The sequence below is a fragment of the Mycobacterium sp. MAA66 genome (assembly GCF_041261665.1).
In the GTDB taxonomy this organism is placed as follows: domain Bacteria; phylum Actinomycetota; class Actinomycetes; order Mycobacteriales; family Mycobacteriaceae; genus Mycobacterium.
In genome coordinates, this window is the sequence record NZ_JBGCCC010000001.1 from 620,235 (window position 1) to 850,920 (window position 230,686).

208 protein-coding genes and 1 pseudogene (2 of these 209 only partly in view) are annotated in these 230,686 nt (G+C 66.0%); 142 read left to right on the forward strand and 67 right to left on the reverse strand.

What is annotated here, in order from left to right:
- A protein-coding gene (locus ABIA30_RS03090) for a hypothetical protein (RefSeq protein WP_370061951.1) crosses the window boundary here: on the forward strand, positions 1 to 225 show its 3' portion. Its footprint begins 216 nt before the window's first position; only the last 225 of its 441 coding nucleotides appear in the window; its start codon lies off the left edge, out of view; it ends in the stop codon at positions 223 to 225.
- A gap of 33 nt (positions 226 to 258) precedes the next feature.
- On the opposite strand, the gene ABIA30_RS03095 is transcribed toward ABIA30_RS03090, so the two are convergent.
- Entirely contained in the window at positions 259 to 594 is a 336-nt protein-coding gene (locus ABIA30_RS03095) for a gamma-glutamylcyclotransferase family protein (RefSeq protein ID WP_370061953.1), read from the reverse strand.
- Between the two features lie 330 nt (positions 595 to 924).
- On the opposite strand from ABIA30_RS03095, the gene ABIA30_RS03100 reads away from it, so the two are divergent.
- Positions 925 to 1,161 carry a CsbD family protein gene (locus tag ABIA30_RS03100; RefSeq protein WP_370061955.1) on the forward strand — a complete coding sequence of 79 codons (237 nt, stop codon included), beginning with the start codon at positions 925 to 927 and terminating at the stop codon, positions 1,159 to 1,161.
- A 412-nt stretch (positions 1,162 to 1,573) separates the two neighbouring features.
- Positions 1,574 to 2,707, forward strand: coding sequence for an AI-2E family transporter (locus ABIA30_RS03105; RefSeq protein WP_370061957.1), 1,134 nt, complete (start codon positions 1,574 to 1,576; stop codon positions 2,705 to 2,707).
- A gap of 88 nt (positions 2,708 to 2,795) precedes the next feature.
- Here the strand turns inward: ABIA30_RS03105 and ABIA30_RS03110 are convergent, their stop codons facing one another.
- Entirely contained in the window at positions 2,796 to 2,951 is a 156-nt protein-coding gene (locus ABIA30_RS03110) for a hypothetical protein (RefSeq protein WP_370061959.1), read from the reverse strand.
- Positions 2,952 to 3,132: 181 nt separating this feature from the next.
- On the opposite strand from ABIA30_RS03110, the gene ABIA30_RS03115 reads away from it, so the two are divergent.
- The 3 genes from ABIA30_RS03115 to ABIA30_RS03125 all read left to right on the forward strand — a co-directional run bounded on the left by ABIA30_RS03115 (position 3,133) and on the right by ABIA30_RS03125 (position 4,220).
- Positions 3,133 to 3,390 (forward strand): Rho termination factor N-terminal domain-containing protein, encoded by a 258-nt coding sequence (locus ABIA30_RS03115; protein WP_370061961.1) that lies wholly within the window; start codon positions 3,133 to 3,135, stop codon positions 3,388 to 3,390.
- 115 nt (positions 3,391 to 3,505) lie between these two features.
- A complete protein-coding gene (locus ABIA30_RS03120) occupies positions 3,506 to 3,847 on the forward strand; it encodes an aminopeptidase (protein ID WP_370061963.1) in 342 nt (113 codons plus the stop codon).
- A 154-nt stretch (positions 3,848 to 4,001) separates the two neighbouring features.
- Positions 4,002 to 4,220 (forward strand): deoxyribodipyrimidine photolyase, encoded by a 219-nt coding sequence (locus ABIA30_RS03125; RefSeq protein ID WP_370061965.1) that lies wholly within the window; start codon positions 4,002 to 4,004, stop codon positions 4,218 to 4,220.
- A 37-nt stretch (positions 4,221 to 4,257) separates the two neighbouring features.
- Here the strand turns inward: ABIA30_RS03125 and ABIA30_RS03130 are convergent, their stop codons facing one another.
- Complete coding sequence (locus tag ABIA30_RS03130; RefSeq protein ID WP_370061967.1) at positions 4,258 to 4,692, reverse strand: SRPBCC family protein; 435 nt, start codon at positions 4,690 to 4,692, stop codon at positions 4,258 to 4,260.
- Positions 4,693 to 4,760: 68 nt separating this feature from the next.
- Here ABIA30_RS03130 and ABIA30_RS03135 point away from each other — a divergent pair, with 68 nt between their 5' ends.
- The gene (locus ABIA30_RS03135) at positions 4,761 to 5,801 is read left to right on the forward strand and encodes an Rv2578c family radical SAM protein (RefSeq protein WP_370063279.1); all 1,041 of its coding nucleotides are present in this window, start codon (positions 4,761 to 4,763) and stop codon (positions 5,799 to 5,801) included.
- Positions 5,802 to 5,872: 71 nt separating this feature from the next.
- Positions 5,873 to 7,201 carry a cytochrome P450 gene (locus ABIA30_RS03140; RefSeq protein ID WP_370061969.1) on the forward strand — a complete coding sequence of 443 codons (1,329 nt, stop codon included), beginning with the start codon at positions 5,873 to 5,875 and terminating at the stop codon, positions 7,199 to 7,201.
- 4 nt (positions 7,202 to 7,205) lie between these two features.
- On the opposite strand, the gene ABIA30_RS03145 is transcribed toward ABIA30_RS03140, so the two are convergent.
- The 3 genes from ABIA30_RS03145 to ABIA30_RS03155 all read right to left on the reverse strand — a co-directional run bounded on the left by ABIA30_RS03145 (position 7,206) and on the right by ABIA30_RS03155 (position 10,381).
- A complete protein-coding gene (locus ABIA30_RS03145; RefSeq protein ID WP_370061971.1) occupies positions 7,206 to 8,453 on the reverse strand; it encodes an acyl-CoA dehydrogenase family protein in 1,248 nt (415 codons plus the stop codon).
- Entirely contained in the window at positions 8,450 to 9,583 is a 1,134-nt protein-coding gene (locus ABIA30_RS03150) for an acyl-CoA dehydrogenase family protein (RefSeq protein ID WP_370063281.1), read from the reverse strand. The genes ABIA30_RS03145 and ABIA30_RS03150 overlap by 4 nt, the downstream gene beginning before the upstream one ends.
- 180 nt (positions 9,584 to 9,763) lie before the next feature.
- Entirely contained in the window at positions 9,764 to 10,381 is a 618-nt protein-coding gene (locus ABIA30_RS03155) for a TetR/AcrR family transcriptional regulator (protein ID WP_370061973.1), read from the reverse strand.
- A 62-nt stretch (positions 10,382 to 10,443) separates the two neighbouring features.
- Between ABIA30_RS03155 and ABIA30_RS03160 the strand changes: the two genes are divergently transcribed.
- Both ABIA30_RS03160 and ABIA30_RS03165 read left to right on the forward strand, forming a co-directional pair.
- Positions 10,444 to 11,292, forward strand: a complete 849-nt coding sequence (locus tag ABIA30_RS03160; protein WP_370061975.1) for an LLM class flavin-dependent oxidoreductase — start codon at positions 10,444 to 10,446, stop codon at positions 11,290 to 11,292.
- A 21-nt stretch (positions 11,293 to 11,313) separates the two neighbouring features.
- Positions 11,314 to 12,189 (forward strand): acyl-CoA thioesterase, encoded by an 876-nt coding sequence (locus ABIA30_RS03165; protein WP_370061977.1) that lies wholly within the window; start codon positions 11,314 to 11,316, stop codon positions 12,187 to 12,189.
- Here the strand turns inward: ABIA30_RS03165 and ABIA30_RS03170 are convergent.
- The 3 genes from ABIA30_RS03170 to ABIA30_RS03180 are packed head-to-tail and all read right to left on the reverse strand — an operon-like array spanning position 12,186 to position 15,165.
- Positions 12,186 to 13,007, reverse strand: coding sequence for a mycofactocin-coupled SDR family oxidoreductase (locus ABIA30_RS03170; protein ID WP_370061979.1), 822 nt, complete (start codon positions 13,005 to 13,007; stop codon positions 12,186 to 12,188). The genes ABIA30_RS03165 and ABIA30_RS03170 overlap by 4 nt on opposite strands.
- The gene (locus ABIA30_RS03175) at positions 13,004 to 14,569 is read right to left on the reverse strand and encodes a flavin-containing monooxygenase (RefSeq protein WP_370061981.1); all 1,566 of its coding nucleotides are present in this window, start codon (positions 14,567 to 14,569) and stop codon (positions 13,004 to 13,006) included. Before ABIA30_RS03175 ends, ABIA30_RS03170 begins: the two co-directional genes overlap by 4 nt.
- Positions 14,566 to 15,165 carry a TetR/AcrR family transcriptional regulator gene (locus ABIA30_RS03180; protein WP_370061983.1) on the reverse strand — a complete coding sequence of 200 codons (600 nt, stop codon included), beginning with the start codon at positions 15,163 to 15,165 and terminating at the stop codon, positions 14,566 to 14,568. The genes ABIA30_RS03175 and ABIA30_RS03180 overlap by 4 nt, the downstream gene beginning before the upstream one ends.
- Positions 15,166 to 15,298: 133 nt before the next feature.
- On the opposite strand from ABIA30_RS03180, the gene msrB reads away from it, so the two are divergent.
- The 3 genes from msrB to ABIA30_RS03195 all read left to right on the forward strand — a co-directional run bounded on the left by msrB (position 15,299) and on the right by ABIA30_RS03195 (position 17,168).
- Complete coding sequence (gene msrB / locus ABIA30_RS03185) at positions 15,299 to 15,823, forward strand: peptide-methionine (R)-S-oxide reductase MsrB (protein ID WP_370061985.1); 525 nt, start codon at positions 15,299 to 15,301, stop codon at positions 15,821 to 15,823.
- A 282-nt stretch (positions 15,824 to 16,105) separates the two neighbouring features.
- The gene (locus ABIA30_RS03190; RefSeq protein WP_370061987.1) at positions 16,106 to 16,537 is read left to right on the forward strand and encodes a cupin domain-containing protein; all 432 of its coding nucleotides are present in this window, start codon (positions 16,106 to 16,108) and stop codon (positions 16,535 to 16,537) included.
- A 70-nt stretch (positions 16,538 to 16,607) separates the two neighbouring features.
- On the forward strand, positions 16,608 to 17,168 hold the full coding sequence (locus tag ABIA30_RS03195; RefSeq protein WP_370063283.1) for a cupin domain-containing protein: 561 nt from the start codon (positions 16,608 to 16,610) through the stop codon (positions 17,166 to 17,168).
- 26 nt (positions 17,169 to 17,194) lie between these two features.
- Here the strand turns inward: ABIA30_RS03195 and ABIA30_RS03200 are convergent, their stop codons facing one another.
- Positions 17,195 to 18,880 carry a cytochrome c biogenesis protein DipZ gene (locus tag ABIA30_RS03200; RefSeq protein WP_370061989.1) on the reverse strand — a complete coding sequence of 562 codons (1,686 nt, stop codon included), beginning with the start codon at positions 18,878 to 18,880 and terminating at the stop codon, positions 17,195 to 17,197.
- Positions 18,881 to 19,028: 148 nt separating this feature from the next.
- Positions 19,029 to 19,937: a neutral zinc metallopeptidase gene (locus ABIA30_RS03205; protein ID WP_370061991.1), complete on the reverse strand. Its 909-nt coding sequence runs from the start codon at positions 19,935 to 19,937 to the stop codon at positions 19,029 to 19,031.
- On the opposite strand from ABIA30_RS03205, the gene ABIA30_RS03210 reads away from it, so the two are divergent.
- Positions 19,855 to 21,489 carry a carboxylesterase/lipase family protein gene (locus tag ABIA30_RS03210; protein ID WP_370063285.1) on the forward strand — a complete coding sequence of 545 codons (1,635 nt, stop codon included), beginning with the start codon at positions 19,855 to 19,857 and terminating at the stop codon, positions 21,487 to 21,489. The genes ABIA30_RS03205 and ABIA30_RS03210 overlap by 83 nt on opposite strands.
- Here ABIA30_RS03210 and ABIA30_RS03215 read toward each other — a convergent pair.
- Positions 21,477 to 21,977 (reverse strand): SRPBCC family protein, encoded by a 501-nt coding sequence (locus ABIA30_RS03215; RefSeq protein ID WP_370061993.1) that lies wholly within the window; start codon positions 21,975 to 21,977, stop codon positions 21,477 to 21,479. The two genes, ABIA30_RS03210 and ABIA30_RS03215, sit on opposite strands and share 13 nt — an antisense overlap.
- Positions 21,978 to 22,043: 66 nt before the next feature.
- A complete protein-coding gene (locus tag ABIA30_RS03220; RefSeq protein ID WP_370061995.1) occupies positions 22,044 to 22,517 on the reverse strand; it encodes an MPT63 family protein in 474 nt (157 codons plus the stop codon).
- A gap of 116 nt (positions 22,518 to 22,633) precedes the next feature.
- On the opposite strand from ABIA30_RS03220, the pseudogene ABIA30_RS03225 reads away from it, so the two are divergent.
- Positions 22,634 to 23,290: pseudogene (locus ABIA30_RS03225) on the forward strand (phosphoribosyltransferase); the annotation flags it as partial.
- A gap of 4 nt (positions 23,291 to 23,294) precedes the next feature.
- Here ABIA30_RS03225 and ABIA30_RS03230 read toward each other — a convergent pair.
- On the reverse strand, positions 23,295 to 24,176 hold the full coding sequence (locus ABIA30_RS03230; protein WP_370061997.1) for an oxidoreductase: 882 nt from the start codon (positions 24,174 to 24,176) through the stop codon (positions 23,295 to 23,297).
- 75 nt (positions 24,177 to 24,251) lie between these two features.
- Here ABIA30_RS03230 and aspS point away from each other — a divergent pair, with 75 nt between their 5' ends.
- Together aspS and ABIA30_RS03240 are read left to right on the forward strand one after the other, a co-directional pair.
- Positions 24,252 to 26,021 (forward strand): aspartate--tRNA ligase, encoded by a 1,770-nt coding sequence (aspS, locus tag ABIA30_RS03235; protein WP_370061999.1) that lies wholly within the window; start codon positions 24,252 to 24,254, stop codon positions 26,019 to 26,021.
- An 80-nt stretch (positions 26,022 to 26,101) separates the two neighbouring features.
- Positions 26,102 to 26,533, forward strand: coding sequence for a nitroreductase family deazaflavin-dependent oxidoreductase (locus ABIA30_RS03240; protein WP_370062001.1), 432 nt, complete (start codon positions 26,102 to 26,104; stop codon positions 26,531 to 26,533).
- A 72-nt stretch (positions 26,534 to 26,605) separates the two neighbouring features.
- Here the strand turns inward: ABIA30_RS03240 and ABIA30_RS03245 are convergent, their stop codons facing one another.
- Complete coding sequence (locus ABIA30_RS03245; RefSeq protein ID WP_370062003.1) at positions 26,606 to 27,790, reverse strand: acetyl-CoA C-acyltransferase; 1,185 nt, start codon at positions 27,788 to 27,790, stop codon at positions 26,606 to 26,608.
- A 96-nt stretch (positions 27,791 to 27,886) separates the two neighbouring features.
- Between ABIA30_RS03245 and ABIA30_RS03250 the strand changes: the two genes are divergently transcribed.
- From ABIA30_RS03250 to ABIA30_RS03285, 8 genes are all read left to right on the forward strand, one after another.
- On the forward strand, positions 27,887 to 28,360 hold the full coding sequence (locus ABIA30_RS03250; RefSeq protein ID WP_370062005.1) for a winged helix-turn-helix transcriptional regulator: 474 nt from the start codon (positions 27,887 to 27,889) through the stop codon (positions 28,358 to 28,360).
- A 75-nt stretch (positions 28,361 to 28,435) separates the two neighbouring features.
- Positions 28,436 to 31,750 (forward strand): DUF2126 domain-containing protein, encoded by a 3,315-nt coding sequence (locus tag ABIA30_RS03255; RefSeq protein ID WP_370062007.1) that lies wholly within the window; start codon positions 28,436 to 28,438, stop codon positions 31,748 to 31,750.
- Positions 31,750 to 34,410 carry a circularly permuted type 2 ATP-grasp protein gene (locus ABIA30_RS03260; RefSeq protein WP_370062009.1) on the forward strand — a complete coding sequence of 887 codons (2,661 nt, stop codon included), beginning with the start codon at positions 31,750 to 31,752 and terminating at the stop codon, positions 34,408 to 34,410. Before ABIA30_RS03255 ends, ABIA30_RS03260 begins: the two co-directional genes overlap by 1 nt.
- Positions 34,407 to 35,303 carry a transglutaminase N-terminal domain-containing protein gene (locus ABIA30_RS03265; RefSeq protein WP_370062011.1) on the forward strand — a complete coding sequence of 299 codons (897 nt, stop codon included), beginning with the start codon at positions 34,407 to 34,409 and terminating at the stop codon, positions 35,301 to 35,303. Before ABIA30_RS03260 ends, ABIA30_RS03265 begins: the two co-directional genes overlap by 4 nt.
- Positions 35,296 to 36,321, forward strand: a complete 1,026-nt coding sequence (locus ABIA30_RS03270; RefSeq protein ID WP_370063287.1) for a putative zinc-binding metallopeptidase — start codon at positions 35,296 to 35,298, stop codon at positions 36,319 to 36,321. The genes ABIA30_RS03265 and ABIA30_RS03270 overlap by 8 nt, the downstream gene beginning before the upstream one ends.
- Before the next feature lie 55 nt (positions 36,322 to 36,376).
- A complete protein-coding gene (locus ABIA30_RS03275) occupies positions 36,377 to 36,709 on the forward strand; it encodes a DUF4333 domain-containing protein (protein WP_370062013.1) in 333 nt (110 codons plus the stop codon).
- Between the two features lie 84 nt (positions 36,710 to 36,793).
- Positions 36,794 to 37,630, forward strand: a complete 837-nt coding sequence (locus ABIA30_RS03280) for a DUF3097 domain-containing protein (RefSeq protein ID WP_370062015.1) — start codon at positions 36,794 to 36,796, stop codon at positions 37,628 to 37,630.
- 41 nt (positions 37,631 to 37,671) lie between these two features.
- Positions 37,672 to 38,991: a replication-associated recombination protein A gene (locus ABIA30_RS03285; RefSeq protein WP_370062017.1), complete on the forward strand. Its 1,320-nt coding sequence runs from the start codon at positions 37,672 to 37,674 to the stop codon at positions 38,989 to 38,991.
- A 15-nt stretch (positions 38,992 to 39,006) separates the two neighbouring features.
- On the opposite strand, the gene ABIA30_RS03290 is transcribed toward ABIA30_RS03285, so the two are convergent.
- On the reverse strand, positions 39,007 to 39,627 hold the full coding sequence (locus ABIA30_RS03290; protein WP_370062019.1) for a hypothetical protein: 621 nt from the start codon (positions 39,625 to 39,627) through the stop codon (positions 39,007 to 39,009).
- Positions 39,628 to 39,891: 264 nt separating this feature from the next.
- Between ABIA30_RS03290 and alaS the strand changes: the two genes are divergently transcribed.
- The 9 genes from alaS (at position 39,892) to aroB (ending at position 49,173) form a co-directional block, all read left to right on the forward strand.
- Entirely contained in the window at positions 39,892 to 42,579 is a 2,688-nt protein-coding gene (gene alaS, locus ABIA30_RS03295; protein ID WP_370062021.1) for an alanine--tRNA ligase, read from the forward strand.
- Between the two features lie 56 nt (positions 42,580 to 42,635).
- The gene (gene ruvX, locus ABIA30_RS03300) at positions 42,636 to 43,124 is read left to right on the forward strand and encodes a Holliday junction resolvase RuvX (protein ID WP_370062023.1); all 489 of its coding nucleotides are present in this window, start codon (positions 42,636 to 42,638) and stop codon (positions 43,122 to 43,124) included.
- Positions 43,121 to 44,404 (forward strand): endolytic transglycosylase MltG, encoded by a 1,284-nt coding sequence (gene mltG, locus ABIA30_RS03305; protein ID WP_370062025.1) that lies wholly within the window; start codon positions 43,121 to 43,123, stop codon positions 44,402 to 44,404. The genes ruvX and mltG overlap by 4 nt, the downstream gene beginning before the upstream one ends.
- A complete protein-coding gene (locus ABIA30_RS03310) occupies positions 44,401 to 45,177 on the forward strand; it encodes a shikimate dehydrogenase (RefSeq protein WP_370062027.1) in 777 nt (258 codons plus the stop codon). Before mltG ends, ABIA30_RS03310 begins: the two co-directional genes overlap by 4 nt.
- An 80-nt stretch (positions 45,178 to 45,257) precedes the next feature.
- Positions 45,258 to 45,680, forward strand: a complete 423-nt coding sequence (locus ABIA30_RS03315) for a prepilin peptidase (RefSeq protein WP_370062029.1) — start codon at positions 45,258 to 45,260, stop codon at positions 45,678 to 45,680.
- A 13-nt stretch (positions 45,681 to 45,693) separates the two neighbouring features.
- Complete coding sequence (locus tag ABIA30_RS03320) at positions 45,694 to 46,188, forward strand: N-acetyltransferase family protein (protein WP_370062031.1); 495 nt, start codon at positions 45,694 to 45,696, stop codon at positions 46,186 to 46,188.
- A 42-nt stretch (positions 46,189 to 46,230) separates the two neighbouring features.
- Positions 46,231 to 47,424, forward strand: coding sequence for a chorismate synthase (aroC, locus tag ABIA30_RS03325; RefSeq protein WP_370062033.1), 1,194 nt, complete (start codon positions 46,231 to 46,233; stop codon positions 47,422 to 47,424).
- Between the two features lie 4 nt (positions 47,425 to 47,428).
- Positions 47,429 to 48,088, forward strand: a complete 660-nt coding sequence (locus ABIA30_RS03330) for a shikimate kinase (protein ID WP_370062035.1) — start codon at positions 47,429 to 47,431, stop codon at positions 48,086 to 48,088.
- Positions 48,085 to 49,173, forward strand: a complete 1,089-nt coding sequence (aroB, locus tag ABIA30_RS03335) for a 3-dehydroquinate synthase (protein ID WP_370062037.1) — start codon at positions 48,085 to 48,087, stop codon at positions 49,171 to 49,173. Before ABIA30_RS03330 ends, aroB begins: the two co-directional genes overlap by 4 nt.
- Before the next feature lie 63 nt (positions 49,174 to 49,236).
- Here aroB and ABIA30_RS03340 read toward each other — a convergent pair whose 3' ends face one another.
- Positions 49,237 to 49,782, reverse strand: a complete 546-nt coding sequence (locus tag ABIA30_RS03340) for a B-4DMT family transporter (protein WP_370062039.1) — start codon at positions 49,780 to 49,782, stop codon at positions 49,237 to 49,239.
- 33 nt (positions 49,783 to 49,815) lie between these two features.
- On the opposite strand from ABIA30_RS03340, the gene ABIA30_RS03345 reads away from it, so the two are divergent.
- From ABIA30_RS03345 to ABIA30_RS03395, 11 genes are all read left to right on the forward strand, one after another.
- Positions 49,816 to 50,919 (forward strand): M24 family metallopeptidase, encoded by a 1,104-nt coding sequence (locus ABIA30_RS03345; protein ID WP_370062041.1) that lies wholly within the window; start codon positions 49,816 to 49,818, stop codon positions 50,917 to 50,919.
- A gap of 29 nt (positions 50,920 to 50,948) precedes the next feature.
- Positions 50,949 to 51,512 carry an elongation factor P gene (gene efp, locus ABIA30_RS03350; RefSeq protein WP_370062043.1) on the forward strand — a complete coding sequence of 188 codons (564 nt, stop codon included), beginning with the start codon at positions 50,949 to 50,951 and terminating at the stop codon, positions 51,510 to 51,512.
- 84 nt (positions 51,513 to 51,596) lie between these two features.
- Complete coding sequence (gene nusB, locus ABIA30_RS03355) at positions 51,597 to 52,094, forward strand: transcription antitermination factor NusB (RefSeq protein WP_370062045.1); 498 nt, start codon at positions 51,597 to 51,599, stop codon at positions 52,092 to 52,094.
- 18 nt (positions 52,095 to 52,112) lie between these two features.
- On the forward strand, positions 52,113 to 52,652 hold the full coding sequence (locus ABIA30_RS03360) for a hypothetical protein (RefSeq protein ID WP_370062047.1): 540 nt from the start codon (positions 52,113 to 52,115) through the stop codon (positions 52,650 to 52,652).
- 186 nt (positions 52,653 to 52,838) lie between these two features.
- Positions 52,839 to 55,088: a molybdopterin-dependent oxidoreductase gene (locus ABIA30_RS03365; protein WP_370062049.1), complete on the forward strand. Its 2,250-nt coding sequence runs from the start codon at positions 52,839 to 52,841 to the stop codon at positions 55,086 to 55,088.
- Positions 55,089 to 55,342: 254 nt separating this feature from the next.
- On the forward strand, positions 55,343 to 56,083 hold the full coding sequence (locus tag ABIA30_RS03370) for a GntR family transcriptional regulator (protein WP_370062051.1): 741 nt from the start codon (positions 55,343 to 55,345) through the stop codon (positions 56,081 to 56,083).
- Entirely contained in the window at positions 56,080 to 56,310 is a 231-nt protein-coding gene (locus ABIA30_RS03375) for a ferredoxin family protein (RefSeq protein WP_370062053.1), read from the forward strand. The genes ABIA30_RS03370 and ABIA30_RS03375 overlap by 4 nt, the downstream gene beginning before the upstream one ends.
- A 7-nt stretch (positions 56,311 to 56,317) precedes the next feature.
- Positions 56,318 to 57,739, forward strand: coding sequence for an ABC transporter substrate-binding protein (locus ABIA30_RS03380; protein WP_370062055.1), 1,422 nt, complete (start codon positions 56,318 to 56,320; stop codon positions 57,737 to 57,739).
- Positions 57,736 to 58,599, forward strand: a complete 864-nt coding sequence (locus ABIA30_RS03385; protein ID WP_370062057.1) for an ABC transporter permease — start codon at positions 57,736 to 57,738, stop codon at positions 58,597 to 58,599. Before ABIA30_RS03380 ends, ABIA30_RS03385 begins: the two co-directional genes overlap by 4 nt.
- A complete protein-coding gene (locus ABIA30_RS03390; RefSeq protein WP_370062059.1) occupies positions 58,596 to 59,339 on the forward strand; it encodes an ABC transporter ATP-binding protein in 744 nt (247 codons plus the stop codon). The genes ABIA30_RS03385 and ABIA30_RS03390 overlap by 4 nt, the downstream gene beginning before the upstream one ends.
- Positions 59,340 to 59,344: 5 nt before the next feature.
- A complete protein-coding gene (locus ABIA30_RS03395; RefSeq protein ID WP_370063289.1) occupies positions 59,345 to 62,059 on the forward strand; it encodes a fumarate reductase/succinate dehydrogenase flavoprotein subunit in 2,715 nt (904 codons plus the stop codon).
- Here the strand turns inward: ABIA30_RS03395 and ABIA30_RS03400 are convergent.
- Positions 62,046 to 63,263, reverse strand: coding sequence for an FAD-dependent monooxygenase (locus tag ABIA30_RS03400; protein ID WP_370062061.1), 1,218 nt, complete (start codon positions 63,261 to 63,263; stop codon positions 62,046 to 62,048). The two genes, ABIA30_RS03395 and ABIA30_RS03400, sit on opposite strands and share 14 nt — an antisense overlap.
- A 91-nt stretch (positions 63,264 to 63,354) precedes the next feature.
- Between ABIA30_RS03400 and ABIA30_RS03405 the strand changes: the two genes are divergently transcribed.
- On the forward strand, positions 63,355 to 65,025 hold the full coding sequence (locus ABIA30_RS03405) for a sulfatase-like hydrolase/transferase (protein ID WP_370062063.1): 1,671 nt from the start codon (positions 63,355 to 63,357) through the stop codon (positions 65,023 to 65,025).
- Positions 65,026 to 65,390: 365 nt separating this feature from the next.
- Here the strand turns inward: ABIA30_RS03405 and ABIA30_RS03410 are convergent, their stop codons facing one another.
- Positions 65,391 to 66,605 carry a serine hydrolase domain-containing protein gene (locus ABIA30_RS03410; RefSeq protein WP_370062065.1) on the reverse strand — a complete coding sequence of 405 codons (1,215 nt, stop codon included), beginning with the start codon at positions 66,603 to 66,605 and terminating at the stop codon, positions 65,391 to 65,393.
- 99 nt (positions 66,606 to 66,704) lie between these two features.
- Between ABIA30_RS03410 and ABIA30_RS03415 the strand changes: the two genes are divergently transcribed.
- From ABIA30_RS03415 to pyrF, 8 genes are all read left to right on the forward strand, one after another.
- Positions 66,705 to 68,009: an MFS transporter gene (locus ABIA30_RS03415; RefSeq protein WP_370063291.1), complete on the forward strand. Its 1,305-nt coding sequence runs from the start codon at positions 66,705 to 66,707 to the stop codon at positions 68,007 to 68,009.
- 67 nt (positions 68,010 to 68,076) lie between these two features.
- Positions 68,077 to 68,670 carry a bifunctional pyr operon transcriptional regulator/uracil phosphoribosyltransferase PyrR gene (gene pyrR, locus ABIA30_RS03420; protein ID WP_370062067.1) on the forward strand — a complete coding sequence of 198 codons (594 nt, stop codon included), beginning with the start codon at positions 68,077 to 68,079 and terminating at the stop codon, positions 68,668 to 68,670.
- Positions 68,667 to 69,614, forward strand: coding sequence for an aspartate carbamoyltransferase catalytic subunit (locus ABIA30_RS03425; protein ID WP_370062069.1), 948 nt, complete (start codon positions 68,667 to 68,669; stop codon positions 69,612 to 69,614). The genes pyrR and ABIA30_RS03425 overlap by 4 nt, the downstream gene beginning before the upstream one ends.
- A complete protein-coding gene (locus ABIA30_RS03430) occupies positions 69,611 to 70,927 on the forward strand; it encodes a dihydroorotase (protein ID WP_370062071.1) in 1,317 nt (438 codons plus the stop codon). The genes ABIA30_RS03425 and ABIA30_RS03430 overlap by 4 nt, the downstream gene beginning before the upstream one ends.
- Positions 70,928 to 70,970: 43 nt before the next feature.
- Complete coding sequence (locus ABIA30_RS03435; protein WP_370062073.1) at positions 70,971 to 71,474, forward strand: transporter; 504 nt, start codon at positions 70,971 to 70,973, stop codon at positions 71,472 to 71,474.
- The gene (carA, locus tag ABIA30_RS03440) at positions 71,471 to 72,601 is read left to right on the forward strand and encodes a glutamine-hydrolyzing carbamoyl-phosphate synthase small subunit (protein ID WP_370062075.1); all 1,131 of its coding nucleotides are present in this window, start codon (positions 71,471 to 71,473) and stop codon (positions 72,599 to 72,601) included. Before ABIA30_RS03435 ends, carA begins: the two co-directional genes overlap by 4 nt.
- Entirely contained in the window at positions 72,601 to 75,942 is a 3,342-nt protein-coding gene (carB, locus tag ABIA30_RS03445) for a carbamoyl-phosphate synthase large subunit (RefSeq protein WP_370062077.1), read from the forward strand. The genes carA and carB overlap by 1 nt, the downstream gene beginning before the upstream one ends.
- 31 nt (positions 75,943 to 75,973) lie before the next feature.
- Positions 75,974 to 76,783 (forward strand): orotidine-5'-phosphate decarboxylase, encoded by an 810-nt coding sequence (gene pyrF / locus ABIA30_RS03450; RefSeq protein WP_370062079.1) that lies wholly within the window; start codon positions 75,974 to 75,976, stop codon positions 76,781 to 76,783.
- Between the two features lie 54 nt (positions 76,784 to 76,837).
- Here pyrF and ABIA30_RS03455 read toward each other — a convergent pair whose 3' ends face one another.
- A complete protein-coding gene (locus ABIA30_RS03455) occupies positions 76,838 to 77,209 on the reverse strand; it encodes a hypothetical protein (RefSeq protein WP_370062081.1) in 372 nt (123 codons plus the stop codon).
- Between the two features lie 380 nt (positions 77,210 to 77,589).
- Entirely contained in the window at positions 77,590 to 77,988 is a 399-nt protein-coding gene (locus tag ABIA30_RS03460; protein WP_370062083.1) for a hypothetical protein, read from the reverse strand.
- A gap of 768 nt (positions 77,989 to 78,756) precedes the next feature.
- On the opposite strand from ABIA30_RS03460, the gene mihF reads away from it, so the two are divergent.
- The 5 genes from mihF to metK all read left to right on the forward strand — a co-directional run bounded on the left by mihF (position 78,757) and on the right by metK (position 82,663).
- Complete coding sequence (gene mihF / locus ABIA30_RS03465; protein WP_011894593.1) at positions 78,757 to 79,074, forward strand: integration host factor, actinobacterial type; 318 nt, start codon at positions 78,757 to 78,759, stop codon at positions 79,072 to 79,074.
- A 35-nt stretch (positions 79,075 to 79,109) separates the two neighbouring features.
- Positions 79,110 to 79,664 (forward strand): guanylate kinase, encoded by a 555-nt coding sequence (gene gmk, locus ABIA30_RS03470; protein WP_370062087.1) that lies wholly within the window; start codon positions 79,110 to 79,112, stop codon positions 79,662 to 79,664.
- A 74-nt stretch (positions 79,665 to 79,738) separates the two neighbouring features.
- Positions 79,739 to 80,032: a DNA-directed RNA polymerase subunit omega gene (gene rpoZ / locus ABIA30_RS03475; protein WP_370062089.1), complete on the forward strand. Its 294-nt coding sequence runs from the start codon at positions 79,739 to 79,741 to the stop codon at positions 80,030 to 80,032.
- Between the two features lie 51 nt (positions 80,033 to 80,083).
- A complete protein-coding gene (coaBC, locus tag ABIA30_RS03480) occupies positions 80,084 to 81,337 on the forward strand; it encodes a bifunctional phosphopantothenoylcysteine decarboxylase/phosphopantothenate--cysteine ligase CoaBC (protein WP_370062091.1) in 1,254 nt (417 codons plus the stop codon).
- 117 nt (positions 81,338 to 81,454) lie between these two features.
- Positions 81,455 to 82,663 (forward strand): methionine adenosyltransferase, encoded by a 1,209-nt coding sequence (metK, locus tag ABIA30_RS03485; RefSeq protein ID WP_370062093.1) that lies wholly within the window; start codon positions 81,455 to 81,457, stop codon positions 82,661 to 82,663.
- A 62-nt stretch (positions 82,664 to 82,725) separates the two neighbouring features.
- Here metK and ABIA30_RS03490 read toward each other — a convergent pair whose 3' ends face one another.
- The 6 genes from ABIA30_RS03490 to ABIA30_RS03515 all read right to left on the reverse strand — a co-directional run bounded on the left by ABIA30_RS03490 (position 82,726) and on the right by ABIA30_RS03515 (position 89,174).
- Complete coding sequence (locus ABIA30_RS03490; protein WP_370062095.1) at positions 82,726 to 83,970, reverse strand: MFS transporter; 1,245 nt, start codon at positions 83,968 to 83,970, stop codon at positions 82,726 to 82,728.
- Positions 83,970 to 85,079 (reverse strand): PLP-dependent cysteine synthase family protein, encoded by a 1,110-nt coding sequence (locus ABIA30_RS03495; RefSeq protein WP_370062097.1) that lies wholly within the window; start codon positions 85,077 to 85,079, stop codon positions 83,970 to 83,972. The genes ABIA30_RS03490 and ABIA30_RS03495 overlap by 1 nt, the downstream gene beginning before the upstream one ends.
- 105 nt (positions 85,080 to 85,184) lie before the next feature.
- Positions 85,185 to 85,586: a hypothetical protein gene (locus ABIA30_RS03500; RefSeq protein WP_370062099.1), complete on the reverse strand. Its 402-nt coding sequence runs from the start codon at positions 85,584 to 85,586 to the stop codon at positions 85,185 to 85,187.
- Positions 85,587 to 85,678: 92 nt separating this feature from the next.
- Positions 85,679 to 87,160, reverse strand: a complete 1,482-nt coding sequence (locus ABIA30_RS03505; protein WP_370062101.1) for a flavin-containing monooxygenase — start codon at positions 87,158 to 87,160, stop codon at positions 85,679 to 85,681.
- A 109-nt stretch (positions 87,161 to 87,269) separates the two neighbouring features.
- Complete coding sequence (locus tag ABIA30_RS03510) at positions 87,270 to 88,244, reverse strand: alpha/beta hydrolase (protein ID WP_370062103.1); 975 nt, start codon at positions 88,242 to 88,244, stop codon at positions 87,270 to 87,272.
- Between the two features lie 3 nt (positions 88,245 to 88,247).
- On the reverse strand, positions 88,248 to 89,174 hold the full coding sequence (locus ABIA30_RS03515; RefSeq protein WP_370062105.1) for an alpha/beta hydrolase: 927 nt from the start codon (positions 89,172 to 89,174) through the stop codon (positions 88,248 to 88,250).
- Here ABIA30_RS03515 and ABIA30_RS03520 point away from each other — a divergent pair.
- The 8 genes from ABIA30_RS03520 to ABIA30_RS03555 all read left to right on the forward strand — a co-directional run bounded on the left by ABIA30_RS03520 (position 89,140) and on the right by ABIA30_RS03555 (position 97,399).
- On the forward strand, positions 89,140 to 89,910 hold the full coding sequence (locus tag ABIA30_RS03520; RefSeq protein ID WP_370062107.1) for a lysoplasmalogenase: 771 nt from the start codon (positions 89,140 to 89,142) through the stop codon (positions 89,908 to 89,910). The genes ABIA30_RS03515 and ABIA30_RS03520 overlap by 35 nt on opposite strands.
- Positions 89,907 to 91,907 carry a primosomal protein N' gene (locus tag ABIA30_RS03525; RefSeq protein ID WP_370062109.1) on the forward strand — a complete coding sequence of 667 codons (2,001 nt, stop codon included), beginning with the start codon at positions 89,907 to 89,909 and terminating at the stop codon, positions 91,905 to 91,907. Before ABIA30_RS03520 ends, ABIA30_RS03525 begins: the two co-directional genes overlap by 4 nt.
- Before the next feature lie 115 nt (positions 91,908 to 92,022).
- Positions 92,023 to 92,610 (forward strand): hypothetical protein, encoded by a 588-nt coding sequence (locus ABIA30_RS03530; RefSeq protein ID WP_370062111.1) that lies wholly within the window; start codon positions 92,023 to 92,025, stop codon positions 92,608 to 92,610.
- A gap of 74 nt (positions 92,611 to 92,684) precedes the next feature.
- A complete protein-coding gene (fmt, locus tag ABIA30_RS03535) occupies positions 92,685 to 93,611 on the forward strand; it encodes a methionyl-tRNA formyltransferase (protein WP_370062113.1) in 927 nt (308 codons plus the stop codon).
- Positions 93,608 to 95,221, forward strand: a complete 1,614-nt coding sequence (locus ABIA30_RS03540; protein WP_370062115.1) for an RsmB/NOP family class I SAM-dependent RNA methyltransferase — start codon at positions 93,608 to 93,610, stop codon at positions 95,219 to 95,221. The genes fmt and ABIA30_RS03540 overlap by 4 nt, the downstream gene beginning before the upstream one ends.
- A gap of 5 nt (positions 95,222 to 95,226) precedes the next feature.
- Positions 95,227 to 95,934: a ribulose-phosphate 3-epimerase gene (gene rpe / locus ABIA30_RS03545; protein WP_370062117.1), complete on the forward strand. Its 708-nt coding sequence runs from the start codon at positions 95,227 to 95,229 to the stop codon at positions 95,932 to 95,934.
- A 29-nt stretch (positions 95,935 to 95,963) separates the two neighbouring features.
- Positions 95,964 to 96,947 (forward strand): bifunctional diaminohydroxyphosphoribosylaminopyrimidine deaminase/5-amino-6-(5-phosphoribosylamino)uracil reductase RibD, encoded by a 984-nt coding sequence (gene ribD / locus ABIA30_RS03550; protein WP_370063293.1) that lies wholly within the window; start codon positions 95,964 to 95,966, stop codon positions 96,945 to 96,947.
- 272 nt (positions 96,948 to 97,219) lie between these two features.
- Complete coding sequence (locus ABIA30_RS03555) at positions 97,220 to 97,399, forward strand: hypothetical protein (protein ID WP_370062119.1); 180 nt, start codon at positions 97,220 to 97,222, stop codon at positions 97,397 to 97,399.
- Positions 97,400 to 97,471: 72 nt separating this feature from the next.
- Here the strand turns inward: ABIA30_RS03555 and ABIA30_RS03560 are convergent, their stop codons facing one another.
- Together ABIA30_RS03560 and ABIA30_RS03565 are read right to left on the reverse strand one after the other, a co-directional pair.
- Complete coding sequence (locus tag ABIA30_RS03560) at positions 97,472 to 99,055, reverse strand: MFS transporter (RefSeq protein WP_370062121.1); 1,584 nt, start codon at positions 99,053 to 99,055, stop codon at positions 97,472 to 97,474.
- Positions 99,055 to 99,765, reverse strand: a complete 711-nt coding sequence (locus tag ABIA30_RS03565) for an LppX_LprAFG lipoprotein (protein WP_370062123.1) — start codon at positions 99,763 to 99,765, stop codon at positions 99,055 to 99,057. Before ABIA30_RS03565 ends, ABIA30_RS03560 begins: the two co-directional genes overlap by 1 nt.
- A 64-nt stretch (positions 99,766 to 99,829) precedes the next feature.
- Between ABIA30_RS03565 and ABIA30_RS03570 the strand changes: the two genes are divergently transcribed.
- From ABIA30_RS03570 to ABIA30_RS03590, 5 genes are all read left to right on the forward strand, one after another.
- Complete coding sequence (locus ABIA30_RS03570) at positions 99,830 to 100,312, forward strand: GNAT family N-acetyltransferase (RefSeq protein WP_370062125.1); 483 nt, start codon at positions 99,830 to 99,832, stop codon at positions 100,310 to 100,312.
- 42 nt (positions 100,313 to 100,354) lie between these two features.
- Positions 100,355 to 100,960 carry a riboflavin synthase gene (locus ABIA30_RS03575; protein ID WP_370062127.1) on the forward strand — a complete coding sequence of 202 codons (606 nt, stop codon included), beginning with the start codon at positions 100,355 to 100,357 and terminating at the stop codon, positions 100,958 to 100,960.
- Between the two features lie 103 nt (positions 100,961 to 101,063).
- Positions 101,064 to 102,389 (forward strand): bifunctional 3,4-dihydroxy-2-butanone-4-phosphate synthase/GTP cyclohydrolase II, encoded by a 1,326-nt coding sequence (locus ABIA30_RS03580; protein WP_370062129.1) that lies wholly within the window; start codon positions 101,064 to 101,066, stop codon positions 102,387 to 102,389.
- Between the two features lie 20 nt (positions 102,390 to 102,409).
- Positions 102,410 to 102,859: a 6,7-dimethyl-8-ribityllumazine synthase gene (gene ribH / locus ABIA30_RS03585; RefSeq protein ID WP_370063295.1), complete on the forward strand. Its 450-nt coding sequence runs from the start codon at positions 102,410 to 102,412 to the stop codon at positions 102,857 to 102,859.
- The gene (locus ABIA30_RS03590; protein ID WP_370062131.1) at positions 102,856 to 103,332 is read left to right on the forward strand and encodes a PH domain-containing protein; all 477 of its coding nucleotides are present in this window, start codon (positions 102,856 to 102,858) and stop codon (positions 103,330 to 103,332) included. The genes ribH and ABIA30_RS03590 overlap by 4 nt, the downstream gene beginning before the upstream one ends.
- On the opposite strand, the gene ABIA30_RS03595 is transcribed toward ABIA30_RS03590, so the two are convergent.
- A complete protein-coding gene (locus ABIA30_RS03595) occupies positions 103,307 to 103,807 on the reverse strand; it encodes an N-acetyltransferase family protein (protein ID WP_370062133.1) in 501 nt (166 codons plus the stop codon). The two genes, ABIA30_RS03590 and ABIA30_RS03595, sit on opposite strands and share 26 nt — an antisense overlap.
- 48 nt (positions 103,808 to 103,855) lie before the next feature.
- Between ABIA30_RS03595 and ABIA30_RS03600 the strand changes: the two genes are divergently transcribed.
- The 7 genes from ABIA30_RS03600 to whiA are packed head-to-tail and all read left to right on the forward strand — an operon-like array spanning position 103,856 to position 112,271.
- Positions 103,856 to 104,671, forward strand: a complete 816-nt coding sequence (locus tag ABIA30_RS03600; RefSeq protein ID WP_370062135.1) for a hypothetical protein — start codon at positions 103,856 to 103,858, stop codon at positions 104,669 to 104,671.
- The gene (locus ABIA30_RS03605) at positions 104,668 to 106,002 is read left to right on the forward strand and encodes a hypothetical protein (protein ID WP_370062137.1); all 1,335 of its coding nucleotides are present in this window, start codon (positions 104,668 to 104,670) and stop codon (positions 106,000 to 106,002) included. The genes ABIA30_RS03600 and ABIA30_RS03605 overlap by 4 nt, the downstream gene beginning before the upstream one ends.
- Positions 105,999 to 107,321, forward strand: a complete 1,323-nt coding sequence (gene murD, locus ABIA30_RS03610; protein WP_370062139.1) for a UDP-N-acetylmuramoyl-L-alanine--D-glutamate ligase — start codon at positions 105,999 to 106,001, stop codon at positions 107,319 to 107,321. The genes ABIA30_RS03605 and murD overlap by 4 nt, the downstream gene beginning before the upstream one ends.
- Positions 107,322 to 107,330: 9 nt before the next feature.
- Complete coding sequence (uvrC, locus tag ABIA30_RS03615) at positions 107,331 to 109,352, forward strand: excinuclease ABC subunit UvrC (protein WP_370062141.1); 2,022 nt, start codon at positions 107,331 to 107,333, stop codon at positions 109,350 to 109,352.
- Positions 109,349 to 110,257, forward strand: coding sequence for an RNase adapter RapZ (gene rapZ, locus ABIA30_RS03620; protein ID WP_370062143.1), 909 nt, complete (start codon positions 109,349 to 109,351; stop codon positions 110,255 to 110,257). Before uvrC ends, rapZ begins: the two co-directional genes overlap by 4 nt.
- On the forward strand, positions 110,254 to 111,297 hold the full coding sequence (yvcK, locus tag ABIA30_RS03625) for a uridine diphosphate-N-acetylglucosamine-binding protein YvcK (RefSeq protein WP_370062145.1): 1,044 nt from the start codon (positions 110,254 to 110,256) through the stop codon (positions 111,295 to 111,297). Before rapZ ends, yvcK begins: the two co-directional genes overlap by 4 nt.
- Complete coding sequence (whiA, locus tag ABIA30_RS03630) at positions 111,294 to 112,271, forward strand: DNA-binding protein WhiA (protein WP_370063297.1); 978 nt, start codon at positions 111,294 to 111,296, stop codon at positions 112,269 to 112,271. The genes yvcK and whiA overlap by 4 nt, the downstream gene beginning before the upstream one ends.
- Positions 112,272 to 112,340: 69 nt before the next feature.
- Here whiA and ABIA30_RS03635 read toward each other — a convergent pair whose 3' ends face one another.
- Positions 112,341 to 114,344 carry a cellulase family glycosylhydrolase gene (locus ABIA30_RS03635; protein WP_370062147.1) on the reverse strand — a complete coding sequence of 668 codons (2,004 nt, stop codon included), beginning with the start codon at positions 114,342 to 114,344 and terminating at the stop codon, positions 112,341 to 112,343.
- A gap of 617 nt (positions 114,345 to 114,961) precedes the next feature.
- A complete protein-coding gene (locus tag ABIA30_RS03640; RefSeq protein ID WP_370062149.1) occupies positions 114,962 to 116,791 on the reverse strand; it encodes a cellulase family glycosylhydrolase in 1,830 nt (609 codons plus the stop codon).
- A 674-nt stretch (positions 116,792 to 117,465) separates the two neighbouring features.
- Here ABIA30_RS03640 and ABIA30_RS03645 point away from each other — a divergent pair.
- The 9 genes from ABIA30_RS03645 to ppc all read left to right on the forward strand — a co-directional run bounded on the left by ABIA30_RS03645 (position 117,466) and on the right by ppc (position 127,218).
- Complete coding sequence (locus tag ABIA30_RS03645; RefSeq protein ID WP_370062151.1) at positions 117,466 to 118,341, forward strand: carbon-nitrogen hydrolase family protein; 876 nt, start codon at positions 117,466 to 117,468, stop codon at positions 118,339 to 118,341.
- Complete coding sequence (locus tag ABIA30_RS03650) at positions 118,338 to 119,687, forward strand: APC family permease (RefSeq protein ID WP_370062153.1); 1,350 nt, start codon at positions 118,338 to 118,340, stop codon at positions 119,685 to 119,687. Before ABIA30_RS03645 ends, ABIA30_RS03650 begins: the two co-directional genes overlap by 4 nt.
- 105 nt (positions 119,688 to 119,792) lie before the next feature.
- Positions 119,793 to 120,815 carry a type I glyceraldehyde-3-phosphate dehydrogenase gene (gene gap, locus ABIA30_RS03655; RefSeq protein WP_370062155.1) on the forward strand — a complete coding sequence of 341 codons (1,023 nt, stop codon included), beginning with the start codon at positions 119,793 to 119,795 and terminating at the stop codon, positions 120,813 to 120,815.
- A gap of 34 nt (positions 120,816 to 120,849) precedes the next feature.
- Positions 120,850 to 122,073 (forward strand): phosphoglycerate kinase, encoded by a 1,224-nt coding sequence (gene pgk, locus ABIA30_RS03660; RefSeq protein ID WP_370062157.1) that lies wholly within the window; start codon positions 120,850 to 120,852, stop codon positions 122,071 to 122,073.
- Between the two features lie 10 nt (positions 122,074 to 122,083).
- Positions 122,084 to 122,869, forward strand: coding sequence for a triose-phosphate isomerase (gene tpiA / locus ABIA30_RS03665; protein ID WP_370062159.1), 786 nt, complete (start codon positions 122,084 to 122,086; stop codon positions 122,867 to 122,869).
- A gap of 31 nt (positions 122,870 to 122,900) precedes the next feature.
- Positions 122,901 to 123,137 carry a preprotein translocase subunit SecG gene (secG, locus tag ABIA30_RS03670; protein WP_370062161.1) on the forward strand — a complete coding sequence of 79 codons (237 nt, stop codon included), beginning with the start codon at positions 122,901 to 122,903 and terminating at the stop codon, positions 123,135 to 123,137.
- A gap of 182 nt (positions 123,138 to 123,319) precedes the next feature.
- Entirely contained in the window at positions 123,320 to 123,940 is a 621-nt protein-coding gene (locus ABIA30_RS03675; RefSeq protein ID WP_370063299.1) for an MspA family porin, read from the forward strand.
- The gene (locus ABIA30_RS03680; RefSeq protein ID WP_370062163.1) at positions 123,940 to 124,380 is read left to right on the forward strand and encodes a hypothetical protein; all 441 of its coding nucleotides are present in this window, start codon (positions 123,940 to 123,942) and stop codon (positions 124,378 to 124,380) included. The genes ABIA30_RS03675 and ABIA30_RS03680 overlap by 1 nt, the downstream gene beginning before the upstream one ends.
- A gap of 42 nt (positions 124,381 to 124,422) precedes the next feature.
- Positions 124,423 to 127,218 carry a phosphoenolpyruvate carboxylase gene (gene ppc / locus ABIA30_RS03685; protein ID WP_370062165.1) on the forward strand — a complete coding sequence of 932 codons (2,796 nt, stop codon included), beginning with the start codon at positions 124,423 to 124,425 and terminating at the stop codon, positions 127,216 to 127,218.
- 310 nt (positions 127,219 to 127,528) lie between these two features.
- On the opposite strand, the gene ABIA30_RS03690 is transcribed toward ppc, so the two are convergent.
- The 6 genes from ABIA30_RS03690 to tkt form a co-directional block, all read right to left on the reverse strand.
- A complete protein-coding gene (locus ABIA30_RS03690) occupies positions 127,529 to 127,900 on the reverse strand; it encodes an ATPase (RefSeq protein ID WP_370062166.1) in 372 nt (123 codons plus the stop codon).
- A gap of 169 nt (positions 127,901 to 128,069) precedes the next feature.
- The gene (gene pgl / locus ABIA30_RS03695; protein ID WP_370062168.1) at positions 128,070 to 128,801 is read right to left on the reverse strand and encodes a 6-phosphogluconolactonase; all 732 of its coding nucleotides are present in this window, start codon (positions 128,799 to 128,801) and stop codon (positions 128,070 to 128,072) included.
- A complete protein-coding gene (opcA, locus tag ABIA30_RS03700; protein WP_370063301.1) occupies positions 128,794 to 129,705 on the reverse strand; it encodes a glucose-6-phosphate dehydrogenase assembly protein OpcA in 912 nt (303 codons plus the stop codon). The genes pgl and opcA overlap by 8 nt, the downstream gene beginning before the upstream one ends.
- 130 nt (positions 129,706 to 129,835) lie before the next feature.
- Positions 129,836 to 131,383, reverse strand: a complete 1,548-nt coding sequence (zwf, locus tag ABIA30_RS03705; protein ID WP_370063303.1) for a glucose-6-phosphate dehydrogenase — start codon at positions 131,381 to 131,383, stop codon at positions 129,836 to 129,838.
- A 47-nt stretch (positions 131,384 to 131,430) separates the two neighbouring features.
- The gene (tal, locus tag ABIA30_RS03710; RefSeq protein WP_370062170.1) at positions 131,431 to 132,540 is read right to left on the reverse strand and encodes a transaldolase; all 1,110 of its coding nucleotides are present in this window, start codon (positions 132,538 to 132,540) and stop codon (positions 131,431 to 131,433) included.
- A gap of 75 nt (positions 132,541 to 132,615) precedes the next feature.
- The gene (gene tkt / locus ABIA30_RS03715; protein WP_370062172.1) at positions 132,616 to 134,709 is read right to left on the reverse strand and encodes a transketolase; all 2,094 of its coding nucleotides are present in this window, start codon (positions 134,707 to 134,709) and stop codon (positions 132,616 to 132,618) included.
- A 302-nt stretch (positions 134,710 to 135,011) separates the two neighbouring features.
- On the opposite strand from tkt, the gene ABIA30_RS03720 reads away from it, so the two are divergent.
- Complete coding sequence (locus ABIA30_RS03720; RefSeq protein WP_370063305.1) at positions 135,012 to 135,923, forward strand: heme o synthase; 912 nt, start codon at positions 135,012 to 135,014, stop codon at positions 135,921 to 135,923.
- A 47-nt stretch (positions 135,924 to 135,970) separates the two neighbouring features.
- Positions 135,971 to 136,900, forward strand: a complete 930-nt coding sequence (locus ABIA30_RS03725; RefSeq protein WP_370063307.1) for a DUF1254 domain-containing protein — start codon at positions 135,971 to 135,973, stop codon at positions 136,898 to 136,900.
- 18 nt (positions 136,901 to 136,918) lie between these two features.
- On the opposite strand, the gene ABIA30_RS03730 is transcribed toward ABIA30_RS03725, so the two are convergent.
- Positions 136,919 to 137,893 carry a quinone oxidoreductase gene (locus ABIA30_RS03730; RefSeq protein ID WP_370062174.1) on the reverse strand — a complete coding sequence of 325 codons (975 nt, stop codon included), beginning with the start codon at positions 137,891 to 137,893 and terminating at the stop codon, positions 136,919 to 136,921.
- Between the two features lie 18 nt (positions 137,894 to 137,911).
- Here ABIA30_RS03730 and ABIA30_RS03735 point away from each other — a divergent pair, with 18 nt between their 5' ends.
- The gene (locus ABIA30_RS03735; protein WP_370062176.1) at positions 137,912 to 138,841 is read left to right on the forward strand and encodes a RimK family alpha-L-glutamate ligase; all 930 of its coding nucleotides are present in this window, start codon (positions 137,912 to 137,914) and stop codon (positions 138,839 to 138,841) included.
- Here the strand turns inward: ABIA30_RS03735 and ABIA30_RS03740 are convergent.
- The 4 genes from ABIA30_RS03740 to mptB are packed head-to-tail and all read right to left on the reverse strand — an operon-like array spanning position 138,800 to position 143,261.
- Positions 138,800 to 139,753 (reverse strand): heme A synthase, encoded by a 954-nt coding sequence (locus ABIA30_RS03740; RefSeq protein ID WP_370062178.1) that lies wholly within the window; start codon positions 139,751 to 139,753, stop codon positions 138,800 to 138,802. The two genes, ABIA30_RS03735 and ABIA30_RS03740, sit on opposite strands and share 42 nt — an antisense overlap.
- Before the next feature lie 43 nt (positions 139,754 to 139,796).
- The gene (locus ABIA30_RS03745; RefSeq protein WP_370062180.1) at positions 139,797 to 140,585 is read right to left on the reverse strand and encodes an ABC transporter permease; all 789 of its coding nucleotides are present in this window, start codon (positions 140,583 to 140,585) and stop codon (positions 139,797 to 139,799) included.
- A 31-nt stretch (positions 140,586 to 140,616) separates the two neighbouring features.
- On the reverse strand, positions 140,617 to 141,546 hold the full coding sequence (locus tag ABIA30_RS03750) for an ABC transporter ATP-binding protein (protein ID WP_370062182.1): 930 nt from the start codon (positions 141,544 to 141,546) through the stop codon (positions 140,617 to 140,619).
- On the reverse strand, positions 141,543 to 143,261 hold the full coding sequence (gene mptB / locus ABIA30_RS03755; RefSeq protein ID WP_370062184.1) for a polyprenol phosphomannose-dependent alpha 1,6 mannosyltransferase MptB: 1,719 nt from the start codon (positions 143,259 to 143,261) through the stop codon (positions 141,543 to 141,545). Before mptB ends, ABIA30_RS03750 begins: the two co-directional genes overlap by 4 nt.
- Positions 143,262 to 143,333: 72 nt before the next feature.
- Between mptB and ABIA30_RS03760 the strand changes: the two genes are divergently transcribed.
- The 8 genes from ABIA30_RS03760 (at position 143,334) to ABIA30_RS03795 (ending at position 150,362) form a co-directional block, all read left to right on the forward strand.
- Positions 143,334 to 144,047: a helix-turn-helix transcriptional regulator gene (locus ABIA30_RS03760; RefSeq protein ID WP_370062186.1), complete on the forward strand. Its 714-nt coding sequence runs from the start codon at positions 143,334 to 143,336 to the stop codon at positions 144,045 to 144,047.
- The gene (sufB, locus tag ABIA30_RS03765) at positions 144,044 to 145,471 is read left to right on the forward strand and encodes a Fe-S cluster assembly protein SufB (protein ID WP_370062188.1); all 1,428 of its coding nucleotides are present in this window, start codon (positions 144,044 to 144,046) and stop codon (positions 145,469 to 145,471) included. Before ABIA30_RS03760 ends, sufB begins: the two co-directional genes overlap by 4 nt.
- Positions 145,471 to 146,649 (forward strand): Fe-S cluster assembly protein SufD, encoded by a 1,179-nt coding sequence (sufD, locus tag ABIA30_RS03770; protein WP_370062190.1) that lies wholly within the window; start codon positions 145,471 to 145,473, stop codon positions 146,647 to 146,649. The genes sufB and sufD overlap by 1 nt, the downstream gene beginning before the upstream one ends.
- On the forward strand, positions 146,646 to 147,413 hold the full coding sequence (sufC, locus tag ABIA30_RS03775) for a Fe-S cluster assembly ATPase SufC (RefSeq protein WP_370062192.1): 768 nt from the start codon (positions 146,646 to 146,648) through the stop codon (positions 147,411 to 147,413). Before sufD ends, sufC begins: the two co-directional genes overlap by 4 nt.
- Before the next feature lie 27 nt (positions 147,414 to 147,440).
- Positions 147,441 to 148,697, forward strand: a complete 1,257-nt coding sequence (locus ABIA30_RS03780; protein WP_370062194.1) for a cysteine desulfurase — start codon at positions 147,441 to 147,443, stop codon at positions 148,695 to 148,697.
- Positions 148,694 to 149,152, forward strand: coding sequence for a Fe-S cluster assembly sulfur transfer protein SufU (sufU, locus tag ABIA30_RS03785; protein WP_370062196.1), 459 nt, complete (start codon positions 148,694 to 148,696; stop codon positions 149,150 to 149,152). Before ABIA30_RS03780 ends, sufU begins: the two co-directional genes overlap by 4 nt.
- The gene (locus ABIA30_RS03790) at positions 149,149 to 149,523 is read left to right on the forward strand and encodes a metal-sulfur cluster assembly factor (protein ID WP_370062198.1); all 375 of its coding nucleotides are present in this window, start codon (positions 149,149 to 149,151) and stop codon (positions 149,521 to 149,523) included. Before sufU ends, ABIA30_RS03790 begins: the two co-directional genes overlap by 4 nt.
- A 188-nt stretch (positions 149,524 to 149,711) precedes the next feature.
- Positions 149,712 to 150,362 (forward strand): TetR/AcrR family transcriptional regulator, encoded by a 651-nt coding sequence (locus ABIA30_RS03795; protein WP_370062200.1) that lies wholly within the window; start codon positions 149,712 to 149,714, stop codon positions 150,360 to 150,362.
- An 84-nt stretch (positions 150,363 to 150,446) separates the two neighbouring features.
- On the opposite strand, the gene pdxH is transcribed toward ABIA30_RS03795, so the two are convergent.
- Complete coding sequence (pdxH, locus tag ABIA30_RS03800) at positions 150,447 to 151,112, reverse strand: pyridoxamine 5'-phosphate oxidase (RefSeq protein WP_370062202.1); 666 nt, start codon at positions 151,110 to 151,112, stop codon at positions 150,447 to 150,449.
- Between the two features lie 164 nt (positions 151,113 to 151,276).
- On the opposite strand from pdxH, the gene ABIA30_RS03805 reads away from it, so the two are divergent.
- The 6 genes from ABIA30_RS03805 (at position 151,277) to ABIA30_RS03830 (ending at position 156,472) form a co-directional block, all read left to right on the forward strand.
- Positions 151,277 to 151,951 carry a heme peroxidase gene (locus tag ABIA30_RS03805; protein WP_370062204.1) on the forward strand — a complete coding sequence of 225 codons (675 nt, stop codon included), beginning with the start codon at positions 151,277 to 151,279 and terminating at the stop codon, positions 151,949 to 151,951.
- Between the two features lie 120 nt (positions 151,952 to 152,071).
- Positions 152,072 to 153,166, forward strand: a complete 1,095-nt coding sequence (locus ABIA30_RS03810) for a 12-oxophytodienoate reductase (RefSeq protein ID WP_370062206.1) — start codon at positions 152,072 to 152,074, stop codon at positions 153,164 to 153,166.
- Between the two features lie 47 nt (positions 153,167 to 153,213).
- Complete coding sequence (locus tag ABIA30_RS03815; protein WP_370062208.1) at positions 153,214 to 153,582, forward strand: thioredoxin family protein; 369 nt, start codon at positions 153,214 to 153,216, stop codon at positions 153,580 to 153,582.
- Positions 153,579 to 154,466, forward strand: a complete 888-nt coding sequence (locus ABIA30_RS03820) for an enoyl-CoA hydratase (protein WP_370063309.1) — start codon at positions 153,579 to 153,581, stop codon at positions 154,464 to 154,466. Before ABIA30_RS03815 ends, ABIA30_RS03820 begins: the two co-directional genes overlap by 4 nt.
- 69 nt (positions 154,467 to 154,535) lie before the next feature.
- The gene (locus ABIA30_RS03825; protein WP_370062210.1) at positions 154,536 to 156,164 is read left to right on the forward strand and encodes an ABC-F family ATP-binding cassette domain-containing protein; all 1,629 of its coding nucleotides are present in this window, start codon (positions 154,536 to 154,538) and stop codon (positions 156,162 to 156,164) included.
- Between the two features lie 113 nt (positions 156,165 to 156,277).
- Positions 156,278 to 156,472 carry a helix-turn-helix domain-containing protein gene (locus ABIA30_RS03830; protein WP_370062212.1) on the forward strand — a complete coding sequence of 65 codons (195 nt, stop codon included), beginning with the start codon at positions 156,278 to 156,280 and terminating at the stop codon, positions 156,470 to 156,472.
- 27 nt (positions 156,473 to 156,499) lie between these two features.
- Here ABIA30_RS03830 and ABIA30_RS03835 read toward each other — a convergent pair whose 3' ends face one another.
- The 3 genes from ABIA30_RS03835 to acnA are packed head-to-tail and all read right to left on the reverse strand — an operon-like array spanning position 156,500 to position 160,281.
- A complete protein-coding gene (locus tag ABIA30_RS03835; RefSeq protein WP_370062214.1) occupies positions 156,500 to 156,793 on the reverse strand; it encodes a hypothetical protein in 294 nt (97 codons plus the stop codon).
- A gap of 50 nt (positions 156,794 to 156,843) precedes the next feature.
- Positions 156,844 to 157,434 carry a TetR/AcrR family transcriptional regulator gene (locus ABIA30_RS03840; protein WP_370062216.1) on the reverse strand — a complete coding sequence of 197 codons (591 nt, stop codon included), beginning with the start codon at positions 157,432 to 157,434 and terminating at the stop codon, positions 156,844 to 156,846.
- 30 nt (positions 157,435 to 157,464) lie between these two features.
- Positions 157,465 to 160,281 carry an aconitate hydratase AcnA gene (acnA, locus tag ABIA30_RS03845; protein WP_370062218.1) on the reverse strand — a complete coding sequence of 939 codons (2,817 nt, stop codon included), beginning with the start codon at positions 160,279 to 160,281 and terminating at the stop codon, positions 157,465 to 157,467.
- Between the two features lie 163 nt (positions 160,282 to 160,444).
- On the opposite strand from acnA, the gene ABIA30_RS03850 reads away from it, so the two are divergent.
- From ABIA30_RS03850 to ABIA30_RS03885, 8 genes are all read left to right on the forward strand, one after another.
- On the forward strand, positions 160,445 to 161,062 hold the full coding sequence (locus tag ABIA30_RS03850; RefSeq protein WP_370062220.1) for a DUF6676 family protein: 618 nt from the start codon (positions 160,445 to 160,447) through the stop codon (positions 161,060 to 161,062).
- 244 nt (positions 161,063 to 161,306) lie between these two features.
- Complete coding sequence (gene ripA / locus ABIA30_RS03855; protein WP_370062222.1) at positions 161,307 to 162,752, forward strand: NlpC/P60 family peptidoglycan endopeptidase RipA; 1,446 nt, start codon at positions 161,307 to 161,309, stop codon at positions 162,750 to 162,752.
- 199 nt (positions 162,753 to 162,951) lie between these two features.
- Positions 162,952 to 163,611 carry an NlpC/P60 family peptidoglycan endopeptidase RipB gene (gene ripB, locus ABIA30_RS03860; protein WP_370063311.1) on the forward strand — a complete coding sequence of 220 codons (660 nt, stop codon included), beginning with the start codon at positions 162,952 to 162,954 and terminating at the stop codon, positions 163,609 to 163,611.
- 147 nt (positions 163,612 to 163,758) lie between these two features.
- On the forward strand, positions 163,759 to 164,907 hold the full coding sequence (locus tag ABIA30_RS03865) for an AAA family ATPase (RefSeq protein WP_370062224.1): 1,149 nt from the start codon (positions 163,759 to 163,761) through the stop codon (positions 164,905 to 164,907).
- Between the two features lie 53 nt (positions 164,908 to 164,960).
- A complete protein-coding gene (locus ABIA30_RS03870; protein WP_370063313.1) occupies positions 164,961 to 165,881 on the forward strand; it encodes a DUF58 domain-containing protein in 921 nt (306 codons plus the stop codon).
- A 123-nt stretch (positions 165,882 to 166,004) separates the two neighbouring features.
- Entirely contained in the window at positions 166,005 to 166,784 is a 780-nt protein-coding gene (gene fabG1, locus ABIA30_RS03875; RefSeq protein WP_370062226.1) for a 3-oxoacyl-ACP reductase FabG1, read from the forward strand.
- A 51-nt stretch (positions 166,785 to 166,835) separates the two neighbouring features.
- The gene (gene inhA / locus ABIA30_RS03880; protein ID WP_370062228.1) at positions 166,836 to 167,645 is read left to right on the forward strand and encodes an NADH-dependent enoyl-ACP reductase InhA; all 810 of its coding nucleotides are present in this window, start codon (positions 166,836 to 166,838) and stop codon (positions 167,643 to 167,645) included.
- A 14-nt stretch (positions 167,646 to 167,659) separates the two neighbouring features.
- Entirely contained in the window at positions 167,660 to 168,673 is a 1,014-nt protein-coding gene (locus tag ABIA30_RS03885) for a ferrochelatase (protein ID WP_370062230.1), read from the forward strand.
- Between the two features lie 8 nt (positions 168,674 to 168,681).
- Here the strand turns inward: ABIA30_RS03885 and ABIA30_RS03890 are convergent, their stop codons facing one another.
- Positions 168,682 to 169,086: a DUF4189 domain-containing protein gene (locus ABIA30_RS03890; protein ID WP_370062232.1), complete on the reverse strand. Its 405-nt coding sequence runs from the start codon at positions 169,084 to 169,086 to the stop codon at positions 168,682 to 168,684.
- Positions 169,087 to 169,144: 58 nt separating this feature from the next.
- The gene (locus ABIA30_RS03895) at positions 169,145 to 170,008 is read right to left on the reverse strand and encodes a hypothetical protein (RefSeq protein WP_370062234.1); all 864 of its coding nucleotides are present in this window, start codon (positions 170,006 to 170,008) and stop codon (positions 169,145 to 169,147) included.
- A gap of 59 nt (positions 170,009 to 170,067) precedes the next feature.
- Between ABIA30_RS03895 and ABIA30_RS03900 the strand changes: the two genes are divergently transcribed.
- The 3 genes from ABIA30_RS03900 to ABIA30_RS03910 are packed head-to-tail and all read left to right on the forward strand — an operon-like array spanning position 170,068 to position 172,101.
- Positions 170,068 to 170,499: an NfeD family protein gene (locus ABIA30_RS03900; protein WP_370062236.1), complete on the forward strand. Its 432-nt coding sequence runs from the start codon at positions 170,068 to 170,070 to the stop codon at positions 170,497 to 170,499.
- Between the two features lie 19 nt (positions 170,500 to 170,518).
- Positions 170,519 to 171,721, forward strand: a complete 1,203-nt coding sequence (locus ABIA30_RS03905; protein ID WP_370062238.1) for an SPFH domain-containing protein — start codon at positions 170,519 to 170,521, stop codon at positions 171,719 to 171,721.
- Positions 171,722 to 171,723: 2 nt separating this feature from the next.
- Complete coding sequence (locus tag ABIA30_RS03910) at positions 171,724 to 172,101, forward strand: DoxX family protein (protein WP_370062240.1); 378 nt, start codon at positions 171,724 to 171,726, stop codon at positions 172,099 to 172,101.
- A gap of 5 nt (positions 172,102 to 172,106) precedes the next feature.
- Here the strand turns inward: ABIA30_RS03910 and ABIA30_RS03915 are convergent, their stop codons facing one another.
- Complete coding sequence (locus ABIA30_RS03915) at positions 172,107 to 172,844, reverse strand: TVP38/TMEM64 family protein (RefSeq protein ID WP_370062242.1); 738 nt, start codon at positions 172,842 to 172,844, stop codon at positions 172,107 to 172,109.
- A gap of 175 nt (positions 172,845 to 173,019) precedes the next feature.
- Here ABIA30_RS03915 and mutA point away from each other — a divergent pair, with 175 nt between their 5' ends.
- The 8 genes from mutA to ABIA30_RS03955 all read left to right on the forward strand — a co-directional run bounded on the left by mutA (position 173,020) and on the right by ABIA30_RS03955 (position 190,765).
- Positions 173,020 to 174,849 carry a methylmalonyl-CoA mutase small subunit gene (gene mutA, locus ABIA30_RS03920; protein ID WP_370063315.1) on the forward strand — a complete coding sequence of 610 codons (1,830 nt, stop codon included), beginning with the start codon at positions 173,020 to 173,022 and terminating at the stop codon, positions 174,847 to 174,849.
- 2 nt (positions 174,850 to 174,851) lie between these two features.
- Positions 174,852 to 177,131 carry a methylmalonyl-CoA mutase gene (gene scpA / locus ABIA30_RS03925; protein WP_370062244.1) on the forward strand — a complete coding sequence of 760 codons (2,280 nt, stop codon included), beginning with the start codon at positions 174,852 to 174,854 and terminating at the stop codon, positions 177,129 to 177,131.
- A 10-nt stretch (positions 177,132 to 177,141) separates the two neighbouring features.
- Positions 177,142 to 178,116 (forward strand): methylmalonyl Co-A mutase-associated GTPase MeaB, encoded by a 975-nt coding sequence (meaB, locus tag ABIA30_RS03930; protein ID WP_370062246.1) that lies wholly within the window; start codon positions 177,142 to 177,144, stop codon positions 178,114 to 178,116.
- 147 nt (positions 178,117 to 178,263) lie between these two features.
- Entirely contained in the window at positions 178,264 to 179,502 is a 1,239-nt protein-coding gene (locus ABIA30_RS03935) for a serine hydrolase domain-containing protein (protein WP_370063317.1), read from the forward strand.
- A 603-nt stretch (positions 179,503 to 180,105) separates the two neighbouring features.
- Positions 180,106 to 186,372, forward strand: a complete 6,267-nt coding sequence (gene pks2 / locus ABIA30_RS03940) for a sulfolipid-1 biosynthesis phthioceranic/hydroxyphthioceranic acid synthase (RefSeq protein WP_370062248.1) — start codon at positions 180,106 to 180,108, stop codon at positions 186,370 to 186,372.
- Positions 186,373 to 186,435: 63 nt separating this feature from the next.
- A complete protein-coding gene (locus tag ABIA30_RS03945) occupies positions 186,436 to 187,926 on the forward strand; it encodes a condensation domain-containing protein (protein WP_370062250.1) in 1,491 nt (496 codons plus the stop codon).
- Between the two features lie 4 nt (positions 187,927 to 187,930).
- A complete protein-coding gene (locus ABIA30_RS03950; RefSeq protein ID WP_370062252.1) occupies positions 187,931 to 189,328 on the forward strand; it encodes a hypothetical protein in 1,398 nt (465 codons plus the stop codon).
- A gap of 39 nt (positions 189,329 to 189,367) precedes the next feature.
- Complete coding sequence (locus ABIA30_RS03955) at positions 189,368 to 190,765, forward strand: hypothetical protein (protein WP_370062254.1); 1,398 nt, start codon at positions 189,368 to 189,370, stop codon at positions 190,763 to 190,765.
- A 15-nt stretch (positions 190,766 to 190,780) separates the two neighbouring features.
- Here ABIA30_RS03955 and ABIA30_RS03960 read toward each other — a convergent pair whose 3' ends face one another.
- A complete protein-coding gene (locus ABIA30_RS03960; RefSeq protein ID WP_370062256.1) occupies positions 190,781 to 192,025 on the reverse strand; it encodes a glycosyltransferase in 1,245 nt (414 codons plus the stop codon).
- Between the two features lie 231 nt (positions 192,026 to 192,256).
- Here ABIA30_RS03960 and ABIA30_RS03965 point away from each other — a divergent pair, with 231 nt between their 5' ends.
- On the forward strand, positions 192,257 to 195,454 hold the full coding sequence (locus ABIA30_RS03965) for an RND family transporter (RefSeq protein ID WP_370062258.1): 3,198 nt from the start codon (positions 192,257 to 192,259) through the stop codon (positions 195,452 to 195,454).
- A 219-nt stretch (positions 195,455 to 195,673) separates the two neighbouring features.
- Here ABIA30_RS03965 and ABIA30_RS03970 read toward each other — a convergent pair whose 3' ends face one another.
- From ABIA30_RS03970 to ABIA30_RS04000, 7 genes are all read right to left on the reverse strand, one after another.
- Positions 195,674 to 196,441: an ABC transporter permease gene (locus ABIA30_RS03970; RefSeq protein ID WP_370062260.1), complete on the reverse strand. Its 768-nt coding sequence runs from the start codon at positions 196,439 to 196,441 to the stop codon at positions 195,674 to 195,676.
- 38 nt (positions 196,442 to 196,479) lie between these two features.
- Positions 196,480 to 197,217, reverse strand: coding sequence for an ABC transporter permease (locus ABIA30_RS03975; RefSeq protein WP_370062262.1), 738 nt, complete (start codon positions 197,215 to 197,217; stop codon positions 196,480 to 196,482).
- Positions 197,214 to 198,146, reverse strand: coding sequence for an ATP-binding cassette domain-containing protein (locus ABIA30_RS03980; protein ID WP_370062264.1), 933 nt, complete (start codon positions 198,144 to 198,146; stop codon positions 197,214 to 197,216). The genes ABIA30_RS03975 and ABIA30_RS03980 overlap by 4 nt, the downstream gene beginning before the upstream one ends.
- Positions 198,147 to 198,495: 349 nt before the next feature.
- The gene (locus tag ABIA30_RS03985; protein ID WP_370062266.1) at positions 198,496 to 199,215 is read right to left on the reverse strand and encodes a glycosyltransferase; all 720 of its coding nucleotides are present in this window, start codon (positions 199,213 to 199,215) and stop codon (positions 198,496 to 198,498) included.
- 28 nt (positions 199,216 to 199,243) lie between these two features.
- A complete protein-coding gene (locus ABIA30_RS03990) occupies positions 199,244 to 200,983 on the reverse strand; it encodes an AMP-binding protein (RefSeq protein ID WP_370062268.1) in 1,740 nt (579 codons plus the stop codon).
- A 110-nt stretch (positions 200,984 to 201,093) separates the two neighbouring features.
- The gene (locus ABIA30_RS03995) at positions 201,094 to 201,828 is read right to left on the reverse strand and encodes a hypothetical protein (protein ID WP_370062270.1); all 735 of its coding nucleotides are present in this window, start codon (positions 201,826 to 201,828) and stop codon (positions 201,094 to 201,096) included.
- Between the two features lie 57 nt (positions 201,829 to 201,885).
- Entirely contained in the window at positions 201,886 to 202,248 is a 363-nt protein-coding gene (locus ABIA30_RS04000) for an XRE family transcriptional regulator (protein WP_370062272.1), read from the reverse strand.
- A gap of 134 nt (positions 202,249 to 202,382) precedes the next feature.
- On the opposite strand from ABIA30_RS04000, the gene ABIA30_RS04005 reads away from it, so the two are divergent.
- The 3 genes from ABIA30_RS04005 to ABIA30_RS04015 all read left to right on the forward strand — a co-directional run bounded on the left by ABIA30_RS04005 (position 202,383) and on the right by ABIA30_RS04015 (position 208,585).
- Complete coding sequence (locus ABIA30_RS04005) at positions 202,383 to 203,021, forward strand: hypothetical protein (protein WP_370062274.1); 639 nt, start codon at positions 202,383 to 202,385, stop codon at positions 203,019 to 203,021.
- A gap of 222 nt (positions 203,022 to 203,243) precedes the next feature.
- Positions 203,244 to 206,390, forward strand: a complete 3,147-nt coding sequence (ileS, locus tag ABIA30_RS04010; protein WP_370062276.1) for an isoleucine--tRNA ligase — start codon at positions 203,244 to 203,246, stop codon at positions 206,388 to 206,390.
- Positions 206,391 to 206,476: 86 nt separating this feature from the next.
- Positions 206,477 to 208,585, forward strand: a complete 2,109-nt coding sequence (locus ABIA30_RS04015; protein WP_370062278.1) for an acyltransferase family protein — start codon at positions 206,477 to 206,479, stop codon at positions 208,583 to 208,585.
- 7 nt (positions 208,586 to 208,592) lie between these two features.
- Here ABIA30_RS04015 and ABIA30_RS04020 read toward each other — a convergent pair whose 3' ends face one another.
- Positions 208,593 to 208,802 (reverse strand): RNA-binding S4 domain-containing protein, encoded by a 210-nt coding sequence (locus ABIA30_RS04020; RefSeq protein WP_370062280.1) that lies wholly within the window; start codon positions 208,800 to 208,802, stop codon positions 208,593 to 208,595.
- A 151-nt stretch (positions 208,803 to 208,953) separates the two neighbouring features.
- Here ABIA30_RS04020 and ABIA30_RS04025 point away from each other — a divergent pair, with 151 nt between their 5' ends.
- Positions 208,954 to 210,309: a DNA polymerase IV gene (locus tag ABIA30_RS04025; RefSeq protein ID WP_370063319.1), complete on the forward strand. Its 1,356-nt coding sequence runs from the start codon at positions 208,954 to 208,956 to the stop codon at positions 210,307 to 210,309.
- Here ABIA30_RS04025 and ABIA30_RS04030 read toward each other — a convergent pair.
- Complete coding sequence (locus ABIA30_RS04030) at positions 210,306 to 211,262, reverse strand: asparaginase (protein ID WP_370062282.1); 957 nt, start codon at positions 211,260 to 211,262, stop codon at positions 210,306 to 210,308. The genes ABIA30_RS04025 and ABIA30_RS04030 overlap by 4 nt on opposite strands.
- Positions 211,263 to 211,303: 41 nt before the next feature.
- Between ABIA30_RS04030 and lspA the strand changes: the two genes are divergently transcribed.
- From lspA to dnaE, 6 genes are all read left to right on the forward strand, one after another.
- Complete coding sequence (gene lspA / locus ABIA30_RS04035; RefSeq protein WP_370062284.1) at positions 211,304 to 211,936, forward strand: signal peptidase II; 633 nt, start codon at positions 211,304 to 211,306, stop codon at positions 211,934 to 211,936.
- The gene (locus ABIA30_RS04040) at positions 211,936 to 212,859 is read left to right on the forward strand and encodes an RluA family pseudouridine synthase (protein WP_370062286.1); all 924 of its coding nucleotides are present in this window, start codon (positions 211,936 to 211,938) and stop codon (positions 212,857 to 212,859) included. Before lspA ends, ABIA30_RS04040 begins: the two co-directional genes overlap by 1 nt.
- Complete coding sequence (gene rarD / locus ABIA30_RS04045; RefSeq protein WP_370062288.1) at positions 212,856 to 213,761, forward strand: EamA family transporter RarD; 906 nt, start codon at positions 212,856 to 212,858, stop codon at positions 213,759 to 213,761. Before ABIA30_RS04040 ends, rarD begins: the two co-directional genes overlap by 4 nt.
- A 421-nt stretch (positions 213,762 to 214,182) precedes the next feature.
- Positions 214,183 to 215,229 (forward strand): polysaccharide pyruvyl transferase family protein, encoded by a 1,047-nt coding sequence (locus ABIA30_RS04050; RefSeq protein ID WP_370062290.1) that lies wholly within the window; start codon positions 214,183 to 214,185, stop codon positions 215,227 to 215,229.
- Between the two features lie 736 nt (positions 215,230 to 215,965).
- A complete protein-coding gene (locus ABIA30_RS04055) occupies positions 215,966 to 216,607 on the forward strand; it encodes a TetR/AcrR family transcriptional regulator (RefSeq protein ID WP_370062292.1) in 642 nt (213 codons plus the stop codon).
- A 78-nt stretch (positions 216,608 to 216,685) separates the two neighbouring features.
- On the forward strand, positions 216,686 to 220,219 hold the full coding sequence (gene dnaE, locus ABIA30_RS04060) for a DNA polymerase III subunit alpha (RefSeq protein WP_370062294.1): 3,534 nt from the start codon (positions 216,686 to 216,688) through the stop codon (positions 220,217 to 220,219).
- Positions 220,220 to 220,251: 32 nt separating this feature from the next.
- Here the strand turns inward: dnaE and ABIA30_RS04065 are convergent, their stop codons facing one another.
- Both ABIA30_RS04065 and ABIA30_RS04070 read right to left on the reverse strand, forming a co-directional pair.
- The gene (locus tag ABIA30_RS04065; RefSeq protein ID WP_370062296.1) at positions 220,252 to 221,085 is read right to left on the reverse strand and encodes a class I SAM-dependent methyltransferase; all 834 of its coding nucleotides are present in this window, start codon (positions 221,083 to 221,085) and stop codon (positions 220,252 to 220,254) included.
- Between the two features lie 150 nt (positions 221,086 to 221,235).
- Entirely contained in the window at positions 221,236 to 221,952 is a 717-nt protein-coding gene (locus ABIA30_RS04070; protein ID WP_370062298.1) for a hypothetical protein, read from the reverse strand.
- A 56-nt stretch (positions 221,953 to 222,008) separates the two neighbouring features.
- Between ABIA30_RS04070 and ABIA30_RS04075 the strand changes: the two genes are divergently transcribed.
- Entirely contained in the window at positions 222,009 to 223,526 is a 1,518-nt protein-coding gene (locus tag ABIA30_RS04075; RefSeq protein WP_370062300.1) for a carboxylesterase/lipase family protein, read from the forward strand.
- 26 nt (positions 223,527 to 223,552) lie between these two features.
- Here the strand turns inward: ABIA30_RS04075 and ABIA30_RS04080 are convergent, their stop codons facing one another.
- Together ABIA30_RS04080 and ABIA30_RS04085 are read right to left on the reverse strand one after the other, a co-directional pair.
- The gene (locus ABIA30_RS04080) at positions 223,553 to 224,437 is read right to left on the reverse strand and encodes a hypothetical protein (protein WP_370062302.1); all 885 of its coding nucleotides are present in this window, start codon (positions 224,435 to 224,437) and stop codon (positions 223,553 to 223,555) included.
- A 25-nt stretch (positions 224,438 to 224,462) separates the two neighbouring features.
- Positions 224,463 to 225,125: a FadR/GntR family transcriptional regulator gene (locus ABIA30_RS04085; protein WP_370063321.1), complete on the reverse strand. Its 663-nt coding sequence runs from the start codon at positions 225,123 to 225,125 to the stop codon at positions 224,463 to 224,465.
- Between the two features lie 59 nt (positions 225,126 to 225,184).
- Here ABIA30_RS04085 and ABIA30_RS04090 point away from each other — a divergent pair, with 59 nt between their 5' ends.
- On the forward strand, positions 225,185 to 225,679 hold the full coding sequence (locus ABIA30_RS04090) for a gluconokinase (protein WP_370062304.1): 495 nt from the start codon (positions 225,185 to 225,187) through the stop codon (positions 225,677 to 225,679).
- Between the two features lie 4 nt (positions 225,680 to 225,683).
- On the opposite strand, the gene ABIA30_RS04095 is transcribed toward ABIA30_RS04090, so the two are convergent.
- Both ABIA30_RS04095 and ABIA30_RS04100 read right to left on the reverse strand, forming a co-directional pair.
- Positions 225,684 to 226,487 (reverse strand): tat pathway signal sequence, encoded by an 804-nt coding sequence (locus ABIA30_RS04095; RefSeq protein ID WP_370062306.1) that lies wholly within the window; start codon positions 226,485 to 226,487, stop codon positions 225,684 to 225,686.
- Positions 226,488 to 226,511: 24 nt separating this feature from the next.
- Positions 226,512 to 227,429: a LysR family transcriptional regulator gene (locus tag ABIA30_RS04100; RefSeq protein WP_370062308.1), complete on the reverse strand. Its 918-nt coding sequence runs from the start codon at positions 227,427 to 227,429 to the stop codon at positions 226,512 to 226,514.
- A gap of 107 nt (positions 227,430 to 227,536) precedes the next feature.
- Here ABIA30_RS04100 and ABIA30_RS04105 point away from each other — a divergent pair, with 107 nt between their 5' ends.
- From ABIA30_RS04105 to ABIA30_RS04120, 4 genes are all read left to right on the forward strand, one after another.
- Entirely contained in the window at positions 227,537 to 228,358 is an 822-nt protein-coding gene (locus tag ABIA30_RS04105) for an acyl-CoA thioesterase domain-containing protein (protein ID WP_370062310.1), read from the forward strand.
- A 104-nt stretch (positions 228,359 to 228,462) separates the two neighbouring features.
- A complete protein-coding gene (locus ABIA30_RS04110) occupies positions 228,463 to 228,945 on the forward strand; it encodes a mammalian cell entry protein (protein WP_370062312.1) in 483 nt (160 codons plus the stop codon).
- Positions 228,946 to 228,960: 15 nt separating this feature from the next.
- On the forward strand, positions 228,961 to 229,530 hold the full coding sequence (locus ABIA30_RS04115) for a hypothetical protein (RefSeq protein WP_370062314.1): 570 nt from the start codon (positions 228,961 to 228,963) through the stop codon (positions 229,528 to 229,530).
- Positions 229,500 to 229,991 carry a CAP domain-containing protein gene (locus ABIA30_RS04120; RefSeq protein WP_370062316.1) on the forward strand — a complete coding sequence of 164 codons (492 nt, stop codon included), beginning with the start codon at positions 229,500 to 229,502 and terminating at the stop codon, positions 229,989 to 229,991. The genes ABIA30_RS04115 and ABIA30_RS04120 overlap by 31 nt, the downstream gene beginning before the upstream one ends.
- A 7-nt stretch (positions 229,992 to 229,998) precedes the next feature.
- Here the strand turns inward: ABIA30_RS04120 and ABIA30_RS04125 are convergent, their stop codons facing one another.
- Positions 229,999 to 230,376, reverse strand: a complete 378-nt coding sequence (locus tag ABIA30_RS04125) for a carboxymuconolactone decarboxylase family protein (RefSeq protein WP_370063323.1) — start codon at positions 230,374 to 230,376, stop codon at positions 229,999 to 230,001.
- 90 nt (positions 230,377 to 230,466) lie between these two features.
- On the opposite strand from ABIA30_RS04125, the gene ABIA30_RS04130 reads away from it, so the two are divergent.
- On the forward strand, positions 230,467 to 230,686 hold the 5' end (the start) of the coding sequence (locus tag ABIA30_RS04130; RefSeq protein WP_370062318.1) for an SDR family oxidoreductase. The gene runs 620 nt beyond the window's last position; 220 of the gene's 840 nt are visible here — the first part of the coding sequence; the start codon lies at positions 230,467 to 230,469; the stop codon falls past the right edge of the window.

Sequence of the window (230,686 nt, forward strand, 5' to 3'; positions counted from 1 at the left end):
GCGTACTCCTTCGTCAAGCGTGAAACCGTCAACGTCGGGCCCGACGCGCCGTGGGTGTTCGAGACCACGCTGGCCGACCCGCAGTGGGCCATCTTTACCGTCAGCAGCACCACGCATGGCGGTCAGGCTGCGCCGAATGCACACTGCGACATCGCAATTGATGGCCAGGTGGCTACGCAGCAGGACGCGCCGTACAACGTGCAGTGCCAACTGAGCCAGTGGTAATTGTCGGCTCGGCCGACGCGGTGATCGGCTGAGTCAGCCGGCAAAAACGTACACCCAGGCCCGTTTGCCCGAGCGCAGCGGAACCCGCACGCGCCGGTAGTCGTCGACCTCGTATTCGTCGGCGGCGGCCAGCTCGCTCTCGGTGATCTCGAAGACGCTGCCGTCGACGCTGTCTGCCCCCGTGCCCGGCTTGAGGATGGGGTGACGGTCGCTGCCACTGGTCTCGATCACATGCGGATCGGTGATGGTGAGCCATTCCAGGCGATAGCCGACGATGGCGTCGACGGCACCGCCGAGTTCGCGGCCGAAGGTGGCCAGTTGAACGTCGCGCTGGCGCAGGGTTCCGTAGGAGAACAGCAGTTCGGTCACCGGTGCAACGGTACCGATGAATCGATCGCACCGTTGATTTGTCCTGCCGACCTGCGGAACGCGAACGTGAACACGAATAGTCTACTACTGCAACACTTTCCGAACGATTCAGAGCTCGCGCGATGGGATCTCGCGAAACTGCGTGGTCACGGCGGTCGGCTAAGTCTTGGGCACCCCTTGGCGCTGCCGAGTCCGGGTCCCTTAGGTGATGTGACGCAGCACCCGGTCCGTCCAGGGTTTCGCACCGGTCAGATCGGGGCATCCAGTCAGCAGCGGGTGATCGTCCCGACCTGCGATCTTGAAGTGGGACCTAGGAATAAGGAGAAGACCGTGGGTGAACGTAAAAGCAGTCCTGAAGAAGGCTTCAAAGGTGTGGCCGAGGGCATCAAGGGCAAGGTCAAAGAGGTTGTCGGCACGGTGACCGGCCGCGATGACCTAGTTCGCGAGGGCCAGGCTCAGCAGGACAAGGGTGAAGCAGAACGCGACGCCGCGAAGAACGAGGCAAAAGCCGAATCGGCTCGCGCCGCTGCAAAAGCCGCCGAGCTGCGGCAGCAGGCCAACCAGTAGCTCGACGACTCGACGGCCCGACCTCTTCAGCCGTGAGGAGGTCGGGCCGTCGCCTCGCGTCCGCCGCTGTGCGATTCCTATTGAGCGACAGGACAGTTCGTTCCAATCTGGCCGCCATTCGGCGTGCTGGAGGGCTGCGTCCTCTATTCGTTGTTTCACCACGACCCACGCCGGGTAAGTGGCAGGTAGATCTGCCTACACAAGGCCGCCTACACAAGGCCATGGCGACGCGACTGGCAAACCAGAGGGCCTGGGCGGTGACCGGCTTGTCCTGCGTGAGGGCGCCTTTTGAAATAGGTATTGAGGAGCAGGCTCGGTGGAACAATCAAGCAGAGTGCCGACATCGGGCGATGGAACACCAAGTGGGACAGCAGAAGTTTCGCCGGATCAGGACCCGCCTGGCCCTGGTGCGTTGGTCGGACAGCCTCATCCGAGCGATGAAGCCGAGCCGGTCGTAATCGCCGAAGACGAGGCAGCGCGGATCAGCACCACTGCCCATCCACTCGGCAAGCCGGGTCTTCGATTCGATTGGCATTCACCATTTTTCGTCGGCATGGCCGCCGCGGCCGGCGTGGCAGTCACCTATGGACTGGTCGAGCTGATCGTCTTCGCTCGAGGTATGTTGCTGCTGGTGGGGGTGTCGCTGTTCGTGGCAGTCGGCATCGAACCCGTCGTCTCGTGGTTGGTGCGGCGCAGCTGGCCTCGTTGGGCCGCCTTGCTGCTGGTGTTTGTGATGGTGTTCGGTGCGCTCGGCGGTCTTCTTGCAGCGACTATCCCGCTGGTTGTAGAGCAGGGCACTGCCCTGGTTCACCATGCCCCCGAGCGGCTTCACGGTCTCGAAGAGCGGTTCGGGCTGGTGCGTAGTCTCAGCGATCGCTTCCATCTCGAAGACCGGTTGCACAAGGGTTTCGGCGGCGACATCTCGACCTTGGCCGAGGGCATGGTCGGTGCGGGCAGGCGCGTTTTCAGCGCGCTAACCGACGTGATCGTCGGCATTGTGCTGACTGGATACTTTTCGGCGAACTTCCCGCGTATTCGCGCCGCTTTCTATCGGTTGTTCCCTCAATCGCGCCGTCCCCGCGCGATCCTGATCGGGGACGAAATCCTCACCAAGGTCGGCGGATACGTGCTGGGGAACGTTCTCATCTCCGCCATCACCGCGACGGCCACATACATATGGTTGGTGAGCTTGGGGGTGCCGTATCCGTCACTCCTGGCCGTGTTGGTCGCCGTGCTCGACCTCATCCCCGTAGTCGGTTCGACCATAGCCGGGTCGATCATCACCGTGGTTGCCCTGACCGAGTCGGTCCCGGTCAGCCTGGCCACCCTCGGATTCTTCATCGTGCTGCGGTTGCTCGAGGACTACGTGCTGGTGCCGAAGATCATCGGACGCGCGGTGCGGGTTCCTGCCGTGGTGACCGTGGTTGCGGTCCTCGTCGGCGGTGCTCTCCTCGGTGTCGTTGGTGCGCTGCTTGCCATCCCGATCGCGGCGGCGGTGTTGCTGCTCGCGGAGCAAACCCTTCTACCTCAACTCGACAAGAGCTGACCAGGGCCGAATTCGACAGGCTGCCGTGCGACAAAATGGGTTGCTGCACAATAAGATAGGCCGTCTTCCTTGGCTCTGCGACGACGCGTCAGAACCAGACCTTGCGTCCGGCTACCGGGCGCCCGATGGAGCCGAGAATCCACAACACTGCACCGATGACCACCAAGATCGTGCCAAGGGTCTCGACGATCGGAACTGCCAGTGCGTAGCCCACTACCAGCAAGATAATTCCCAGAATGATCACGGTGACCGCCTAATTTCATCCGACCGCGCTGACGGCGATCCTGTCAACGTTGATACCCGCATCGCCGCGGCGCAAACCAGGTGACGAAGCGGGCACGCCCGCACCGGAGGGGATGAAAAGCGTTTGGCAGAGCACAAAATGGGCATTCTCTATGCGACACTGACGTAAGGGAGATGGCAGCGTGCCGAATTCGTCGATCAAGAACGAGCACCTTTATCAAGATCTGCGCCGGCAGGGTGATTCCAAGGAGAAAGCGGCCCGGATTTCCAATGCCGTTGCCCGTGCAGGCGCGTCCGTGCTGGGCCACAAAGGCGGAAAAGCCGGCTCCTATGACGATTGGACCGTCGCCGAGCTGAAGCGCCGCGCCAAAGAACTTGGGATCACCGGGTATTCGTCACTGAACAAGGGCCAGCTGATCAGTGTGCTACGCAACCACTGACCCCTGACCCCTGACACGTTGTCACCCGTCGCCGATCGGCGGGTCGGGACGGTGTGAACCTGGCCGCGAGGCCTGAGATTGAAACCATATGAGCAGTGGATAGTGAGGAGTGGGAGTGTCGATTCGGAGAATCATCTTGTTTGTGGGCTCGGTGCTACTGGCAGCCGGGGTTGTGGCGCTACTCGTCCCAGTTTCGATAGCGAAAAATGACGGCAGCAGCATGGATTGTGGAAGCGCTGTCGCCGAGGATCTTTCAAGTGCCCGTGCGACAAACAACTCCGGCATTGCGGGTGTACCTGTACTCAATCAGGTGATACCTCATACCGACTATGTCGTTGAGTGCGAGTCGGCGGTGTCCAGCCGTCGGACCTGGTCGATTCCGCTTACCGTCGTTGGAGTTTTAGTAGTCGGGGGCGCGGCACTTGTCGGCCGTTCTCTATCCGGCCGCAGCACGTGAGATACCTCTGTTCGCCGCAGTCTGTCGGTGGCACTGGCTCACAGCTGTTCCGCACGACGCCAAAGGTTTGCGGCACCCTTGAACCGGGTATAGCGTTCTTGAGCTGATGCAGTGGTGCGTCACCCCGAGTCGAGGAGTCACGATGGTCCACGAAATGCTGTTGGCCGCCCAAAGTCAGCCTGAGGCAATGGGATTCATCTTGCGAGGTATCAAAGGCATCTTCGTTCTGGCCGGCAGTATCGTCGCTGCCATCGCCTGTGCGATCATCGCCGGAATGAAAGGCCGTAGCGCCGTCGGCTGGGGAATTCTCGGTCTGTTCTTCTCCATTCTCACGCTGATCGTCGTCATCGTGATTCCTTCGAAGAAGTCGTGACTCCGGGCGAGGCCGCCAACCTGATAGTCGCCGCGGACTAGGGCTCCAGCGCCTGGGCGCAATTGGCCAGGATCTGCTGGAAGCTCCAGCGCAGGAGGCGGGAGCTGACGGCCTCCATCGCTTTCCCGCCGGCGCGGATCGGATGGGTGTAGTTGGTCAGCCAATCGACGTGCGTGCCGGTGTCCGATGGCGTGAACGTCAGGGTGCCACCGTCGTGAACGAAGGCCGGGAACGATTTGATGATCAGGTACGAGTAGCTGGCCGGTGGATCGTAGGCGGTGATCTCTTCGCGGAACCACATCCCGGCGCCGGTGACAACTCGCACCGCTCCGACGCCCGCGTGCCATGCGCCCGGCGCCCAACGGGCCCGCAGCACCAGCGGGATGGTGGCCAGGCCTGCTGGATCTGCCAGCCAGTCGAAGACGCGTTTCGGCGATGCCGCTATCTCTCGCTGGATGTGAATGGTGACCATGCGATTTCCCCCGAGTCAGTTGATCCCATGCTAGTTGACATCGTGTCGAACAAATGTTCGACTTAGGTATGCGTTGGGATGGCCAGGCGGTAGCGCTTGATGACGGTGCAATCCCGGGTCTGGAGCGTATTGGCTTGGTGCGCAGCGTCCAGGCGCCGAATTTCGAGGGCATCACCTTCCATGAGGTGCTCTGCAAGTCGGCGTTGAACAAGATTCCGTCGTCGTCGAACCTGCCGTTCACGTTCACGGTCAATGCCTATCGTGGTTGCTCGCATGCCTGTCGGTACTGCTTCGCCCGGCCGACTCACGAATACCTCGACTTCGACTCCGGTCGGGATTTCGACCGTGAACTCGTGGTCAAGACCAACGTGGCAGAGGTGTTGCGGCGCGAGCTCTTTCGGCGCTCCTGGACGCGCGAGGCGGTCGCGTTGGGCACCAACACCGATCCCTATCAGCGGGCCGAGGGCCGATACGCACTGATGCCGGGAATCATTTCGGCGCTGGCCGATTCGGGGACACCCTTCTCCATCCTCACCAAGGGCACACTGCTGCGCCGCGACCTGCGGCAGATCGTCGAGGCGGCGCAGACGCTCGACGTCAGCGTCGCGGTGTCGCTGGCGGTCCTGGATCCGGAGCTGCATCGCGCCGTGGAGCCTGGAACCCCGACGCCGTCGGCCCGGCTGGAATTGATCTCGGCGATAACCCGTGCTGGCCTGGATTGCCACGTCATGGTCGCTCCGGTGTTGCCGTACCTGACCGACTCGGTTGAGCATCTCGATGCGTTGCTGGGTGAGATCGCCGCGGCCGGCGCCTCCGGGGTGACCGTGTTCGGGTTGCATTTGCGCGGTGCGACGCGAGGCTGGTTTCTGGCCTGGTTGGCCTCGGCCCATCCGGAGCTGCTGCCCAGATATCGCGAATTATACTGTCGCGGAGCGTATTTGGGTGCCGGGTATCGAGACGAGCTGCACCGGAAAGTGACGCCGCTGGTGGCCAGGCACGGCCTGAACCGATCTCGTGGGGCGATGGCGCGTCGACGTAATGAACTTGACACCGTGCGTACCACCCCGGCGGCGCCGGCCGCCGGGGTGGTACAGCCTTCGTTGTTCTGATCGGTGCTTGCCCCCTTCGGTACCGCGGCGTACCGTTGCGCGGTACCTAGCAGTACCGCGATGGAGGTGTCATGGCTGAAGCGACCACCGAACCGATCAATCTGCCGCCGGTAGCTCGCGTTCCCAAGCTGGTGCAGGGCATCGGCTTCATCACCGCGCGCGGAAAGGTCGTGGGACGGCTCAATCGGCGATACGGCTCGGCGTTCACCCTGGATCTGCCGATTTTCGGGCACACCGTGGTGATCAGTGATCCGGCCACGGTCAAGGAACTGTTCACCGCGAGCACCGATCTGATCGCCCGCGCCGGCCAGCTCGGCGACGTGCTGGGGCCCGGCTCGACATTCAGTCTGGACGGTGTCGAGCATCGTCAGCGCCGCAAGCTGCTGGTGCCGCCTTTCCATGGCAAGCGGATGCACGGCTACGAGCACATCATCGAAGAAGAGGTACTGCGCGAGACGGCGACGTGGCCACAGGGCCGTGAGTTCGCGACCATGCCGTCGATGATGCGAATCACCCTCAACGCGATCCTGCGCGCGGTGTTCGGAGCCGAGGGTGCGGCACTGGAAGAGTTGCGAGAGTTGTTGCCGATCATGGTGTTACGCGCGTCGCGACTGGTGGTGATGCCGCCGGTGGCGCGGCGGGATTTCGGCCCACTGAGTCCGGGCGCGCGGGTGCAGAAGCTGCGTGACCGCTACGACCGGATCATCGCGGGCCTGATCTCCGATGCTCGTCACGACTCGGATCTCGACCAGCGGTCCGATGTCCTGGCATTGCTGTTGCAGGCTCGCTACGAGGACGGGTCGGCGATCTCCGACGACCATGTGGCCGACGAGCTGCTGACCCTGCTGGCCGCAGGGCACGAGACCACTGCCACCACGTTGGCGTGGACCATGGAACGAATCCGCCGCCACCCCGATCTGCTGGCCCGGTTGACCGCGGAGGTCGACGCCGGCGGGACCGAACTGACCCAGGCCACCATCTTCGAGGTGCAGCGGGCGCGTCCGGTGATCGACGGCACCGCGCGTCTTACCCGCGAGCAGATCCGGCTGGGACAGTGGGTGATTCCAAAGGGCACCGTGATCCTGGTGAGCATCGGTGCCGCACACGCGTCGAGTGCGAGCTACCCCAACCCGGAACGCTTCGATCCCGACCGATTCATGGGCAACCCGCCCGACAACTACAGTTGGATTCCCTACGGCGGCGGTATCCGTCGCTGCGTCGGGGCAGCGTTCGCCAATATGGAGATGACCATCACGCTTCGAACGCTGTTGCGCGAGTTCGATTTCGGCACCACGACCGCGCCCGCGGAACGTCCGCACTCCCGTGGCGTGGCCAGTGCGCCGGCCGACGGTGGCCGCGCGGTGGTGTATCGGCGCAACGCCGCGACCGCCGTCGCCTAGGGGGCTAGTCGCGTTTGCGCTTGACCTGGTTGAACGGCACGCCGCGGTCGGCGGCGTATTCGCGCGGGAAGCCCAGTATCCGTTCACCGATGATGTTGCGGGCGATCTCGCAGGTTCCGCCGCCCAGCGAGGCCTGTTGCCGAGACAGGTAACGCGACGCCTGCGCGAACAACCCGTCGCCGGTATCGACCACACCTGAGCTACCGGTCAGGGCCAGCGTCGTGTCCATCTCGAATTGGATGGTGTCAGCATGCCCCACCCGGATTATCGAACCGGCGGCCGCGGGCAGTGAACCGTCCATGGTCCCGTGGTAGACGTGCTCGATGAGTTGTTCCTGCACCGCACGATGTACCAGCGCACGGCCGGCCAACTCCCGGTTCCGTTCGGTGTCGCCCACCCGGGCCAGTAGCGCGGGGTAGTCCACCTGGCGGTCACTGGAGCCTTCGGCGCCGATCCCGCTGGCGAACTCGGAGCCGCCGCCGACGGCCCGCCGCTCGTGGTGCATCTGCCGCGACGCTACCGCCCAGCCGTCGTTGACCTCGCCGACGACGGCATCGTCACCCAGGATCAGGTCGTCGAAGAACTCCTCGCAGAACTCGTCGCTGCCGTCGACCTGACGGATCCGACGCATGGTGATACCGGGGGAGTCGATCGGCACCAAGAACATGGTCAGGCCTTCGTGCTTGGGTACGTCCCAGTTGGTGCGGGCGAGCATCAGACCGTAGTCGGCGGCGAAGGCGCTGGTGCTCCAGGTCTTGGCACCGTTGATCACCCAGTTGCCGTCCCTGCGGTCTGCACGGGTGATCACCCCGGCCAGGTCCGAGCCGCCGTTGGGTTCGGAGAGGAGTTGCACCAGTACCTCATCGCCGCGGATGGCAGCCGAAATGCGTTGGCGCTTCTGCGCTTCACTGCCGGTATCCAAGATAGTGGCGCCGCAGATGGTGAACGTGGGGGTGTTCAGGATGATCGGCAGTTCGTAGTTGCGCGAGACTTCGTCGAATGCCTTCTGATATTGGATCGGCAGGCCCAGTCCACCGTATTCGCGGGGGAAGCAGATCCCCGCGAATCCGCCGGCGTACAGCTTCTTCTGCAACTCACGGGCCCGCAGCCACGGCTCGATGGCACCGCGGTCGATCTCGGGCGGGTTGGCCGCGTCGATGCGCGGCATGTTCTCGGCCAGCCAGGTACTGGCCCGCGCCGCGAATTCCTCTACGGTTTCGGTGATTTCGGGCGCTGGGGTTTCGGTGGTCATGAGGCGGCCTTGCCTGCTTCGGCGGCGTACACCGCGAGATTGTGGTCCTCGGGGGTGCCGAACAGTGATCGGTTGAGCATGGCGCGCCGCAGGTACAGGTGCAGGTCGTGCTCCCAGGTCACGCCGATGCCACCGTGCAGTTGCACGCAGCGTTGCACCATGTCCGAAGCATGCTCGCCCACATACGATTTGGCGATACTGGACTTGACCGCCGCCTCGGGCGTGCGATGGGCGACCGCCTTGACCGCGGCGTAGGTGGTGGCTCGGCAGGTTTCGAACCAGATCTTCAGATCGGCAAACTGGTGCTTGAGTGCCTGGTACGAGGCCAGTGGCCGGCCGAACGAATGCCGATCGAGGGCCCACTGGATGGTGAAGTCCAGCACCGCTCCCAGGATGCCGACCGTCTCTGTGCACTGCAGGATCTGGGCGATCTGGGCTTGCCTGGCGATGATCGCCACCGTCTGATCTGCGGTGCCCAGCACCGAGTCCGCGCTGACCTGAACGCCGTCGAACGTCACTCGGGCATAACGCTTCACCAGATCGAGTGACGGTTGATCATCGATCGTCACCCCCGGTGTGTCGGTGGGGACCAGGAATTGTCGTATCGAATCTCCACAGCGTGCGACGACCAGCAGCAGACTGGACTGGGCTCCGGCTTCGACTCGATCCTTGACGCCGTCCAGCCGGAAGCCGTCAGCGTCCGCGGTCGCGGTCAATTCGGGTTCGGTTGGCTTCCAAAGCTTTCCGTGTTCGTAGACCGCCCAGGTTGCCACCGTTTCGCCGGATACCAATTTCTCGGTGGTTGTTTCGTGGCCTTCAGCTGCCTCGATCAGCCCGGCCAGCACCACGCTGACCGGGTGCAGTGGTCCTGGCGCGACGGTCCGACCGGCCTGTTCGGACAGCAGCGCCAGATCGGCTACACCGTTGCCGGACACGCTGCCGCCGCCGAGGTCTTCGGGGACGAGCAGGCTGGCCCAGCCGAGTTCGGCCGCGCGCCGCCACCACTGCGGTTCGAAGGCGATACCGGCAGCGTGCAGTTCGCGCACTTTGGTCAGCGGCACCTCCTTGTCCAGGAAAGCCCGCGCAGTGGAGGCGAACAGCAGTTGTTCGGGATTTGCGGTCATCGGGATTCTCCTTCGGCGAGCGTGCGCATCCTGCCCGCAGCGAGCGATGTGCCGCCGGATAACCACGCATGTCCGCGGGGCCGAGGGCGAGGGGGCATATCCGCTCCTGAGAGTCACATTGTTCGCAAGCGGTAATGACATTACCATTGCCCGTGTAGGGCGGAAGGTCGAGCTTGGCGGGCGTTGTTATTTGGTCAGCGTGCGCAGGCAAAACGTGTAGATGTGATCGCTGTCGATCGGGGTGCCGTTGAGCTCGGCGCCGAGGGCACGGAGCCGCATGGCGCCCAATACCGTCTGCATGATCAACGCCGCGGTGACATCGACCTGAAGTGCGGAATCAAATGTCGCACTGTCGATTCCGCGCTGAACGAGATCGCAGATCAGGCTGTGTAGCGGTGCCAACACCCGCGCGTACTCCTGAGGCATGGCCCCGGCCAGGTGATCGTTGTAGTACGTCAGACCACGGTTGATCCCCGCTTGGGTGCTGGATTCGGCCGGCGCGCAGATCCGGTCGACCAGCACATGCAGGGCGGCAGCTGCGCCCAGGCCGTCGGTCTCGGCGCGCCAGCCCTTGGTGGATTCGGCCATGATCGCGTCCACCAAAGCCAACAGCAGCTCATCTTTGGTGGAAAAGTGCTGGTAGAAAGATCGCAGTGAGGTCTTGGACCGCTCGACCACCTCGAGAACGGTGAAATCGGTGCGGCCGGTCTCGCCCAGGATGTCCAGCGCCGACCGCATGAACCTGCTGGCGCGCGACTGTTCGTCGGGCGCGCCGCTGGTCGACGCGGTGCTGGGCTTGGCCACGGAGAATGACGTTACCGTTTTTGTAGAGGCAATGGGCGCGATAGGGCTAAGGTGTCGCAGCGATGGCTGAATGGTTCTTGTTCCTGCCTCAGGTGAGGTTGGAGATCGACGACATCGTCGAGCGCGCGCTGGCCGCGGAGGCAACGGGCTTCGACGGCATCGCCTTCATCGACCATCTGGAGCCGCCCGGTGCCACGCACCAAAGCATCTGGGAGGCAATGACTATCGCCACGCTGGTGGCGGCGCGTACCGAGCGGCTACGGATCGGGCACCTGGTGTTGTGCGATGCGTTCCGCCATCCGGCGGTGCTGGCCAAGCAGGCGGTGACCCTCGATGCCATCTCCGGCGGCCGATTCGAGTTGGGCCTGGGCTGGGGGTCATGGCCCGCAGAGTTCGAACGGTTCGGTTTTCCCGACGCCGACAATGCGCCCGGCCGGGTGGCCCGAATGGCCCAGACCCTCACACTGTTGCGACAGTACTGGGGCTTGGTAGACGGGCAGGCCCAGGAGCCCCGGCCGGCCCACCCGATTCCGCTGGTCATCGGCGGGACCGGACCGAGGACCATGGAGTTGGTGCGGCGCTACGCCGACTGGTGGAACGTGCCGTCACACCAACTGGACCGGCTGCCGACGCTGCTGCCGACCGTGGGCGATGTCGGCGTCTCCGTGCAGCAGATGGTGGGTTTCGTCGGGGCCTCTGCCGAGCGTGACGAAGTGATCGCGACGAGCACGCGCCGTTTCGGACACCTGGGTAGCGGCCTGGTGTCCGGCGACGCCGCCGAACTCGGGGTGCATTTCGGCGACCTGGCTCGGCAGGGCGTCAGCCGGTTCTACGTCTGGTTCAGCGATTTCGCCTCGCCCGCCACGCTGACCGAATTCGCCGACACCGTGATACGAGACGTCACCCATTGACCAGCAAGGGAAACATCTGACATGACAACCGAATCCACCACCTGGACGCTGCAGATGCTGCTTGATCTGTTCGAGGCGCAGCCCGACGGCCAGAACCGCTTCACCGTGCCCAGCGGGCTGGCCGGTACCGACGAGCGCCAGGTCGTCGAAGGTACCCAGGTGCTGGGGGCCGCGATTGTTGCTGCGGCCAAACGCTTTCCGGACAAGTCGATCCGCAGCGTGCACGCGGTGTTCGCCCGCGCGGTCATGGTCGGTCCACCTGTCGAACTGGGCCTGGACGTCGTGAGCGAGGGGCGCAGCACCGCCAGTGTCGTCGTCACGGCCAGCCAGGCCGGCAAGCGCTGCATCACCATCACCGTGCTGGCCGATGTGCCTTCCGGGGACGTGATCCGTCACCACCTGCCGATCGCCGAGGTCGCGGGTCCTGATCAGTCCAACATCGCGGAGATGCCGATGATCGGCCGTCGGCTCCGACTGGTCGATGTGGTGGACGTCAACAGCCCTGACGAGGTGGGGCCGCCGGAGATCCATGCGTGGTTGCACTACGACCCGATCCCACAGCGCGACGACCTGGCCAAGGCGCTGGTTGCGTATTTCACCGGCCACCTTGGTATTTCGACGACCATGCGGGCGCACCAGGGCATCGGCACGGCACAGGCGCACCTGACCGTCTCGACCGCGCCGATGACCCTCGCCGTCAGCTTCCACGAGCCGGCGCGCTGGGACGGCTGGCTGCTCTACAGCCACGAGAGCACACAGGTCGGTGCGGGCATGTCGTATGTGCGCGGGACGGTGCACACCGAGCAGGGCGAGCTGATCGCCTCGTTCAGCCAGGATGGGCTGATCCGCCCGCTGCGCACCACCGACACCGGCATCGCCGCGCACTCGCGGCTCTAGATCTTCAGATAGCCCTTGTCAGCGGGGATCTGCGCGGCGGTCACCAGCGACGACGCGTCACTGGCCAGCCACACCACGATGTCCGAAATGGTGTCCGGCTGGATCAACGAATCCGTCGGCAGGGCGCCGGGGGAGAAGCTGTGGATGTAGTTGGGGTGGTTCTGCAGGATCTTGTACATCGACAGGTCGTTGCCCATCGGGGTGTCCGTGCCGTAGGGGTGGATCGAATTGACCCGAATTCCGTACTCGCCCAACTCTACTGCCAGCGAGTTGACCAGCCCGACGACTCCGAACTTGGTCGCGCAGTAGTGCCCGCAGCCCGGGACCGCTTTGATGCCCGCCGCTGAGCTGGTCGCGATGATCGACCCGCCGTTGCCCGCCGCGATCATCGGTGGCACCACGGCGCGAATGGTGTTCCAGAACCCGGTGAGGTTGATGTCCAGGGTGTCCTGCCACTGCCGTTCGGAGATCTCCCACACCCGGCCCCAATTCAGCACCCCGGCGTTGGCCACCACGATGTCCAGCCGGCCGAACTGCTCGATGGCTTCGGTGACCATCCGCTGTTGGCCTTCGGCGTCGCGGACGTCGAGCTGTTTGGCGTAGATCTTGCGGCCTTCGCCCTCAACGAGATTCACCGTTTCGGCCAGGTCCTCAGGGGTGGCGGGTTCGTAGCCGTTGGCTTCGGTGACCGGTGCGCAGGCGTCGATGGCCACGACGTCGGCACCGGCCCGGGCCAGTCGCACACAATGCGAGCGGCCCTGACCGCGGGCTGCTCCGGTGACATAGGCGACCTTGCCGGCCAGGGGTTGTTCGGTCATGCGCTGATCTCCTCGGTGACGGTGGTGATGCGGGCACCGGTGAACTCATAGTCGGACAACGGCGAGCGTCGCGCGAAAATACGTGAACCGGTGATGGTTTGGGGCCGGTAGTAGGCCGTACCCCGCTGGGAGTTGACGAAATAGGTGTTCAGGCCCGGGTTGCAGTCGGTGTAGTACGTGTTGGCGGTGCGGCCGCGGCGGTCCATCAGCGCGTTCCACCGGTTGAATGCGTCCTGACTGACCGCGACCACCGGCCGCGGTGCGCGTCGGCGGGCCTCGTCGATCATCCGGACGGCATGCACTGCGGTGGTTTCCACGTAGTCCATCCAGGCGACCCCGACGAATCCGAGCGGGCCGACGATTTCCCACCGGTTGGGTAGCCGGGGATGCGCGGTGCCGGCGTAACTGTGCATGCCGTGGGCCCGGTAGTACTCGGCCAAGTCGAATCCGTCTGCGCCCAGGACACTTCCGCGCCGATAAGTCTCGGGGTCGGTCCACAGTTCATACCCGGTGGCGGTCACCAGCAGATCGGCCGGATGGTCGACGCCGTCGACGGTGCGCACCCCGTCGCGGGTGATCCGTTCGATCGGAGTGGTGATCAGGTGCGTGTCCGGATGGTTCAGTGCAGGCAGAAAATCACTGGAGATGACCGGTCTCTTGGCCATGATCCCGTAACCGGGTAGCAGTGCCTTGCGGGTGGCCGGGTCGTTGACGGTGGCGCGCAGCAGCAGTCGGTAGAGGTTGCGACTGTTGCCGTCGTACAGCGGGATCAGGCGGGTCAGCACGCGTCGGGGTAGGCGGGAGAACACGTGGATGATCGGGGCGACCAAGGTGGCGTCCATCAGCAGCCGACCGAACGCGTTGACTGCGCCGACAACGCCTGGGACGGTCAGTAACCGCTGCATCCAGACCGGGATGTCGAAGTCGGGCTTGGGTAGCACCCAGGCTGGAGTGCGTTGGTATACATCGAGATTGTCGGCCACCCCGGACAGCGCCCCGGTGATCTGTACACCACTGGAGCCGGTGCCGATGACCGCGACCCGCTTGCCGCGAACGTCGTAGTCGTCATCCCAACGGTTCGGGCGCAGGATCGTGCCCTCGAAGTCCTCGATGCCGTCGATATCGATCGCGTCCTTGGCATTGACGTAGCCGCCGACCGAGCTGATCAGGAATCGCGTGGTCATCTCGGGTTGATTCCGGATGCTCAGCCGCCAGAGTCCCGCGGCGTCGTCCCAACGCTGGCTCGTCACCTCCGAGCTGGCCCGCAGCCGCGGGTACAGGTTCAGCTTGGCCGCGGTGTCGCGCAGGTATGCATAGATCTCCGGGCCCGGCGCAAAGAACCGGGTCCACTTCGGATTCGGCGCGAACGACAGCTGGTACCACAGTGATGGGATGTCGACTGCCAGCCCGGGGTAGCGGTTGTCACGCCAGGTGCCACCGAAGTCGTCACCGCGGTCGACGATGACGAAGTCGTCGATGCCCCTCTGCTGCAACAGGTGTGCAGCGGCGATACCGCCGGGGCCGGCGCCGATGATGACCACTTCGTGGTCGGGTTGGGTCATGCTGTTCCTCCGGTCAGTCCTGTGACGATGTGGTCGGTGACGAAGCGCCGCACGGCGCGCGGGCTGTCGAGGTTGACGCCGATCGGGGGGAGCAGCTCGAAGCTGAGTAGCAGGCGGACGATCCATTCGCCGGCGCGGGCCGGGTCGATCCCGGCGCCGATCTCACCGTCGCGCTGGGCGGCCTTGACCCGCGGCTTCCACAGTTCCACCGCGCGCTTCATCAGGTCGTCGCCGATATTGCGCAGCAAGAGCACCACGATGGATTCATTGATGCCGTTCTGCGGCACCGACGGAGAGTTCTGCCGGTGTGCGCAGATCAGAACCGCCGCTGCGGCGACCTGCTCGGCCAAGGTTTCTTCCTGGTCGATCTGTGCGGCCATGGCGTCGACGAAGGCCGACGCATGGTGGTCCAGCGCAGCAGTGATGGCCTGTTCGCGAGTGCCCAGCGCGTTGTACACCGTGCCGCGGGAGACCCCGGCCGCTTCGGCGACCGCGGTCAGACTGAATTGCCTTGGACCCAAGCGCTGTAACGTCTCGGCGGCCGCGGCCAGGAGAACGGGCGACACGGTGCGTGGCGGTGTCGACGAGTCGGGCATTTGAACAGATTAGCGATATCTGTTCAATGTGGTCAATGGTTTGGCGCGGTGAGTTGGCCGCCATATGTGACCGAATGCTGACGAACTGCCCTCGGAGGTTTCGCCGGGCGGGGACTCGGCCTACGGTCGAATCATGTCCCGTCAATGGTCAGGCCCGGCGGTGAGCCGGCGACGGTTACTGGTTGTCGTCGCGGCGACCGGTGCGCTGGCCGGATGCGGCTGGGTGCGTCCATCGGCATCGGCGGATCCATCCACCACGGCGCCGGGCTCCTTTGAAGTCACCCATACCGACGCCGAATGGCATCACTTGCTGACTGCCCAGCAGTACGACGTACTCCGTGATGCCGGTACCGAGGCTCCGTTCACCAGCCCGCTCGATGACGAACATCGCGCCGGCGTGTTCGGCTGCGCGGGCTGCGCATTGGATCTGTTCTCCTCGGCGACCAAGTTCGACAGTGGCACCGGATGGCCCAGCTTCTGGAAACCCCTCGACCATGCCGTCGTCGAGCGAGCCGACCAAAGTCTCGGGATGAATCGCACGGAAGTGCTGTGTCGCCGCTGCGGGGGACACCTCGGCCACGTATTCGACGACGGTCCCGTGCCAACAGGCCTGCGGTATTGCATGAACGGAGTCGCGCTCACCTTCCGCACGACGTAAACGAGATGCAGAACCGGTGGTGACCACCCCTGCGGCTTGTTCTTCCTGTCGAGCGTCGGGCGAGGTGCTTCTCGTCGATGCGTCCGGGCGCGATCGAACTCTTCGGCCGGTCAGATCTCCTGCTGCACTCGACGTGCGACTTTGTGAGAGTGCTTGTGCCACAAGAACAATTCGACGATCTCTCTCGTTCAATCGACGGTGGTTTCAGGTCGGTCAGGTCGTGGGTCGGCAGATCCAGCAAGCCCGGTGCGGAGACGACGTCTTCGTCGTAATGTGGATGGCATGGCTGGCGAATACGTGCCGCAAACTGACAATCAACAACAGATTTTCGACGTATTCGAGCAGATGAAGAACCTGCCCGAAACGTCCGATTCGATGCTCGCCGATGTCTACTTCAGCGATGTTCCCGAGGCCAGCAGCCGGATCTTCCGCATCTACCGGACCCTGCCGTTGCACTACCACAACGACTGCGACGAGTTCTTGTACATCGTTCGCGGTGGCGGCATCTTCCATCTTGATGGGCATGAGTCAGCAGCTGGGCCTGGAACGTTTCTGCGCTTTGCGCGTCGGCAGGTGCACGGGTTTCCGGCGATCACTGCGCACCCGTTCGTGGTGCTGTCCGTCGATGTGCCGCGGCGGCGCCCCGACGACATTGTGTTCGTCAATCCCGAAGACGGTGACGCCAGGCAGTTCATGGCCCGCAACAATCAGTAGCCGGGGTGACACGAGATGCCTCGTCGATTGCACGTCATGCCAGGGCCGCCGGATGTCGGCTGTGCCAGTGATGTCCGAAACAGGTGATGAGGCAATGGATATCGACAGGCGTCTGTTTCTCGCAGTGTCCTCGTTACTGGCGGCCACGGGGCTGGCCGGCTGCGAGCATGCGGATGCACCCGGCACGCTACCGCGCGGCGACGGCAATCAGCCCGATCCGGCGCAGACTTTCGTAAAGCCATTCTCTGACATCCGTTTTCAGGCGTGGGGCAATCTGCCGCAGGACAGCGGACAGCTGGCGGCACTGTATGGCGATCTGAACAAGCCAGGGCCGTATCTGGTCTTGATGAAATGGAATCCCGGTTGGTTCAGCGCACCCCATTCGTATGCGACGGATCGCATCTGCGTCGTGGTGTTCGGCACATGGTGGGTGAACAGCGGTGACAAGTTCCTGCCGCAGGACGCAGAACCGGTGGGCCCCGGAGGATTTGTCCGGCGTACCGCCCACACTCCGCATTACGACGGGGTTCCTGCTGGTGAACACGAGCCGGCCGTCATTGCGATATTTGGCATCGGGCCAGTGGATCTGCAACTGGCAGATCCGTCGACGCCATCGTGGCGAAAGGTATGAGTGCGGGGCCGCCTCGGCGACACGGGTCAGCCGAAGGTGAATGAATAGGCCTGCAGGCCCGGGGTAAGGCCGATCTCGACGTGCCCGGGGCCGGTGTTGTTGCCGGAGACCACCGTTCGCATGTTGGGAGCTCCGCTGACCGGCACGGTGGTGCTGTGGCCGTGCTGTGTGACTGTCAGTGTTCCGGTGCCGCCGACGACCAGGTAGACGTCGTGGGCCTGGTAGTTGAGCTCCAGTGCGGCGCCATCGCCTTGCGCGGTGATCGACTGATCGTCGACGGCCCATCTGCCGCGTAATGCGAACTTGTTGTCGGCCAAGCTCGGCGGGTAATCGAAGGTGGTTGTTCCTGCGGCGTAACTTCCTGAGCCTCCGTAGTTTTCGGACCGCCCGGCACCCAGATAGGTCTCCGGGGTGAGGACGGCGTTGGGCGTCTGATCGGTGATCGACGTCGCCGGCGGTAGCTTGGCGGTGGTGTTGGCCTCCGAAAGCAGTTGCCGGATGAAGCCTTCGGTGGCGTCGTAGTCGCCTTCGCCGAACTTGGTGTGCCGGATGTTTCCTTGGGCATCGATCAGATACTCGGCCGGCCAGTAGTTGTTGTGGTAGCTGTTCCAGGTGGCGTAGTCGTTGTCGAGCGCCACCGGATAGGTGATGGACAGATCGGCTGCACCGGCCCGGACGTTCTCGGGTACCCGCTCGAACGCGTACTCCGGCGTGTGCACGCCGATGACCTCCAGGCCCTGATCATGATAAGCGCGGTACCAGTTCTCGACATGGGCGATCGCGCGCTGACAATTGATGCAGGAGTAAGCCCAGAAGTCGACCAGCACCACCTTGCCGCGCAGTGACTGCAGGTTGATCGGTGCGTTCCCCGGGGTGTTGAACCACGTGCTGATCCCCGCGAAATCCGGCGCGGCACCGCAGTTTTGCAACTGGGAAGCGCCTTCCGGGCAGGCTGACGGGTCGCCCGCGGTAATCGAGGTGAGCTGGCCGGGCGACGCGACTTTGTCCTGCAGTGCGTGTGTGTAATCGGGGATTGCTCGCTGCACCGCGGCCGGCAGATTGAACACCAGGCCCACGGCCAGCAGCATGGTCACCACGCCCGCGGCAATGCGGATCGCGCGCTGTCGACGGCGGAACGCGCCGACCCGCTCGGCCAGTCGGTTTCCGGCCAAGGCGAACGCGAGCAACGGCAGGGCGGTGCCGATGGCGAACGACAGCGTCAGCGCCACCGTGTTGACGCCGATGGTGCCGGTCGCTCCGGCCACGATGATGGCAGCCAGCACCGGCCCGGCGCACGGTACATACAAGGCGCCCAGGGCCAGACCGAAGGTGAATCCGCTGCGCCCGGCGTCGGCCTGCTTCATCGGTAGCCGGGCGAACGGCTTCTCCAGCAGCGTCTCGAATTGGGGGAAGATCAAGCCCAGTCCGATGGCGATCAATGCGATCAGCGCGATCCAGCGAATCGTGTCCTGCGGCAGGTGCAGTAGCGAGAGCAGCGTTGCCCCGCTCAGGGTGACCAGGCTGAAACTGACCACCAGGCCGGCGATCACCCGATACGGCCGGGTGCGGTCGGATGGCGCTGTTGCACTTGGTGTTCCGGAGGCGTCAGTGGTGGCCCCGGCGAAGAAGATCACCGGTAGCACCGGCAGGATGCACGGCGATACACCGGTGATGAGTCCGCCGACGAAACCGATCCCGATAAGTGTCAGCATGAGTAGGACCGGATTTCCCTTCCGCGGCGGTGGTTGACACCATTCACGCTACGGCGCACCGATCGCCAAAGCCGGTCTCGGACACCGCCGTCACGGTTCTGTCAGATTTGTCCGATCGACTACCGCGCGAACGTCGGGCAGGGGGGTGTCAGCCCAGATTGCGCGCGTTGAAGGTGTCGCACTGCTTGGGGTCGCCGGTCTGGTAGCCGGCGGTGAACCACTTCTGGCGTTCGGCCGATGACCCGTGGGTCCAGCTCTCCGGATTGACCCGGCCCTGCATCTCTTTCTGGATGCGGTCATCGCCGACCGAGGACGCCGCCGACAGCGCGTCGGCGATGTCCTTGTCGGTCAGTGGCTCAAGGAACGGCACACCGGTGCTCTTCTGCTTGACGGTCGAGGCATAGTGCGCCCAGATCCCGGCGTAGCAATCCGCCTGCAGTTCGGTGCGAACGCTGTTGCCCTGCGCGCCCTGCGGCCCACGTTGGGCCCGGCCGATGTCACCGAGCAGGTCCTGCACATGGTGGCCGTACTCGTGGGCCACCACGTATTCCTGGGCCAAAGGTCCACCGCTGGAACCGAATTGGTCAACGAGGGTCTGGAAGAAGCTGGTATCGAAATAAGCGGTCTTGTCGCCCGGGCAGTAGAACGGGCCGACCTCGGTGGTGGCCGGGCCGCAGGCGGTGTTCACGCTGTTGCTGAACAGCCGCATCTTCGGCGGGGTATAGCCCTTCAGCAGCTGCGACCACACCGCGTCCACCGAGTTGCCGGTGGCGACGATCTTGCATTCCAGGTACTTGTTGGCGTCCGCGCCGGTCCTGCACTTGGTCAGGTCGTAGGCGCCGCCCCCGGCGGTGTCGGAGCCCTGGCCCTGGCCGATCGCCGCGCCCTGCCCCTGTTGCGGTGTCACCGAACTCGGATCGATCCCGAGGAACAACGCAACGACGGTGATCAGCAGGCCACCGATACCGCCGCCGATCGCGATCCCGCGGCCGCCGAAGCCACCGCCGCTGGTCGACGTGTTGCTGGTGTCGATCTGCATACCTTCGTTGAAGGTCATCACCACTCCGTCCGGCCTGAAGAGACTGCTGCGTTCAGCTTTCCACACTAGGATTCGCTGCGTGGCCGTCCAGTCGGAAACCATCGATCGTTCGACTGTCGTGCACACCGGTGCGGGCGGACTGCGAGGAACCAGCGAAGGCAAGGTCCAGGTCTGGCGCGGTGTCGGATATGCCGAGCAACCCGTCGGCGATCTGCGCTTCCGAGCCCCACAACCATTGCAGTCGTGGACGGGTATCCGCGATGCCATCAACCATGGCCCGATCCCGCCGCAGGGTAAGTCGTTCGTCGGTGGCGGCCGCGATGACCCCAAGATGCGGGACGAAGCCTGCCTGACCGTCACCGTCTGGTCACCAGATGTACACGGCAGCCTGCCAGTGATGGTCTGGATTCCCGGAGGCGCATTTGTATACGGGGCGGGTCAATTGGAGCTGTACAACGGTTCCCGGCTGGCGGCGAACGGCAACGTCGTGGTCGTCAACGTCACCTACAGGTTGGGAGTTTTCGGCGGTTTCGAGCTCGGCGACCTAGGGGAGGGATTCGACGACAACCTGTGTCTGCGCGACCAGATCGCCGCGCTGCAGTGGGTGCGCGACAACATCGCGGCGTTCGGCGGTGACCCCGGGCGGGTCACCGTTTTCGGTGAATCCGCCGGCGCCACATCGGTGTTGGCGCTGCTGGCCAGCCCGGCGGCCGCCGGGTTGTTCGGACGGGCGATCGCGCAGAGCCCGGCGCTGCCGTTGATTGCCGATCGTGAATCCCGCGCACGTCAGGCCCACGAGTTCGTCCGGCGGCTCGGGGTTGGAGTCGACCAGATCAAGGCGCTACCACAGCGTGAGTTGCGTCGCGCCGCGGGACAGCTGCAGGGTGAAAGTGTCACTGCCACACCGGTATTGGCGTATGGACTGACCTACGGAGTTGACCTGCTGCCTGCTCATCCGGTGCAGGCCGCGCGGACCGGCACGGTACATCCGGTGCCATTGATCATCGGCACCAACAGCCGCGAGGCGTCAATGTTCGCGTGGGGCCGGCCGCCGATGCTCCCGACCACCATCGCGATGGTCGACGATTACTTTGCCCGCACCGCCCCCGATGCGAAAAGTGCGGTACTGCAGGCATATACCTGGTATCCGGGACGGCGTGCACTGATCAGCGTCGGCTCCGATGTCATGTTCGGCGCGCCCACCTGGGCCTTCGCCGATGCCTACAGTGCCCACGCCGCGACACACATGTATCGCTTCGACCACACCACCTGGACCCTCAAGGTGCTGGGCCTGGGCGCCACCCACGGCAGCGAGATCGTGCACATCCAACACAGCTACGGATCGTTCATGGGGCGCTTGCTGCACCCACTGGGCCGTCAGGTGCAACCGTCGGTAGGTCGGCGGATGCAACGCACGTGGTTGGAGTTCGCCAAGGCGGAGATCGCCGACTGGCCCGCCTACGACACCGACCGGAGGGCGACCCGGGTGATCGGCTCCGGGCGCGACGAGACGGTCGCCGACCCCGACCAGGTGCGTCGCGAGGCGTGGGACGGGCTCTACTTGCCGTAACGCTTGTCGGTGTAGCGGCGCAGGTTGTGCAGGAACCGCTGGAACAACCAGCCCATCACGGGCCGGGCCGCGTTCATGCCCAACTCGCCGGCGAACCCGTTCGGCTTCATTGCCATCACCCAGGTCAGGTGACAGCCTTGCGGCGTCTCCACCACGGTGTAGCCCTCCGCAAAGGCGGAGATCAGGTGCGAAGTGCTGGTATTGAACCGGAAAGCCATGTAGGCGAACGGGTCCCAGGCCAAGAATTCCTCGGCGCCGACGATGTGACCGCGCATCGTCACGGTGCGGGTGGTGCCGACGCCGTACGGCTGCGGGCTGGTCCACTCCACGTTGGTGATCACCGTGGCCCAGTGCGGCCACGACGCCTCGTCGGCGAGTACCTCGAACAACTGCTCGGGCGTGATCGCCAGAGCGACCTTGCTGACGAAGCGGAACGGTGCGTCGTCGATGAAATCCAGGCCGACGGGTTCGCACGGGTAGATCTTCATGACTAGACACCATAAAGCAAGGTGTCTAGTGGTCCGCCCTGGTCGTGCGCGGCTACCTGCCGAGTTCTAGGGCGTCCAGACCAACAGATCTTCCATGCCGTTGTTCATGGTCACGGTGTTCGGCGGCGCACCGGTGACGTCGAAGTGGATCTTGCCGGTCGATTGCCCGCCCTCCGGAATGGTCCCCCCACTGATGTTGACCGGGCTGGCGACCTGCCACAGCACGCGGTAGCTCGCCTGATTCGGCGCGACGGCGTTGAACTGCGATACACCCGGTGTGACACTGCCCCGAATGGCCCGGACCGTCGCCGTGGCCTCCCAGAGCTTGCCCGCAACCGGATAGCCCGGCATCACATCGGTGCTCGGCTTGAGGCCGCTGACCTTCCATGCGAGGTCGACCCCGCCGACCGAATCGACCATCGTCAGTTCGCTGCCGAGCTTGCCCACGATTGGGTAGGCGGCCGATGCGATCGGCGCACTGGTACTGCCCATGATCCCCACGGTCGCAACGGCCGTCACGATCATCCTGGTGACCTTCATGTGTACCTCCTGGATGTTTGGTATGGCGATCTCATACGGATTACCACTGAATTCTCGGGATGTGAATACCCTCGATGAGTAGGGCGTTTGTGCGGTCGACCTGGGGAGGTGGACCAATGTCCGCGCGAGACTTCACCCAGAATTTGCCGCGGCGCGTCTTTCGCGATCGCCGAGAGGCGGGGCAGGCGCTGGCTGCCTTACTGGGGGCGTTCCGCGGGAACGACGATGTCGTGGTGCTCGGCTTGGCCCGGGGTGGCATTCCGGTCGCCTGGGAAGTTGCCGCCGCGCTGGGGGTCCCGCTGGACGCGTTCATCGTGCGGAAGCTGGGTGCACCCGGCCACGAGGAGTACGCGATAGGTGCGCTGGCGGGCGGTGGCCGGATGGTCATCAACGACGATGTGGTTCGGACACTCCGGATTTCGCCGCGGCAGTTGTCCGAGATCGTGGCGCGTGAAGGCCTGGAGCTGGTGCGTCGGGAGGCGCTCTACCGGGATGGTCGTCCACCGCTCGAGGTGACCGGCAAGACCGTGATCGTCGTCGATGACGGAGTGGCCACGGGCGCCAGCATGCTCGTGGCAGTGCAGGCATTGCGTCCGGGCCGCCCTCGGCGGGTGGTGGTAGCCGTGCCCGTCGCATCGGAGTCGAGTTGCCGTGAGTTCGCTGGTATCGCCGATGACGTTGTGTGCGTGACAATGCCGTCGCCGTTTCGCGCGGTCGGCGAATCGTTCCGGGATTTCCATCAGGTCAGCGACGCAGAAGTGCGGGTGCTGCTCGACCTCAGCCGGGCCCGTCGCTGGCAGCGGCCAGGAGAGGCACCACCACATCACTGATCGGGGTGGCGATGCCGTGTCCGGCGGCCTTGCGCTGGATGACCCCGTTGCGAATGTCCCACTCAAGTACCCGCCCTTTCTCGCGGTCGGTGAGGATCGAGGTGGTGAGGTCTTCCGGTACCGCGGTGAACATGTCGGCGATCTGTTCGATCACCTCGTCCGGCAGGTGCGCACCCTCGGCGCGGGAGACCGTCAGGCACTCGGCGAGGTAGGCCTGGGCCAGCCCGGCGACGTCGGCGCGACGGAACATGCCCGACTTGCGTCCGGTCAACACCATCAGCCCGGCCACCGCGTTGACCAGCAGCTTGTGCCATGCGGCGGTCAGGAAGTGCGGGTCGATGTCGACCGAGAGCGCCGGGCCCTGCAGCTGCTCCAGCATGTGGCGGGCGGCGGGCGCGTCGGGGAGCACCAGGCGGGCAGGGGTGCGTTGACGTACCCAACCGCCGGTCTGCATCTCGGCCGAGAACCACACCGCGACCGGCAGCACCGTCGACTCGGGACAGTAGGGGCCGACTCGCTGCACCTGCTCGACACCGTTCTGCAGGGCCAGCACCACGGTTTTCCCGTCGCACAGCCGCTCGAGCCACGCCGCCGCTTCGGCAATCTGGGTGTCCTTGACAGCGAGCAGCACGACATCGGCCGGACCGTCGATTGCCGACGGATCGGTCAGTACCGGGCCGGGGACGATGATGGGATCGCCGTGGTCGGGCCGGACCTCGATCTGATCGCGGGCGGTGCGGCCACACAACAGCACCTGGTGGCCGGCGTCGTACAGCAGCGCGGCGACAGTCGACCCGATGGCGCCCGGACCTACGAGTGCAAAGCTCACCGTCGCCAAATTACCCGTTGAGGTAGCCCACTAGACTGACCCGTCGACTCACCTGAGGAACTTTGAGGAGTTTTCGTGTTGCGCAGCCACACCGCCGGTTCGTTGCGGTCCACCGACGCCGGTCAGACGGTGACCCTGGCCGGATGGGTGGCGCGCCGGCGCGACCACGGCGGCGTCATCTTCATCGACCTGCGTGATGCGTCAGGGGTGTCACAGGTGGTGTTCCGCGACGCCGCGGTGCTCGAACAGGCGCATCGGCTGCGGGCGGAATTCTGCGTGCTGGTCACCGGCGTCGTCGAGGTGCGCCCTGAGGGCAACGCGAACGCGGATATCCCGACCGGTGAAATCGAGGTCAACGCAACGACTCTGGAGGTGCTCAGTGAGAGCGCCCCACTGCCGTTCCAGCTCGACGACACGCCGGGCGAAGAGGCCCGGCTCAAGTACCGCTACCTGGACCTGCGCCGTGAAGGCCCGGGCAACGCCATCCGGTTGCGGTCCAAGGTCAATGCCGCCGCCCGCGCGGTACTGGACGGGCACGACTTCGTCGAGGTCGAGACCCCGACCATGACCCGGTCGACGCCGGAAGGGGCACGCGACTTCCTGGTGCCGGCGCGGCTGCAACCCGGTTCGTTCTACGCCCTGCCGCAGAGCCCGCAGCTGTTCAAGCAGCTGCTCATGGTGGCCGGCATGGAGCGCTACTACCAGATCGCCCGTTGCTACCGCGACGAGGATTTCCGCGCCGACCGTCAGCCCGAGTTCACCCAGCTGGACCTCGAGATGAGCTTCGTCTCCGCCGACGACGTGATGGCGGTGTCCGAGGAGGTTCTCGCGGCGCTGTGGAAGCTGATCGGCGTCGAGTTGTCCCTGCCGCTGCCGCGGATCAGCTACGAGGAGGCCATGCGCCGGTTCGGTTCGGACAAGCCGGATCTGCGTTTCGGTGTCGAGTTGGTCGAGTGCACCGAGTACTTCTCCGGCACTCCGTTCCGGGTGTTCCAGGCGCCGTACGTCGGCGCGGTGGTGATGACCGGTGGTGCTTCGCAGCCGCGGCGCACGCTCGACGGTTGGCAGGAGTTCGCCAAACAGCGCGGCCACAAGGGCCTGGCCTATGTGCTGGTCGGCGAAGACGGCGAGCTGGGTGGCCCGGTGGCCAAGAACCTCACCGACGCCGAGCGAGCCGGGCTCGCCGAACACGTCGGTGCCAAGGTGGGGGACTGCATCTTCTTCGCGGCGGGCCCGGCCAAGGGGGCGCGGGCGCTGCTGGGTGCCACGCGTATCGAGATCGCCAAGCGTTTGGACCTGATCGATCCGGCGGCGTGGGCCTTCACCTGGGTGGTCGACTGGCCGTTGTTCGAAGCCGCCTCGGATGCCGTCGAGTCCGGCGATGTGGCCGTGGGTTCGGGTGCCTGGACCGCGGTGCACCACGCCTTCACCTCGCCTCAGACTTCGTCGATCGCCACGTTCGACACCGATCCGGGCTCCGCGATGGCCGATGCCTACGACATCGTGTGCAACGGCAATGAGATCGGCGGTGGCTCGATCCGCATCCATCGTCGTGACGTCCAGGAGCGGGTGTTCGCGATGATGGGCATCGATGCGGCCGAAGCCCAAGACAAGTTCGGATTCCTGTTGGACGCCTTTACTTTTGGCGCTCCGCCGCATGGAGGTCTGGCCTTCGGCTGGGATCGGATCACCGCGCTGCTGGCCGGCGTGGATTCGATCCGTGAGGTCATCGCCTTCCCCAAGTCCGGTGGCGGTGTTGATCCGTTGACCGATGCTCCGGCGCCGATCACCGCGCAGCAGCGCAAGGAATCCGGTATCGACGCCAAGCCCGAGGCGAAGGCCTGAGTTTCGCCGGCAGACACAAATGTTCCCCGACACGCCGTGAAACGGGAACATTTGCGTCTGCTCGCGGGGTTGGGTGAGGCATGACCGAATTCACGGATGCTGCAGCTTTTCATGCCTTCAATGCGGGCATCGTCGACGAGTTCCGCGCCAACGGCGGCAAGGTCGGTGGCCAGTTCGAGGGCGGCAACCTGTTGCTCCTCACCACCACCGGCGCGAAGTCGGGCGAGCCTCGGCTCGCGCCGCTGGCGTATCTGCCCATCGACGGCAAGGTGATCATCGTCGGCTCGAAGGCCGGCGCCGACACCAATCCCGACTGGGTGCACAACCTGCGGGCCAATCCCCATGCCCACATCGAGATCGGTGCCGACGCCTATGACGTCGTGGCCCGCGAATTGCCCGCAGATGAGCGGGAGGCCACATATCCGTCGATCACGGCCGTGGCGCCCGTCTTCGCCGAATACCAGGCGAAGACGTCGCGCGTGATTCCGCTGTTCGAATTGGTTCGCGCCTAGCGCCCAACGTCGGCTTGTGTGCGAGATTTCACGAAGAACTCGCACACGAGCCGACCATGGACGCTGGTCCGTCTACAGCCGTTCGATGATGGTGGCGTTGGCCATGCCGCCGCCCTCACACATGGTCTGCAGTGCGTACCGGCCGCCGCGCTGCTCCAGGGCGTTGACCAAGGTGGTCATGATGCGTGCGCCGGAAGCGCCCAACGGGTGCCCGATCGCGATGGCACCGCCGTTGACGTTGGTCCGGGACAGGTCAGCCCCGGTATCGCGGGCCCAGGCCAGCACCACCGGCGCGAACGCCTCGTTGACCTCGAACAGGTCGATGTCGGCCAGCGAGAGTCCGGACCGGGCCAACACCTTCTCGGTCGCGGGGATGACGCCGGTCAACATGTACAGCGGGTCGGAGCCCACCGCGGTCATGGTGTGGATCCGAGCCAGCGGCTGCAGGCCGTGGGTTCGGGCGAAGGCGCCGCTGGTGATCATCACCGCCGCGCTGCCGTCGGACAAGGGCGATGAGTTTCCCGGCGTTATTTCCCACCGGATTTGGGGGAACCGGGCAGCGTACGCCTCGGTGTAGAACGCCGGTTTCAGCCCGGCCAGGGTGTCGACCGTCGTGCCGGGACGGATGATCTCGTCGGCACTCAGTCCAGCGATCGGCGCCAGCTCGTTGTCGAACAGCCCGTCTTTGGCCGCGCGGGCTGCCTTCTCGTGGCTGGTTGCGGAGAATTCATCGAGCTCGGTGCGCGACAGATTCCATTTGGCCGCGATCAGTTCGGCGCTGATACCTTGGGGTACCAGACCGTCCGGGTATCGTTCGGCCACACCGACCCCGAATGGGTTGCTGCCGGGCAGTACGTTCGATCCCATTGGCACGCGCGACATCGACTCCACGCCCGCCGCGATCACCACGTCGTAGGATCCGGCCAGAACTCCTTGCGCGGCAAAGGAAATCGCCTGCTGCGAGCTGCCGCACTGGCGGTCCACCGTGGTGCCGGGCACACTTTCGGGAAAACCGGCTCCCAGTAAGGCATTTCGGGCAATGTTCACCGCCTGATCGCCCACCTGCGTGACCGCGCCCGCGATCACGTCGTCGATCAGAACCGGGTCGACGCCAGTGCGGTCGACCACCGTGCGCAGGCTGTGTGCGAGCAGGTCGGCGGGCAGCACGTCATGCAGCGCGCCGCTGGCTTTGCCCTTGCCTACGGGCGTGCGTACCGCGGCGACGATGACGGCGTCACGGTCGGTGTATCCGGACATTTGTTCCTCCTGTGAACTCCACGCTGAGTACTGTTTCCTATACCTAGATGTAACAGCTGGGTTTACTAACAACAACCCAGCTGTAGAGTGATCTGCATGACAGTGCTGCTCGGGCCACTTGCCGAACGCGACAGCTGGTCGGCAGTCGGCCAGTGTTCGATCGAAAAGACCATGAACCTGGTGGGAACCAAATCGGCGATGCTGATCATGCGCGAGGCCTACTACGGCACAACACGTTTCGACGATTTCGCCCGACGGGTGGGGATAACCAAGGCCGCCACGTCGGCCCGGCTGGCAGAGCTGGTGGAGGCCGGCCTGCTCACCAGGCGGCCCTACCGGGAGCCCGGCCAACGGAGTCGCGATGAATACGTGCTGACCGACGCCGGTACCGCCTTCATGCCGGTGATCTGGGCGATGTTCGAGTGGGGGCGCAACTACATCTCCGACTCCGGGCTGCGGCTGACGCACCTGGGGTGTGGCGCAGAAGTCTCCGTGCAGGTCCGCTGCACGCAGGGACATGACGTCCCGCCTGAAGAACTCGGGGTGAAGCTGGCCCGACGGCGGAGATAGCACACAGCGCGGTGCAGGACACGGGGACGTTGCATGCGCTGCGGGTCGGGCGGTGTTGTGGTGGGATCAAACGTCATGGGAATCAAAGTGGCGCTGGAGCATCGCACCAGCTACACGTTCGACCGCCTGGTCGAGGTATATCCCCATGTGGTTCGGCTGCGCCCGGCGCCGCATTCGCGGACCCCCATCGAGGCCTACTCGCTGAAGGTGGAGCCCGCCGACCACTTCGTGAACTGGCAGCAGGATGCCTTCGGAAACTATGTGGCCCGCCTGGTGTTCCCAAACCGGACCCAGGATCTGACCATCACCGTTGGCCTGATCGCCGACCTGAGGGTGGTCAATCCCTTCGACTTCTTCATCGAAGAGTGGGCCGAGACAGTCCCGTTCGAGTACCCGGAAAGCCTGCGGGCCGACCTGGAACCATATCTGCGACCGGTCGACGGCGCCGAGGATCTGACGCGCGAATGGGTGAGTAACGTCCGCATCAGTCCGGGCACCAGAACCATCGACTTCCTGGTTTCGCTGAACCAAGCGGTGAACGCAGACATCGGGTACAGCCTTCGCCTCGAACCCGGTGTGCAGACACCGGATTTCACGCTGCGGACGGCCGTCGGATCCTGTCGTGACTCGGCCTGGTTGCTGGTGGCGATCCTGCGGCAGCTGGGCCTGGCCGCCCGGTTCGTCTCCGGCTATCTGGTCCAGCTCAGCTCCGACGTCGAGGCGCTCGACGGACCTTCCGGCCCGGCAGCGGATTTCACCGATCTGCATGCCTGGACCGAGGTATATATCCCGGGTGCCGGATGGATCGGGTTGGACCCGACGTCCGGGCTCTTCGCGGGCGAGGGGCACATCCCGCTGTCGGCCACCCCGCACCCCGAGTCGGCTGCCCCGATCACCGGTGCTACCGAATCATGCGAAACCACACTGGATTTCACGAATCGGGTGACTCGAGTCCACGAGGATCCGCGGGTCACGCTGCCGTACACCGAAACCGCGTGGGCAAAGATCTGCGAGGTGGGTGAACGAATCGACAAGCGGCTCGCCGACGCTGACGTCCGGTTGACCGTCGGGGGAGAGCCGACCTTCATCTCGATCGACGATCAGAGTGCCCCGGAATGGAGCACCGCAGCCGACGGTCCGCAGAAACGAGAACGCGCGTCCGTGCTGGCCGCGCGGCTCAAAACCCTCTGGGCGCCAGATGGTTTGGTGCAACGCAGTCAGGGCAAGTGGTACCCCGGAGAGCCGCTGCCACGCTGGCAGATCGTGCTGCTGTGGCGGACTGACGGTCAACCCCTGTGGCGTGACCCGCAGCTGCTTGCCGATCCCTGGGCCGATACCGGCAGCGATCCGGCCGACAGCAGCACACCGCTACGGTTACTCACCGAGATCGCCAGCGGCTTGGGTCTGCCGGACAGCCAGGTGCGGCCGGCCTACGAAGACCCGTTGGCACGCCTGGCCGATTCGGTGCGCCAACCCCGCGGGGAAGCGGTCGATCCCGGCGACGACCTGACCATCGACGATGCCGAGCAGCGAAAAGCATTGCTGCGCAGACTCGATCAGCCGGTCACCGCCCCGACTGCGTACGTGCTGCCGCTGCACCGGCGGGCCGACGACTCAGGGTGGGCCTCGGCGGACTGGCAGTTGCGCCGAGGTCGCCTGGTGTTGGTCGACGGCGATTCCCCGGCGGGTCTGCGGCTGCCGCTCAGTTCGATCAGCTGGCGCCCGCCGCGCCCCACCTACGACCATGATCCGTTGGTCGAAGGGCAGGTCGGCCCGCAGCGTGGGCAGGCCGTCGTCGAAAGTGCCGAGGGCGCCCCGGCCACCGCCGTGGTGGCCGAGGTGCGCGACGGCCTGCTGTATGTGTTCCTGCCGCCGATCGAGGCATTCGACGACTTCGCCGACCTGGTCTCCCGCATCGAGACGGCCGCGGCGGACATCGGCACCAAACTGGTCATCGAAGGCTACGGGCCGCCGACGGACTCGCGGCTGCAACGGATGAGCGTCACGCCGGATCCCGGCGTCATCGAGGTCAATGTCGCGCCGACGGTGAGTTTCACCGAGCAGGCCGCTCAGCTTCAGACCCTCTACGAGGAAGCTCGGCAGGCCCGGCTGTGTACCGAATCGTTCGACGTGGACGGCACCCACGGCGGAACCGGCGGGGGCAACCACATCACTTTGGGAGGTATCACCCCGGCGGACTCACCGCTGCTGCGCCGCCCGGATCTGCTGGTCTCGATGCTGACCTACTGGCAACGGCACCCGGCACTGTCGTACCTGTTCGCCGGCCGTTTTGTCGGCACCACCTCGCAGGCGCCCCGGGTCGACGAGGGACGCCCCGAGTCGCTCTACGAGCTGGAGATCGCCTTCGCCGAGATCGAGCGGCTCAGCTCCGGGCAGTCGTCCGACGCTGAAGATGGTCGCTCCGAAAGCGACCCCCCGTGGGTCACCGACCGGGCGCTGCGGCACCTGCTGACCGACATCACCGGCAACACCCACCGTGCCGAATTCTGCATCGACAAGCTCTACAGCCCCGACAGCGCCCGCGGGCGCCTCGGCCTGCTGGAATTGCGTGGGTTCGAGATGCCGCCGCATTTTCAGATGGCGATGGTGCAGTCGCTGTTGGTGCGGTCCCTGGTCGCGTGGTTTTGGGATCAGCCGCTGCGGGCGCCGCTGATCCGGCATGGCGACAACCTGCATGGACGATACCTGTTGCCGCACTTCATTATTCAGGATATTGCGCAGGTCGCTGCCGATCTGCGTGCCAACGGCGTGGCCTTCGAGACCAGTTGGCTCGACCCGTTCACCGAATTCAGGTTTCCGCGGATCGGTCATACCGTGATCGACGGCGTCGAGCTGGAATTGCGCGGCGCGATCGAACCGTGGAACACCCTGGGTGAGGAATCCACCGGGACGGGCACGGCGCGGTACGTGGACTCGGCGGTTGAACGCATCCAGGTCCGCCTGGTCGGGGCGGACCGGCACCGCTACGTGGTCACCGCCAACGGTCACCCGATCCCGTTGCTGGCCACCGATACCCCGGATGTCCAGGTCGGCGGCGTCCGGTTCCGCGCGTGGCAACCGCCCAGTGCCCTGCACCCGACCATCACCGTCGACGGCCCGCTGCGCTTCGAACTGATCGACGCTACGACCGGCTTCTCCAAAGGTGGCTGCACCTACCACGTATCGCATCCGGGCGGCCGGGCCTACGACACCGCCCCGGTCAATGCAGCCGAGGCCGAATCACGCCGGGGCAGGCGATTCGAAACCGCCGGATTCACCCCGGGCCGGGTCGATCTGGCCGATCTCCGGGAGAAACAAGCCCGGCAATCGACCGACACGGGTGCTCCCGGCATCCTCGATCTGCGCCGGGTGCGTACCGTTTTGCGGTAATGGTTCTGCACACTCCGAGCTCACATCAGCCGATAGATGCCACTGGTGCGCTCACCGCCTACCGCGGTGCCCGCGCCCAAGAGGCGTTGTTCGAGGTGCATGACGACGTATACGACGAGTTCGTCGATGACACCGGCCAGATCCGACCGGCCTGGCACGAACTCGCGGACTGTGTGACGACCCGGGGTAGGGCCGGCCTGGATCAGTTGCGCAGCGCGGTCCGCGCAGCGGTCGACAACGACGGCATCACCTACGTCCAGTTCGATCGCCACGGCGAGACCATCACCGATGTCGACGGGGTGCCGGCCGCGGGCACCTGGCAGCTCGACGCGCTTCCGGTGATGGTGTCGGCCGAAGACTGGAACACCCTGGAATCGGGTCTGGTGCAGCGGTCCCGGCTGTTGGACGCCGTGCTGACCGATCTCTACGGTGCCCGCAGCGCGATCACCTCAGGCGTGCTGCCCGCTGAGCTGTTGTTCGAACACCCGGGGTATGTGCGCGCAGCGCGTGGCATCGCGGTACCCGGCCGGCATCAGCTTTTCCTCCATGGCTGCGACGTCAGCCGCAACCGCGAAGGCCGGTTCACGGTCAACGCCGACTGGACCCAGGCGCCGTCGGGCGCCGGATACGCATTGGCCGACCGCAGGGTGATCGCGCATGCGGTGCCCGATCTGTATGAACAAGTGGCTCCACGGCCGGCGTCCCCATGGGCGCAGGCGCTGCGGCTCGCGCTGATCGACGCCGCGCCTGAGGCTGCCCAGGAACCCGTCGTGGTGGTGCTCAGCCCGGGCACGCATTCCGAGACCGCATTCGACCAGGCCTATCTGGCCGGCGTCCTGGGGTTCCCCTTGGTCGAGAGTGCTGACCTGGTGGTACGCGACGGCAAACTGTGGATGCGGTCGCTGGGCACACTCAAGCGGGTCGACGTGGTGCTGCGCCGGATCGACGCCGACTACGTCGATCCGTTGGACCTGCGACCGGACTCCAGGCTCGGCGTGGTCGGTCTGGTCGAGGCGCTGCGGCGCGGTGCGGTCACCGTGGTCAACACGCTGGGCAGCGGAATACTCGAAAGCCCTGGCATTCTTCGCTTTCTGCCGGAGTTGGCGCGGCTGCTCACCGGTGAGACGCCCGAGCTGGCCACCGCGCACTGTTACTGGGGCGGTATCGACGGCGAACGCGCACATCTGCTCGCGCGACTGGACAGCCTGCTGATCCGTCCGGTGGCCGGGGGACCGGACATCGTCGGACCGGCCCTGTCCCAGGCTGAACGGGAGGAGCTGGCCGCCCGGATATCCGCCGCTCCGACCCGGTGGATCGGTCAGGAGTTGCCCGAATATTCCTGTGCACCAATAGATGTACTCCGCAGCGGCCTGTCTGTCGGTGGCGTCGGGATGCGGTTGTTCGCCGTTGCGCAACGCAGCGGCTATGCACCGATGGTCGGCGGCCTCGGGTACATCATGGCGCGAGCCAATGGTGCATACGGCATGAACACCATTGCCGCCAAGGATGTTTGGGTGCGTACCTCCGATCGCGCCACGGCGGTTCCGGCCCAGCCGGTGGACCTGCCCGCGATGACCCCGAGCCCCACCCGCGCGGTGAGTTCACCGCGCGTGCTCTCCGATCTGTTCTGGCTGGGGCGGTACGCCGAGCGCGCCGAGTTCACCGCGCGACTGCTCACCGTCACCCGCGAGCGCCATCACGAGTACCGGCACCGCCGCGACCTCGCGGCCAGTGACTGCGTCCCGGTGCTGCTGACCGCTCTGGGCGTGATCACCGGCACCGACACCGGGGCTGACGGTGACCACGACGAACAGGTGGCCATCACGTTGACCACGCTGTGGGCATTGACCGCAGATCGGCACCGGCCCGGATCGTTGGCCCAGTCCGTGGAGCGACTCGGGCTCGCCGCGCGCGGTGTCCGTGACCAGATGTCCCACGACACCTGGATGGTGCTGGCCGGGGTCGAACGCGCGGTGCTGACGCCCTCCGATACCGCGCGGCGGCGGCGCCGCGCTCTGTTGCCTCCGGAGTCCAAGACCGAGGGAGAGACGTACCTGGCGACCGCGCACAGTCAGACGCTGGCCGGCATGCTCGCGTTGTCCGGGGTCGCGGCCGAATCGATGGTCCGCGACGTCGGCTGGACGGTCATGGACGTCGGCAAGCGCATCGAGCGGGGACTTGAGCTGACCGCGCTGCTGCGCGCCACCCTGGTGGCCGTCCGCGATACCGAGGCCGAACGGACTGTGACCGAGTCGGTACTGGTGGTCTGCGAGTCCTCGGTGATGTACCGGCGCCGGACGCTGGGCAAGGTCAGCGTCGCCGCGGTGGCCGATCTGGTGCTCTTCGACGAGGAGAACCCGCGGTCGTTGGCTTTCCAACTGGAGCGGTTGCGCACCGATCTGCGAGCGCTGCCATCCTCGACGGGCTCGACCCGTCCGGAACGGCTGATCGACGAGATCGGGGCCAGGCTGAGGCGTCTGGACCCGGTTGACCTCGAGCACATCGACGCAGACGGGCAGCGAGACGAATTGGACGAACTGCTGGCAGGCATCCACGCAGATCTGCGTGAACTGTCCGACCTGATCACGGCCACCCACCTGGCACTGCCCAGCGGTATGCAGCCGTTGTGGGGCCCCGACGAGCGCCGGATGATGCCATGACCAGGCAGTACCAGATCACTCATCGGACCACCTACCGGTATTCCGACGACGTCAGCAGCTCCTATGGCCGGGGCTTCTTGACTCCACGAGACGGTGCACGGCAGCGATGCCTGTCCCATGACCTCGTGGTCGACCCCGATCCGGCAGACGCCTCGACCAGCCGAGACGCCTACGACAACGTCAGCTCGTATTTTCATGTGACGCAACGACATCGGCAGCTGACGGTGATCGGGAACGCCGTTGTGCAGGTCGATCCGCCGCCGGCCGACTGGTACACCGCAGGCACGGCCGTCGCGCCCTGGGAGGCGGCCCGCCCGATCGGACCGGGCGGCGCGCTGGCCACCGAGTTCACCCTGGATCTGCAGCCCGAAGAGATCACCGACGAGGTGAGGGCTTATGCCGCACCGAGTTTCACCCCTGGACGGACCCTGATCGAGGTCTTGCGCGACCTGACCTCGCGAATCTTCACCGACTTCACTTACCGGTCCGGGTCGACGACGGTGTCCACCAGGGTCGGCGAGGTGCTGGCCGCCAGGGCAGGGGTCTGCCAGGATTTCGCCCGGTTGGCCATCGCCTGCCTGCGTGCCAATGGCCTTGCCGCGAGCTATGTTTCGGGATATCTGGCCACCGACCCACCGCCCGGTAAGGAACGCATGATCGGTGTTGATGCCACCCACGCCTGGGCTTCGGTGTGGACCCCAGGGGACCGGTGGCTGAGCCTGGACCCGACCAACGACCAGATGGTCGACGAGCGATACATCGTGGTGGGTTTCGGCCGCGATTATGCCGATATTCCTCCGCTGCGCGGCATCATCTACACCGACTCCGAGAGCAGCGTCATCGATGTCTCGGTGGACGTGGCGCCGCTGGACGTGGGGCAGCCGAGTGCGTGACTTCACCTGTCCCGCTTGTGGTCAACGGTTGGCCTTCGACAATTCGGTGTGTCTGGGCTGCGACAGCGCACTGGGCTTCTCGCTCGACGACATGGCGCTGCTGGTCATCTCCGAAGGTGCGAAGCACACCGGCTCGGTGGCTTCGGCCGACTACCAACTGTGCGCGAATCTTCACCTGGCCGAATGCAATTGGCTGGTTCACGTGAGTCCGGTACCGCAACTGTGCGCGTCCTGCGTGTTGACCAGGACGCGGCCCGGCGACACCGACAGCAAGGCGCTCGCGGCATTTGCCGAGGCGGAGAAGGCCAAGCGCCGACTACTCGTGGAGTGCCGCGAGCTGAACTTGCCGATCATCGGTCGCGATCAGGATCCGCAGCGTGGATTGGCATTCGACCTGTTGTCCAGCGGGCCGCGGCCGGTGCTCACCGGCCACCAGAACGGGGTCATCACGCTGGACCTGGCCGAGGGCGACGACGTCCATCGTGAGCAACTGCGCATCGCGATGGACGAGCCGTACCGAACCCTGTTGGGCCACTTCCGTCATGAGGTGGGCCACTACTACTTCTACCGACTGGTCGATCCGTCGGCCGAGCGCCTCGGCCGATTCGCCGAACTGTTCGGCGACCCCGGCCTCGACTATCAGGCTGCCCTGGACCAGCACTACGGTGGCGGTACGCCGGCGGGCTGGGAGCAGTCTTTCGTCTCGTCGTACGCGTCGATGCACCCGGCCGAGGACTGGGCCGAGACCTTCGCGCATTATCTGCACATCCGGGACACCCTCGATACGGCGGCGGCTTTCGGATTCGTCCCAGCCGGCGCCACCTTCGAACGAGGTGTATTGGGCCCCAGCGGTTTTGACACCCTGATCGAGCTGTGGCTGCCGCTGACCTGGGCGCTGAACATGGTCAATCGTTCGATGGGCAAAAAGGATCTGTATCCGTTCGTGCTGCCGCCGCCGGTGCTGGACAAGATGCGGTTCGTCCATTCCGTCGTCGACTCACCAGGTGAACGGTTCTGAATCGTTCACGCGCGGCGCGTTGACGCACAGCGTGACGTAGAGCACCATCGCGCACATGAAACGCGCGCGCATCGCCCACTTTGCAGCGGCCACAGTCGTTGCCGTGGCGGCACTTCAGCTGACGGGATGTAGCACCGGTGCCACCATCAAGCCCGACGGCGCAGCGCAGGCGGTAGTCAACCTGGTGTCGCAGAAGACGAAGTTCACGCCCACCGACGTGCAGTGCCCCTCGGGGATCGCGGCGAAGCCCGGTGGGGCCTTCGACTGCACGTTCACCGGGCCCCGCGGCGTGGCCTACCTGGCGCACATGAAGATTTCGAAGGTCGACGGCGAGAAGGCGGTATTCGACATCAACACCGAGCCGGTCAAGCCCGCACCGACCAACTAGCGCGCCACATCGTAACGGCTCCGTGATCTGAATTCACTGTGCCACGAGCATGATTCGCGGCCGTTCATTCCTAGGATTGCTCGGGTGAGCGATCGATACGGATCCGACGTGCTGTCCCGAAACCCGAACGCCAGGAAGCGCTCCACCGAGCAACCTGCCGAGATCGGCCTGGTGGTCGAGGATGCCCAGACCGGATATGTCGGCGCCGTCGTTCGGGTGGAGTACGGGCGGGTGGAGCTGGAGGACTTCGACGGTCACCGCCGGCCGTTCCCCCTGGGGCCCGGGTATCTGCTCGACGGCAACCCCGTCGAGCTGGTGGCGCCGCGTCGCTCGGCACCGGCCGCTGCCACCCGGTCGGCCTCGGGTTCGGTCGCGGTCAAGGGCCACAAGGCCCGTACTGCATTGGCCAGCCGCATCTACGTCGAAGGCCGGCACGACGCCGAGCTGGTCGAACAGGTGTGGGGACACGACCTGCGGGTCGAAGGTGTCGTCGTCGAATACCTCGGCGGCGTGGACGATCTGGCCGCCATCGTGCGCGAGTTCCAGCCCGGCCCGGGCCGCCGGTTGGGTGTGCTGGTCGATCATCTGGTGGCCGGTTCCAAGGAGGCCAGGATCGCCGAGCAGGTACGCCGCGGTCCCGGCGGGGAGCACACGCTGGTCGTCGGGCACCCTTTCATCGACATCTGGCAGTCCGTCAAACCCGCCCGTATCGGCAAGCAGGCCTGGCCCGTGATCCCACGCGGCATCGAGTGGAAGCACGGGGTGTGCGAGGCGCTGGGCTGGCCGCACGCCGACCAGGCTGACATCGCCCGGGCCTGGCAGAAGATCCGCGGCCAGGTACGCGACTGGAACGATCTGGAGCCGGCGCTGATCGGCCGGGTCGAGGAACTCATCGACTTCGTCACCGCGCCCGCCGGCTAGCGTTCGGCGCTTTGGTCGGCCCGGCGTGGTAAGTCTGAACAGTGTCTGACGGGCTGTTCGACCTCGACGCCGGTGACCCTGGCGCGGGGTCCTCGATATCCGCGCCACTGGCGGTGCGGATGCGGCCCGCCGGCCTCGACGAGGTGGTGGGCCAGGATCACTTGCTCAAACCCGGGTCACCGCTGCGCCGATTGGTCGAGGGATCCGGCGCGGCTTCGGTGATCCTGTACGGGCCTCCGGGCACGGGCAAGACCACCTTGGCCTCGCTGATCTCCGGCGCCACCGGACGCCGGTTCGAGGCCTTGTCGGCGCTGTCGGCCGGGGTCAAAGAGGTACGCGCAGTCATCGATGACGCGCGCCGGCACGCGATTCACGGCCGGCAGACCGTCTTGTTCATCGACGAGGTGCACCGGTTCTCCAAGACCCAGCAGGATGCGCTGTTGGCCGCGGTGGAGAACCGTGTCGTGTTGCTGGTGGCAGCGACCACCGAGAACCCGTCCTTCTCGGTGGTGGCCCCGCTGTTGTCCCGGTCGCTGATCCTGCAGTTGCAACCGTTGAACGCCGAGGCAGTGCGGACCGTGGTGCGGCGCGCGGTCGCCGACCCACGCGGGCTGGGCGGCGAAGTCGAGGTCGATGACGACGCGGTCGAACTACTGGTGACGCTGTCCGCCGGCGATGCCCGCCGAGCGCTGACCGCGTTGGAGGTGGCGGCCGAAGCCGGCGAACGGGTGACGGTCGAAGTCATCGAGCAGTCACTGGACAAGGCCGCGGTGCGGTATGACCGCGACGGCGACCAGCACTACGACGTGATCAGCGCCTTCATCAAGTCAGTGCGCGGCTCCGACGTCGACGCGGCGCTGCACTATCTGGCCCGGATGCTGACCGCAGGGGAGGACCCGCGGTTCATCGCGCGCCGGCTGATGATCCTCGCCAGCGAGGACATCGGCATCGCCGACCCGAGCGCCTTGCCGCTGGCGGTCGCCGCGGCTCAGACCGTGCAACTGATCGGGCTGCCGGAAGCCCAGCTGACCCTGGCGCACGCCACCGTGCACCTGGCGACCGCACCGAAATCCAATGCCGTGACCGCAGCGCTGGGCGCAGCCATGGCCGACATCAAAGCAGGCAAGGCCGGGCTGGTACCGCCGCATCTGCGGGACGGCCACTACGCGGGTGCCGCTGCGCTCGGACACGCGCAGGGCTACAAATACGCGCACGACCATCCGGGGGGCGTCGCGGCCCAGCAGTATCCGCCCGACGACCTGGTCGGGGTCGACTACTACCGGCCCACCGCGCACGGCGCCGAGCGGGAGATCGCCGGCCGGCTGGAAAAGCTACGGGCCATCATCCGGCGCAAGCGCTGACCCGCCGTCGCTCGGTCACACCAGCTCAGGCACCCGAAGGTGCGCAATGACCAGATCGAACTCGTGATCGTCGATCTCTGACGCGCCCGCTGCTTCGATGGAGGCGACCTTCAGCGCGGTGGCCTGATCCCGGTGGTCCTGCATCAACTGGCGACTGCGGAATGACACCGAGGACACCGCGCGCCCGGTGACCCGATCGATGAGCAGGCTGGCGCTGCAGAAGCCGGGAAGATGCTCGACCTGCCGCAGCACGGAGTCGCGGTAGTACTCGACGCCCTCGTCGACCAGGTCGCGCGGCACAGTGAGCCAGGTGGCACGCACGCAGGCACCGCTGTCCGAACTGTGTTCACGGTGCAGGACCGCGATCTCCCATTGCGCTGTCATCACCGTGCCGCCGAACCGTTCGGCAGCCAGGTTGCGGTACCGACGTGCCGACCCGGCGCTGTAGTGCAGCGCGTCCTCTGACTCCCATGCGCTGGTGGCAATGGACCGGCCCGACTTCCGGTCCACCATCAGCGACACTCCGATCGAGCCCGGGAGTTCTTGCAGCGCAGGCATCACCTGGTCGCGGACGAAGGCAATGCCGGCGTCGAGCTGGTCTGGGTGCGCCATCATCGTGGTAGAACGTGCGAACACGGTCCACCCCCTCTTGTTTCAGGGCGGCGCCCCGGTGGCGCCACCGGTCATTGACAACTGTCCTCCGCGGCGGTGCCGCGCACAATGCCCGGCGGCGGTGCCGCGCACAATGCCCGGCGGCGGTGCCGCGCACAATGCCCGGCGGCGGTGCCGCGCACAATGGTTGTTGGGCTGGTCGTACGGGCTGGGGTCAAAGCCGTGAACCTGCAGCCCGGTACTGTAATGCGGGCAACTACCTGGCCCACCGATGAAGGACAACAGCACGTGCAGACACACGAGATCAGGAAACGATTCCTCGATCATTTCGTGAAAGCGGGCCACACCGAGGTGCCGAGTGCATCGGTGATCCTGGACGATCCGAACTTGTTGTTCGTCAACGCCGGCATGGTGCAGTTCGTGCCCTATTTCCTGGGAGACCGCACCCCGCCGTACAACACGGCGACCAGCGTGCAGAAGTGCATTCGAACCCCGGACATCGACGAGGTGGGCATCACCACCCGGCACAACACCTTCTTCCAGATGGCCGGCAACTTCTCGTTCGGCGACTACTTCAAAAAGGGCGCCATCGAGCTGGCCTGGAGCCTGCTGACCAACTCGGTGTCCGAGGGCGGCTACGGCTTTGACCCGGAAAAGCTCTGGGCCACCGTCTATCTGGATGACGACGAGGCCATCGCCTTATGGCAGGAAGTGGCCGGACTGCCGCTCGAGCGCATCCAGCGCCGCGGCAAGGCCGACAACTACTGGTCCATGGGCATCCCGGGACCATGCGGCCCGTGCTCGGAGATCTACTACGACCGCGGACCCGAGTACGGCATCGAAGGCGGCCCGGAAGCCAACGAGGACCGCTACATCGAAATCTGGAACCTCGTGTTCATGCAGAACGAGCGTGGCGAGGGCACCAGCAAGACCGATTTCGAGATCCTCGGTCCGCTGCCGCGGCAGAACATCGACACCGGCATGGGGGTCGAGCGCATCGCCTGCCTGCTGCAGGACGTGGACAACGTCTACGAGACCGACCTGGTCCGCCCGGTGATCGACCTGGTGGCCGGGATCGCACCGCGCGGATACGGCGCCGGGAATCACACCGACGACGTGCGCTACCGCGTCATCGCCGACCACAGCCGCACCGCGGCGATCATCATCGGCGACGGCGTCAGCCCGGGTAACGAGGGCCGCGGCTATGTGCTGCGCCGGCTGTTGCGCCGCATCATCCGCGCGGCCAAGCTGCTCGGCGTGGAGCGGCCGATCATGGCCGAACTGATGGCCACCGTGCGCGACGAGATGGGCCCGTCGTACCCGGAGCTGGTGACGGACTTCGAACGGATCAACCGCATCGCCGTCGCCGAGGAGACCGCCTTCAACCGAACCCTGGTGTCGGGCTCGCGGTTGTTCGAGGAAGCTGCCGCGGCCACGCGCGCCGCCGGGTCCACCGTGGTGTCCGGCAGTGACGCGTTCACCCTGCACGACACTTACGGCTTCCCGGTCGAACTGACCTTGGAGATGGCCGCCGAGGCCGGCCTGTCGGTCGACGAAGAGGGCTTCCGCGGGTTGATGACCGAGCAGCGGCAGCGGGCCAAGGCCGACGCCGCAGCACGCAAGCACGCGCATGCCGACCTGTCCGCCTACCGCGACCTGGTCGACGCCGGGCCCACCGAGTTCACGGGTTTCGACGAATTGACTTCCGAGGCAAGGATTCTCGGTATCTTCGTGGACGGCAAGCGGGTTCCGGTGGTGACCCACGGCTCAGATACCGGGACTGTCGAACTGGTGCTGGACCGCACCCCGCTGTACGCCGAGTCCGGTGGTCAGATCGCCGATATCGGCTCCATCGCGGGCACGGGTGGCTCGGCCGCCGCCAAGGCGGCCGTGACCGATGTGCAGAAGATCGCCAAGACGCTGTGGGTGCACACGGTCAACGTCCAGGCCGGTGAGTTCGTCGAGGGCGACACCATCGTGGCCGCTGTCGATCCGAGCTGGCGTCGCGGCGCCACCCAGGGGCACTCCGGCACCCACATGGTGCATGCCGCTTTGCGACAGGTGTTGGGCCCCAACGCCGTGCAGGCGGGTTCGCTGAACCGCCCGGGTTATCTGCGGTTCGACTTCAACTGGCAGGGTTCGCTGTCCGAAGACCAGCGAACCGAGATCGAAGAGGTTGCGAACGAGGCCGTGCAGGCCGACTTTGCGGTCAACACCTTCAACACCAGCTTGGACAAAGCGAAGTCGATGGGCGCCATGGCGCTGTTCGGCGAGGCATACCCCGACGAGGTGCGAGTGGTCGAGATCGGCGGACCGTTCTCGCTGGAGCTCTGCGGTGGTACCCACGTGCAGCGTTCCGCGCAGATCGGCCCGGTCACCATCCTGGGTGAGTCGTCGGTCGGCTCGGGCGTGCGACGGGTCGAGGCCTACGTCGGCCTGGAGTCGTTCCGCCATCTGGCCAAGGAACGCGCACTGATGGCGGGCCTGGCGTCCTCGCTGAAGGTGCCGTCGGAGGAAGTGCCGGCTCGGGTGGCCACGCTGGTCGACAAGCTGAAGGCTGCCGAGAAGGAACTGGACAAGGTACGACTGGCCGGCGCCAAGGCCGCCGCCGCCAACGCTGCGGCGGGGGCAGAAGTGGTCGGCAAGGTCCGTCTGGTTGCCCAGCGGATGGCCGGCGGCTTCTCCGGAGGTGACCTGCGCAGCTTGGTCGGCGACATCAAGGGCAAGCTCGGCTCGGAGCCTGCGGTGATCGCGTTGATCGCCGAGGGTGAAGGTGATTCGGTGCCGTACGTGGTGGCGGTCAATGCCGCCGCGCAAGACCTCGGCCTGAAGGCCAACGAACTGGTTCAGCGGCTGGGTGCGGCCGTAGGCGGCCGCGGTGGTGGAAAAGCAGATCTGGCACAGGGCTCCGGTAAAGGGGCCGCGGGTATTGACGCGGGTCTGGCCGCGCTACGCGCCGAACTGGGCCGGAGCTAGTTTTCGTGTCACCTGCCGACTCATCCCGTCGCTGTGCTCGTCCTGAAGACGACCGCATGCCTGATCGCCCGGGTGTCGACGACCCTGGACGTGGTCGGCGGCTGGGCATCGACGTCGGAACGGTGCGGATCGGTGTCGCCGTATGCGACCCGGACGGCATTCTGGCCACCCCGCTGGAGACGGTACGGCGCGACAAGACCAACAAACATCTGGGCCGACTGGTGAAACTCGTCGGGGAGCAGGACGCCGTCGAGATCATCGTCGGACTGCCCCGCACGTTGAAGGACAAGTCCAGTAGCTCGGCACGGGATGCGGTCGAGCTGGCGGACGCACTGGCGGCCCGGCTGGCCACCGTCCCGGTGCGGATGGCTGATGAACGGCTCACCACGGTCAGCGCGCAACGGTCGCTGCGTGAGGCCGGGGTGCGGGCCAAGGGGCAGCGTCAGATGATCGATCAGGTTGCAGCCGTCGGCATATTGCAGACCTGGCTGGATCAGCGCCGGTCGGCGTTGGCGGCGCCGGCCGACGGCGAGGCCGACGAGTGACGCGGCGCGAGGAGATCGACCCCGACGCCGTCGACGAAGACTGGGGTGCCACGCGTACCAAGCCAGAGTCGGTGGGCTCACCGCGACGCAGCATGAGCCGCGCCCAACGGCTGCGCGCCGAGCGCAACCGAAAGAAGCGGAAGATGTTCAGCCGGTTCGCACTCGGTGTGCTGATTCTGGTGGTCGTCGGTGCGGTGTTCCTCGGATCCACGTTGTGGCACAAGGTTTTCGGCCCCGGCAATGATTTCTCCGGTGGCGGTGTCTCCGATTTGGTGATCGAGGTGCACAACGGTGACTCGACCACGGCGATCGGCCAGCTGTTGCACGACCATGACGTGGTCGCCACGGTCAAGGCATTCGTCGATGCGGCTGAAGGCAATTCGGCCATGTCGGAGATCCAGCCCGGCTTCTACAAGGTCCGGACCGAGATTCCCGCCGCGGACGCCGTCGCACGCCTGACCGACAAGAACAATCGGGTGGGCCGACTGGTCATCCCGGAGGGCCTTCAGCTCGACGACACCACCGACGTCAAGACCAACAAGGTCAGCCCGGGGATATTCAGCCTGATTTCGCAGGCCAGCTGTGTAGATCTCGACGGTAAGAACAAGTGTGTCGGTGCCAGTGATCTGCGCCAGGCAGCCGGTTCGCTGGATCTGAACGTGCTGGGCATTCCCGGGTGGGCGTTGCCGGCGGTCAAGGCGATGGGCACCGATCACCGTCGCTTGGAAGGGCTTATCGCCCCGGGCACCTGGAACGTCGACCCGTCGGGAACGCCTGAGACCATCCTGGCGGGCCTGATCGGTGTCAGTGCCCTGCAGTACGAGCAGTGGGGCCTGTTGGGTGCCGCCCGCGGTGCCGGACTGGACCCGTACCAGGTGCTGGTGGTGGCCTCGTTGGCGCAGAAAGAGTCCCAGCCACAGGATTTCGCGAAGGTGGCCCGGGTTATCGACAACCGGTTGGCCACCGCGGATCACCGGGAGTTGCAGTTCGATTCGACGGTGAATTACCCGCTCGATCGCAAAGAGGTCGCCACCACCGATATCGACCGCGCCCGTGTGACGCCATGGAACACCTATGCGCGGGACGGACTTCCGGCAACCCCGATCTGCTCGCCCGGAGAACCCGCGCTGACTGCCGCGCTGAACCCTGCTCCGGGCGACTGGCTGTACTTCGTGACCATCGACAAGCAAGGCACCACGCTGTTCACCCGCGACTATCAGCAGCACCTGGCCAACATCGAGCTCGCCAAACACAACGGCGTGCTCGACAGCTCCCGATGATGCCGCGCAAAGCTGCGGTGCTGGGTTCGCCGATCGCGCATTCGCGCTCCCCGCAATTGCACCTGGCGGCCTATCGGGCCCTCGGACTGACCGACTGGACCTATGAGCGCATCGAGTGCACTGAGGACCAATTGCCTTCCCTGGTGGCCGGTTTGGGCCCGGACTGGGTTGGTGTCTCGGTCACGATGCCGGGCAAATTCGCCGCGTTACGGTTCGCCACCGAGCGCACCGAGCGGGCCGAACTTGTCGGCTCGGCAAATACCCTGGTGCGTATCGACGGAGGTTGGCGGGCCGACAACACCGATGTCGACGGTGTGATCGGGGCACTGGGTTCGGTCACCGGCCCGGCCGCCGTGCTGGGCTCGGGCGGTACGGCGCCGGCCGCAGTGGTGGCGTTGGCCACGCTGGGGGTTCGTGAGCTGACGATCGTCGCCCGTAATCCGGACAAAGCTGCACCGCTGGTGGCGCTGGGGGAGCGGCTGGGGTTGCGCGTGGGCTGGGCAGCGCTGGGATCGCCGCTGAACAACCCTGGCGCCGTGGTCAATACGCTGCCGGCCGAGGTTGCCGGCGAGATCGCGGACAGCGTCGTGGGCGCGGCGGTGCTGCTCGACGCGATCTACAACCCGTGGCCGACACCGTTGGCCGAGGCGGTATCGGCTGCCGGTGGGCAGGTGATCAGCGGTCTGCAGATGCTGCTGAACCAGGCTTATTCGCAGGTCGAGCAATTCACCGGGATGCCCGCGCCGCGCCAGGCGATGGCCGCGGCGCTGTAGTTCGCGACAGTGAATGTGCTGTCACGCTCGGTGTGATTTGCCGCGGTCCGTTCACACCGGCGAGCCTTAGCCTGAAATACATGGGGGCGGGGTTGGCAGTTGGCGCCTGGATGCTGGCGTTGAGCAGCTACGACCTGCGGCAGCGGCGGCTGCCGAACTGGCTGACCCTCCCGGGCGCCGGGGTGATCCTGCTGGCCGCCTCGCTGACCGGTCGTGGCCTGGATGCGGCGATCGGAGCGGTGGCGCTCGGCGCGATCTATCTGGCGGTGTACCTGATCAATCCGAAGTCCATGGGCGGCGGCGACGTCAAGCTGGCACTCGGATTGGGCGCGCTGACAGGTGCTTTCGGCACCGACGTGTGGGCACTCGCTGCGTTCGGGGCACCACTGCTGACGGCCGCCTATGCGGTCGTCGCCCTGCTGCTGTGGCACGGACGGACGGTGCCACACGGCCCGTCGATGTGTCTGTCGAGCGCGTCGGCCGTGGCACTGGCCGTTGGGTAGCGTGGCCTGCACCATGAGCACCCGCCTCGCCACCGCAGCCGATCTGCCCGCCGTCGCCGAGATCTACGCCCACTATGTCGTGGGCACCGTGGCGTCGTTCGAACTGGATCCGCCGGATGCCGCCGAATGGCAGATGCGCCTCGACAAGGTCGCCGGTGCCGGCCTGCCCTTCCTGGTGGCCGAGCGCGACGGACGGATCGCTGGGTATGCCTACTGCATGCCCTGGAACCCCCGCCCGGCTTATCGCGGCACTGTCGAGGACTCGATCTACCTGGCCCCGTGGGCCACCGGCCAGGGTGTGGGCACCGAACTGCTCGGTGCGCTGCTGGAGGCCTGCGCGACCGGGCAGGTCCGAGAGGTCATCGCGGTGATCGCCGACAGTGGCGATCCGTCGTCGATCGCACTGCACCGCAAGCTGGGTTTCACCGACGCTGGGCGGCTGCGGAACGTCGGTCGCAAGCATGGTCGCGAAATCGACACCGTGCTGCTGCAGCGCAGCCTCGACTGACGGATTACGTCAGGTCAAGGCCCGCGTGGAAAGATGGTGCGCGTGTTGCGATGGACCACAGCAGGTGAATCCCACGGCCGCGCCCTGGTGGCGATGGTCGAAGGCATGGTTGCCGGACTTTCCGTCACGTCGGACGACATCGCCACCCAGCTGCAACGGCGCCGCCTCGGTTACGGCCGCGGCGCTCGGATGAAATTCGAGAAGGACCAGGTCACCCTGTTGGGTGGAGTCCGGCACGGCCTGACTCTCGGCGGCCCGATCGCCATCGAGATCGGCAACACGGAATGGCCCAAATGGGAATCCGTGATGGCCGCCGACCCCGTGGACCCAGCCGAGCTCGATGTCGCCCGCAATGAGCCGCTGACCCGTCCCCGGCCGGGTCACGCCGACTACGCCGGCATGCTCAAGTACGGCTTCGAGGACGCGCGTCCCGTGCTGGAACGCGCCAGCGCCCGCGAGACCGCGGCCCGCGTCGCTGCCGGCACCATTGCCCGCGCCTTCCTCAAGCAAGCGCTCGGCGTCGAGGTCGTTTCGCACGTCATCTCCATCGGGGCCTCGGCGCCTTATGACGGACCGATCCCGCAGCCCCACGACCTCGATGCGATCGACGACAGCCCGGTGCGCGCCTTCGACAAGGCCGCCGAGGAGGCGATGATCGCCGAGATCGAGGCGGCCAAGAAGGACGGTGACACCCTCGGGGGTGTCGTCGAGGTGGTCGTCTCCGGCCTGCCTATCGGCCTGGGGTCGTTCACCAGCGGCGACAACCGGCTGGACAGCCAACTGGCCGCCGCGGTCATGGGCATCCAGGCGATCAAGGGCGTCGAGATCGGCGACGGCTTCCAGACCGCGCGCCGCCGCGGCAGTGCCGCCCACGACGAGATCTACCCCGGGCCGGATGGCATCACCCGGTCCACCAACCGGGCCGGTGGCCTCGAAGGTGGCATGACCAACGGCCAGGCGCTGCGGGTGCGGGCTGCCATGAAGCCCATCTCCACGGTGCCGCGTGCCCTGGCCACCGTCGACATGTCCACCGGTGAAGAAGCCGTCGCCATCCACCAACGTTCCGATGTGTGCGCCGTTCCGGCGGCCGGCGTGGTGGTCGAGGCCATGGTCGCGCTGGTACTGGCGCGCGCCGCGCTGACCAAGTTCGGTGGCGACTCGCTGACCGAGACCCGGACCAATGTGGAGAACTACCTGCGTGCGGTGCGTGAACGCGAACCGCAGATGTCGGGATAAAACGATGGTGCCCAAGGCTGTTCTGATCGGAATGCCCGGTTCGGGCAAGTCGACGATCGGTCGGCGGCTGGCCAAGACATTGCAGGTGCCATTACTGGACACCGATGTGAAGATCGTGGAGACCACTGGACGCACCATCGCCGACATCTTCGCCGAAGGCGAGCCGGTGTTCCGCAAGATCGAGGCCGACGTCGTCCGCGCCGCGCTGGCCGAGCACGACGGCGTGGTGTCGCTGGGCGGCGGTGCGGTGACCACCCCAGAGGTGCGCGATGCCCTGGCCGGTCACACCGTGGTGTATCTGGAAATCAGTGCGGCAGAGGGTATTCGGCGCACCGCCGGTAGTGGTCGGCCGTTGCTGGCCGGCGATGACCCCGGTGCGAAATACCGCGCGTTGATGGCCCAGCGCGCGCCGCTGTTCCGGCAGGTGGCCAGCTTCCGAGTCAACACCAATCGGCGCAACCCTGGCGCCGTGGTCCGGCACATCGTGCACAAGCTCGAGCAGCCGCGCACCGAGGAACAGCCCCGGCGTCGCCGTCGCCCCGCGTGGCGTCGGCTGCCCACGGTCCTGAATCCGGGACCGACGACCGACGCCCCGCCCAGCCCGGCGGCATTGGCCCGCCGAGCCGGAGGCTTGAATGACCGAACTTGTGGAGGCTCGCAATGACTGGAAGTGCTGAACCCGTAACTGTCACCGTCGAGGTAGACCGGCCCTACCCGGTGATCATCGGGACGGGATTGCTCGGCGATCTCGGCCGGGTGCTCGAAGGTCGGCACCGGGTCGCCATCCTGCACCAGCCGGTTCTCACCCAGACCGCTGAAGCCATCCGAAAGTACTTGGCAGACAGCGGAATCGACGCGCACCGTGTTGAAATCCCGGACGCCGAGGCCGGTAAGGAGTTGCCGGTCGTCGGCTTCATCTGGGAAGTGTTGGGGCGCATCGGGATCGACCGCAAGGACGCCATCGTCAGCCTGGGCGGCGGCGCGGCGACCGATGTCGCCGGTTTCGCCGCGGCGACGTGGCTGCGCGGCGTGGACATCGTGCACGTGCCGACCACACTGCTGGGCATGGTCGACGCCGCCGTCGGCGGCAAGACCGGGATCAACACCGACGCGGGTAAGAACCTGGTCGGCGCGTTCCATCAGCCGCTGGCGGTGCTGGTCGACCTGGCGACGCTGGAATCGTTGCCGCGCAACGAGATCATCGCTGGTATGGCCGAGATCGTGAAGGCCGGGTTCATCGCCGATCCGGTGATCCTGGATCTGATCGAGGCCGATCCGCAGGCTGCGCTGGACCCGACCGGGACCGTGCTACCCGAGCTGATCCGCCGCGCGATCGTGGTCAAAGCCGAGGTGGTGGCCGCCGATGAGAAAGAGTCGGCGCTGCGCGAGATCCTCAATTACGGCCACACCTTGGCGCACGCCATCGAGCGCCGCGAGCGCTACCAGTGGCGCCACGGCGCCGCGGTGTCGGTGGGGCTGGTGTTCGCCGCTGAACTGGGCCGCCTTGCCGGCCGCCTCGACGACGACACCGCCGATCGGCATCGCCGGGTGCTCACCGCGCTCGGACTTCCGGTGACCTACGACGCCGACGCGTTCGGTCAGCTGCTGGAGTCGATGGCGGGTGACAAGAAGACCCGCTCGGGTGTACTGCGTTTCGTGGTGCTCGACGGCCTGGCCAAGCCCGGACGGCTGGAAGGGCCAGATCCGTCATTGCTGGCAGCGGCCTACTCGGAGATCGCCAAGGACTGACGCGCACGCAGCGCACAAAAAATCGCGGCCGGTGATACCGACCGCGATTTTTTTGGTGTCCGTTCAGGACTCGGGCTTGGCTTCTTCGATCGCCTCGGTTGCCTCGGCCGGCGCGGCGGGGGCGGCGACGGCCGCGAACACGTCGGTGTCGGCACGGGCGCCGGCGTGGTCGTGTTTGGGGGGCGGCGGTGCGTTGCGGTCGATCAGCCAGCGGCCCAGCGCCACACCACACACGCCCAGGACAAAGGCGATCAGTGCGGTGAATGCCGCGAAGGTGGTGAGCTCGCTCAGCAGTCCGCCCGTGTAGATGGCGTCGTAGAACTGGCTGATGATCCAGCACACCAGCCCGCTGATCACGCCGGCGAACAGTCCGGCCAGCAGCCAGACCATCGCCAGGTCGTCGCGGCGATCGGGGTCAGCTTGGGCCTTCGCGTCCTTCTGTCCGTCGAGCAGACCCCAGACGAAGGTGACGATGCCGAACACCACCAGCAACGAGATGCTGATCCAAAGGGCCTGCTTTTCCCATGCCCCGATCATGGCGCCTTGCAGCAATCGAATGATGACCATCAACGCCGCCAGGACGACTCCGCGCAGCAACCACTTACTCATGGGGGCACAGCCTAGCGAGTAGCGTCACATGTCGTGACGATTTCCCAGCGCAGGGACCGATTGCGTCGCGCCCTGGCGGCGGCCGAGCTCGATGCGATCTTGGTAACAGACCTGGTCAACGTGCGCTACCTGTCCGGATTCACCGGATCGAACGCGGCACTGTTGATTCCCAGTGAGGGGGACAGCGGCGGGCAGACCGTAGTTCTCGCCACCGATGGGCGCTATCGGACCCAGGCCGCCGAGCAGGTGCCCGATGCCCGGATCGTGATCGAGCGGGCCTGCGCGCCCAGCCTGATCCGGGACGCCGTCAGCTCGGGTGTTCGTCGGCTCGGTTTCGAGAGCCACGTGATGACCGTTGACACCTACGCGGCGCTGGTCAAGATCAGCGCCGACACCGAACTGGTGCGAGCCCCCGGCATGGTCGAGGCGCTACGCGAGGTGAAGGACGCCGGCGAGATCGCACTGCTCCGGCTGGCCTGCGAGGCTGCAGACGCCGCGCTGGTCGATCTGGTGGAGGCCGGCGGGTTGCGGCCGGGGCGCACCGAGAAGGAGGTGCGCATCGACCTGGAAGCCCGGATGCTCGATCACGGCGCCGACGGGGTGTCCTTCGAAACCATCGTCGCCACCGGTGCGAATTCGGCGATTCCGCATCATCGGCCCACCGATGCGGTGCTGGCGGCCGGCGATTTCGTGAAGATCGACTTCGGTGCGCTGGTGGGCGGGTATCACTCGGACATGACCCGCACCTTCGTGCTGTCGCCGGTGGCTCAGTGGCAGCGTGACGTCTATGGCCTGGTCGCGACGGCGCAGCTGGCCGGGCGGGAGGCGCTGACGCCGGGCGTCCCGCTGGCCAGCATCGACGCGGCATCGCGGCAGGTCATCACCGATGCGGGGTACGCGGAGAACTTCTCGCACGGGCTCGGGCACGGCGTCGGACTGCAGATCCATGAAGCGCCGGGAATCGGTGCCGCTGCCGCCGGTACACTGCTTGCTGGCTCCGTGGTCACCGTGGAGCCCGGTGTCTACCTCCCTGGCCGAGGCGGCGTCCGAATTGAGGACACGCTGGTCGTGGGCAGCGACAAGACACCCACACCCGAGTTACTTACCCGGTTCCCCAAAGAACTGGCGATCCTGTAGAGCACAGAGAACTAGGAGCAGTACCAACCGTGGCATCGACCGCCGACTTCAAGAATGGCCTTGTCCTGAACATCGATGGCCAGTTGTGGCAGATCGTCGAGTTCCAGCACGTCAAGCCCGGCAAGGGCCCGGCCTTCGTGCGCACCAAGCTCAAGAACGTGCTGACGGGCAAGGTCCTGGACAAGACCTTCAACGCCGGCGTGAAGGTGGAGACCGCGACTGTCGACCGGCGGGACGCCACCTACCTGTACCGCGACGGCAGCGACTTCGTCTTCATGGACTCCGAGGACTTCGAGCAGCACCCGCTGACTGAGGCCCTGGTCGGGGACGCGGCCGGCTTCCTGCTGGAAAACTTGGGCGTGCAGATCGCGTTCCACAACGGCGCAGCGCTGTACCTCGAGCTGCCGGTCAGCATCGAGATCGTCGTCGCCCACACCGAGCCGGGCCTGCAGGGGGACCGGTCCAACGCCGGCACCAAGCCGGCCACCCTGGAGACCGGCGCCGAGATCCAGGTGCCGTTGTTCATCAACACCGGGGACAAGCTGAAGGTGGACACCCGCGACAGTAGCTACATCAGTCGCGTCAATGCCTGACCTGGGCGACGGAGCGACGGGAATGCCTGACCTGGGCGAGCGGAGCGACGGGAATGCCTGACCTGGGCGAGCGGAGCGACGGGAATGCCTGATCGTCGTTCCGACAAAGGCCGGCACCAGGCGCGCAAGCGTGCCGTCGACCTGCTTTTCGAGGCGGAGGCCCGGGGAATCACCCCGGCCGAGGCAGCCTCGCTGCGTAACACGCTGTCTCAGGGCGATCCCGAGGTCTCGGCGCTGAACCCGTACACATTGACCGTGGCCAACGGCGTCACCGAGCACACAGCGCACATCGACGACCTAATTGCGGCGCACCTGCAGGGCTGGACGCTGGAGCGGCTGCCCGCGGTGGACCGGGCGATCCTGCGGGTGGCGGTTTGGGAACTGCTGCACGCGACCGATGTCCCGGAGCCGGTGGCCGTCGACGAGGCCGTCGAGCTGGCCAAGTCACTGTCCACCGATGATTCGCCGGGCTTCGTCAACGGTGTGCTCGGTCAGGTGATGCTGGTGACTCCGCAGATCCGGGCCGCCGCTGCAGCTGTGCAGAGCGCGCAAGCATCCGCCTCGGACACCGCTGAACACTAGAAGGCGGGACCGGGGTCGATGAGCGAACCGCAGGACTGGGCGCCCTACTCCAGCGTGGTCGATGCGGCCAAGGTCTACCTGCGCGATCCGGAGCTGGCCCTGGAACAGCTGCGGTCGGTGGTCGAGTTCGGCGCGATCAAGTCGTTCATCATGTCGCGCGGGGTGAACGACGACACCTGGGGCGAGGCGATCTGGCAGGAGGTGGTCCTCACCGACGGCGAACGGCTCATCATGTGGCGAGCTGACGATGATGTCTCCGGTGAGGACGAGCAACAGCGGCGGGTGTTGGACTCGTCGGTGCGCACCATCTTGTTGTCCACCATCACCGACCACATCCTGACCACGCAGTTCGAGGTATTGCCAAGCGGTACACGGAGATTGGCGGAGGTGCGGCTGCGGATGTACACCCAGCTGATCACCCGGAGCCAGCAGAAGTCGGTGGTAGACAGCGATTTCTTCTGTGAATCGTTCCGCTACACCAAGTCGGTCGACGACGGTGGGCTGGCACAGATGCAGCGGCTGCTGCAGTTCGGCCGGGAGCTGTCCCACGCGCTTTAGCCGAATGCGGCTTCGATATCCGTTTGGCCTCCCAAGCGAGTGCTTCATCACGTGTCACCGCGTTCGGCCGGGATTAATCACTGTCCCGGACACCGGGACTCATCGGTGTGTCCTGCGCCACAATGTCGTTACGGTGGGCTGTTATCCGTGCCCGATATTCCGTACCCGAATTTGGGAGGCCGCCCGATGGGAACCGAGCCGAGAATAATTGCTGATGTCGGCGAGGACGGCCTGCATCTGCACGCCTGCATGCTCTGTGAAGCGATGTGCGGCTTGGAGATTCAGGTGTCGGGTGGCCAGGTGGCCAGTATTCGGCCGAACAAGTCCGATCGGTGGAGCGCGGGTCACATCTGCCCGAAGGGTGCGTCGTTGGGCGCCCTGCACCACGACCCCGACCGGATCCGCCGGCCGATGATCAAGATCGACGGCCAGTGGTACGAGGTCGACTGGGGCACCGCGTTCCGCCGCTGCTCCGAACTGCTGGCACCGGTCATCGAGAAGCACGGCATCGGCGCGGTGGCGGCATACACCGGAAATCCACTGGCGCACTCGTTTTCGCTGTCGCGATATGCCGCGATCCTGCTCGGCCTGTCCGGTATGCCGATCACGTATTCGCCGGGCACCATCGACCAGTGGCCGAAGAACCTGTCGTCGCACCTGATGTACGGCAGCTGGTGGGCCTTCCCGACGCCGGATCTGCAGCGCACCGATCTGTTGGTGGTGATGGGTGCCAATCCCGCGGCGTCGCAGGGTTCGCTGCTGGCCGCCCCCGACGTGATGGGCATCATCGGCGGTATTCGTAAGCGCGGCAAGGTGATCGTCATCGACCCGGTCCGTACCGCAACCGCAGCCAAAGCCGATGAGTGGCTGCCGATCACGCCGGGCACCGATGCGGCACTGCTGCTCGGCGTCATCCACACGGTGTTCGACGAGGGGCTGGTCAACCTCGGCTCGCTGGAGCAACACCTCGACGGGGTGTCCGTCTTGCGGCAAGCGGTTGCCGACTGGTCGCCCGAAATAGTCTCTGCCGCAACGGGTATCGACGCACAGCGGATTCGGGGGCTGGCCCGCGAGCTGGCCGGCACGCCGCGTGCGGTCGTCTACGGCCGGATCGGCACCTGCAACCAGGAATTCGGCAGCCTGGCCAGCTGGCTGATCGACGTCGTCAACATCGTCACCGGGCACTTCGATACCCCGGGCGGCGCGATGTTCGCCACCCCTACCGCCTGGACAGTAACCAGCCAGCCGATCCCCGGCCTGGAGGACGGGGCACCGAACTTCGGCCGCTACCGGACCCGGGTTCGCGGGGCCAAAGAAGTGCTCGGCCAGGTACCGGTGTCGTGCATGCTCGAAGAGATCACCACTGCCGGCGAGGGCCAGCTCAAGGCCCTGATCACGGTGGCCGGCAACCCGGTGCTGTCCACCCCCGGCGGTGACAAGCTGGCTGAGGCGCTATCGCAGTTGGACGCGATGATCTCGGTGGACCTGTGGCTGAACGAGACCACCCGGCACGCCGATGTCATCCTGCCCGGTGCCTCGGGGCTCGAGCAGCCGCACTCGGCGGACCTGCTGCTGGGCTCCGCGATCAACAGCTTCGCCCGGTATTCGCCGCCGGTGTTTTTCCGGGAGGACCCGGAGGCGCCCGAGGAGTGGGAAATCTTGATCCGGCTGACCGGGCTGTGCACCGGCACCCCGGCCGAGGACGTCGATGTCGCCGCGCTCGACGACGGCTGGTTCGACTACCTGTGCTTCACCCAGGGCCTGGACGGTGCCGAGATCCGCACGCACTACGACCACGGCGGCCCCGAGCGGATGCTTGACCTGACCTTGCGGACGGCCGCGTTCGGCGACCGGTATGGCGAGCATCCCGACGGCCTGACCCTGGAAAAGCTAAAAGGGCACCCGGACGGCATCAACTACGGCCCGATGGTGCCGCGCGTACCCGAGGTGCTCGGTACCGCCGACAAGAAGATCCGGGTGGCCCCGCAGTATCTGCTCGACGATCTGCCGCGACTGGCTGCGCGGCTCGATCGCGCGCCCGAGGAACTGGTGCTGGTCAGCCGTCGGCACCTACGGTCCAACAACTCCTGGCTGCACAATGTCGGCGCGCTGATGAAGGGCCGTGATCGCTGCACCCTGCTGATGCACAGCTGTGACGCCGTGTCGCGGGGCATTGTCGATGGCGACACCGCGGAGGTGGCCTCGGGCGCGGGAAAGATCGTGGTCCCGGTCGAGGTGACCGACGCGATCAAGCCCGGTGTGGTGTCGATGCCGCACGGTTGGGGGCACGGGCAGCCCGGCACCCGGCTGGGTGTCGCCAATGCGGCACCCGGGGTGAACACCAACATCCTGTCGCTGCCGGACTTCCTCGACGAGCCGTCCGGCAACGGTGCGCTCAACGGCATCCCGGTGACAGTGAGTCGTGCGACCCGCTGACGCCGCGAATGTGCGATCAGATCGCCGATTGCGCAATTTTCGCAATCTCACCGCACGCTCGTGACACCGTGCACGCAGGGAGTTTCGATTCATCGAGATTCCAAGTCGCGGTGCTTTTCGAGGTGGCGCAATAGCCGCCGGTGACCTCGTTTGTACAGGTGAGGGCGGTATCAGGGCGGCGTAATACGGCCGTCGGTCACTCGGTTGATTCGACCCTGCAGACCTGAGGCCTGCGGATACCTACGGTCAACCGCATGCCCTCCTCGGAACCGACCCCGCTGCGCCGGCGTGCCGACCACGCGCGGCAGGTCGCGGACGTGCTGCGTCACCAGATACGCGACGGCGCGTACCGCGACGGGCTGCCCGGTGAGGCAGAGCTGATCGCCGAGTTCTCGGTGTCCCGCAACACCGTGCGCGAGGCCATGGCCCTGCTGAAGGCCGAGGGGCTGATCGACCGCGGGCCGCGCGTCGGCACTCATGTGGCGCAACGGAAGTACGACCACGGGCTCGATGCGCTGGTCGGGCTGAAGGAGACCTTCAAGGACTACGGCGAGGTCCGCAACGAGGTACGGGCCGCAATGACGGTGCAGGCGCCGGTTGCGGTCGCTCGCCGCCTGCAGCTGGACGCCGGTGCGCCCGTGGTCTTCATCGAACGGCTGCGCTATCTGGGCGATCTGCCGTTGAGCCTCGACCTGACCTACCTGGCGCCGGACATCGGCGCGGCGGTGCTCGAACACCCGTTGGAGACCAACGACGTCTTCGCGCTCATAGAACAGGTGACCGGCCACCGGCTGGGATCGGCAACCATTGCGCTGGAAGCGATGTCGGCCGATCCGCATTCGGCCGCCACCCTGCAGCTGCCCGCCGGAGCGCCGGTGTTGATGCTGGAGCGGCTCACCACACTCGACGACGGACGACCCGTCGACCTCGAGTACATCCGAATGCGCGGTGACCGAATCACCATGCGCGGCAACCTGTTGAGGAACCAAATATGACGCTGGTCAACAACCAACGCGCCGATGTGCCGGTCACGATCGATGAATCGCTGTGTATCGAGGGCTGCACCTTGTGCGTGGATGTCTGCCCGCTCGACTCGCTGGCGATCAACCCGGTGAACGGCAAGGCCTACATGCACGTCGACGAATGCTGGTACTGCGGGCCGTGCGCCGTCCGCTGTCCCACCGGTGCCGTCTCCGTCAACATGCCCTATCTCATCCGTTAGGAACGCCATGAAACCCGCCCGGTTCTCTGTCCTGGCCGCCGCAGTCCTGCTGGCCGCCACCGGATGCTCGTTCGAATCGCAGTCCGATGACAGCAATGTCGTCAACGTGGTCGTGGGTTACCAATCCAAGACGATCAACACCGTCACCGCCGGAACATTGTTGCGTGCCCAGGGATACCTGGAACGCCGCTTGGACGACATCACCGCCAAGACCGGCAAGAAGTACCACGTCGAATGGCAGGACTACGACACCGGCGCTCCGATCACCGCGCAGATGGTCGCCGAGAAGATCGACATCGGGTCAATGGGGGACTACCCGCTGCTGATCAACGGCTCCAAGACCCAGGGCAACGAGCGGGCCAAGACCGAGCTGGTGTCGGTCACCGGGTACAACCCCAAGGGTGCGCTGAACATGGTTGTGGTATCGCCGGATTCGCCGGTCCAGAGTCTCACCGAACTGGCCGGACAGAAGGTGTCGGCCAGCGTCGGCTCGGCGGGCCATGGCACCTTGGTCCGGGCACTGGCGAAGGCCGGGATCGATCCGAAGACCGGCGTCGAGGTGCTCAACCAGCAGCCCCAGGTCGGGGCGTCAGCACTGGAATCCGGTCAGGTCAAGGCACTTTCACAATTCGTCGCGTGGCCGGGGCTACTGGTCTTCCAGAACAAGGCCAAGCTGCTCTTCGACGGCGCCGAACTGAATTACCCGACGCTGCACGGCGTGGTGGTTCGCCGGGCCTACGCCGCGGCACACCCCGAGGTGCTCGACGCGTTCCTGCAATCCCAGCTCGACGCCACGAATTTTCAGAACGAATCCCCACTGGACGCGGCGCGCATCGTCGCAGACCGCAGCGGGCTGCCGGCCGAGGTGGTGTACCTGTACAACGGACCGGGTGGCACGTCGTTCGACACCACGCTCAAACCGGAACTGGTCGACGCGCTCAAAGGCGATGTGCCATACCTGAAGTCGATCGGTGACTTCGCCGACCTCGACGTGTCAGGGTTCATTCAGGACGGGCCGCTGCGCAGCGCACTGTCCGCCCGCGGCCGCAACTACAACACCGAAGTGGCGCGCACGGGCAATCCGTCGCCATTGCACGGCACCGATCCGGTGTGCAACATTCCCGTCGACAACCCCGCGCTGGCCAGTGAATTGTGGCTGAACGGTGCCGATTCCACCCAACCCGCGGCCAACCCGACCTGCCTACTCAAAGCGATCCGGGCGGCAACCGCCAAGGGCGCCACCGTGCACGCCGCCTATGTCCCTGACGCCGATCTCGGAACCCGTTGGCTGGCAGACAAATCCGTGTGGGTGCAGCAGGGCGCGGAGTTCGTGCCCTTCGACACCGTCGCGGGTGCCCGCCGTTACCTGACGGCGCACCCCGGGGCAGTTGAGGTCAGCTATCAGCAGGCCCTGGCAGGTGCGGTATGACCACCGTGAACGACGCCCGCGCGGCGATCGCGCCGGCGGTACCCGACCCGGCGGCGGTGCAGCCACCGCGCCGCGCGGGCACCCACTGGCGGAGTCGAATCATTCAGGCCACCTCAGTCGTTGCCGCCGTGGGCATTTGGCAGTTGCTGACCGCCGGTCACGTCCGGTTCTGGTTGCGGTTCGACACCCTGCCCACGGTCACCCAGATCGCATCGGTCTTCGCGCATCGCCTGGGCGCGTCGCAGTATTGGCTGGATCTTGCCCAGTCGCTCATCCGCATCGGCGCCGGATTCGGGATCGCCGCCGTGGTCGGCATCATCACCGGCATCGCACTGGGACGGTCCCGGCTGTTTGCCGACGTCTTCGGCCCGCTGATCGAACTGGCTCGGCCGATCCCGGCGATCGCGATCGTTCCGGTGGCGATCCTGCTGTTTCCGACCGACGAGGCCGGCATCGTATTCATCACTTTCTTGGCTGCCTACTTCCCGATCATGGTCAGCACCCGGCACGCGGTGCGGGCACTGCCGACCCTGTGGGAGGACTCGGTACGCACCCTGGGCGGTGGACGCTGGGATGTGTTGCGGCAGGTGGTCTTTCCGGGTGTGCTGCCCGGCGTGTTCGGTGGATTGTCGGTCGGGATGGGAGTGGCGTGGATCTGCGTGATCTCCGCGGAGATGATCTCCGGCCGGCTCGGCGTCGGTTACCGGACCTGGCAGGCGTACACGGTGCTCGATTACCCGAGCGTGTTCGTCGGCATCATCACCATCGGGGTGTTGGGTTTCACCACCTCGTGGGCGGTGGAGTTGATCGGCCGGCGGGCCACCCGCTGGCTGCCGCGCGGTGAGGAGAACGCGCGATGACCGCGGTGCGTAGTGCCGGATTGGAGCTGGGACTTGATCGGGTTCGCCTGTCCTACACCGGTGTTCCGGTGGTGGATGGTCTGAGCCTGACGGTGCGGCCGGGGGAGATCCTCGTGCTGACCGGCCCGTCCGGTTGCGGGAAGTCGACGATCCTGCGTGCGTTGGCCGGACTGCTCACTCCGGATGCCGGGCAGGTACTGGCCGACGGTGCGCAGGTGACCACCACCTCGCGTGACCGTGGCATGGTTTTCCAGGACAGTGCGCTACTGCCGTGGCGCACCGTGCGCTCCAACATCGAAGTGGCCTTGCAGCTGCGTGGACATCCGCGCGCCGGGCGACGCGAGCGGGCCGACCGCTGGATCGATGAGGTGGGGCTGAGCGGATTCGCCGACTTCCTGCCGAAGAGCCTGTCCGGCGGCATGCGCCAGCGCGTGCAGTTGGCGCGCGGGCTGGCCGGTGCGCCGCGGGCGGTGATGATGGACGAGCCGTTCGCCGCGCTGGACGCCAAGACCCGAACGGCCATGCAGCGCTTGCTGATCCAGACCTGGCAGGCCCATCCGACCACCGTCGTGTTCGTCACCCACGACGTCGACGAGGCGTTGGTGCTGGGCGACCGGGTGGCCGTACTCGGCCGGGCCGGCCAACCGTTGCGTGCCCTGCTGGATGTGCCGAATCCCCGTGACACCGATGCCTCCCGCACCGACCTGCGGGCCGAAATCCTTGGAGCACTTCACCAATGACGACCATGCAGGTACCCGAGCTCACCGATGCCGTCCGCCTGGACTGTGACGTCCTGGTCATCGGTGGCGGCACTGCCGGCACCATGGCGGCGCTCACCGCTGCCGAGAACGGCGCGCAGGTCTTACTGCTGGAAAAGGCCCACGTTCGGCACTCCGGCGCCTTGGCCATGGGTATGGACGGCGTCAACAACGCTGTCGTGCCGGGCAAGGCGACCCCTGAAGACTACGTCGCCGAGATCACCCGGGCCAACGACGGAATCGTCAACCAGCGCACCATCTATCAGACCGCGACTCGTGGCTTCGCCATGGTGCAGCGCCTCGAGCGTTACGGGGTCAAATTCGAGAAGGACGAGCACGGCGAGTACGCGGTGCGCCGAGTGCACCGGTCGGGTTCGTACGTGCTGCCGATGCCTGAGGGCAAGGACGTCAAGAAGGCCCTGTACCGGGTGATGCGGCAGCGCTCGATCCGCGAGAAGCTGCAGATCGAGAATCGGTTGATGCCGGTGCGCGTGCTGGTCCAAGACGAGCGGGGCGAGCGAAGCGACGGGAATGTTGTACGGCGTGCCGTGGGCGCGGTCGCCTTCAACACCCGCACAGGTGAATTCGTCACCGTGGCCGCCAAGGCCGTGATTCTGGCCACCGGGGCCAGCGGGCGGTTGGGTCTGCCGGCATCGGGCTATCTGTACGGCACCTACGAGAATCCATGCAACGCCGGCGACGGCTATTCGATGGCCTACCACGCCGGAGCCGAACTGTCCGGCATCGAGTGCTTTCAGGTCAACCCGCTGATCAAGGACTACAACGGGCCCGCATGCGCCTACGTCGCCAACCCCTTTGGTGGATATCAGGTCAACGCGCTGGGGGAGCGCTTTGTCGACTCGGACTACTGGTCCGGCCAGATGATGGCCGAGGTGAAAAGCGAGATCGAATCCGCCCGCGGCCCGATCTATCTGAAGGTCACCCATTTGCCGGACGAGACCATCACCGCGATGGAGAACATCCTGCACACCACCGAACGGCCGACCCGCGGCACGTTCCACGCCAACCGCGGCCACGACTACCGCACCCACGACATCGAGATGCACATATCCGAAATCGGTTTGTGCAGTGGGCATTCCGCATCCGGCGTGTGGGTCGACGAGCATGCCCGCACCACGGTGCCCGGCCTGTACGCCGCCGGTGACATGGCCTGCGTCCCGCACAACTACATGATCGGGGCATTCGTCTATGGCGATTTGGCCGGTGAGCATGCGTCCTCGACGCTGGCCGATGTCGCGGCGCCGGTTGACCTTCCGCAGGACCAGATCGCCGAGGCCCACGAGCTGATCTACCGTCCGCTGCGCCATCCCGATGGTCCACCGCAGCCCCAGGTGGAATACAAGCTGCGCCGATTCGTCAATGACTATGTGGCACCGCCCAAGACGGCCACCAAGTTGTCCATCGCGGTGCGCACGTTTGAGCGGATGGCTGAGGAAATAGAGCAGATGGGTGCCCGCACCCCGCATGAGCTGATGCGTACGGTCGAGGTTTCGTTCATCCGAGACTGCGCCGAGATGGCGGCCCGGTCGTCACTGACCCGCACCGAATCACGCTGGGGCCTTTATCACGACCGCGCCGACCTCCCTGACCGCGACGACGAACAGTGGCGCTACCACCTGAACCTGCGCAAGGGCGCCGATGGTGAGATGCAGTTCCTGAAACGGCCGGTGGCTCCGTATTTCGTCCCGGTGCCAGAGCTGGACCACCTGCCGTCGGAGGACGCCGTGGCGCACGTGCACCAACCCGACCTGGTCGGCGGCCGGGCCCCGGTGACTGCGGGATCGCGGCTACGGCCGACCGAGCCGTTCACTGCGCCGTCACCGCGTATCGCACAGGTGGTCGCACTGGAGGAACCCACGCTCGATGACCTGTCGACCTACCTGAGCGACGCGGATGCCGGGGTGCGTCGTGCCGCGGTGGCGTCGTTGGTGGAAAGCCTGCCGGACGGCTACCAGCCGGCGCTGGTCGCCGCGCTCGGAGACCAGGACAGCGCGGTCCGATCGGAAGCGGCCGACGCCTTGCGTGAGTTGGTCGAGGTGCTGCCCGATCCGGCCGCGGCTGTACCCTATGCCGAATCGGCAGATCCGGTGGTACGGGCGGTGACGCTGTACGTGCTGAGTTCGCGGCGCGTCGGGTCTGCCGCGATCTACCGTGCGGCGCTCGATGATCTGGATCACCGGGTACGCATCGAAGGGGTGCGCGCGCTGGTGTCTGTCGACGACGCCGACGGGGTGGCCGCGGCCGCCTCAGATGACAACCGCGAGGTGCGAATCGCGGCGAGCAACGGGCTGGCCACCCTGCGATCGGGCATACCGACCGTACGGCGGCTGCTCGGTGACCGCGACCCGCTGGTGCGGGCGGCGGCGCTGGCCGCGTTGGCCGCGGTCGGTTGCGCCGCGCAGGACGTTCCGGAAGTGCAACGGGCGCTGAGGGAATCGGCGTGGCAGCTCCGCCAGGGTGCGGTGCGTGCGTTGTCCGGTGCCTCGCCCGAGCTGGCGGTGGAGCCGCTGTCGCACGCGCTCGGAGATCCGCATCTGGACGTGCGCAAGGCTGCGGTGCTGAGCCTGACCCGGTGGGCGGAATCGGAGCAGTCGGCGCGTGAGGCACTCGGGATCGCGCTGGAGGACGGAGACGCCGACGTCCGCGCCTACGCGCGCCACGCGCTCGCTACTCGGGGGTGAATCGATACTCGGGCAGGTCGATGGATTGCGCGGTGGCGAACCATTTCCGTGTCGCATACCGGCGCAGGGGCCAGCGCTGTACCCACTTCATCGCGCTGGCCGTCGTGGCGATGTCGCGTTCGGACATCGGTGCGTAGCCATCCAGGCCGGCGGGTAGGTCTTGGCATCGGGTGACGTAGGGGCGCAAGACCGACTCGTATCGGCGCAATGCGCCGTCGATTCGGGCCGCATCCATCGACGCTGCCGGCCCGAGTTCGCCGGCCAATACGTAGGCGCCGACGAGCGCCAGGCTGGTACCCATGCCGGACAACGGCGACGCGCAGTAACCGGCGTCGCCGCACAGCGTCACCCGGCCCTTGGACCAGGTGTCCATGTGCACCTGGGCGAAGGCGTCGAAGTAGAAGTCGTCGGCTTGCTTGGCGCCGTCCAGCAATTCGTCGCAGTGCCAGCCGGCACCGTGAAAGCGTTCTGCCAGCAACGCCCGTTGCTGGTCAAGGTCCCGGCGGTCGTATTCGATGGGCTCTGATCGGAAAGCCAAGCCCGCCTTGGCTGTTGACGCATCATGGGATGGCCGCAGTGAGGCGTTGAGCCCACCGGCCGCCTGGTACATCAGATACCAGCCGTCGACGCCGACGGTGTCCGGCGTGGTGAACCACGCATGGTATCCGCCCAAGGGACGGATGAATTGTTCCTCGGGGCCGAAGACCAGCCGCCTGACCGCCGAGTGCGGGCCATCCGCGCCGACCACCAGATCGACCCGCAGGACGCGGCCGTCGGTCAAGGTGGCCTCGACGTGGTCGTCGTGTGGATCGAGTGCGGAAATCTTTGTGTCGAAGAGGTATTCGGTCGCGTCGCGGGTGGACTGGAAGAGCACGTCGGCCAGATCACCGCGCAGGATCTCGAGCTTGGACACGATCCCGTTACCGTCGAACGCTTCGACCGGCATTTCGGCTCGCCTGGTCCCATTGGACCGGACCCAGGCCACCCCGCGCTGAAACAGTGAGCGCTCGGTCATCGCCTGCAGCAGGTTCATCCTGGCCACCACGTCACGGCCCGCGCCGCGCAGGTCAACGGTCTGCCCACCGGTCCGGATGTCCGGTGAGGCTTCGACCACCACCACGTGATATCCATTGCGGGTCAGCCAGTAGGCCAATGCGGGTCCGGCGACGCCGGCGCCGCTGACGAGGACAGTCGGCTGCGTCATGACCAGAAAGGGTATGCCAGCCTTATCGCTCGGCGCCTTCCGACCGCAGATTTCCGACACGGCCCCACCGATTCGCTTTTAGTCTGGGTTCATGGCGGACATCGATAGGCGGACGGTTCTCAAGGGCAGTGCAGTAGCCGCAGGCGCAGCGGCTGCCGGTATAGGTGGTTACCAGTTCCTGGGCCAACCCCACTCCCGTGACGGGGCGGGCAAGCCCAACATCCTGGTGATCATCGTCGACCAGATGCGAAGTCCACAGTGGTTCCCCGGGGCCAAACAACTCGGCGAGCTGTTGCCCAATTTGGATCGGCTACGGCAGCGCAGTGTGTCCTTCGAATCACACTACACCGCGTCCAACATGTGCACACCCTCGCGCGGTGTGCTGACCACCGGTCTGTATTCGCACCAGACCGGTTGCCTGTACACCGGCGAGGGTCCCACCGAATCCACGCTGGCGCCACGCTTTCCGACCTGGGGCACCATGCTGCGTGAGCAGGGCTACCGCACCTGGTGGTGGGGCAAATGGCACCTGGGTCACGAAGGGGACAACACGCCGGACGGTCTGGACGCCCACGGCTTTTCCGGCGGCACGTATCCGTCTCCCAATGGCGCACCCAACCAGGGGCTCAAGGTGGACCACACCATTGTGGACCAGTTCGACGGCTGGTTCGCCGACCACGCCGGCAGCGGACCGTGGTGCACCACGGTGTCGCTGGTCAATCCGCACGACATCTGCTGGTGGCCGAGAAATCCACTGCCCGACGATGTTCCGCACGTCTTCAGCGCGCCGCCGGTCAACTTCGAGGGTCCCGACGACATGCGTCGACGCGGCAAGCCGCAGCTGCAGATCGACTACATGAATTTCATGTCGCCGTTGATGACCGGTGCGGTGCCGTACTCGGGTCCGCAGTGGTCCGCGCAGTGGGCCCGCTGTCTGGACATGTACCTGTGGCTGCAACAACAGGTGGATGTGCAAATCGGCCGGGTGCTCGACACGGTGGCCTCACGCCCCGACATCGAGCGCGATACCGTCGTCATCTTCACCTCAGATCACGGTGAGTACGCCGGCTCGCACGGCTTGCGGGGCAAGGGCGCGGCGGTCTACGAGGAATCGATCCGCGTTCCGTTGTACGTCCATGATCCGTCGGGCCGACTGACGCCGAAGCCGGGTAGTGCCCGTACCCAGCTGACCTCGAGTGTGGATCTGGCTCCGCTGCTGCTCACGCTCGGCACCGGTGGCACCGGCTGGCGCGCCGAATCCCGGTATGCCTATCTGAGTGACCGGGCGGACATCGCGGCAGTGGCCTCCGATCCCGGAACCGTCGGGCGGCGCTGGGTAGCCCACGCCACCGACGACATGTCGGTGGAAGAGATGGTGACGCTGCTGAAATCACCTCTGGCACAGTCGATCTTCAAAGGTGAGTCGATTCCCACCGACATCCCGACCTCGGCGCCCAACCACATCGTCGCGGTGCGCACCGCCGATGCCAAGCTGGCCAGGTACTCGTACTGGAAGCCCGGCGGCATGCAGATCGACACCACCCGGCGCATCGACCAGGAACTGTACGACTACCAAACACCCTCTGGCATACAGGAACTCGACAATCAGGTCGGCCGAAGCGCGAAGCAGGCCGACCTGGAGGCCTTGCTCGACCATGACGTGCTGCCCGAACTACAGGCGCCGCTGCCGACATTCCTGCAGGACGCGCAGGAGCAGGGCATGGCCGATATGCAACGACTGGCGGCGGCGCGGGCGGGCTAGCGGGCCGGGCCGCCGATCAGGCGTCGGAGCGGATCAGCAGGGCACGCACTTGTTGCCATTCCAGATCCATCCGGGGCCGCAGCCCATGTTGCCTGTGGTGCCGTGGCAGTCCAGCGGCTGCACGATGGCCGACTGGGTTGGACTGTAAGTCGTTGTGTCACCGGGAGTCTGGGCCGCTTGGGCGGTCGCTGCCAGTCCGGATTGGCCGGTCAGGAGCGCCGCTGCCGCAGCGAGAAAAATTACTTTTCGCATCGAAACCTCCTGTGTCGAGCAGCGGGGCGGAGCCCGACGCGTCAGATGTTACGCGCACCCGTCAATTTTTTCGGGAATAGAAAAATTCCCGAAAATACCGAAACTCGACCCTTTTACAGACCCAATGCCTGATACGTGCGTTTGACGAATTTCGGCTGTGCCGAACGCAATTTCGCCAACGACGTATTGCCGGCCACTGCCGCGGCGGCATCGACGTTCAATTCGGGCTGGTTCTGGATCAAATAGATGACGATCAGGTTGGCACTCGGGTCGGCCTGCCACCAGGTGCCGTATGCGCCCGGCCAGCTGAAAGTGCCGATCCCACCGGGGCCGTAGAACGGACGGGATTTGGCGTCGTCGGTCACCACCGACAGGTTCAGGCCGAACCCACGGCCGATCCAGAACGGCGCACCCAGGAACTGCTGGCTCTTTTGTTCGGCGGTCAACCGATCGGTGCGCATCACCCGCGCCGATTCTTTGGACAGCACCCGTATACCGTCAACTTCGCCGTCACCCAACAGCATTCGGGCGAACGCCAGATAGTCGTCGGCGGTGGACCAGAGCCCACCGCCACCGGCGCTGAAGGTCGGCAGCACCACTTGCGGCGGCCCAAGCGATCCGGGTTGCAGAGTGACGCCGTCTCCCGCCGGGACCAGCTGATACATGGTCGCTGCCCGCCTGCGGCCCGAGGCGGTCACCGCGAAGCCGGTGTCGACCATGCCCAGCGGGCCGAAGATGCGCTCCGCCAATACCTCTGGCAGCGGTTTGCCCTCGATGCGGGACAGGATGAACCCCAGGACGTCGGTGGACTGGCTGTAGGTCAATTGTTCGCCGGGCTGATGCGCGAGCGGCAACTCACCCAGAGCGGCCAGCCACCGGTCAGGATCCTGCAGTGTCTGAATCTTGGTGTAGGCACGGCTCAGTGGTGGCGGCACAGAGAAGCCGTAGGCCAGCCCGCTGCGGTGGGTCATCAGATCGTCGATGGTGATCGGACGACGCACCGGTACCGTCTGCTCCAGCGAGCCGGTGAGGCTCGTCATCACCCGTGGGTTGGCCAATTCGGGCACCCACTGGGAGATGGGGTCGCTGAGCGCCAGGCGGCCCTCGTCGACCAGCGTCATGGCCGCGGCGACGGTGATCGGCTTGGACATCGACGCGATGCGGAACACGGTGTCGCGCTCCATCGGCAGCCTGGCATCGACGTCACGGTGCCCGAGGGCGCCCGCCTGCAGCACCTGGCCGTCCTGCCACACCAGAGTGACCGCGCCGGCCAACAGCCCGGCATCGATCGCAGCGTTGACCGATTCGGTGTTCGCGTCAAGATTCACCTCAGCCACGTTAGCCTGCGTCATCGGACACTTAGTGGGCACCGAGAAAGGCCAGAGGTGAGCAGTACAACAGCAACCGGCGCCACGCGTGGGCAGGCCATGAACAAGGTGGCGTTCGCCAGCTTCATCGGCACCGCGATCGAGTTCTACGACTTCTACATCTACGGCACCGCCGCCGCGCTGATCTTCCCGCACGTGTTCTTCCCGCACCTGAGCCCGACCATGGCGACGATCTCGTCGCTGTCCACGTTCGCGGTGGCGTTCCTGTCGCGCCCGATCGGTGCCGCGGTGTTCGGGCACTTCGGAGATCGATTGGGCCGCAAGAAAACTCTGGTTGCCACGCTGCTGATAATGGGACTGTCCACCGTCGGCGTCGGCCTGGTGCCCAGCTCGGCGACCATCGGCATCGCCGCACCGATCATCCTGCTCGCGCTGCGGCTGCTGCAGGGATTCGCGGTCGGTGGCGAATGGGCCGGGTCGGCGCTGCTGTCCGCGGAATACGCCCCGGCCGACAAACGCGGAACCTATGGCATGTTCACCCAACTCGGTGCCGGCGCCGGCCTGGCCGTGAGCAACCTGGTCGTGCTCATCGCCAACGTGACCATCGGAGAAAAGAGCCCGGCGTTCCTGTCGTGGGGCTGGCGCTTGCCGTTCCTGTTCAGCGCTGTGCTGCTGATCGTTGCGCTGTACGTGCGGCTGAGCATCGACGAGACGCCGGTGTTCGTCGCCGAGCAGAAGCGGGGCGCGGTACCGCGGGCGCCGCTGTCGGCGCTGATGCGGCTACAGACCCGGCAGGTGCTGCTGGGTGCCGGATGCATGGTCGGCATTTTCACCATGAGCTTCCTCGGCGGGACATACCTGATGAGTTACGCCAGCACCCAGATCCACCACCCGCGCAGCCTGATACTCGCCGTCGGAGTGTTGGCCGGGGTGACCCTGATGGTGTTCTCGGCGATCTCTGCGGTGCTGTGCGACCGCTACGGCCGCCGCCGCATCATTCTGGTGGGGTTCGGTCTGGCGCTGCCGTGGGCGTTTCTGATCATGCCGCTCATCGACTCGGGCTCACCGGTGGCTTTCGCAGTCGCGATCACCGGTATCTTCGCGATCTTCGGGCTGGCTTACGGGCCGATCGGGGCGTTTCTGCCGGAGACCTTCGCCACTCGCTATCGCTACACCGGCGCCGGCCTGGCGTTCAACCTCGCCGGAATCGTCGGCGGCGCCCTCCCGCCGCTGGTGGCCGGACCGCTGGTCAGCGCCCTCGGCAGCTGGGCGGTCGGCCTGATGATCGCAGTCTTCGTGCTGGTCAGCATCGTGTGCACCGTGGTGCTGCCCGAAACCCGCGGCGCCGAACTAGAGGACGTGCAAGATGGCATGGCGGACGGCGACGCCGTGGCGGCCTGCTAAGCTACGCGGCTAGTTAGACGTCCTTTAACGATCCGTCCAGAGAGGCGGAGAAGGAGGTCCGGTACTCGTGGCTGCCCACGACACTGGCGTGCCCGGTGAATCCACCGACCGAGAATTGCTGTCCGCCGCAGATGTGAGCCGGACCATCTCGCGCATCGCCCATCAGATCATCGAAAAGACCGCGCTGGATGCGCCCGATGCCCCGCGGGTCGTGCTGCTCGGCATCCCGACCCGCGGCGTCACCCTGGCCGCCCGGATCGCGGAGAAGGTCAAGGAATTCGGTGACGTCGACCTGCCGCACGGCGCGCTGGACATCACGCTGTACCGCGACGACCTGAACTTCAAACCCCCGCGGCCGCTGGAGTCCACCTCGATTCCCGCAGGCGGCATCGACGACACCACAGTGATCCTGGTCGACGACGTGCTGTACTCGGGCCGCTCGGTGCGCTCCGCGCTGGACGCGCTGCGCGACATCGGCCGGCCCCGGATGGTGCAGTTGGCCGTGCTGGTCGACCGCGGGCACCGCGAGCTGCCGATCCGCGCCGACTACGTCGGCAAGAATGTCCCGACCTCGCGCAGTGAGAACGTGAAGGTTCGCCTCTTGCAGACAGACGGGTACGACTCCGTCTCGATCGCCCCGTACGGAGGACCCGCCAGGTGAAACATCTGCTGTCTGCTGCGGATCTGAGCCGCGACGCGGCCACCGCGATTCTCGATGACGCCGACAAGTTCCGCGAAGCCTTGCTGGGGCGCGACGTCAAGAAACTGCCGACGCTGCGCGGCCGCACCGTCATCACGATGTTCTACGAGAACTCCACCCGCACCCGGGTGTCGTTCGAGGTGGCGGGCAAGTGGATGAGCGCCGACGTGATCAATGTCAGCTCGTCCGGATCGTCGGTGGCCAAAGGCGAATCGCTACGTGACACGGCTCTGACCCTGCGCGCCGCCGGTGCCGATGCGTTGATCATCCGTCACCCCGCTTCTGGTGCGGCGCAACAGCTTGCAGCCTGGACGGTGGACGGCACGGGCGGACCCAGCATCATCAACGCGGGGGACGGTACCCACGAACACCCAACCCAGGCACTGCTGGACGCGTTGACCATCCGCCAGCGCCTCGGCGGTATCGAGGGGCGCCGGGTGGTGATCGTCGGTGACATCCTGCACAGCAGGGTGGCCCGCTCCAACGTCTCGCTGCTGTCCACTCTGGGCGCTGAGGTGGTGCTGGTGGCGCCGCCGACGCTGCTGCCGGTCGGGGTATCCGACTGGCCGGTGACGGTGTCGCACGACCTGGATGCCGAACTGCCCGCGGCCGACGCGGTCCTGATGCTGCGGGTCCAGGCCGAGCGGATGAACGGCGCGTTCTTCCCGTCGGCCCGTGAGTACTCGGTGCGCTACGGGCTCTCCGAGAAGCGGCTGGCCGGGCTGCCCGACGGTGTGGTGGTGCTGCATCCCGGGCCGATGCTGCGCGGCATGGAGATCGCTTCCTCGGTGGCCGACTCATCGCAATCGGCTGTGTTGCAACAGGTTTCGAATGGAGTGCATGTTCGCATGGCTGTGTTGTTCCATCTGCTCGTCGGTGCGGGCCGGGAGGTGATCGGCGCATGACTGCGCACGCGAGGAGTGAGACGGCTTCAGTCGTGATCAGGGGCGTCCGCCTCTACGGCGAGGGTGATCCCGTCGACGTGCTGATCGCCGACGGCCAGATCGCCGAAATTGGATCGGAGATCGGGTCCGAAGCCGACGAGGTGATCGACGCCGCCGGGCAGATCATGCTGCCCGGCTTCGTCGATCTGCACACCCATCTGCGCGAGCCCGGCCGCGAATACGCCGAGGACATCGAAACTGGCTCGGCTGCAGCGGCATTGGGCGGCTACACCGCGGTGTTCGCGATGGCCAACACCGACCCGGTCGCCGACTCCGTTGTCGTCACCGATCACGTGTGGCATCGCGGGCAGCAGGTCGGCCTGGTCGACGTGCACCCGGTCGGTGCGGTCACCGTTGGGTTGGGCGGCAAGCAGCTGACCGAGATGGGGTTGATGGCCGCCGGCGCGGGGCAGGTTCGGATGTTCTCCGACGACGGCATCTGCGTCGACGACCCGCTGGTGATGCGCCGGGCGCTGGAATACGCATCGGGCCTGGGCGTACTGATCGCGCAGCATGCCGAGGAACCCCGGCTGACCGTCGGATCGGTTGCCCACGAAGGTCCTAACGCCGCGAACTTGGGTCTGGCGGGGTGGCCGCGTTCAGCTGAGGAGTCCATCGTCGCCCGCGACGCCATCCTGGCCCGCGATGCCGGTGCCCGGGTGCACATCTGCCACGCTTCCACGGCGGGCACCGTGGAACTGATCAAATGGGCCAAGGCCCAGGGGATTTCGATCACTGCGGAGGTGACTCCGCACCACCTGCTGCTCGATGACAGCAGGCTGGTCGACTACGACGGCCGGAACCGGGTGAACCCGCCGCTGCGTGAAGCCAGCGATGCCCAGGCGCTGCGCCAAGCTCTCGCTGACGGCGTGATCGACTGTGTGGCAACCGATCATGCTCCGCACGCCGAGCACGAGAAGATGTGCGAATTCGCCCATGCCCGGCCCGGCATGCTCGGCCTGCAGACGGCGCTGTCGGTCGTCGCACTGACCATGGTCGCGCCCGGCTTGCTGTCCTGGCGCGACGTCGCGCGCGTGATGAGCGAGGCGCCCGCAGCCATCGTCGGTCTGCCCGACCAGGGCCGGCCACTGGCCGTCGGCGAGCCGGCCAACCTGACCGTGGTGAACCCCGATGTCACCTGGACGGTGCAGGGCACCGAGCTGGCCAGCCGGTCGGCCAACACTCCCTACGAGGCGATGACGCTACCGGCCACCGTCACCCTGACCATGTTGCGCGGCAAGGTCACAGCGCGGGATGGGAAGTCGCCGCTGTGATTGCCGAGATGGGGCCCGTTTGTCCGTTCGGGCGAGGTGAGGCGTGAACACTCCGACGCTGATCGCGTACTACGTGCTGGCCGCCGTGATCGCGGTGCTGGTCGTGCTGGCCATCCGGGGGATGCTCAAGGGCTGGCTGCACCGGGTGCAACGGCAGGCCGGTTCGGTGGGCCTGCTGCCGCCGCTGCCGGAGACCGTCGGTCCGGCGATCGTCCAGTCGACCAAGGGTATGTACGTCGGCAGTACCTTCGCCCCGAGTTGGCAGGACCGGGTCGCGGTGGGCGCGTTGGGCTTTCGCAGCAAGGCGGTGCTGACCCGCTATCCCGAGGGAATCATGCTGCAGCTCACCGGCGGCAGCCCGATCTGGATTCCCGACCAATCGATCACCGCGATCCGCACCGAAAAGGGCATCGCGGGCAAGGTACTGACCTATGAGGGAATTCTGGCGATCCGGTGGCGACTGCCGTCGGGCACCGAGATCGACACCGGATTCCGCAGCGACGACCGTCGCGAACTGGCCAAATGGGTGAAGGAGGACGCCGCGTGACAAGCGGACAGACGGCTGTACTGGTGCTTGAGGACGGTCGGGTGTTCACCGGAACACCGTTCGGTGCGCTCGGCCAGACCCTTGGCGAGGCAGTGTTCTCCACCGGCATGTCCGGCTACCAGGAGACCCTGACCGACCCCAGCTATCACCGGCAGATCGTCGTGGCCACCGCTCCGCAGATCGGCAACACCGGCTGGAACGGCGAGGACAACGAGAGCCGTGGCGACCAGATCTGGGTCGCCGGCTACGTCGTGCGTGACCCCTCACCGCGGGCTTCGAACTGGCGTGCCACCAGCACCCTCGACGACGAGTTGGTCCGGCAGGGCATCGTCGGCGTCGCCGGTGTCGATACCCGCGCGATCGTGCGGCACCTGCGCAACTTCGGTTCGATGAAGGCCGGTGTGTTCTCTGGGCACGCGTTGGCGGACACCGACACTCTGGTGGACCGTGTCCGCAACCAGCCCTCGATGCTGGGTGCCGATCTGGCCGGCGAGGTCAGCACCGACGTTCGCTACACCGTAGAACCTGAAGGCCAGCAACGCTTCTCGATTGCAGCCATCGACCTCGGTATCAAGACCAATACGCCGCGCAATTTCGCCCGCCGTGGCATCCGCAGCCACGTGCTGCCGTCGTCGGTGACCTTCGACGAGATCGCCGACCTCAAGGTGGACGGGGTGTTCCTGTCCAACGGACCCGGCGACCCGGCCACCGCCGACCACATGGTCGAGTTCACCCGGCAGGTGTTGGGCGCCGGAATCCCGTTGTTCGGCATCTGTTTCGGCAACCAGATCCTGGGCCGGGCCTTTGGCCGGGACACCTACAAGATGACCTTCGGGCACCGCGGCATCAACATCCCGGTGATCGAACGCGCGACCGGACGCATCGCCATCACCGCGCAGAACCACGGCTTCGCCCTCGAAGGCGAAGCGGGCGAGGAGTTCGACACTCCCTTCGGCCGCGCGGTGGTCAGCCATACCTGTGCCAATGACGGTGTGGTGGAGGGCGTTCAGCTGCTCGACGGGCGTGCCTTCTCGGTGCAATACCACCCGGAGGCGGCGGCCGGTCCGCACGACGCCGAGTACCTGTTCGACACGTTCGCCGCTTTGATGGCTGGGGAGGCCAAGTAATGCCACGCCGCACCGACCTCAACCACGTCCTGGTGATCGGGTCCGGCCCGATCGTCATCGGCCAGGCCTGCGAGTTCGACTACTCCGGCACCCAGGCCTGCCGCGTGCTGCGCGCCGAGGGCCTGCAGGTCAGCCTGGTCAACTCGAACCCGGCCACGATCATGACCGACCCCGAATACGCCGACAACACCTACGTCGAGCCGATCACCCCGGCCTTCGTCGAGAAGGTCATCGCCCAACAGGCCGAGCGCGGCAACAAGATCGACGCGCTGCTGGCCACCCTGGGCGGGCAGACCGCGCTCAACACCGCGGTCGCTTTGCACGAGAACGGGGTGCTGGAGAAGTACGACGTCGAGTTGATCGGCGCCGACTTCGAGGCCATTCAGCGTGGCGAGGACCGCCAGAAGTTCAAGGACATCGTCGCCAAGGTCGGCGGCGAATCTGCCCGCAGCCGCGTCTGCCACACCATGGACGAAGTGCGCGACACCGTCGCGGAACTGGGCCTGCCCGTGGTGGTCCGGCCGTCCTTCACCATGGGCGGACTGGGCTCGGGCATGGCGCACACCAGCGCGGACGTCGAGCGGATGGCCGGCGACGGCCTGGCCGCCTCGCCGACCGCCAATGTGCTCATCGAGGAATCGATCTACGGCTGGAAAGAATTCGAGCTCGAGCTGATGCGCGACGGCCGCGACAACGTCGTGGTGGTCTGCTCCATCGAGAACTTCGACCCGATGGGCGTGCACACCGGTGATTCGGTGACGGTGGCCCCGGCGATGACGCTCACCGACCGCGAATACCAAAAGATGCGTGACCTGGGTATCGCGATCCTGCGCGAGGTCGGCGTCGACACCGGCGGGTGCAACATCCAGTTCGCGATCGACCCGAAAGACGGCCGGCTCATCGTCATCGAGATGAACCCGCGGGTGTCCCGATCGAGCGCATTGGCTTCCAAGGCAACCGGTTTCCCGATCGCCAAGATCGCCGCCAAGTTGGCCATCGGCTACACCCTGGACGAGATCGTCAACGACATCACCAAGGAAACCCCGGCCTGCTTCGAGCCCACACTCGACTACGTCGTGGTCAAGGCCCCGCGGTTCGCCTTCGAGAAGTTCCCCGGTGCCGACCCCACGTTGACCACCACCATGAAGTCGGTGGGCGAGGCGATGTCGCTGGGCCGCAACTTCATCGAGGCGCTCGGGAAGGTGATGCGCTCGCTGGAGACCAAGCGCGCCGGGTTCTGGACCGCGGCTGACGCGGACCAGACGCTGGACGAGTTGCTGACCGGGTTGCGCACCGCCACTGACGGCCGGCTCTACGACATCGAACAGGCACTGCGCCTGGGCGGCGGTGTCGAGGAGGTCGCCGAGGCCTCCGGAGTGGATCCCTGGTTCATCGACCAGATCGCCACCCTGGTGGCGTTGCGCGGTGAACTGGTCGATGCCCCGGTGCTGGACGAACGGCTGCTGCGCCGGGCCAAGCACAGCGGCCTGTCGGATCGTCAGATCGCCGCGCTGCGACCGGAATTGGCCGGTGAGGCCGGAGTCCGGACGCTGCGTGAACGGCTCGGCATCCGGCCGGTGTACAAGACCGTCGACACCTGTGCCGCCGAGTTCGAGGCCCGCACGCCATACCACTACAGCAGTTACGAGCTGGACCCGGCGGCTGAGACCGAGGTGGCCCCGCAGGCCGAGAAGCCCAAGGTGCTGATCCTGGGCTCCGGCCCGAACCGGATCGGTCAGGGCATCGAGTTCGACTACAGCTGCGTGCACGCGGCAACCACGTTGAGCGAAGCCGGTTTTGAGACCGTGATGATCAACTGCAACCCCGAGACGGTGTCCACCGACTACGACACCGCCGACCGGCTGTACTTCGAGCCGCTCACCTTCGAGGACGTGCTCGAGGTCTATCACGCCGAACAGGCCTCCGGGGCCGGCGGTCCCGGCGTGGTCGGGGTCATCGTGCAGCTCGGTGGCCAGACCCCGCTGGGCCTGGCCGAACGTCTCGAGAAGGCGGGCGTACCCGTCGTCGGCACGAGCCCCAAGGCCATCAACCTGGCCGAGGACCGTGGCGAATTCGGTGAGGTGCTCCGCGCGGCCGGGCTGCCCGCCCCGCGCTTCGGCACCGCAACGAGTTTCGAGCAGGCCCGCCGCATCGCCGCCGACATCGGCTACCCGGTGCTGGTGCGCCCGTCCTATGTGCTGGGCGGCCGCGGGATGGAGATCGTCTACGACGAGCAGACACTGCAGGGCTACATCGAGCGGGCCACCGAGCTTTCTCCAGAGCACCCGGTGCTGGTCGACCGGTTCCTGGAAGACGCGATCGAGATCGACGTCGACGCCCTTTGCGACGGCACCGAGGTGTACATCGGCGGCGTGATGGAGCACATCGAGGAAGCCGGCATCCACTCCGGCGACTCGGCCTGCGCGCTGCCGCCGGTTACCCTGGGCCGCACCGATATTGCGGCGGTGCGCAAGGCCACCGAGGCGATCGCCCATGGCATCGGCGTGGTCGGACTGCTCAACGTGCAATACGCGCTCAAGGATGACGTGCTGTACGTGCTGGAGGCGAACCCGCGCGCCAGCCGTACCGTGCCGTTCGTGTCCAAGGCCACCGCCGTGCCATTGGCCAAGGCCTGTGCGCGGATCATGCTGGGCGCCACCATCGCCGAGCTGCGCGCCGAGGGCATCCTGGTCGCTGAAGGGGACGGTGCCACCGTCGCACCCGACGCTCCGATCGCGGTCAAGGAAGCCGTGCTGCCGTTCCACCGGTTCCGTAAGGCCGATGGCTCGCAGGTGGATTCGCTGCTCGGGCCGGAGATGAAGTCCACTGGCGAGGTGATGGGTATCGACAGCGACTTCGGTACTGCATTCGCCAAGAGTCAGACCGCGGCCTACGGCTCGCTGCCCTCAGGTGGCACGGTATTCGTGTCGGTGGCCAATCGGGACAAGCGCTCGCTGGTGTTCCCGGTCAAGCGTCTGGCCGACCTGGGCTTCCGGGTGCTGGCCACCGAAGGCACCGCGGAGATGTTGCGCCGCAACGGCATTCCCTGTGAAGTGGTGCGCAAGAACTTCGAGGAGCCCAGCCCGGACCGACCGGCGATGTCGGCGGTCGATGCAATCAAGGCCGGCGAGGTCGACATGGTGATCAACACCCCGTATGGCAACTCCGGTCCGCGCATCGATGGCTACGAGATCCGTTCGGCCGCAGTGTCGGCCAGCATCCCGTGTGTGACCACGGTGCAGGGCGCCTCGGCTGCGGTGCAGGGCATCGAGGCCGGCATCCGCGGTGACATCGGGGTCCGGTCGCTGCAGGAGCTGCACAGCCAGCTCAACGCCAAGTGAGCCAAGTGAGTTGCGCAGGCGAGGAGCATTCATGAGCTTCGGCGCCCGGCTTCAGGTCGCGATGGCGCAGCGGGGTCCGCTGTGCCTGGGCATCGACCCGCATCCCGAGCTGCTGACGGCGTGGGGTCTGCCGGTGTCGGCCGACGGTGTGGCCGAATTCAGCGAAATCTGTGTCGAGGCATTCGCCGGGTTCGCGATCGTCAAACCGCAGGTCGCGTTCTTCGAGGCGTACGGCTCGGCCGGCTTCGCGGTGCTGGAGCGGACCATCACCGGACTGCAGCAGGCCGGCGTGCTGGTGCTGGCCGACGCCAAGCGCGGCGATATCGGCTCCACGATGGCGGCCTATGCCCAGGCCTGGGCCGGCGACTCACCGTTGGCATCTGATGCGGTGACGGTCTCGCCGTATCTGGGTTTCGGCTCGCTGCAGCCGCTACTGGATACCGCCGCCGCACACGGCCGCGGCGTTTTCGTCCTCGCCGCGACGTCCAATCCCGAAGGTGCGAGCGTGCAGCGCGCCACGACCGGACAGCGCACCATCGCGCAATCGATCGTCGACGACGTCGCCGCCGCGAATGCTGCCGGCGATGGCTCGATCGGCGTGGTGGTGGGTGCGACGCTGACGGAGGTACCCGATCTGAGTCGGCTGGGCGGCCCGGTCTTGCTGCCTGGCGTCGGTGCTCAGGGGGGACGTCCGGAGGCGCTGGCGGGGCTCGGCGGCGCCCAACCCGGAACGCTGCTGCCTGCCGTCTCGCGTGAGGTACTACGCGCCGGTCCGGACGTCGCCGCTGTGCGCGCCGCGGGGGAGCGGATGCGCGACGCGGTCGCCTATCTAGCCGGATAGCGAAACGGCCCACCACGGGTCGTGGTGAGCCGTTTGCGCGTCTACCCGGGTTCTTTACAGCGGCATCCAGATCGGGCCGAGCCAGAAGCCCCACGCGTTGCGGCCTCCGTCGAACACCGGGTTCACCCACTGACCGTTCCAGTTGAACGGGTGATGGTCCCAACGGGCATCGTCGATGCCGCGGTGCTGCCAGTCGCGGCCCTGATCGTCGTGCCAGCCGTCGTCGCGGCCGCCCTGCCAGTCGACGGGGCGGTCATCGTGCCAGCCGGGTCCACGATCGTCGTGGTGGTCGTCGTGCGGCCCCCAGCACGGCGCGCCGGGAGGGCAAGGGTCGGCGGCGGCTGTGGCCAGGCCAATACCGAATAGTCCGGCGGTACCGATTCCGGCCGCCAGGGTTGATGCGGTCAACGCCCGCTTGAAGTTCATAGCTGCACTCCGTCTTCTACAGGTTGTGGGACGTGTTGTCGCCACCGTGCGTGTGACGCTAGGCGGGCCTCATTGGCGCCGACTTTAGGTTTGCTATGTATGTGCTGTAGAAGCGATAACAGTGTGAAAACGCGTCGATATAGATTTGCTACGTGTGTCGATCGACCTGCATAAACATAAAAACCAGCAGGTGGTGTCATCATTGTCACAATGATCCGATTCGCTCGCTGATTGCCGAACCGAGCTCGTCGTTTGTATCAAATAGTTTGCCGTGTGAATATCTGCGAACAGCTGCGAATGTCCAGGGGCCCGGAAAGCGACGAAAGGCGGCCCACCACGTGCAGTGGTGGGCCGCCATTTCGGTTGTTAGCCGAGGTCCGTCACAGCGGAATCCAGATCGGACCCAGCCAGAAGCCCCAGGCATTGTGTCCGGGGTCGAAGACCGGGTTCACCCACTGGCCGTTGTAGTTGAACGGCTGGTGGTCCCGGCGTCCGTCGTCGATCCCGCGGTTGTGCCAGTCGGGTGCGGGCCCACCCGGCCCACCCGGCCCACCTGGCCCACCCGGGTCGCCGGGGGCGCCGGGGCCGCCGTGGTCATCGGGCCGGCCGGAGCCGCCGGGACCTCCTGGACCGCCGTGGTCGTCGTGCTGACCGCATGCGTTGGGCGGGCACGGGCCGCCCGGATCGGCATTGGCGCCGGCCAGGCCGACGCCGAAGAGTCCGGCAACGCCGATCCCGGCCGCGAGAGTTGATGCGGTCAAAATCCGCTTGATGTTCATCGTGCGCTCCATCCGTTGCGTGTAGTCGGCGGGTCTGTACCGCTCTGCCACGACGCTAGGGACGGCGCGTGAGTGCCTTCTGTGTTTGCTGTGGGGGCGCGCTGTGTATCCGGTCACGGAATTGCAACCGGTCGTTGTGCCTCCACGTCGCTCGCCGATCCGTCAAAGGATTTGCCAATTACCAACTTTCGGAAGGGCGGTGGCCGTTGTGCCCGCCGTCGGAATCCCTCGTCGCTGTTCACGCGGCCAATCCGACGTTTTGCGAAAGGTCGCGTTCGATGCGCAGTGCGCCCAGTGAAGGCGCCGGTCTGTGGGCCTGCTGGCAGATTTGTGCCGATCTACTGGCCAACAGTGCCGATCACAAGCTGATTGCGACGCCGATGGCCGTCCGGAGCCCGCTGCTGACGTGTTCTGCACCGGTACCGACACGCCCGACACGCCGTGACCTGCGAAAATTCTCAGAGTCGAGGTCTGTGACCGCCGAAATATCGGGCGCGATCGAGCCGGCTTGCGCGCGTGATCGCCGCGCGCTGAGTCCAAAACCCTTGATATGCAGGCAGATCTGACACCGTGACCCCGTTCGAGTCGGTAGCTAGAGCAGTCAGGCGGACAGTCGTGGCGGCGGTCCGCGCGTCCTACACGCTGGTCTTTTAGTCGCAAAACCCGGGGGTGGGGTTAGCGCTTGTCGGAATGCGTGGGTACGGTCGTCGTCGCTGGCTGGTTCACCAGTCGTGAAAGAAACATTGACGGCGAGATACGGAGGAAACCGTGGCCCTTCCCCAGTTGACCGACGAACAGCGCGCGGCAGCGTTGGAGAAGGCTGCTGCCGCACGTCGAGCGCGTGCCGAGTTGAAAGACCGGCTCAAGCGCGGCGGCACCAACCTCAAGCAGGTCCTCACGGACGCCGAGACCGATGAGGTCCTCGGCAAGATGAAGGTCTCCGCTCTGCTGGAAGCCCTGCCCAAGGTGGGCAAGGTCAAGGCACAGGAGATCATGACGGAGCTGGAGATCGCCCCTACCCGCCGCCTGCGCGGTCTGGGCGACCGGCAGCGCAAGGCGCTGCTGGAGAAGTTCGACTTCTCCTGATCAGTTTCTGACGAGCAGTAGGGGCCGGAACCTCAATGAGTTGCGTGGTGGTGTTGTCCGGCCCCTCTGCCGTCGGCAAGTCGACGGTCGTGAGCTGCCTGCGGCAGCAGGTGCCTGACCTGCATTTCAGCGTCTCCGCCACCACGCGATCGCCACGCCCTGGCGAAGTCGACGGTGTCGACTACACGTTCGTCACGCCCGAACGGTTCCAACAGCTCATCGATGACGGTGAATTGCTGGAATGGGCCGATATTCACGGTGGGCTGCACCGTAGCGGCACACCGGCACAGCCGGTGCGCCAAGCCGTGGCCGACGGCCATCCGGTGCTCATCGAGGTCGATCTCGCCGGAGCCCAGGCCGTCAAAGCAGCCATGCCCGAGGTACTTTCGGTTTTCCTGGCGCCACCCAGCTGGGATGTGCTCCGCGAAAGACTGGTCGGGCGTGGCACCGAAAGTCCGGAAGTCCAGGCACGTCGCCTGGAGACCGCGAGGGCCGAATTGGCTGCCCAGAAAAGTTTCGATGTGATTGTTGTTAACAGTCAGTTGGAGTCTGCCTGCGCCGAATTGGTATCCTTGCTGGTGGACTGCTGATCGGAATGCGCCGCCAGGCACAGATACCGCTGATAGCAACTGAATCTTCACGCCGAACGCCGGGAGAATTTTTCGTGAGCACCACTGTCGAGAGCATCGACTCCGACGCCGCCAACGCCTACGACACGCCACTGGGTATCACCAACCCGCCAATCGACGAGCTGCTTGATCGGGTGTCCAGCAAGTACGCGCTGGTGATCTACGCGGCCAAGCGCGCGCGCCAGATCAACGACTACTACAACCAGCTCGGTGACGGCATTCTCGAGTACGTCGGCCCGCTCGTCGAGCCCGGTCTGCAGGAGAAGCCGCTGTCGATCGCGATGCGTGAGATCCACGGCGACCTGCTCGAGCACACCGAAGGCGAGTAGCCGGGTTCTGCGGCTGATGGACAGTCAGCGAGAAGCGGGAGCGGATCGCGCATGACCAAGCAGATCATCGTCGGCGTCGCCGGCGGCATCGCCGCATACAAGGCCTGTGCACTGGTCCGCCATCTCACCGAGGCCGGCCATTCGGTTCGGGTGATCCCCACCGAGTCGGCACTCAAGTTCGTCGGTGCCGCGACTTTCGAGGCCCTGTCGGGTAATCCCGTGCACACCGGCGTGTTCGAGGACGTCCATGAGGTGCCGCACGTCCGCCTCGGCCAGCACGCCGATCTGGTGGTCATCGCGCCGGCGACGGCCGATCTGCTGGCGCGTGCGGCCTCAGGTCGTGCCGATGACCTGCTCACCGGAACACTGCTGACCGCTCACTGTCCGGTGCTGTTCGCTCCCGCGATGCACACCGAGATGTGGCTGCACCCGGCCACCGTCGACAACGTGGCGACGCTGCGTCGGCGCGGTGCGGTGGTGCTGGAGCCGGCTTCGGGCCGGCTCACCGGGGCCGACAGCGGTCCAGGGCGCCTTCCGGAGCCCGACGAGATCGCCACCTTCGCTGAGCTGCTCCTGGAGCGTGCCGACGCGCTGTCGCGTGATCTGGAGGGCGTCAAGGTGGTCGTCACCGCCGGCGGCACCCGAGAGGCCCTCGACCCGGTGCGGTTCATCGGGAACCGCAGCTCAGGTAAACAGGGCTATGCCGTGGCCCGGGTGATGGCGCAGCGTGGCGCGGACGTCACGCTCATCGCCGGCAACACCGTGGGGCTGGCCGATCCGGCCGCCGTCGACGTGGTGCACATCGCTTCGGCCGCGCAGTTGAACGACGCGGTGTTCAAGCAGGTGGCCGACGCCGAGGTCCTGGTGATGGCCGCCGCGGTCGCTGACTTCCGGCCCACCCACGTTGCGACCAGCAAGATCAAAAAGACTCATCAACCCGGCCACGACAGCGACGCCCCGGTCATCGAGCTCACCCGAACCGACGATGTATTGGCCGGTACGGTGCGGGCTCGCGTCGACGGGCAGCTGCCGAGCTTGCGGGCTATCGTCGGATTCGCCGCCGAAACCGGCGATGCCAACGGCGACGTGTTGTTCCACGCCAGGGCCAAACTGCAACGCAAGGGCTGCGACCTCTTGGTCGTCAACGCGGTCGGCGACGGCAAGGCGTTCGAAGTCGACCACAACTCCGGCTGGTTGCTGACCGCCGGTGGTACCGAAGTCGCGCTCGAACACGGCTCCAAGACGCAGATGGCCAGCCACATCGCGGACGCTATCGTGGCGCTCCTGCACGGCGACCGTTCGTGACTCGGGTATCCGTCAGCGGGTTGTGAAAGATGTGCCTGCGGGTAAGGGGTACACGCGGGCGGTTAACCCGGCGCGGATATGATTCGCCTCACTAAGTATTGGGAAGGGATTGGAACGTTGAGCGAAGGTCGGCTGTTCACCAGCGAGTCGGTTACCGAGGGGCACCCGGACAAGATCTGTGACGCCATCAGTGACTCGGTGCTGGACGCACTGCTCGCGCAGGATCCCAAGTCGCGCGTTGCGGTCGAGACGCTGGTCACCACCGGCCAGGTGCACGTCGTCGGGGAGGTGACGACCACTGCCAAAGAGGCCTTCGCCGACATCCCGCTGATCGTCCGGGACCGGATCCGCCAGATCGGTTACGACCACTCCGACAAGGGCTTCGATTACGCGACCTGTGGCGTCAACATCGGCATCGGTGCACAGTCGCCCGACATCGCCGCGGGCGTCGACACCGCCCACGAGGCGCGCGTCGAGGGCGCCGGCGATCCGCTCGACGCCCAGGGCGCCGGCGACCAGGGCCTGATGTTCGGCTACGCCATCAACGACACTCCCGAGCTGATGCCGCTGCCGATCGCACTGGCGCACCGACTCTCGCGGCGGCTGTCCGAGGTCCGTAAGAACGGCACGGTCGACTACCTGCGGCCCGATGGCAAGACCCAGGTCACCATCGAGTACCGCGACAACGTCCCGGTCCGCCTGGACACCGTGGTGCTGTCCACCCAGCACGCCGCAGGGATCGACCTGGACGGCACCCTGGCACCGGACATCCGCCGGCACGTCGTGGAGACCGTGCTGGCCGATCTCGCGCACGAGACCATGGACACCTCCGATTTCCGGCTGCTGGTCAACCCGACCGGCAACTTCGTCGTCGGCGGCCCGATGGGCGACGCCGGCCTGACCGGCCGCAAGATCATCGTCGACACCTACGGCGGCTGGGCCCGCCACGGTGGCGGCGCCTTCTCCGGCAAGGACCCGTCAAAGGTGGACCGCAGCGCCGCGTATGCCATGCGCTGGGTGGCCAAGAACGTGGTGGCTGCCGGCCTCGCGGACCGCGTCGAGGTGCAGGTCGCCTACGCGATCGGCAAGGCCGCGCCGGTGGGCTTGTTCGTCGAGACCTTCGGCACCGAGCACTTCGATCCGGCCCGCATCGAGAAGGCCATCACCAGCGTCTTCGACCTGCGTCCCGGCGCGATCATCCGCGACCTGAACCTGCTGCGCCCGATCTACGCACCGACCGCGGCGTACGGGCACTTCGGCCGCACCGACATCGAACTGCCGTGGGAGCAGATCGACAAGGTCGACGACCTCAAGGCCTCGGTCTAGTTTTCCGCTCGATGGCCCCGCACCCATGGGTGCGGGGCCATCGGCATTCTCGGGCCGGACAATCAGCCCACGGGTAGCGGTTGCAGCCGTCCGGTTCGGTGCAATCGGTACAGTGCCGCAGCCACCAGCAAGCTGATGCAGGCCAACACGATCCAGATCAGCCCGGGCCAGACAGCATCACGGGTCGCCTGCATCAAGGTGGCGGTGGCCAGATTGCCCACCAGGATGCCGATCCCGACGATGGTGTTGTAAAACCCGTAGTAGGTCGCGACCAGCCGATCACCGGCCAGTGACACCACGGTGTCCATTTCGAACGGGAACACCGCCGCCGACCCGATCGCCAACAGTGCGGCGGTGATCAGCAGTGCCGCCACCGCAGGCAGCTGACCGGCCAACCGATCATCCGGGACCACGATCAACGGCACGAATGCCGTCGCCAGAATGAGTATGCCGATCATCAGCGACTGAGTTCGGCCCCAGCGGGCGGTGAACCACGCGGTGATGCGCAGCTGCCCGCCAATGGCCACCAACCCCGACACTGCGAAAATCGCTGCCACGACCAGTGATTCATGCTGCGGTGCGAGCTCCCGGGCTTGTAGTGGCAGCGCCAGGTACACCTGGAACGTCACCACGTAAGTGCCGACCATCGAGGCGGCGAACAGCAGGAACGGTCGATTGGCCAGCACGGTGCGCCAATCCCGCAGTACCGAGACGCGTTCGGTCGCCGTGTGCTCGGCGCGGTCCGGAGGCAGGGCCAGCAACTGCGCGACGGTCAGTACTGCGAACACCACCGCAGCCACCGCGGCGGTGGCCCGGAAATCCAGGGTCATGAGGGCCAGTCCCACCAACGGCCCGGCCAGGATTCCGCCCTGATAGAACACGTTGAACACGGTGAATGCCGTGACCCGGCGTGCACCGGAATCGGCAGTCAGATAGGCCCGCACCGCGGGGTTGAACAGCGCACCGGCGAAACCGGTTGCCGCCGAGGCGATCAACACCGCCGGCAGGCTCTGAGCGACCACCAGCAGACCGAAACCGGCCGTGCGAAGCAGGCAGCCGGCGACGATCAGTGGCTTGTACCCGAGCCGATCGGCCAGCGTGCCGCCGACGATGAACATGCCCTGCTGGGAGAAGTTGCGTACGCCGAGTACCAATCCGATTGCCCAGCCGGTCAATCCGAGTGGCCCGGCCAAGTAACCGGCCAGGTACGGCATCAACATGTAGAACCCGAGGTTGATGCCGAACTGGTTGAGCATCAGCATCCGGCTGGGCCAGCCGAAGCTGCGGAACTGTGTCAGCACCTCCATCAGCGCGCTGCCAGGGGATTACGCACCGTGGTGCACCGGGTCCACGAATCCACCACGCGGTCAGCGGGATCGGCGATTTCCGCGGGATCGGTGGGCGTCCGGCTGTCGAGCAGGTTGTGCCGCCGGCAATAGTCGTTGTTGTATACGGTGTCGAAATAGCGTTGCGGCCCATCGGGAAAGATCGCCGCCACCATGGCGTCGGGGGCGTGCTGCCGGGCCGCCCAGCCGGCGACCAATGCCACTGCGCCACCGCTCCAGCCGCTGCTGGCATAACTGGTCGCGGCCAAAGCTCGGCATGCCCACACCGCTTCGGCAGGCGCCACCCAGTGCACCTCGTCGAACGCGTCGTAATCCACATTGCCCGGGTAGATACTCGACCCGAGCCCGCGCATCAGCCTGCTCTGCGCGGGTTGGCCGAAGATGGTCGAACCGATGGTGTCGACGCCGATCAGCTTGAGGTCAGAATTGAACTCACGCAACACCTTTGCCACCCCAGCCGAGTGGCCGCCGGTACCCACCGAGCACACCAGGACGTCCACCTGGCCGAGCTGGGACTGCAGTTCCAGTGCCAGGTCCCGGTAGGCCACGACGTTGTCCGGGTTGTTGTACTGGTCGGGATACCAGGTGTCAGGGTCAGCAGCCAGGATCTGCGACACCCGGTCACGCCTGGCCTGCTGCCAGCCTCCGGTGCGATGGGGCCGGGTCACCAGGTCGATGTCGGCGCCGTATGCGGACAGCATGTGCAGCATCAGTGGCTCCATGCCGGGATCGGTCACCAACGTGACCGGATGGTCGTACGCAGTGCCGGCCAATGCCAAGCCCAATCCAAGTGTGCCGCTGGTGGATTCCACGATTCGCGCGCCCGGCTTCAAGTCGCCGCGCGCCCGGCCGCGTTCGACCATGTACATGGCCGGCCGGTCCTTCATGCCGCCGGGGTTGACACCTTCGAGTTTGGCCCAGAAGCCGCGGCTTTCGTCGCCAAACGGCGCACCGACGCGCAGCACTGGAGTGCCGCCGACCATGGTGCCGGGTCGGTCGTATCGGGCCAGCCGGCACGGCCCGGTGGACGGGGATTTCCTGGGTAGGACGAGGTTGGTCGAATTGTGCATGGGATGCATCGCTTTTCGCTGATACCGCGTCAGGGCGCGGCGGGGTTGAATTCGGGCAGCGGACACAGACCGGCTGCCTGGCGGCAGCCGGTCTGCGCTGACCGATCAGCGTCGTGAGATGCACAGCCGGGTCAGTATGACTCGGCCGGAATGAACTGGCGAAACCGTCGGCGGGGGACCTCTTACCGGGTTCAAGCCGATTTTGCGCCAAAAGGCAACGGTCACAATGACAGCCAGGGCCAGACCTGCCGCCATCAGTGTGGTGCTAGGGCGGGGCATGCTCGCGGTGGCGACCAGCTCTGGGGCCGGATGATGTGATCCGTCGCGGGCGTGTGGATGATCGGCAATGACCGGCGTGAGCACGCTGACAGCGCTCAGCGCGCTGGCGCGGTGCGGGTGCGCAGACTCGGCGAACCCGTTGCCCAACTCAGTCCCTGAGATCACGCCGAACAACGCGACCAGCAGCACCACGGCCGCCGTCCGCCATTGTGCCGCTCGGGGATTCACCCCAGCGACTGTACCGACGAACGGCGACCACGACCCCGGTCACCGACCGCAGGGTGCGAAAAGTTATCGGCTTCTAAGAGGTTTCATATCTGTCACGCGCTGAACCGGTAGTCGTCGAGGTCGAACCGGCGGCTACGCCAATAGGCCTCGACGGTGGTTGCCGGGCGCAGTGGCACGTCGCCGTTCTTGTCGAAGTAGTAGCTGTTGGACTGCGCACAGCTGTCCTGCCAGAACACCTGACGATGGCGCTTGCGCATCATCTCGGCGAAGTAGCGATCGTTGGCCTCCTGGGAGACCTCGACACGACGGGCACCGACCTGTTCGGCCTGCTGCAGGCAGCGCACGATGTGATGGACTTGGGCCTCGATCAACGCGAAATAGGACGACCCGACGTACCCGTATGGACCCATCACGGTGAAGAAGTTCGGGAAGCCCGGAATGCTGACGCCCTCATAGGCCTGCAGGCGCTGCGTGGTCCAGAATTCGCCGAGGTGCTGGCCGCCCGCGCCGGTCACCGGGAACGTCGGAACGCTGTCGACGTCCATCACTTTGAAGCCGGTGGCCAGGATCAGCACGTCGACCTCATGACTCTGACCGTCGGTGGTCCGTACCCCCGTCGGCACGATCTGCTCGATGGATTCGGTTACCAGCGAGACATTTTCGCGGTTGTAGGTGGCCAGGTAGGTGTTGTGGAAACCGGGCCGCTTGCAGCCCACGGCATAACGCGGCGTGAGCTTGTCACGGACGGCGGGGTCGTGCACCTCACGGCGCAGGAACGATCGGCCCATCCGGGCGGCGCCGTCGGCCAACGGAAACACCGTGTAGTACTGCGCCGACAACGGGAAGGTCAGCTCGACATAGGCCTGGCTGGCCAGCCGCTGCAGCGTCTTGCCGCCCGGGATGTGCATGGCCCACCGAGCAGGCTTCGGCAGTGGCAGGTCGAGTTTGGGGAAGCACCAGATGGGCGTGCGCTGAAATACCGTGAGCTGCTCGACCTTTGGTGCGATCTCTGGAATCACCTGGACGGCCGATGCACCCGTCCCGATGATGGCGACCCGCTTGCCGGTGAGGTCCACGTCGTGGTCCCACCGCGCGGTGTGCAGTGTGATGCCGGAGAACTCGCCGACTCCTGGGATGCCCGGCGGTTTGGGCACGGTCAACACGCCACTGCCGTTGACCAGGAACCTCGCGGTGACGGTCCCGCCGGCGTCGGTGTGCACCCGCCACAGATCGTGGTCGTCGTCGTAGTCGGCCCCGGTGACCTGGGTGTTGAAGCGGATTCGGCCCCGCAGCCGGTACTTGTCGACGCAATGCTCGGCATAGGCCTTGAGCTCGGCGCCTTTGGCGTAGGTGCGCGACCACCGCGAGCTCTGCTCGAACGAGAACTGGTACGAGAACGACGGAATATCCACGGCCACACCGGGATAGGTGTTCCAGTACCAGGTGCCACCGGGTTCGGACCCGGCTTCGATGATCAGGTAGTCGCGCAGTCCTGCGCGGTCCAACAGAATGCCGGTGCCGATGCCGGTGAAACCGGCGCCGACGATCACGGTCTGGAAGTCGGGCTCCGTCATGAGCCGTTATTCTCTCCCGAGCAGACGCAGATGTCCCCGAAATCAGGGCATTTCGTGGACATCTGCTGGGGACGTCTCGCGCTTGCGGGGGATTGCTCGGCGCCAGAACCTAGTCGTGCAGGGCAGCTTTCAACGCTGCCAATCCACGGTTGGTGGCGTCGGTGGCGACCGGAGAGGCCAGCGCCAGGCTGACGTATCCGTGCACCATGGTCGGCTCGTTGCTGTGCTGCACCGGAACACCCGCGGCGGCGAGCAATTCGGCGTACTTCCCACCGTCGTCGCGCAGCGGGTCGTGCTCGGCGGTGCCGATGTAGGCGGGAGCCAAACCGGCCAGCGACGGCGAATTGGCCGGGGCCAGATCGGTTGGCAGTGTGGTCGGATCGCTCAGGTCTCTGCCGGGTAGGTACCAGGTCAGGAATGCGGCGGTGACGTTGCTGTTCAGCAGCGGGGCATTGGCGTTCTCGGTGAACGACGGCAACGACAGGTCCCCGACGGCAACCGGATACCAGAGCAGCTGGAACACCAGTGGTGGTCCGCCCGCGTCGCGGGCCCGCAACGCCATCACCGCGGAGATGTTGCCGCCGGCCGAATCGCCGGCCACTGCGATGCGGGCTGGATCGCCGCCCAGTTCGGCGGCGTGCTCGCCGACCCACTGTAGCGCGGCCCAGGCGTCATCGATCGCCGCCGGGAACGGGTGCTCCGGGGCCAGTCGGTAGTCCACCGACACCACGATGGCCCTTGCGCCGATGGCGTGGGCCCGCGCGACGTGGTCGTGGGAATCGAGATCGCCGATCGCCCAACCGCCACCGTGGTAGAAGACCACCACCGGCAGTGGCCGCGTCTCGCCGTCGGTCGGCGGCCAGTAGATGCGCACCGGAATTCGTCCCGCCGCACCGCAATCCAGCTCGCGATTCTCGATCTGCATGGCGGGCAGCATCTCCGGCGGCGGGCGCATGGCGGCCAGCTTCGCGCGGGCCACCTCAACGCCGTCGTCGATGGTGAATTCCAGGGGTATGGCCTCGAGTAGGCCTTTGAGAATCGGGTCGATGCCAGGCCGGGTGTCCGCGGGAGCGTCGGTGGTCATGGCTCAGGCTAACGCGACCCGCAGCCAGGCCAGTGCCCGGTCGGCCGCGGTGGTCGCCGCCGGCACCACGCCGTGGTAACCCAGGTAGCCGTGCACCAGGGTCTCGGCGTTGTGCACCTCAACGGAAACACCTGCTGCGCTGAGCAATTCGCCGTAGCGAATCCCGTCGTCACGCAGTGGGTCGTATCCGGCGACGGCGATGTAGGCCGCAGGCAGATCGGCCAGTGACGCCGCGCGCGCGGGAATCAGGGTAGCCGGTGCCTCGCGCAGATCGATGTTCCCGGCGTAGCAGAGCGAGAAGCCGCCGACCGCGCCACGTCCCAGAATCGGCGCGTCGGCATTCTCGGTAAACGAGGGCAGTGAGGTGTCCCAGGTGGTCGCCGGGTACCAGAGCAATTGGGCGCGCAGCGCGGGGCCACCGTTGTCGCGGGCCAGCTGCGCCACCACGGCCGACAGATTGCCGCCCGCCGAATCGCCGGCCACCGCGATGCGGGCGGGATCGCCGCCCAGTTCGGCGGCATGCTCGCCGACCCACTGCGTCACCGCCCAGACATCGTCGACGGCTGCCGGGTAGGGGTGCTCGGGGGCGAGCCGGTAATCCACCGACACGACGATCGCCCCGGTGGCAACCGCGTGCAGGCGGGCGGTGCCGTCGTAGGTGTCCAGGTCGCCGACCACCCAGCCGCCGCCATGGATGAACACCACCACCGGCCGGGGGTCGTCTTCGCCGGCCGGCCGGTAGACCCGGACCGGCACTCCCGCCACCAATCGGTCCTCGGCACGCACCTCCGGATACAGCGGCGCTCGGGGCAGCGCCCGGAAGCGGGCGCGGGCCTGTTCGGCGCCACCGTCGAGGGTGAGTTCGAACGGCACTGCTTCAAGTACCTTTTGCAGAATGGGATCGAGTTCGGGGTGCGCAGAGGCCGACATCAGCTCACCGTACGCAGCGCGGTGGCTGTTGTGGGCGGCGGCTGCGACGGTGGCGGTGGGCTACGGCGTTTTCTTGATCACGACCGCACTGCAACTGCCGTCGGGCGCCGATCTGACCGGGCAGTTCGGGCTGCAGCCGGAGATCAAGGCCTCTCCGGCGCTGCTGCTGGCCGCGGCGGCGACGCGGCACCCGATCGTTAGCGAGCGCCGCTGGCTGGTCGCGGCCCTGGTGTTCTCTGCGGGCGGTGATTTTCTGCTGGCGATGCCGTGGTGGCAGCCCGCCGGCGTGCCTTCCTTCGTGTTCGGGCTGGGGTCGTTCCTGGTGGCACACCTGTGCTTTCTGGCCGCCCTGCTGCCGCTGGCACACCGCACGCCGGGCCGTACCGCCGGGGCCGCGGCGTTGGTGGTCGTGTGCATCGGTCTGCTGGTGTGGTTCTGGCCCAACCTCATCAAACAGGGCATGGCCATCCCGGTCACGATCTACATGGCCGTGCTGGTCGCCATGGTGTGCACGGCGTTGTTCGCCCAGTTGCCGACGGTGTGGACGGCGCTCGGTGCACTATGTTTCGCGGTGTCCGACGGCATGATCGGCATCAGCAAGTTCGTGCTGGAGAACGAGGCGCTGGCCGTTCCGATCTGGTGGGCCTACGCGGCCTCGCTGCTGTTGATCACCGCCGGGTTCTTCGCCAAACGCCGGCCCTTGGTCTCGATCACCGCTACCGCGCCGGCTGAGTGACCGGCACCCGAACACAGGCCGCGCACGAGCCGGTGGCTCGGGTGCTGCCGATGCTGTCGGTGCCACACCTGGACCGAGAGTTCGACTACTTGGTGCCCGCCGAACTGTCCGACGACGCCCAGCCGGGGGTTCGGGCCAAGGTGCGGTTCAATGGTCGGTTGGTCGATGCGTTCATCCTCGAAAGACGTTCGGACAGTGATCATTCCGGCAAGCTCGGCTGGCTGGAACGGGTGGTCTCGGCCGAGCGGGTGCTGACGTCGGAGGTATGGCGGCTGGTAGAGGCGGTGGCCGCGCGGTACGCCGGCAGCCGTCCCGACGTGCTGCGTCTGGCCATTCCGCCCCGGCACGCCACCGTCGAGAAGCAGCCGCGGGCGGACGTGCCGCCGCACGCACCGAGCGAGGTCGACACAGCGGCCTGGCAGAACTACGGGCGCGGCGAACAGTTCCTGGACGCCCTCGCCGCGGGCCGGGCGGCGCGCGCGGTATGGCAGGCGTTGCCGGGTGAGCAGTGGCCCGAGCGGCTGTGTGATGCGGCGGCGCTTGTGGTCAATGCCGGCCGGGGTGCGCTGCTGATCCTGCCTGATCAACGTGACGTCGACGCTGTGCACGTAGCCGCGCTGAAGGTGATCGACGAGCAGCGGGTGGTGGCGTTGTCCGCGGGTCTGGGTCCATCGGCACGCTACCGGCGATGGCTCTCGGTGTTGCGCGGCCAGGCCCGGCTGGTGATCGGCACCCGCAGCGCGGTTTTCGCGCCGGTCGCCGACCTCGGCTTCGTCGCGGTGTGGGACGACGGTGACGACTCCCTGTCTGAACCACGCGCGCCGTACCCACATGCGCGCGAGGTGGCGATGCTGCGCGCGCACCAATTGCGTTGCGGCGCATTGATCGGCGGCTTCTCCCGCACCGCGGAGGCGCAAGCGCTGGTGGGCAGTAAGTGGGCGCATGACCTGGTGGCCCCCCGGTCGGTGTTGCGCTCGCATGCGCCACGGGTCATCGCGCTGGACGACGATGCGCACACCCTTGAACGCGACGCCGCGGCGCATACGGCTCGGCTGCCGTCGATGGCGTTGGGTGCGGCGCGAGCGGCGTTGGCGGCCGGGCGGCCGGTCCTGGTGCAAGTGCCGCGCCGGGGTTACGTACCGGCGTTGGCCTGCGCCAAGTGCCGGACGGTCGCGCGCTGCCGGCATTGCACCGGCCCGTTGTCTCTGCCGGACCGGGACACCACCGGCGCGGTGTGCCGCTGGTGCGGAAGGCAAGACAGCGCATTGCGGTGCGGCCGTTGCGGCAGCGACGCGGTGCGCGCGGTGGTGGTCGGGGCCCGTCGCACCGCTGAAGAACTCGGCCGGGCATTTGCCGGCGTGCCCGTCGTGACCTCGGGAGGCGACGCCATGCTCGCCGAGGTGCCCGGCACGCCGGCCCTGGTGGTGTCCACGCCCGGAGCCGAACCGAGGGCCGACGGTGGCTACGGAGCGGCACTGCTGCTGGACAGTTGGGCGCTACTGGGCCGTCAGGACCTGCGCGCGGCCGAGGACACCCTGCGCCGCTGGCTCTCGGCGTCGGCACTGGTGTGTCCGCGTGCCGATGGCGGGACGGTGGCGGTCGTGGCCGAGTCGGGGATTGCGACCGTGCAGGCGTTGGTGCGCTGGGATCCGGTCGGGCATGCCGAGGCCGAGCTGGAAGCCCGCGCCGAGGTCGAGTTGCCGCCGGCGGTGCATCTGGCCGCCATCGACGGGTCACCGGCCGGGGTGGACGCATTGTTGGCTGCGGCCGAATTGCCCGACGGCGTCGAGGTGCTGGGTCCGGTCGACCTGCCGTTCGGCGCCCGTCGACCACCCGGGATGGAGCCCGGCGAGACCGTGCACCGGATGCTGGTGCGGGTGCCTCGGGACCGGGGGTTGGCCCTGGCCGCGGCGTTGCGCCGGGCCGTCGGGGTGGTCAGTGCGCATCGGGACAACCAGCCCGTCAGGGTGCAGATCGATCCGCTGCACATCGGGTAGGTGTGGAGCCATTTCACAGCTACCTGGGTAAGGATCATCGCGACCCGTCACTTGCAATGAGCACCCTTGGTCGGCCCGTCGGCCGGTGGAGGTGGTCCGAGCGGAGGTTGGCATCGTGACAGAGCAGTTGCCGCAACCCCCTGACCTGCCCGATTACTCCGATATCCAGATGTATCCGGACGACCCGGCGCCCACACCCCGCGGATCGAAGCTGCTGTACGTGATCGGGGCGCTGCTGATCGTGGTGGGCGTGATCGGCGCGATTGTCGCCGGCGTTCATGGGTACACCGCGGCCACGGACGCCGTCGTCCGAAATCATTCGTTCGCTTCAGGGGACACCACAGTGGTGCATCTGGAGGCGGGCCGGCCGAAGGTCGTCTACATCGATACGGCCGGCCGGTCGGCGGCGGACTGCCACCTGGCCGGGGCTCCAGCTGCTGAGTTGCACATGGTGCCCTACGACAGTGACCTGACCATCAACCAATGGAAGGCGCTCTTCACCATCTCTGCAGACGAAGAAGACGACTACTCCTTGACGTGCACTGCCGGAGGCGATTCGTCGTTCACCGTCGGAGATGACACCTCGACGGACTTCACGGCTATCAGAGCTGGAGTGGCGGCCGGTGGTCTTGTTGCACTGACCGGTGTGATCGCATTGTTCGTCACAGCTGTGCGCCGCCGTCTGAAGTCGGGCGCGGGGTAGCTCGCGGTGCGGCCAGGCCTGCCAATATCCAGGCGTCGGCGCAAGGCCGAGCTCGTTCGATAGCCTCTTACATCGTGCGTATCGTCTTCGCCGGAACCCCCGAGCCTGCAGTGCCGTCGCTGCGTCGACTCATCGACTCGCCGCATCATGAGGTGGTGGCCGTGCTGACCCGGCCCGATGCCGCGGCCGGTCGCCGCGGCCGGCCGGCGCCGTCGCCGATTGCGGAAGTCGCTCTGGCAGAAGGTATTCCGATACTTCGCCCGAACAAGCCGAACGTGCCCGAGTTCGTCGCCGAGCTGGCGGAACTGGCGCCGGACTGCTGCGCTGTGGTGGCCTACGGCGCACTGTTGCGCGCCGAACTGCTGGCCGTGCCCCGGCTCGGCTGGGTGAACCTGCACTTCTCGGTGTTGCCCGCCTGGCGCGGCGCGGCACCGGTGCAGGCCGCCATCGCCGCCGGCGACGAGGTGACGGGCGCCACCACTTTCCGGATCGAGCTCGACCTGGACTCCGGCCCGGTGTTCGGCGTCCTCACCGAAACGATCCGGCCCACCGACACCACCGGTGAGTTGCTCTCCCGGCTGGCCGATTCGGGCGGCGAACTGTTGGAGCGGACCATGGACGGCATCGCCGCCGGTGCGCTGACTGCGGTGCCGCAGTCGGCCGATGGCGTTACGGTGGCGCCGAAGGTCACGGTCGAGGACGCCCGGGTGCGTTGGAACCTGCCCGCGCACGTGGTCGATCGCCGGATCCGGTCGGTCACCCCGAATCCCGGTGCCTGGACCCAGATCGGCGAGGTGCGGGTGAAGGTCGGTCCGGTCGCCCCGACGGCGGCAGAACCGTTGGCGCCCGGGGTAATTCAGGTTGGCAAGAAGGACGTGCTGGTCGGTACCGGCAGCACGCCGGTACGGCTCAGCACCGTGCAGCCGCCCGGCAAGAAAGCGATGAACGCCGCCGACTGGGCACGTGGCGCACGACTGGAGGAAGGCGTGATGGCGCAATGAGCGAGAACGACAGGCGCGGCGGCGGGCGCCGCGAAGGTCAAGGTGGTCGGGACCGTCAGGGTGGTCGCGGCGGCCAGGACGGCAGCCCCGGCAAATGGCAGAAGAGACCCCCACAGCAGGGTTCCAAGACGCCGGACGGACAACGCGGCGATCGCCGGCAGGGTAACCGGCCACGCCCGCAGTCGTCGGGGGAGCGCACCGAACGGCGCCAGGACGACCGTCGCCCCAGTCGTCCGCAGGCCGACAGCACACCCCGCAAGGGACCGCGGCGCACCCCGTTGGACCCAGCGCGGCGCGCCGCGCTCGACGTGCTGCGTGCAGTGTCCGAGCGCGATGCCTATGCCAATCTGGCGCTGCCGGCCATGCTGCGGGATCGTGAGATCACCGGGCTCGACGCGGCCTTCGCCACCGAACTGGCCTACGGCACGTGCCGCAGCCTCGGCCTGCTCGACGCGGTGATCGAGCACGTCGCCGGCCGGTTCACTGACCAGATCGACCCGGTGCTGCTGGATCTGTTGCGCCTGGGTTCCTATCAACTGCTGCGCACCCGGGTCGAGGCTCATGCCGCAGTGGATACCACCGTCGAACAAGCCGGAATCGAATTCGACACGGCCCGTGCGGGTTTCGTCAATGGCGTGCTGAGAACCATTGCCGCCAAGGATGAAGCGGCGTGGGTCGCCGAGCTGGCACCGGGCGCCGCCGATCCGATCGGCCGCACTGCCTTCACTCACGCCCATCCACGTTGGGTGGCACAGGCTTTCGCCGATGCGTTGGGTGCAGATGCGGGCGAACTGAACGCCATGCTGGCCAGTGACGACGAACGTCCGGTAGTGCATCTGGCAGCCCGGCCCGGTGCGATGACCGCAGACGAGCTGGCGGCGGCAGTCGGCGGCGACGTCGGCCGGTACTCGCCGTACGCGGTGTACCTGCCCGGGGGCGACCCCGGCCAGCTGGACCCGGTGCGCGAGGGTTGGGCCCAGGTGCAGGACGAGGGCAGTCAATTGGTGGCGCGGGCACTGACAGAGCTGCCGCTCGACGGCGCCGACGAGCGCTGGCTGGACCTGTGTTCGGGCCCGGGCGGCAAGACGGCCATGCTGGCCTCGATCGCCGCCCAGTGCGGCGCAACCGTCACCGCCGTCGAACCCACTGACCACCGCGCCGACCTGGTCGAGCGCAACACCGTGGGACTCGGGGTGCAGGTGCTGCGAGTGGATGGACGCGACTCGGGCCTGCAGGCCGGGTCCTTCGATCGGGTGCTGGTCGACGCGCCGTGCACGGGCCTGGGCGCACTGCGCCGCCGACCTGAGGCACGCTGGCGCCGTCAGCCCGGCGACGTGCCCGCGCTGGCCAAGCTGCAGCGTGAATTGCTCGCCGCGGCAATCAAACTCACCCGCCCCGGAGGTGTGGTGCTGTACGCCACCTGCTCGCCGCATCTGGCCGAGACCGTCGGCGTGATCGCGGACGCGGTGCGTCGTCAACCGGTCGAGGTGATCGACACCCGGCCGCTGTTCGCCCCTGCGGACCGCCTGGGGCCCGGCCCGCACGTGCAGCTCTGGCCACACCGTCATGGCACCGACGCGATGTTCGCCGCCGCGCTCAAAGTAGTCTGACCGCCATGGCAGGTCCATCTCCCGTCGCTCCGCTCGCCCAAGCCCCCATGATCGCCCCGTCCATCCTTTCCGCCGACTTCGCCCGGCTGGCCGATGAGACCGCCGCCGTCAGTGGCGCGGACTGGTTGCACGTCGACGTGATGGACAACCATTTCGTGCCGAACCTGACATTGGGCCTGCCGGTGGTGGAGAGCCTGCTGAAGGTCACCGACATCCCGATGGACTGCCATCTGATGATCGAGGACCCCAAGCGCTGGGCCCCGGCCTATGCGGAAGCCGGCGCGTACAACGTCACGTTCCACGCCGAGGCCACAGATGACCCGTGTTCGGTGGCTAGGGACATCCGGGCGGCCGGCGCCAAGGCCGGGCTGAGTGTCAAGCCTGGCACGCCGATCGAGCCGTATCTGGAGATTCTCAAGGACTTCGACACCCTGCTGGTGATGTCGGTGGAGCCAGGCTTCGGCGGCCAGAAGTTCATCCCTGAGGTGCTGCCCAAGGTCGCTGCTGTCCGCCGGTTCGTCGACGCCGGCCAGCTGAGCATCGTGGTGGAGATCGACGGCGGCATCAACGCGGAGACCATCGAGGCTGCGGCTGAGGCCGGCGTCGATTGCTTCGTGGCGGGCTCGGCCGTCTACAACACGCCGGATCCGGGTGAAGCCGTCCGGGCGCTGCGACGCATAGCCGCCGCCGCGTCCCCGCATCTGGTGCTGTGACGCCCGATCCGGCCGTATTGGTCGACGCCATGCGGCTGGCCATCGAGCAGGCCGAGGCGGTCAAGGGCACGACGTACCCGAATCCGCCGGTCGGCGCTGTGATTCTGGACGCCGCGGGGCGGGTGGTCGGCGTCGGCGGCACCCAGCCGCCTGGTGGGGCGCATGCCGAGGCGATGGCGCTGCAGCAGGCCGGCCGGTCGGCTGCGGGCGGCACTGCCGTGGTGACCTTGGAGCCGTGCAACCATCAGGGCCGTACCGGCCCGTGCGTGGACGCGTTGCTGCAGGCCGGAGTGGCCGGCGTGGTCTATGCGGTCAGCGATCCGAACCCGGTGGCCTCCGGCGGGGCGGCTCGACTGGCTGAGGCCGGGGTCCAGGTGCAGTCCGGGCTCATGGCCGAGGAGGTGGCCGGTGCTCCGCTGCGCGCGTGGCTGCACCGTCAGCGAACTGGCCGTCCGCACGTGACCTGGAAGTTCGCCGCGAGCGTGGACGGCCGCAGCGCGGCCGCCGATGGTTCGAGTCAGTGGATCACCGGCGAGGACGCGCGGGCCGATGTGCACCGTCACCGCGGTGCGGCCGACGCGATCGTGGTGGGTACCGGCACCGTGTTGGCCGATGATCCGACATTGACCGCGCGCCTGGCCGACGGGTCCTTGGCGCCGCGTCAGCCCTTGCGAGTGGTGGTCGGCGAGCGCGAAATATCTTCGGAGTCAAGGGTTCTCAACGACGACTCCCGCACCATGGTGATCCGTACCCGAGATCCGCACGAGGTGCTGCGGGCGTTGTCCGACCGTACAGACGTGATCCTGGAGGGTGGACCGACTCTGGCCGGTGCGTTCATCCGCGCCGGTTTGGTGGATCGGATCCTGGCCTACCTGGCACCGACCCTGCTCGGCGGCCCGATCGCGGCGATTGACGACGTCGGGGTGGCAAACATCGGCCAGGCCCAGCGCTGGCGTTTCGACGGGATCGCAACGATCGGAGCCGACGTACGGCTGAGCCTGGTGCTTAGCTGATCGGGCCGTCCGTCCGCTAGTCACCTTCCGGCGAGTCGGGTGAGAGATGCGATTCCTTTGCTCTGTGAATGTGATCACAGTCACCGCGGGACTACATCGGTTGGCGCAGTCGTTATCCGTTTGAGACGTACCGAGAGACGTTTGCCCAGGTAGCGCTTTTTGCCGAGCCGTAAAATTGAGGACGAGTTCGGGTCTGCTGACCCGGACGCCGACATATCGCGCTCACCGAAGTCGTTTCGCGCGGTGGTGAACACGAGCAAAGGATTACGAGCATGACTGCATTGCAGGATTGGCTCAGCTTCCGCCCGGTTGAAGAGAGCATCAAAGACATGGTGTTCCGCCCCTTGCGTGCGGTGCTGAGCGTCGTCGAGGAGCTCGACGCCAACCAGCACGTCGAGCTGGCGGCCGAAAACGACGTGGCGCTGATGCGCCCGGGCCTGGAGCGTTGCTGAGCTCTACCAACGCCAAAAAGCCGTAGCCGCGGGGTTTTCACCCCGCGGCTACGGCTTTTGTGTATCGACTGGCTACGCCACCGGCGCAGGATCTGGATCGACCTCAACCGCAGGTTCGGGTTCGTCGGCGTGCTCGTCGCGTCCGGCGATCAACAACCCGAGCAGGGCACCCACCACACAGACGATCGCGGTGATCTTGAATGTCGCGCTGTACTGAGCGGCATAGGCCGTCTGGGCGTTCTTGGCCAGCTGCGCGGCCGCCTCCGCCAGGCTGTTGCCGTTGCCCCTGGGCAGCTCGGCCATCTTCTGGGTGAAGGTGTACATCCCGAAGGCGGTCAGCGCCGCCATACCGATCAGCATGCCGATCATGCGTGACACCACCACGCCCGCAGAGGCGATACCGTGCTGGACGGTCGGCACCACGCGCAGGGTCGCCGAAGTCAGCGGAGCGATCACCAGGCCCAGACCGAAACCGGCAATGGCCAGGTCGGTGTCGAGGCTGGGCAGGCTGAACAGCACCAGATCGTGGCGGGCGGTCAAGACGTTGCTGTCCCAGTCGGTGAACAGCAGATAGCCGCCGCCGGCGATCAGCAGACCGACGAACGCGACTATCCGGTCACCAAGTTTGGTGGCAACCCAGCCACCGAGGAGAGCACCGATAGGCAGCGCCGCGAAGAACCACGACAGCTTGATGATCGCGGCCACCTTGTCCAGCCCGAGCAGCACCCGCAGGAACAGCTCACCGTTGACCAGCGTGACCATCAGGGCCGCGCCGGTGCACAGCGACGCACCGAGCCCGGCCAGGAACGGCCGGAAGCGCACACCCTGCGGATCGATGATCCGGGTGTTGGCCTTGATCTCCCACACCGCGAACGCGACGGCCGCGACCACCGCGCAGATCAGCAACACCGCACCGTTGGGTGGCAGCACATGCTTGCCGTCCGGATTCTGATTGTCCAGACCCAGAGTCACGAGTGCGAGCGTCAGGGCGAGCAACACGCCGCCAACGACGTCGACCTTCTGCGGATCCTCACTGTCGCTGTGCGCGGGCAGGCTGAAGTGGATCATCACCATCGCGATGATGCTCAGCGGCACGTTGATCCAGAACACCGCATGCCAGCCGGTGAGCCACTCCGTGCCGACGGCGGACGGAATCAGCAGCACGACGCCCACGCCGTACAGCGGACCCAGCACGCTGCCCAATTCCTGGGCCGAGCTGACGGTGCCCAGCACCCCGGCCCGGTTGCGGGCGGCCCACAGGTCGGCGGCCAGCGCCAGCGTCACCGGCAACAGGGCGCCGGCCGAGACACCCTGGATGGTGCGGCCGATCACCAGGTGCATCAGGTCGGTGGCCAGCGCGGTCCACACCGAGCCGAGCGCGAACACCGCCAGGCTGACCTGCAGCACCAGCTTGCGGCCGAAGCGGTCCGAAGCGCGTCCCAGCAGCGGCATCGCCGCGATGTATCCCAGCAGGTACCAAGTGATGATCGGGGCGATCAGCTGCGGTTTGTTGACCGGAATGCCGACGCCCTCCGGCGGCACCTTCATCATGTCGGTCACGATCGCGACCACGACGTAGGTGTCGAGGGCACCGAGCAGGACCGCCAGGCTGCCGGCCGAAATGGCCGCAACCCGGCGGTTCGAGGTCGCCGACATTACGAGGCGTCGGGCTTGTTGACCGTCACCGGCTTACCCCAGTCGCTCAGCGTCATCTGCAGGTTGTTGCCGGGGGTGACCTCGAGCTGCGACTGGATCAGCTGGTGGTTGTTGTCATCAGAGATCCACGCGCTGCCCGGCAGCGACGAGCCGATCTTGAGCTGCGGAACGAGCTTGTTCACCGCGTCCTGGCTCACGGTGCCGGTGACCTTGATGGTCGAGACACCGTTGATGGTCTCGCGGCCGACGGCCTTGGCGTCGGTCATGTTCGACAGCACGTTGGCCAGGCCGGTGTCGGGGTTCAGGATGGCCCCGACGTCGTAGATCTTGTCCGCCGGGCCGAAGCTGGACAGTGAGCCGCCGCCGGTTAGGGAGGCGTACAGGTCGCCGCCGTAGACGACGAACGGCGCGTCGACCGACATGCCGCCCATGGTCAGGCTGGCGTTGCCCTGCGCGGCGACGGCCGGGGTCAGGGTCAGATCGCCGGTGAGCTTGGTCAGCGTCAGCTTGGCGATCTTGCCGTTGACGACCAGCACGATGTGCGCGCTCTGCTGGGCGCGGGTGTAGTCAGCGGACTGCTTGAGCAGTGTGGCTGCGTCGGGCAGCGGCGCGGCCGGGTCGGATTTCGAACAACCGGAGATCGTCAGTACCCCGGCCAGGATTACGGAGAGCAGTGAAAAGAGCACGGCGTAGCGTGGGCGCGTCTGCATGCCTTGCATCGTATAGGTGCGCTGCGACAGAGCTGCCCCTGAACTACCCGGGAGAACCGTGATCATGGCTGTTGACGTGGAGTTTCGGGCGGTTCCGATCGATACGGGCGATGGTGCGGCACTGGTCGGCGCCATGGAATCCGAGATGGCCGAACTCTACGCCGATGTGCGTGGCGGACTGGACCTCAATGCCGCGGACATGCCCAAGGCCGGCCCGGCCGAACTCGGGCCTCCACACGGGGTTTACCTGGCCGGTTACCGCGACGGGGTGCCGGTCTGCGGCGGGGGACTCAAACGCCTGCCCGATGGGGCCTGCGAGATCAAGCGGATGTACGTCGCTCCCCAGGCGCGTGGGCAGGGACTGGCCAGGGTGCTGTTGGGCGCTCTGGAGGACGCCGCACGCGCTCTGGGATACGGCGTCGCCAGGGTCGACACCGGGGCCCGGCAGCCGCATGCGCAGCGGCTCTACGAATCCGAGGGCTACCGACCGATCGGCAATTTCAACGGCAACCCGGTGGCTCACTTCTTCGGCGAGAAGCAGCTCTAGCCGGCGAGCGGAGCGACGGGGGAGGTATCTAGGCTTACCCGTATGTTCACCGGCATTGTCGAAGAGCTCGGCGAGATCGTCAGCAAGGATCAACTGCCCGACGCCGCCCGGTTCGTCATCCGCGGACCCCTGGTCACCACCGACGCCGGGCACGGCGACTCGATCGCGGTGAACGGCGTTTGCCTGACCGTGGTCGAGGTGAGCGACGGCGCGTTCTCCGCCGACGTGATGGCCGAGACGCTCAAACGCTCGAGCCTGGCCGGCGTCGAGGTCGGCAGCCGGGTGAACCTGGAGCGCGCCGCCGCGATCAACAGCCGCCTGGGTGGACACATCGTGCAGGGCCACGTTGATGGCGTCGGCACCGTGCTGTCCCGGACCCCGTCGGAGAACTGGGAGGTGGTGCGTATCGCGCTGCCACTCCAATTGGCGCGCTACGTCGTCGAGAAGGGCTCGATCACCGTTGACGGGGTGTCCCTGACGGTGTCCGCCCTGGGCCGCGGAGACGACGGTGACTGGTTTGAAATCTCCCTGATCCCCACCACTTTGTCGCTGACCACGCTCGGGCGCGCGCCGGTGGGGACCACCGTCAACCTGGAGGTGGACGTGATCGCCAAGTACGTGGAGCGTCTGCTGCAACCTCAGGCCTGACCCGTCCGCTCAGCGGACCGGCGGGAGTTAATCGGGCTGTAGCGGTGGTTCATACTGATAGGTATCAGCATGGCCCGCTCGGGCCGCGGCAAGGGTGGTGGAGATGACGAGGCTCGATTCAGTCGAGCGGGCGATAGCCGATATCGCGGCGGGCAAGGCTGTGGTGGTCATCGACGATGAGGATCGCGAGAACGAAGGCGATCTGATCTTCGCCGCCGAGAAGGCCACTCCCGAACTGGTGGCTTTCATGGTCCGGTACACCTCCGGCTATCTGTGCGTTCCGTTGGACGGTGACATCTGCGATCGACTGGGCCTGTTGCCCATGTATGCGGTCAACCAGGACAAGCACGGCACCGCCTACACCGTCACGGTGGACGCGAAAAAGGGTGTGGGAACCGGTATTTCGGCTTCCGACCGGGCCACGACCATGCGGGCCCTGGCCGACCCGGCTGCCGTCGTCGACGACTTCACCAAGCCGGGGCACGTGGTTCCGTTGCGGGCCAAGGATGGTGGCGTGCTGCGCCGGCCCGGCCACACGGAGGCCGCCGTCGACCTGGCCCGCCTGGCCGGGCTGCAGCCCGCCGGCGCGATCTGCGAGATCGTCAGCCAGAAGGACGAGGGCGCGATGGCCCAGACCGATGAGTTGCGGGTCTTCGCGGACGACCACGACTTGGCGCTGATCTCCATCGCCGACCTGATCGAGTGGCGGCGTAAGCACGAGAAGCACATCGAACGCGTCGCCGATGCCCGGATCCCGACCCGGCACGGTGAGTTCCGCGCCGTCGGCTACACGAGCATCTACGAGGACGTCGAGCACGTCGCCCTGGTTCGTGGCGACATCTCCGAGAGCAATGGCGACGACGTGCTGGTGCGGGTGCATTCCGAGTGTCTGACCGGTGATGTCTTCGGTTCGCGCCGCTGTGACTGCGGCCCGCAGCTCGACGCGGCGATGGCAATGGTGGCCCGTGAGGGCCGCGGGGTGGTGCTGTACATGCGCGGTCACGAGGGCCGTGGCATCGGCCTGCTCCACAAACTGCAGGCCTACCAGCTGCAGGACGCCGGCGCGGACACCGTCGATGCCAACCTGGAGCTCGGCCTGCCCGCTGACGCCCGGGACTACGGCATCGGTGCCCAGATCCTGGTGGACTTGGGTATCCGGTCCATGCGGCTGTTGACCAACAACCCGGCCAAGCGCGTGGGTCTGGACGGTTACGGCCTGCACATCATCGAGCGGGTGCCGCTGCCGGTACGGGCCAACGCCGACAACATCCGGTATCTGATGACCAAGCGGGACCGGATGGGGCACGACCTGACCGGGCTCGACGATTTCGCCGAGGCGGCCACCATGGACGACTACGACGAGGGCGTCTACCTGCTGGGCGACCGGCATCAGCCTCCGGCAGCAGATACCAGCGGGAACGTTCAGTGAGCGGCGTCGGTGTCCCCGACATGCCCGCCCTCGACGCATCGGGGGTGAAGCTCGCCATCGTCGCGAGCACCTGGCACACCACCATCTGCGATGCGCTGCTCGACGGTGCCAGCAAGGTGGCGTCGGCCTGCGGTATTGCTGATCCGACCGTGGTCCGGGTTCTCGGGGCCATCGAAATCCCGGTTGTGGCACAGGAATTGGCGAAGACGCACGACGCCGTGGTCGCGCTGGGCGTGGTGATTCGGGGCGGCACACCGCATTTCGATTACGTATGTGACGCCGTCACCCAGGGGCTGACCCGGGTTTCGCTCGACGAGTCGACCCCGGTGGCCAACGGTGTGCTGACAGTCGACACCGAACAGCAGGCCATCGATCGGGCCGGGCTGCCCGGTTCGGCCGAAGACAAAGGCGCGCAGGCGGCATCGGCTGCGCTGGCCACCGCGCTGACCCTGCGCGAACTGCGGGCATGACCGAAGCGGCCGACGGATGGGACCTGGAGGTCCGTCCGCAGCGGGTCAAGTACGCCGCCTACGCCGCTGCCGCGGTGATCGTGGTGGTGCACGTCGCGGTCGGCGCGCTGCTCAAGCTGCGTGCCACCGGGGTCATCTTCCAGACCTCCGACCAGATCGCCATGGCAGTGCTGGGTTTCATCCTCGCCAGTCTGGTGTTGTTGTTCACCCGGTCCCGGCTGCGGGCCGGTCCTGCCGGGATCTCGGTTCGGAACGTGGTGTCCGACAAGCTGATTCCGTGGCAGGACGTCGTCGGCGTGTCGTTTCCGGTGGGAGCGCGCTGGGCGCGGATCGACCTGCCCGACGACGAGTACGTGCCGGCCATGGCGATCCAGTCCGTCGACAAGGTGCGGGCGGTGACGGCAATGGATGAGCTGCGTGCGTTGGTGGTTCGCTACCGCCCCGATCTCAGCTCAGCACCAGCGTCATCGTGACTTCGTCCTCCGACTGGGGAGGCCGACCGCGTGCCGCCGAAGAGGTCGACGCGCCGCTTTGGTCAAAGGTGAATCCGAGGCCGATGTAGGCGTTGTGCGCGGCGACGTTCATGGGGTCGACCCGCAGAGTGACGGTGCGCACCCGCTGTTCCCGGGCCCAGTCGACTGCAGCGGACAGCAGAGTGCGGGCCACACCGCGCCGCCGGGCCGCCGGGTCGGTCCATAACGAGTACAGGTACACCGATTGGGCGGACGCCCGCTGCGCGCCGATCAGTCCCAGTAGTCGGTCGTCCTCCGACACCGCGAACTGTGCGTGTGCGCGCAGCCGCCGGCGCCATTGGGTACCGCTGTACCCGACCTCGCTGACATATTGCGCGTCGTCGGTGCCGACGGACTCTGCCAGTGCGCGCAGGCGCAGCGCAGCGAACGCTCGCCAGTCGGCTTCGGTGAGCCGGATCACCTGGATGGCGGCCATACCTGCTCGAACTGCTCCGTTCGTTCCATGCGATAGAATTCGCTGATAGTGACCGATTTTCGCATGACCGCGCCGACGCTCGACGTCGTGTCCGTCGCGTCCGCCGGGCGAGGTCACCGAATCTGCGAAATCGGCACACCCATGGTGGCAGCTGCGGAGGTGGTCACCGCCCTCGGTAGCCACCCTACGGTCACCTTTCCGATGCGCCGAGACGTGCCGGCTGACATCGAAAGCCTGTGGGCGTTCGTCGGCGGTACCGCCGAATTCTTCGGTTTGCCGGCGCCGCCCGTCGAACAGGTGCGGCAGGCAGTCACCGAATTCGCGGCCGCCGCATTCGATCGGACGCCCGCGGCGCTGTTGGCGACGACGATCACCGTGGTCGGGGCGCGGGTTGTGGTAACCGCCGTGCCCAGCGCGCCGTTCTCGGACCTCCCGGTGCACATCGGCTGCCTTGACCCGCAGTACTTCTGGGCACGGGCCACCGATGCATCCTGGCTGCAGATGGCCACCCGTACCACCAGCTTTGCCGGCCGCGACCATCTGCTGCGGGGCCTGCGGGGGCACGGCTGCGTCGATGGCATACCCAAGGGCGCTGAGGTTGGCGCACCGTTGTCCGGCGCCCTGGTGCTCGAGACCGGTGCGGGTCTGATCGGTGTCGAATCCGGCGAGCCCACATCGATCCTCGGTGACCTGCACGGCTGCGGGGTACTGGCTGACCTGCCGCGCCGGGTCAGCGTGACTCAAGCCGAAGTGCAACGGGCGTGGTGGATTTCCCCGTTATTCTGCGCCCAACCCGTGGCCATGCTGGGGGAGCGTGCGCTCCCGTCCGATTCCAATCCGCCGCTGTTTCTGGAGCAATTGTGACCAAACCCTTTGTCCCGAAGGACTTTCAGGTGTTTTCGATCGACGGCTACGACTTCGCCGACGGGGTGTTCCGCGGGCACTACACGATGCGTGGCGATTCCGGCCAGGTGAGCTTCGTCGAGACCGTCGATTTCGGGCCGAGCCTGTCCGAGGCCGACGGCACCGGCCCCGACGACCAGCTGCTGCGCTTGCTCACCCTGACCTGCTCACTGAGCTATTACAAGGCCGCCGCGCCGCCGCGGATCGAGATCACCTTCCCGACACACGAATTCGAGCGGGCCTACCTGCGCGAGCTGATCGCGGGCGGGCTCGGGGAGTTCGCGTACCGCAATGGTCTGCCGGATGCGCTGACTCCCACCATCACCGGGAAAGCTGCGACGGCACATCTGGTCAGTGCCGATACCTGGAACCCCAAGGCGGTGCCGCTGGTACCCGTCGGCGGCGGCAAGGACTCGGTGGTCTCCATCGAATCGCTCAAGTCGATGCGCCCGGTGTTGTTCAACGTCAACAGGTTTGACCCGATCGATCGATGCGTCGAGATCAGCGGCCTCGATCACGTCCGCGTCATGCGCTCCATCGATCCTCGGCTGATCGAGGCCAACGCTGCCGGCGCATACAACGGCCACATTCCGGTGACCGCCATCAACAGCATCATCGGGCTGATCGTTGCTGACGCCAAGGGCCTGGGCCCGGTGGTGTTGTCCAACGAACGCTCCTCGAACGTCGGCAACGTCGAATGGCTGGGCCGCGACATCAACCACCAATGGTCCAAGAGCGTCACTTACGAGACGCTGCTGCGAAACACGTTGTCGCACTACGGCCTGAATCCGGACCGATACTTCTCGCTGCTGCGTGGACTGTCCGAGTCGCAGATCGCGGACCGATTCGCGGACAGTCCCCAGTACTTTCGAGCCTTCATCAGCTGCAACCGTCCGTTCGCGCTGGACGAAGGTCGGCGCGGGGCATCGTGGTGCGGACATTGCCCCAAGTGCCAGTTCGTGTTCGCCCTGATGGCCCCGAGACTGGGCCGCGACGAGGTGGAGGCGATCTTCGGTCACAACCTGTTCGACGAGACCGACAATCGCGTCGGCTTCGAGGACATCTTGGGTATCGGCGCACACAAGCCGTTCGAGTGCGTCGGCGAGTACTACGAGGCTGCCGAGTCGATGCTGACCATCCTCGATGACGACGACTGGAAAGGTCTGGCGCTGGTCGAGCAATTCCGCGCTGTGCGAAGCGAATTGGAACGGGTGGCGGCCAATCGCGACGACGGCCCCGCGGTCCAGTACGTGCCGCCGCGTTACAGCGCCGCCCTGAACAGGGATCAATGACACCGTCGCGCCCGGACCTTTCCGGAGCCACCGTCGGCATCTGGGGGTTCGGCAAGGAAGGGCAGTCGCTGGCGCGTACGGCCGCGGCGGCCGGTGCCGCCCGTATCGATGCTGTCGACGATGCCGGACGCGGAACACTGGCGGCGCCGGACGATATCACCGGCCTGAATCTGTGGCGCGGCGCCGAACACCTGGATCGCCTGCGGACCTGCGACGTGGTGTTCGTCAGTCCCGGAGTGCCCTGGCGGCAACCACTTTTCGTCGAATTGCGCAGGGCCGGAGCCACCTTGTCGAGTGCGGCTGACTGGTATCTGACGAAGTACGGTGCCCAAACTGTCGGAGTTACCGGCACCAAGGGCAAGAGCACCACGGCTTCGTTTCTCACCCACCTGTTGCGCCGCTTGGGTTGCGACGCAACGGTGGCGGGCAACATCGGCACCCCGCTGTCGGATCTGACACCGCAGCCGGACAATGTCGTGGTCGCCGAACTGTCCAGCCAGCAGTGCGCGTTGGTGACGGCATCACCGCGAATAGCGCTGATCACCAACCTTTTTGAAGATCATCTCGACTTTCACGGTGACATCGACACCTACCATCGCGCGAAGGCCAACATCTTCGCCTGTGGTGGTGAGGTACTGGTGACCACCCCGCAGGTGCTGACCACCTTGGACCGGCTCAAAGTGGCGCTGCCGCCGGTGGTCCGCACCGTCGACCCAGCCGAGGTGTCCAGCCCTGGTGGCGATTACGTGATGGCATACGACCACAACGTGGTCAACGGCGCGCTGGCTGCGGTGGCCGCGGCCGAGGTCATCGGCCGTCCGGTCACCGTCGACGAGTTCCTCGGTGCGGTAACCACATTCGAGGCATTGCCACACCGGCTGCAGACGGTGCGACGTACCGGTGCCACTCGCTGGATCGACGACACCCTGGCCACCACCGGCGAGAGCGTGGTGGCGGCGTTGCGCGCCATGCGGCCCGAGGACCGGATTGCCGTGATCGTCGGTGGCATGGACCGGCAACTGGACTACCACCAGCTCGATGCGTACCTGTGCAGTGGTGAGCGTGATATCCAGCTCATCCAGGGGCCGACCAACGGCACCCAGATCGGTCAGGGTTTCGCCGCAGCGCACCCGCAGCGTGTGCATCCGGTACCCAGCCTGCGGGACGCGGTTCAGGTCGCGGCGACACTGCCCGGCATCACGGCGGTGCTGCTGTCTCCGGGTGCGGCGAGCTATGACCTGTTCGCCAACTACGAAGCCAAGGCATCGGCATTCTGCGAGTTCATCGACGGACTCGGCACCGTCGGACCGTCGAACTAACCTGTAACTGTGCCTGATCCTGCGATCTACCGGCCCGCGCCGGGGACGATACCCGTGGAGCCCGGTGTGTACCGGTTCCGCGATCCGCAGGGTCGAGTCATCTATGTGGGCAAGGCCAAGAGCCTGCGCAGTCGTTTGACGTCCTATTTTGCCGACATCACCACCTTGGCCCCGCGCACCCGGCAGATGGTGACCACGGCCGGCAGTGTCGAGTGGACGGTGGTGACCACCGAGGTCGAAGCGCTGCAGCTGGAATACAACTGGATCAAGGAGTTCGACCCGCGGTTCAACATCCGGTACCGCGATGACAAGTCTTATCCGGTACTGGCGGTCACCCTGGGCGAGGAATACCCGCGACTGTTCGTCTACCGGGGGCCGCGGCGCAAAGGCGTCCGGTACTTCGGTCCGTATTCGCACGCCTGGGCCATCCGCGAGACCCTTGACCTGCTCACCCGGGTGTTCCCAGCCCGGACGTGTTCGGCCGGAGTGTTCAAGCGGCACAACCAGATTGACCGTCCGTGCCTGCTCGGGTACATCGACAAGTGTTCGGCACCGTGCGTCGGAAGGGTCAGCGCTGCCGAACATCGAAAGATCGTCGAGGACTTCTGCGACTTCCTGGCCGGCAAGACCGACCGACTGGCCCGGGACATGGAACAGCAGATGAACGAAGCCGCCGAGCAGCTCGAGTTCGAACGGGCAGCGCGTTTGCGGGACAACATTTCTGCGCTCAAACGTGCCTTGGAGAAGCAAGCCGTGGTGCTCGGTGACGGTACCGACGCCGATGTGGTGGCGTTCGCCGACGACGATCTGGAGGCCGCCGTCCAGGTGTTCCATGTTCGTGGTGGACGCGTGCGGGGGCAACGTGGCTGGGTGGTCGAGAAGTCCGGTGAAGTCGGACAATCAGGGCACGATTACTTGGTAGAGCAGTTCCTCACTCAGTACTACGGGGATCAGGCCGAACTCGGCGGCGCCGCCGACGAGGCCACCAACCCGGTCCCCAAAGAGGTCCTGGTACCGGTGCTCCCGGACAACGCCGAACAGTTGGCTGCCTGGCTGTCAGGTCTGCGCGGATCACGGGTGACGTTGCGGGTTGCCCAACGCGGCGACAAACGAGCGCTGGCCGATACTGTGCAACGCAATGCCCAGGATGCGCTGGCTCAGCACAAACTCAAACGAGCCGGTGACTTCAACGCCAGAAGTGAAGCGCTGCAAAGTATTCAGGATTCATTGGGGCTGCAGGACGCCCCCTTGCGGATCGAGTGCGTCGACATCAGCCATGTTCAGGGCACCGACGTGGTGGCCTCGCTGGTGGTGTTCGAGGACGGCCTGCCGCGCAAGTCCGACTATCGGCACTACGCCATTCGCGAGGCCGCCGGTGACGGCCGCTCCGATGACGTTGCTTCCATCGCCGAGGTGACTCGGCGACGGTTCCTGCGTCATGTCGCCGATACCCGCCCTGCAGCCGAGCATGCGCCGGATGCCGGGGACACACCCGAGGCGCGGCCGCGTCGGTTCGCCTACCCACCCAACCTGTTCGTCGTGGACGGCGGCGCCCCACAGGTCAATGCCGCGGCAGCGGTGCTCGAGGAGCTGGGTGTGACCGACGTCGCCGTGATCGGGCTGGCCAAACGACTCGAGGAGATCTGGGTGCCGGCCGAGCCGGACCCGCTGATCATGCCGCGCAACAGTGAGGGTCTGTACCTGCTGCAACGGGTGCGCGATGAAGCCCACCGGTTCGCGATCAACTTTCACCGCAGCAAGAGATCAAAGCGGATGACGACCTCCGCGCTGGATGCCGTGCCCGGTCTGGGCGAACACCGGCGCACCGCGCTGGTCGCCCATTTCGGGTCGGTGGCCAAGCTCAAGGAGGCGGGCCTGGAGGAACTCACCGCGGTTCCGGGTATCGGTGTGGCGACGGCCCGCGCAGTGTTGGCGGCGTTGGGTGACGATTCGGGCGCGCCCGAAGCCGATTTCGACAATGATCGAATTGGCGATCGAAGTGTCGGTTCGGCAACGGCAGATCAGGGATGAGCGAGGACTTGCGGGACAACTACATTGACGACAGCATGGCCGGCGAGATCGATGTCGTCCTGGTCACCGGGCTCTCCGGGGCCGGCCGGGGCACCGCCGCCAAGGTCTTGGAGGATCTGGGCTGGTACGTCGCCGACAATCTGCCGCCGGAGCTGATCACCCGGATGGTCGAGCTCGGTCTGGCCGCCGGGTCACGGATCACCAAACTGGCGGTGGTGATGGACGTTCGTTCCCGGGGTTTCACCGGGGACCTGGATTTCGTCCGCGGTGAGCTGGCCACTCGCAACGTGATTCCGCGAGTGCTTTTTCTGGAGGCCTCCGACGACATCCTGGTCCGGCGCTACGAGCAGAATCGGCGTAGTCACCCACTGCAGGGGAATCAGACTCTGGCCGAAGGTATCTCCGCCGAGCGTGCGTTGCTGGCCTCGGTCCGAGCCACGGCCGATCTGATCATCGATACCTCCACCATGCCGGTGCCCGCGCTGCGCGCCAGTATCGAGCGGGCGTTCGGTGAGGAGTCGGTGTCGAGCACCAGCGTCACCGTGGAATCATTCGGCTACAAATACGGTCTGCCGATGGATGCCGATACCGTGATGGATGTGCGGTTCCTGCCCAATCCGCACTGGATCGACGATCTGCGCCCGCACACCGGCCAGCATCCGGCAGTCCGCGACTACGTATTGGGGCAACCGGGCGCCGCGGAATTCCTGGAGACCTACCATCGTCTGCTGGACGTCGTGATCGCCGGCTACCGCCGGGAAGGGAAGCGCTACATGACAGTGGCCATCGGATGCACGGGCGGTAAGCATCGCAGCGTGGCCATCGCGGAGGCACTCGCTGCGCGCCTGCAGGGCGGTGATCGACTGACCGTGCGCGTGCTGCACCGCGATCTGGGGCGCGAATGAGTTCGCGCATCGTCGCTTTGGGCGGCGGACACGGCCTGTATGCGACGCTGTCGGCGGCGCGCCGGCTCACGCCGCACGTGACCGCGGTGGTGACCGTGGCCGACGACGGCGGATCCTCGGGTCGGCTACGCGGCGAATTGGACATCGTGCCGCCCGGCGATCTGCGAATGGCATTGGCGGCCTTGGCCTCTGACAGCCCGCATGGGCAATTGTGGGCAACCATCATCCAGCACCGGTTCTCCGGTAGTGGTGCGTTGGCCGGTCATCCGATCGGCAATCTGCTCTTGGCGGGACTGCAGGAGGTTCTCGCCGATCCGGTGGCGGCGCTCGATGAGCTGGGCCGCATTCTGGGGGTCAAGGGCCGGGTGCTGCCGATGTGCCCGATCGCGCTGCGCATCGAGGCGGACGTGTCCGGCTTGGAGGCCGACCCGCGGATGAGTCGGGTCATTCGTGGCCAGGTGGCCGTCGCGACAACGCCGGGCAAGGTACGTCGGGTGCGCCTGCTCCCGGGCGATCCACCGGCCACCCGCCAGGCGGTGGACGCGATCATGTCGGCGGATCTGGTGGTGCTCGGGCCCGGCTCGTGGTTCAGCAGCGTCATCCCGCACGTGCTGGTGCCGCAGCTGGCTGCCGCACTGCAGGCCACCGAGGCCCGACGGGCCCTGGTGCTCAATCTGGCCGCTGAACCGGGGGAGACGGCCGGTTTCTCGGCCGAGCGGCATGTACACGTGCTTTCCCAGCACGCCCCGGGGCTGACGGTGCACGACATCATCGTCGACGCGGCAAGCGTGCCCAGTGAGCGTGAACGCGACCAGCTCCGACGGGCCGCTTCCTACCTTGATGCCCAGGTTGAGTTTGCCGACGTATCCCGACCTGGTACACCTTTACATGACCCGGCGCGGCTGGCCGCAGCCCTGGAAAGGGTGCGGCTCAACGGGGCTGCGCGTTCCGCTTCGCCGCAGTCCGCGCCCCACTCGGCAGACGAATACCGCGCACAGCCGACCCCTAATGGACCAAGAGGTGACGATCCGTGGCGATGACATCGGAGGTGAAGGACGAGCTGAGTCGGCTCGTCGTGAATTCGGTGAGTGCGCGCCGCGCCGAGGTGGCGTCGCTGCTGCGGTTCGCCGGCGGTCTGCACATCGTCGGCGGCCGGGTGGTCGTCGAGGCCGAGGTCGACCTGGGCATCATCGCGCGCCGGCTGCGCAAGGACATCTACGACCTGTACGGCTACAACGCGGTCGTGCACGTGCTGTCGGCCACCGGCATCCGCAAGAGCACCCGTTACGTGGTCCGCGTGGCGCAGGACGGCGAGGCGTTGGCGCGTCAGACCGGCCTGCTGGACATGCGCGGTCGTCCGGTGCGCGGACTGCCGGCCCAGGTCGTCGGCGGCAGCGTCGGCGATGCCGAGGCCGCCTGGCGTGGAGCGTTTTTGGCGCACGGGTCGTTGACCGAACCTGGTCGATCGTCGGCCCTTGAGGTGAGCTGCCCGGGCCCAGAGGCCGCGTTGGCTCTGGTCGGTGCGGCCCGTCGGCTGGGAGTGAGCGCCAAGGCCCGCGAAGTTCGGGGCAGTGACCGGGTGGTCGTGCGCGACGGTGAGGCCATCGGCGCGCTGCTGACCCGGATGGGTGCCCAAGACACCCGACTGACCTGGGAGGAGCGCCGCATGCGGCGCGAGGTGCGAGCCACCGCGAACCGGCTGGCCAATTTCGATGACGCCAACCTGCGCCGGTCGGCCCGTGCTGCCGTGGCTGCCGCCGCCCGGGTGGAACGCGCCCTGGACATCCTGGGTGACACGGTGCCCGATCACCTGTCTGCGGCCGGGCGATTGCGCGTCGAGCACCGGCAGGCCTCACTTGAGGAGCTCGGCCGGTTGGCCGAGCCTCCGATGACCAAAGATGCTGTGGCCGGTCGTATTCGGCGACTGTTGTCCATGGCGGACCGCAAGGCCAAGCAGGACGGCATCCCGGACACCGAGTCCGCGGTGACACCTGATCTGCTCGACGACGCCTGAGTTTGAAACGCATTTGGACCCACCGGCTCGCTGTGGCGGAGCAGGTGGGTCCAAATGCGTTGTGGCGTCTTAGTGGGTGTGGTGACCGCCGTGGCTGGACGAGTTGTTATTGCTGGTGGTGCGCGACGGGCGTGTCGGCTTCTGCGACGTGGTGTCGTCGGAGCCGGCCGGAGTCGCGGCCTTGCTGTCCTTCTTGTCCTTCTTGCCCTTGTTGGTGGATTTCGCGGAACTTGATGCCGAGCCGGTCGAATTCGAGGAATCCGATGCCGAGCCGGAAGGCGTCGAGCCGGTGCCCGACGAGGAGGTGCCCGACGAGGAGGAGCCGCTCGAGCCCGACGGCGTTGACGAACCTGCACCCGACGAGGTTTTCTCGGTCGCTGCGGTCGTGGTGCCGGCGGCCGTAGCGGTCGAACCACTCGAGCCGGATGTGCCGCTCGCTGATCCCGACGTGGTGCCGGCCGCAGTGGTGCCGGTTTCACTACTGGCCGACGGGGTCGAACTCGACGGGCTCGCGGAGGCCGCGGCAGCGACCGGGGTGGCCTTGCTGTCCGACGTGGTCTTGACTTCCGATGCGTCCGTGGAATCCGATGCAGCCTTGGCCTCGGTCGTTGCCGTCGAGCTATTGGAAACCTTCTCGGCCACTGAGGTTTTTACGTCGGCACTCGAGGCGTCGGTGCTCGACGCCCCCTCGGCGGTCGCAGAGGCTGCAGCCGTTGCCTTCGGTGCGACAGCCGCAGCGGCGGCCGCGACGTGCTGCGCTGTGGCGGCCGCCGAGGCGACGCCTGAGGTTACCGATTTGAACAAGTTGCTCAATGCGGTGGCAATGCCGGATACGACTTGTTGCACGGCATGGACCGCACCGCTGACCAGGTTGCCGATACCGGTGAAGAGGGCTTGGACCGCGTTACTGATGGCGGTCAGGATCGAGCCCACCACCGAAGCGGCGGGAGCCGTGGTCGGATGCGCGGCGAGCCACGCCGTGACGACGGCTACTGCGGCTTTCGCGGTCCAGTTGGTGGTGAACAGGCCCATGTTGTTGCCTTCACTGTCATCGATCAGTGAGTACAGGAACATGGGGCCGACACCGGTCAGGCTCGACCAGGTGGTGAGGAAGTCCTGAATGTACTGGGCCTGTTGGGCCTGGCCGCCCGATGTCGCCGACGATTCGCCGTATTCGGTGGCCCAGATGAGTTTGGCGGCATCACCGTTGGCATTCATCAAGGCGCGCAATGCCTGAAGTTGCTGGATCGCGGAGTTGGCGAACGTAGTGCCGGCGGAGAACGGACTGGTGGCGTTGTACGGGTGGAACGAGAGGGCATCGAAATAGCCTTGCGCCCCATCGGCATACATCTGCTGCAGGAAATTGACCGGGTTGATGCTCAGCGACCCGATGGAGATGCCGGCGCCGAGCACACCACCGACCACGGTGATGCCGGGCGCGACCGACTTGATCGCGGTGTAGGCCGCTTTGAGCAAGTTGGTGTAGCCCTGGACATCTGGTGTCGGACTCCAGCCGTTATATCCGTTGGGTTCGTTCCAGACCTCGATCGACGAAATCGAGCCGGTCGCACTGCCGTTCGACGAGCCGTAACGCTGCGCCACCGCCTGTACGAATGAGGCGTAGTCCGAGGCGTTGGTGGGTGCGCCGTTGGGCAGCAGGCCGTAGTTGGACGCCCAGGTCGGGGTGCTGGTGACGCAGGCGTCGACGGCGATGCCGTACTGCTTTGCGGTGCTGAGCAACTGGTCGGACTGGGTCCAGCTGTAGGTGCCGTCGGTGGGTTCCATGGCACGCCACGGCAGCAGCACCCGGATCTGGGTGATGCCCATGGTCTGCATCTGCTGCATCGCGGTGTTCAGATCGGTCTGCGACATGAAATAGAGGCTGGAATCAGAAACGCCTACGGCATCGGCGGCGGTGTCGATAGTCGCAGCCAATTGGATTTGTTCGGTTCGGGTGGGGATATCGGCGCCGGTTGGCGCATGCAGGCCTGCCGCAGCACCGATGACCGCAGTGGCCAATGCGGGTACCGCTAACGAGTACAAAGTGCGAAGGAAGTTGCGGCGCACAGGCATGGTGTTCCCTAGATTCTCAGAAATCATCATCGTTTCGTGACGACGAAAGCACATTAGCTGCTGATATTTCAATTTGCAGCATTTTGGCTAGCGATCTTCGACCGGGTGACCCAGCTAATTGACCGAGGCGAAAAATCAACCAAGCCTCTACGCCTGAAACATTCTAAAAGTATTTTTAAATGCAAATTGGAAAGGCTTTTCTACGATCTGGATATGGCGCGGCTTCATCGTCCATATCGGCATGTCAGACCATGTTTAGACCGTCAAACTTCAGGTGTAGAAAGTTGCCGCAGTTGAGTCTGGCGAATCTGCGGAGGGTAACCGCGGCCGACTGGATCTACTTTGGAGCCGGCGGTGTACTGACCGACCGCAGTGACATCGTCTCGTCGAGCGGGTTAAGGGATTGACAACGCCCTAAGTCAACTTATGATAGTTGGTCCCATGCGGGCGCCCGTTTGCGCATCGTGAGTCACCGATCGTCGCTGATACTGCGACGTTAGTTTGCCGGTCAGACTCGGACTATTCACTGGATGGTCAAGACAACGACTCGGCCGGGACTGAGATTCAGTCCCGGCCGATAATCGCGGTGCCTATCCGCGGTTTCTAGCGTCGCGGCGTCATCCGCGACCGTGCCCGCGACCCTTGGTATTGCCATTGGCACGCTTGGCCGGCGCGGTCGACTTTCCGTTATCCGATGAGGAGCCCGAGGCGGCATCGGCCGGCGTGGTGGCCGAGTCGCTTGTCGAGCTGGCTGCCGCACCCCCGGCCGGACGCTTCGGGCGCTTGTTGGCTCCCTTGTCGCCAGGGGTGCCGGTCTTGTCGCCGGCCGCGCCGGTCTTGTCGCCAGTGGTTCCGCTGGTTTCATCAGTGGCGCTTGCCGCCGCCGGCTGGGTGGCCGAACCCGAGGAATCTGAGGTCGTGGCGGGTTTGCGTGCCTTGCGGTCGGCGGTGGCCTTGGTTTTGGCCGGAGCGTCACCACTTGACGACTGCGTCTTGTCGACGCTGCCGCTCGAGGTGGCCACAGCGCCCACCGGTGTAGCAGTATCACCCGCTGACGTGGCCGAAGTGCTCACCGCCGCAGCAGATTTCGCGGTCTTCGCGGCTGCGGCGGGCTTGGTCGCCGCGCCGGCGTTTGCGCCACCGGTAATGGCCTTCAGGATCGAACCGATGCCGGCCGCCAGCGAACCCAACGCATTGGAGAACGCCTTGGACAAGCCGGACAGCGCGTTGGACAAACCGGAGACCACGCTGTTCAGCAGTTGGCCGATACTGGTGATCAGATTCCCGGCCGGGTTGGTCCCTGTCCCGGTACCGGGTGTCGACGCTCCCGGACTCTTCGTCGGATGGGCGGCGATCCAGGCCTGCACCACCGCAGCGGCGGCCTTGGCGACCCAGTTATCGGTGAACAGGCCGAGGTTGTCCTCGGGAGTACTCGAGCCGGTCTTGGTGTCGATCAGTGAGTACAGGAACATCGGGCCGACGCCGGTCAGCTTCGACCAGGTGTTCAGGAAGTCCTGAATGTACTGGGCCTGCTGAGCCTGACTTCCCGCGGCGCTGGTGGTGGGTTGGCCGTACTCAGTGGCCCAGATGAGTTTGGCGACATCGCCATTGGAGTTCATCAGGGCGCGCAGTGCTTGAAGTTGCTTGATGGCGGAGTTGGCGAATGCGGTGCCGGACGAGAACATGCTGGTGTAGTTGTACGGGTGGAACGACAGGGCATCGAAAAACCCTTGTGCCCCATCGGCATACATCTGCTGCAGGAAATTGACCGGGTTTATGGTCAGTGATCCGATGGTGATGCCGGCGCCGAGCACACCGCCGACGACGGTGATGCCGGGCGCGACCGACTTGATCGCGGTGTAGGCGGCCTTGAGCAGATTGGTGTAGTCCTGGACGTTCGGGCTGGGGGTCCAGCCGGTGAACCCGTTGGGCTCGTTCCAGACCTCGATCGACGAAATCTTGCCTGTCGCATCGCCATTGGAGGAGCCGTAGCGCTGTGCGACTGCCTTGACGAATGAGGCGTAGTCCGAGGCGTTGGTGGGTGCGCCGTTGGGCAGCAGGCCGTAGTTGGAAGCCCAGGTCGGGGTGCTGGTGACGCAGGCGTCGACGGCGATGCCGTATTGCTTTGCGGTGTTCAGCAATTGGTCGGCCTGGGTCCAGCTATAGGAGCCGTCGGCGGGTTCCATGGCACGCCACGGCAGCAGGACGCGGACCTGGGTGATGCCCATGGTCTGCATCTGCTGCATCGCGGTGTTCAGATCGCTCTGCGACATGAAGTACAGCGTCGACTCGGACACGCCCACGGCATCGGCGGCAGTGTCGATGGTCGCGACCAGGGCAATCTGCTCCGCTCTGATGGGGATAGCGGCGTCGGCGGGCGCATAGAGGCCTGCTGAAGCGCCGATTACTACCGTCGCCAGGAGCGGCACGGAGAGCGAATTGACCATGCAACGAAGGTTGCGGCGGGTTGTCATGTTCGATACCTGAGCTTTCTGTGAAGCAGTCAGCGGAGGGGGGATTGATCGGACTGTATCCCCGTCGATATGCCGTTGTTATGTCTTTTCTGTGTATCAGCCGAAAATATAATCAGCTAATTGGTATGAAAACTATTTGGCCATAAAGACCGCCCATAAAAGTGGGTTTATAAATGCATTTATGGCAAATTGAATATTGTTGCCCATAGCAGTCTGTGACGTACGCGTAAATTATATATAACCAGGCAGATAGCGATTTGAGTGCTAGAATATATTCTGATTTCAGTGTCTTGATGGTGCCTGTGCGAACCAAATGAACAGTAGGCTGCGGTGCAATAGGTCGGCGGTTGGAGATGGGCGACCTTGGCCACTCGGCGACGTGTCGTCCCGCTCAATGGGCGGGGTATTGACGGTGTCGTAAACGTGCTTATGATGGGCAAGTACGCGATGGCGTGACGGCGATGAATGCTGCCCACAGATAGGTGGTGCGGCGGTCTTCTGTGTTTGCTGCACCATGATCGCGCGCGGCCGCCCGATTGCCTGCGCGGCGCGCCGATGGCGAGACGTCTGCGGTGCTGCGCCGACGCGGACACCGGAGCCCGTCGGATGGCGCATGAAGAGCGCATTGCAGGTCTAATCTGCTCAAGATGGGCCGCCCCCTGTTCGTCGCGTTGGCGCAATATGCGCCCCTTGTCGGTGCTGATCCGATCGGCCAACTCGAGTCCCAGGCGGCCGCAATCGCCGGCCGAGCAGCTGAGCTTGATCTATTGGTGTTTCCCGAGATTCATCTGTGTGGCGACTGCGACCTCGCCGACGACAGCAACGCCTGGCTACTCGCGGCGGCCGAACCGTTGAACGGCCCCAGGGCACAGGCCCTCGGTCAGGTCGCGGCCAGGCTCGGCATCTGGCTGATCCCCGGATCGGTGCCCGAGCTAGGAGATGACAACAGGGTCTACAACACCCAGCTGGTGTTCAGCCCTGACGGTCGGCTGGTATCCAGCTACCGCAAGGTGTTCCCGTGGCGGCCGTTCGAAACCTGGTCTGCCGGACATGAATTCACTGTCTATGACATGCCCGGCACCGGTCGGGGCGGGTTGTCCATCTGCTACGACGCCTGGTTTCCCGAGGCCACCCGCAGCGTGGCGTGGATGGGCGCGGAATTCGTCGTCAATGTGGTCAAGACCATCGGAGCCGACCGCCGCCAGGAACGGGTGCTGGCTCAGGCCAACGCGATCGTCAATCAGGTGTTCATGCTCAGCGTCAACGCCGCCGGGCCGGTGGGCACCGGTGGGTCGATCGTGTGCGACCCCGAAGGCACGGTGATCGCGGATCTGCCCGGCGCCGAACCGGGCGTGCTGTCGGTGACCCTTGATCTGGATGCAGTGACCCGGGTGCGTGAGCACGGCACCGAGGGCAGCAACCGGATGTGGTCCCAACTGGCACCCGATGATCCGGTCATCGACCTACCTATCTACGGCGGACGGATCGACCCCATCAGCTGGCAACCGAGAGGAACGTCATGACCATTGCCGAGGACAGCCAGCACCACGAACATCACGGCAGCCTGCGCAAGCAGTTGGGTCTGCGGTCGCTGGTGCTGTTCGGTCTGGCCTACATGTGCCCGATCATCGTCCTGGGCATCTTCGGGGTGATCGCCGGCCTCTCCGACGGCGGCAGCGCCGGTTCCTATCTGTTGGCCACGGTTGCGATGTTCTTCACCGCGCTGAGTTACGGACTGATGGCCAAACACTTTCCGGTCGCCGGCTCGGCCTATACCTACGTCCGCTCGGCGCTCGACTCACGGCTGGGCTTCGTCGTGGGCTGGACGATCCTGCTGGACTATCTGTTCCTGCCACTGGTGATCTGGCTGATCGGTGCCGCCTATCTCAAAGGTGAATACCCGGGCGTGCCCATAGCGGTGTGGGTCGTCGCGTTCATCGTGATCACTTCGCTGCTGAACGTGCTCGGCCTGAAGGTGGCCGACCGCACCAACTTCGTGCTGATGACGGTTCAGATCCTGATTCTGATCCTGTTCGTGGCGCTGTCTATTGCGCATCTGGTGCACCGATCGCAATCACTGGTGTCGACGGTGCCTTTCACCGGCGGCGGATTCGGCGCATTGACTGCCGGCGCAGCCGTCGCTGCCTACTCGTTCCTGGGATTCGACGCCATCAGTACGCTCACCGAAGAAGCCCACAATGCGCGGCGTAACGTGCCGCGCGCGATCGTTCTGGTTGCCCTGATCGGCGGCGCGATCTTCATCGTGGTGACGTATTTCGTCACCCTGGTCTCGCCGGGCGGGACCTTCGCCAACCCGGATTCACTGGCGGCCGATATCGCAAAGACCATCGGCGGCAACCTTTTTGGGGCGATCTTCTTGACTGGGTTGATCGTCGGACAGTTCACCTCGGGGCTGGCCGCACAGGCCGCGGTGGCCCGACTGCTGTACGCGATGGGCCGGGACCGGGTGCTGCCCGAGCGGCTGTTCGGCTGGGTGTCGGAGCGATTCCACACCCCGGTGTTCAACATCGGGCTGTGCGGCGTGATCGGTCTGGGCGCCATCTTCCTGGACGTGGCCACCTCGACCTCATTCATCAACTTCGGTGCGTTCACCGCGTTCACGTTGGTGAACCTGGCGGTGATGGCGTACTACCTCCGGCACCGAGGCGACGGACTCGCACCGTTGCGATATCTGCTCCTGCCGGCAATCGGCGCGCTGATCGACGGCTATCTGCTCACCCAGCTGGACTCCAAAGCCTTGATCCTCGGCCTGTGTTGGCTGGGCCTCGGCATCGTCTACCTGCTGGTTTTGACCCGCGGGTTGACCAAGGAGCCGCCGGTCATGACCGCGATCACCGAGGCCGAGTAGCCAGCGTTTGACCTTGCTCACTAGACCGCATGCGGGGACGTGTGCAGCACTAGGCTGAACCCAGCAGTGTCACGAACATCACTCAAATGATTAAGGAGCACAGCAGTGACAATTCGGATCGGTGTGAACGGCTTCGGCAGAATCGGCCGCAATTTCTTCCGGGCCCTGGACGCTCAGAAGGCGGCGGGTAAGAACACCGACCTGGAGATCGTCGCCGTCAACGACCTGACCGACAACGCGTCACTGGCTCACCTGCTGAAGTTCGACTCGATCCTGGGCCGGTTGCCCTACGACGTCAGCCTCGAGGGTGACGACACGATCGTCGTCGGTGACACCAAGATCAAGGCCCTCGAGGTCAAAGAAGGCCCCGCCGCGTTGCCATGGGGTGAGTTGGGTGTCGACGTGGTCGTCGAATCAACGGGAATCTTCACCAACGCCGCCAAGGCCAGGGGCCACCTGGACGCGGGTGCCAAGAAGGTGATCATCTCTGCGCCGGCCACCGATGAGGACATCACCATCGTGATGGGCGTCAACGACGACAAGTACGACGGCAGCCAGAACATCATCTCGAACGCCTCGTGCACCACGAACTGTCTCGGGCCGCTGGCCAAGGTGCTCAACGACGAGTTCGGCATCGTCCGAGGCCTGATGACCACCATCCACGCCTACACCCAGGACCAGAACCTGCAGGACGGACCGCACAAGGACCTGCGCCGGGCCCGCGCCGCCGCCATCAACATCGTGCCGACGTCGACCGGCGCCGCCAAGGCCATCGGCCTGGTGCTGCCCGAGCTCAAGGGCAAGCTGGACGGCTATGCGCTGCGGGTGCCGATCCCAACCGGATCGGTCACCGACCTGACCGCGGAGCTGGCCAAGAGCGCCACCGCCGACGAGATCAACGCCGCCATGAAGGCCGCTGCCGAGGGTCCGCTCAAGGGCATCCTCAAGTACTACGACGTGCCGATCGTCTCCAGCGACATCGTCACCGATCCGCACAGCTCGCTGTTCGACTCGGGCCTGACCAAGGTGATCGACAATCAGGCCAAGGTGGTCTCCTGGTACGACAACGAGTGGGGCTATTCCAACCGCCTCGCCGATTTGATCGCGCTCGTCGGCAAGTCGCTGTAGAAGGCCGGGCCGAAGGTAGATAGGTTTCACGACCATGAGCATCAATACTCTGGATACGTTGCTGGCCGAAGGCGTTGAAGGTCGGGGCGTGCTCGTCCGCTCCGACCTCAATGTTCCACTCGACGATGACGGCAACATCACCGACCTGGGCCGAATCATCGCCTCGGTGCCGACGCTCGCGGCGTTGGCCGACGCCGGTGCCAAGGTCGTGGTCACTGCACACCTCGGCCGCCCGAAGGGGGGACCGGACCCCAAGTTCTCGCTGGCCCCCGTGGCAAAGGCATTGGGGGACAAGCTGGGTCGGCACGTGCAGCTGGCCGGTGACGTGGTCGGCACCGACGCGTTGGCGCGCGCCGAGGGCCTGACCGACGGCGATGTGCTGCTGCTGGAGAACATCCGGTTCGAGGAGCGCGAGACCAGCAAGGACGACGCCGAGCGCGCCGCCCTGGCCCGCCAACTCGCCGCGCTGGTCGAAGGGCCCGACGGCTCACCCGGCGCGTTCGTCTCCGACGGTTTCGGTGTGGTGCACCGCAAGCAGGCCTCGGTGTACGACGTCGCCAAGCTGTTGCCGCATTACGCCGGCACGCTGGTGGGTACTGAGATCAAAGTGCTCGAACAGCTGACCAGCTCGACCGACCGCCCGTACGCAGTGGTGCTCGGCGGGTCCAAGGTGTCCGACAAGCTGGCGGTCATCGAAAACCTGGCCACCAAGGCCGACAGCATCATCATCGGTGGCGGTATGTGCTTCACCTTCCTTGCCGCCCAGGGGCTTTCGGTTGGCACCTCGCTGCTGCAGGAAGAGATGATCGACACCTGCCGCAAGTTGCTCGAGGAATACGCCGACGTCATCCATCTGCCGGTGGACATTGTGGTGGCAGACCGATTCGCCGCCGATGCCGAGACGGAAACCGTTGCCGCCGATCGGATTCCGGACGGCAAGATGGGCCTGGACATCGGACCGGAGTCGGTCAAGCGGTTCTCGGTGCTGCTGAGCAACGCCAAGACGGTGTTCTGGAACGGCCCGATGGGCGTATTCGAGTTCCCGGCGTTCGCTGCCGGCACCAAGGGCGTCGCCGAGGCCATCATCGCAGCCACCGGTAAGGGCGCGTTCAGCGTCGTCGGTGGTGGCGATTCGGCCGCCGCGGTCCGTCAGCTGGGCCTGGACGAGGACGGTTTCTCGCACATTTCCACCGGCGGCGGCGCGTCGCTGGAGTACCTCGAGGGCAAGACGCTGCCCGGCATCGAAATCCTGGGTTAGGAGCTAGAACGTGGCACGTAAGCCGCTCATCGCCGGCAATTGGAAGATGAACCTCAATCACTTCGAGGCCATCGCGCTGGTGCAGAAGATCGCTTTTGCCTTGCCGGACAAGTACTTCGACAAGGTCGATGTCACGGTCCTTCCGCCCTTCACCGATCTGCGCAGCGTGCAGACGATGGTCGACGGCGACAAACTGAAGCTCACCTATGGGGCCCAGGACGTATCCCAGCACGACTCAGGCGCCTATACCGGCGAGATCAGTGGTGCATTCCTGGCCAAGCTGGGCTGCACCTTCGCGGTCGTGGGGCACTCGGAGCGGCGCACGTACCACGCCGAGACCGACGAACTGGTCGCGGCCAAAGCCGCCGCCGCGCTCAAGCACGGGCTGACCCCGATCGTCTGTATTGGTGAAGGCCTGGACATTCGCGAAGCGGGCAACCATGTCCCGCACTGCACCGAACAGCTCAAGGGTTCGTTGGCCGGGCTATCCGCCGAACAGATCAGTCAGGTGGTGATCGCCTACGAACCGGTGTGGGCCATCGGCACCGGGCGGGTCGCCAGCGCCGCCGACGCACAAGAAGTCTGCAAGGCGATTCGCGGCGAGTTGGCGGTATTGGCATCCCCGGAGATCGCGGCCACCGTGCGAGTGCTGTACGGCGGCTCGGTCAACGCCAAGAACGTCGGCGAGATCGTCGCTCAGGCCGATGTCGACGGCGCGCTCGTCGGTGGTGCGTCTTTGGAGGGCGAGCAGTTCGCGACATTATCGGCGATCGCCGCAGGTGGGCCGCTGCCATGACCTCCGCAGGTCAACCGGTAGGCTGTGCCTCATGATTTTGGCCCTGCAGATCACGTTGGTCGTGACCAGCGTGTTGGTTGTGTTGCTGGTTCTGCTCCATCGGGCCAAAGGTGGCGGTCTGTCGACCCTGTTCGGCGGTGGCGTGCAGTCCAGCTTGTCGGGTTCTACCGTTGTAGAAAAGAACTTGGACCGGCTGACCTACTTCATCACCGGCATCTGGGTGGTTTCGATCATCGGTGTCGCCCTGCAGATCAAATACGGCTCGTAGCCCCGTAATACCGTGCAAAGCCGGCCGCGCCCGTGGGCGCGGCCGGCTTTGTCTATGTGCCGGCTGTTGGTTGGCTGTCGCCGTGTCAGGAAGCACCCAGCAGCTGCACCTAATATCGGCTGCTGTGGCCGCTGCCACGGCATTGATGTTTGCTTCGAACAGGGTGGGTGTTTGTGCTGAGAATTCTGCGCGTCGGTGCCGGAGCGGTTGCGCTGTTGTGCGTGGCCGGCGGGGTCGCGGTGGCCGAGCCGCTGCCGGTGGCCGACGTCCAGCAGTCCTCGAACACCGAGGACGGCTGGCACCTGGGCGTCGCGCTCACCCAGATGACCGTCAACTCGGTGCCCAACATGGCCGCCACCGCCTTTACCCGGGAGGGCTTCGTTACCGGTCGGGCCGAGGCCACCATCGATGGCAGCGGTTCGTCGGCGGTCAACAACGGAACGCTGATCCTGGGCCTGCAACTCGGTTGTCAGATCGACCTCAGCGAAGGTGGCAGCATCGGCGGTGACGCCGATCTTGGTATCAACCCCGGATTCAGCGGTAACGCGCTGAATGCGATCGGTCCATACGCAGACGTGGAAGGCAATGTCTCGATCAACCTGCTGCCCGGCACCATCACCAACGTCGGGTTGGGTAAGAAGTCGCTCAAGGGCCGTACTGGAGGCATCACGGTGCACGATGCGCACGTCAAGGTCGACGCTTGCGGCGGGCCGGTGTCGATCAGGTTCTTCGCGACGGTGACCATCGACACCGACAAGAACGACGACAGTGTCAACGCCTACGGCGACATCCTGAACCTCTGATGCCGTCTCGTAAATGGGTCACCGTCGCCGGCATTGCGGCGTGGTCGGTCACGGCGTGGATCACCACGCCGTCGCCCCTGGCCGCAGCCGACTGCACCACCGCCGGAGATTTCGGCGCCGGCGCGGGTTGCGCACCGCCAGGCGGGGGATCGTCATCACAGAACTGGCCGCCGACCGCGGTGGACTGGCCGCCCAATGGCTCCTCGGACTCCGACACCGGCGGTAAGGGCGGCGATCACGGCGGCGACGATTCGTCGTCGACCCCGATCGTGATGCCCGACGGGCAGAAGCCCCCGGCGACCACGCACGCGTCTGCAAGCGGCAACCAGGATTCATCGAGCACTTCGACGACGCCGATCGTCCCCGCCGGCCCGCCGGCACCGGTCACGACCGTCACACTGACCACGACGCCCATCGTCATTCCGTCGCAATCACACTGACTTCGCCCTGCGCCATCGCCGCGGGCCGCCGATACTGGACCGATGGCAGAGGTTTCTGAGGTTTCCGATAGCACTCTGCTCCCGATCGGCTCGGTGCGTCGTACCCGAGTCGGTCGCGAGGCAACCGAACCGATGCGCGAGGATATTCGCCTGCTGGGCGCGATTCTCGGCGACACGGTGCGGGAACAGAACGGCGAGGCGGTGTTCGATCTGGTCGAGCGGGCGCGGGTGGAATCCTTTCGAGTGCGCCGCTCGGAGATCGATCGTGCCGAGCTGGCAAGGCTTTTCGATGGTGTCGACATCCATCAGGCCATCCCGGTGATCCGGGCGTTCACCCATTTCGCGCTGCTGGCCAACGTCGCCGAAGACGTCCACCGGGAGCGACGCCGTGCGTTGCATGTCGCGGCTGGGGAACCGCCGCAGGACAGCAGCTTGGCCGCGACCTATCGCAAGCTGGAGCGCGCCGACCTGGATGCGGCAACAGTCGCCGATGCGCTGCGCGGTGCATTGGTGGCCCCGGTCATCACCGCTCATCCGACCGAGACCCGGCGGCGCACGGTGTTCGACACGCAGAACCGCATCACCGAATTGATGCGACTGCGGTTGCGCGGCGGCGTCGGCGAACCCGGCATCGAACGGGAATTGCGGCGGCAGATCCTCACGCTCTGGCAGACCGCGCTGATCCGGTTGTCCCGATTGAAGATTCAGGATGAGATCGCGACCGGCCTGCGCTACTACCCCGCGGCGTTCTTCGACGTCGTTCCGCAGGTCAACGCCGAGCTCAGAGACGCGCTGCAATCACGATGGCCCGAGGTTGGGCTGTTGGAAGAGCCGATGCTGCGGCCCGGATCATGGATCGGCGGCGACCGCGACGGCAACCCGAACGTCAACGCCGACGTGGTCCGGCTGGCCACCGGCAGCGCCGCCTACACCGCGCTGGACCGGTACTTCGCGGAATTGACTGCGCTGGAACAGGAATTGTCGATGTCGGGCCGACTCGTGCAGGTCAGCGCCGAACTGCAGGCACTGGCTGAGAACTGTACCGAGCCGGTATGGGCCGATGAGCCGTACCGCCGTGCGCTACGCGCCATTCGCGCCCGGCTGACCGCGACGGCCGCAGCGATTCTGGATCGTCAGCCCGCACACGAGCTGACACTCGACTTGCCCCGTTACCGGACTCCGGCAGAGCTGCGGGCCGACCTCGATGTCATCGATGCGTCGTTGCGTGCCAACGGCAGCGCGGTACTTGCCGACGATCGGTTGGCCAGGCTACGAGAATCGGTGCACGTCTTCGGTTTTCATCTGTGCGGGTTGGACATGCGGCAGAACTCAGAGGTGCACGAAACGGTCGTCGCCGAGCTGTTGGCGTGGGCCGGCGTGCACGCGGACTATCGGTCTCTGGACGAGTCGTCACGGATCGCGTTGCTGGTGCAGGAGTTGGCGACGCGGCGCAGGCTGGTCAGTCCGGATGCCGAGCTGTCCGATCTCGCTCGAAAAGAACTGGACATCGTCGCTGCCGCCGCGCATGCGGTGCGCGTGTTCGGCGCTGCGGCGGTGCCCAACTACATCATCTCGATGTGTCAGTCGGTTTCGGACATGCTCGAGGCAGCCATCCTGCTCAAAGAGGTGGGCCTCCTGGATGTCACGGGAGACCGGCCGTACAGTCCGGTCGGTATCGTGCCACTGTTCGAGACGATCGATGACCTACAACGCGGCGCGTCGATACTCGAAGCGGTACTGGATATCCCGCTGTACCGAGCGTTGGTCACGGCCCGTGGTGACCAGCAGGAAGTCATGCTCGGCTACTCCGACTCCAACAAAGACGGTGGTTATCTGGCGGCCAACTGGGCGCTGTACCGCGCCGAGCTGGACCTGGTGGAATCAGCCGCCAAGACCGGAATTCGGTTGCGGCTCTTTCACGGTCGCGGCGGTACCGTCGGTCGCGGTGGCGGTCCGAGTTACGACGCGATCTTGGCTCAGCCGCCCGGCGCGGTGAAGGGGTCGCTGCGGATCACCGAGCAGGGTGAGGTGATTGCCGCCAAATATGCCGAACCGCATGCGGCACATCGCAATCTGGAGACACTGCTGGCGGCGACGCTGGAGTCCACGTTGCTGGATGTCGAGGGGCTGGGCGACTCAGCGGAGCCGGCCTACGAGGTGCTCGACGATCTGGCTGCCCGCGCGCAGCGCGCCTACGCCGATCTGGTCCACGAAACACCGGGTTTTGTCGAATACTTCACGTCGTCGACGCCGGTGAGCGAGATCGGTGCACTGAACATCGGCAGCCGACCGACCTCACGTAAACCCACTACGTCGATCGCTGATCTGCGGGCAATCCCATGGGTGCTGGCTTGGAGTCAATCCAGGGTCATGCTGCCCGGGTGGTACGGCACCGGAACGGCGTTCGAGGACTACGTCGCTGCGGGCGAAGGCAATCTGAAGGTCCTGCAGGACCTGTACCTGAGGTGGCCGTTCTTCCGTACCGTCCTGTCGAACATGGCGCAGGTGCTGGCCAAGTCGGATATGGGACTGGCCGCCAGGTATTCGGAACTCGTCGACGATGTCGCGTTGCGCCGCAGGGTGTTCGACAAGATCGTCGCCGAGCACGAACGCACCATCGCGATGTACAAACTGATCACCGGCCACGACGATCTGCTCGCCGACAACCCGGCGTTGGCCCGCTCGGTGTTCAACCGGTTCCCGTATCTCGAGCCGCTCAACCACCTCCAGGTGGAGCTGCTGCGCCGGTACCGGTCCGGTGACGAGGACGAACTGGTGCAGCGTGGCATCTTGCTGACCATGAGCGGATTGGCCACGGCGCTGCGTAACAGCGGATAGCTGTGTGAATCAGTCTGTGGGACTGTCTGTTTCGACATCGCTGTCGCCTTCTATTGGGCAGCGGGCCAGCACCTCCCGACGGGACTGCCAACAACTCAGCCACGCTCAAGCCGGTGTAGTCGAAGCCCGCGAACTTCGTATGCAACTCCTCCAGCGCGGCGTACGCGGTGAGGATGGTGCTGCGATCGGTTGCCATACTCGAACACTAGTTCGAACCACCGAACCGGCGAATGTGACTGCGGTGGCCAAAGTTATTCGCACGGCTTTCGCTAAGCCGGTGACCTACGCAGAGGCGCCGAGCGCACTGCGGCTACGCAGCCCGATTGCGTAGCGCGTTGAACATCCCACGCACCGCGTTCTCGGTGGCCGCGATGGGTGAAATGAGGGTCTCGGCAAGGCTGACCATGGCCTCCACGCGTTCGACGATCGACTCCATCCGCTCGACTACACCGATCAGTCGCGGCGCGAGTTCGTCGATCCGGGTGATGGTGTCATTGAACCGATCGATGGTGGTGTCGAGGACTGCGGTCGTCTTGTTCATGTCCGACAGGGTGTCGCCCAGGTCGGCCAGAATCACTTCGACCTGCGACACCGTGAGATCTGCGTTGAGCGCTGCCTGGGTCAGTGTCCGAATTCGGCCGCCGACCGGCCGCTGGGATCGACCGTCCCCCTTGTCAACCATGGGTCCAGTATGACGGTTCGCCGGCGCGGTATTCAGACAGGTGGCCGACGCACCCACCCGGTGCTCAACTGGTGGAAAGAGATGAGTCCTGGCAAGTTTCTAGATTTGCTGCATCGCAGCCGACCGGTGTTGTAGCGTTCGCCTGGTTTCCACGCCGGCGCGCCCAGCCCTAGAGTTTCGACGCAGCTGCCTGATCGAGCAACCAGACCGTCGCTTCGCGCCCGACCGCACCGGCCGACGGGAAATCGTCGGGCGAAGCGCCACCCACGGCCGCAGCCACCGCATCTGCTTTTTCCGCGCCGGCAACAACCAACCACACCTGACGGGATCGGTGGACCGCAGGCAGCGTCAGCGTGATGCGCCGCGGCGGCGGCTTGGGGGAGTCGGTGACCGCCACGACATACCGCGCGGTCTCGCGCACCGCGGGCGAATGCGGAAACAGCGAGTTGACATGGCCCTCGCCGCCCATCCCCATCAGGTGTACATCGAATTGTGGTGTCGGAGCACCATTTCCGACGACGGTCAGCTCGCGTTCGTATGCCGCTGTGGCCGCGTCGATATCGTCGCCGAACTCGCCGTCGCTGGCGGCCATCGCGTGGATGTTGCCGGCCGGGATGTCGATCGAGTCGAGCAGCGCCTCTCTGGCCTGCTTGATGTTTCGCTCGGCGTCATCGGCGGGCACAAAGCGGTCGTCGCCCCAGAACAGGTGCACCTTGGACCAATCGATCGGGTGACCGCCCACGTGCTTGAGCAACTTGATCCCGGTGCCACCGCCGGTCAGCACGATGTACGCCACGCCGCGCTCTGCCACAGCCGAATCGATGGCGGAGACCAGGCGGTCGCCCGCCGCAGTGACCAACGCGTCGGCATCGGCGTACGTTTCGATGATCTGCTCAGACATACACAACCTTGTCCAGGCCCTGCAGGGCGCGGTGGTAGATCTCGTCGGCGTCGAGCCGGCGCATCTCTTCGGCGAGGCAGTCGCGGGCTTCTCTGCGGGCCAACGGAATTCGGGCATCGGGCCGACCAGTGCGGGTGAGGTTGGCGGTGACACCCTTCTGAGGCCGGCTCAGGGTGATGGTCTCGGTCGGGCGCACCAATTCGACCTTGAGTTCTCCGACCGCGCGGGTCACCGGGCCGTCGATGCAGCTGGCCAGCCAGCCGGCCATGATGTCCAGTGCGGGTTCGTCTTTCAACCCTGACACCAGCACCGAGGTGATCGGTTCGTACGGCGCTTGATCGAGCGCTGAGGCCAGCAATGCCCGCCAGTAGGTAACCCGGCTCCAGGCCAGGTCGGTGTCGCCGGAGGTGTAGCCGGCGAGTCGGCTCTTGATGGAGGCCAGCGGATCGGCTCCATTGGTGGCGTCGGTAATCCGTCGGATGGCCAGTCGGCCCAACGGGTCAGCGGCCGGTACCGGCGGCGCGATATCTGGCCACCAGGTCACCACCGGCGTGTCCGGTAGCAGGAACGGTGTCACGACGCTGCTTGCGTGAGCCGCCAGTGGTCCCGAAAGTCGGAGCACCACAACTTCATTGGCGCCCGCATCGCGCCCGACTCGCAGTTGCGCATCGAGCTTCGCCTCAGTGGCCAACCGGTCGCCCGGGATCACCACGATGACCCGACATGGATGCTCACGGCTGGCTGTGTTCGCCGCGTCGATCGACTCTTCCAGCATTGCCTCGGTGTCCGGAGCGACAACCAGGGTCAGCACCCGGCCCAGGGTGATGGCGCCGCCCTCTTCGCGCAGGGCGACGATCTTCTTGTTGATGGCACCGGTATTGGTGTCGGGTAGATCGACGATCATCGGTGCCCTCGGTTCGTCGTGCGAGCGCTCGTCAGTGTTGGTCGGTTCCTCGCGCGAGCGCTCGTCAGTGTTGGTCGGTTCCTCGCGCAAGCGCTCGTCAGTGTTGGTCGGTTCCTCGCGCAAGCGCTCGTCACGGCCGCCTCCATTCCCGGCCCGATCGCCGCAGCATCTCGAATGCCGAATCGGGGCCCCAGGTGCCGGATTCGTAAGGGTCGGGTTTGCCGTGGGAGGCCCAGTACTCCAACGCGGGATCCAGGATCTTCCAGGATAATTCGACCTCCGCGTTGACCGGAAACAGCGACGGCTCGCCAAGCAGCACGTCCAGGATCAGCCGCTCGTAGGCCTCCGGTGATTCCTCAGCGAACGCCGAACCGTAGGAGAAGTCCATGCTCACATCGCGGACCTCCATGATGTGGCCCGGCACCTTGGATCCGAACCGCAGCGTGATGCCTTCGTCAGGCTGCACCCGAATCACCAGGGCGTTCTGACCGAGCTCATCGGTCATGGTGGCATCGAACGGCAGATGGGGGGCACGCTTGAACACCAGTGCGATCTCAGTGACCCTGCGGCCCAACCGTTTTCCGGTGCGCAGATAGAACGGAACGCCGGCCCAGCGGCGGGTGTCCACCTCAAGGGTGATCGCCGCGAATGTCTCCGTGGTGGAGGTCTTCGAGAAGCCCTCCTCGTCCAGCAGCCCGACGACCTTCTCGCCGCCCTGCCATCCTGCTGCGTACTGGCCACGTGAGGTGGTCTCGTCGAGCGGCTCGACCAGCCGGGTCGCCGATAGCACCTTGATCTTCTCGGCCTGTAGCTCGGCAGGGGAGAAGCTCACCGGTTCCTCCAGCGCTGTCAGAGCCAGCAGCTGCAAAAGATGGTTCTGGATGACGTCGCGAGCCGCGCCGACGCCGTCGTAGTAGCCGCCGCGGCCACCAAGGCCGATGTCCTCGGCCATGGTGATCTGCACGCTGTCCACGTAGTGCGAATTCCATACCGGTTCGAACAGCTCATTGGCGAACCGCAGCGCCAGGATGTTCTGGACGGTCTCCTTACCCAGATAGTGATCGATGCGGAACACCGACGATTCCGGGAACACACTGTTGACCACGCCGTTGAGCGCCTCAGCGCTGGCCAGGTCATGGCCGAACGGTTTCTCGATGACCACGCGGGACCAGCAGCCGTCGGGCTTGTTGGCCAGGCCGGACTTGGAGAGCTGCTCACACACCTGCGGGAATGCATTCGGCGGAATCGACAGGTAGAAGGCGTGATTGCCGCCGGTGCCGCGCTCCTCGTCGAGCTTGCCCAACGTGTCGCGCAGCCGAACGAACGCAGCGTCGTCATCGAAAGTGCCCTGCACGAACCGGAAGCCCTCGGCCAGCCGGTCCCACACTTCCTGCCGGAACGGCGTGCGGGCATGTTGCTTGACTGCGTCGTGCACAACATTTCCGAAGTCTTCGTCGGCCCAGTCCCGGCGGGCGAAGCCGACCAGTGCAAAGCTCGGCGGCAACAGGCCACGGTTGGCCAGGTCGTAGATCGCCGGCATCAGCTTCTTGCGGGCCAGGTCGCCGGTGACGCCGAAGATCACCACAGCGCACGGCCCGGCAATGCGGGGCATACGTTTGTCGCGCTTGTCCCGCAACGGGTTTACCCAGTCCCCGGGTTTGGTGGCGCAGTCGCTCATCATGCCCCTCTGCTCGTCTGAGCTAATGGTGATCCGCGGGCCCGGGGTTAATTCAAGGCGTCGAGTTGACCCTGGACGGCCTCGAGCAACTCGCCCCAGGCTTTCTCGAACTTGTCCACGCCCTCGTCCTCGAGCAGCTTGAACACCTCGACCAGGTCGATGCCCGCGGCGGTGAGGTCATCGAACACGGCCTGCGACGCTGCCGCGGTCCCGCTGACGGTGTCTCCGGTGACCTGGCCGTGGTCGGCAACGGCCTCCAGGGTCTTCTCCGGCATGGTGTTCACGGTGTTGACCGCCACCAGCTCGGTGACGTACAGGGTGTCCGAGTAGTCCGGGTTCTTCACGCCGGTCGATGCCCACAGCGGACGCTGCACCCGGGCGCCTTCGGCCTTCAACGCCCCGAAGCGCTCAGCGCCGAACACCTCTTCGTAGGCCGCGTAGGCCAGGCGGGCGTTCGCCACTCCGGCCTTGCCGCGCAGATCCAGCGCCGAGCCGCCGAGCTTCTCCAGCCGGGCGTCGATCTCGGTGTCCACCCGGGAAACGAAAAACGAAGCGACAGAATGAATCTTGGACAGGTCGTGGCCGGCCTCGCGGGCCTTCTCCAGGCCGGTCAGGTACGCGTCCATGACGGCGCGGTGCCGCTCGACCGAGAAGATCAGCGTCACATTCACCGAGATGCCCTCGGCGATCACCGCGGTGATCGCCGGCAGGCCGGCCAACGTCGCCGGGATCTTGATCAGCAGGTTGGGCCGGTCGACGATCTTCCACAGCTCGATGGCCTGCAGGATCGTCTTGTCGGTGTCATGGGCCAGCCGCGGGTCGACCTCGATGGACACCCGGCCGTCGACACCGCCGGAGGCCTCGTAGGCCTTGGCCAGCACGTCGCAGGCATTGCGCACGTCGTCGGTGGTGGCGGTGCGGATCACCGCGTCCACGTCGGCACCGCGCGCCGCCAGCTCACGTACCTGCTCGTCGTAGGCGGTGCCCTTCGACAGTGCCGCCTGGAAGATCGACGGGTTGGTGGTGACACCCACGACGCTGCGAGTGTCGATGAGCTGCTGCAGGTTTCCGGTCTGCAGCCGCTCGCGGGACAGGTCGTCGAGCCACACGGATACGCCGGCGGCGCTGAGCGCGGCCAGGTTCGGGTTCTGGGTCATCTGAATGCTCCTATGTCGACGGGTTGGTTGTCGGGCGACGGCCGAGCCGTCAGGGGTCCAGCGACGGCCGAGCCGTCAGTTGTCCAGCGATCGTTCTGCGGCGGCCACCACTGCTTCGGGGGTGAAGCCGAATTCGCGGAACAGCGTCTTGTCATCGGCCGACGCGCCGTAATGCTCGATCGAGACGATCTCGCCGGTGTCACCGACCAGCTTGTGCCAAGGCTGCGCGATGCCGGCCTCGACAGCGACCCGAGCCGAGACATCCGGCGGAAGGACCGCATCGCGGTACTCCTTGGGCTGCGCCTCGAACCACTCCAGGCACGGCATGGACACCACGTAGGCCACAATGTCCTTGTCCGCCAACAGCTTCTGTGCTGCGACGGCCAGCTGCACCTCGGAACCGGTGGCGATGATGATCACGTCGGCATCGTCGGCGGGGTTGCCGCCGCCCAGCACGTAACCCCCGCGGGCCGCGCCCTCGGCGTCGGTGCCCTCCAGCACGGGAACGCCCTGACGGGTCAGGATGAAGCCGGTCGGATTGTTGCCGTGGGTGCGCGCCAGGATGGTCCGCCAGGTGTAGGCGGTCTCGTTCGGATCGGCCGGACGTACCACCGACAGGTTCGGGATGGCGCGCAGCGCCGCGAGGTGCTCGATCGGCTGGTGGGTCGGACCGTCCTCACCCAGACCGATCGAGTCGTGAGTCCAGATGTAGATCGGGTCGATGTTCATCAGCGCGGCCAACCGGACGGCCGGACGCATGTAATCGGCGAACTGCAGGAAGGTACCGGCGAAGGGACGGGTCGGCCCGTGCAGCACGATGCCGGACAGGATCGAGCCCATCGCGTGCTCACGGATACCGAAGTGCAGCACCCGGCCGTACCAGTCGGCGGTGTAGTCCTCGGTCGAGATCGACGGCGGACCGAACGACCGCACACCGTTGATGGTGGTGTTGTTGCTGCCCGCGAGATCGGCTGAGCCACCCCACAATTCGGGCAGCTTCGGCGCGACGTCGTTGAGCACCTGACCGAAGGCGGCGCGAGTCGCCACTGCCTTGCTGCCCGGCTCCCAGTGCGTCAGATCGGCATCCCAGCCCTCGGGCAGTTCGCCGGCGTACAGACGGTCCAGCAGCTTCTTGCGCTCGGGTTCCTTGGCCGCCCAGGCGTCGAAGGACACCTGCCACTCGTCGTGCGCGTGCTTGCCGCGGGCCACCAGCTCACGGGTGTGTGCGATCACGTCGTCGCGGACATCGAAGCTCTTGTCCGGGTCGAAGCCCAGTACCTTCTTGGTGGCGGCGACCTCGTCGGCACCAAGCGCAGAGCCGTGCACCCCGCCGGTGTTCATCTTGGTGGGAGCCGGGTAACCGATGATGGTCCGCACCGCGATGAACGACGGCTTGTCGGTCACCTTGCGGGCGGCCTCGATGGCTTCTTCGATTCCGGTGACGTTCTCGCCGCCCTCGACCTCCTGCACGTGCCAGCCGTAGGCCCGGTAGCGCGCCGGAATGTCCTCCGTCAGCGCGATGTTGGTGTCGTGCTCGATGGAAATCTTGTTGTGGTCCCAGAACACGATCAGATTGCCGAGCTCCTGGGTGCCGGCCAGCGAGGAGGCCTCGCTGGTGACGCCCTCCTCCATGTCACCGTCGGAGGCAATCACGTAAATGTAATGGTCGAATGGGCTCGCCCCGGGCGCGGCATCCGGGTCGAACAGGCCGCGCTCGTAGCGGGCTGCCATCGCCATCCCGACTGCCGAGGCCAGACCTTGGCCCAACGGTCCGGTGGTGATCTCCACGCCCTTGGTGTGGTGATACTCGGGGTGCCCGGGGGTCAGCGAACCCCAGGTGCGCAGTGCCTCGATGTCGGACAGCTCCAGTCCGAAACCGCCCAAGTACAGCTGCAGGTACAGGGTCAGGCTGGAATGTCCGCAGGACAGCACGAAGCGGTCGCGACCGATCCATGTCGTGTCGGACGGGTCGTGGCGCATCTGGCGCTGGAACAACGTGTAGGCCAGCGGAGCGAGGCTCATCGCGGTTCCGGGGTGGCCGTTTCCGACCTTCTGAACCGCATCCGCTGCCAGCACTCGGACGGTGTCGACCGCGGCCGAGTCCAGCTCGGACCAGTCTTCCGGATGGTGGGGGCGGGTGAGTTCGGAAATCTCTTCGACGGTGGTCACAGGCGCACTCCTACAGGGGACGTCTCGGGCACGGCAAATTGCAATCGAGCTGCATGACCACCCTAGTGCTCGCTGCCGGTCTGGTGCAGACCGCTTCACCTATGCCGTACCAGTGATTGGGTTTCCATTCACCTCAAAACCACCCTGCGGTGTCGGGCACACAGGTGAGCGGTCTACCATCGTCTGTAGTAGAAGCCCTTAGACATCCTGGGCTGCCGCGACCCCGAGGAGATATCTGCGTGAGCATTCGCGAGCGCCGTTCTGTCCACGGATCGCCCGGCCGAGAGCCGGCCGGCACTCCCGTGGAGGGCGCCAAGCCACACCGCGTTCGCGACACCATTCTCGCGTACATTGCGCTGACCAAGCCGCGTGTCATCGAGCTGCTGTTGGTCACGGCCATTCCCGCGATGTTGCTGGCCCACCGCGGCTCGGTCGACCCGCTGCTGATCCTGAACACCCTGGTCGGTGGCATGCTCGCCGCCGCTGGTGCCAACACGCTGAACTGTGTGGCGGATGCCGACATCGACAAGGTGATGAAGCGAACGGCGCGCCGGCCGCTGGCCCGCGCCACGGTGCCCACCCGGCACGCACTGATCTTCGGCCTCGTGCTGACGGTGGCTTCGTTCTTCTGGTTGTGGCGCACGTCGAATCTGCTGTCCGGCCTGCTCGGCCTGGCCACCATTGCCTTTTACGTTTTCGTGTACACCCTGCTGCTCAAGCGCCGTACGTCGCAGAACGTGGTGTGGGGCGGTGCCGCCGGCTGTATGCCGGTGATGATCGGTTGGTCCGCGGTCACCGGCACGATTCAATGGCCCGCCTTGGTGATGTTCGCGATTATCTTCTTCTGGACGCCTCCGCACACTTGGGCGCTGGCGATGCGCTACAAGGAGGACTACCAGGCGGCCGGGGTTCCGATGCTGCCGGTCGTGGCCACCGAGCGACAGGTCACCAAGCAGATCCTGATCTACACGTGGCTGACGGTGCTGGCGACGCTGTCGCTCGCGCTGGCAACTGGCTGGCTGTACGCGGCAGTGGCTGTCATCGCCGGCGTGTGGTTCCTGGTGATGGCGCATCAGTTGTACTCCGGCGTCAAACGCGGCGAGGCGGTCAAGCCGCTGCGACTCTTCTTGCAGTCCAACAACTATCTGGCCGTGGTGTTCTGCGCGCTGGCGGTCGATTCGGCGCTGAACCTGCCGATGCTGCTGAGCTACTGATCGGGCCGCACGCACCAGCGCGCTAGTTTGTGGGCATGTCCCAACTGGTGAGCCCTGACAACTTTGCCCGTGCCGAATCGGATCTGTATTTCGGAAACATCGTCAAAGACGGTGGTTTCGCGGCGCTGCATCACACCCGCGAGCTGAGTCCTCTCGACAATCAGCTGGTCATCCGGCAGAACCGGGACACCCTCTACTCGGCGGGCGTCTTCGATCTCGACGCCGGTCCGGTCACCATCACGTTGCCCGACAGTGCCGGTCGGTTCATGGCATTGCAGATCATCACCGAGGATCACTATGTCCCGACGGTCGTTTATGCACCGGCGGAGCTCACCCTGACCCGATCCGACATCGGTAGCCGGTACGTCGCGGCGGCGATCCGGACCCTCCTCGACCCGAACGACCCGGCCGACGTGGATGCGGTACACGCGTTGCAGGACGCCATCGTCGTCAGCCAGGACGGGCTGGGCAGCTTCGAAGTGCCGCAGTGGGATCCGGTGAGTCAGAAGACCGTCCGCGACGCGTTGATCACGCTGTCGACGACAGTTCCGGACAGCAAGGGCACGTTCGGGCCGAAAGCGGATGTCGATCCGGTGCGGCACCTCATCGGTTCGGCCTACGCCTGGGGCGGCAATCCGGAGCGGGATGCGCTGTACATATCGGTTTTCCCGTCCGCCAACGACGGCACCGTCGTGCACCGGCTGACCGTCAAAGACGTTCCGGTGGACGGGTTCTGGTCGGTGACCGTTTACAACAAGGACGGCTACTTCACACCGAACCCGCAGAATGCGTATTCGCTCAACGACATCACCGCGGTCACCGATCCCGACGGCACGACCACCATCCGGTTCGGTGGTACAGAAGGCCCAAACTTGCTGCCCATCACCGATGGCTGGAACTACACGGTGCGGCTGTACCGCCCGCGCGCGGAAATTCTCACCGGCGATTGGACTTTCCCGACCGCCCAGCCGGTCTAGGCGCGCGCCCTCGCAGACCTAGGGGACCAGCACCACCGAACCGATGGTGCGCCGGCCTTGCAGGTCGGTGTGAGCGCGGCTGGCATCGGACAGCTGATAGCGCTCGCTGATGGTCACGGTCAGCGTGCCGTCCGCGATGGCCTGCAGCAGTTCACCTGCCCGCCAAGAGAATTCGTCAGAGGTGCGGGTGTAGTGGGCCAACGTCGGCCGGGTCAGGAACACTGAACCGGCGCTGTTGAGGCGCTGCGGATCGATCGGCGGTACGGGTCCGCTGGACGCGCCGAACAGTGCCAGGGTGCCGCGCACCGCGAGGCTGGCGATGCTGGCCTCGAAGGTGGAGGCGCCGACCCCGTCATACACCGCCGAGACGCCGTTGCCGTCGGTCAGCTCGCGGATCTTGGCGCCGAACTCAACCGCGTCGTCGGGGTAGTCGAGTACCTCCACGGCACCGGCCTGCCGGGACAGCTCAGCTTTGTCGGCGGTGGACACCGTGGTGATGACCCGCACGGCCATGCTGGTGGCCCACTGCGTCAGGATCAGCCCGACACCGCCGGCACCGGCATGGAGCAGTACTGTGTCGCCCTGCTGGGCCGGGTACGTCGACTTGATCAGGTAGTGCGCGGTCATGCCTTTAAGCAGTGCCGAGGCCGCGACCTCCGGTGCCACGCCCTCGGGCACATAAGCCACGAAATCAGCTGGGGCCACGCAGTATTCGGCGTAGGCGCCGTCCGCGGCGGCGGTGACGACCCGATCGCCGATCGACAGCGCAGCGACATCCGCACCGACGGCCGCGATGGTTCCGCAGACCTCCTGGCCGGGGATGAACGGCACCGGCCGGGCATAGAGACCGGAGCGGAAGTAGGTGTCGATGAAGTTGACGCCGACCGCCTCGGCCTTGATCAGGACCTCGCCCGGACCCGGTGTGGGCACTGGGCGGTCGACGGATTCAAGGACTTCGGGGCCGCCGGTTTCGGCGATTTCGATGGCGTGCATGACACCTATCATTCCAACGTGAAACTCGCACGGCCGGATATCCGCCATCCCCGCATCGTCTTCGCAGGTTGTCGCGCCCTGATCGACGGCGACGGGGACGACGCCGGGTTGGTCGACGCGCTGCGCGGCCGGGGCCTGCCCGCCCGCTGGCTGCCCTGGGACGACCCAGCCACGTTGGAGGCCGACCTGGTCATCCTGCGGGCCACGTGGGACTACACCGAGCGCCATGTCGAGTTCCTGGACTGGACCCGGCGGGTCCGTAATCTGCTGAACTCGCCGGACGTGGTGGCCTGGAACACCGACAAGCGTTATCTGGCCGACCTGGCCGCAGCGGGGGTACCCACCGTGCCGAGCGACTTCTGTGCTCCCGGACAATCCATCGCGATCCCTGGCGGCGAAGTGGTGGTGAAGCCGGCGGTGGGCGCGGGTTCCGTTGGCGCGGCGCGGTTTACCGACGCCGCCGCAGCCCACGAACATGCCTTGGCATTGCACGCCGACGGACTCACCGCGCTGATCCAGCCGTACGACGCCCGGATCGAAGCAGGGGAGACCGCGCTGGTGTTCCTCAGCGGTCAGCAGTCGCACGCGTTCACCAAAGGGCCCTTGCTGCCGCCGCCTGGTCACCGTCTGGCGATGGATGTGTCCGGCACTTACGCCGAGGAGCAACTGTGCCCGGCCGATCCGGACTTCGAGCTGTGGGACGTGGGCCATGCGGCGCTGACGGCGGCCGCCGCACGTTTGGGGATCACCGCCCAGGAGTTCCTGTACGCGCGGGTTGATGTCATCGGCGAAAAGGACGATCCCCAACTACTCGAGTTGGAATTGGTGGAGCCGTCGCTCGGTTGGCGCCAACTCACCGTCGATGCCCGGGCGTCGGCACAGCGGCAATTCGCCCTGGGGGTCGAGTCAGCCCTGGAGCGCCTGGGGCTCGGACCGCTGTCGCATTGACGCCCACAGCGCTGCGGTCGCCGCGGTGCAGGCGGCGGCCCCGGCCACGTGGATGGCCACCAGCGCGGCGGGCACCCCGGTGTAGAACTGCACGGTCCCGACCAGTCCTTGGGCACACACCAGAACCACGAGCACCGTCAGCCGTAACAGCACCGCACGGGGTGCGCGCACTGCCAGCAGCGCAAAAGTCAGTCCGACAACCAAACTCAGATAGGCCACCAACAGGGACGAGTGCATGTGGACCAGCGTGGTGATCTCCACCTGCAGGCGCTTGACCGGTTCGGCGGCACTCTTGTCGCCGGCGTGCGGCCCGGCCCCGGTCACCAGGGTTCCGGTGACCAGCACGGCCGACAGGACCGTGGCGGTCAGCGCGGCGAACCAGCGCAGGGGCATAGGCACCACCAACGTGTCGGTGCCCTGGTCGGATTCGCCGATCTTGACGTAGAGCAACACCGACAGCCACACCATGACCATCGACACCAGCAGGTGGATCGACACCGTCCACCACAGCAGCCCGGTGCGCACGGTGACACCGCCGATGACGGCCTGCAGCACCGTGGAGCCCGGCATCAGCCAGGCATAGACCAGCACCTCGCGGCGCCGGTGCGCCCGGGTCACTGCCAGCACGGCCAGCACCGCGGTGAGGACCACCCCGAAGGTGAACATCCGGTTGGTGAACTCCACGGCCTGGTGAACGACGGGCACCTCGGCATGCGGTACCGGTACGAAGCTGCCCGGGAAACACTGCGGCCAGGTCGGGCAGCCCAGCCCCGATGCCGTCACCCGCACGATGGCCCCGGTGACCGAGATACCGCCCTGGGTCAGGATGACGGCCAGTGCTGCCAGGCGCTGGACGCGAAGGCTCGGCATCGGAAGGGTGTCGACGATGCGCTGAAAGATCCCGTCGGCCATCGCCCGATCGTAGAGCAGGTCTAACTACAAGCTGTAGTAGGGCTCAACTGAACCGGAACCAGCGCAGGGCGCCCAGCGCAGCCAGGCCACCCCACCCGGCCAGCACCGCGATACCGAACCAGTCCACCGACAGCGTCATGGCCTCGGTCAATGCCTCGGTCAATGCGCCCGACGGGGTGAGCCGGGCAGCCCAGCGCAGCGTCGCCGGCACCATCGGGTGTTCGATGGTCAGCGCGCCCAATCCGCCGAACACGAACCACAGCAAATTGGCCAGCGCCAGCACGATCTCGGCCTTGAGGGTGCCACCGAGCAGCATGCCGAGCGCGGCAAACGCGGCGGTGCCGAGCGCGATGATCACTGCGCCCAGCAGCAGGCCGGCGATGTGCGGACGCCAGCCCAGCGCCAAGCCGATGCCGCCCAACACGATCGACTGCAGAGCCACGGTGGTGACGACGGCCATCGCCTTGCCGGCGATGATGCCCCAGATGGGTAGGGCGGTGGCACCGAGGCGCTTGAGCGCGCCATAGCGTCGATCGAAGGCCACTGCGATGGCCTGCCCGGTGAACGCGGTCGAGATCACTGCAAGCGACATGATCGCCGGAGTAAAGGTGGCGGCACGGATTCCCGGCTGGGCGCCCGCAAAGGAGCCCAGCGGCAGCAGGGTGAGTCCGACCAGCAGCGTGATCGGGATGAACATGGTCAACAGCAGTTGCTCGCCGTTGCGCAGCAGCAGTTTGAGTTCCAGGCCGTACTGGGCGGTGAGCATTTTGCCGACCGTCGCCGGTCGGGGATCCGGGGCGAAGGTCGCCGGAGCAAAACGATTCTGGGTCATGCGCGATCCGCCTGCGCTACTGGCTGAATAGTCACGAGCGGAGCTCCCGTCCGGTCAGGTCCAAGAAGACGTCCTCCAAGCTGCGCTGTTCCACTCGCATGTCGGTGGCCAGCACGTTCAGCCGGGCACACCACGCGGTGACGGCAGCGAGCACTTGCGGGTCGATATGTCCTTCGACCAGGTATTCACCGGCGCCGGCTTCGTTGACCCGGTAGCCCTCGGGCAACGCGGAGATCAGTAGTGACAGGTCCAGCTTGGGTGGCGCGGCGAAACGCAACTGGTTCTCCGCACCGCTGCGCGTGAGATCGGCAGGGGTTCCGGCTGCCACCGCCGAGCCGTGGTCGATGATCACGATGTGGTCGGCCAGTTCCTCGGCCTCGGACAGGTGGTGCGTGGTCAGCACGACGGTCACACCGTCGCGACGGAGTGCATCGATCAATTCCCACACCACGATGCGGGCATGAGCGTCCATGCCCGCGGTCGGCTCATCCAGGAACACCAGCTCGGGGCGTCCGACGATGGCGCAGGCCAGAGCCAGTCGCTGCTGCTGGCCACCCGACAGTCGGCGATAGGTGGTCCGGGCGGCGTCGGTCAGGCCGAGGGTGTCCATCAGCCATTTCGGATCCAGTGGGTCGGCCGAGTAGGCGGCCACCAGGTTCAGCATCTCGCCGGCCTTGGCCGCTGGGTATCCGCCGCCGCCCTGCAGCATCACCCCGATGCGCGAGCGCAGTTTGGCGTTGTCGGCAGTCGGGTTCAGGCCCAGGATCGAGATGCTGCCCGAGTCGGGCTTGGCGAAGCCCTCGCACATCTCGACCGTGGTCGTCTTACCAGCACCGTTAGGGCCGAGCAAGGCAAAGACTTGAGCGCGGTGGACCTCGAGATCAAGGCCGTTGACCGCACGGGTGTCCCCATAGCTCTTGCTGACACCGCGCAGCAGCACGGGAGCTGCGTTGACACTCACGGGGACTCAGCGTAGGCCCCGGGTGCTGCGGTAATCGGACCCGGTCCGCCGCTCTCGTCCGATTCGGGCAGCGCGCGCCAAGGCAGCTGGTTGCGGGTGAGGCCGATCAGAATCAGCACGATGACGGTGCTGGCCAGCGTCGCGTCCAGGATCTGAAACAGTGCGAACCGGTCGCCGTTGGCCGTCGGGCCGAACACGCCGACGATGAACGTCACAACGATCGTCGTGCCGCGGAAGCCGGGCCGGCTGGCCCAGCAGGCCAACGGAATGATCGCCCACAGCAGGTACCACGGCTGGACCACCGGGAACAGCAGCACAGTGGCACCCATGGCCACGCCGAGCCCGCCGATCGGGTGCAGTCGACCACGCAGAACCGACAGCAACAACCACGTCACCAGCACCGCGATGATGAAGACGCCGATCGCGCGGGTCAGTCCGAGCACCGAGGTGGTGTGGTCGCCGAGCCCTAGCAGGATGCCGACCTGTCCGGTGCCCAGGGCGATCAGAGTGGGCGGCGACATCCAGGACCGCACCACATTGGCGGTGCCGAGCGTGAACAGCCAGCCGAAGCCCAGGCCGCTGGCCCAGCCGACGATTGCCATGACTGCGAGCGCCACCAAGCCCAACGGCACGCCGGCCCAGAAGAAGGCCTTGACGGTGCCGCCCATTCGGCGGGCCAGCGCCATCGCCACGAAACCCAGCGCGAGTAGGGACGGCAGCTTGATCTGTGAGGACAGTGCGATCAGCACCGTGCCGGTCAGCAGCATCAACATCGGCCACCAGCGAGTCCAATCGGCGCGATCACCTGGCCAGCTGAGCGGACGCGGGATGAGCGGGCGGCTGGAGTCGACGCCCCGCAGGGCGAACTCGGTGCCGGCCAGCATCAGTCCCAGCATCGGTGCCTCGTTGTGGATGCCGGCGATCAGGTGCATGAACAGCAGGGGATTACAGGGCCCGAGCCACAGGGCACTGACCTCGGCGACCCCGCAACGACGAGCCAGCCGTGGCGTGGCCCAGACCGTCGCCGCGACACCGAGCAGGACGACCGCCCGATGTGCGAGCACTCCGGCCACGATGTTGTCGCCGGTCAACTCGGAGATGCCGCGCCCGATCCACAGGAACAGCGGTCCGTACGGGGCCGGCGTCTCACGCCACAGGCTCGGCACCGACAAGGTGAACACATGGTCCAGTCCCAGGCCGGTGGCCGGACCGACTCGGTACGGGTCCAGGCCGATCCGGGCTATCGCGCTCTGCGCGAGATAGGAGTAGACGTCCTTGCTGTACATCGGCGGCGCGATGAGCAGCGGCAGCGCCCACAGCAGCAGGGTCTGATCGAGTTGGCTTCGGGTCATCCGGCGATTGCCGAGTGCGAAGCGTCCCAGCATCAACCACGCCAGCGCCATCATCACCGCGCCAGTGGTGGTCATGGTCAGCGACACCGTCTGGATGCGGGACGGAAGATTGAGCAGGCGAACACCGAAGGTCGGGTCCTGGACCACCGGCCGGGCCCCGGCGCCGAGCGCGCCGATGGCCATGAGCACCGTCCCGGTGGCACCGAAGACCCGGGTTCTCCGCAGGACGACGATTTGGGAGGGGTTCAGCGGCGAACCGACAGCGAGTTCGTCGGCGTGCCATCGGGCGACTGCCGTGCTGAGGTGCTGGAGGCGGTCGGCCATCTGAGCAGAGTAGCCGCCGGGTTCACCCCAACCAGCCATGTGCTGAACCTCTCAGCCCAGCTAAGGGTGCCCTTCCTAGATTCACCTTTCGAATTCCGTCACAATGGTGTTGTGAAAATCCCCGCCGAAGTCACCGGCGCCGTTTCGACGGCAGCCGCTTCGGACGGGCATACCCGCTCGGCGATCGTGCAGCTACTCCTGGAGGGCTCAGTGACCGCCGGCCAGATCGGCGAGCGGCTCGGCATCTCCGCAGCCGGGATCCGGCGGCACCTGGACGCGCTGATCGAGGCAGGCGACGCCGAATCGAGTGCCGCGGCCGTGTGGCAGCACAGCGGACGGGGCCGGCCGGCCAAGCGCTACCGGTTGACCGCTGCCGGCCGGGCAAAGCTCGGCCACACCTATGACGACCTGGCGGCGGCAGCGATGCGTCAGCTCCGCGAGATCGGTGGAGACGACGCCATCCGCACCTTCGCGCGGCGCCGCATCGACTCGATCCTGTCCGGCGTCACGGCGGCTGACGGCATCACCGATGCTGCTGATCAGGTGGCCGCCGCACTGACTTCCGCCGGATACGCCACCACCACGAACCCGGTCACCGGGCCCATCGGCGGCGTGCAGATCTGCCAGCACCACTGCCCGGTATCGCACGTGGCCGAGGAATTTCCGGAACTGTGCGAAGCCGAGCGCGAGGCGTTCGCCGAGGTCCTGGGCACCCATGTCCAGCGCCTGGCCACCATCGTCAACGGCGACTGCGTGTGCACCACGCACGTGCCGGTCACGCCCGAACAACCTGTAGTCACCAACGAACAAGGAGTGTCGCGATGACGACCACACCGGAACAGTTGACCCAAGAGGAAACCATTGCCTCGCTGGGGAACTACGACTACGGCTGGTCGGACTCGGACGTCGCGGGGGCCAGTGCTCAGCGTGGTCTGTCCGAGGCCGTGGTGCGAGACATCTCGGCGAAGAAGAGCGAGCCCGAGTGGATGCTCGAAATGCGCCTGAAGGCGCTGCGCACGTTCGGCAAGAAGCCGATGCCGAACTGGGGCTCCAATCTCGAGGGCATCCACTTCGACAACATCAAGTACTTCGTGCGATCCAGTGAGAAGCAGGCAGCAACCTGGGACGACCTGCCGGCCGACATCAAGAACACCTACGACCGCCTGGGCATCCCCGAAGCGGAGAAGCAGCGTCTGGTCTCCGGTGTCGCCGCGCAGTACGAATCCGAGGTGGTCTACCACTCGATCCGTGAGGACCTCGAGGCACTCGGCGTCATCTTCCTCGACACCGACTCAGCGCTCAAGGCGCACCCCGAGATCTTCAAGAAGTACTTCGGCACCGTCATCCCGGCCGGGGACAACAAGTTCTCGGCACTGAACACCGCGGTGTGGTCCGGCGGGTCGTTCATCTACGTGCCGCCTGGTGTGCACGTAGACATCCCACTGCAGGCCTATTTCCGGATCAATACCGAGAACATGGGCCAGTTCGAGCGCACGCTGATCATCGCCGACGAAGGCTCCTACGTGCACTACGTCGAGGGCTGTACCGCACCGATCTACAAGTCGGATTCGCTGCACTCCGCGGTCGTCGAGATCATCGTCAAGCCCGGTGCGCGGGTTCGGTACACCACCATCCAGAACTGGTCCAACAACGTCTACAACCTGGTCACCAAGCGCGCCCGTGCCGAGGCCGGCGCCACCATGGAGTGGATCGACGGCAATATCGGCTCCAAGGTCACCATGAAGTATCCGGCCGTGTGGATGACCGGTGAGCACGCCAAGGGTGAGGTGCTCTCGGTGGCATTCGCCGGCGAGGGCCAGCATCAGGACACCGGCGCCAAGATGCTGCACCTGGCGCCCAACACGTCGAGCAACATCGTGTCGAAGTCGGTGGCCCGCGGCGGTGGCCGGACGTCCTACCGCGGCCTGGTTCAGGTGAACAAGGGTGCACACGGTTCGCGTTCCAGCGTGAAATGCGATGCGCTGCTGGTCGACTCGATCAGCCGCTCCGACACCTACCCGTACGTCGACATCCGCGAGGACGACGTCACCATGGGCCACGAGGCCACGGTGTCAAAGGTCTCCGAGGACCAGATGTTCTACCTGATGAGCCGCGGCCTGACCGAAGACGAGGCGATGGCAATGGTGGTGCGCGGCTTCGTCGAGCCCATCGCCAAGGAACTACCAATGGAATACGCGCTCGAGCTCAACCGGCTGATCGAGCTGCAGATGGAAGGCGCTGTCGGCTAGTGAGTAATTTGACTGAGGCGACGGAAGGAATCGTCGCCAACAAGGGTGAGCTGTTTACGTCCTTTGACGTCAACGCTTTTGAGGTGCCCGGCGGCCGTGATGAACTGTGGCGGTTCACCCCGCTGAAGCGCTTGCACGGCCTGCACGACGGGTCTGCGGAGGCCACCGGCGCCGCGCGTGTCGAGGTTTCACAGCGCGATGGCGTCACGGTGGAGACCGTGGGCCGCGATGACACGCGGCTGGGCCAGGGCGGCGTCCCCGCGGACCGTGTTGCCGCACAGGCGTATTCGTCGTTCACCGAGGCCACCGTGGTCAGCGTCGGCCGTGACGTTCAGGTCGCCGAGCCGATCGAGATCACCATTGCCGGTCCCGGTGAAGGCACCGTCGCGTACGGCCACCTGCAGGTGCGGGTCGGTGAACTCGGCGAAGCCGTCGTGGTGATCGACCAGACCGGCAGCGGAATCTACGCCGACAACGTCGAATTCGTCGTCGGCGATGCCGCGCGATTGACGGTGGTGTCCATCGCGGACTGGGCCGACGATGCGGTGAACGTAAGCACCCACCACGCCACCCTCGGCAAGGACTCGGTGTTGCGGCATGTCGCGGTCACCCTCGGCGGTGACGTGGTGCGCTTGACGTCGCGGACCCGTTACCTGGCGCCCGGCGGCGACGCTGAGATGCTCGGCATGTACTTCGCCGACGACGGCCAGCACTTCGAGTCGCGCCTGCTGGTTGACCACGCGCAGCCGAACTGCCGCTCCAACGTGCTGTACAAGGGTGCGCTGCAAGGGGATCCGGATTCGAAGAAGCCCGATGCCCACACGGTGTGGATCGGCGATGTGCTGATCCGGGCTGCGGCCACCGGCACCGACACCTTCGAGGTCAACCGCAACCTGGTGTTGACCGACGGAGCCCGTGCCGACTCGGTGCCTAACCTCGAGATCGAGACCGGCGAGATCGCCGGCGCCGGACACGCCAGTGCCACTGGCCGTTTCGACGACGAGCAGCTGTTCTACCTACAGGCCCGCGGTATCCCCGAGCACCAAGCCCGCCGCTTGGTGGTGCGCGGCTTCTTCGGCGAGATCATCCAGAAGATCGCCGTGCCGGAAGTCCGTGATCGCCTGACCACCGCCATCGAACACGAACTTGAATTGACTGAAGGACGCAACAACTCATGACCACACTGGAAATCAAGGACCTGCACGTCTCGGTCACCGCACCGGATGGTGGCGACGTCCCGATCCTCAAGGGTGTCAACCTGACCGTGAAGTCGGGGGAGACCCATGCGGTCATGGGCCCCAACGGTTCTGGCAAGTCGACGCTGTCCTACGCGATCGCCGGCCACCCGAAGTACACCGTCACCTCGGGGTCCATCACCCTCGACGGCGAGGACGTGCTGGCCATGAGCGTCGATGAGCGGGCTCGTGCCGGCCTGTTCCTGGCCATGCAGTACCCGGTCGAGGTGCCCGGCGTCTCGATGTCCAACTTCCTGCGCACCGCCGCGACCGCGGTCCGCGGTGAGGCCCCCAAGCTGCGGCACTGGGTGAAGGAAGTCAAGACCGCCATGTCCGAGCTCGACATCGATCCGGCATTCGGCGAGCGAAGCGTCAATGAAGGTTTCTCCGGTGGCGAGAAGAAGCGCCACGAGATCCTGCAGCTGGGCCTGCTCAAGCCCAAGATCGCCATCCTCGACGAGACCGACTCGGGCCTGGACGTCGACGCCCTGCGGGTGGTGTCCGAAGGTGTCAACCGGTACGCCGAAGCCGAGCACGGCGGCGTGCTGCTGATCACCCACTACACCCGCATCCTGCGCTACATCCGTCCGCAGTTCGTGCACGTGTTCTTCGACGGCCGGATCGTCACTTCCGGTGGCCCGGAGTTGGCCGACGAGCTCGAAGAGCACGGCTACGAGCGCTACACGACTGCTGCCGCCGGAGCTTGAGGTAGCGCGCACGCGAGGAGCAGAAAGATGACAGTGTCGGTTCATCTGGATGTGACGCGGATCAGGGCCGACTTCCCGATCCTGAGTCGGGTCATGCGTGGCGGGAATCAGTTGGCGTACCTGGATTCCGGTGCCACGTCGCAGAAGCCGCTGCAGGTACTCGATGCCGAGCGTCAGTTCCTGACCACCTCCAACGGCGCGGTGCACCGCGGTGCGCACCAGCTGATGGAGGAGTCCACCGACGCGTACGAACAGGGCCGCGCTGACATTGCCGCGTTCGTCGGCGCCGACGACGACGAGCTGGTGTTCACCAAGAACGCCACCGAGTCACTGAACCTGGTGTCGTATACGTTGGGGGACAACCGGTTCGATCGCGCGGTGGGGCCCGGGGACGTCATCGTCACCACCGAGCTCGAACACCACGCCAACCTGATCCCGTGGCAGGAACTGGCCCGACGGACCGGTGCCGAGCTGCGCTGGTACTCGGTGACCGGCGACGGTCGCATCGACCTCGATTCCCTGCAGCTCGATGAGCGGGTGAAAGTTGTTGCCTTCACTCATCATTCGAATGTCACCGGCGCCATCGCACCGGTCGCCGAACTGGTGTCGCGGGCCAAGGCTGTCGGTGCGCTGACCGTGCTGGACGCCTGCCAGTCCGTGCCGCATCAACCGGTCGACTTCCGGGCGCTGGACGTGGATTTTGCAGCGTTCTCCGGACACAAGATGTTGGGCCCCACCGGAATCGGTGTACTGTACGGCCGACGTGCACTGCTCAACGCGCTGCCACCGTTCCTCACCGGGGGCTCGATGATCGAGACCGTCACGATGGAGCGGGCCACCTATGCGCCGGCGCCGCAACGATTCGAGGCCGGCACCCCGATGACTTCGCAGGTGGTCGGATTGGCGTCTGCCGCAAGGTATTTGACCGACATCGGGATGGCCGCGGTCGAGGCGCACGAGGCCGAGCTGGTCGCCGCCACCCTGGCGGGACTGTCGCAGATCCCGCAGGTCCGGATCATCGGACCGACCAGCACCGAGCACCGGGGCTCGCCGGTCAGCTTCGTGCTCGATGGCGTCCACGCCCACGACGTCGGCCAGGTGCTCGATGATGAGGGCATCGCGGTGCGGGTGGGCCACCATTGCGCGGCGCCGCTGCACCGTCGGTTCGGTATCGCTGCCACCGCCCGCGCATCGTTCGCCGTGTACAACACCCTCGACGAGGTCGACCGGTTGATCGCCGGCGTCAACCGTGCCATCAGATTTTTTGAGCGTGATTCCGCATGAGAATGGAACAGATGTACCAGGACGTGATCCTGGATCACTACAAGCACCCGCACCATCGTGGGCTGCGCGAGCCCTTCGCCGCGCAGGTGCACCACGTGAACCCGACGTGTGGTGACGAGGTCACCCTACGGGTTGCGTTGTCCGCGGATGGCGACACCGTCACCGATATCTCCTACGACGGGCAGGGCTGCTCGATCAGTCAGGCGTCGACCTCGGTGCTGACCGATCAGGTGATCGGGCAGACCGTCGGTGATGCGCTCAAGACGGTGGCGGCGTTCACCGAGATGATTTCCTCGCGCGGCAATGTCGAGGGCGACGAGGATGTGCTGGGCGATGGCATCGCCTTCGCCGGCGTCGCGAAGTATCCGGCCCGGGTGAAGTGCGCGCTATTGGGCTGGACTGCATTCAAGGCCGCTTTGGCCGAGGCCACTGACGATATGGAGGAGAAGCGATGACCGAAGCCACTCCGGAAGGCACGACCACCGCGAACGTGGTCGACGATCCCGAACTGCTCGATGCCGTCGAGGAGGCCATGCGCGACGTGGTCGACCCCGAGCTCGGCATCAACGTCGTCGACCTGGGACTGGTCTATGGCATGACCCTCGAGGAAGGCGAGCAGGGCACCGTCGTCAAGCTCGACATGACGCTGACGTCGGCGGCCTGCCCACTGACCGACGTGATCGAAGACCAGTCACGCACCGCGCTGGTTGGAGCGGGTCTGGTCAGCGACCTCAAGCTGAACTGGGTCTGGAACCCTCCGTGGGGCCCGGACAAGATCACCGACGACGGCCGCGAACAGCTACGGGCCCTGGGCTTTACCGTCTAGCTACGCGCCCGGGTGGTCACGCCGGAACCTGTCGGACCCGATACCCGGGCTCTGCGCTCTGCCGGGTACCGCCCCTAGGACTCTAGAATCCCGACAGCAGTAGTAAGTTTCGCGCTCTGATGCCAGGTCGAGACCAAAACTTGCCGCAAACGACAGCTACTGGCCCTCTACTTAGGTAGATGACGGCTATGGCTACCGCGCGACGACCATCGGCGCTGCGCAGGACGGCGATCGCCGACGCCGTCATCGAAGTGCTTGCCGCGCAGGGCTCGCGACGGCTGACCCACCGGGCGGTCGACCAACACCTGGGCCTGCCGGAGGGCTCTACAAGCTCCTACTTCCGGACCCGCGCCAGCTTGATTTCGGCTGCCGCCCACCGACTTGCCGACGTGGACCGCGAGAGCCTCGAGCAGTTCATGGCCCGGCTGGTCGCGAGCGGCGACACCCTCACGGCCCCTGAGCTCGTCGACGCCGTCGTCAATGACTGGACATCAAATCAGTCTGCTCCCCGGCAACTCGCCCGCCTGGAACTGCAACTGGAGCTGCTGCGCAGTCCGGACCTGGCTGACGCCCTGGCCGAACACCGGTCCTCGTTCATGGGGATGACGCAGATATTCGCCAAAACCCTTGAGGCACACATCGATGAGTCCGCGGATTCCGCACTGATCGCCGCCGCAGTCATGGCGCTGGTCGACGGTTTGGTTCTCGACCGACTCCTATACCCCGCAACAGCTTTGGCGCCGCATCAACTGACCGCCGCGGTCGGACAGCTCGCCGAAGGATTTCACAACCAGGCGATCAATCGCTGGCGACCGATCCACCGCCATCGGCTGAGCTGACAGTTGCGGTCGCATCGGTTGAGCCGATGATCAGGGCCGCATCGGCTGAGCCGATAATCAGGGCCGCATCGGCTGAGCCGATAATCAGGGCCAGAGCCGGCTGATCTCCCACTCGTCGTCGATCCGTCGGTATGCCAGTCGCACGTGCCGGCGATCCTTGGCTCCCTGCCAGAACTCGATCTCGACTGGGCGAACTGCGTACGACACCCACTCGTCTGGCACCAACCGCGGCTCGGTTTCCAACTCGGACTGTGCCTTTTGATACTCGGTTTCCAGCTCGCTGAGGTCCGTCAAGGGTTGACTCTGGCGCCGGGTCAGCGCCATCGCCCGGGAGCCCACTGGGCGGGCCAGGAAATCTGCCGCGCTCTCAGCGGCTCCGTCATTGACAACCGGCCCCACGACCCGAACCTGCCGAACCAGGGAAGGCCAGTAGAAGGTCAGTGCGGCAACGGGATTCGCGTTCAGATCGTGGCCCTTTTGACTTACGGTGTTCACCGCGAAATGCCACCCCGCGTTGTCGACGGCTTTGAGAATCAGCACACGCGCTCGTGGCAGACCCTGGGCGTCGACAGTCGAGATGGTCATGGCATGGGGCTCTGGTACACCGGCATCCACCGCATGTTGCATCCAGCGCCTGAACAACGCCACCGGATCTGCTGCGTCGGCGTCGAATTCCGGTGCCGTTCCGGTAAGCACCGGCAGACTCCGGAGGAACGCCCGGCCACCGTCTACCTCAGCCCATTGAGCCATGACCCGACGTTAGCCGTTGGTCCCCGGGTCGGCGCATGTGCCGTCGCACCAACGGTCGGCCGAGCCTGTGGATAACTCCCGGTTTCGACGGCAGTTTGTCGGCCGTCGTCGTTAGCTTCCAGCCGACAGGACCAACGAGGTCCAGGCGACTGGAAGGCACCACAATGAACACAGACATCGAGCGGTTGCAGGCTGCGTGCGAACGCGATCTGGGCGATCCGGCACGCTGGCCCGAGCCCGCGGGTTATCCGAACTCGTTGGCGTTGTGCATCATTGACGCGATCTATGTGACCGGCGCGCGTCATCTGACCGTCACGAAAGTGGTTGACCGGTACCGCGACTTCCGGGCAGGGCAGGGTGGTGACGCCGACACCGACGGCGCACCAGAGCTTTTGGCGACGGTTCAGGAACTCGGCGGCCCTGACTTGTGGGCGTCAGCCATCGGTAATCGCCGACCGACGTCCACTGCAAAGGACGCGCCGCTGCGGTCGGCGGCACTGACCGACGCGGCACGGGGTCTGGCCGCTTTGGACATCCGGACGACCGAAGACTTACGCGCCGTCCTCGCCGAGAGCAGTGAGCGCGGCGAAGTTGCCAAGGCCGCGTGGTGCGCAGTGCCAGGTCAACGGTCAGGGTTCACCTGGAGCTACCTGGAGATGCTGGCACAGCCGCCCGACGCCACGGCTGACCGGACGATCGTGAGCTATGTGGCCCGCTACGTCGGCAACGCCGATTCGGGGCGGACGGGTGCACTGCTGGCGGGTGTGGCGGCATCGGCCGGGTGGGATGTCGGTGCCCTGCATCACGCCATCTGGCGTTTCGAGTCTCACGGTCGCTAGCGCTTTCGGCCGAAAGCGCCGGTAGACATCGCTGCACTCGTACCGGCGCCGCGAGAATGCAGTTTCGGCAACCTGGGGCCGCTTGGAATCCGTCGCGTCGTGGCGGTGTTGCATAGCGGCATGACCTCTGACGCCTCTGGATTGTTCGAGCCACTGACCATCAAGAGCCTGACCGTGCCCAACCGGTTCGCGATGGCTCCGATGACCCGTCAGGGTTCGCCCGGTGGCGTCCCGGGTTCCGACGTGGCGGAGTACTACGCACGCCGCGCGGCCGGTGGGGTCGGCCTGATCATCACCGAGGGCATCCGGTTGGGCGACCCTGCGGCGGCCGCACATCCTGCGATCCCCACCCTCGTCGGCGACGAGGCGCTGGCCGGGTGGCGCTACGTGACCAGTGCCGTGCACCGTCATGGCTCGGTCATCGCGGCCCAGCTGTGGCACCAGGGTTCCGAACGTGACGGCAGCGACGGGGTGGCCCAGGTCAGTCCGTCCGGTGTCAACGGTGCCGGCGAGGCCGCCGGCCGAGCGCTGAGCGCCGACGAGTTGCCGGCGGTGGCCGAACTGTATGCCGAGGCTGCCCGCAATGCCCGCGAGGTCGGCTTCGATGCGGTCGAGATCCATGGCGCCCACGGCTATCTGCTCGACGAATTCTTCTGGGCCCGAACAAATCTGCGGACCGACGAGTACGGCATCGCCAACCGGACCCGGTTCCCGGCCGAGGTGGTGGCCGCGGTGCGCGCGGCCGTCGGCCCGGACTTCCCGATTATCTACCGTTTCTCCCAGTGGAAGGGTGCTGACTACAGCGCATCGATCGCGGCCGATCCGGTCGAACTCCAGGAGCTGCTGGCCCCGCTGGTAGATGCGGGGGCGGACGTGCTGCACCCGTCGACCCGGCGCCACTACGTGCCGGCGTTCCCCGATGCGGACCCCGTGTTGTCGCTGGCCGGCTGGACCAAGAAGGTCACCGGTGCACAGGTCATCTCCGTCGGTTCAGTGGGCCTGCAGACTGCATTCCGCTCCGAGAAGCCCGGCCAGCTCATCGAACCGGGTCCGATCGACCAATTGGTGGAGCAGTTCGACGCCGGAGAGTTCGACCTGGTGGCGATCGGCCGAGCACTGCTGGCCGACCCGGGTTGGGTCAACCGGCTGCGCACCGGGACGCTGGACGGGTTCAATGGCTACGATGCGGCCAGCGCGTTGGCTGCACTGCGCTGAGCGGCAATACCAGGAACAAGCAGGCACAACGCGACGTTGGGAGAAGCGTGAGCACGAAAGACATCACCGGAGACCAGTTCAACAGCATCCTCGCCGACAACGAGATCGTGCTGATCGACTTCTGGGCGTCATGGTGCGGTCCGTGCCGTGCGTTCGCCCCGACCTATTCGGCGTCCGCTGACAAGCACCCCGACGTGTTGCACGCCAAGGTCGACACCGAGGCCGAGCAGGGTCTGGCCGCTGCCGCCGAGATCCAGGCGATCCCGACCCTGATGGCCTTCAAGAAGGGCCACATGGTGTTCCGGCACTCGGGCATGTTGGCGGCCAACCAGCTCGACGAAGTGATCGGCCAGATCAAGGCCTTCGACATCGACACCGTGATCGCCGAACACGACTCGCACAGCAACCAGGCCTGAGCACAGCCGACGCCGGCCACACCGATGGTGGGGCCGGCGTCGCTGCGCGATACCGTGCAGGCGTGAGCGAGCAGAGCCCTCTTGTACTGGTCGACCGGCCGCGCCCCGGCGTGGCGTTGGTCACGCTGAACCGCCCCGAGCGAATGAACTCGATGGCCTTCGACGTCATGGTTCCGCTGAAGAAGGTGCTCGACGAGCTCACCTACGACAACGACGTACGCGCAGTGGTGCTGACGGGTGCAGGCCGCGGCTTTTCCTCCGGCGCCGACCACAAATCGGCCGGCTCGGTCCCGCATGTCCAGGATCTGACCCGGCCGACGTTCGCGCTGCGCTCCATGGAGGTGCTCGACGACGTCATCCTGGCGCTGCGCAAGCTGCACCAGCCCGTGATCGCCGCGGTCAACGGCGCAGCCATCGGGGGAGGCCTGTGTCTGGCACTGGCCTGCGACATCCGGATCGCGGCCACGGAGGCTTACTTCCGGGCCGCCGGCATCAACAACGGATTGACCGCCAGTGAGCTGGGACTTTCCTATCTGCTGCCGCGGGCCATCGGCACCTCGCGGGCCTTCGAGGCGATGCTGACCGGCCGGGACATCGATGCCGCCGAGGCCGAGCGGATCGGCCTGGTATCGAGGACGGTCGCACCCGAGGATCTGCTCGCGACGTGTTACGACATGGCCGAGCGGATCGGGTCGTTCTCCCGTCCGGGAATCGAATTGACCAAGCGGACGCTATGGAGCGGACTGGACGCAGGTAGCCTAGAGAGCCACATGCAGGCCGAAGGCCTGGGCCAGCTGTTCATTCGACTGCTCACCGCCAACTTCGAAGAGGCGGTTGCTGCGCGCGCGGAGAAGCGGCCCGCGGACTTCACCGACGACAAGTAACACGGTCGCAGCATCAGCTGGATGCTCCGTAGGGCGGGAGCCTAGCGACCCGGGATAGGAGAACCCAGCGTGATCACCGCAACGGACCTGGAGGTCCGCGCCGGAGCGCGCACACTGCTCGCCTTCGAAGGATCGGCGCTGCGGATCCAGCCCGGTGACCGGATCGGGCTGGTGGGCCGTAACGGCGCCGGCAAGACCACCACCCTGCGCATCCTCGCCGGCGAGGGCCAGCCGTACGCCGGCAGTGTCGAGCGAACCGGCGAAATCGGTTACCTGCCACAGGATCCCAAAGAGGGTGACCTGGATGTGTTGGCCCGGGACCGGGTGCTCTCGGCCCGCGGCCTGGACACCCTGCTGTCCGACCTGGAAAAGCAGCAGGTGCTGATGGCCGAGGTCGCCGACGACGCCGCACGCGACAAGGCAGTCCGCAAATACGGCCAACTGGAAGAACGGTTTTCGGCACTCGGCGGGTACGCCGCCGAAAGTGAGGCGGGTCGGATCTGCGCCAGCCTCGGTCTGCCCGAACGGGTTCTGACCCAGCCGCTGCGCACGCTGTCCGGCGGTCAGCGCCGGCGCATCGAATTGGCCCGAATCCTGTTCGCGGCCAGTGACACCGGATCCGGTTCGGACACGACACTGCTGCTCGATGAGCCCACCAACCACCTCGATGCCGACTCGATCGGCTGGTTGCGCGGCTTTCTGCAGAGCCACACCGGTGGTCTGGTGGTGATCAGCCACGACGTCGACCTGTTGGCCGACGTGGTCAACCGGGTGTGGTTCCTCGATGCGGTGCGCGGCGAAGCCGACGTCTACAACATGGGCTGGCAGAAGTACCTCGATGCCCGTGCCACCGACGAACAACGACGCCGGCGCGAGCGGGCGAACGCCGAGAAGAAGGCCGGCGCGCTGCGGGCCCAGGCCGCCAAGATGGGCGCCAAGGCCACCAAAGCCGTTGCCGCGCAGAATATGTTGCGCCGTGCCGAGCGGATGATCTCCGAGCTCGACGCCGAGCGGGTGGCCGACAAGGTGGCCAAGATCAAGTTCCCGACCCCGGCGCCATGCGGCAAGACGCCATTGGTGGTCAAGGGGCTGACCAAAACCTATGGCTCACTGGAGATCTTCACCGGCGTGGACCTGGCGATCGATCGCGGTTCCCGCGTGGTGGTGCTTGGCCTCAACGGTGCCGGAAAGACGACGCTGCTGCGGCTGCTGGCTGGGGTGGAGACCGCCGATGCCGGCGGTATCGAACCGGGCCACGGCCTCAAGGTCGGCTACTTCGCCCAGGAGCACGACACCCTCGACGACCACGACACGGTCTGGGAGAACATCCGGCACGCCGCACCCGATACCGGCGAACAGGATCTGCGGGGCCTGTTGGGCGCGTTCATGTTCTCCGGTCCGCAGCTGGAGCAGCCGGCCGGCACGCTGTCCGGTGGTGAGAAGACGCGTCTGGCATTGGCCGGCCTGGTGGCCTCCACCGCGAACGTGTTGCTGCTCGACGAGCCGACCAACAACCTTGATCCGGCCTCACGTGAACAGGTGCTCGACGCGCTGCGCAGCTACGCCGGCGCGGTGGTGCTGGTGACGCACGACCCGGGTGCGGCCGAAGCCCTCAATCCGCAACGGGTGCTGCTATTGCCCGATGCCACCGAGGATTTCTGGTCCGACGAGTATCGGGAGCTCATCGAGCTCGCCTGAGCCCTGTTGATGCGGCGGCAGTTTCGCCGAATCGCCCGCGTCGCCGCGGCACTGTTCCTACGCTGAACCCGTTGATCCGAGGCAGCGTCGGGGCAGGCTCAGGGGAGGCTGGGATGAAGGAAGCGAAGAAGTCGCGCGAGGCGATGATGACCGAGTTGCGCAGTGCCTACGAAGGCGGCGCCAGCATTCGTACATTGGTGGCCACGACCGGCAAATCCTACGGCTCGGTGCACAGCATGCTGCTCAAGTCGGGAACCGTGCTGCGCGGCCGAGGCGGACCGAACCACCGTACCCGCGTGCAGCGCTAATCGGTTGCCGGGCAACCGATTAGACCCTCAGATGCAGCCGCTGATGTTGATCCGGCGGCCGACATTGGCGCACACGTTGACGTTTGGCGCCGGCGGTGGCGGCGGTACCGCACTGAAGTCCTCAGGCAACGGCGCGTAGGCGGCCGGCGGCGGCGCCCAGCGCTCGATCGGATCGCCACAACCACTCACCGAAATACGTCGGCCCCCGATGCTGCCGCACACATCGGCAGCGGACGTCGGCTCCGGTATGGCGGCAACCATGGTCAGTGCGCCGGCACCCGCGAGCAGTCCCATGGCCAACGTGCGGTAAGCGGTCATCATCACCGTCCCTCTCAGATGTCCTGATCGTCGCACTGTGCCGTGCCGACCGGTCAGGTTTCGGTGGATACCACGGCAGGCCCGTGCTGGCGCACCGATGCCTCCACCACATCCAGCACTGCGGAAAGCTTCCCGGGATCGTCGCCAGAGGCCAGCCGGGCCACCAGGCCGTCGAGCACGAGGTCCAGGTACATCTGCAGGACGTCGCTGGGTACGTCGTCGCGCAGCCGGCCGGCCTGCTTCTGTCGATGCAGGCGTGCGGTGGTGGCCGCCGAGAGCTCGGCCGAGCGTTCCGACCAGCCGGCGTGAAACACCGGGTCGTTGCGCAACTTTCGGGCGATCTCCAGCCGGGTGGCGAGCCAGTCGAATTGGTCGGGCGCTGCCAGTAGGTCCCGCATCACCTGGACCAGACCCTCGCGGGCCGCCACCTCGGCCATCCGCTCGGCGTCCTCGTGGGCCAGCTCGAAGAACAAGGTGTCCTTGTCCTTGAAGTGATGGAAGATGGCGCCGCGCGACAGCCCGATGGTGTGTTCGAGCCGCCGCACGGTCGCCTTGTCGTATCCGTACTCGGCAAAGCAGCGCCGGGCACCGTCGAGAATTTGGCGGCGGCGCGCCGCCAGATGATCTCCTGAGACCCGGGGCATGAAATGCCTTGTCTACCTTCTTCGTTCGCTCTAGCTACCCGACCGCAGCATGTTGCGCAGCACGTACTGCAGGATGCCGCCGTTGCGGTAGTAGTCGGCTTCACCAGGGGTGTCGATGCGGACCACGGCGTCGAACTCCACCTTGGTGCCGTCTTCCTTGGCGGCGGTGACGTGCACCGTCTTCGGGGTGACTCCCTCGTTCAGCTTCTCGATGCCGCTGATGTCGAACACCTCGGTGCCGTCCAGCCCCAGCGTCTTGGCGGTCTCGCCGGCCGGGAACTGCAGCGGGACGACTCCCATGCCGATGAGGTTCGACCGGTGGATGCGCTCGAACGACTCGGTGATGACGGCCTTGACGCCCAGCAGCGTGGTGCCCTTGGCCGCCCAGTCACGCGACGAACCCGAGCCGTACTCCTTGCCGCCGAGCACGACCAGCGGGATGCCGGCCTTCTGGTAGTTCATGCAGGCGTCGTAGATGAACGACTTCGGGCCGCCCTCCTGGGTGAAGTCCCGGGTGTAGCCACCCTGGGTGCCTTCCAGACCGATGGTGTCCAGTACCCGGTTCTGCAAACGGATGTTGGCAAAGGTGCCGCGGACCATGACCTCGTGGTTGCCACGACGGCTACCGAGGGAGTTGTAGTCCTTGCGGGCCACGCCGTGCGCGTCGAGGTAGTCCGCTGCCGGGGTGCCGGGCTTGATCGGACCGGCAGGGCTGATGTGGTCGGTGGTCACCGAGTCACCCAGCAGTGCCATCACGCGCGCGCCCTTGATGTCGGAGACGGGCTCGGGCTCCATGCCCATGCCGTCGAAGTACGGCGCCTTGCGCACGTACGTCGAGGCGTCATCCCACGCGAAGGTGTCGCCGTCCGGGGTCGACAGGTTGCGCCAGTTGTCGTCACCCTTGAACACGTCGGCGTAGGACTTGCGGAACATGTCCTGGCTGATCGCGCTCTTGATGGTGTCGTCGATCTCCTGAGCCGACGGCCAGATGTCGCGCAGGTACACGTCGTTGCCGTCGTGGTCCTTGCCCAGCGAGTCGGTCTCGAAGTCGAAGTCCATGGTGCCGGCCAGCCCGTAGGCGATGACCAGGGGCGGGCTGGCCAGGTAGTTCATCTTGACGTCGGGGGAGATGCGGCCCTCGAAGTTGCGGTTGCCGGACAGCACCGCGGTGACGGTCAGGTCTTGCTCGTTGATGGCCTTGGAGATCTCCTCCGGCAGCGGGCCGGTGTTACCGATACACGTGGTGCAGCCGTATCCGCCCAGGTAGTAGCCCAGCTTCTCCAGGTACGGCCACAGGCCGGCCTTCTCGTAGTAGTCGGTGACCACCTGCGAGCCCGGGGCCATGTTGGTCTTCACCCACGGCTTGGTGGTCAGACCCTTGTCGACGGCGTTGCGGGCCAGCAGGGCCGCGCCGATCATCACGGAGGGGTTGGAGGTGTTGGTGCAGGAGGTGATGCCCGCAACCGCGACGGCGCCGTGGTCGAGGATGAACTCGCCGCGCTCGCCCTTGACCCGGATCGGCTTGCTGGGCCGGCCCTCGGCGCCGTTGGCGGCCGACTGGACGTCCACGGCACCGTCGTCGGCAAAGGACAAGGAGACGGAGTCGGAGGCCGGGAAGGATTCCGCGACCGCCTCGTCGAGCTTGGTCTCCGGCGCCGGGTGGTTCTCCTCCACGTAGTTGTGGATGTCCTTACGGAAGGCGATCTTGCTCTCCGACAACAGGATTCGGTCCTGCGGGCGCTTCGGGCCGGCGATCGACGGGACCACGGTGGACAGGTCCAGCTCGAGGTATTCGGAGAAGGCCGGCTCGTGATCGGCGTTGTGCCACATGCCCTGGGTCTTGGCGTAGGCCTCGACCAGCGCGAGCTGATCGTCGGTGCGGCCGGTCAGGCGCAGGTAGTTGATGGTCTCCTCGTCGATCGGGAAGATCGCGCAGGTGGAGCCGAACTCCGGGCTCATGTTGCCCAGCGTGGCGCGGTTGGCCAGCGGCACCTCGGCGACGCCCTTGCCGTAGAACTCGACGAACTTGCCGACCACACCGTGCTTGCGCAGCATCTCGGTGACGGTGAGCACCACGTCGGTGGCGGTGACGCCCGGCTGGATCTCGCCGCTCAGCTTGAAGCCGACGACGCGCGGGATGAGCATCGATACCGGCTGGCCCAGCATGGCTGCCTCGGCTTCGATACCGCCGACGCCCCAGCCCAGCACGCCAAGGCCGTTCTCCATGGTGGTGTGACTGTCGGTGCCCACGCAGGTGTCGGGGTAGGCCTTTCCGTCGCGGACCATGACGGTGCGGGCCAGGTATTCGATGTTGACCTGGTGGACGATGCCGGTGCCCGGCGGAACGACCTTGAAGTCGTCGAAGGCGCCCTGGCCCCAGCGCAGGAACTGGTAGCGCTCGGAGTTGCGCTCGTATTCGAGGGCGACGTTGCGCTCGTAGGCGTCGGCGGTGCCGAACACGTCGAGGATGACGGAGTGGTCGATGACCATCTCGGCGGGGGACAGCGGGTTGACCTTGTTCGCGTCGCCGCCGAGGGCGGTGACGGCCTCACGCATGGTGGCCAGGTCGACGACGCAGGGCACGCCGGTGAAGTCCTGCATGATCACGCGCGCCGGGGTGAACTGGATCTCGATGCTCGGCTCGGCCGAGGGATCCCAGTTCGCCAGGGCCAGGATGTGGTCCTTGGTGATGTTGGCGCCGTCTTCGGTGCGCAGCAGGTTCTCCGCCAGCACCTTGAGGCTGTAGGGAAGCTTCTCGGTTCCCGGTACCGCGTCAAGGCGGAAAATCTCGTAGCTGTTTTCCCCGACAACGAGCGTGTCACGGGCTCCAAATGAATTGCTGCTCACATCAACTCCCGGCTAGATCTCGCCGCGACGGGCTGTGTCAGCGGCGCGTTGCAACCCTAACAGTACGCTTGTCCTGTGAAGGACCCCAGGGGGTGCCTACAGTCTTGTCGGGTTACGCGTGTGGTGTCACTCACTTGGGTGAATTTCCAGTAGCGTTTGGGCCGTGACGATTGCCTTCCTGCCTGCCTACATCCCCGTCGACATCTGCGGGACTGTCGGCCAGGACTCGGCCAAGACGACCGTCGATCAGTGCATGACGACGGTGCTCGGCCAGGTCCGCGACGGTGGCGTCAGCTCGCCGCCCGCAGTCGGTGTCGGCGGCAAGCCGGCCGATGCCAAAGCGACGGCCGCAGCATCGGCTCAGCTCAAGGACCTCCAACACATCGTCGCCGACGCCAAGGGCAAGGGTCTGGACCTCAAGATCGTGGTGTTGCCGACCGATCCGTTCACCGATCCGCCGATGCGCGATATCGCGACCGTGGTGGGCAATGCCTACCCGGGGTCGACAGTGCTGGCGCTGAGCCCCGCGCACGTCGGCAGCTACAGCACGAAGATCGACCGGGTGACCCTTGAGGCCGGCGAGGACCTTGCGCGCACCGGTAATGCGGTGCAGTCGGCGCAGAATTTCGTGAGTCAGGTGCAGACGCCGATTTTTCCGTGGACATCGTTCACCATCGTGCTGATCCTGGGGGTGGCGCTGGCCGCGGTAGGTACCCGCATGCTGCAGCTTCGCGCCCGAAAAGTGGCCGCTGACGACGTCGTCGGGGCTGCGCAGAATTAGCTGACGGTGAGTCTGTAAGGGCTACCGCCACTTTCGAATAATCACCATTCGGTAACACTCTTTTCAATTACAGATATGTGATTTGTTACTTACATTTCCCTAGTGACTGATGTGACGTACGGTGCAGTTGGCACCGGATGTTGCAGATGTGATTTTTGTGACTACGGGCCCGACGGAAAAGCCCGCACGCGAACGCATTCCCCGGCGGTTGGCGGCGAGGTTGAGCCTTAGGAGACCAGAGTCGATGAGTCGCACCAATCGCGCCTCAGCCTCCCGGCTGGGCAGCCGAGTGGGCACCGGATCCGTTGTGTTCGGTGTCATGACCGCGTCGGTGTTCGGCTCCGGGGGACTGCCAGGCATCGGCATGGCCGGCGCGCAACCGGGCGGCAACGAGATCGCGACCCTGGTCGCCGAGGTGGCCAACGTCAACCAGAAACTGCAGGAGCTCGGCGCTTCCGTGCAGGGCCAGCAGGAAGCCGTCAACAAAGCCATCGACGACGTCCAGACCGCTCGTGACAATGCTGCCGCCGCCCAACAACAGGTGGACGCCAGCGCTACCGGACTACAGGACGCCAACGCGGCTATCGGCGCAGCTCAGCAGCGGTTCGACAAGTACGCGGCATCCGCATACACCAACGGACCCGCGCAGTCGTATCTGACCGCGACCGACCCGTCCGACATCATCGCCACCGCCGCCGCCGGGCAGGCCATGAACATCAGTTCGCAGCAGGTCATCGCCGATCTGCAACGCACCCGCACCGCACAGGCGAATGAGGAATCGACGGCGCGACTGGCCAAGCAGAAGGCCGATCAAGCCGTCAAGGATGCCCAGACCAGCCAGGACGACGCGGTCAAAGCCCTCTCCGACGCCAAGAACACCTTCGCCGATCAGCAGACCCAGCTCGATCAGCTCACCACCCAGCGCACCGCCGCCGAGGTCAAGCTGGCCTCGATGGGCAAGCAATGGTCGACCCCGGCGGGCGGCAATGCCGCACCGCCGGCAGCGCCCGGCGCCTACGCGGGCAACTGGGACGGCAGCGCGGCCCCGGCCATGGGCAACGGTCAGAAGTGGGACGACGGCGGGTGGGATCCGACGCTCCCCAAGATCCCGAGCGCCAACATCCAGGGCGATCCGGTGGCCGTCATCAACAAGGTTCTGGGCGTGACCGCGACCTCGGCGCAGGTCACCCAGCAGATGGGCCACAGCTTCCTGCAGGGCCTGGGTCTGGTGCCCGCGGAGGTCAGCAATACCGGTTTCACCAACGGCGCGATCCCACGGGTGTACGGCAAGCAGGCGTCTGAATACGTGATCCGGCGCGCCATGACGCAGATCGGTGTCCCGTACTCCTGGGGTGGTGGCACAGCCGCCGGTCCCAGCAAGGGCATCGATGACGGTGCCGGCACCACCGGCTTCGACTGTTCCGGATTGATCCTCTACGCGTTCGCCGGCGTCGGCATCAAGCTGCCGCATTACTCGGGCAACCAATACAACATGGGTCGCAAGATCCCGACCTCGCAGGCCCGCCGCGGCGACGTCATCTTCTACGGTCCCGGGGGTAGCCAGCACGTCACGCTGTACCTCGGTGACGGCAAGATGCTCGAAGCGCCCTACACCGGCTCGGATGTGCACATCTCGCCCGTTCGCACCAGCGGCATGACGCCGTACGTCATCCGGTTCATCGAATACTGATTTCGCCGGGGCGAGCGAAGCGACGGGGAGAATTTGCCGGGGCGAGCGAAGCGACGGGGAGAATTTGCCGGGGCGAGCGAAGCGACGGGGAGAATTTGCCGGGGCGAGCGAAGCGACGGGAAGAAGAGAGGGTATTGCGTTGCAGGGCAATGTTTTTGATCGCAGAAGTGCACTCGCCGCGGTGGGTGCACTGGCCTTGATGCTGGTCGTCGGACCGGTCGCGCCGGCCTCCGCCGACCCGGGCGGCTGGGATCCGACGCTGCCCGAGAAGGCCAGTTCCGGCGCACCCGGTGATCCGGTCGCGATTGCCAACGCCTCGTTCCAGGTCAGCCAGCTGGCCCTGCAGACCACGTCGAACCTGGGTCAGAGTTTCCTGGCCAGCCTGGGCCTGGGCGGCAAGCCGTCCGGCGGTGGCGGCGGCGCGGCCATGATGATGCCCGGCGGTCGCGTCGGCGGAGCGCAGGCGATCGAGTACGTCATCCGCCGCGCCGGTTCACAGATGGGTGTGCCGTACTCGTGGGGCGGGGGCACCCTGACCGGACCCGGACCCGGCGTGGACTACGACGCGGGGAAAATCGGCTTCGACTGCTCGGGCCTCACCCGATACGCCTACGCGGGCGTCGGCGTGCAGATCCCGAAGTATTCCGGCGACCAGTTCAACACCGGTCGAGCTATCCCGCCGTCGCAGGCCAAGCGCGGCGATCTGATCTTCTACGGGCCGGGCGGCAGCCAGCACGTCACCATCTACCTGGGCGGCGGCAGGATGCTGGAGGCCTCCGGCAGTGCCGGCCGGGTCACGGTGAGCCCGGTCCGGATGTCCGGCATGTCGCCGCACCTGTCTCGGATCATCGAGACCTAGCTCTGAGCGTCGCCCGAATCGCCGGGCGGGCAGGCAACGTCGACGGATCCGTAACTGCCTGGAATAGTTGACCCAGGGCGCCCGGCCACCCGGTCGGTGGCGCCGCATTGAGCGTGTCAGATAGTCCCGAGTGGGAGGAAATGCTTCATGACGTCACCGAGTGGATCGCCGCAGGGCGCCGGGAACTTCCCCGCGCCGGGGTACCCCGCGCAACCGCAGGGACAGCACGCCGCGGCTCCCACCGGTAACAGCGCCCTGCAGTCCGAGGTGCACACCCTCGAGCGGGCCATCTTCGAGGTCAAGCGCATCATCGTCGGCCAGGACCTGTTGGTCGAGCGCATGCTGGTCGGTCTGCTGGCCAAGGGCCACGTGCTCCTCGAAGGCGTGCCGGGCGTCGCGAAGACCCTCGCTGTGGAAACCTTCGCCAAGGTGGTCGGCGGATCCTTCGCGCGTATCCAGTTCACCCCCGACCTGGTGCCCACCGACATCGTCGGTACCCGCATCTACCGCGTGGGCAAGGAAGAGTTCGACATCGAGCTCGGCCCGGTGATGGTCAACTTCCTGCTGGCCGACGAGATCAACCGCGCCCCGGCAAAGGTGCAGTCCGCGCTGCTGGAGGTCATGGCCGAGCGCAAGATCTCCATCGGCGGCAAGACCTTCCCGCTGCCCAGCCCGTTCCTGGTGATGGCCACCCAGAACCCCATCGAGCAGGAGGGTGTCTACACGCTGCCCGAGGCGCAGCGCGACCGCTTCCTGTTCAAGCTCAACGTCGGCTACCCGTCGCCGGAGGAAGAGCGCGAGATCATCTACCGGATGGGCGTCAAGCCGCCGGAGCCCAAGCAGATCCTGGACACCGCCGATCTGCTGCGCCTGCAGGACGTGGCGGCGAACATCTTCGTGCACCACGCGCTGGTCGACTACGTCGTCCGGATCGTCACCGCGACCCGCGAGCCCGAGAAGTTCGGCATGCCCGACGCCAAGGCGTGGATCGCCTACGGCGCGTCGCCGCGTGCCTCACTGGGCATCATCAGCGCCGCCCGGGCGCTGGCCCTGGTGCGCGGCCGTGACTACGTCATCCCGCAGGACGTCGTGGAGGTCATCCCGGATGTGCTGCGCCACCGCCTGGTGCTGACCTACGATGCGCTGGCCGACGAGATCTCGGCCGAGACCGTGGTCAACCGCATTCTGCAGACCGTCGCCCTGCCGCAGGTGAATGCCATTCCCCAGCAAGGGCATTCGGTTCCGCCCGTGATGGCAGGTGCGTCCGCTGCGCCCTCGGCCGCCCCGGGTCGGTGACCGACCCCGTGTCAGATCGTTCGGCTCAGCCGAACCGGAGCCGCTCGGTCGACCTGCCGTCGCTGCAGCGCGGCCAGATCCGCGACCCGGAACTGTCGGCCGCACTGCGCAAACTGGAGCTCACCGTCCGGCGCAAGCTGGATGGCGTACTGCACGGCGACCACCAGGGCCTGATCCCCGGGCCGGGTTCGGAGCCGGGGGAGTCGCGCATCTACCAGCCTGGCGACGACGTGCGGCGGATGGACTGGTCGGTGACGGCGCGCACCACCACCCCACATGTGCGGCAGATGATCGCCGACCGCGAGCTGGAGACCTGGCTGGTGGTCGACGTGTCTGCCAGCCTGGACTTCGGGACCGCCGGCTGCGACAAGCGCGATCTGGCGGTCGCGGCAGCCGCGTCGATCGCGTTCTTGAACAGCGGTGGCGGCAACCGGCTCGGCGCGATCATCTCCAACGGCGACATCATGCGCCGGGTGCCCGCACTGGCCGGACGGATGCATGAGCAGGAGCTGCTGCGCGCCATCGCCACCACGCCCAAGGCGCCGGTTGGCGTCCGTGGCGACCTGGCCGTGGCCATCGACGCGCTGCGCCGGCCCGAGCGCCGCCGCGGCATGGCGGTGATCATCAGCGACTTCCTGGGACCGATCAACTGGATGCGCGAACTGCGCGCCATCGCCGGACGGCACGAGGTATTGGGCATCGAGATCATCGATCCGCGCGATGTCGAACTGCCGGACGTCGGTGACGTGGTCCTGCAGGACGCCGAATCCGGTGTCACCCGGGAGTTCACCATCGACGAGGGCCTGCGCGACGACTTCGCCCGGGCCGCCCAGGCGCACCGCGACGAAGTCGCTCGTACCCTGCGGCGGTGTGACGCACCGTTGCTGACGCTGCGGACCGATCGGGATTGGATCGCCGATGTAGTTCGGTTTGTCGCGAACCGCCGCCGCGGTGCCATGGCTGGTGGGCGGTAGCGCCGAGATCGGCGTTCTGCCCGGATCTACTCGCACTTTCCGACCGAAACGTACGTCTGGGCAACAGTTGCGCTCAGCGTGCCGATTTCGGCGATCAGCGGCAAAGACGATAAGTTGGCGAGCATGACTGCGGACGCGAGGAGCGATCAGATATCTGCCACTGCTGCCACCGAGAATCCTGGCGGTCGCCCCGCCTTCGTTTCCCGTTCCGTCCTCGTCACCGGTGGTAACCGGGGCATCGGCCTGGCAATCGCACAACGGCTGGCCGCCGATGGCCACAAGGTGGCCGTCACCCATCGCGGCTCCGGTGCTCCGGAGGGATTGTTCGGCGTCGAGTGCGATGTCACCGACAACGAGGCCGTCGACCGCGCTTTCACCGAGGTCGAGGAGCATCAGGGTCCGGTCGAGGTGCTGGTGTCCAACGCAGGCATCTCCAAGGATGCGTTCCTCATGCGGATGACCGAGGAGCGGTTCACCGAGGTCATCAACGCCAACCTCACCGGCGCGTTCCGGGTGACCCAGCGGGCGTCACGCAGCATGCAGCGCAAGCGCTTCGGCCGGATCATCTACATCGGTTCGGTCTCGGGTATGTGGGGCATCGGCAACCAGGCCAACTATGCCGCCGCCAAGGCCGGCCTGATCGGCATGGCTCGTTCGATCTCCCGCGAGCTGTCCAAGGCGGGCGTCACCGCGAACGTCGTCGCCCCCGGTTACATCGACACCGAGATGACGCGTGCGCTCGACGAGCGGATCCAGGAGGGCGCCCTCGAGTTCATCCCGGCCAAGCGGGTCGGCACTGCCGAAGATGTCGCGGGTGCGGTCAGCTTCCTGGCGTCCGAGGATGCCGGTTACATCGCCGGCGCCGTGATCCCGGTCGATGGCGGCATGGGCATGGGTCACTGACCCTCAAAAGCTTTGGCTTACAAGAACTTTCGCTAAAAGGAGTCAGTACAAATGGCAGGTTTGCTCGAAGGCAAGCGGATCCTGGTCACCGGGATCATCACCGACTCGTCGATCGCGTTCCACATCGCACGGGTCGCCCAGGAACAGGGCGCCGAGTTGGTACTCACCGGCTTTGACCGGATGAAGCTGATTCAGCGCATCGCCGACCGGCTGCCCAACCCGGCGCCGCTGCTGGAACTGGACGTGCAGAACGAAGAACACCTGGCCAGTCTGGCCGAGCGGGTCACCGAGGTGATCGGCGCCGACAACAAGCTCGACGGCGTCGTCCACTCGATCGGCTACATGCCGCAGACCGGGATGGGCATCAACCCGTTCTTCGACGCCCCCTACGAGGACATCGCCAAAGGCATTCACATTTCGGCGTATTCGTACGCCTCGCTGGCCAAAGCACTGCTGCCCATCATGAACGAAGGCGGCGGCATCGTGGGCATGGACTTCGACCCCACCCGCGCCATGCCTGCCTACAACTGGATGACGGTCGCCAAGAGCGCGCTGGAATCGGTCAACCGATTCGTCGCGCGCGAGGCCGGCAAGGTCGGCGTTCGCTCGAACCTGGTTGCAGCGGGCCCGATCCGGACCCTGGCTATGAGCGCCATCGTGGGCGGTGCGCTCGGCGACGAGGCCGGTGCGCAGATGCAGCTGCTCGAAGAGGGCTGGGACCAGCGGGCCCCGATCGGCTGGAACATGAAGGATCCGACCCCGGTCGCCAAGACCGTGTGCGCGCTGTTGAGTGAGTGGCTGCCGGCCACCACCGGCTCGATCATCTACGCCGACGGTGGCGCCAGCACCCAGCTGCTCTGAGGCACGGGCGTCAGATGGAATTCGACGCGCTACTGCTGCTGTCGTTCGGTGGCCCCGAAGGCCCGGAACAGGTTCGACCGTTTCTGGAGAACGTCACCCGGGGTCGCGGCATCCCTGCCGCACGGTTGGACGCAGTGGCCGAGCACTACCTGCATTTCGGGGGAGTGTCACCGATCAATGGGATCAACCGGGCACTGATCTCCCAGATCGAATTGGCGATGCCGGAACTACCGGTCTACTTCGGCAACCGGAATTGGGATCCCTATCTCGAAGACACCGTTACCGCGATGCGGGACAACGGAGTTCGTCGTGCGGCGGTATTCACCACCTCGGCGTGGGGCGGCTACTCCAGCTGCCGTCAGTACGTCGAGGACATCGCCAGAGGCCGGGCAGCGGCGGGGGTGGATGCCCCCGAGTTGGTGAAGCTACGGCAGTACTTCGACCATCCGCTGTTCGTCGAGATGTTCGCCGACGGTATTCGTGCCGCCCGCGCACAGCTGCCCGCCGACCTTCGTGACGGCGCGAGGGTGGTGTTCACTGCGCATTCGATCCCGTTGGCCGCCGATGGCCGGCACGGCCCGCAGCTATACAGCCGTCAGGTCGCCTATGCCACCCGACTGGTTGCCGCCGCTGCCGATGTGACGGACTACGACCAGGTATGGCAGTCCCGGTCCGGCCCGCCACAGGTGCCGTGGCTCGAGCCCGACATCGGAGATCACCTGGCCACCTTGGCTTCCGGTGGAGCCAGGGCCGTCATCGTGTGCCCCATCGGGTTTGTGGCCGACCACATCGAGGTGGTCTGGGACCTCGACAATGAGCTCGCGACGCAGGCCCGCGAGGCCGGAATCACGTTGGTACGCACAGCAACTCCCGGTGCTGACCCCCGATTCGCCCGGCTGGCAACATCTTTGATCGATGAGGTGCGGACGAGCTCGGCGCCGGCCCGGATATCGGGCCCGGATCCGGTACCAGGCTACGGCTCCAGCATCAACGGGGCTTTGTGCTCACCACACTGCTGCGGTGACTGAACACGCCGCTAAAGCCAGTCGTTACAGGCGTGCAGGCTGATTTTCGACCCGGGTCCGGCCCCGTCCAAGGCCGCGGCATCAGCGGCGTCCATGGTGGGTGCGATGCGCCCCGCGATCGCCTTGCCGTCACTGCCGTCGGCCACCGACAGGCAGCCCAGTCCGGACACCACCACTTGGCAGTCGTTGGTCTTGCCCTCGACGTCGCACCACAGGACGGCGGCGTCCTCGGCCTCTCCTTTGGTCCGATAGTTGTATCGGATCACTTCCTGGCCATTGGACAACGATGCCGCGATAGCCCCCCAGCATCCCGGTTTGCATTCAAACTCGATGTCGGCCTTGGCGATTGGCGTACTCACGCCGCTGAGCAGCAATGCACAGGCGGCGATCTTGCTTACCGTGCTGGTGATGTTCATAGTGCGGCCAGTACAAACCACCCTGACCGCTACCGATCCCAATCAATCGGTGTTGACCTCAGCGCTCCCAGGCCGAATGCAGGATCGTGTCGACGGCCGCCAATCGCGCCGAGCGCACCACATCGGCCAACGGCCGCAGCGCGTCGCTGGCGATCTGGATCTCCGACGAACTCTGCAGGCCGATCGGCGCCAGGCCGGCGCTGACAGTGATGATCGCGTCCACGTGCGCGGCATTCTCCAGTACCCGAACCGCGCGCTGCGGCGCATGGTCGGGCAACTGATGCAGCAGGATCGACTCGAGCAGATCCTCGACCATGCTGCGTGGGTCCTCGATGTCCGTACCCATCGCGCGCAGCCGCCCCAAAGCCTCGGCGGCCGACCGCACCGCTGATTTCAGCTGGTACTCCTCGTAGCCGAGGTCGTAGTGGGCGCTGACGACGGCCCCGGGCAACGAGTACACCGTCCACGACAGCGCGCTCACCTCGAGCACGTCATCGTCGAAATCGGGTCCGTCGAGTGAAGCTGGGCTGTCGTCGTATTCGAAGTCCGGCACCATGCCGACCACATCACCGCGATCCGACGTGATCACCATGGCTTCGCCCACCGCGATCGCGTCCTGATGGAACTGGGTGCCCGGTGCCAATCCCCGGACGTCGCCGGGCACCGGCAGCACCAGGCTGACCGCCGGCGCCGCGCGGTAGGCACCCGCGGCCGACCGCAGTGTCTGCAACAACGAGACACCGCCGTAGTTCGTCAGATCGGGCCACGGCAGGCCCGTCCGGGCGGCGGCGTCGGAGTCGTAGGCGGCAATGGAATGCTTTGGTGCCCACAGCGATAACGCATCCAACACATCATCGGGCGCGGCCAACCCGGCAAGCCAGGCATTGGTCCACACCGACAGCGAAACACTAGGGCACCACATGATGGACGCAGTGTAGTTCGACGCGGCCCAACTGCGCGGTAAGGCGCTAGGCTGGTCGCATGCCTGTGCCGTTGCTGTGGCTGGTGCTGGCGATCGGACTCGCCGGCGCCGAAGCGCTCACCGGGGACATGTTCCTGCTGATGCTGTCCGGTGGCGCGCTGATCACCGCGGGCGTGAGTTGGGCTGCCGACTGGGCGATCTGGGCAGACGGCGTGGTGTTTCTGGCGGTCTCGGTGCTGCTGCTGATCCTGGTCCGTCCCACCCTCCGCAAGCGGTTCGCGGCCGTCGGTCTACCCGAACCGGTGAAGGCGCTGGAGGGCAAGAGCGCGCTGGTGCTGGACCGGGTCGCCCGCCACGAGGGCCAGGTCAAGCTCGACGGCGAAGTCTGGACAGCCCGCCCATTCGATGACGACGATGTGTTCGAAGCGGGCGATCACGTCACAGTGCTGCGGATCGACGGCGCGACCGCAGTGGTCTACAAGACCATCTAGGTACGAGAGGAACTCGACAATGGCTGGTGCCCTGGTCCTGCTGCTGATGCTGGTGGCGCTTGCCATCGTGGTGGTGGTGAAGTCAGTTGCGTTGATCCCGCAGGCCGAGGCCGCGGTCATCGAACGACTCGGCCGATACAGCAAGACGGTCTCCGGGCAGCTGACCCTGCTACTGCCGTTCATCGACAAGATCCGCGCCCGGGTCGACCTGCGTGAGCGGGTGGTGTCCTTCCCGCCACAGCCGGTGATCACCGAGGACAACCTCACCGTCAACATCGACACCGTCGTGTACTTCCAGGTCACCAACCCGCAGGCCGCTGTCTACCAAATCAGCAACTACATCGTCGGCGTCGAACAGCTGGCCACCACCACGCTGCGCAACGTGGTCGGCGGCATGACGCTGGAGCAGACCCTGACCTCCCGTGACCAGATCAACGGACAGCTCCGCGGGGTGCTCGATGAGGCCACCGGGCGCTGGGGACTGCGGGTCGCCCGCGTCGAGCTGCGCAGCATCGACCCGCCGCCGTCCATCCAGGATTCGATGGAGAAGCAGATGCGCGCCGACCGCGAGAAGCGCGCCATGATCCTCACCGCCGAGGGCAGCCGGGAGGCCTCGATCAAGCAGGCCGAGGGGCAGAAGCAAGCCCAGATCCTGGCCGCCGAAGGTGCCAAGCAGGCCGCCATCCTGGCTGCTGAGGCCGAGCGGCAGTCTCGGATCCTGCGAGCCCAGGGTGAACGCGCCGCGCAGTACCTACAGGCACAGGGCCAGGCCAAGGCCATCGAGAAGACGTTCGCCGCAATCAAGGCCGGCCGGCCCACCCCGGAGCTGTTGGCGTACCAGTATCTGCAGACGCTGCCGCAGATCGCCAAGGGCGAGGCGAACAAGGTGTGGGTGGTGCCAAGCGACTTCGGTTCGGCGCTACAGGGTTTCACCAAGCTGCTCGGCGCCCCAGGGGAGGACGGGGTGTTCCGCTACACGCCGTCGCCGGTGGAGCCCAACCCGCACGGCACCGATGACGACGCCGACGAGGTGGCGGACTGGTTCTCCACCCAGGCCGACCCGGCGATCGCGCAGGCCGTCGCCAAGGCCGAGGCCGAGGCCCGGATCCCGGTGCAGCAACCGGGCTACAACCCACCGCCACTGCAAGCGCCGCCGACTCAGCCTGTGCCGGCGCGTCAGACCCCCGAAATCGATCCGCCCGCCGGACTGCACGCAAGGTGACCATGACTGTTCTCACATCCCCCAAGACCTACGTCGCGCTCGCGCTGTTCCAGGCCGGTGACGCGGCAGCGTGTGCCGTCCCGCTCGCGCCGATCCAGCAGGCGCTCGTGGACGTGAATTTTCCGGTGGAGTACCGGTGGGTGCTGGTCGGATCCAAGGCCGCGGCGGCCGTCGGTTTGCTTGCGGCGCAACGCTTTCCGGCGCTCGGCCGGCTCACCACGGCAATGCTCACACTGTATTTCACGCTGGCTGTCACCGCGCACATCCGGGCACACGACAAGCCGCAGAACATGGCGCCGGCGGCGCTGTTCCTGGCGCTGTACGGAGCGATGACCGTCAAGGGCGTACCAGAGCGGTCACCGCAGGCGGAGCTGCCGTAGGCGGCTCAGCTGGACGTGGCCGAGGCCACCGTGTCCGATGCCGCAGGAGCGCTCGCGGTGCGGCGGTGAATCCGGATCTCATAGATCAACCCGGCGACCCCTACGCTGGCGGTGCACAGCGACACCAGCAGCAGCGTGGGGCTGAGCCGTCCGGTGAGTGCGTCACCCAGGATGACGACGGCCGCGGTGCCGGGCAGCAGTCCGAAGAAGGTGGCCAGTGCGTAGGGCAGCGCCCGCACCGATGATGCCCCGGCCGCGTAGTTGAGCACTGAGAACGGCACAGCCGGGATGAGGCGCATCGAGAGGATCGATGCCCAGCCGCGTTCGCGGAGCCGGGCATCGAGCGTGTCGATGTGCCGGTGCGACAGCTTGCTCAGCTGCCAGCCCAGCACCCGTACCAGCCACAGCGCGATCAGTGCGCTGGCGGTGCTGGCCACCACGGCCAGCGCCACTCCCAGCGCCGGGCCGAACAGTAGGCCCGCGGCGAGAGTGAACGCGGTGCGGGGGAACGGCAAGACCGTCACCACGGTGTGGGCGGCCAGGAAGGCCAGCGGGAACCATGGGCCGACAGAGGTCGCCCAGTCCCGCATCTGGACGGCAGTGGGCAACGGAACCCAAATACCGATTGCGACAAGAATCACAATTGCCGCCGCGATGCCGACGGCGCGGCGCAACGGCATCTGTGCGGCGGTTGCCGCGGCCGCGGCCAAAACTGCACGCAGCGCGCTGACGACGGGGTTCACGTCTTCAAAGACTACGGGGCGATCGGCGAATGCCCGGTGTCGTGCGCGTGTCCATTGGGCGGACCACGGCACGAGGTGGTGACCGCGATCATTTAGCCTGATCTACCGGGTGATACGTCACACCTGCGACGAGGAGGTCTCGGTGTCCGTACAGGAGTCTGGTTCCAGCACCGGCATGTTGGAAGCCGGTCGGGAACGTTGGCGCGTCGGGGTTGCCGGGGTGCTCGCGAAGAGCACCCGAAAGGAACCCGCCGAACTCGGTGGGGAGCCTGAGCGGCTGCTCGATACGCCGACCTACGACGGTGCCGCGATCCGGCCGCTCTACACCGGGTTGGACGCGCTGGCAGAGCCGGCTCTGCCCGGCCGGTGGCCGTACACCCGCGGCGGTGACGCCAACCGCGACGTGCTGTCGGGTTGGAAGGTCGCCGAGTCGTTCCCGATCGTCGCGGACAGCGATGCCGGCACTGTGAACGGCACAGTCCTGCTGGCGCTCACCGAGGGCACCAGCGCCCTGTCTGTGCGAGTCGGTGACGGCGGCGTGCCTGCCGAGCAGCTCGACCGCGTCTTCGAGGGCGTCTTCCTCGACCTCGTGCCGGTCGTCCTACACGCCGGAGCGGACTACGCCGCTGCGGCCGAACAGGTGTTGGAACTTGTGCAGGCGTTCGACGAGGAGCAGCGCAGCCGGCTGTCGGTCGACTTCGGTGCCGATCCGCTGACCGCAGCACTGTCGGGCACCACGTCCGGCAGTGAGCAGGACGTGGTGGCCGTCGCGGCCAAGTCGGTCGCCTTCGCCGGCGGAGTTCGCGCCATCACCGTCGACGGGGCGGCGCTGCACAACCTGGGCGCCAGCGCATCACTGGAACTGGCGGGCGCGATCGCCGCCGGTGTGGCCTATCTGCGCCTGCTCGCCGACCAGGGCATCACCGGAGCCGATGCGCTGCGGCAGATCAGCTTCCGACTCGCCGCCTCCGACGACCAGTTCGAGACCATTGCCAAATTGCGTGCGGTACGCCAACTTTGGGCTCGCGTGGCCGAGGTGGTCGGGGAACCGGGCGCGGGAGCCGCGGTCGTGCATGCGGTCACGTCCAAGGCGATGATGTCCCAGCGCGATCCTTGGGTGAACATGCTGCGCACCACGGTCGCCGCATTCGCCGCGGGTGTCGGCGGCGCGGATACCGTTCTGGTCGACCCATTCGATGCCGTGATCGAGGGCGGACTGCCCGGTACCGCAGTCAGTTTCAGCCGGCGTATGGCCCGCAACACCCAGCTGTTGTTGCTCGAAGAATCGCATCTGGGCCGGGTCCTCGATCCTTCCGGCGGCTCGTGGTTTGTCGAGGACTTGACTGCCACCCTGGCACAGGAGGCCTGGAAGCGCTTCCAGGACATCGAATCTCGTGGCGGCTTCGTCGCCGGCAGCGATCATCTGGCTGCCGAGATCGCCGCTGTCGCGGCCGTCCGGTCCGACGACATCGCACACCGCCGGACCGCGCTCACCGGCATCAACGAGTTCCCGAACCTGGACGAGACGGCGCTGCAGCCGCCGTCGCGGACCGGATCACTGCCGGGGGTGAACCGCTACGCCGCCGCGTTCGAGGCGCTGCGGGACCGTTCCGATTCCTTCCTGGCCGAGCACGGCAAGCGTCCGCAGGCGGTGCTGCTGCCGGTGGGCCCTCTGGCCGAGCACAACATCCGCACCACGTTCGCCTCGAACCTGTTGGCATCGGGCGGTATCGAGGCCATCAACCCGGGCACTGTGGACGCCGCGGGCGTGGCTGCGGCCGCGGCCGGTCACCACGCGGCCGTCGTCTGCGGTACCGACGCCCGGTACGGCACCGAGGCGTCCGACGTGGTCAAGGCCGCCCGAGACGCCGGCGTGAGCCACGTCTACCTGGCCGGCCCGCAGCGCGCGGTCGCCGACGCGGCCGATCAGCCGGACGACTACCTGACCATGAAAATCGATGCCGTCGAAGCTCTTTCGACCCTGCTCACCCGATTGGGGGCATGAGAATGACCAGTTCAACCGATGTCGCCAAGGTGCCGAATTTCGCCGAGGTACCGCTGCAGGGCGATGCCCCGGACGCACCGACCCTGCCGACCGTCGACGCACACGTCACCGGTGCCGCGCAGGCTCACGGCTATACCGCCGAGCAGCTGACGTGGTCCACACCCGAGGGCATCGACGTCAAGCCGGTGTACATCGCACAGGACCGCAATGATGCTGCGGCCCAGGGCTATCCGCTGGACACCTTCCCGGGTCTGCCGCCGTTCATCCGCGGCCCGTACCCAACCATGTACGTCAATCAGCCGTGGACCATCCGCCAGTACGCCGGCTTCTCGACGGCTGCCGAATCCAACGCGTTCTACCGGCGCAACCTGGCCGCCGGGCAGAAGGGCCTGTCGGTGGCCTTCGACCTGGCCACCCACCGCGGCTACGACTCCGACCATCCGCGCGTGCAGGGTGACGTCGGAATGGCGGGCGTGGCAATCGATTCCATCCTCGACATGCGCCAGCTGTTCGACGGCATCGACCTCGGTCAGGTCAGCGTTTCGATGACCATGAACGGCGCCGTGCTGCCGATCCTGGCGCTGTACGTGGTGGCCGCCGAGGAGCAGGGAGTGCCGCCGGAGAAGCTGGCCGGCACCATCCAGAACGACATCCTCAAAGAGTTCATGGTCCGCAACACCTACATCTACCCGCCCAAGGCGTCGATGCGGATCATCTCGGACATCTTTGCCTACACCAGCACCAAGATGCCGAAGTTCAACTCCATCTCGATCTCCGGCTACCACATCCAAGAAGCCGGTGCCACGGCCGATCTGGAGCTGGCCTACACGCTGGCCGACGGCGTCGAGTACATCAAGGCAGGCCTGGATGCCGGCCTGGACATCGACAAGTTCGCGCCGCGCTTGAGCTTCTTCTGGGGCATCGGCATGAACTTCTTCATGGAGGTGGCCAAGCTGCGGGCCGGCCGGTTGTTGTGGAGCGAGCTGGTCGCCCAGTTCGACCCCAAGACCGACAAGTCACTGTCGCTGCGCACCCACTCGCAGACCTCGGGCTGGTCACTGACCGCGCAGGACCCGTTCAACAACGTGGCTCGCACCTGTATCGAGGCCATGGCCGCAACGCAGGGCCACACCCAGTCGCTGCACACCAACGCCCTGGACGAGGCGCTGGCGCTGCCGACCGACTTCTCGGCCCGCATCGCCCGCAACACCCAGCTGCTATTGCAGCAGGAGTCCGGCACCACGCGCCCGATCGATCCGTGGGGTGGTTCGTACTACGTCGAGTGGCTGACCCACCAACTCGCCGAGAAGGCTCGCGCCCACATCACGGAGGTCACCGAGCACGGTGGCATGGCGCAGGCCATCGGCGAGGGCATCCCGAAGCTGCGCATCGAAGAGGCCGCCGCCCGGACCCAGGCGCGAATCGACTCCGGCGCGCAGACGGTGATCGGCGTCAACAAGTATCAAGTGGACGAGGACCAGGAGATCGAGGTCCTCAAGGTCGAGAACAGCCGGGTGCGCGCCGAGCAGATCGCCAAGCTGCAGCAGCTGCGCGCAGACCGCGATGAGGCCGCCGCCCAGGCCGCACTCGCCGAACTGACCCGCGCGGCCGGCGAGCGTGGGGGTTCCGGCGGGCAGGAGCGAAGCGACTCGGGGATTGAACCCAGTCTGGACAACAACCTGATGGCGCTGGCGATCAACGCCGCCCGCGCCAAGGCCACCGTCGGTGAGATCTCCGATGCGCTGGAGTCGGTGTACGGCCGGCACCAGGCCGAGATCCGCACCATCGCCGGGGTCTACCGGGACGAGGTCGGGAAGGCCAGCAACATGACTGCCGCTACCGAATTGGTGGAGAAGTTCGCCGAGGCCGACGGACGTCGTCCGCGCATCTTGGTGGCCAAGATGGGCCAGGACGGCCACGACCGCGGCCAGAAGGTGATCGCCACTGCGTTCGCCGACATCGGCTTCGACGTGGACGTCGGCTCCTTGTTCTCCACCCCCGACGAGGTGGCGCGTCAGGCCGCGGACAACGACGTGCACGTGGTGGGTGTGTCGTCGCTGGCGGCCGGACACCTCACCCTGGTTCCCGCGCTGCGCGACGCGTTGGCACAGGTGGGCCGCCCGGACATCATGATCGTGGTGGGTGGCGTGATCCCACCGGGCGATTTCGACGAGCTCTACCAGGCTGGTGCCGCCGCGATCTTCCCGCCCGGGACGGTGATCGCCGATGCGGCCACCGGCCTGCTGGGCAAGCTCGCGCAGCGTCTGGGCTACCAGCTCTGATGCGCCGGGCATGACGACGCCGGTTCCTGAACTCGCTGCCAGGATCCGGGCCGGCGATCGTGCGGCGTTGTCGCGTGCCATCACGCTGGTCGAGTCGACCCGCCAGGACCACCGCGACAGCGCCCAGCAGTTGCTGCTGGAGCTCATGCCGGAGGCCGGCAGTGCGTTGCACGTCGGCATCACGGGCGTGCCAGGGGTGGGCAAGTCGACGACCATCGAGGCCCTCGGGATGTACCTGATCGACCAAGGGCATCGGGTCGCGGTGCTCGCGGTCGATCCGTCCTCGACGCGCACCGGCGGGTCGATCCTGGGGGACAAGACCCGGATGGCGCAGTTGGCCGTGCATCCCGACGCCTACATCCGGCCGTCGCCGACGTCGGGCACCCTTGGCGGGGTGGCCAGGGCGACCCGCGAGACCGTGGTGCTGATCGAGGCCGCCGGCTACGACGTGGTGCTGATCGAGACGGTCGGCGTCGGCCAATCCGAGGTGACCGTGGCCAATATGGTGGACACTTTTGTGTTCCTGACACTGGCCCGCACCGGCGATCAGCTACAAGGCATCAAGAAGGGTGTCCTTGAGCTTGCTGACGTCGTGGTGGTGAACAAGGCCGACGGCGAGCACGCAATCGAGGCGACGGCCGCAGCGCGGGAACTCGCTAGTGCGCTGCGGTTGATCTATCCGCGCGACACGCTGTGGCGACCACCGGTGCTGACCATGAGCGCACTGCACGGAGACGGCCTGGCCACGCTGTGGGACACCGTCCTCAAACACCGCGAAACCCTCACCGCCGCAGGTGAATTCGATGCTCGTCGACGAGATCAGCAGGTGGACTGGACGTGGTCCATGGTGCGCGACGCGGTGCTCGATCGGGTGTTGTCCAATCCCGATGTGAAGGCCCGGCGGGCCGACCTGGAACGCCAGGTACGCGACGGTGAGTTGACGCCCACGCTGGCGGCCCAGCAGATCATCGATCTCGCGTACTGATCGCGGCATGGACGCCACCCTCCAGCAAACACCTCACCTAACGGATTGGTAACGCCTGGATAATTTGCCGGGGACGCGAGTAATCATTGGATCGTGAACGATTCGGATCGCCGTGAACGCAATGTGACACCGCTGCGTCAGGTCGGGATGCGGCTGCCACACGGCACACAGGGTGCCGCCGACCCCAACTTCGCCTGTGTGGCGCGGACCTTCTCCGCCATGTTTCCCGGAAATCATCTCGGCGGCGGCGCGCTGTCGGTGTACCTGGACGGCGTTCCAGTGGTCGACATCTGGACCGGTTTCGCCGACCGCGACGGGACCCGGCGATGGGACGCCGATACCGGGACCATGGTCTTCTCTGCCACCAAGGGCATGGCCTCCACGGTCATCCATCGGCTGGCCGACCGCGGCCTGATCGACTACGACGCGCCGGTGGCCGAATACTGGCCGGCCTTCGCGGCCAACGGCAAGGCCGCCGTCACCGTCCGCCAGGTCATGCAACACCGTGCCGGGCTCTCTGGGCTGGCTGGCGCGACGCTTCAGGAGATGCTCGACCATCGCCGGATGGAGGAGCAGTTGGCCGCCGCGCCGATGGGCTGGATGCGCGGCCAGCCGGCCTACCACGCGATCACCTACGGTTGGTTGATGTCAGGCCTGGCCCGTGCGGTGACCGGCCGCGGAATGCGCGAGCTGTTCCGCACCGAACTGGCCGCGCCGCTGGACACAGACGGCATCCACCTCGGCCGTCCACCGGTCGAAGCGCCGACGCAGCCGGCCCAGATCATCGGGCCTCAGCTGCGGCTACGCACCCCGGTGTGGGATGCGATTGCCCGCCGGCTCGCGGCGTTGCCGATGTCGGCAGGGTTCGCCTCGCTGTACTTCAGGGGGATGGTCAGTGCCGTCCAGGGCGACATACCGATGCTGGACAGCGAGCTGCCAGCCGCCAATGGGGTGATGACCGCGCGCGGTTTGTCCCGGGTGTACGGCGCCATCGCCAACGGAGGCCAGATCGACGGCCAGCAGTTCCTGTCCTCTCGGCTGATCGCGCAATTCGGCGGCCCGGGCAGCTTGCGGCCCGACGGTAATCTCGGGTTGCCGATGGATTTCAACCTGGGTTATCACGGCCTGCCGTTCCCCGGCGGCCTTCCGGGCTACGGACATGTCGGGCTGGGCGGATCGCTCGGCTGGGCCGATCCGGACAGCGGAGTCGGCATCGGATTCGTGCACAACAGGTTGCTCACACCACTGATGCTTGCCGATCAAGCCGGTTTCGTCGCCCTCGCCGCAATGATTCGGCGTGGCGTCACGCAGGCGCGCAGCAACGGCTTCACGCGTGTCGCCGAGTTCGGCGCGTCGTACCGCGATCCGGCCTCGGTGGCGGGCTGAGCAGGAGTGGGCAAACATTTCGGTTCGCGGCTGCGGACCGGCCGGCGAAGTCGTCGGCGAACCGGTACCGCCTTCGCTGCGCGATCGGGCGTGTTCGACTCTTTTTTCGGCGTCGGAGCTACTAAAAAGCTCTCGTACTATAAGTATGTTCATAGCCAGGGCGGGGTTAGCAGGCCGCCAGCCTGTATAGATGCCGCAGCCGACCTGTTTGCTATTCATCGGAAGTGGCGGAGCAGCACGAACGCCGAGATTGCTGTCCGTCCGAAGCATGTCGACACAGCCCCACGCGAGGTTCGCTGGAGCCCGCTATGCTTGCGCGCCGTGGCAGCTTTGAAATCACCGCGAATCATCGCGGTCGCAACGACGCGACTCGCATGATGCGCCCCGAAATCCGGTGCTCGGTGATGAAACGAAGTCACGGTCGGTGCCGGAATTTCGGTCAAAGAACGATCGTGAATCAGCGCATCAGTTAATTTAAGCCGTTAGGCTTTTGATGCGCTTTTGCTAAAACGGCAAATACAGTTTGGCGAACGCACCCTGGACCGCCGGTGTGACAACCGGGAGTCGGTATCGGCGGCAGGCTGCAGGAGAGGTGGAGATTACGTGGCTGGGACGCCGGCAACGCCCGTCGCAATCATCGGTATGGCTTGCCGCCTCCCCGGGGGCATCGAGTCACCCGAGGAGTTGTGGGAGTCGCTGTTACGCGGTGACGACAAGGTCACCATCGTGCCGCGGGACCGTTGGGATGCCGAGGAGTACTACGACCCCGAGCCCGGGGTGCCCGGCCGCTCTGTGTCCAAGTGGGGCGCCTTCCTCGACGACGTCGCGGGCTTCGACGCCGACTTCTTCGGTATCAGCGACCGCGAAGCCACCGCAATCGATCCTCAGCACCGCCTGATGATGGAGACCGCCTGGGAGGCGGTCGAACACGCCGGCATCGATCCGAAGACTCTGTCCGGCTCACTTACCGGGGTGTTCCTGGGTATGACGCACGGCGACTACCAGTTGGTCGCGGCCGATGCGCACGCCATCGAGGGTCCCTACGGCTTCACCGGCAACAACTACAGCATGGCTTCGGGCCGGATCGCCTACCACCTCGGTGTGCACGGCCCCGCGTACACCGTCGACTCCGCCTGCTCGTCGAGCCTGCTGGCCGTGCACATGGCCTGCCGCAGCCTGCACGACGGCGAGAGCGACGCCGCGCTGGCCGGTGGCGTGAACATCGTGCTGGAGCCGCGCAAGATGTCCTCGGGTTCGGCGCAGGGCATGCTCTCGCCGACCGGCCACTGCCACGCGTTCGACATCGACGCCGACGGCTTCGTCTCTGGCGAGGGTGCCGTGGTGCTGATGATGAAGCGCCTCGACGACGCGCAGCGCGACGGCGACCGAATCCTGGCCGTGATCCGGGGCACCGCCTCCAATCAGGACGGCCACACCGTCAACATCGCAACCCCGGGCGAGGAAGCTCAGGTCGCGGTCTACCGCCGCGCGCTCGATGTCGGCGGCGTCGACCCCACCACGATCGGATTCGTGGAGGCCCATGGCACCGGCACCCCGGTCGGCGACCCGATCGAGTTCGGCAGTCTTGCGAGGGTCTACGGCACCGCGGGTCCGTGCGTCATCGGTTCGGTCAAGACCAACCTGGGCCATGCCCAGTCGGCGTCGGGCGCCATCGGGTTGATGAAGGCCGTTATGGCCCTGCAGCACGGCGTCGTGCCCAAGAACCTGTACTTCAATCAGATGCCGCCGGAGATTGCCCGGATCAAGACCGAGCTGTTCGTGCCACAGACCAACACCCCGTGGCCGACCACCAACGATCACCCGCGCCGCGCCGCGGTGTCGGCATACGGCCTGTCCGGCACCAACGTGCACGCGGTGCTGGAGGAGGCTCCCGCTGCACCGCGCGTGATCGACACCGAACGGCCCGCGCTGACCGCACCGTTCATCTTCCCGATCTCCTCGACCTCGGCAGACGAGCTGCGCCAGACCGCCGGTCGGCTCGCGGACTGGGTCAGCGCCCAGACCGACCAGCCCGATCTCGGCGACGTGGCCTACACGCTGGCACGCCGCCGGGCCCACCGTCCGGTACGCACCGCGGTGCTGGCCGACAGCTCACGCACCCTGGTCGACGCGCTGCACGAGGTGTCGGGCGGCGACGTGCCGTTCCAGCGCGCGGCCGGTAACGATTCCGTCGGCCCGGTGTGGATGTTCTCCGGCCAGGGTTCGCAGTGGGCCGCCATGGGAGCCGGGCTGATGGCTACCGAGCCGGTGTTTGCCGCGACGATCGCGGCGATCGAGCCGCTGATCGAGGAGGAGTCGGGTTTCTCGGTCACCGAGGTGATCACCGCGGCCGAGACCGTCACCGGTATCGACCGCATCCAGCCGGCCGTGTTCGCCATGCAGGTCGCCCTGGCCGAGACCTTCAAGTCGTACGGCATCACGCCCGGCGCGGTGATCGGCCATTCGATGGGCGAGTCGGCCGCGTCGGTGGTCGCCGGCGCCCTGTCCCTGGAGGACGGCGTCAAGGTCATCTGCCGCCGCTCGAATCTGATGCTGAAGGTGTCCGGCTCCGGCGCCATGGCCTCCGTGGAGCTGCCGGCCCAGCAGGTGCTCTCCGAACTCGGTGCGCGTGGCGTCGGCGATGTCGTGCTGGCCGTGGTGGCATCACCGACGTCGACAGTGGTCGGTGGTGACAAGGCCGCCATCCGCACGCTGATCAGGGAATGGGAAGAGCGCGGCGTGATGGCCCGCGAGGTGGCAGTGGATGTCGCATCCCACACCCCGCAGGTCGACCCGATCCTCGATGAGCTCGCCGATGCCCTCGAGGACCTGGACCCCGAAGAGCCGACCGTGCCGTACTACTCGGCCACCCTCTACGACCCGCGTGACCCGGCCGATTTCGATGCCGACTACTGGGTGGAGAACCTGCGCCACACCGTGCGCTTCGGCGCCGCGGTTCAGGCCGCATTGGAGGACGGCTTCCGCGTCTTCGTCGAGCTGGCTCCGCACCCGCTGCTGGTGCACGCGGTCAACCAGAACGCCGGACACCAGGACATCACCATCGCGGCGCTGGCCGCGATGCGGCGTGATCAGAGCGTGGACAACGGCCTGCGCGAGGTCGTCATCGACTTGCACAGTGCCGGTGCAGCAATTGATTTCGCCGCGCAGTATCCCGACGGCACCCTCGTCGACGTGCCGTTGCCGACCTGGACGCGCACTCACCTGATCCTCACCCGCGACCCGCACGAGCAGGCTCCGGGCGGGGCCTCGCTCGCGGTGCACCCGCTGCTGGGTGCGCACGTGCGCTTGCCCGAGGAGCCGGAGCGGCACGTGTGGCAGTCCGATGTCGGCACCGGTGTGCAGGCCTGGCTGGGCGACCACCAGGTGCACAACGTGGCCGCCATGCCAGGCGCCGCGTACTGCGAGATGGCGCTCGGTGCGGCCCGCTCGGTGCTCGGTAATGAGGCAGTCGAGGTCCGCGATGTCACCTTCGAGGCGATGCTGCTGCTCGAGGACGAGACCCCACTGTCGGCCGTCGCAACCACGGCGACCTCCGGTGACATCGAGTTCCTGATCGAGACCTACGTGGACGGCGAGCAGACCCGTCGGGCTGCGGCCACTCTGCACCCCCTCGAGGACGACGCGGTACGCCCGGCCTACGACATCACCAAGCTGGTGTCGTCGCACTCCGGCGACATCGACGGCGGGGAGCTGCGCAGCTGGTTCGCCGATCGGGGAATCCAGTACGGCCCGGCCTTCACGGGCTTGGCAGCCGCACATACCGCGGCCGGCCATACCGTGCTGGCCGAGGTGGCCCTGCCCGGTGCGATCCGGTCGCAGCAGAGTGCCTACACGGTCCATCCGGCGTTGTTGGATGCCTGCTTCCAGGCCGTCGCCGCTCACCCGGACCTGCACCAGGACGCCACCGGCGCACTGATGTTGCCGCTCGGCGTGCGGCGCCTGCGGGCGTTCGATTCCACGCGTAACGCGCACTACTGCTACGTGCGGCTGGGCGCGGCGACTCCGACGGCCGTCGAGGCCGACATCGACGTGCTCGACGAGAACGGCTGCGTGCTGCTGGCGGTGACCGGCCTGCGGCTGGGCACCGGGGTGTCCGAGGCCGGCCAGCGCGACCGGTTGCTCAACGACCGTCTGCTCGGTATCGACTGGCGCACCCAGGAGGCACCCGTCGCTGACGTGGTGGATCCGGGCAGGTGGCTGCTGATCAGCCTGTCCGACGATGACGCAGACGTCGCGCCGCTGGCAGACGCGCTGCGGTCGGATGAAGCTGAGGTCGCCGTCATGGCGTGGCCGGCCGATGCCGACCACGCGGCGAATCTGGAAGCGCTGCAGACGACCTTGACGGCCAAGCCGTTCAAGGGTGTGGTGTTCGCAACCGAGCCCCAGCAGGGTTCGACCGATTTCGGCACTGCCCAGCGGGGTGCCGCAGTGGTACGCCAGTTGGTGCACGGCCTGCAGGGGCTGCCTGACGTTCCGGGCCAGCCGGCGCGGTTGTACGTGCTGACCCGTGGTGCTCGCACTGTGCTCGGTGATGACGTCGCGAACCTCGAGCAGGGCGGTATCCGCGGCCTGCTGCGGTCCATCGGCATGGAGCACCCCGGCCTGCGGCCGACCCAGATCGACCTCGACACACAAACCGATATCGCCCTGGTCGCCGCCGAGCTGCTGTCCGGATCGGACGAGGACGAGACCGCCTGGCGGTCGGGTGCCTGGTACACCGCGCGCCTGAACCTGAGCCAGCTGCAGCCCGAGGAACGCCACACCAAGGTGGTTCACCCTGAGCATGACGGCATGGCGCTGCAGGTCCGTACACCGGGTGATCTGTCGTCGGCCGAGCTGGTGGGCTACGACCGGGTGGCTCCCGGACCGGGGCAGATCGAGGTCGCGGTCGCGGCCTCGAACCTCAACTTCGCCGATGTCTTGGTGGCGTACGGCCGGTACCCGAGCTTCGAGGGGCGGCTGCCCGAGCCGGGCGCCGACTTCGCGGGTGTGGTCACCGGGGTTGGGCCCGGCGTGACCGACCATCAGATCGGTGACCGGGTCGCAGGTATCTCGCTCACCGGTGCGTGGAAGACGTTCGTCACCTGCGATGCCAACCTGGCGGTGAAGATCCCGGACGATCTGCCCGAGGGCAGTGCGGCGGCGGTGCCCAGCGCCCATGCCACGGCGTGGTACGGCCTGCACGACCTCGCCCGGATCAGCGCCGGCGAGAAGGTGCTGATCCATTCGGCCACCGGCGGTGTCGGACAGGCGGCGATCGCGATCGCCCGTGCGGCCGGCGCCGAGATCTACGCCACCGCAGGTAGCGACGAACGTCGAAACCTGTTGCGCAGCTGGGGAATTGAGCACGTCTACGATTCGCGTAGCACGGCTTTCGCCGACGAGATCCGGCGGGACACCGACGGCTACGGCGTTGATGTGGTGCTCAACTCGCTCACCGGTGCGGCGCAGCGCGCGGGTGTCGAGTTGCTGACGTTCGGCGGCCGGTTCGTCGAGATCGGCAAGCGCGATATCTACGGCGATACCCGGATGGGCCTGTTCCCGTTCCGCCGGAACCTGTCGTTCTACGCGCTGGATCTGGCCCTGCTGACGCTCACCAACCCGAGCATCACCCGCGGCATGCTGGTGGCGATCTTCGACAAGATTGCCGACGGCACCCTGCCGGTACCGCAGACCACGCATTTCCCGCTCAGCGACGGCGCCACCGCGATCCGCCTGATGGGCGCGGCCGGTCATACCGGCAAGTTGGTGCTCGACATCCCGCACACCGGCGAGTACGAGGTTGCGCTGGGACCGGATCAGGCGCCGGTGTATCGAGCCGACGGTTCGTACATCGTCACCGGCGGCCTCAGCGGTCTGGGTCTGTTCCTGGCCGGCAAGATGGCCGACGGCGGTTGTGGACGCATCGTGTTGAACTCGCGCTCGGAGCCGACCGGCCCGACCGCGAAGGCGATCGACGAGATCCGTCGCGGCGGCACCGAGGTCGAGGTGGTCCTGGGCGACATCGCAGCGCCGGAAACCGCCGCCCGCCTGGTGGCGGCGGCTGAGCAGACCGGTAAGGCGCTCTCAGGTGTGTTGCACGCCGCAGCCGTGGTCGAGGATGCGACATTGGCAAATATCACCGATGAGCTGGTGGACCGCGACTGGGCACCCAAGGCGTACGGCGCGTGGCATTTGCACGAGGCCACCGCCGGTCGCTCGCTCGACTGGTTCTGCTCGTTCTCGTCTGCGGCCGCCATGGTGGGTTCGCCCGGTCAGGGCGCATACGCCGCGGCCAACAGCTGGCTGGACGCCTTCACCAGCTGGCGCCGGGCCCAGGGACTACCGGCGACCTCGATCGCCTGGGGTGCCTGGTCCAAGATCGGTGCGGGTCAGGGTTTGGCCGAAGATGACACGATGGCAATCGAACCGGAAGACGGCGCTTACGCGTTCGACATGCTCGTCCGGCACAATCGGGCCTACGCCGGATATGCACCGATCGCAGGGGCGGATTGGCTGGTCGCGTTCGCTCAGACCAGCAAGTTCGCTGAGTCGTTCGCGAGCCTGGGACGGGGCCAAGGCGGCACCAGCGAATTCCTCAACGAGTTCCACTCATTGTCCGAAGATGAGCGGCCTGCGCGTTTGCGGCGGCTGATTACCGACGCAATGAGTATGATCCTTAGGCGGTCTGTCGATCCTGACCGTCCGCTTGCTGAGTACGGATTGGATTCGCTCGGAGCTCTGGAGCTCCGAACCCGGATCGAGTCCGAAACGGGCGTCCGCATCGGTTCGTCGGATATCACGAACGTGCGGGCACTGGCAGATCGCCTCGGTGAGGCGATCTTGGGAACGGCGGCCACGTCGTCATGACGAGTCATTACACAGCGTCAGAGATGCCGCGCACAGAACTCACCGAAGTACAGGAGAGTGAACATGGTTGCGATTAGAGCGATCCACGACTGGATGGGCTCCGCGGGCGTGCTGGTGTCGTGGAACCCTTCGACGGCGTCGTATGCCAAATTGAAGAACGCACCGGTCAGCGACGTACCGGTGAGCTACCAGCAGGCGCAGCACATCCGTGCCTTCCGGTCGCACCAGACCAACGGCACCGACATGGCCCGGCTGAACATCCCGGCCTGGGACATGCCCGGTAAATGCGACATCCGCGCCATGACCCACGTCATCAACGCCTATGTACGTCGGCACGACACCTTCCACAGTTGGTTCGAGCTGAACGATGACAACGACGTGGTACGGCGCACCGCCAAGAACCCCCGGGACATCAAGCTTGTTGCCACCGAGCACGGTGAGATGACGGCCGCACAATGGCGCGAGCATGTGCTGGCCACCCCGGATCCGCTGCAGTGGGACTGCTTCCACTTCGGCATCATCCAGCGCGAGGACCACTTCACCTTCTACATCAGCATCGATCACGTCCACACCGACGCGCTGTTCATGGGGTTGGTCCTGGTCGAGATTCACCTGATGTACGCGGCGCTGATCAGTGGCGCCCCGCCGATCCAGCTGACCGAGGCCGGCAGCTACGCCGACTACTGCACGCGCCAGCAGGAGTTCACCTCGGCACTGACGGTCGAGTCGCCCGAGGTCAAGGACTGGATCAAGTTCGCCGAGGCGAATGACGGCACGCTGCCGCGTTTCCCGCTGCCGTTGGGTGATCCGACGGTGGCGTGCGGCGGTGAGCTGTTGACCGTCCGCCTGATGGACAAGCACCAGTCCGAGCGTTTCGAGTCAGCCTGCCTGACCGAGGGCGCCCGCGTCATCGGTGGCGTGATCGCGTGCGCGGCGTTGGCCGAGTACGAGGTCACCGGCCGCGAGATGTACAACGTCATCACCCCGACGACCACGCGCAGGACACCTGCCGAGTTCATGACCACCGGGTGGTTCACCGGTATCGTTCCGATCAGCGTGCCGGTCGACCCGGAGTCGTTCGGCGTCACCGCACGGGCGATCCAGAAGGCGTTCGACTCCGGACTGGAGCTTGCGCACGTGCCGTTCGAGCGGGTGCTGGAACTGGCCGAGGGTGTCGTGCCGGGTATCCGCAAGCCGGATCCGGGCGTGCCGATGGTGTCCTACCTGGACACCAACCTGCCTCCGTTGTCGCCGGCGATCATGAACGAGTGGGAGCGGCTCAACGGCCGGGTCTACAGCGACGCCCGTTCGGCGTACCAGGTGGGCATCTGGGTCAACCGGGCCGAGAAGGAGACCACGGTGACCATCGCGTTCCCGGACAACCCGATCGCCCGTGAATCGATCGACAAGTATCTGCATGCCATGAAGGCGATCTACCTGCGGGTCGCCGACGGCGGATGGTCGACGATTCCGGCACCGGGCGGCACCGGTCGCTCCGACGCCCTGCGCCACAACGGCTGCCGTACCGACCTGATTCGGGCTGTGAAGGGCTGATTGGGTGACGACGAGCGCGGGTGAATTGCGCGCCCGCTCGCTGCGACGTTTGACGGGTACCGAGGGCAGTGGCGACGACGTCCTGGCTTACGTGGACCAAGCCATGTTCCTGGGCTTGCGCGCAACCGGGCAGGCTGCCGTCATGCAGTCCGTCTGGGTGTACGAACATCCCGTCGACATGGATGGGCTACGGCGCTTCCACTACAACTTCGGCCACGGGCTGTGGGGACGACGGATCGAACCGTCGATTCTGCCGTTCGGTCGTCATCGTTGGGTGTCCTCGCTGGGCCCGCCGCTGCCGATCCGGATCGAGGAAGTCCGGCCGCGCTCCGAGCTCAGTGACTGGCTGGACGAACACGCGCAGGTTCCGCTGGACCCCGAGTGGGGGCCGTCCTGGGAGCTCGCGGTGCAGCCGCTCGATGACGGGGCGACGGCGCTGAGCCTGGTGGTGTCGCACTGTGTCGGTGACGGGGGCGGCATGCTCCGCGCGATGGCCGACGCCGCACTGGGGCGCATCGACGACACCGCTTACCCGCAGCCGGCGTCGCGCACGCGGCTGCGGGCCGTCCGCGCCGATCTGCGCCAGACCGTGCGGGACCTGCCTCAGGTCGGCCGGGCCCTGGTGGCCACGGCCAAGCAGGGCTGGAAGCAGCGCGACCAACTGCGTGCGATGGGCTCCTCCGGCGGTGCACCAGCGTCGGTCGGCGCCGAAAACGTTGTGGTGCCGGCAATTTGGGCGTTTGTCGATACCGACGAATGGGACCGCCGGGCTGCCGAGCTGGGCGGCAATCACCATTCCCTGGTGGCAGCGTTCGCGGCCAGGTTGGCCATGAACCTGGGCCGGTTCGACGAGTCCGTCGGTGTCGTTCCGCTGATCGTGCCGATCGATGATCGTTCGCCGGGGGACACCCGGGCGAACGCGGTATTGCTCGGCAATGCCCGGATCGATCCGCGGGGTGTGAACCAGGATTTGTCCGGGACGCGCGCCATCATGCGGGAGGCGATCCGGCAGATGCACGAGGAGCCCGACGAGCGCTATGAGGTGTTGCCGCTGACTCCGTTCGTCCCGAAGCGTGCGGTCACCCGCACCGCCGATCTGGCGGTCGGCTTCGGGGAACAACCGGTGTCCTGCTCGAACGTGGGCAACGCACCCGAAGCCGTGGCATCGCCTGACGGCACCCGGGCCGAGTACATGATGGCCCGCGGGGTCGACGGGCAGATCTCCCGCGATGTGCTCGAGCATCGCCACGGGCTGCTCACCGTGATCGTGATGCGGGTGAACGGCAAGGTGGCCATGCCGGTGATCGGTTATCAGCCGGGCGCGATCAACACCAAGGACCAGCTGCGCAAGCATGCTGAAGAGACGCTGGCCGAATTCGGGCTCTCCGGCGTCTACCTTTAGTCTGAAGTCCACCTAATCGAATGCCTATCGGAGGGCCCATTGTCGACCGGCCTGCGAAAACTGTTCCGTCGCTCGACTGACAAGGTCGATGAGCTGGACGACCGCCTACCGTACATGGATCAGGCCACCTTCCTGTCGAACACGGCCAGTGGCCGGGTGCAGGTCATGCACGCCATCTGGTTCTACGAGAAGCCGGTGGACTACGACGGGTTACACAAGTTCCACGAGAACTTCAGTCACACCATGGCGGCCCGCCGGATCGAGCGTTCGCCGCTGCCGTTCGGCCGGCATCGCTGGGTACTGCCCGAGGACTCCGCGGTACCGCTGGATGTTGCCGAAAATACAAGGCCCCGTTCGGAATTGGGGGACTGGTTCGAGGAGCGCACGCATACGCCGATCGATCCGGTGAACGGGCCGAGCTGGCATATCGCAGTGCAGCCGTTCAGCGATGGCTCCACCGGCATTTCGATCATGGTGTCGCACTGCGTGATCGACGGGGCCGGTGGCGTGATGTCCGCGCTCGAAGCGATGATGGGTCACCGCCGCGAGCATCTCTATGATCCGCCCGGCTCCCGGACCAAGTGGCGGGCCATCCGGTCGGATCTGCGACAGGCCCGGCGCGACCTTCCCGAGACGGGCAAGGCGTTGGTCAATGCCGCCAAGATGGCCTATCGACACCACAACGCAGTGGCCGAGAACCGCAACCAGCGTCCGCCGGTGGCTCCGCACTCTGGCAGCGACGAGTATGTGCGGGTGCCGTTCGCCACGGCGATCTTCAACGCGGCCGAATGGGATGCGCGCGCGGAGGCGCTGAACGGCAACAGCTATTCACTGGTCGCGGGGTTCGCGGCAGAACTGGGCCGGCGCATGGGCCGCAGTCGCAGCTCCGATGGCAAGGTGTCGTTGATGGTGGTGATCAACGACCGTCTGACGCTCGACGACACCCGGGCCAACGCCATGTTGTTCACCAACATCGTGGTCGATCCGCACGGGGTCACCACTGACCTGACCGAGATGCGCAGCAATATCCGCGGTGCACTCAAGTCCATCAAGGATGCGCCCGACGAGTCGTTCGCATTGCTGCCGTTGACCCCGTTCATCCCCAAGCGCGCCGTCAATCGGACCGCGGACCTGGTGTTCGGTGATGTTCCGGTCACCTGCTCGAACTTCGGCGAGATACCCACCATGGTGGGCTGTGTCGACGGCGCCACCAACGCCACTTTCGTGACCGCTGCCGGAGCCGATCAGAACATGCGTAAGGCCGATCTCGATCGGACCGGTGGCATGTTGATCGTTGCGTCCGCGCGGTACGACGGTCAGCTGATCCTGGGTGTGATCGGCTACCGCACCGGTGCCGATAACCGCCGGGCCGCGCTGCGCGAACTGCTGGATGAGACAGCCGCGGAGTTCGGTCTGACGCCGACCATGACCTTCTGACCGACGGTCAACAGGTCAGCGGCGGCAGGCCGCCTTCTCCAGTAGGTCCGCCGTGCGCGCGGCGCTGTCCGCGGGCTGGATCATTCGGGCGGCGGCCGCGCGGGCCCGGACCTGATAGTCGGGCTGCAGGGCGGTGCGCAAGGCCTTGTGCAGCACCTTCGCATTGGCGCTCGAAAAGCGGTGCGCCACACCAAGTTTGAGTCGCCTGATCTGATTGGCCCAGACCGGCTGGTCGGCCGCGACCCACAGCACCACCGCGGGGACCCCGGAACGGACCGCGGCTGCGGTGGTACCCGCGCCACCGTGGTGGACCAGCACCCGACACAACGGAAACACCGCCGCGTGGTTGACCGGGCCCACCAGCTTCACGTGATCGCCGAGCGTCAGGTCACCCAGATCCCAGACGCCGGCACTGATCAACGCCCGTTCGCCGAGCTCGGCGCAGACCCGATCGATCATCGACACGGCCTCGGCAGGGGATTTCACCGGCATACTGCCGAAACCGAAGTAGATCGGCGGCTTGTCCGCGGCTATCCACGACATCACGTCAGCGTCGGTCTCGGTGCCCAACTGCATCGACATCGAGCCGACGAACGGCTTGTCCGGGCCGAATTCGGCCGACAGCCCGGGAAACAGCACCTCGTCGTAGGCCTGGATTTCCAGGGCGCCGCGCTCGATCATTCGACGAACCGAGCTGACCTTCGCCGGCGGTAAACCGAGGTTGCGGCGCTGAGCGTCCTCCGACGGCTTGCTCAGCCGCCAGTGACCCCACTCGACCACGCCGAATCCGCGTCGGATCACCGACATCGGCAGCGGAACCGGCACCGGCAGCACCTGACGGTTGGGACGGAACGGGAAGTAGTGCAGGGCCGCCAGCGGAATGTCGTGGTGCTCGGCCACGTTCCCGGCGACGTCCTGGTAGGTCGTGCCGGTCAGGATCAGATCGGCGTCAGCGGCCATCTCGGTCAGCGTCGCCGACATCTCCGGATAACCCTGGGCGATGTATTCCTGGGACTCGCGCAGCACCGTGAGCGGGTTGCGCACAGTGTGCAGCTCGCGGAACAGATCGGCGTCGAGTTGCTGCTGGGAATCCACCCCGTAGCTGGCTGCTTGGGGCAACCCGGCGGACGTGACGAACTCCCGTAGATTGGGCGGTACCGCCAGCCGCACCTCATGGCCGCGCCGCAGCAGTTCCTGCGCAACGGCACCAGCCGGTTCGATATCGCCTCTGGTCCCGTGGACCGCGACGGCAAACTTCACGCGGCACCCTCGCAGCCATGGTGACGTAGCAGCACCGCAGCCAGCGATGTTGCTGGCCTCGCAGACCGCGATCGCTCGACCGCCGGCCGGGCACAGTGGGGAAAGAACAACGACTTCATCGGTGGCACACCCGATTACAGCATGGCTTTGGGCGACCGGCATCACCACATTGCCCGAAATTGCTCGGGCAGATTTGCTTCGTCCAGGTTTGCGACGTGTAGCCTGGTGCGGATGCTGAAACGGGCCTTCTCCAGTGGTGCGTTCGCACATGTGGGATTCGCTGCGTTGGGCAAGTTCGTTGTGCGACGCCCTGTCTTGACCATCGTTGCATGGCTGGGCGTGGCCGTCACGCTCTTTTTGATCGTCCCGCCGCTCGGCGACGTCGCCACCCGCCACCCACCGGACTTCCTGCCCAACGACGCGCCCACCCTGGTGGCCGGCAAGGCCATGAAAGGTGCGTTCCACGAAGCCGATGCCGGCAACGTGGCAATCATCGTTCTCACCAATGAGAAGGGCCTGACCAAGGCCGACGAGGCCGTCTACCGCAAGCTGGTCGACAAGCTCAACGCGGACAAGCAGAACGTGCTGTCCACCCAGGACTTCATCCACATCCCCGAGCTGCGTCAGGTGATGACCAGCAAGGACAACAAAGCCTGGCAGTTGCCGGTCAGCATGAGCGGCACCATGGGTACCGGCCCCGGACAGGCCGCGTATCGCAACGCCCTGGAGTTGGCGCGCGGCGTGGTCGACGGCACCCACCTGAAGTTCAACGTGGTCGGCGCTTCGGCGACGCTGGAAGACATCAATGAGATCGGTGTGCACGATCAGCACCTGATCGAGGCCTCGACCGGCATCCTGGTGTTCAGCATCCTGATGATCGTCTACCGCAGCATCGTCGCCATGCTCTTGCCACTGGCGACCATCGGTGTGTCCCTGGTGGTGGCGCAACAGGTGGTCGCGGCGCTGGGCCTGATCGGGCTGGGCCTGAGCCCACAGACGATCGTGCTGATGACAGGCATGATGATGGGTGCCGGAACCGACTACGCCATATTCTTGTTCAGCCGATATCAGGAACTCGTCCGCACCGGCGAGGACAGCGACGACGCCCTGGTGTCGTCGCTGACGTCCATCGGTGAGGTCATCGCCGGGTCGGCCGGCACCGTGGCCATCACATTCCTGGCGTTGTCGTTCACCAAACTCGGCGTGTTCGCGACCGTCGGCCCGGCCCTGTCGGTCACGGTCTTGATCGGCTTCCTCGCGTCGGTCACGCTGCTGCCGGCGATCATCGTCCTGGTCGGCCGGCGCGGCTGGATCAAACCGCGCAAGGACACGACCGGACGGTTCTGGCGTCGTTCCGGTGTCAACATCGTCCGCCGCCCGATCACCCACTTGGCGGCAAGCCTGGTGATCCTGCTGGCGCTCGCCGGCAGTGCCACGTTGATCGAGTACAACTACGACAACCGCAAGGATCTGCCGGCCGAGGCCGAGAGCAACCTCGGTTATGCCGCGCTGAACAAGCACTTCCCGGTCAGTAGCACCATGCAGCAGTTCATCTTGATCGAGTCGCCCCACGACCTCCGTGCGCCCAAGTCGCTGGCGGACATGGAGCAGTTGGCGCAGCGGATCAGTCAGCTGCCCAACATCGACACCGTGCGAGGCATCACCCGGCCGACCGGTGACGTGCTGGAACAGGCCAAGGCCACGTTCCAGGCCGGCGAGGTCGGCGGCAAGCTGCACGAGGCTTCGGATCTGATCCAGGCCAATGACGGCAACCTGTCGAAACTGACCGACGGCGCATACCAGTTGGCGGCCGCCCTCAATCAGATCCGGGACCAGGTAAACAGCTCCGTTGGTCCGATCAAATCCATGTTGGGCCAAATTGCCGCCTTGGAGGGCCAGACCGGCGGCGCCAACAGCCTCGACCAGTTGAGCAAGACGGCGAAGCTGATGGCGACGATGGGCACCTTGGGCGACGCGGTCGGCAGTCAGTTGGTCAGCGTCGGCGACATCTATCACTGGTCCGGCCAGGCGCTGACTCTGCTCAACCAGACCCCGCTGTGTCCCGTGCAGCCCGCGTGCGTCCAGGTCCGCGACGGCCTGCAGGGCATCGTCGACGGCAACGATCCCGACTCGGTCAACAAGATCATCCACCTGGGCCACATCCTGCAGGGCTACCGCAGCGATCCCGGCGTGGACGACCACATCCGGCAGGCCGGCTCATCGCTCGACTCCGCGGTCTCCGGCCTACAACAGCTCGGCATCTATGACCCGGCGGGCTTGACCGCCAAGCTGAACCAGCTCACCCAGGGCGCCGGCCTGTTGGCCGATTCCAGTAAAGCGTTGGCCGACGGCGTCAAGCTGCTGGTCGATCAGACCCGGGGGATGGGCGGCGGCCTCAACCAGGCTTCGCAGTTCCTGCTCGGTATGAAGCACAATGCGAACACGCCGCAGATGGCCGGCTTCTACGTGCCCCCGGAAATCCTGACCCGAAACGAATTCGAAAAGGCCGCAACGCTTTTCGTCTCGCCGGATGGGCACACCGTCCGTTACCTGGTGCAGACGGCGCTGGATCCGTTCGGCGTGCCCGCCATGGACCAGACCAACGCCATCGTCAAGGCGGCCGAGACCGCGCTGCCCAACACCACGTTGTCCGATGCCAAGGTTTCGATGGTGGGCTTTTCCACGGTCAACCGCGACATCCGCAACTACTACAACAGCGACATCCAGTACATCGTCATCGTGACGCTGATCGTGGTGTTCCTGATCCTGGTTCAGCTGCTCCGCGCCATCGTCGCTCCGCTGTATCTGGTGATGTCGGTGGTGTTGTCCTACGGTTCGGCGCTGGGTATCGGCGTGGTGTTCTTCCAATTCATCCTCGGGCAGGGCATCTCCTGGAGTACGCCAGGTATGTGTTTCCTGGTGCTGGTCGCGGTCGGCGCCGACTACAACTTGTTGTTGATCTCCCGAATACGTGACGAGGCCAAATACGGCGTGCGCTCGGCGATCGTGAAGACGGTCGGTGCGACGGGCGGCGTCATCACCTCGGCCGGTTTGATCTTCGCCGCATCGATGCTCTCGATGACGGTCAGCAGCATCCGAACCGGTGTGCAGATCGGTTTCATCATCGGCGTCGGTCTGCTGCTGGATACGTTCCTGGTTCGTACCATCACGGTTCCCGCCATCGCCGCACTGCTCGGCGACGCCAACTGGTGGCCCTCGAAGTCGCCGCGACGCAAACGTCAGGAAGCCGCCGTTGCCGCGGCACTGGCCGAAGCCGACGAGCGATCCGCGGCCCGCGCTGCTTACCACGCCGCGGGCGAGGAAGCGGTCTGCCCAGAATGCGATGGTGTCGGCTGTGACGCCTGCCAGATGACCGAAACCTACAACTTCGCCAGCCTGATGCAGCGCCGCGACAGTCCGCAGGGGTGATCGAGCGCCATCCCTGACCGCCGATATCCGCGGGCGATACCTGGACCTGTCGCGGTCGCATCTGCGGGTCTACCGATCGGTGATAGGCGCGCAACTGGCGTGGGCGGTTATGACCTCGTTCATGACGATCGAGGTCTTTCGACTGCGATCGGTGGCGGCGCGTTCGACATCGCGGCCACCACCACGGTCAAGACCGTCCCGCCCGCGAACTCCGCTGAATCAGTCGCCGACTTTGCCGGTTTCGGCGGCTTGGCGGTAGTTGCGCACCGCCAGCGGGCTGAACACCGCACCCAGCACGACCATCCACACCGCGGTCAGCGCCAGCGGCAGCCAAATTCCCGCTGCGCCGTGGGACAACCCGCGCATGGCCTGGATGGCCGGCGCGATCGGCTGATACTCGGCGACCGGGCGCATCGCCGCGGGGATCTTGTTGAGCGGGATGATCGCTGCGAACGCCAGACCCATACATCCGGTACCCACCCAGGCCAAGATGGTCCGGGCCTCGGCATGCAACGCCAAGGTGACCACGATCGTGGTGAAGACGACGACGACGAGGCTCGGAATGCACAAGTAGCCGACCAGCCCGACGATGTTCCCCTCGAATCTGTAGCCGAGTGCGTAGCCCGTGGCCAGAATCAGGATCGTTCCGGCCAGGGTGCGCACCGCCTCGGCCAGCAGCGTCCCGGTCAACGCACTGGCTCGATGCACCGGCATCATCCACAACCGGCTGAGCAGGCCGGACTCGCGATCGTGCGGCATCATCATGCCAGCGCCCAGGGCACCGGACATCGCGCCCGTGACCGCACATACCGGGATGAGCACGTCCAGGCTGCTGTTGCCGGTCATCCGGACCATCGATTTGCCGACGAGCAGGCTGTAGGTGATCAGCAGAAGAGTGGGGAACAACAGTGACTGCAATGCCACCGTGGGGTAGCGGCGCCACTGGATGAACAGTCGGCTGGCGAATATCCAGCTCTCCGTCAACATCGAATTATGTTGCGGTGTCAGGGAACTCGTCGCGTCACTCACCGGGTCCGCCTTTGCAGTCGCAGCGCGATCCAACCGAATGTGAGGAGCAACCCCGCACACCAGGCCAGGCTGGCGAACAAGTTGGCCGAATTCACGTGGCCGCTGGTGAAGCTGCGCAGCGTCTCGGTGATCTCAGAGATGGGTTGGTACCGCACGAATGGCTGCACCCACGCCGGGAAGGACTCCAGCGGAGCCACCCCGGTGGACAGCAGTACCAGCAGCAGCTGCGGCACCATCAACAACTGACTGGCGACCTCGGTGCGGGCGGCCTTGGCCCCGGTGGCGTCGGCGCCGAGCGACAACGCCAGAGTCAGGGTCAGGGCCATGGCGAAAAACGCTGCGGTATAGCCGATCCCCGCGGTGAATCGGAACCCGAACGCCCACGCCGCGAGGATCGACGCGACGGTCGCGAGCACACCGCGGACGACGCAGTAGTTCATCCTGGCGATGAGCGGGGCGTACTGCGATATCGGCAGCGTCCGCAGCCGGGTGCCCATACCGCTGGCCTTCTCGTGGGCGGCGCGGTCGGTGGTGGTCAGCGCACCGAACAACATCGCCTGGACCACGACTGCCGGCAGAACATACTGTGCGTAGCTCATGCCGCCGGTGTTGATCACATCGCGCAACAGGAAGGTCAGGCCGGCCAGACCCAGCAGCGGGGCCACCGCTGCGAAGATCAGGTCCACCCGGTTTCGGTTGAGTGTGCGGGCGGTGAGTATTGCCGGCGCGTTCACTTCGTGGAGGCCGGGGTGGTCAGATGCAGGAAAACCTCATCGAGCGATGGGCGGCGCAACGAAATGTCGAGCAGCTCGACACCGAGCTCGTCCATCCGCCGGAACACCTCGGACAAGGTAGCGATACCTTGAGCTGCCGGTATCGAGACAGTGGTCGCCTCGGTGTCGACCTCGACCTCGTCGAAATCGGCCAGCGCGGCGGCGATCTGTGGCAGATCTTTGGAGTTCACCGCCGTCATCTGGCAGTAGCTGCTCCCGGTCTGGCGCTTGAGCTCGTCGGCGGTTCCGCTCGCGACGATCTGCCCGCCGTTGAGGATGACGATCGAGTCGCTGAGGATGTCGGCCTCTTCCAGGTACTGCGTCGTCAGCAGGACGGTGATGTCCTGTGCCTTCAGCGAGGACACCAGGTTCCAGACATCGCGGCGGCTGCGCGGGTCGAGGCCGGTGGTCGGCTCGTCCAGGAACAGCACCTTGGGCTGCACCACCAGCGATACGGCGATGTCGATGCGTCGGCGCATACCACCGGAATATCCGCTGACCTGGCGATCGGCTGCATGGCTCATGTCGAACTGCTCGATGAGTTCGTCGGCCCGGCTCCGCGCGTCGGTGCGGCCCAGCCCGCGCAGCCGGCCGAACAGCACCAGGTTCTCCCGGCCGGTCAACCGCAGATCGAGGGCAGCGTCCTGTCCTGTCACGCCGATGCTGCGGCGTACCTGGCCCGGTTCGCGTACGACGTCGTAGCCGGCCACGATTGCGGTGCCCGACGTCGGCTTCAGCAAAGTCGACAGGATGTTCACGGTCGTGGTCTTGCCGGCACCGTTGTGTCCCAACAACGCGCATACCGTGCCAGTCGGAACGGAGAAGCTCACGTCGCGTAAAGCGGGAACGCCTCCGCCGAATGTCTTGGCGACGTTGTTAAGCTCGATCACGCGCCATACGATACAGCGGTCATCGGAGTCTTTGACTGTGTGCCGGTTCCATTGGACCGGCACTGGCGCCCAGAGCGCCAGTGGGCAGACTCGCTTTTCATCGACCAGAAACCCGCAACGCAGATCCGACGGTCCGCAATTTGCTGTTGCCTCCATTGATTTTCCGACACTGGTCGTCGGGCACTGCCGGTGAGCGCATCGGCCGGACGCTGAATTGACCTACCGCGCAGAGTGATTCGACTATCCACCCGCCGGTGACCAGAAACACCATTGGTGGGCCCGCAGGAGTGGACCGGACACATTGTGGCTACGCCAGTTCGAAAGGCGCAGTCTTGTCCGAGCCGCGATATCAGCGGATCTCCGTCCATTCCTTACTGGCGGATTTCTTGAAGAGGCTCACCGACATGGAGTTGCTGAACCATTGCCAGCTGAGCTTGCGCCAGCCGATGGCGTGTGCGCGGCGGCCGGTGTGGAATACCGTGAGTTTGTTTTCGAACCGGGTCCGCCCGATCTTCGACAGCCGCTTGAACAGGTCCATGTCCTCGGCCGCGGTCAGCTTCTCGTCGAATCCGTTCACCTTGCGGAACGCCTCGGCATCGATCATCTGAAACTCGCCACCGGAAGCGCCGGTGCGCAGCAGGTTGTTCTGCACCCGGAACTGCACACCGAGGGCGAAGAACATGTACGCGTCCGCCCAGGTCCGCTGGTCGGGGAAGACCCGATACTTCACCGTCAGGGCCACCAACCGGGGTTCGGCACCGAAGGCTTCGCCGGCGACGCCGAAGAAGTCGTCGATATCCGGGATGACGACGTCGGCATCGACGAAAACGACGTAGTCACCGGTTGCCACGTCCGCACCCATGTTCCGGGCCATGGCGATCGTCTGCCGCTCGGGCTTGTCGTAGATGACGATCTTGTCGGTGTACCTACGGCAGATCTCGACCGTGCGGTCGGTGCTGCCACCGTCGGAAATGATGACCTCATGCGGACCGGAGAAGCTGTCGAGGCTTTGCAGCGTGGCCTCGATCGTCTTCTCTTCGTTCAGCGTCGGAATGACGAATGAAATCATGTGCGTGGATCCCCCGTGGACCGTCTGCTCAGGCGTCCAGCCGGGCCAGCTCGCCCTTCCGGTACAGCTCGGTGCAGGCCTGCCGGCGGATCTTGCCACTGGTGGTGATCGGGATCGAGCCGCGGCCGACCAGCACCAGGTCGGCGGCGTTGACGCCGTGCGCCTGGGAGATCGCCGACGTGACGTCATGCTTGACCTGCGCCAGGTTCTCCCGAATCTCGTCTTCGGTGTCACCGCGCTTCTTGATCTCGATCACGACGGCAAACTGCTCGACGCCGTCCTCCTCGAAGCCGACGGCTGCGGTGCGGCCGCCGGAGACCGCGCTCACGGTCGCCTCGATGTCGTCGGGGTAGAGGTTGCGACCGCGGATGATCAGCAGGTCCTTGATCCGGCCGATGATGAACAGTGCGCCCTCGGAGATGAAGCCGAGGTCACCGGTGCGCAGCCAGCCGTCCGAAGGTGTTCCCTCCGAAGCATTTTCGAGGACGCCACCGAAGGTCTTCGCGGTTTCCTCGGGCTTGTTCCAGTAGCCGGCGCACACGTTCTCGCCGTGGGTCCAGATCTCACCGACGATGCCGTCGGCCACCACCAGACGGGTCTCCGGGTCGACGATGCGCACCAAAGGTGAGTCGGGTGCGCCATAGCTGACCAACGGGCTGCCGGATTCGACCCGCTCGACGATGCCGTCGGCGAGTTTCTCGGTGTCGAAATCAACCACGGTCGGCGGCTCACCGGATTCGCGGGACGCGACGTACAGGGTGGCCTCGGCCAGGCCGTAGCTGGGCCGGATGGACTTACCGGGCAGACCGAACTTGGTGAAGCGCTGGATGTAGCGCTTGACCGTCGTCGGCTGAACGCGCTCGGCGCCACTGAAAACGGTCAGAACCGAGCTCAGGTCCAGGCCCGCCATGTCCTCGTCGGTGGTCCGCGCGGCGGCCAGGTCGAAGGCGAAGTTCGGTGCGGCGGTGATCACATTCTTGTGGCTGCCCATCAACTGCACCCAGCGGGCGGGCTTGACCAGGAAGGAGATCGGGCTGGTCATCACGGTGTGCCAGCCACCCAGAATCGGGGTGCACACACCCAGCAGCAGACCCATGTCGTGGTAGAGCGGCAACCAGGAAACCACCGTGCTCCCGGGGGGCGCCACCTTGCCCCATTCGGAGAAGAAGACCGCGATCATCTGCTCGTAGTTGGCAGACACATTGCGGTGCGAGACCATGACGCCGGCGGCGGTGCGGGTGGAGCCCGAGGTGTACTGCAGGTAGGCGGTGTCCGGGCGGACCTCGCGGCGCGAGGCTGCCTTACGCCGGATGGTCAGGTCCAGGTCATCGACCGCCAGCACGGTCGGCGCCCGGCCGTCGTCGTTCGGGGTCGCGTAAGGCGTGACGGCGTCGATGTTGGCCTTGGTGGTCAGCGCGACGGCAGGCTGGCTGTCCTTCATGACCGAGATGACGCGCTCGTCGTGGTGGCCCATCATGGGCTGGGTCAGCGGCACCGCGATCATGCCGGCTTCGAGGGCGCCGAGAAATCCCAGGACGTACTCAAGGCTCTGCGGGGCGACGATCACCACGCGATCGCCCACCTCACCGTGCTGACGCAGTTCGTAGGCCAGAGACACCGACTGCTGGTAGAGCTGGGACCAGGTCAGGCTGATGGCCACACCGTCAGCGTCGTGGTCGTAGTCCATGAACGTGAACGCGATGTCGTTGGGCTGCAGGCTGGCCCGCTCGCGCAGAACAGCCGGTATTGACGACTCGATCACGGACACTTCCTCCTATGAATTTTCACCCGGGGCGAATCGCAGCCTAGGCCATCAGACGGTGTCCCGTTCAGATGGGCCGTTCAGCTCCAGAGTGCAGGCAACACCGCCGGCACCGGTCAGCGGTCAGCTTTGCTGAACCACTTTCGTTTGACGAGCCACGAATGCGCGGAAGCCAGGGCGAACACTGCGCCGCACATGCAGGCGAACAACCAGACGACGTGACCGTTTTCCCAGGGCTGCAGAGTCGGCACCAGAGCCGTCGTCACCCGGACGGTACAGGCGGCGATACCGCTCGCGGTGGCAGCCAGGTAGATGTTCGCGATCTTCCGCGATTGCGGATCGGCACGCAGCACCAGCAGGGCCCGGCCACCGAAGACCAGCAGGTAGATGATCGTGCTGCAGAGCACGATCCAATAGGCCGTCAGCCAGCCGTCGGTGGGCATGGTGAACAGGTCGCGGGAGAACTCACGCGAGGCGTTGCTCATGGTGAACAGGGCCAACAGCACCGGAATACAGAGGGTGGCGGGGCGTTCGACGTACTGGGTGAACATCTTCTGCATGGCCGCGTCTTCTTGCAGCCGGCCCATGGCGTTGTAGACGATCGCGGAAGCGGCGACGATGTAGCAGTCGTGGCCGACGTAGGCCTGCAGGTTCCATACCCCGGTGAGCGAGTGCAACGCCCGACCGAGAGTTTCGGCGGCGACGGGGGACATCAGCGCCACAGCGCCGGCCTGCAATGCGATGTTCAGGGTGGCTGCGACTTCCCACCGGCACGTCCATGTGACGCGACGAATCCACAGACTCCACGCCATGCAGGCGAGAGTGATGAGGAGGAGGAATGTCAGTGCCATGCTGCAATGCCTTTGACGGTGCTGTTTGTGGCCAAAACCGGTAGGCGAATTCTACTGCTACAGCGGCGGCGCGTCGGCACGACGCGTGAGATTGGCCAGCTTTGTCGTTTTCACGCGCTGCTCGGAGCGCACCTGCGTGGTTGTCATCACCGAAAGCGATGTCGACCCCAGATAGCTGACGACTTCCTCATGGGTCATCAGTCCGAAGCGAATCTGCATGTCGGGATAGCTCAGCTGGAAACGGTCGGCCACCAACCGCAATTCCTCGGCGTTGGGGTAGCTGTCCTCTTTGATCCGCCGGTAGTAGGTGCTGCTGGAAATGCCGAGCGCATCTTGGATCGCTCTCGCCTCGACGTCGCCGTCGAATAGGTAATCCAGCAGAGCCTTGAGCTGTCTGCCGTTCTCATCGGTCCGGGGCACCCACCCACAGTAAACGTTTCCCGCTATTGATTGCTAGCAACCGGGCCTGTGACATTTCTGCCTTAATTGACACCAGTGTCAGACTTTTGGGAGTGGTGTCCCAATTTTGGGACACATAAGTTAGCCTATGTGTCATGGCTCTCGCTTACGTCGACTTCGGACTGGACTCCGAGTCGAAGACCACCCCCCTCGCGATGACGATCGCGGACTACGACGCCGATGGCGCGCCGGCAGTCGGCGATATGTCTCGGCTCTCCGCTCCCTTGTCGTCGGTCCTGACTGAGGAACTCGACGGCGCACGCCAGGCGATGAGCCTGGACGTCGAGGTCTACCTGCTCGCTGCACTGGGCCGCGCCATCGAGCGCACCATCGGCGCCGGCATGACCCTGGTCGACCTCTCCACTTCGCACCGGCCGGCCGGTCTGCGCCAGCTTGCCCTGGACTGCGTGTCAGCCACCGAGGTCGACGCGACCGAGATGCTGCGCGCAGTGAACGTGACCTACAGCGAGGCTCGCCGCGGCGCCCCCAACTGGGAGTCCTCGGATGTGCTGCTGAGCTGTGTCGCCGTGGCGGTCCGCAACGCGCACCCCGAGATGGGTCACGCCCTCGAGCTGCACGCCTACCGTCAGGACGGCGTACTGCAGCTCGACTGGTGGTACGACAACCGGCGCTTCGAGCCCTACACCATCGAAGAGCTGTCCGATCAGTTCCCGCTCGCGCTCATCGAGTTGGCCTCCGAGGCCATGCCGAACCCCGTGGTCGTCGCGGGCTAGACTCGGCGCATCGGCATTGATCCGGCCATCACCGGGGAGCCTTCGGAAGAACAGTCGGTCGCTACCGGCCCAGTAGAGCCGAACGGGTAGGCCCGTCATCGCCGGTAAGTGAGCGGCGCACCCTGGTGCGCAAGCGGGGTGGTACCGCGGCACTCGCGCCTAGTCGCGAGAACGTCGTCCCCGTGCCTGGATTGAGCAACCGTGGCACAGGAGAAGACTGACGTGACCGCCTACCCGAAGCCGGCCAGCGGCGCCCCGAATTTCCCCGACCTCGAACTCGAGGTGTTGGACTACTGGGCTGCCGACGACACCTTCCGTGCCAGCATCGCGCAACGGGACGGCGCCGAGGAATACGTCTTCTATGACGGACCGCCCTTTGCCAACGGTCTGCCGCACTACGGGCACCTGCTGACCGGTTACGTCAAGGACATCGTCCCGCGGTACCGAACCATGCGCGGCTACAAGGTGGAACGCCGCTTCGGTTGGGACACGCACGGCCTACCCGCCGAGCTCGAGGTCCAGCGTCAGCTCGACATCACTGACAAAGCCCAGATCGAGGCCATGGGCATCGGGGCGTTCAACGACGCCTGCCGCGCTTCGGTTATGAAGTACGCGAACGAGTGGCGGTCCTACGTCACCCGCCAGGCCCGCTGGGTCGACTTCGACAACGACTACAAGACGCTCGATCTGCCGTTCATGGAGTCGGTGATCTGGGCGTTCAAGCAGCTCTGGGACAAGGGCCTCGCGTACGAGGGCAATCGCGTGCTGCCGTACTGCTGGAATGACGAGACCCCCCTGTCCAACCACGAGCTGCGGATGGACGACGACGTCTACCAGAGCCGCCAGGATCCGGCGCTGACCGTCGGTTTCCGCGCGGTCGACGGCCCGGTCGCCGGCTCATACCTGCTGGTGTGGACCACCACGCCGTGGACGCTCCCGTCCAACCAGGCCGTCGCGGTCCACCCCGAGGTGACATACCTGCAGGTTGTGGGGCCCGATGAGCGCCCATACGTGCTGGCCGAAGCGCGGCTGGCGGCGTACACCCGCGAGTTCGGGGAAGAGCCTGTCGTCGTCGGCAGCTATCTGGGCGCTGAACTGCTGGGCACGCATTACCTGCCGCCGTTCCCGTACTTCGTCGATACCGACCAGGCACGGGGCGCATTTCAGGTGCTGCAAGGCGATTTCGTCACCACCGAGGACGGCACCGGCATCGTCCATATGGCACCGGCCTACGGCGAGGACGACAAGGCCACCTGCGATGCCGCCGGCATCGTCGCGGTCACCCCGGTGGACTCCAGGGGCCGGTTCGATACGACTGTGCCGGACTATCTGGGACAGCAGGTCTTCGAGGCCAATCCGCAGATCATCCGAGACCTGAAGAACGGCACCGGTCCGGCGGCGGTGAACGCACCCGTGCTGCTGCGCCACGAAACCTACGAGCACTCGTACCCACATTGCTGGCGGTGCCGGCAGCCGCTGATCTACCGGGCGGTGTCATCCTGGTTCGTCAAGGTCACCGAGTTCCGCGACCGGATGGTCGAGCTCAACCAGCAGATCACCTGGTATCCCGAGCATGTGAAGGACGGCCAGTTCGGCAAGTGGCTGGCGGGGGCGCGGGACTGGTCGATCTCGCGAAACCGATACTGGGGCAGCCCGATTCCGGTGTGGAAGTCCGACGATCCGGCCTATCCGCGCATCGACGTCTACGGCAGCCTGGACGAATTGGAGCGCGACTTCGGCGTCCGCCCCGACAATCTGCACCGCCCCTACATCGATGAGTTGACCCGCCCCAATCCCGATGACCCGACCGGCCGCTCGACCATGCGCCGGATCGAGGACGTATTCGACGTCTGGTTCGATTCCGGCTCGATGCCGTACGCGCAGGTGCACTACCCGTTCGAGAATGCGGACTGGTTCGACGGGTCGGCAACTGAGAGCGCTCATTTCCCAGGCGATTTCATCGTCGAATACATCGGCCAGACCCGCGGCTGGTTTTACACCATGCACGTGCTGGCCACCGCACTGTTCGACCGTCCGGCATTCAAAGCCTGTGTGGCACACGGCATCGTGTTGGGTAACGACGGCCAGAAGATGAGCAAGTCGCTGCGCAACTACCCGGATGTGTCCGAGGTGTTCGATCGTGACGGTTCCGATGCCATGCGTTGGTTCCTGATGGCCTCGCCGATCCTGCGTGGCGGCAACCTGATCGTCACCGAGCAGGGCATCCGGGACGGGGTGCGGCAGGTACTGCTGCCGGTGTGGAACGCCTACAGCTTCCTGGCGCTCTACGCGCCACAGAAAGGCAAGTGGCGCACCGACTCTGAAAATGTCTTGGATCGCTACATCCTGGCCAAGCTGGCCGAGCTGCGGGAATCCTTGACCGCGGCTCTGGATGAGTGCGACATCTCCGGCGCCTGCGAGCAGCTGCGGCAGTTCGCCGAGGCGTTGACGAATTGGTATGTGCGACGGTCGCGTTCGCGATTCTGGGACGAGGACGCCGACGCCATCGACACCCTGCATACCGTGCTCGAAGTGACCTGCCGACTGGCTGCGCCGCTGCTGCCGCTGACCACAGAGGTGATCTGGCGGGGACTGACCGACGAGCGTTCGGTACACCTGACCGACTGGCCGCAGGACAGTGTGGTGCCGGCCGATCCCGAGTTGGTCGCGGCGATGGATCAGGTGCGCGAGGTGTGCTCGTCGGGTTCGTCGCTGCGCAAGGCCAAGAAACTGCGGGTGCGGCTGCCACTGCCCAAACTGACTGTCGCAGTGGAAAACCCGGAGGCGTTGCGGCCGTTCGCCGACCTGATCGCCGACGAGCTGAACGTCAAGGCCGTCGAGTTGTCGGACGATATCGCCGCCTACGGCCGATTCGAATTGGCGGTCAACGCCAAGGTGGCCGGGCCGCGGATCGGCAAAGACGTGCAAGCTGCGATCAAGGCCGTCAAATCCGGTGAGGGCGTGCTGAATCCAGACGGCACGCTGGCCGCCGGGCCCGCCGTGCTGCTGCCGGGGGAGTACAGCTCGAAACTTGTTGCCGCCGACGCGGAGTGGACCGCAGCGCTGCCGGATGGCGCCGGGCTGGTGGTGCTCGACGGCGCCGTCACCGAGGAGCTGGAGGCCGAGGGCTGGGCCAAGGACCGGATCCGCGAACTGCAGGACCTGCGTAAGTCCAGCGGTCTGGAGGTTTCCGATCGGATCACCGTCGTCTTGGCGGTGCCCGCGGACAAGCAGGACTGGGCCCGCACCCATACCGGGTTGATCGCCGGGGAGATCCTGGCGACCAGCTTCGCCATCGTCGAGCCCGGTGCACTGGCTGACGGTGCCGATGTCGGCGACGGTGCTCGGGCCTCGATCGCGAAGGCCTGAGCCCGCAACCGCTAAATAGTCACGGCCGTAAACGTGTGTGAGAATAGGCCGACTTTTCCGATGGTGTGACGCGGTAGGAGTGGGCCTTGTCTGTTGAGCTGTGTGCGGCCAACGGCGCAGGTCAACGGGGATATGCGCCGCTGAACACCCGGCCTGACCTGCAGGGTATGCGGGCGTTCGCGGTGCTCACGGTGTTCGCCAACCACCTGTTCGGCTGGCCTCGCGGCGGTTTCGTGGGCGTCGACGTGTTCTTTGTGCTGTCCGGGTTCTTCATCACCGCGCTGCTACTCAAGCAGTGCGCCGCCACCGGCAGGATCTCGTTCGCCGATTTCTATCGCCGCCGGGTGCGACGCATCATCCCGTCAGCGGTCCTGGTCACTGTGGTCACCCTCATCGGCAGCTATCTGCTCCTCACCGCACCCCGGGCCAAGTCCGCGCTCATCGACGGGCTGTGGGCGACGGTCTTCGGTTCGAACTGGCGATTCGGGCGCATCGGTGCCGACTACTTCGCCGAAGGCCAGCCCAAATCGCCACTGCTGCACTACTGGTCGTTGTCGATCGAAGAGCAGTTCTATTTCGTGTGGCCGCTGGTACTGCTGGGGCTGTTCGCCTTGACCCGGCGTTACTCGTCGAACTCGGAGACGTACAGCCCCGCCCGACAGCGCTGGTTGACCGGTGCCATGACGACGGTGTGTGTCTTGTCGTTCGCGCTGGCCTGTATCCAGACCCATGTCAATCCGACGGGCGCCTACTTCTCGACCTTCACTCGGGTCTGGGAACTCGGTGTCGGTGCGCTGCTCGCCATTTGTGCACCGCTGCTGGCGGGCCTGCCCGATGCGCTCCGGCCGCTCCTGTCGTACCTCGGGCTGGCGGGTGCGATCGCGTCGCTGTTCGTCATCACCCCGTCCAGCCCGTTCCCGGGACCGTGGGCTGCATTACCGGTGTTGTCGACGGCCCTGGTCATCGCGGCATTCGTCGGTGGTCAGGTGCGGGCGGTGCCGCATCTGACCAACCGGGTCGCCCGGTATTTCGGTGACGTCAGCTACACCCTGTACCTGTGGCACTGGCCGGTGATCATGCTGCTCTCGGTGCTCTTGCCGCCGGCTTGGCCGTACTACGTAACGGTGATCGTTTCGTCCCTGGTGTTGACGCACGTGACCTATCGCTTCTACGAGAACCCCATCCGGCATTCGGCCTGGCTGGACCACGGCACGCGGCTGTTCGGCCGCATCCAGATCTCCCAGAAGATATGGGCAACCGCCGGTGCGGTAGCCGCCGTGGCGATTGCCATGTCGGCAGTCGTGATCGAGGTCGATGCCAATGCGCACTCGCCGCATGACGAGGATCTGGTCATCGATGCCGCAGGCCCGCGAGTCGCCGATGCGTCAACCACTTGCACTGGGGCGGCAGCGCTCACCACCCAGGGATGCGTGCTGTACGACCCGGCTCGACCGGTCGCCCCGAGTATCGACTACTTCGCACACGACGGACAGGGTGCGTTCAAGTGCTTCGGCGAGCGCACCGATCCACTGGAGTCCTGTACCTACGGCTATCGCGGCGCTGGCGCCAAGCGGATCGCCATCGTCGGGGATTCTCACGCCGCCATGTTGTTGCCGGCCCTGTCGCCGTATTTGATGGAAAACCATTGGAATATGACGACGTTCCTCGGCTGGGGTTGCCAGTGGACGGCTCACGCGCTGGAAAACGACGACTGCAAGAAAGCCATGCCGGACATCCAGCACAAGCTGCTGTCGGAGAAGTTCGACGTGATCGTCACGACGGCCAGTCGCCAGAAAGCGGGCGACGCCGAGGGGTTTGTGAAGATGTGGGGCCCGGTCGTGGCAACGGGGTCGAAGATCCTGGCGGTGGGCGACGTACCTGTGGTCTCCGAGGAGACGCTCGATTGCATGACGCGGGTCGGCGTCATCCGAAACTGCGCGACACCGCGGAGTACGGCACTGGCCACGACCGACCCCATTCTCGCGGCCGCTGCGCAGGTACCCGGAGTGACCACGCTCGACATGACCAACTCGTTCTGCGGGGCGGATAAGTGCCCCGCAATCATCGGCAACGTGATCGTCTATCAAGACGTCGCCAGCCATATGACTGCGACCTACGCCAAGACCCTTGGTCCGCAGCTCGCCAGGTCGGTCAGAGCCCTGATGGGATCAGACCCAGGGGGAAAGCGCCCGTAAGTTCTGCTCAGCTGATGACCCGTGCACTGGCGCCGCCGTAGTCGACGGTGTCGCCGACCCGCAACTGGCGGCCACGGCGGGTCTCGACCTCGCCGTTCACCCGCACCATTCCGTCACCGATGACGGCCTTGGCGTCGGCCCCACTGTCGATCAGCGACGCCAGCTTCAAAAACTGGCCCAATCGGATCGACTCGTCCCGGATCGGCACGTCGTTCATGTGCAGAACACTAGCCACTGTCACTCACCCCGTCGCTACGCTCGCCCCTGTCGCTCATCCCGTCGCTACGCTCGCCCCTGTCGCTCATCCCGTCGCTACGCTCGCCCCTCTACGATTGCCCACTGTGGATCGCTGGGTCCTGCATCTGGACATGGACGCTTTTTTCGCGTCAGTTGAGCAACTGACCCGGCCGACCCTGCGTGATCGGCCGGTGCTGGTCGGCGGGCTCGGTGGGCGCGGCGTGGTGGCCGGTGCCAGTTATCAGGCCCGCGTGTTCGGGGCCCGTTCCGCGATGCCCATGCACCAGGCGCGGCGTCTGATCGGGGCGACGGCGGTCGTGCTGCCGCCGCGCGGCGCGGTCTATTCGGTGGCCAGCCGCCGCGCGCTGGACACCGTCCGTTCCGTGGTGCCGGTGCTCGAGCAGCTCTCCTTCGACGAGGCATTCGGTGAGCCGGCCGAGTTGGTCGGCGCCACCGCCGGCGACGTCCGCCAGTTCTGCGAAGACCTGCGGGCCAAGGTGCGTGCCGAGACTGGCCTGGTGGCGTCGGTCGGCGCGGGCTCGGGCAAGCAGATCGCCAAGATCGCATCGGGCCTGGCCAAACCCGACGGAATCCGGGTGGTCGGGCGCGACGAGGAGCGCTTGTTGCTCGATCACCTGCCGGTGCGCAAACTGTGGGGGATCGGCCCGGTCGCCGAGGAAAAGCTGCACCGCCTAGGCATCGAGACAGTGGGCGCCCTTGCCGCCCTTGCCGATTCGGAGATCGCCGACGTGCTCGGCGGCACCGTGGGTCCGGCACTGCACCGGTTGGCCCGGGGTATCGACGACCGTCCGGTGCAGGAGCGGGCCGAGGCCAAGCAGATCAGCGCCGAGTCGACGTTTCAGACCGACCTGACCACCCTGGAGCAGTTGCACGACAACATCGGCCCGATCGCCGAGCATGCCCATCGTCGACTGCTCAAAGACGGCCGCGGCGCGCGAACCGTCACGGTCAAACTCAAGAAGTCCGACATGAGCACGCTGACCCGGTCGGCCACGCTGCCGTATGCCAGCACCGATCCGGCGACGCTGACCGCGATGGCGCGCCGACTCCTGTTGGACCCCCTGCAGATCGGTCCAATTCGCCTTGTCGGCATTGGCTTTTCGGGTTTGACCGAGGCCCGCCAGGAGTCGCTGTTCCCGGACATCGAGTTGGCCGACCTCACCGACACCACCCCGGCCCCCTCGGCCCTGCCCACAGCGCAACCGACCGAAACGGCATGGCGAATCGGCGACGACGTCACCCATGCCGAGCACGGTCACGGCTGGGTGCAGGGCGCCGGGCACGGAGTCATGACGGTGCGCTTCGAGACCCGGGCCAGTGGGCCGGGGCCGGCGCGCACCCTGCCTTCCGACGATCCGGCGATCAGCAAGGCCGACCCGGTGCACAGCCTGGACTGGCAGGAGTACCTGGCCTGCGCACCGCACGACGATGACACCGGACCCGGCGCCAAAAGCGTGCAGCACTAGCCCCACTCGGCGAACACCTCGGCAACGGGGGCGCCAGCGGCCAGCGCCGCCATCAACAACACGCGGGCCTGGGCGGCCCGCAGTGCGCCTGCTGATACGGCGCCGGCGTCCATCAGTGCTCGCCCCGGCCCGTAACCGGCGGTGACGCGCGCGCCGGGCACCCGGGTACTGACCACCACCGCAACTCCTGTCTCGCGAAGCCGGCGCACCCCGGCGACCATCGCCGAGCCGGCGTTACCGGAGCCGAGGGCTTCCAGCACCACGCCGCCGGCTCCCGCAGCGACGAACGCGTCCATGGCCAGCGCGTCACTGCCGGCGTATGCGGCGACGATGTCGACCCGTGGTGCGGCCGCAGCCGACCGCATCCCGAACGCCGGCTGCGCCTTGACCGCACCCGGCACAAAGCCGGTCCGGTCGATCAACCCGACTGCGGTGCCGACCAGGCTGTGCTCGGCCTTCGTCAGTCCTAGTGGCTGCCACACCGTCCCGGCGAAGCTCACCAGCACCCCGAGTCCACGCGCCGCCGGACTGGCGGCCAGGGCGATCGCCTCGCGCAGGTTCTGCGGTCCGTCGGCGTCGGGTGCATCACTGCTGCGCATCGCCCCGGTGAGGACCACCGGCGTGGTGCCGTCGTACGTGGCGTCCAGCCACAGCGCGGTTTCCTCCATGGTGTCGGTGCCGTGCGTGACGACGATCCCGTCGACCCCTTCGGTGCCCGCCGCTGCGTGCACGGCGGCGGTGATCCGGTCCCAGTCCGCCGGGGTCAGTTCGGAGCTGTCGACGGCCATCAACTCGACGGTGTCGACCTGCAGATCTGTCGACAGATCCCTGGTCAGGTCGGCGGCGCTCCGGCTGGGACGGGCGACTCCGTCGGCGTCGGTGCTGGTGGCGATGGTGCCCCCGGTGGCGATCACGACGACGCGGCGGGCCGCGGGCTGCGCGTTGGAGCTCATGCGGCGATTGTTCACCACCGCCGCTTTGGGATGATGGGGGAGTGAGCGAGGAATCCGCGGAGTCGGACACCCAGACGACCGCAGCACAAAGTACGGCTGAGCCGCGTCGGTTGAAGCTGTTGACGGCGGTGGCCGCCGTCGTGCTGGCGCTGGACGTCATCACCAAGGTGGCCGCCGTGCACCTGCTGGTCCCGAATGAGCCGGTGCCCATCATCGGAGACACCGTCTCCTGGACTCTGGTGCGCAACTCGGGCGCGGCGTTCTCGATGGCCACCAGTTACACCTGGGTGTTGACGCTGATCGCGACCGGTGTGGTGGGCGGCATCATCTGGATGGGCCGGCGATTGGTGTCGCCGTGGTGGGCGCTCGGCCTGGGGTTGGTGCTCGGCGGCGCGCTGGGCAACCTCATGGACCGCTTGTTCCGGGCCCCGGGCCCACTGCGTGGGCATGTCGTCGACTTCCTGTCGGTCGGCTGGTGGCCGGTGTTCAACGTGGCTGACTCCGCGGTGGTGTGCGGGGCGGTGCTCCTGGTCGGCTTGTCGCTGTTCGGCTACGACTTCGATACCGTCGGCCGACGCCAGGACGCCAAACCCGACACCGCCGACACCGCGGAGTCTTCGGCGGCCACCACCGACGCCGAGGCCACGGCCGCCGACGGAACTGACCCGAGCTGATGACGACTCGCTCGATGCCGGTTCCCGAAGGACTCGCCGGTATGCGCGTCGACGCGGGCCTGTCCCGGCTGCTGGGGCTGTCGCGTACCGCGGTGGCCGCTATCGCCGAGGAGGGCGGCATCGACATCGACGGAGTGCAGGCGGCCAAGTCGGACAAGCTGACTGCCGGTTCCTGGCTCGAGGTGCGGCTGCCGGAGGCGCCCGCCCCGGTGGAGAACACGCCTCAAGAGATCGAGGGCATGGAGATCCTTTACTCCGATGCCGACATCGTCGCGGTGGACAAGCCGGCCGGGGTGGCGGCGCACGCGTCGGTCGGGTGGACCGGGCCGACGGTGCTCGGCGGTCTGGCCGCGGCGGGTTTCCGGATCTCCACGTCCGGTATCCACGAACGCCAGGGCATCGTGCACCGGCTCGATGTCGGGACGTCCGGAGTCATGGTGGTGGCACTGTCCGAGCGGGCCTACACCGTGCTCAAGCGAGCGTTCAAGGCCCGCACCGTCGAAAAGCGTTATCACGCACTGGTTCAGGGGCATCCGGATCCACATAGCGGCACGATCGATGCCCCCATTGGACGGCATCGCAGCAATGACTGGAAGTTCGCGGTCACCGAGGGCGGTCGCCCCAGCGTCACCCACTACGACACCATCGAAGCGTTCGTCCGCGCCAGCCTGCTCGATGTGCATCTCGAGACGGGTCGAACCCACCAGATCCGGGTGCACTTCTCGGCGTTGCACCATCCGTGCTGTGGCGACATGACCTATGGCGCCGATCCGACCCTGGCGAAAAAGCTTGGGCTGGAGCGGCAATGGCTGCACGCCAAGTCCTTGGCCTTCGCGCATCCAGCGGACGGACGGTGGATCGAGATCACCAGCGAATACCCCGAGGATCTCCAACACGCGCTCGACGTACTGCATAACCAGTGACAACGCCGTCGTCCCCGCAGAGCCGCGGCCTGTGGCTCGGGTTGGGCGCCTACGGTTCGTGGGGTCTGTTCCCGGCCTTCTTCCCGCTGCTCAAGCCGGCCGGGGCGTTCGAGGTACTGGCTCACCGCATCGTGTGGACGCTGCTGTTCATGACGGTGGTACTGGTGTTGACCCGTCGGCTCGGCGACCTGCGCACTTTGACCGCCCGCACCTGGGGCCTGCTGGTCGGTGCCTCGGCGTTGATCTCGATCAACTGGGTCATCTACATCTATGCGGTCAACAACGGCCATGTGGTCGACGCGGCGCTGGGCTACTTCATCAATCCGCTGGTGAGCGTGGCCCTCGGTGTTGCGCTGTTCGGTGAACGCCTGGGTCGTGCCCAGCTGGCGGCGCTGGCGATCGCGCTGGGCGCGGTCGCGTTGTTGGCGGTGGCTGCCGGGTCGCTGCCGTTGATCGCGTTGGGACTGGCGGCCTCGTTCGGTTTGTACGGCGCGGTGAAGAAGGTGGTGCCGGCCGATCCGCGGGTGAGTGTCGGGGTCGAAGCCGCACTGGCCGGGCCGTTCGCCCTGGGGTATCTGGTGATGCTGACCGTCGCGGGGCAGTCGACGTTCACCGGACACGGAGGCGGACACGTGGCGCTGCTGCTGCTGTGCGGCCCGGTCACCGCGATTCCGTTGTTGATGTTTGCCGGTGCGGCACAGCGCTTGCCGCTCGTGACGATGGGGCTGTTGCAGTACCTCACTCCGGGCTTGCAGATGGCGTGGGGTGTTTTCGTCGGCCGTGAGCCGATGCCCGCGAGCCGCTGGGCGGGTTTCCTGTTGATCTGGGTGGCATTGGCGATCTTCACCGGCGACGCAGTACGGCGCGCACGGGCCTCAGCCACGAAGGTTCCGATCAGCTGAATATTAACGCTTGACAAGGACAACCAAGCCAGTGCAGATACAGCGTGCGCTCAGGTAGTGCACAGCTACCACTGGGGTGGTCACGCGGCGGTAACAGCATCTCGGAATCGATGGCCCGGTTTCGTCCCGGCCCCCTGTCACCCGACCCCCGAACAATCGGCCCCGCCGATGGCCGTTGACCAGCAGAATCCCGTCTGGCCTGCATCAATATCCGACGCACGACGAATGCGATTACGGCGAGATGTCGTCAGGTCGGGCACAGGATGAGCCACAGCGCGCGGCTTCGGTGAATCAATGCGCGTCCCCATTCCGCCAGCCGAGCAACGAAGCCTAGGTTTGGCGAACTCAGACGGAGTAGCTCTAGTATGGCCCGGTGCACAGCGATCTTTCAGGATCACACCTGTATGGCCGAGCGTCGGACGTGCCAGATCCGTCCGTCGCTTACCTGGGTTGGCATGGCCATGGAAACCTTGGTGACGAGGCGATTTACGACGCGGTCAGCCAGCAGCTGTCTGGCGCAAACTTTGCCGATGTGCCCCGTAGCCCGCTCGAATTCGTCAAAGCGGCGACTTCAGGTGTGATGCCGTCGCTGCGCGGCAGCGTCCAGGTGATCGGCGGCGGCACGCTGATCGGCCGACGCCACTGGCGACACCTGATCAAGCTCGGCGAAGCCTTGACACGTAACCAACGGACGTACGCCATCGGCGTGGGCGTCGAGGATCCGATTTTCTCCGGACGACGAAGCGGGTCCAGCAGAGGCGAACTGAGCCGGTGGCCGTCGATCTTGTCGCGGTTCGAGAGTGTGTCGGTTCGCGGACCGCAAAGCGCAGAGCTCTTGTCTGACGTCGGTTTTGACGTGCAGGTATCCGGTGACCCGGCACTGTTGCTGCCACGGCCTGACGTTTCACCGACCGAGGGCCTGATCGGGGTGAACCTGGGCTTCCATGACGACCTGTGGGGCCACAACGCGCATGCCGTGGCGCAGGAACTGGCAGGTGCCGTCAAACACCTTGCGGCGCAAGGGTATAAGTTCGTCGGCATCCTCATGGACGCCCGCGATCGCAAGTGGACGAGCATGGCGCTCGACGGCGTCGACGCCGAAATGGTGTTTCCCGAAGACGCTGCCGGAGTCACCGCCGAGTTGGCTCGCTGTTCGCTGGTCGTGGTGACCCGCCTTCATGCGGCGATCTTGGCCGCACTTTCCGACACACCCGCCATATCTCTTGAGTACCAACCGAAATGCCGGGACTTCGCCCTGTCGATCGACGACGAACGCTCACTGATCCGGACCGACACCATCACCCAGCACGAGGTCGTCGACCGGGCGTGCGCATTATTGGCCGATCGCCAGCACATCCGGGCATCGAAGCGCGCGGCCGTGGATATTCTTCGTGAGCGATTGGCGGCCGAGTTCAGCGCCGCTCGAAGCCAAATCGGCCTCGAGCCCACTCAAGTCGGGTCGATTTAAGTCGGTAGACCCGACTGGCGTTGAGCCGAACTGATCAGCATTTTGGGGCGCAGAAATGCCGGCCGTCGAATTCTGAGATCGGGTTTCAGCGCCGGCAATCCGAATGCCGACCACATTGTTTGCGCCGGGGACTTCGACGGTCGAATACCGAAATCGGGAAACAGGCGCGAGCGATAGGGCAAGGCGGGCCCGGCCAGCACAGATGGTGACGAATTCATCACTCGTCTGATTGGCGACCGAAGCCAGGGTGGCTTCCAGATAACCCTCGATCCGGCCGTAGTCGGTCGTATACGCCAGCTAACGAGAGCCTCCCCACGAGACTTAGCTGAGCGTAAGCACCTTCGCGCAGGCCGCCGGGTGGAAATCTCAGTCTTTTGCAGGTTCACAGGCAGTCCCCAGTTTCGACCGGTTCGAGAGTCTGCGCGGCGCATCGCGCCGGCCCCGAGCCGCCAGTTCTTGAGCAAACCCGCGCAGGACGCTCGGACATCCAGCGTTCGGATTGCGTTCCGGTATGGCCACCCGCCGGCCACCCAAGAGAAGTCGGACTTCAGCGGGTTGCAAAACCCGATCATGAACTCAGCCAACAATCAGATGATTCGATGCACAGGTTATTTGCTAGCAAACACACTGTAAAACTGGTCCAACGTCGAGAATATATTTACTCTTGCTGTATCAACAGCTATCACTTAGAGTTTGCTGTAACTGCATTTGCCTGCACATTGGACCGGGGCGTGACATGACTCAACTCGATACACTTCCGCCCTCCGAGATGCGGCGGCCAGGGCGTCCGGTGGGCTCCGATTCCGCCCAGACCCGTGCCCGGATCCTGGCGGTCGCCCGCCGGCAGATCGCGACGCGCGGGTACCCGGCGACGACGTTTCAGGCGCTGGCGACGGGGTCAGGGTTCAGCCGGACCACTCTGCACTACTACTTCGATTCCCTCGATGCGATTTATCAGACCCTGATGGCCGACGCGTCGTCGGTCGTGGTGCGCTGCATCACGATGGCCAGCATGGAGTCGACGCTGCCCGATCGGCTCGCGGCATACCTGTCCGAATTCAGCCGGATGAGCGTCAGCGATCGGGAATCGGTGGCGCTGCTGGTCAGCTCCCGGTTGACCAGCAGCCAGGCCCCGGCGCCGGCCTATGATCCGGCCATCGACTTGCGGGCGTTCTTGTCTCGGTCGGTCACCGATGCGATCGAGCGCGGTGAATTGCCTGCCGACACTGGTGCGGTGGTTCTGGTCGACCTGTTGTACTCGCTGCTGTGGGGTGTCGGCTTCTACGCCAGCTTCGTGGACGACGGCGCACGGCTGGAATTGGTCACCGCGCAACTGGGCAACTTGTTGCGATTCGGGTTGCTGAAGGGTGACGCGTAGGCGTCCGGCAACGACACGACTGGCGACACGCCGAGACGTACAAAAGCTGTCGGTGGGCCGCCATAGACTGGCCCTCCTATGAGCCAGTTCGTGCACCTCCACAACCACACCGAATATTCGATGCTGGACGGTGCCGCGAAGGTCAAGCCGATGATCACCGAGGCGCAGCGGCTCGGGATGCCCGCCATCGGCATGACCGACCACGGAAACATGTTCGGCGCCAGCGAGTTCTACAACGTCGCCACCAGCGCGGGCATCAAGCCGATCATCGGCATCGAGGCGTACATCGCGCCGGCATCGCGGTTCAACACCAAGCGCGTCACCTGGGGTGACCCCAGCCAGAAGAGCGACGACGTCTCGGGTAGCGGCTCCTACACGCACATGACGATGGTCGCCGAGAACGCCACCGGCTTGCGCAACCTGTTCAAGCTGTCTTCGCTGGCTTCCTTCGAAGGGCAGCTCGGCAAGTGGTCCCGGATGGACGCCGAGATCATCGCGGAGCATTCGTCCGGCATCATCGCCACCACCGGCTGTCCCTCGGGTGAGGTGCAGACCCGGCTGCGGCTCGGCCACGAAAAAGAGGCCCTGGAAGCCGCTGCCAAGTGGCAGGAAATCTTCGGCAAGGAGAACTTCTTCCTTGAGTTGATGGACCACGGCATCGAGATCGAGCGCCGGGTCCGCCAGGGTCTGCTCGACATCGGCAAGCAGCTCGGCATCCGGCCTCTGGCCACGAACGACTGCCATTACGTCACGCGTGAGGCCTCGCACAACCATGAGGCGTTGCTGTGTATCCAGACCGGCAAGACACTCTCGGACCCAACCCGGTTCAAGTTCGACGGCGATGGCTACTACCTGAAGTCTGCCGCGGATATGCGGGCGATGTGGGACGACCAGGTGCCTGGCGCGTGTGACTCGACCTTGCTGATCGCCGAACGCGTCGAGTCCTACGCCGATGTCTGGGCCCCGCGCGACCGGATGCCGATCTTCCCGTGCCCCGAGGGTCACGACGAGGCGTCCTGGTTGCGGCACGAGGTCGACGCCGGCCTGCATCGGCGCTTCCCGGACGGGGTGCCTCAGGAGTACTTCGACCGGGCCGCCTACGAGATCGGCGTCATCCTGGAGAAGGGCTTCCCGTCCTACTTCCTGATCGTTGCCGACCTGATCAGCCACGCGCAGTCCATCGGCATCCGGGTCGGTCCGGGCCGTGGTTCGGCAGCCGGCTCGCTGGTCGCCTACGCCATGGGCATCACCAACATCGACCCGCTGCCGCACGGCCTGCTGTTCGAACGGTTCCTGAACCCCGAGCGCCCATCTGCACCCGATATCGATATCGACTTCGACGACCGCCGCCGTGGCGAGATGGTGCGCTATGCCAGCGAGAAGTGGGGTAGCGACCGGGTTGCCCAGGTCATCACCTTCGGTACGATTAAAACCAAAGCGGCACTGAAGGATTCGGCGCGCGTCCACTATGGTCAGCCGGGCTTCGCCATCGCCGACCGGATCACCAAGGCGCTGCCGCCGCCGATCATGGCCAAGGACATCTCGGTGTCGGGTATCACCGACCCCGAACACGAGCGGTACAAGGAGGCCGCCGAGGTCCGCGCGCTGATCGACACCGACCCGGATGTGCGCACCATCTACCAGACCGCCCGCGGTCTGGAGGGGCTGGTCCGCAACGCAGGCGTGCACGCCTGCGCGGTGGTCATGAGTTCTGAGCCGCTGATCGACGCCATCCCGATGTGGCGGCGCGCCCAGGACGGCGCCATCATCACCGGCTGGGACTACCCGTCGTGTGAGGCCATCGGCCTGCTGAAGATGGACTTCCTGGGCCTGCGCAACCTGACCGTCATCGGCGACGCGCTGGAGAACATCAAGGCCAACCGCGGTATCGATCTGGACATGGATCACCTGCCCCTGGACGACCCGGCCACCTACGAATTGCTTTCTCGCGGTGACACTCTGGGTGTGTTCCAGCTCGACGGCGGGCCGATGCGCGACCTGCTGCGCCGGATGCAGCCCACCGGCTTCAACGACATCGTCGCGGTGCTGGCGCTGTACCGGCCAGGCCCGATGGGCATGAACGCCCACAACGACTACGCCGACCGCAAGAACGGCCGGCAGGCCATCAAACCAATCCACCCCGAGCTCGAGGAACCGCTCAAGGAGATCCTGGCCGAGACCTACGGCCTGATCGTCTACCAAGAGCAGATCATGTTCATCGCGCAGAAGGTCGCCTCCTACAGCATGGGCAAGGCCGACGCGCTACGAAAAGCCATGGGTAAGAAGAAGCTTGAGGTGCTCGAGGCCGAGTACAAGGGCTTCAAAGAGGGCATGACCGCCAACGGCTTCTCCGAGGCCGCGGTGAAAGCGTTGTGGGACACCATCCTTCCGTTCGCCGGCTACGCGTTCAACAAATCGCACGCCGCCGGCTACGGCCTGGTGTCGTTCTGGACCGGCTACCTCAAGGCCAACTACCCGGCCGAATACATGGCCGGCTTGCTCACCTCGGTGGGTGACGACAAGGACAAGGCCGCGGTGTATCTCGCGGACTGCCGGCGCCTCGGCATCACTGTACTGCCGCCGGACGTCAACGAGTCGGTGCACAACTTCGCCTCGGTCGGCCCCGACATCCGCTACGGCATGGGCGGCGTGCGCAACGTCGGTGGCAACGTGGTGCAGTCGATCATCGCCGGCCGCACCGACAAAGGGAAGTACACCGACTTCTCCGACTATCTGAACAAGATCGACATCACCGCCTGCAACAAGAAGGTGACCGAATCTCTGGTCAAGGCAGGCGCTTTCGATTCGCTGGGCCATGCCCGCAAGGGCTTGTTCTTGATCCACGCCGACGCCGTCGACTCCGTCCTTGGCACCAAGAAGGCCGAGGCGATGGGTCAGTTCGACCTGTTCGGTGATGCCGGTGGCGGCGATGCGGGGGAGTCGGCGTTCACCATCCGGGTGCCCGAGGACGAATGGGACGACAAGCACAAACTCGCGCTCGAACGCGAGATGCTCGGACTGTACGTGTCCGGCCATCCGCTCAACGGCGTTGCACATCTGCTGTCTGCGCAGGTCGACACGCAGATCCCGGCGATCCTGGACGGTGACGTCGCCAACGACACCCAAGTCCGCATCGGCGGCATCCTGGCGTCCGTGGTGCGTCGGGTCAACAAGCAGGGATTGCCTTGGGCTTCGGCGCAATTGGAAGACCTCAACGGTTCGATCACGGTGAACTTCTTCCCGAAGACCTACGCGGTGTTCGGGGCGGACATCACCGATGACGCGATCGTGCTGGTCAGCGGTAAGGCCCGGGTGGAGGAGGACCGCGTGTCGATCTTCGCCAGTGACCTTGTGGTGCCGGACTTTTCGAATGCCCAGGCCGACCGGCCGCTCGCGGTGAGCCTGCCCACCCGGCAGTGCACCATGGAGAAGGTGTCTGCGCTCAAGGCGGTGCTGGCCAACCACCCGGGCACCTCGCAGGTGCACCTGCGATTGATCAATGGCGACCGGATCACGACGCTGGAACTCGATCAGGCGCTTCGGGTGACGCCGTCGTCGGCGCTGATGGGTGACCTCAAGGCCCTCCTGGGTCCGGGGTGCCTGGGCGGCTAGGGCGCGTCGGCTCTCCCTTCACACCCTCGAGTTCAGAAGCGGTAGCGCAGAATCCGCGCTTTGCGGGCCCCGGCCTTGGTCAGCCCGGTCAGCCGGGTGGCCACTCTCAGCGCACCCGGGAACAGGTCGACCTCGGGCTGGTAACACAGGCTGGCTTCTTCGACGAGCTGCAGTTGACGGTTCCAGCTCAGCGGGTGGTGCGCGTCCTTGAATCCCGCGTAACCCAATTGGCTACCAACATCTTTGAACATCTTCTGCGGAAGGTACTTGAAGGCGGCCCGGCTCAGCGGCCCGAACTGGCCATAGTCGTTGAACGCCAGCTCGCCGCTGCCGAAATGCTCTGTCACGCTGCGGAAGACACCCGCGATCACGGGCTCGGTCAGGAAGGCGAACAGGCCATCCGCGACGAGCATGGTGGGGCGGTCCGCCGGAATCATTGCCGCCCAGTTGGTTTCGGCAACCGACGCGACGACAGTGTGGGCGGCAGGATTGGATGGCAGTACCTGGTCACGCAGTTCGGAGATACCGGCGAGGTCCACGGTGTACCAATCGACCGTCGCCGGCGGGGACACCCGGTGGTAGCCGCTGTCGAGGCCGCCGCCCAGATCGACCACAACGGCGTCGGGATGTGCCGCCGTGAATGCGCGCACCCGGTCATCGAGCATCTTGGCCCGCAGTGCCGTCTGACAGGCAACGCTGGTCTGCACTCGAAGCCCCGCGAAGTCGTAGTCGATGGCCGCCACCACCGAATCAGCCCAGGTGTCACCGAGTATCGAGCGTCGCGCCCGATTGTCCAGCGCCCTGGCGTACACAGTCAGCAGCGCCGTCTTTTCCAGTGGTGTCAGAGACTCAACAGATATTCCCATTGCCGCAACCTTACGCCGACATGCAAACTGAACGTTTTACCCAAAACGTTTAGCGCCCTGCTGATTTCACTTCCAAGTTGCGCAGAACATCCTATTGACGCCGCGGCATCGGTCCAGGTTCGGGAACGACGAACGACCCCCGCGTCCCTGTCAGGCGGGCTTGCACTCGAATTGCTGGCCGAACCCCGAGGCAGGGGGCGTCACCGGCTTGAGACAACCGAACGGCTCCACGCCGCCGTCGCTCAGCCGCACCGCAGTGCGGTGGGCGTAGTTCACGCAGACCACGGTGGCACCATCGGCCCGGCATCGATAGTCGCCGAAGGCCAGGCTGTGCCCAGTGGGCAGCTGCGGGCCGGTGCCGTTGTCGAACCTGCCAGGATCGCCGTGCACCGAGCCGACCTCCACGGTCGAGCCCTCGAAGTCCACCCAACCCGGCACCCAGTGTCCAAAGGTGTCGGCCGGTTGGGGCAACGGAGCCGTCGGGTGGGTCAGGCACGCCAGGGCGCCGTTGAAGGTCTTGTCGGTCATGCAGTTCAGTCGATCACCGACGACAAAGGCGACGTCAGGACCCAGATCGGTGGCCACGCCATCACGCGTGGCGGTGTGAAAGCCCGCCACATCGGAGGAGGTCCCGGCCTCGACCCACGCGATGACCGCACCGATGTCCGACCCACGTTCAGGCGCCGCAGTAGGTGCGGTGCTGGGCTTCGAGGATGTTGCCGACGGCGCCGTCGTCGGACTCGCCGATGGCCCAGGATGTGTCGACGACTGCTCGGCCGAGGGCGCTGCCGCGTGGGAACAGCCCGCAACCAGGACAGAAGCCATCAGGAGCACGGAAATCCGCATGACGGCCAGGGTAGTGGTCATCGCTCGAAGGAACCTGCAGGCACCCCGGCCGTACAGATTTTCGATACTGTCTACCCATGCACGATCGGACGATCCGGGTGACCGTCGACAGCGGGACCATCGAGGGCTTCACCCGCGATGGGGTGCACCGCTGGCGTGCCGTGCCATTCGCCCGGCCGCCGATGGGTCCATGGCGTTATCGGGCGCCGCAGCCGGTGCAGCCGTGGCGCGGTGTCCGGTACTGCCACGGTTTCGCCTACTGTGCGCCGCAGGAAAGCAAGTTCACCGTGCTCGGTGTCGGGAAACGTCAGCCGATGAGCGAGGACTGCCTGACCCTCAATGTCGCGGCACCGGAGCATCCGAGCGACCAGCCACTGCCGGTGATGTTCTTCATTCACGGCGGCGGCTACATCATGGGTAGCTCGGCCACCCCGATCTACGACGGTGCCGCGCTGGCCCGTCGCGGCTGCATCTATGTCTCGGTGAACTATCGACTCGGGGCACTTGGCTGCATCGATCTGTCGTCACTGTCGACCCCGGAACACCAGATCGACGGAAACCTGTTTCTACAGGACTTGGTGGCCGCGCTGCGCTGGGTGAAGACCAACATCGCCGAGTTCGGCGGCGACCCGGACCGGGTGACGATTTTCGGTGAAAGTGCGGGCGCGCACGCGGTGGCCACCCTGATGGCCGTACCGTCAGCGAAAGGGCTTTTCTGCCAAGCCATTTCCGAGAGTCCGGCCAGCGGCATGGTGCGCACTCCCGACATCGCGGCCAAGTTCGCCGAGCAGTTTGTCGGGCTACTGGGCACGGAACCCGACCACGGTGCCGCCGCGCTGATGGCGGCCAAACCGTCCCAGCTGCTGCACGCACTGGACCAGCTGATCGCCCGCGCCGGCGACGATCTGCCCGGCGCCTTCCCCGCCGGGCCGGCCTGCGGCACCGACCTTCTGCCCGAGGATCCGGTGATCGCCATGGCAAACGGCACCGCACATCGGGTACCGCTGATCGTGGGTAGCAATGCCGACGAGGGCCGACTGTTCACCCGCTTCATGCAATTGCTGCCGACCACCGAGCCGATGATCGAGAAGGTGCTCGCCAACACTGGACCGGGGGTGCGCGACCGCATCACCGCGGCGTATCCGGGCTACCCACGGTCGGCCGAGGCGTGTATCAAGCTCGGTGGCGATTTCGCCTTCGGCAGCGCTACCTGGCAGATCGCCGAGGCGCACAGCGTTCATGCCCCTACCTACGTGTACCGCTACGACTACGCGCCGCGGACCCTGCACTGGTCGGGTTTGGGTGCCACCCATGCCACCGAATTGCTGGCAGTCTTCGACGTCTACCGCACGGCAGTCGGTTCGATGCTCACCGCCGGCGTGGATCGCCAGTCCGCGATCCGGGTCAGCAACGACATGCAGAACCGCTGGCGTGCCTTCGCCCACGAGAGTGTGCCGGGAGACGGCTGGCCGCAGTACGAGACGGGCCATCGCGCGGTCATGGTGTTCGACCGGCGAACCCACCTGGAATTCGACCCGCGTGCCGAGCAACGCCGCGCCTGGGAGGGCTTCGAACTACTGGCCTCGGCGCAGTGACCGGCTCGACGCCAACGTCGGGCCGCTCAGCCCAGATGTGCGCTGTCGTCGTCTAATTCGTCGCGTGTCATGCCCATCGGGGTGTCGGTCGGCACGTCGCCACCGGCAACGACGAGCCGAGTCAACGGTGTGAGGGTGGCGAAGAGTGCTGTCAGCTCGTCGTCGTCGAGGGCGTCCCAGATGCTTAGGGCCAGCGCGTCAGTCGCGTCCTCGATACGTCCTTTGAGCGTGCGGCCGTCGGGGGTCAAGGTGCCGGATTGATCGAGCAGTCCGCGCCGGGCGAGGTTGTCGCAGTGGTGATTCCACTCTGCCTCGTCGTACATCCGGCTGCGCATCAGGAACTTTTTGGAGACGCGACCGGATGCCGTTTGCAAGACATTGCTCTCACGCCCGCTGATCCCGAGCCCGGCCAACACCGAGATATGACCGTCGCCGCGATGCTCGCGCAACAAGGTCGTCGCGTGCCACAGCTTGGCCAGCGGCTCGGAAGGCCAGGGGAGCGCTCGATTGGCGGCGTACAACCCGCGTCCCGCGAGTTCGCCCGTCATCGCGGCCTTCGCGAGTAGGTCGGCGGCCGGTTGGGTGGCCTGATCGTCGAGCCCGTATCGGCGCAGGGCCGCAGCAGCCGACTCCTGACGCACGGCGAGCGCGACCGCGGGCGAGGCGTATTGCCAGGCATCGGGGAGCACTCGGGCGGCTTGGCGGTCGGCGAAGTTGTAGAACAACGCCGTCACCACCTCGGGCGCCACCGGTCCCAGCGGCGCCGAACGCGCCGCGAAGTACCCCATCCCGACCCCTTGGTATCCGGCCGCCTCCAAGGCGATCCGGGCCTCGGGCGCGAAGTAGGTCACGGCGTGGATGGGCTCGAATCGATCGAAGAGTCGCCGGGCCAGCGCCGCAGATCTGCTCATGGTCGAAGTCAACCATGGTGCACGATCAGATCAGCTGCGGGGACTTCGCCGCGATCTCGCGCATGACGCTTTCGGCGGTCGAGCCGTCTGCCTGGCGGATGGCACGGGCGACGGCATCGTGCAGGTCGACACAGTCGCTGGAGAGTTCGCAGCACAGCACGTCGGCGACCAGAGCGCTCAGTGCGCGGAACATCGCATTGCCCGAGGACTCGACCACTATCTGGTGAAAATCCTTGTCCGCCTGTCGGTATGCCGCGCCGTCGCCGGATCGGACCGCCATCTGCAAGTCCGACACGATGGCTGCCAGTTCTCGGCAGTGCGGTGTCTGCGCCCGCCCGGCCGCCAGTGCGGCGGCTGCCGGTTCGAAGCCCTGGCGCAGCTCGATCAGAGCCGCCAGCGGTGCCGTCCGGTCGCCGGATTCCAGCTGCCAGCCGATGAGCCTGGCGTCCAACACATTCCATTGTCTGGCCGGTGCGATGGTGATCCCGATACGGCGACGCGACTCGACCATGCCCATCGATTCGAGTACCCGGACCACTTCGCGGGCCAAGCTGCGCGACACCCGATGCTCGATGCCGATGTCGTCCAGTGTGATCACCTGACCGGCGGCCAATTTGCCGGCCGCGATGGCCCTGCCGACGGCGGTCAGCACGGTGTCGTGCAGCGCGCTTGCGGTCGACGAGGGCATCACCGATACATCGTGTCATATACCGACTTCCCGGCCGATACATCAGATTAAATGGACCGATGCGAGTGCCGATTGTGGTGATGGGCGTCTCCGGCTGCGGAAAGTCCACGGTGGCAGCGGCACTGGCGGCGCGACTGCACGTGCCTTTTGCCGACGCCGACGACCTGCACACCATCGACAACATCGCCGCGATGGCGGCCGGCCATCCGCTCGACGATGACTCCCGTCGGCCCTGGCTCGCGGCGGTGGGCACCTGGCTGTCCGAACACTCCGATGGCGGAGTCATCGCCTGCTCAGCGTTGAGGCGCCGCTACCGTGATCAGCTCCGGGAATACTGCCCACAGACCCAATTCCTGCACCTGGCCGGTTCTTTCGAGCTCATCGCTCACCGACTTGCCGATCGGCGCGGCCATTTCATGCCACCGACGTTGCTGCAGTCGCAGTTCGACGCACTGGAGCCGCTCGGCGCGGACGAGAACGGTGTCACGGTCGACGTCAACATGCCGGTGAATCAGATTGTCGACGAATGTCTTTCGCGTCTGCGCGGGATTTGACGGCCTACTGCCGACCCGCCAACAATATCTGACTCAACCGCGTCGTCGTGGCCTGACCGTCGTCGCAACCACCGGCCCCGCCGAGCTCGTTCATGATGGCCAGGGTGAATCGCTGGCCCGGCCCGGCGAAGCCCACGCTGTTGGTCACCCAACCGCCCTGCTCATCGGACCAGCCGTTCTTGTTGCCCGGCACCATATCCGGGCCCGCGCCCCAGACGCCCCACTGCTGTATGGGGTCGACGTGTTGCATCTGACTGACGATCCAGGCGGTCTGGTTGGCCGGTAGTCCGGTCAGCATGTAGTTGACCATCCGGTCCAGGTCATCGGTCGTGGACTTCTGGAAACCCCAGTACGGGAACATGTTTCCGAACCCGGGCTGAGGAGTCACCCTGCTCATCCCGAAATGCGGGAAGTCGTTGTTGTAGATGGTGTGGTTGGGACCTCCATAGCGGGTCCACAGTGCATCGGCGGCATCGTTGTCCGACGAGTGCAGCATCGCCGTCATCGACGCGATGTCGGCGTCCGTCAGTCGCAGCAGGTTGGCCTGCTGCCGGGCGAACAGGTCGACCACCATGCCGAGCTTGATGGTCGAGGCCGTCCACACCATGTCGCCGGCGTGCGAATTGCGGAACACCGCACCGGTTCCGCGGTCGCGCAGTACGTATCCGACGGTGCCCGGCCGGGTGGCCAGGTAGGCATCGGCCTGTGCGATACGCGTGGTCGCGTCATCGGCCCTCGCGGCCGGAGATACCGGACCCCACAGCAGAACCGCGGCCGCAGCGGCACAGGCGGCTCTGATCAATCTCACAGAGGTAGCGTGCCAGATCCCCGGTCAGTTTCCGGCGACCGGACGCGGCCATGTCGGCATCGGAATCGGGCCGGCGGGTGGGCGCAGCCGGTCCAGGACCGCCCGCAGCGGCGGCCAGTTCGAACGCCCCTTGCGGGTCACCGCATACGCGGTGTGGATCACCGCCGGACCCGCCAACGGCACCACCGTGATGCCGGGGCTGGCCGGCCGATCGATCGGCAACAGTCCGATGCCGTACCCGGCGAGGATCAGGTCTTCCACCAGCTCCAGACTGTCGATCTGGTGTGTGATCCGGGGTACGAATCCGGCCATCGAACCCAGGGTGCGTACCGCGTCTTCGTCGGCGGTGTTGCGGGAGTTCACGATCCAGGTCGTCTCCACGTAATCCGCCAGCACGGCGGGGCCCCGTGCTTCGTCGGTGCGTAAGCCCAGGCCCCACGGAACCGACCACAGCGCAACGCTTTCCAGTACCGGGCCGGGGGACGCGGGGGCCAGGTTGAAGTCATAGGTCAGTGCGAGGTCGAGATCGTCGTCGGTCAGCAGGGCGAACGCCTCAAGGGGCTCGTATTCACTCATCCTCACGTCGATGTCGGGATGGCTGCGGCTCAGGTCGCCCAGGATCGGCAGCAGCGAAACCCTGATGCCGGTGGCGAACCCACCGACCCGCAGGGTGCCGGCCGGCTCTGCGTCCGAGTCCAGGTCCAGCCGGGCGGCCTCGACCGCGGCCAGGATGGTGACGGCGTGGTCGGCCAGCCGCCGGCCGGCCGGGGTGAGCCGGACCCGCCGGCCCTCCGGTTCGATCAATTGGGCGCCGGTTTCCTTGGCCAGTGCGGCGATCTGCTGCGACACCGTCGAGGTCGTCAGGTTCAAGTTCTCGGCAACGGCCCGCATCGAGCCGAGCCGCGACAGCGCGAGCAGCAGGTGCAGACGGCGGGTATCCATGTCCTGATTATCCATTGATAGCGAACGGTCTTTATGGCATTGGTCCTGATATCTGAATATTTAGCACTGCGTCGGAGATGTCCCGGGCCGTGTGCGACGATGCGAAAATGACTGCACGCTTCGCGCACTTCACGCCCATCGATGCCGATCAGGTGCAGCCGACTCGGTTCGCCCAGAGCCATTGGGGTGCCGACCACCTCAACGGCCCGGCCCTGGTGGGGCTGGCGGCGCACGCACTGGAGTCGGCCTTCGGGTTGCCGGAGTTTCTTCCGGCCCGGCTGACCGTCGACCTGTTCCGCGCGGCCGGCGGTGTGCCGACCACCACCAAGGTCGATCTGGTCCGTGACGGCCACCGGGTACGTAACTCGGAGTGCGAGATCGTGCAGGACGGCGTCACGGTGGCCAAGGCGACCCTGGTCCAGTACCGGCTCGGCGAGCCTCCGCGCGGCGAAGAATGGTTCACCACAATCGATTTCACCCCACCGGAGGTGGTCGACACCGCGCTGGCCACCTACATCAGCAGCGACGGGGTCGGCTGGACCCGGGCGATCGCCGATCACCAGAATGCCTCGCGCAAGCGCTACGTCAATCGGTCCATCGACGTGATCGAAGGCCAGACCAACAGCCCCTTCGTCCGCGCCGCGATGGCCGCCGAGGGCACCAGCCTGGTCACCAACCTCGGCACCAAAGGCGTCGGGTACATCAACGGCGACCTGACCGTGGCCCTGGCCCGACTTCCTGAGGACGACTGGGTCGCCGTGCAGGCCGATTCACACTGGGCGGCCCACGGTGTCGCCGTGGGCAACTCGACGTTGTTCGACAGCCGCGGCCCGTTCGGCTCGGGCCTGGTGACGGCGATCAGCAATCCGGCGGCGCAGATCGACTTCGCCGCTGACCCGTTCCCGGAGCGCACGGCGCGCGAGCTGTAGCCGGCTGCGGCAATTCGAATCTGCGCGCCGAAAAATCTCGACCCTGGGTGTGCCCGCCCCTAGCGTCTCTTCAGTTACCCGAAAAGAGTTCGCAAGGAGCAACCATGTCGGCCACCCGCCGGATCGCGCTGCCGGCCTGGATCGCCCTGATCGTCGCGTTGGGCGCGCTGGTGGGATGGCTGAGTTATGGCCAGCACCAGCGGCAGGTCGCCGAGGCCGACCGCAACCTGTTCGTCCAGGTCGCCAGGCAGGGCGCCCTGAACTTGACGACCATCAGCTACACCGAGGCCGACCAGGATGTGCAGCGCATCCTCGACGCGTCGACCGGAGCCTTCCACGATGACTTCCAGAAGCGCTCCGCACCGTTCATCAAGGTGCTCCAGCAGGTCCATTCGACCTCGACCGGCACGGTGACCGAGGCAGGCCTGCAGTCGCAGGACGGTGATCATGCCCAGGTCCTGGTAGCCACATCGGTAAAAGTCACCGGCGCCGGTGCCAGTGAGCAGCCGCGCTTTTGGCGGATGCGGGTGACTGTCCAGAAAATCGGCGCCGACGCCAAGGTGTCCAACGTCGAGTTCGTTCCGTAGTAGGGGAGTGCACTGGTGACCGCTCAGCTTGAGACATGTGACCTGGAAACCGAACTCGATGCGGCGCTCGCCGAACACGAGGCCGCGCTGGACGCCGACGAATCCCCGTCCCGCCGCAAGATCCTCTACGGGGTGATGGCGGCCCTGACCGTGCTGCTCGTCGCTGCGGCGGGATACCTTGGCTATCAACGTTATTCGGCATCAGCCACCGACGTTGCGCGCACCGAGTCGGTGCAGACCGCCAGCGGGAGCACGGTAGCGCTGCTGTCCTATCAGCCCGATTCGGCCGAACGGACGCTCGGTGATGCCCGGCGCCTGTTGACGGGGTCATTCCTCGATGCGTACACCTCGCTGATTCATGACGTGGTCATCCCGGGCGCCAAGCAGAAGCACATCGCATCGGTGGCCACCGTTCCTGCCGCGGCCTCGGTCTCCGCCGACGCGCATCACGCGGTCGTGTTGGTCTACGTCAATCAGACGATCACCGTGGGTTCGGACGCCCCGTCACAGACGGCGTCCTGCATCAGGGTCAGCTTGGACAAGATCGACGGCCGATGGCTGATCTCGCAATTCGACCCCATTTGAGATCGATTGCGCCTGCGGTTCTGATCCTCTCGCTGATCAATGCTCCGTGCGCCGGCGCCGATAACACCCGGCTCAACAGCAGTGTGGTGGCCAACGTCTACACCGTTCAGCACGAGGCCGGTTGCACCAACGACGTGAACAAGGATCCGGCGCTGCAGCTGGCCGCGCAATGGCATGCCGAGGACCTGCTGGCCAATCGAAACCTGAACGGCGAGGCGGGTTCTGACGGATCAACCGTGGCAGACCGCGCTCGCGCGGCAGGATTTCGGGGCGCCGTCGCCGAGACGGTGGCGATCAATCCGGCGTTGGCGATCACCGGCATCGAGATACTGAACCAGTGGTTCGCCGACCCGGCCGCACTGGCGACCATGCGTGACTGCGCGTACACCAAGATGGGTGTGTGGTCCGACAACAGCCTGGACCGCACCGTGGTGGTGGCCGTCTACGGAGCGCCGCAGTAAGTCGGCATCAGCCGTCCAGCTCGGCGAACACCTCACGCGCCAGCCGGAAGCTGTCGACCGCAGCCGGCATCCCGGCGTACACGCCAACCTGCAGGAAGATTTCGCGGATCTCCTCGCGGCTGACACCGTTGTTGATCGCCCCCTTGAGATGGGTGCGCAATTCGTGGGGCCGGTTCAGCACGGCGATCATCGCCAGGTTGAGCATGCTCCGCGTCTTGAGCTCGAGTCCCTCGCGGCCCCACACTGCACCCCACGCGTATTCGGTGACCAGATCTTGAAGCGGCTGGGTGAACTCGTCGGCATTGCCCGCGTTGGCCTGGACGTGCGCTGCGCCGAGCACCTTCGTCCGGATCTCACGGCCCTTGTCATAGGTTTGCTGGTCCATCATGCCCTTTCTTCTCGCACCGATTATTTCCCAGCCGAACGACGCCCCGCGTGGAGTTACATTTTTAGCCGATAGTGTTACGGTCCACGCATGGCGCGGGTTTCGGTGATCACAGGCGGTGCGGGTGGCATGGGACAGGCCACCGCGAAAGTGATCGGGCAGGATCATCGGCTGGTGCTGGCCGATGTCCGACGGGATCGCCTGGACCTGGCGGCCGCGACACTGGAAGGTTTGGGCATCGATGTCACCGCCGTCCACTGTGATGTGCGTGATGCCGATGCCGTGGCCCGACTCCTGGATATCGCCACCG

Excerpts from the sequence above, each read along its gene's own strand:
- ABIA30_RS03510 (WP_370062103.1), bottom strand. The coding sequence starts at position 88,244 with ATGACCACCGACGCTCCCGCGGACACCCGGCCTGGCATCGACCCGATT.
- ABIA30_RS03985 (WP_370062266.1), bottom strand. The coding sequence starts at position 199,215 with ATGATTTCATTCGTCATTCCGACGCTGAACGAAGAGAAGACGATCGAG.
- nusB (WP_370062045.1), top strand. The coding sequence starts at position 51,597 with ATGCCTGATCGTCGTTCCGACAAAGGCCGGCACCAGGCGCGCAAGCGT.
- mutA (WP_370063315.1), top strand. The coding sequence starts at position 173,020 with ATGTTGGAAGCCGGTCGGGAACGTTGGCGCGTCGGGGTTGCCGGGGTG.
- ABIA30_RS03260 (WP_370062009.1), top strand. The coding sequence starts at position 31,750 with ATGGTTCTGCACACTCCGAGCTCACATCAGCCGATAGATGCCACTGGT.
- zwf (WP_370063303.1), bottom strand. The coding sequence starts at position 131,383 with ATGAGCGACTGCGCCACCAAACCCGGGGACTGGGTAAACCCGTTGCGG.
- tal (WP_370062170.1), bottom strand. The coding sequence starts at position 132,540 with ATGACCCAGAACCCGAACCTGGCCGCGCTCAGCGCCGCCGGCGTATCC.
- ABIA30_RS03340 (WP_370062039.1), bottom strand. The coding sequence starts at position 49,782 with ATGAGTAAGTGGTTGCTGCGCGGAGTCGTCCTGGCGGCGTTGATGGTC.
- ABIA30_RS03745 (WP_370062180.1), bottom strand. The coding sequence starts at position 140,585 with ATGACCCAGAATCGTTTTGCTCCGGCGACCTTCGCCCCGGATCCCCGA.
- ABIA30_RS03455 (WP_370062081.1), bottom strand. The coding sequence starts at position 77,209 with ATGAACTTCAAGCGGGCGTTGACCGCATCAACCCTGGCGGCCGGAATC.
- ABIA30_RS03730 (WP_370062174.1), bottom strand. The coding sequence starts at position 137,893 with ATGCACGCCATCGAAATCGCCGAAACCGGCGGCCCCGAAGTCCTTGAA.
- carB (WP_370062077.1), top strand. The coding sequence starts at position 72,601 with ATGCCACGCCGCACCGACCTCAACCACGTCCTGGTGATCGGGTCCGGC.
- ABIA30_RS03160 (WP_370061975.1), top strand. The coding sequence starts at position 10,444 with ATGGCTGAATGGTTCTTGTTCCTGCCTCAGGTGAGGTTGGAGATCGAC.
- ABIA30_RS04020 (WP_370062280.1), bottom strand. The coding sequence starts at position 208,802 with ATGAACGACGTGCCGATCCGGGACGAGTCGATCCGATTGGGCCAGTTT.
- ABIA30_RS03125 (WP_370061965.1), top strand. The coding sequence starts at position 4,002 with ATGCTGTTGGCCGCCCAAAGTCAGCCTGAGGCAATGGGATTCATCTTG.
- yvcK (WP_370062145.1), top strand. The coding sequence starts at position 110,254 with ATGAGTTCGCGCATCGTCGCTTTGGGCGGCGGACACGGCCTGTATGCG.
- ABIA30_RS03570 (WP_370062125.1), top strand. The coding sequence starts at position 99,830 with ATGGCTGTTGACGTGGAGTTTCGGGCGGTTCCGATCGATACGGGCGAT.
- ABIA30_RS03640 (WP_370062149.1), bottom strand. The coding sequence starts at position 116,791 with ATGGTCAATTCGCTCTCCGTGCCGCTCCTGGCGACGGTAGTAATCGGC.
- ABIA30_RS03805 (WP_370062204.1), top strand. The coding sequence starts at position 151,277 with ATGAACACAGACATCGAGCGGTTGCAGGCTGCGTGCGAACGCGATCTG.
- ABIA30_RS03390 (WP_370062059.1), top strand. The coding sequence starts at position 58,596 with ATGACCGCGGTGCGTAGTGCCGGATTGGAGCTGGGACTTGATCGGGTT.
- ABIA30_RS03415 (WP_370063291.1), top strand. The coding sequence starts at position 66,705 with ATGAACAAGGTGGCGTTCGCCAGCTTCATCGGCACCGCGATCGAGTTC.
- ABIA30_RS03680 (WP_370062163.1), top strand. The coding sequence starts at position 123,940 with ATGCCGTCTCGTAAATGGGTCACCGTCGCCGGCATTGCGGCGTGGTCG.
- murD (WP_370062139.1), top strand. The coding sequence starts at position 105,999 with ATGACACCGTCGCGCCCGGACCTTTCCGGAGCCACCGTCGGCATCTGG.
- ABIA30_RS03490 (WP_370062095.1), bottom strand. The coding sequence starts at position 83,970 with ATGGAGGTGCTGACACAGTTCCGCAGCTTCGGCTGGCCCAGCCGGATG.
- sufU (WP_370062196.1), top strand. The coding sequence starts at position 148,694 with ATGAGAATGGAACAGATGTACCAGGACGTGATCCTGGATCACTACAAG.
- ABIA30_RS03205 (WP_370061991.1), bottom strand. The coding sequence starts at position 19,937 with ATGACCTTCAACGAAGGTATGCAGATCGACACCAGCAACACGTCGACC.
- ABIA30_RS03555 (WP_370062119.1), top strand. The coding sequence starts at position 97,220 with ATGACTGCATTGCAGGATTGGCTCAGCTTCCGCCCGGTTGAAGAGAGC.
- ABIA30_RS03165 (WP_370061977.1), top strand. The coding sequence starts at position 11,314 with ATGACAACCGAATCCACCACCTGGACGCTGCAGATGCTGCTTGATCTG.
- ABIA30_RS04085 (WP_370063321.1), bottom strand. The coding sequence starts at position 225,125 with ATGCCCTCGTCGACCGCAAGCGCGCTGCACGACACCGTGCTGACCGCC.
- secG (WP_370062161.1), top strand. The coding sequence starts at position 122,901 with ATGATTTTGGCCCTGCAGATCACGTTGGTCGTGACCAGCGTGTTGGTT.
- ribH (WP_370063295.1), top strand. The coding sequence starts at position 102,410 with ATGCCCGCCCTCGACGCATCGGGGGTGAAGCTCGCCATCGTCGCGAGC.
- ABIA30_RS03365 (WP_370062049.1), top strand. The coding sequence starts at position 52,839 with ATGGGAACCGAGCCGAGAATAATTGCTGATGTCGGCGAGGACGGCCTG.
- ABIA30_RS03580 (WP_370062129.1), top strand. The coding sequence starts at position 101,064 with ATGACGAGGCTCGATTCAGTCGAGCGGGCGATAGCCGATATCGCGGCG.
- ABIA30_RS03265 (WP_370062011.1), top strand. The coding sequence starts at position 34,407 with ATGACCAGGCAGTACCAGATCACTCATCGGACCACCTACCGGTATTCC.
- ABIA30_RS03175 (WP_370061981.1), bottom strand. The coding sequence starts at position 14,569 with ATGACCCAACCCGACCACGAAGTGGTCATCATCGGCGCCGGCCCCGGC.
- pgl (WP_370062168.1), bottom strand. The coding sequence starts at position 128,801 with ATGTCTGAGCAGATCATCGAAACGTACGCCGATGCCGACGCGTTGGTC.
- ABIA30_RS03495 (WP_370062097.1), bottom strand. The coding sequence starts at position 85,079 with ATGCACAATTCGACCAACCTCGTCCTACCCAGGAAATCCCCGTCCACC.
- ABIA30_RS03395 (WP_370063289.1), top strand. The coding sequence starts at position 59,345 with ATGCAGGTACCCGAGCTCACCGATGCCGTCCGCCTGGACTGTGACGTC.
- ABIA30_RS03910 (WP_370062240.1), top strand. The coding sequence starts at position 171,724 with ATGACTGTTCTCACATCCCCCAAGACCTACGTCGCGCTCGCGCTGTTC.
- ABIA30_RS03885 (WP_370062230.1), top strand. The coding sequence starts at position 167,660 with ATGGAATTCGACGCGCTACTGCTGCTGTCGTTCGGTGGCCCCGAAGGC.
- ABIA30_RS03900 (WP_370062236.1), top strand. The coding sequence starts at position 170,068 with ATGCCTGTGCCGTTGCTGTGGCTGGTGCTGGCGATCGGACTCGCCGGC.
- ABIA30_RS03220 (WP_370061995.1), bottom strand. The coding sequence starts at position 22,517 with ATGAAGGTCACCAGGATGATCGTGACGGCCGTTGCGACCGTGGGGATC.
- ABIA30_RS03320 (WP_370062031.1), top strand. The coding sequence starts at position 45,694 with ATGAGCACCCGCCTCGCCACCGCAGCCGATCTGCCCGCCGTCGCCGAG.
- ABIA30_RS03180 (WP_370061983.1), bottom strand. The coding sequence starts at position 15,165 with ATGCCCGACTCGTCGACACCGCCACGCACCGTGTCGCCCGTTCTCCTG.
- ABIA30_RS03200 (WP_370061989.1), bottom strand. The coding sequence starts at position 18,880 with ATGCTGACACTTATCGGGATCGGTTTCGTCGGCGGACTCATCACCGGT.
- ABIA30_RS03315 (WP_370062029.1), top strand. The coding sequence starts at position 45,258 with ATGGGGGCGGGGTTGGCAGTTGGCGCCTGGATGCTGGCGTTGAGCAGC.
- ABIA30_RS03905 (WP_370062238.1), top strand. The coding sequence starts at position 170,519 with ATGGCTGGTGCCCTGGTCCTGCTGCTGATGCTGGTGGCGCTTGCCATC.
- ppc (WP_370062165.1), top strand. The coding sequence starts at position 124,423 with ATGGCAGAGGTTTCTGAGGTTTCCGATAGCACTCTGCTCCCGATCGGC.
- ABIA30_RS04120 (WP_370062316.1), top strand. The coding sequence starts at position 229,500 with ATGGCTGATCTCGCAATTCGACCCCATTTGAGATCGATTGCGCCTGCG.
- ABIA30_RS04065 (WP_370062296.1), bottom strand. The coding sequence starts at position 221,085 with ATGGGAATATCTGTTGAGTCTCTGACACCACTGGAAAAGACGGCGCTG.
- ABIA30_RS03935 (WP_370063317.1), top strand. The coding sequence starts at position 178,264 with ATGCGGCTGCCACACGGCACACAGGGTGCCGCCGACCCCAACTTCGCC.
- sufB (WP_370062188.1), top strand. The coding sequence starts at position 144,044 with ATGACGACCACACCGGAACAGTTGACCCAAGAGGAAACCATTGCCTCG.
- mptB (WP_370062184.1), bottom strand. The coding sequence starts at position 143,261 with ATGGCTGGTTGGGGTGAACCCGGCGGCTACTCTGCTCAGATGGCCGAC.
- ABIA30_RS03520 (WP_370062107.1), top strand. The coding sequence starts at position 89,140 with ATGGGATCGAGTTCGGGGTGCGCAGAGGCCGACATCAGCTCACCGTAC.
- ABIA30_RS03135 (WP_370063279.1), top strand. The coding sequence starts at position 4,761 with ATGCGTTGGGATGGCCAGGCGGTAGCGCTTGATGACGGTGCAATCCCG.
- ABIA30_RS03255 (WP_370062007.1), top strand. The coding sequence starts at position 28,436 with ATGGGAATCAAAGTGGCGCTGGAGCATCGCACCAGCTACACGTTCGAC.
- pdxH (WP_370062202.1), bottom strand. The coding sequence starts at position 151,112 with ATGGCTCAATGGGCTGAGGTAGACGGTGGCCGGGCGTTCCTCCGGAGT.
- ABIA30_RS03515 (WP_370062105.1), bottom strand. The coding sequence starts at position 89,174 with ATGTCGGCCTCTGCGCACCCCGAACTCGATCCCATTCTGCAAAAGGTA.
- ABIA30_RS04030 (WP_370062282.1), bottom strand. The coding sequence starts at position 211,262 with ATGAGCTCCAACGCGCAGCCCGCGGCCCGCCGCGTCGTCGTGATCGCC.
- ABIA30_RS03540 (WP_370062115.1), top strand. The coding sequence starts at position 93,608 with ATGAGCGAGAACGACAGGCGCGGCGGCGGGCGCCGCGAAGGTCAAGGT.
- aroB (WP_370062037.1), top strand. The coding sequence starts at position 48,085 with ATGACTGGAAGTGCTGAACCCGTAACTGTCACCGTCGAGGTAGACCGG.
- inhA (WP_370062228.1), top strand. The coding sequence starts at position 166,836 with ATGGCAGGTTTGCTCGAAGGCAAGCGGATCCTGGTCACCGGGATCATC.
- ribD (WP_370063293.1), top strand. The coding sequence starts at position 95,964 with ATGCGGCTGGCCATCGAGCAGGCCGAGGCGGTCAAGGGCACGACGTAC.
- ABIA30_RS03505 (WP_370062101.1), bottom strand. The coding sequence starts at position 87,160 with ATGACGGAGCCCGACTTCCAGACCGTGATCGTCGGCGCCGGTTTCACC.
- ABIA30_RS03645 (WP_370062151.1), top strand. The coding sequence starts at position 117,466 with ATGGGCCGCCCCCTGTTCGTCGCGTTGGCGCAATATGCGCCCCTTGTC.
- ABIA30_RS03840 (WP_370062216.1), bottom strand. The coding sequence starts at position 157,434 with ATGCCCCGGGTCTCAGGAGATCATCTGGCGGCGCGCCGCCGCCAAATT.
- ABIA30_RS04100 (WP_370062308.1), bottom strand. The coding sequence starts at position 227,429 with ATGGATACCCGCCGTCTGCACCTGCTGCTCGCGCTGTCGCGGCTCGGC.
- ABIA30_RS03890 (WP_370062232.1), bottom strand. The coding sequence starts at position 169,086 with ATGAACATCACCAGCACGGTAAGCAAGATCGCCGCCTGTGCATTGCTG.
- ABIA30_RS03970 (WP_370062260.1), bottom strand. The coding sequence starts at position 196,441 with ATGTTGACGGAGAGCTGGATATTCGCCAGCCGACTGTTCATCCAGTGG.
- ABIA30_RS04070 (WP_370062298.1), bottom strand. The coding sequence starts at position 221,952 with ATGACCACTACCCTGGCCGTCATGCGGATTTCCGTGCTCCTGATGGCT.
- ABIA30_RS03965 (WP_370062258.1), top strand. The coding sequence starts at position 192,257 with ATGCTGAAACGGGCCTTCTCCAGTGGTGCGTTCGCACATGTGGGATTC.
- ABIA30_RS03245 (WP_370062003.1), bottom strand. The coding sequence starts at position 27,790 with ATGTCCGGATACACCGACCGTGACGCCGTCATCGTCGCCGCGGTACGC.
- ruvX (WP_370062023.1), top strand. The coding sequence starts at position 42,636 with ATGCCTGATCGCCCGGGTGTCGACGACCCTGGACGTGGTCGGCGGCTG.
- sufC (WP_370062192.1), top strand. The coding sequence starts at position 146,646 with ATGACCACACTGGAAATCAAGGACCTGCACGTCTCGGTCACCGCACCG.
- ABIA30_RS03190 (WP_370061987.1), top strand. The coding sequence starts at position 16,106 with ATGGCTGGCGAATACGTGCCGCAAACTGACAATCAACAACAGATTTTC.
- ABIA30_RS03595 (WP_370062133.1), bottom strand. The coding sequence starts at position 103,807 with ATGGCCGCCATCCAGGTGATCCGGCTCACCGAAGCCGACTGGCGAGCG.
- ABIA30_RS04025 (WP_370063319.1), top strand. The coding sequence starts at position 208,954 with ATGGACGCTTTTTTCGCGTCAGTTGAGCAACTGACCCGGCCGACCCTG.
- ABIA30_RS04125 (WP_370063323.1), bottom strand. The coding sequence starts at position 230,376 with ATGGACCAGCAAACCTATGACAAGGGCCGTGAGATCCGGACGAAGGTG.
- ABIA30_RS03565 (WP_370062123.1), bottom strand. The coding sequence starts at position 99,765 with ATGCAGACGCGCCCACGCTACGCCGTGCTCTTTTCACTGCTCTCCGTA.
- ripB (WP_370063311.1), top strand. The coding sequence starts at position 162,952 with ATGCTGGTCGTCGGACCGGTCGCGCCGGCCTCCGCCGACCCGGGCGGC.
- ABIA30_RS03400 (WP_370062061.1), bottom strand. The coding sequence starts at position 63,263 with ATGACGCAGCCGACTGTCCTCGTCAGCGGCGCCGGCGTCGCCGGACCC.
- rpe (WP_370062117.1), top strand. The coding sequence starts at position 95,227 with ATGGCAGGTCCATCTCCCGTCGCTCCGCTCGCCCAAGCCCCCATGATC.
- meaB (WP_370062246.1), top strand. The coding sequence starts at position 177,142 with ATGACGACGCCGGTTCCTGAACTCGCTGCCAGGATCCGGGCCGGCGAT.
- ABIA30_RS03130 (WP_370061967.1), bottom strand. The coding sequence starts at position 4,692 with ATGGTCACCATTCACATCCAGCGAGAGATAGCGGCATCGCCGAAACGC.
- pgk (WP_370062157.1), top strand. The coding sequence starts at position 120,850 with ATGAGCATCAATACTCTGGATACGTTGCTGGCCGAAGGCGTTGAAGGT.
- coaBC (WP_370062091.1), top strand. The coding sequence starts at position 80,084 with ATGACCAAGCAGATCATCGTCGGCGTCGCCGGCGGCATCGCCGCATAC.
- ABIA30_RS04105 (WP_370062310.1), top strand. The coding sequence starts at position 227,537 with ATGACTGCACGCTTCGCGCACTTCACGCCCATCGATGCCGATCAGGTG.
- ABIA30_RS03795 (WP_370062200.1), top strand. The coding sequence starts at position 149,712 with ATGGCTACCGCGCGACGACCATCGGCGCTGCGCAGGACGGCGATCGCC.
- ABIA30_RS03780 (WP_370062194.1), top strand. The coding sequence starts at position 147,441 with ATGACAGTGTCGGTTCATCTGGATGTGACGCGGATCAGGGCCGACTTC.
- ABIA30_RS04005 (WP_370062274.1), top strand. The coding sequence starts at position 202,383 with ATGGCTCTCGCTTACGTCGACTTCGGACTGGACTCCGAGTCGAAGACC.
- rapZ (WP_370062143.1), top strand. The coding sequence starts at position 109,349 with ATGAGCGAGGACTTGCGGGACAACTACATTGACGACAGCATGGCCGGC.
- ABIA30_RS04055 (WP_370062292.1), top strand. The coding sequence starts at position 215,966 with ATGACTCAACTCGATACACTTCCGCCCTCCGAGATGCGGCGGCCAGGG.
- ABIA30_RS03310 (WP_370062027.1), top strand. The coding sequence starts at position 44,401 with ATGATGCCGCGCAAAGCTGCGGTGCTGGGTTCGCCGATCGCGCATTCG.
- pyrF (WP_370062079.1), top strand. The coding sequence starts at position 75,974 with ATGAGCTTCGGCGCCCGGCTTCAGGTCGCGATGGCGCAGCGGGGTCCG.
- whiA (WP_370063297.1), top strand. The coding sequence starts at position 111,294 with ATGACATCGGAGGTGAAGGACGAGCTGAGTCGGCTCGTCGTGAATTCG.
- ABIA30_RS04110 (WP_370062312.1), top strand. The coding sequence starts at position 228,463 with ATGTCGGCCACCCGCCGGATCGCGCTGCCGGCCTGGATCGCCCTGATC.
- ABIA30_RS03810 (WP_370062206.1), top strand. The coding sequence starts at position 152,072 with ATGACCTCTGACGCCTCTGGATTGTTCGAGCCACTGACCATCAAGAGC.
- ABIA30_RS03865 (WP_370062224.1), top strand. The coding sequence starts at position 163,759 with ATGACGTCACCGAGTGGATCGCCGCAGGGCGCCGGGAACTTCCCCGCG.
- msrB (WP_370061985.1), top strand. The coding sequence starts at position 15,299 with ATGTCCCGTCAATGGTCAGGCCCGGCGGTGAGCCGGCGACGGTTACTG.
- ABIA30_RS03360 (WP_370062047.1), top strand. The coding sequence starts at position 52,113 with ATGAGCGAACCGCAGGACTGGGCGCCCTACTCCAGCGTGGTCGATGCG.
- ABIA30_RS03145 (WP_370061971.1), bottom strand. The coding sequence starts at position 8,453 with ATGACCACCGAAACCCCAGCGCCCGAAATCACCGAAACCGTAGAGGAA.
- ABIA30_RS03240 (WP_370062001.1), top strand. The coding sequence starts at position 26,102 with ATGACCGAATTCACGGATGCTGCAGCTTTTCATGCCTTCAATGCGGGC.
- ABIA30_RS03195 (WP_370063283.1), top strand. The coding sequence starts at position 16,608 with ATGTCCGAAACAGGTGATGAGGCAATGGATATCGACAGGCGTCTGTTT.
- ABIA30_RS04090 (WP_370062304.1), top strand. The coding sequence starts at position 225,185 with ATGCGAGTGCCGATTGTGGTGATGGGCGTCTCCGGCTGCGGAAAGTCC.
- ABIA30_RS03370 (WP_370062051.1), top strand. The coding sequence starts at position 55,343 with ATGCCCTCCTCGGAACCGACCCCGCTGCGCCGGCGTGCCGACCACGCG.
- ABIA30_RS03995 (WP_370062270.1), bottom strand. The coding sequence starts at position 201,828 with ATGGCACTGACATTCCTCCTCCTCATCACTCTCGCCTGCATGGCGTGG.
- ABIA30_RS03830 (WP_370062212.1), top strand. The coding sequence starts at position 156,278 with ATGAAGGAAGCGAAGAAGTCGCGCGAGGCGATGATGACCGAGTTGCGC.
- ABIA30_RS04075 (WP_370062300.1), top strand. The coding sequence starts at position 222,009 with ATGCACGATCGGACGATCCGGGTGACCGTCGACAGCGGGACCATCGAG.
- ABIA30_RS03690 (WP_370062166.1), bottom strand. The coding sequence starts at position 127,900 with ATGGTTGACAAGGGGGACGGTCGATCCCAGCGGCCGGTCGGCGGCCGA.
- ABIA30_RS03405 (WP_370062063.1), top strand. The coding sequence starts at position 63,355 with ATGGCGGACATCGATAGGCGGACGGTTCTCAAGGGCAGTGCAGTAGCC.
- ABIA30_RS03790 (WP_370062198.1), top strand. The coding sequence starts at position 149,149 with ATGACCGAAGCCACTCCGGAAGGCACGACCACCGCGAACGTGGTCGAC.
- ABIA30_RS04040 (WP_370062286.1), top strand. The coding sequence starts at position 211,936 with ATGACGACTCGCTCGATGCCGGTTCCCGAAGGACTCGCCGGTATGCGC.
- ripA (WP_370062222.1), top strand. The coding sequence starts at position 161,307 with ATGAGTCGCACCAATCGCGCCTCAGCCTCCCGGCTGGGCAGCCGAGTG.
- ABIA30_RS03385 (WP_370062057.1), top strand. The coding sequence starts at position 57,736 with ATGACCACCGTGAACGACGCCCGCGCGGCGATCGCGCCGGCGGTACCC.
- ABIA30_RS03560 (WP_370062121.1), bottom strand. The coding sequence starts at position 99,055 with ATGTCGGCGACCTCGAACCGCCGGGTTGCGGCCATTTCGGCCGGCAGC.
- ABIA30_RS03945 (WP_370062250.1), top strand. The coding sequence starts at position 186,436 with ATGGTTGCGATTAGAGCGATCCACGACTGGATGGGCTCCGCGGGCGTG.
- ABIA30_RS03740 (WP_370062178.1), bottom strand. The coding sequence starts at position 139,753 with ATGGCCGACGGGATCTTTCAGCGCATCGTCGACACCCTTCCGATGCCG.
- ABIA30_RS03635 (WP_370062147.1), bottom strand. The coding sequence starts at position 114,344 with ATGCCTGTGCGCCGCAACTTCCTTCGCACTTTGTACTCGTTAGCGGTA.
- ABIA30_RS03430 (WP_370062071.1), top strand. The coding sequence starts at position 69,611 with ATGACTGCGCACGCGAGGAGTGAGACGGCTTCAGTCGTGATCAGGGGC.
- ABIA30_RS03330 (WP_370062035.1), top strand. The coding sequence starts at position 47,429 with ATGGTGCCCAAGGCTGTTCTGATCGGAATGCCCGGTTCGGGCAAGTCG.
- ABIA30_RS04080 (WP_370062302.1), bottom strand. The coding sequence starts at position 224,437 with ATGAGCAGATCTGCGGCGCTGGCCCGGCGACTCTTCGATCGATTCGAG.
- ABIA30_RS03835 (WP_370062214.1), bottom strand. The coding sequence starts at position 156,793 with ATGATGACCGCTTACCGCACGTTGGCCATGGGACTGCTCGCGGGTGCC.
- ABIA30_RS03275 (WP_370062013.1), top strand. The coding sequence starts at position 36,377 with ATGAAACGCGCGCGCATCGCCCACTTTGCAGCGGCCACAGTCGTTGCC.
- ABIA30_RS03170 (WP_370061979.1), bottom strand. The coding sequence starts at position 13,007 with ATGACCGAACAACCCCTGGCCGGCAAGGTCGCCTATGTCACCGGAGCA.
- opcA (WP_370063301.1), bottom strand. The coding sequence starts at position 129,705 with ATGATCGTCGATCTACCCGACACCAATACCGGTGCCATCAACAAGAAG.
- dnaE (WP_370062294.1), top strand. The coding sequence starts at position 216,686 with ATGAGCCAGTTCGTGCACCTCCACAACCACACCGAATATTCGATGCTG.
- ABIA30_RS03250 (WP_370062005.1), top strand. The coding sequence starts at position 27,887 with ATGACAGTGCTGCTCGGGCCACTTGCCGAACGCGACAGCTGGTCGGCA.
- ABIA30_RS03380 (WP_370062055.1), top strand. The coding sequence starts at position 56,318 with ATGAAACCCGCCCGGTTCTCTGTCCTGGCCGCCGCAGTCCTGCTGGCC.
- ABIA30_RS03375 (WP_370062053.1), top strand. The coding sequence starts at position 56,080 with ATGACGCTGGTCAACAACCAACGCGCCGATGTGCCGGTCACGATCGAT.
- ABIA30_RS03590 (WP_370062131.1), top strand. The coding sequence starts at position 102,856 with ATGACCGAAGCGGCCGACGGATGGGACCTGGAGGTCCGTCCGCAGCGG.
- ABIA30_RS03650 (WP_370062153.1), top strand. The coding sequence starts at position 118,338 with ATGACCATTGCCGAGGACAGCCAGCACCACGAACATCACGGCAGCCTG.
- fabG1 (WP_370062226.1), top strand. The coding sequence starts at position 166,005 with ATGACTGCGGACGCGAGGAGCGATCAGATATCTGCCACTGCTGCCACC.
- scpA (WP_370062244.1), top strand. The coding sequence starts at position 174,852 with ATGACCAGTTCAACCGATGTCGCCAAGGTGCCGAATTTCGCCGAGGTA.
- ABIA30_RS03575 (WP_370062127.1), top strand. The coding sequence starts at position 100,355 with ATGTTCACCGGCATTGTCGAAGAGCTCGGCGAGATCGTCAGCAAGGAT.
- ABIA30_RS03215 (WP_370061993.1), bottom strand. The coding sequence starts at position 21,977 with ATGAAGATCTACCCGTGCGAACCCGTCGGCCTGGATTTCATCGACGAC.
- gmk (WP_370062087.1), top strand. The coding sequence starts at position 79,110 with ATGAGTTGCGTGGTGGTGTTGTCCGGCCCCTCTGCCGTCGGCAAGTCG.
- ABIA30_RS03895 (WP_370062234.1), bottom strand. The coding sequence starts at position 170,008 with ATGTGGTGCCCTAGTGTTTCGCTGTCGGTGTGGACCAATGCCTGGCTT.
- ABIA30_RS03140 (WP_370061969.1), top strand. The coding sequence starts at position 5,873 with ATGGCTGAAGCGACCACCGAACCGATCAATCTGCCGCCGGTAGCTCGC.
- ABIA30_RS03460 (WP_370062083.1), bottom strand. The coding sequence starts at position 77,988 with ATGAACATCAAGCGGATTTTGACCGCATCAACTCTCGCGGCCGGGATC.